Source organism: Belnapia rosea, from assembly GCF_900101615.1.
GTDB classification, from domain to species: domain Bacteria; phylum Pseudomonadota; class Alphaproteobacteria; order Acetobacterales; family Acetobacteraceae; genus Belnapia; species Belnapia rosea.
This window is the reverse complement of sequence record NZ_FMZX01000001.1, coordinates 165,282-388,525: the sequence shown is the minus strand read 5'-3', so window position 1 is coordinate 388,525 and position 223,244 is coordinate 165,282. Positions and strand designations below refer to the sequence as shown.

The 223,244-nt window shown below is 69.9% G+C and carries 213 protein-coding genes and 1 tRNA gene (2 of these 214 cut by a window edge); 106 read left to right on the top strand and 108 right to left on the bottom strand.

The features are described from left to right. Window positions 1–207, top strand: the 3' end of a protein-coding gene (locus BLR02_RS01860) for a 3-ketoacyl-ACP reductase (protein ID WP_090659933.1). It extends 570 nt beyond the left edge of the window; the window shows 207 of its 777 coding nt (coding positions 571–777); its start codon lies off the left edge, out of view; the stop codon is at window positions 205–207. Window positions 208–274: 67 nt separating this feature from the next. After that, entirely contained in the window at window positions 275–1,408 is a 1,134-nt protein-coding gene (locus BLR02_RS01855) for a M20/M25/M40 family metallo-hydrolase (RefSeq protein WP_090659931.1), read from the top strand. Between the two features lie 5 nt (window positions 1,409–1,413). On the opposite strand, the gene BLR02_RS01850 is transcribed toward BLR02_RS01855, so the two are convergent. After that, on the bottom strand, window positions 1,414–1,827 hold the full coding sequence (locus BLR02_RS01850; protein WP_143018016.1) for a gamma-glutamylcyclotransferase family protein: 414 nt from the start codon (window positions 1,825–1,827) through the stop codon (window positions 1,414–1,416). 48 nt (window positions 1,828–1,875) lie between these two features. Here BLR02_RS01850 and BLR02_RS01845 point away from each other — a divergent pair, with 48 nt between their 5' ends. The 3 genes from BLR02_RS01845 (at window position 1,876) to BLR02_RS29215 (ending at window position 4,458) form a co-directional block, all read left to right on the top strand. Then, window positions 1,876–2,550, top strand: a complete 675-nt coding sequence (locus tag BLR02_RS01845; RefSeq protein WP_245704579.1) for a DNA-3-methyladenine glycosylase family protein — start codon at window positions 1,876–1,878, stop codon at window positions 2,548–2,550. Window positions 2,551–3,151: 601 nt separating this feature from the next. Then, window positions 3,152–4,096 (top strand): metallophosphoesterase, encoded by a 945-nt coding sequence (locus BLR02_RS01840; protein ID WP_176849329.1) that lies wholly within the window; start codon window positions 3,152–3,154, stop codon window positions 4,094–4,096. 206 nt (window positions 4,097–4,302) lie between these two features. Further along, the gene (locus BLR02_RS29215; RefSeq protein WP_176849328.1) at window positions 4,303–4,458 is read left to right on the top strand and encodes a hypothetical protein; all 156 of its coding nucleotides are present in this window, start codon (window positions 4,303–4,305) and stop codon (window positions 4,456–4,458) included. Window positions 4,459–4,853: 395 nt separating this feature from the next. On the opposite strand, the gene BLR02_RS01835 is transcribed toward BLR02_RS29215, so the two are convergent. The 8 genes from BLR02_RS01835 to BLR02_RS01800 are packed head-to-tail and all read right to left on the bottom strand — an operon-like array spanning window position 4,854 to window position 23,760. Further along, complete coding sequence (locus tag BLR02_RS01835) at window positions 4,854–6,248, bottom strand: alpha,alpha-trehalose-phosphate synthase (UDP-forming) (protein ID WP_090560685.1); 1,395 nt, start codon at window positions 6,246–6,248, stop codon at window positions 4,854–4,856. After that, window positions 6,245–9,064: a malto-oligosyltrehalose synthase gene (gene treY / locus BLR02_RS01830; protein ID WP_090659925.1), complete on the bottom strand. Its 2,820-nt coding sequence runs from the start codon at window positions 9,062–9,064 to the stop codon at window positions 6,245–6,247. Before treY ends, BLR02_RS01835 begins: the two co-directional genes overlap by 4 nt. Then, entirely contained in the window at window positions 9,064–11,094 is a 2,031-nt protein-coding gene (gene malQ / locus BLR02_RS01825; protein WP_090561066.1) for a 4-alpha-glucanotransferase, read from the bottom strand. Before malQ ends, treY begins: the two co-directional genes overlap by 1 nt. Window positions 11,095–11,098: 4 nt before the next feature. Beyond that, window positions 11,099–12,859: a malto-oligosyltrehalose trehalohydrolase gene (gene treZ / locus BLR02_RS01820; RefSeq protein ID WP_090659922.1), complete on the bottom strand. Its 1,761-nt coding sequence runs from the start codon at window positions 12,857–12,859 to the stop codon at window positions 11,099–11,101. Continuing rightward, window positions 12,856–14,961 carry a glycogen debranching protein GlgX gene (glgX, locus tag BLR02_RS01815; protein WP_090659919.1) on the bottom strand — a complete coding sequence of 702 codons (2,106 nt, stop codon included), beginning with the start codon at window positions 14,959–14,961 and terminating at the stop codon, window positions 12,856–12,858. The genes treZ and glgX (BLR02_RS01815) overlap by 4 nt, the downstream gene beginning before the upstream one ends. 1 nt (window position 14,962) lies before the next feature. Continuing rightward, on the bottom strand, window positions 14,963–17,119 hold the full coding sequence (glgB, locus tag BLR02_RS01810; RefSeq protein WP_090659916.1) for a 1,4-alpha-glucan branching protein GlgB: 2,157 nt from the start codon (window positions 17,117–17,119) through the stop codon (window positions 14,963–14,965). Beyond that, complete coding sequence (treS, locus tag BLR02_RS01805; RefSeq protein WP_090659913.1) at window positions 17,116–20,364, bottom strand: maltose alpha-D-glucosyltransferase; 3,249 nt, start codon at window positions 20,362–20,364, stop codon at window positions 17,116–17,118. The genes glgB and treS overlap by 4 nt, the downstream gene beginning before the upstream one ends. Beyond that, window positions 20,365–23,760, bottom strand: coding sequence for a maltotransferase domain-containing protein (locus tag BLR02_RS01800; RefSeq protein ID WP_090659910.1), 3,396 nt, complete (start codon window positions 23,758–23,760; stop codon window positions 20,365–20,367). Window positions 23,761–23,886: 126 nt separating this feature from the next. Between BLR02_RS01800 and BLR02_RS01795 the strand changes: the two genes are divergently transcribed. From BLR02_RS01795 to BLR02_RS01785, 3 genes are read left to right on the top strand one after another with little or no spacing between them, the layout of a single operon-like run. Beyond that, window positions 23,887–24,102 (top strand): AtzG-like protein, encoded by a 216-nt coding sequence (locus BLR02_RS01795; protein ID WP_176849327.1) that lies wholly within the window; start codon window positions 23,887–23,889, stop codon window positions 24,100–24,102. After that, a complete protein-coding gene (locus BLR02_RS01790; protein ID WP_090659904.1) occupies window positions 24,099–25,502 on the top strand; it encodes an AtzE family amidohydrolase in 1,404 nt (467 codons plus the stop codon). The genes BLR02_RS01795 and BLR02_RS01790 overlap by 4 nt, the downstream gene beginning before the upstream one ends. 5 nt (window positions 25,503–25,507) lie before the next feature. Further along, window positions 25,508–25,708 carry a response regulator gene (locus tag BLR02_RS01785; RefSeq protein ID WP_143018015.1) on the top strand — a complete coding sequence of 67 codons (201 nt, stop codon included), beginning with the start codon at window positions 25,508–25,510 and terminating at the stop codon, window positions 25,706–25,708. Here BLR02_RS01785 and BLR02_RS01780 read toward each other — a convergent pair whose 3' ends face one another. Both BLR02_RS01780 and BLR02_RS01775 read right to left on the bottom strand, forming a co-directional pair. After that, window positions 25,709–26,068 (bottom strand): response regulator, encoded by a 360-nt coding sequence (locus BLR02_RS01780; RefSeq protein ID WP_090560675.1) that lies wholly within the window; start codon window positions 26,066–26,068, stop codon window positions 25,709–25,711. 246 nt (window positions 26,069–26,314) lie between these two features. Then, window positions 26,315–28,684 (bottom strand): xanthine dehydrogenase family protein molybdopterin-binding subunit, encoded by a 2,370-nt coding sequence (locus BLR02_RS01775; RefSeq protein WP_090659897.1) that lies wholly within the window; start codon window positions 28,682–28,684, stop codon window positions 26,315–26,317. Window positions 28,685–28,787: 103 nt separating this feature from the next. Between BLR02_RS01775 and BLR02_RS01770 the strand changes: the two genes are divergently transcribed. Continuing rightward, entirely contained in the window at window positions 28,788–29,114 is a 327-nt protein-coding gene (locus tag BLR02_RS01770) for a hypothetical protein (RefSeq protein ID WP_090659894.1), read from the top strand. Between the two features lie 16 nt (window positions 29,115–29,130). Here BLR02_RS01770 and BLR02_RS01765 read toward each other — a convergent pair whose 3' ends face one another. Genes BLR02_RS01765 through BLR02_RS01755 form a run of 3 tightly spaced genes read right to left on the bottom strand, consistent with a single transcriptional unit; the run spans window position 29,131 to window position 31,225 of the window. Beyond that, entirely contained in the window at window positions 29,131–29,940 is an 810-nt protein-coding gene (locus BLR02_RS01765) for an N-acyl homoserine lactonase family protein (protein WP_090560672.1), read from the bottom strand. After that, window positions 29,937–30,839 carry an NAD(P)-dependent oxidoreductase gene (locus tag BLR02_RS01760; RefSeq protein ID WP_090560671.1) on the bottom strand — a complete coding sequence of 301 codons (903 nt, stop codon included), beginning with the start codon at window positions 30,837–30,839 and terminating at the stop codon, window positions 29,937–29,939. The genes BLR02_RS01765 and BLR02_RS01760 overlap by 4 nt, the downstream gene beginning before the upstream one ends. Beyond that, window positions 30,836–31,225 carry a carboxymuconolactone decarboxylase family protein gene (locus tag BLR02_RS01755; RefSeq protein WP_090560670.1) on the bottom strand — a complete coding sequence of 130 codons (390 nt, stop codon included), beginning with the start codon at window positions 31,223–31,225 and terminating at the stop codon, window positions 30,836–30,838. Before BLR02_RS01755 ends, BLR02_RS01760 begins: the two co-directional genes overlap by 4 nt. Before the next feature lie 139 nt (window positions 31,226–31,364). Between BLR02_RS01755 and BLR02_RS01750 the strand changes: the two genes are divergently transcribed. Next, window positions 31,365–32,234 (top strand): metallophosphoesterase family protein, encoded by an 870-nt coding sequence (locus tag BLR02_RS01750; RefSeq protein ID WP_090659891.1) that lies wholly within the window; start codon window positions 31,365–31,367, stop codon window positions 32,232–32,234. A gap of 70 nt (window positions 32,235–32,304) precedes the next feature. Next, window positions 32,305–33,186: an alpha/beta fold hydrolase gene (locus BLR02_RS01745; RefSeq protein ID WP_090659888.1), complete on the top strand. Its 882-nt coding sequence runs from the start codon at window positions 32,305–32,307 to the stop codon at window positions 33,184–33,186. 6 nt (window positions 33,187–33,192) lie between these two features. On the opposite strand, the gene BLR02_RS01740 is transcribed toward BLR02_RS01745, so the two are convergent. The 7 genes from BLR02_RS01740 to BLR02_RS01710 all read right to left on the bottom strand — a co-directional run bounded on the left by BLR02_RS01740 (window position 33,193) and on the right by BLR02_RS01710 (window position 40,462). After that, a complete protein-coding gene (locus BLR02_RS01740) occupies window positions 33,193–34,191 on the bottom strand; it encodes a GNAT family N-acetyltransferase (protein WP_090659885.1) in 999 nt (332 codons plus the stop codon). Further along, a complete protein-coding gene (locus BLR02_RS01735; protein ID WP_090659882.1) occupies window positions 34,188–35,390 on the bottom strand; it encodes a pyridoxal phosphate-dependent aminotransferase in 1,203 nt (400 codons plus the stop codon). Before BLR02_RS01735 ends, BLR02_RS01740 begins: the two co-directional genes overlap by 4 nt. 6 nt (window positions 35,391–35,396) lie before the next feature. After that, entirely contained in the window at window positions 35,397–36,599 is a 1,203-nt protein-coding gene (locus BLR02_RS01730; protein WP_090659879.1) for a pyridoxal phosphate-dependent aminotransferase, read from the bottom strand. A gap of 86 nt (window positions 36,600–36,685) precedes the next feature. Continuing rightward, complete coding sequence (locus BLR02_RS01725; protein WP_090659876.1) at window positions 36,686–37,480, bottom strand: ABC transporter permease subunit; 795 nt, start codon at window positions 37,478–37,480, stop codon at window positions 36,686–36,688. Beyond that, a complete protein-coding gene (locus tag BLR02_RS01720) occupies window positions 37,477–38,331 on the bottom strand; it encodes an ABC transporter permease (protein WP_090659873.1) in 855 nt (284 codons plus the stop codon). The genes BLR02_RS01725 and BLR02_RS01720 overlap by 4 nt, the downstream gene beginning before the upstream one ends. Beyond that, on the bottom strand, window positions 38,328–39,350 hold the full coding sequence (locus BLR02_RS01715; protein ID WP_245704578.1) for an ABC transporter ATP-binding protein: 1,023 nt from the start codon (window positions 39,348–39,350) through the stop codon (window positions 38,328–38,330). Before BLR02_RS01715 ends, BLR02_RS01720 begins: the two co-directional genes overlap by 4 nt. 26 nt (window positions 39,351–39,376) lie before the next feature. Further along, window positions 39,377–40,462, bottom strand: coding sequence for an extracellular solute-binding protein (locus BLR02_RS01710; protein WP_090659867.1), 1,086 nt, complete (start codon window positions 40,460–40,462; stop codon window positions 39,377–39,379). 217 nt (window positions 40,463–40,679) lie between these two features. On the opposite strand from BLR02_RS01710, the gene BLR02_RS01705 reads away from it, so the two are divergent. From BLR02_RS01705 to BLR02_RS01675, 7 genes are all read left to right on the top strand, one after another. After that, on the top strand, window positions 40,680–41,333 hold the full coding sequence (locus BLR02_RS01705; protein WP_090659864.1) for a hypothetical protein: 654 nt from the start codon (window positions 40,680–40,682) through the stop codon (window positions 41,331–41,333). A gap of 90 nt (window positions 41,334–41,423) precedes the next feature. Then, on the top strand, window positions 41,424–44,297 hold the full coding sequence (locus BLR02_RS01700) for a glycosyl hydrolase family 28-related protein (RefSeq protein ID WP_090659861.1): 2,874 nt from the start codon (window positions 41,424–41,426) through the stop codon (window positions 44,295–44,297). A 34-nt stretch (window positions 44,298–44,331) separates the two neighbouring features. Further along, entirely contained in the window at window positions 44,332–44,634 is a 303-nt protein-coding gene (locus tag BLR02_RS01695) for a hypothetical protein (protein ID WP_090659858.1), read from the top strand. A gap of 51 nt (window positions 44,635–44,685) precedes the next feature. Next, a complete protein-coding gene (locus BLR02_RS01690) occupies window positions 44,686–45,060 on the top strand; it encodes a phage tail fiber protein (protein WP_090659855.1) in 375 nt (124 codons plus the stop codon). Between the two features lie 371 nt (window positions 45,061–45,431). After that, on the top strand, window positions 45,432–47,060 hold the full coding sequence (locus tag BLR02_RS01685) for a DUF2491 family protein (protein ID WP_090659852.1): 1,629 nt from the start codon (window positions 45,432–45,434) through the stop codon (window positions 47,058–47,060). Between the two features lie 18 nt (window positions 47,061–47,078). Next, on the top strand, window positions 47,079–47,492 hold the full coding sequence (locus BLR02_RS01680) for a DUF350 domain-containing protein (RefSeq protein WP_090560655.1): 414 nt from the start codon (window positions 47,079–47,081) through the stop codon (window positions 47,490–47,492). 38 nt (window positions 47,493–47,530) lie between these two features. Continuing rightward, window positions 47,531–48,343 carry a hypothetical protein gene (locus BLR02_RS01675; RefSeq protein ID WP_090560654.1) on the top strand — a complete coding sequence of 271 codons (813 nt, stop codon included), beginning with the start codon at window positions 47,531–47,533 and terminating at the stop codon, window positions 48,341–48,343. Between the two features lie 110 nt (window positions 48,344–48,453). On the opposite strand, the gene BLR02_RS01670 is transcribed toward BLR02_RS01675, so the two are convergent. Further along, window positions 48,454–50,211, bottom strand: a complete 1,758-nt coding sequence (locus BLR02_RS01670; protein WP_090659849.1) for a flavin-containing monooxygenase — start codon at window positions 50,209–50,211, stop codon at window positions 48,454–48,456. A gap of 356 nt (window positions 50,212–50,567) precedes the next feature. On the opposite strand from BLR02_RS01670, the gene BLR02_RS01665 reads away from it, so the two are divergent. Beyond that, complete coding sequence (locus BLR02_RS01665) at window positions 50,568–51,149, top strand: hypothetical protein (protein ID WP_143018014.1); 582 nt, start codon at window positions 50,568–50,570, stop codon at window positions 51,147–51,149. Window positions 51,150–51,213: 64 nt separating this feature from the next. Here the strand turns inward: BLR02_RS01665 and BLR02_RS01660 are convergent, their stop codons facing one another. Beyond that, the gene (locus tag BLR02_RS01660) at window positions 51,214–51,738 is read right to left on the bottom strand and encodes a 2'-5' RNA ligase family protein (protein WP_090659843.1); all 525 of its coding nucleotides are present in this window, start codon (window positions 51,736–51,738) and stop codon (window positions 51,214–51,216) included. Window positions 51,739–52,389: 651 nt separating this feature from the next. Here BLR02_RS01660 and BLR02_RS01650 point away from each other — a divergent pair. Both BLR02_RS01650 and BLR02_RS01645 read left to right on the top strand, forming a co-directional pair. Continuing rightward, on the top strand, window positions 52,390–53,121 hold the full coding sequence (locus BLR02_RS01650) for a Crp/Fnr family transcriptional regulator (RefSeq protein WP_090659837.1): 732 nt from the start codon (window positions 52,390–52,392) through the stop codon (window positions 53,119–53,121). Between the two features lie 34 nt (window positions 53,122–53,155). Further along, complete coding sequence (locus tag BLR02_RS01645) at window positions 53,156–54,652, top strand: cation:proton antiporter domain-containing protein (protein WP_090659834.1); 1,497 nt, start codon at window positions 53,156–53,158, stop codon at window positions 54,650–54,652. A 61-nt stretch (window positions 54,653–54,713) separates the two neighbouring features. Here the strand turns inward: BLR02_RS01645 and BLR02_RS01640 are convergent, their stop codons facing one another. Beyond that, window positions 54,714–54,956, bottom strand: coding sequence for a DUF6894 family protein (locus BLR02_RS01640; RefSeq protein ID WP_090560646.1), 243 nt, complete (start codon window positions 54,954–54,956; stop codon window positions 54,714–54,716). A gap of 916 nt (window positions 54,957–55,872) precedes the next feature. Between BLR02_RS01640 and BLR02_RS01635 the strand changes: the two genes are divergently transcribed. From BLR02_RS01635 to BLR02_RS30785, 4 genes are all read left to right on the top strand, one after another. Beyond that, a complete protein-coding gene (locus BLR02_RS01635) occupies window positions 55,873–56,214 on the top strand; it encodes a helix-turn-helix domain-containing protein (RefSeq protein ID WP_090560645.1) in 342 nt (113 codons plus the stop codon). 169 nt (window positions 56,215–56,383) lie between these two features. Continuing rightward, window positions 56,384–56,770: a response regulator gene (locus BLR02_RS01630; RefSeq protein ID WP_090561065.1), complete on the top strand. Its 387-nt coding sequence runs from the start codon at window positions 56,384–56,386 to the stop codon at window positions 56,768–56,770. 205 nt (window positions 56,771–56,975) lie between these two features. Then, window positions 56,976–57,728 carry a Crp/Fnr family transcriptional regulator gene (locus tag BLR02_RS01625; protein WP_090560644.1) on the top strand — a complete coding sequence of 251 codons (753 nt, stop codon included), beginning with the start codon at window positions 56,976–56,978 and terminating at the stop codon, window positions 57,726–57,728. Between the two features lie 103 nt (window positions 57,729–57,831). Next, window positions 57,832–57,954, top strand: coding sequence for a hypothetical protein (locus BLR02_RS30785; RefSeq protein ID WP_281201017.1), 123 nt, complete (start codon window positions 57,832–57,834; stop codon window positions 57,952–57,954). Between the two features lie 378 nt (window positions 57,955–58,332). On the opposite strand, the gene BLR02_RS01620 is transcribed toward BLR02_RS30785, so the two are convergent. Further along, window positions 58,333–58,407 (bottom strand) — tRNA-Thr (locus BLR02_RS01620). A 442-nt stretch (window positions 58,408–58,849) separates the two neighbouring features. Here BLR02_RS01620 and BLR02_RS01615 point away from each other — a divergent pair. The 5 genes from BLR02_RS01615 (at window position 58,850) to BLR02_RS01595 (ending at window position 70,783) form a co-directional block, all read left to right on the top strand. After that, complete coding sequence (locus BLR02_RS01615; RefSeq protein ID WP_176849326.1) at window positions 58,850–60,025, top strand: glycosyltransferase family 4 protein; 1,176 nt, start codon at window positions 58,850–58,852, stop codon at window positions 60,023–60,025. Beyond that, complete coding sequence (locus BLR02_RS29210) at window positions 60,022–67,302, top strand: type I polyketide synthase (protein WP_090659828.1); 7,281 nt, start codon at window positions 60,022–60,024, stop codon at window positions 67,300–67,302. The genes BLR02_RS01615 and BLR02_RS29210 overlap by 4 nt, the downstream gene beginning before the upstream one ends. Beyond that, a complete protein-coding gene (locus BLR02_RS01605) occupies window positions 67,299–68,618 on the top strand; it encodes an aminotransferase class I/II-fold pyridoxal phosphate-dependent enzyme (protein ID WP_090659825.1) in 1,320 nt (439 codons plus the stop codon). The genes BLR02_RS29210 and BLR02_RS01605 overlap by 4 nt, the downstream gene beginning before the upstream one ends. Window positions 68,619–68,624: 6 nt before the next feature. Beyond that, window positions 68,625–69,410 (top strand): formyltransferase family protein, encoded by a 786-nt coding sequence (locus tag BLR02_RS01600; RefSeq protein WP_090659822.1) that lies wholly within the window; start codon window positions 68,625–68,627, stop codon window positions 69,408–69,410. An 80-nt stretch (window positions 69,411–69,490) separates the two neighbouring features. After that, the gene (locus BLR02_RS01595; RefSeq protein WP_090659819.1) at window positions 69,491–70,783 is read left to right on the top strand and encodes a capsule biosynthesis protein; all 1,293 of its coding nucleotides are present in this window, start codon (window positions 69,491–69,493) and stop codon (window positions 70,781–70,783) included. Here BLR02_RS01595 and BLR02_RS01590 read toward each other — a convergent pair. Further along, entirely contained in the window at window positions 70,752–71,585 is an 834-nt protein-coding gene (locus BLR02_RS01590; RefSeq protein WP_090659817.1) for an aldo/keto reductase, read from the bottom strand. The two genes, BLR02_RS01595 and BLR02_RS01590, sit on opposite strands and share 32 nt — an antisense overlap. 35 nt (window positions 71,586–71,620) lie before the next feature. On the opposite strand from BLR02_RS01590, the gene BLR02_RS01585 reads away from it, so the two are divergent. From BLR02_RS01585 to BLR02_RS01575, 3 genes are read left to right on the top strand one after another with little or no spacing between them, the layout of a single operon-like run. Continuing rightward, the gene (locus BLR02_RS01585) at window positions 71,621–72,235 is read left to right on the top strand and encodes a hypothetical protein (protein WP_143018012.1); all 615 of its coding nucleotides are present in this window, start codon (window positions 71,621–71,623) and stop codon (window positions 72,233–72,235) included. A 2-nt stretch (window positions 72,236–72,237) separates the two neighbouring features. Next, window positions 72,238–72,777, top strand: coding sequence for a sigma-70 family RNA polymerase sigma factor (locus tag BLR02_RS01580; protein WP_090560632.1), 540 nt, complete (start codon window positions 72,238–72,240; stop codon window positions 72,775–72,777). Continuing rightward, entirely contained in the window at window positions 72,774–73,478 is a 705-nt protein-coding gene (locus BLR02_RS01575; RefSeq protein ID WP_090659811.1) for an anti-sigma factor, read from the top strand. Before BLR02_RS01580 ends, BLR02_RS01575 begins: the two co-directional genes overlap by 4 nt. 232 nt (window positions 73,479–73,710) lie before the next feature. Here BLR02_RS01575 and BLR02_RS29205 read toward each other — a convergent pair whose 3' ends face one another. Further along, window positions 73,711–73,866 (bottom strand): hypothetical protein, encoded by a 156-nt coding sequence (locus BLR02_RS29205; RefSeq protein ID WP_176849325.1) that lies wholly within the window; start codon window positions 73,864–73,866, stop codon window positions 73,711–73,713. 188 nt (window positions 73,867–74,054) lie between these two features. On the opposite strand from BLR02_RS29205, the gene BLR02_RS01570 reads away from it, so the two are divergent. After that, complete coding sequence (locus BLR02_RS01570) at window positions 74,055–74,843, top strand: DUF4394 domain-containing protein (protein WP_176849324.1); 789 nt, start codon at window positions 74,055–74,057, stop codon at window positions 74,841–74,843. 40 nt (window positions 74,844–74,883) lie between these two features. On the opposite strand, the gene BLR02_RS01565 is transcribed toward BLR02_RS01570, so the two are convergent. Continuing rightward, entirely contained in the window at window positions 74,884–75,810 is a 927-nt protein-coding gene (locus BLR02_RS01565; protein WP_090560629.1) for a BKACE family enzyme, read from the bottom strand. A 98-nt stretch (window positions 75,811–75,908) separates the two neighbouring features. Between BLR02_RS01565 and BLR02_RS01560 the strand changes: the two genes are divergently transcribed. From BLR02_RS01560 to BLR02_RS01545, 4 genes are all read left to right on the top strand, one after another. Further along, window positions 75,909–76,670: a sulfite exporter TauE/SafE family protein gene (locus tag BLR02_RS01560; RefSeq protein WP_090659809.1), complete on the top strand. Its 762-nt coding sequence runs from the start codon at window positions 75,909–75,911 to the stop codon at window positions 76,668–76,670. A gap of 11 nt (window positions 76,671–76,681) precedes the next feature. After that, entirely contained in the window at window positions 76,682–78,073 is a 1,392-nt protein-coding gene (locus tag BLR02_RS01555; protein ID WP_090659806.1) for an amidase, read from the top strand. A 51-nt stretch (window positions 78,074–78,124) separates the two neighbouring features. Next, window positions 78,125–78,685, top strand: coding sequence for a peptidoglycan-binding domain-containing protein (locus BLR02_RS01550; protein ID WP_176849323.1), 561 nt, complete (start codon window positions 78,125–78,127; stop codon window positions 78,683–78,685). Between the two features lie 64 nt (window positions 78,686–78,749). Then, the gene (locus BLR02_RS01545; RefSeq protein ID WP_090659798.1) at window positions 78,750–79,088 is read left to right on the top strand and encodes an acyl carrier protein; all 339 of its coding nucleotides are present in this window, start codon (window positions 78,750–78,752) and stop codon (window positions 79,086–79,088) included. 3 nt (window positions 79,089–79,091) lie between these two features. Here the strand turns inward: BLR02_RS01545 and BLR02_RS01540 are convergent, their stop codons facing one another. Genes BLR02_RS01540 through sdhC form a run of 5 tightly spaced genes read right to left on the bottom strand, consistent with a single transcriptional unit; the run spans window position 79,092 to window position 84,195 of the window. Next, window positions 79,092–80,654 carry an ABC transporter substrate-binding protein gene (locus BLR02_RS01540; RefSeq protein ID WP_176849322.1) on the bottom strand — a complete coding sequence of 521 codons (1,563 nt, stop codon included), beginning with the start codon at window positions 80,652–80,654 and terminating at the stop codon, window positions 79,092–79,094. A gap of 37 nt (window positions 80,655–80,691) precedes the next feature. After that, entirely contained in the window at window positions 80,692–81,477 is a 786-nt protein-coding gene (locus BLR02_RS01535; RefSeq protein ID WP_090560624.1) for a succinate dehydrogenase iron-sulfur subunit, read from the bottom strand. A 15-nt stretch (window positions 81,478–81,492) separates the two neighbouring features. After that, complete coding sequence (gene sdhA, locus BLR02_RS01530) at window positions 81,493–83,304, bottom strand: succinate dehydrogenase flavoprotein subunit (RefSeq protein ID WP_090659796.1); 1,812 nt, start codon at window positions 83,302–83,304, stop codon at window positions 81,493–81,495. Between the two features lie 32 nt (window positions 83,305–83,336). Continuing rightward, complete coding sequence (sdhD, locus tag BLR02_RS01525) at window positions 83,337–83,735, bottom strand: succinate dehydrogenase, hydrophobic membrane anchor protein (protein ID WP_090560622.1); 399 nt, start codon at window positions 83,733–83,735, stop codon at window positions 83,337–83,339. 13 nt (window positions 83,736–83,748) lie between these two features. Beyond that, window positions 83,749–84,195, bottom strand: a complete 447-nt coding sequence (sdhC, locus tag BLR02_RS01520) for a succinate dehydrogenase, cytochrome b556 subunit (protein WP_090560621.1) — start codon at window positions 84,193–84,195, stop codon at window positions 83,749–83,751. A gap of 151 nt (window positions 84,196–84,346) precedes the next feature. Here sdhC and BLR02_RS30780 point away from each other — a divergent pair, with 151 nt between their 5' ends. After that, on the top strand, window positions 84,347–84,478 hold the full coding sequence (locus tag BLR02_RS30780; RefSeq protein ID WP_256336727.1) for a hypothetical protein: 132 nt from the start codon (window positions 84,347–84,349) through the stop codon (window positions 84,476–84,478). 37 nt (window positions 84,479–84,515) lie between these two features. Here BLR02_RS30780 and BLR02_RS01515 read toward each other — a convergent pair whose 3' ends face one another. The 7 genes from BLR02_RS01515 to BLR02_RS01485 are packed head-to-tail and all read right to left on the bottom strand — an operon-like array spanning window position 84,516 to window position 90,465. Further along, window positions 84,516–84,830: a DMT family transporter gene (locus tag BLR02_RS01515; RefSeq protein WP_090560620.1), complete on the bottom strand. Its 315-nt coding sequence runs from the start codon at window positions 84,828–84,830 to the stop codon at window positions 84,516–84,518. A 7-nt stretch (window positions 84,831–84,837) separates the two neighbouring features. Further along, entirely contained in the window at window positions 84,838–86,010 is a 1,173-nt protein-coding gene (locus BLR02_RS01510) for an MFS transporter (protein ID WP_090659794.1), read from the bottom strand. Beyond that, window positions 86,010–87,773 (bottom strand): ABC transporter ATP-binding protein, encoded by a 1,764-nt coding sequence (locus tag BLR02_RS01505; RefSeq protein WP_090659791.1) that lies wholly within the window; start codon window positions 87,771–87,773, stop codon window positions 86,010–86,012. Before BLR02_RS01505 ends, BLR02_RS01510 begins: the two co-directional genes overlap by 1 nt. Window positions 87,774–87,783: 10 nt before the next feature. Then, entirely contained in the window at window positions 87,784–88,995 is a 1,212-nt protein-coding gene (locus BLR02_RS01500) for a CCA tRNA nucleotidyltransferase (RefSeq protein WP_176849321.1), read from the bottom strand. Further along, a complete protein-coding gene (locus BLR02_RS01495; protein ID WP_090659785.1) occupies window positions 88,992–89,243 on the bottom strand; it encodes a hypothetical protein in 252 nt (83 codons plus the stop codon). Before BLR02_RS01495 ends, BLR02_RS01500 begins: the two co-directional genes overlap by 4 nt. A gap of 3 nt (window positions 89,244–89,246) precedes the next feature. After that, the gene (locus BLR02_RS01490) at window positions 89,247–89,834 is read right to left on the bottom strand and encodes a CoA pyrophosphatase (protein ID WP_090560615.1); all 588 of its coding nucleotides are present in this window, start codon (window positions 89,832–89,834) and stop codon (window positions 89,247–89,249) included. 10 nt (window positions 89,835–89,844) lie between these two features. Continuing rightward, window positions 89,845–90,465, bottom strand: a complete 621-nt coding sequence (locus BLR02_RS01485; RefSeq protein ID WP_342670549.1) for a DUF1285 domain-containing protein — start codon at window positions 90,463–90,465, stop codon at window positions 89,845–89,847. Between the two features lie 107 nt (window positions 90,466–90,572). Between BLR02_RS01485 and BLR02_RS01480 the strand changes: the two genes are divergently transcribed. The 6 genes from BLR02_RS01480 to BLR02_RS01455 all read left to right on the top strand — a co-directional run bounded on the left by BLR02_RS01480 (window position 90,573) and on the right by BLR02_RS01455 (window position 98,465). Further along, entirely contained in the window at window positions 90,573–91,595 is a 1,023-nt protein-coding gene (locus BLR02_RS01480) for an AAA family ATPase (protein ID WP_090659782.1), read from the top strand. 68 nt (window positions 91,596–91,663) lie between these two features. Continuing rightward, window positions 91,664–92,482, top strand: coding sequence for a DUF58 domain-containing protein (locus tag BLR02_RS01475; RefSeq protein ID WP_342670548.1), 819 nt, complete (start codon window positions 91,664–91,666; stop codon window positions 92,480–92,482). Window positions 92,483–92,549: 67 nt separating this feature from the next. After that, window positions 92,550–95,264: a DUF4159 domain-containing protein gene (locus tag BLR02_RS01470; RefSeq protein ID WP_176849320.1), complete on the top strand. Its 2,715-nt coding sequence runs from the start codon at window positions 92,550–92,552 to the stop codon at window positions 95,262–95,264. Then, window positions 95,264–97,369, top strand: a complete 2,106-nt coding sequence (locus BLR02_RS01465) for a hypothetical protein (RefSeq protein ID WP_090659779.1) — start codon at window positions 95,264–95,266, stop codon at window positions 97,367–97,369. Before BLR02_RS01470 ends, BLR02_RS01465 begins: the two co-directional genes overlap by 1 nt. Continuing rightward, entirely contained in the window at window positions 97,366–97,716 is a 351-nt protein-coding gene (locus BLR02_RS01460; protein WP_143018011.1) for a hypothetical protein, read from the top strand. The genes BLR02_RS01465 and BLR02_RS01460 overlap by 4 nt, the downstream gene beginning before the upstream one ends. Window positions 97,717–97,790: 74 nt before the next feature. After that, window positions 97,791–98,465: an ankyrin repeat domain-containing protein gene (locus tag BLR02_RS01455; RefSeq protein WP_090560611.1), complete on the top strand. Its 675-nt coding sequence runs from the start codon at window positions 97,791–97,793 to the stop codon at window positions 98,463–98,465. 256 nt (window positions 98,466–98,721) lie between these two features. On the opposite strand, the gene BLR02_RS01450 is transcribed toward BLR02_RS01455, so the two are convergent. The 10 genes from BLR02_RS01450 to BLR02_RS01400 all read right to left on the bottom strand — a co-directional run bounded on the left by BLR02_RS01450 (window position 98,722) and on the right by BLR02_RS01400 (window position 107,545). Then, window positions 98,722–100,017, bottom strand: coding sequence for an aspartate aminotransferase family protein (locus BLR02_RS01450; protein ID WP_090659772.1), 1,296 nt, complete (start codon window positions 100,015–100,017; stop codon window positions 98,722–98,724). A gap of 28 nt (window positions 100,018–100,045) precedes the next feature. Further along, entirely contained in the window at window positions 100,046–100,666 is a 621-nt protein-coding gene (locus BLR02_RS01445; RefSeq protein WP_090659769.1) for a pyridoxamine 5'-phosphate oxidase family protein, read from the bottom strand. Between the two features lie 343 nt (window positions 100,667–101,009). Beyond that, entirely contained in the window at window positions 101,010–101,381 is a 372-nt protein-coding gene (locus tag BLR02_RS01435; RefSeq protein WP_090659762.1) for a HesB/IscA family protein, read from the bottom strand. An 11-nt stretch (window positions 101,382–101,392) separates the two neighbouring features. Continuing rightward, window positions 101,393–101,764, bottom strand: a complete 372-nt coding sequence (locus BLR02_RS01430; RefSeq protein ID WP_408735459.1) for an SUF system Fe-S cluster assembly protein — start codon at window positions 101,762–101,764, stop codon at window positions 101,393–101,395. After that, window positions 101,757–102,224 carry a Fe-S cluster assembly sulfur transfer protein SufU gene (gene sufU / locus BLR02_RS01425; RefSeq protein WP_090560607.1) on the bottom strand — a complete coding sequence of 156 codons (468 nt, stop codon included), beginning with the start codon at window positions 102,222–102,224 and terminating at the stop codon, window positions 101,757–101,759. Before sufU ends, BLR02_RS01430 begins: the two co-directional genes overlap by 8 nt. Continuing rightward, window positions 102,224–103,471 carry an aminotransferase class V-fold PLP-dependent enzyme gene (locus BLR02_RS01420; RefSeq protein WP_090659759.1) on the bottom strand — a complete coding sequence of 416 codons (1,248 nt, stop codon included), beginning with the start codon at window positions 103,469–103,471 and terminating at the stop codon, window positions 102,224–102,226. Before BLR02_RS01420 ends, sufU begins: the two co-directional genes overlap by 1 nt. Then, the gene (gene sufD, locus BLR02_RS01415) at window positions 103,468–104,760 is read right to left on the bottom strand and encodes a Fe-S cluster assembly protein SufD (RefSeq protein ID WP_090659756.1); all 1,293 of its coding nucleotides are present in this window, start codon (window positions 104,758–104,760) and stop codon (window positions 103,468–103,470) included. Before sufD ends, BLR02_RS01420 begins: the two co-directional genes overlap by 4 nt. Next, window positions 104,757–105,503: a Fe-S cluster assembly ATPase SufC gene (gene sufC / locus BLR02_RS01410; protein ID WP_090560604.1), complete on the bottom strand. Its 747-nt coding sequence runs from the start codon at window positions 105,501–105,503 to the stop codon at window positions 104,757–104,759. The genes sufD and sufC overlap by 4 nt, the downstream gene beginning before the upstream one ends. 71 nt (window positions 105,504–105,574) lie before the next feature. Then, a complete protein-coding gene (gene sufB, locus BLR02_RS01405) occupies window positions 105,575–107,074 on the bottom strand; it encodes a Fe-S cluster assembly protein SufB (protein ID WP_090659753.1) in 1,500 nt (499 codons plus the stop codon). Between the two features lie 9 nt (window positions 107,075–107,083). Then, window positions 107,084–107,545, bottom strand: a complete 462-nt coding sequence (locus BLR02_RS01400) for an SUF system Fe-S cluster assembly regulator (RefSeq protein ID WP_090560602.1) — start codon at window positions 107,543–107,545, stop codon at window positions 107,084–107,086. Between the two features lie 111 nt (window positions 107,546–107,656). Here BLR02_RS01400 and BLR02_RS01395 point away from each other — a divergent pair, with 111 nt between their 5' ends. The 5 genes from BLR02_RS01395 (at window position 107,657) to BLR02_RS01375 (ending at window position 112,579) form a co-directional block, all read left to right on the top strand. After that, entirely contained in the window at window positions 107,657–108,547 is an 891-nt protein-coding gene (locus tag BLR02_RS01395; RefSeq protein ID WP_090659750.1) for an alpha/beta fold hydrolase, read from the top strand. 74 nt (window positions 108,548–108,621) lie between these two features. Further along, window positions 108,622–109,857 (top strand): cytochrome P450, encoded by a 1,236-nt coding sequence (locus tag BLR02_RS01390; RefSeq protein ID WP_090659747.1) that lies wholly within the window; start codon window positions 108,622–108,624, stop codon window positions 109,855–109,857. A 186-nt stretch (window positions 109,858–110,043) separates the two neighbouring features. Next, window positions 110,044–110,955, top strand: a complete 912-nt coding sequence (locus BLR02_RS01385; protein WP_342670547.1) for an SDR family NAD(P)-dependent oxidoreductase — start codon at window positions 110,044–110,046, stop codon at window positions 110,953–110,955. A gap of 123 nt (window positions 110,956–111,078) precedes the next feature. Then, complete coding sequence (locus BLR02_RS01380; protein ID WP_090560599.1) at window positions 111,079–111,909, top strand: nitroreductase family protein; 831 nt, start codon at window positions 111,079–111,081, stop codon at window positions 111,907–111,909. Next, window positions 111,902–112,579 carry an NUDIX hydrolase gene (locus BLR02_RS01375; protein WP_245704577.1) on the top strand — a complete coding sequence of 226 codons (678 nt, stop codon included), beginning with the start codon at window positions 111,902–111,904 and terminating at the stop codon, window positions 112,577–112,579. The genes BLR02_RS01380 and BLR02_RS01375 overlap by 8 nt, the downstream gene beginning before the upstream one ends. Window positions 112,580–112,584: 5 nt before the next feature. Here the strand turns inward: BLR02_RS01375 and BLR02_RS01370 are convergent, their stop codons facing one another. The 5 genes from BLR02_RS01370 to BLR02_RS01350 all read right to left on the bottom strand — a co-directional run bounded on the left by BLR02_RS01370 (window position 112,585) and on the right by BLR02_RS01350 (window position 117,737). Further along, window positions 112,585–113,364: a phosphatase PAP2 family protein gene (locus BLR02_RS01370; RefSeq protein ID WP_090560598.1), complete on the bottom strand. Its 780-nt coding sequence runs from the start codon at window positions 113,362–113,364 to the stop codon at window positions 112,585–112,587. 95 nt (window positions 113,365–113,459) lie between these two features. Then, window positions 113,460–114,332, bottom strand: a complete 873-nt coding sequence (locus BLR02_RS01365; RefSeq protein ID WP_090560597.1) for an MBL fold metallo-hydrolase — start codon at window positions 114,330–114,332, stop codon at window positions 113,460–113,462. Continuing rightward, entirely contained in the window at window positions 114,329–115,246 is a 918-nt protein-coding gene (locus BLR02_RS01360; RefSeq protein ID WP_090659744.1) for a DMT family transporter, read from the bottom strand. The genes BLR02_RS01365 and BLR02_RS01360 overlap by 4 nt, the downstream gene beginning before the upstream one ends. After that, window positions 115,246–116,205 carry a DMT family transporter gene (locus tag BLR02_RS01355; protein WP_245704576.1) on the bottom strand — a complete coding sequence of 320 codons (960 nt, stop codon included), beginning with the start codon at window positions 116,203–116,205 and terminating at the stop codon, window positions 115,246–115,248. The genes BLR02_RS01360 and BLR02_RS01355 overlap by 1 nt, the downstream gene beginning before the upstream one ends. Beyond that, window positions 116,205–117,737 carry a hypothetical protein gene (locus BLR02_RS01350; protein ID WP_090659741.1) on the bottom strand — a complete coding sequence of 511 codons (1,533 nt, stop codon included), beginning with the start codon at window positions 117,735–117,737 and terminating at the stop codon, window positions 116,205–116,207. The genes BLR02_RS01355 and BLR02_RS01350 overlap by 1 nt, the downstream gene beginning before the upstream one ends. Window positions 117,738–117,751: 14 nt before the next feature. On the opposite strand from BLR02_RS01350, the gene BLR02_RS01345 reads away from it, so the two are divergent. The 6 genes from BLR02_RS01345 (at window position 117,752) to BLR02_RS01320 (ending at window position 122,147) form a co-directional block, all read left to right on the top strand. Continuing rightward, complete coding sequence (locus BLR02_RS01345; RefSeq protein ID WP_245704575.1) at window positions 117,752–118,510, top strand: class I SAM-dependent methyltransferase; 759 nt, start codon at window positions 117,752–117,754, stop codon at window positions 118,508–118,510. 32 nt (window positions 118,511–118,542) lie between these two features. Then, complete coding sequence (locus BLR02_RS01340) at window positions 118,543–119,583, top strand: glycosyltransferase family 2 protein (RefSeq protein ID WP_245704574.1); 1,041 nt, start codon at window positions 118,543–118,545, stop codon at window positions 119,581–119,583. Further along, on the top strand, window positions 119,583–119,921 hold the full coding sequence (locus BLR02_RS01335; RefSeq protein ID WP_090560593.1) for a DMT family transporter: 339 nt from the start codon (window positions 119,583–119,585) through the stop codon (window positions 119,919–119,921). The genes BLR02_RS01340 and BLR02_RS01335 overlap by 1 nt, the downstream gene beginning before the upstream one ends. Before the next feature lie 50 nt (window positions 119,922–119,971). Further along, entirely contained in the window at window positions 119,972–121,369 is a 1,398-nt protein-coding gene (locus BLR02_RS01330) for an amidase family protein (RefSeq protein ID WP_090659736.1), read from the top strand. After that, window positions 121,369–121,704: a hypothetical protein gene (locus tag BLR02_RS01325; RefSeq protein WP_090659733.1), complete on the top strand. Its 336-nt coding sequence runs from the start codon at window positions 121,369–121,371 to the stop codon at window positions 121,702–121,704. The genes BLR02_RS01330 and BLR02_RS01325 overlap by 1 nt, the downstream gene beginning before the upstream one ends. A gap of 65 nt (window positions 121,705–121,769) precedes the next feature. After that, a complete protein-coding gene (locus BLR02_RS01320) occupies window positions 121,770–122,147 on the top strand; it encodes a hypothetical protein (RefSeq protein WP_090659730.1) in 378 nt (125 codons plus the stop codon). A gap of 11 nt (window positions 122,148–122,158) precedes the next feature. Here the strand turns inward: BLR02_RS01320 and BLR02_RS01315 are convergent, their stop codons facing one another. Beyond that, complete coding sequence (locus tag BLR02_RS01315) at window positions 122,159–122,752, bottom strand: RecX family transcriptional regulator (RefSeq protein ID WP_090659727.1); 594 nt, start codon at window positions 122,750–122,752, stop codon at window positions 122,159–122,161. Between the two features lie 87 nt (window positions 122,753–122,839). Here BLR02_RS01315 and BLR02_RS01310 point away from each other — a divergent pair, with 87 nt between their 5' ends. From BLR02_RS01310 to BLR02_RS01280, 7 genes are all read left to right on the top strand, one after another. Continuing rightward, window positions 122,840–123,295 (top strand): GlcG/HbpS family heme-binding protein, encoded by a 456-nt coding sequence (locus BLR02_RS01310; RefSeq protein WP_090659724.1) that lies wholly within the window; start codon window positions 122,840–122,842, stop codon window positions 123,293–123,295. A 116-nt stretch (window positions 123,296–123,411) separates the two neighbouring features. Further along, complete coding sequence (locus BLR02_RS01305; RefSeq protein ID WP_143018010.1) at window positions 123,412–124,101, top strand: PRC-barrel domain-containing protein; 690 nt, start codon at window positions 123,412–123,414, stop codon at window positions 124,099–124,101. Window positions 124,102–124,261: 160 nt separating this feature from the next. Continuing rightward, window positions 124,262–125,464 carry an aspartate aminotransferase family protein gene (locus BLR02_RS01300; protein WP_090659718.1) on the top strand — a complete coding sequence of 401 codons (1,203 nt, stop codon included), beginning with the start codon at window positions 124,262–124,264 and terminating at the stop codon, window positions 125,462–125,464. After that, entirely contained in the window at window positions 125,461–126,414 is a 954-nt protein-coding gene (gene argF / locus BLR02_RS01295) for an ornithine carbamoyltransferase (protein WP_090659716.1), read from the top strand. Before BLR02_RS01300 ends, argF begins: the two co-directional genes overlap by 4 nt. Before the next feature lie 71 nt (window positions 126,415–126,485). After that, window positions 126,486–127,466, top strand: a complete 981-nt coding sequence (gene hslO / locus BLR02_RS01290) for an Hsp33 family molecular chaperone HslO (protein WP_090659713.1) — start codon at window positions 126,486–126,488, stop codon at window positions 127,464–127,466. Then, window positions 127,463–128,137 (top strand): hypothetical protein, encoded by a 675-nt coding sequence (locus tag BLR02_RS01285; RefSeq protein WP_143018009.1) that lies wholly within the window; start codon window positions 127,463–127,465, stop codon window positions 128,135–128,137. Before hslO ends, BLR02_RS01285 begins: the two co-directional genes overlap by 4 nt. Before the next feature lie 83 nt (window positions 128,138–128,220). Continuing rightward, window positions 128,221–128,511, top strand: coding sequence for a hypothetical protein (locus BLR02_RS01280; RefSeq protein ID WP_090560582.1), 291 nt, complete (start codon window positions 128,221–128,223; stop codon window positions 128,509–128,511). 21 nt (window positions 128,512–128,532) lie between these two features. Here the strand turns inward: BLR02_RS01280 and folE are convergent, their stop codons facing one another. Continuing rightward, window positions 128,533–129,171 (bottom strand): GTP cyclohydrolase I FolE, encoded by a 639-nt coding sequence (folE, locus tag BLR02_RS01275; RefSeq protein ID WP_245704573.1) that lies wholly within the window; start codon window positions 129,169–129,171, stop codon window positions 128,533–128,535. A gap of 114 nt (window positions 129,172–129,285) precedes the next feature. Then, window positions 129,286–129,951 carry a hypothetical protein gene (locus BLR02_RS01270; RefSeq protein WP_090659711.1) on the bottom strand — a complete coding sequence of 222 codons (666 nt, stop codon included), beginning with the start codon at window positions 129,949–129,951 and terminating at the stop codon, window positions 129,286–129,288. 314 nt (window positions 129,952–130,265) lie between these two features. On the opposite strand from BLR02_RS01270, the gene BLR02_RS01265 reads away from it, so the two are divergent. The 3 genes from BLR02_RS01265 to BLR02_RS01255 all read left to right on the top strand — a co-directional run bounded on the left by BLR02_RS01265 (window position 130,266) and on the right by BLR02_RS01255 (window position 132,888). Beyond that, entirely contained in the window at window positions 130,266–130,673 is a 408-nt protein-coding gene (locus BLR02_RS01265; RefSeq protein WP_090659708.1) for a hypothetical protein, read from the top strand. Window positions 130,674–130,722: 49 nt separating this feature from the next. Then, window positions 130,723–132,285 (top strand): apolipoprotein N-acyltransferase, encoded by a 1,563-nt coding sequence (gene lnt / locus BLR02_RS01260; RefSeq protein ID WP_245704572.1) that lies wholly within the window; start codon window positions 130,723–130,725, stop codon window positions 132,283–132,285. A gap of 153 nt (window positions 132,286–132,438) precedes the next feature. Further along, a complete protein-coding gene (locus tag BLR02_RS01255; protein WP_090659705.1) occupies window positions 132,439–132,888 on the top strand; it encodes a helix-turn-helix domain-containing protein in 450 nt (149 codons plus the stop codon). 33 nt (window positions 132,889–132,921) lie between these two features. On the opposite strand, the gene BLR02_RS01250 is transcribed toward BLR02_RS01255, so the two are convergent. Then, window positions 132,922–133,539, bottom strand: a complete 618-nt coding sequence (locus tag BLR02_RS01250) for a DUF2244 domain-containing protein (protein ID WP_176849318.1) — start codon at window positions 133,537–133,539, stop codon at window positions 132,922–132,924. A 154-nt stretch (window positions 133,540–133,693) separates the two neighbouring features. Here BLR02_RS01250 and nth point away from each other — a divergent pair, with 154 nt between their 5' ends. Next, window positions 133,694–134,338 (top strand): endonuclease III, encoded by a 645-nt coding sequence (gene nth, locus BLR02_RS01245; RefSeq protein WP_090560575.1) that lies wholly within the window; start codon window positions 133,694–133,696, stop codon window positions 134,336–134,338. Window positions 134,339–134,521: 183 nt separating this feature from the next. Continuing rightward, window positions 134,522–135,769 (top strand): glycosyltransferase, encoded by a 1,248-nt coding sequence (locus tag BLR02_RS01240; protein WP_090659699.1) that lies wholly within the window; start codon window positions 134,522–134,524, stop codon window positions 135,767–135,769. Between the two features lie 96 nt (window positions 135,770–135,865). Here the strand turns inward: BLR02_RS01240 and BLR02_RS01235 are convergent, their stop codons facing one another. Further along, on the bottom strand, window positions 135,866–136,573 hold the full coding sequence (locus BLR02_RS01235; protein ID WP_090659696.1) for an aspartate racemase/maleate isomerase family protein: 708 nt from the start codon (window positions 136,571–136,573) through the stop codon (window positions 135,866–135,868). A gap of 163 nt (window positions 136,574–136,736) precedes the next feature. On the opposite strand from BLR02_RS01235, the gene BLR02_RS01230 reads away from it, so the two are divergent. Then, complete coding sequence (locus tag BLR02_RS01230; RefSeq protein ID WP_090659693.1) at window positions 136,737–137,963, top strand: ABC transporter substrate-binding protein; 1,227 nt, start codon at window positions 136,737–136,739, stop codon at window positions 137,961–137,963. Between the two features lie 48 nt (window positions 137,964–138,011). Here the strand turns inward: BLR02_RS01230 and BLR02_RS01225 are convergent, their stop codons facing one another. Continuing rightward, window positions 138,012–138,485 carry a CHAP domain-containing protein gene (locus BLR02_RS01225; RefSeq protein WP_090560571.1) on the bottom strand — a complete coding sequence of 158 codons (474 nt, stop codon included), beginning with the start codon at window positions 138,483–138,485 and terminating at the stop codon, window positions 138,012–138,014. A gap of 253 nt (window positions 138,486–138,738) precedes the next feature. Between BLR02_RS01225 and BLR02_RS01220 the strand changes: the two genes are divergently transcribed. Together BLR02_RS01220 and BLR02_RS01215 are read left to right on the top strand one after the other, a co-directional pair. After that, window positions 138,739–139,296, top strand: coding sequence for a hypothetical protein (locus BLR02_RS01220; protein ID WP_143018007.1), 558 nt, complete (start codon window positions 138,739–138,741; stop codon window positions 139,294–139,296). Then, window positions 139,293–139,802: a hypothetical protein gene (locus BLR02_RS01215; RefSeq protein WP_090560569.1), complete on the top strand. Its 510-nt coding sequence runs from the start codon at window positions 139,293–139,295 to the stop codon at window positions 139,800–139,802. Before BLR02_RS01220 ends, BLR02_RS01215 begins: the two co-directional genes overlap by 4 nt. A 152-nt stretch (window positions 139,803–139,954) precedes the next feature. Here the strand turns inward: BLR02_RS01215 and BLR02_RS29200 are convergent, their stop codons facing one another. The 3 genes from BLR02_RS29200 to BLR02_RS01200 all read right to left on the bottom strand — a co-directional run bounded on the left by BLR02_RS29200 (window position 139,955) and on the right by BLR02_RS01200 (window position 141,081). Continuing rightward, a complete protein-coding gene (locus BLR02_RS29200; protein ID WP_090560568.1) occupies window positions 139,955–140,182 on the bottom strand; it encodes a hypothetical protein in 228 nt (75 codons plus the stop codon). A gap of 71 nt (window positions 140,183–140,253) precedes the next feature. Continuing rightward, on the bottom strand, window positions 140,254–140,652 hold the full coding sequence (locus BLR02_RS01205) for a hypothetical protein (RefSeq protein WP_090560567.1): 399 nt from the start codon (window positions 140,650–140,652) through the stop codon (window positions 140,254–140,256). Window positions 140,653–140,787: 135 nt separating this feature from the next. Further along, on the bottom strand, window positions 140,788–141,081 hold the full coding sequence (locus BLR02_RS01200; protein WP_090560566.1) for a hypothetical protein: 294 nt from the start codon (window positions 141,079–141,081) through the stop codon (window positions 140,788–140,790). Between the two features lie 111 nt (window positions 141,082–141,192). On the opposite strand from BLR02_RS01200, the gene BLR02_RS01195 reads away from it, so the two are divergent. From BLR02_RS01195 to BLR02_RS01180, 4 genes are read left to right on the top strand one after another with little or no spacing between them, the layout of a single operon-like run. Next, window positions 141,193–141,405, top strand: a complete 213-nt coding sequence (locus tag BLR02_RS01195) for a hypothetical protein (protein ID WP_090659690.1) — start codon at window positions 141,193–141,195, stop codon at window positions 141,403–141,405. Window positions 141,406–141,409: 4 nt separating this feature from the next. Further along, window positions 141,410–144,361 carry a formate dehydrogenase subunit alpha gene (locus BLR02_RS01190; RefSeq protein ID WP_090659687.1) on the top strand — a complete coding sequence of 984 codons (2,952 nt, stop codon included), beginning with the start codon at window positions 141,410–141,412 and terminating at the stop codon, window positions 144,359–144,361. A 2-nt stretch (window positions 144,362–144,363) separates the two neighbouring features. Continuing rightward, a complete protein-coding gene (gene fdh3B, locus BLR02_RS01185) occupies window positions 144,364–144,960 on the top strand; it encodes a formate dehydrogenase FDH3 subunit beta (RefSeq protein WP_090560563.1) in 597 nt (198 codons plus the stop codon). Beyond that, a complete protein-coding gene (locus BLR02_RS01180; protein WP_090659684.1) occupies window positions 144,957–146,108 on the top strand; it encodes a formate dehydrogenase subunit gamma in 1,152 nt (383 codons plus the stop codon). Before fdh3B ends, BLR02_RS01180 begins: the two co-directional genes overlap by 4 nt. A gap of 169 nt (window positions 146,109–146,277) precedes the next feature. On the opposite strand, the gene mmsB is transcribed toward BLR02_RS01180, so the two are convergent. Next, on the bottom strand, window positions 146,278–147,165 hold the full coding sequence (gene mmsB, locus BLR02_RS01175; RefSeq protein WP_090659681.1) for a 3-hydroxyisobutyrate dehydrogenase: 888 nt from the start codon (window positions 147,163–147,165) through the stop codon (window positions 146,278–146,280). A gap of 231 nt (window positions 147,166–147,396) precedes the next feature. Here mmsB and BLR02_RS01170 point away from each other — a divergent pair, with 231 nt between their 5' ends. Further along, entirely contained in the window at window positions 147,397–147,756 is a 360-nt protein-coding gene (locus BLR02_RS01170) for a hypothetical protein (RefSeq protein ID WP_090560560.1), read from the top strand. Window positions 147,757–147,859: 103 nt separating this feature from the next. After that, the gene (locus BLR02_RS01165; protein ID WP_090659678.1) at window positions 147,860–149,116 is read left to right on the top strand and encodes a flavin-dependent oxidoreductase; all 1,257 of its coding nucleotides are present in this window, start codon (window positions 147,860–147,862) and stop codon (window positions 149,114–149,116) included. On the opposite strand, the gene BLR02_RS01160 is transcribed toward BLR02_RS01165, so the two are convergent. After that, entirely contained in the window at window positions 149,088–149,561 is a 474-nt protein-coding gene (locus tag BLR02_RS01160; RefSeq protein ID WP_090661486.1) for an Lrp/AsnC family transcriptional regulator, read from the bottom strand. The genes BLR02_RS01165 and BLR02_RS01160 overlap by 29 nt on opposite strands. Before the next feature lie 114 nt (window positions 149,562–149,675). On the opposite strand from BLR02_RS01160, the gene phhA reads away from it, so the two are divergent. Continuing rightward, the gene (gene phhA / locus BLR02_RS01155; protein WP_090659675.1) at window positions 149,676–150,509 is read left to right on the top strand and encodes a phenylalanine 4-monooxygenase; all 834 of its coding nucleotides are present in this window, start codon (window positions 149,676–149,678) and stop codon (window positions 150,507–150,509) included. An 11-nt stretch (window positions 150,510–150,520) separates the two neighbouring features. Next, window positions 150,521–151,624, top strand: coding sequence for a 4-hydroxyphenylpyruvate dioxygenase (hppD, locus tag BLR02_RS01150; protein ID WP_090659672.1), 1,104 nt, complete (start codon window positions 150,521–150,523; stop codon window positions 151,622–151,624). 240 nt (window positions 151,625–151,864) lie between these two features. On the opposite strand, the gene BLR02_RS01145 is transcribed toward hppD, so the two are convergent. Next, a complete protein-coding gene (locus tag BLR02_RS01145; RefSeq protein ID WP_090659669.1) occupies window positions 151,865–152,272 on the bottom strand; it encodes a hypothetical protein in 408 nt (135 codons plus the stop codon). After that, window positions 152,262–153,611, bottom strand: a complete 1,350-nt coding sequence (locus tag BLR02_RS01140) for a FliI/YscN family ATPase (RefSeq protein WP_090659666.1) — start codon at window positions 153,609–153,611, stop codon at window positions 152,262–152,264. The genes BLR02_RS01145 and BLR02_RS01140 overlap by 11 nt, the downstream gene beginning before the upstream one ends. 133 nt (window positions 153,612–153,744) lie before the next feature. Between BLR02_RS01140 and ctrA the strand changes: the two genes are divergently transcribed. Then, entirely contained in the window at window positions 153,745–154,482 is a 738-nt protein-coding gene (ctrA, locus tag BLR02_RS01135) for a response regulator transcription factor CtrA (RefSeq protein ID WP_090560554.1), read from the top strand. A 55-nt stretch (window positions 154,483–154,537) separates the two neighbouring features. On the opposite strand, the gene BLR02_RS01130 is transcribed toward ctrA, so the two are convergent. From BLR02_RS01130 to BLR02_RS01105, 6 genes are all read right to left on the bottom strand, one after another. Next, window positions 154,538–155,359 (bottom strand): CheR family methyltransferase, encoded by an 822-nt coding sequence (locus BLR02_RS01130; protein WP_090560553.1) that lies wholly within the window; start codon window positions 155,357–155,359, stop codon window positions 154,538–154,540. Further along, entirely contained in the window at window positions 155,356–156,453 is a 1,098-nt protein-coding gene (gene cheB / locus BLR02_RS01125; protein WP_245704571.1) for a chemotaxis-specific protein-glutamate methyltransferase CheB, read from the bottom strand. Before cheB ends, BLR02_RS01130 begins: the two co-directional genes overlap by 4 nt. Then, the gene (locus tag BLR02_RS01120) at window positions 156,450–156,845 is read right to left on the bottom strand and encodes a response regulator (protein WP_090659663.1); all 396 of its coding nucleotides are present in this window, start codon (window positions 156,843–156,845) and stop codon (window positions 156,450–156,452) included. The genes cheB and BLR02_RS01120 overlap by 4 nt, the downstream gene beginning before the upstream one ends. Window positions 156,846–156,876: 31 nt before the next feature. After that, the gene (locus BLR02_RS01115; protein WP_090560551.1) at window positions 156,877–157,371 is read right to left on the bottom strand and encodes a chemotaxis protein CheW; all 495 of its coding nucleotides are present in this window, start codon (window positions 157,369–157,371) and stop codon (window positions 156,877–156,879) included. A gap of 11 nt (window positions 157,372–157,382) precedes the next feature. Beyond that, on the bottom strand, window positions 157,383–159,956 hold the full coding sequence (locus BLR02_RS01110) for a hybrid sensor histidine kinase/response regulator (protein ID WP_090659660.1): 2,574 nt from the start codon (window positions 159,954–159,956) through the stop codon (window positions 157,383–157,385). A gap of 67 nt (window positions 159,957–160,023) precedes the next feature. Next, entirely contained in the window at window positions 160,024–160,656 is a 633-nt protein-coding gene (locus BLR02_RS01105) for a histidine phosphotransferase family protein (RefSeq protein WP_176849317.1), read from the bottom strand. A gap of 124 nt (window positions 160,657–160,780) precedes the next feature. On the opposite strand from BLR02_RS01105, the gene BLR02_RS30255 reads away from it, so the two are divergent. From BLR02_RS30255 to BLR02_RS01075, 6 genes are all read left to right on the top strand, one after another. Then, a complete protein-coding gene (locus BLR02_RS30255) occupies window positions 160,781–160,936 on the top strand; it encodes a DUF3553 domain-containing protein (protein WP_408735461.1) in 156 nt (51 codons plus the stop codon). A 106-nt stretch (window positions 160,937–161,042) separates the two neighbouring features. Continuing rightward, window positions 161,043–162,035 (top strand): GTP 3',8-cyclase MoaA, encoded by a 993-nt coding sequence (moaA, locus tag BLR02_RS01095; protein ID WP_218127304.1) that lies wholly within the window; start codon window positions 161,043–161,045, stop codon window positions 162,033–162,035. Window positions 162,036–162,041: 6 nt separating this feature from the next. After that, complete coding sequence (locus BLR02_RS01090) at window positions 162,042–162,386, top strand: hypothetical protein (RefSeq protein WP_090659657.1); 345 nt, start codon at window positions 162,042–162,044, stop codon at window positions 162,384–162,386. Window positions 162,387–162,457: 71 nt separating this feature from the next. After that, complete coding sequence (locus BLR02_RS01085; RefSeq protein ID WP_090659654.1) at window positions 162,458–163,333, top strand: carbon-nitrogen hydrolase family protein; 876 nt, start codon at window positions 162,458–162,460, stop codon at window positions 163,331–163,333. Between the two features lie 65 nt (window positions 163,334–163,398). Further along, window positions 163,399–164,151, top strand: a complete 753-nt coding sequence (locus BLR02_RS01080; RefSeq protein ID WP_090561052.1) for an NAD kinase — start codon at window positions 163,399–163,401, stop codon at window positions 164,149–164,151. 42 nt (window positions 164,152–164,193) lie between these two features. Then, window positions 164,194–165,378, top strand: a complete 1,185-nt coding sequence (locus BLR02_RS01075; RefSeq protein ID WP_218127834.1) for an MFS transporter — start codon at window positions 164,194–164,196, stop codon at window positions 165,376–165,378. Here the strand turns inward: BLR02_RS01075 and BLR02_RS30775 are convergent. The 6 genes from BLR02_RS30775 to BLR02_RS01050 are packed head-to-tail and all read right to left on the bottom strand — an operon-like array spanning window position 165,363 to window position 170,967. Next, window positions 165,363–165,491, bottom strand: coding sequence for a hypothetical protein (locus tag BLR02_RS30775; RefSeq protein ID WP_256336718.1), 129 nt, complete (start codon window positions 165,489–165,491; stop codon window positions 165,363–165,365). The two genes, BLR02_RS01075 and BLR02_RS30775, sit on opposite strands and share 16 nt — an antisense overlap. Then, on the bottom strand, window positions 165,488–166,525 hold the full coding sequence (locus tag BLR02_RS01070) for an ABC transporter ATP-binding protein (RefSeq protein ID WP_090659649.1): 1,038 nt from the start codon (window positions 166,523–166,525) through the stop codon (window positions 165,488–165,490). Before BLR02_RS01070 ends, BLR02_RS30775 begins: the two co-directional genes overlap by 4 nt. After that, window positions 166,522–167,502, bottom strand: coding sequence for an ABC transporter ATP-binding protein (locus tag BLR02_RS01065; RefSeq protein ID WP_090560543.1), 981 nt, complete (start codon window positions 167,500–167,502; stop codon window positions 166,522–166,524). The genes BLR02_RS01070 and BLR02_RS01065 overlap by 4 nt, the downstream gene beginning before the upstream one ends. Continuing rightward, window positions 167,499–168,410: an ABC transporter permease gene (locus BLR02_RS01060; protein ID WP_090659646.1), complete on the bottom strand. Its 912-nt coding sequence runs from the start codon at window positions 168,408–168,410 to the stop codon at window positions 167,499–167,501. Before BLR02_RS01060 ends, BLR02_RS01065 begins: the two co-directional genes overlap by 4 nt. After that, a complete protein-coding gene (locus BLR02_RS01055) occupies window positions 168,407–169,381 on the bottom strand; it encodes an ABC transporter permease (protein WP_090659643.1) in 975 nt (324 codons plus the stop codon). Before BLR02_RS01055 ends, BLR02_RS01060 begins: the two co-directional genes overlap by 4 nt. Beyond that, entirely contained in the window at window positions 169,378–170,967 is a 1,590-nt protein-coding gene (locus BLR02_RS01050) for an ABC transporter substrate-binding protein (RefSeq protein WP_090659640.1), read from the bottom strand. The genes BLR02_RS01055 and BLR02_RS01050 overlap by 4 nt, the downstream gene beginning before the upstream one ends. A gap of 279 nt (window positions 170,968–171,246) precedes the next feature. On the opposite strand from BLR02_RS01050, the gene BLR02_RS01045 reads away from it, so the two are divergent. Further along, complete coding sequence (locus BLR02_RS01045) at window positions 171,247–172,827, top strand: ABC transporter substrate-binding protein (RefSeq protein ID WP_090659637.1); 1,581 nt, start codon at window positions 171,247–171,249, stop codon at window positions 172,825–172,827. A gap of 6 nt (window positions 172,828–172,833) precedes the next feature. Next, the gene (locus tag BLR02_RS01040) at window positions 172,834–173,682 is read left to right on the top strand and encodes a hypothetical protein (protein ID WP_090659634.1); all 849 of its coding nucleotides are present in this window, start codon (window positions 172,834–172,836) and stop codon (window positions 173,680–173,682) included. Window positions 173,683–173,707: 25 nt separating this feature from the next. On the opposite strand, the gene BLR02_RS01035 is transcribed toward BLR02_RS01040, so the two are convergent. The 4 genes from BLR02_RS01035 to thiS all read right to left on the bottom strand — a co-directional run bounded on the left by BLR02_RS01035 (window position 173,708) and on the right by thiS (window position 176,794). Next, window positions 173,708–174,172, bottom strand: a complete 465-nt coding sequence (locus BLR02_RS01035; protein WP_090560537.1) for an Lrp/AsnC family transcriptional regulator — start codon at window positions 174,170–174,172, stop codon at window positions 173,708–173,710. A 44-nt stretch (window positions 174,173–174,216) separates the two neighbouring features. Continuing rightward, the gene (locus BLR02_RS01030) at window positions 174,217–175,347 is read right to left on the bottom strand and encodes a type III PLP-dependent enzyme (protein ID WP_090659631.1); all 1,131 of its coding nucleotides are present in this window, start codon (window positions 175,345–175,347) and stop codon (window positions 174,217–174,219) included. A gap of 428 nt (window positions 175,348–175,775) precedes the next feature. Continuing rightward, window positions 175,776–176,579 carry a thiazole synthase gene (locus BLR02_RS01025; protein ID WP_143018006.1) on the bottom strand — a complete coding sequence of 268 codons (804 nt, stop codon included), beginning with the start codon at window positions 176,577–176,579 and terminating at the stop codon, window positions 175,776–175,778. Window positions 176,580–176,581: 2 nt separating this feature from the next. Continuing rightward, entirely contained in the window at window positions 176,582–176,794 is a 213-nt protein-coding gene (thiS, locus tag BLR02_RS28355) for a sulfur carrier protein ThiS (RefSeq protein ID WP_143018005.1), read from the bottom strand. 167 nt (window positions 176,795–176,961) lie between these two features. Here thiS and aroQ point away from each other — a divergent pair, with 167 nt between their 5' ends. The 6 genes from aroQ (at window position 176,962) to serA (ending at window position 182,268) form a co-directional block, all read left to right on the top strand. Beyond that, window positions 176,962–177,426 (top strand): type II 3-dehydroquinate dehydratase, encoded by a 465-nt coding sequence (aroQ, locus tag BLR02_RS01020; RefSeq protein WP_090560535.1) that lies wholly within the window; start codon window positions 176,962–176,964, stop codon window positions 177,424–177,426. A gap of 8 nt (window positions 177,427–177,434) precedes the next feature. Continuing rightward, on the top strand, window positions 177,435–177,920 hold the full coding sequence (gene accB / locus BLR02_RS01015; RefSeq protein WP_090659628.1) for an acetyl-CoA carboxylase biotin carboxyl carrier protein: 486 nt from the start codon (window positions 177,435–177,437) through the stop codon (window positions 177,918–177,920). Next, window positions 177,920–179,272 carry an acetyl-CoA carboxylase biotin carboxylase subunit gene (gene accC, locus BLR02_RS01010; RefSeq protein WP_090560533.1) on the top strand — a complete coding sequence of 451 codons (1,353 nt, stop codon included), beginning with the start codon at window positions 177,920–177,922 and terminating at the stop codon, window positions 179,270–179,272. Before accB ends, accC begins: the two co-directional genes overlap by 1 nt. Before the next feature lie 262 nt (window positions 179,273–179,534). Next, entirely contained in the window at window positions 179,535–180,206 is a 672-nt protein-coding gene (aat, locus tag BLR02_RS01005) for a leucyl/phenylalanyl-tRNA--protein transferase (protein WP_090659625.1), read from the top strand. Continuing rightward, window positions 180,203–180,952, top strand: a complete 750-nt coding sequence (locus tag BLR02_RS01000) for a TRM11 family methyltransferase (protein ID WP_090659622.1) — start codon at window positions 180,203–180,205, stop codon at window positions 180,950–180,952. The genes aat and BLR02_RS01000 overlap by 4 nt, the downstream gene beginning before the upstream one ends. Window positions 180,953–181,020: 68 nt before the next feature. Then, window positions 181,021–182,268 (top strand): phosphoglycerate dehydrogenase, encoded by a 1,248-nt coding sequence (gene serA / locus BLR02_RS00995; RefSeq protein ID WP_090560530.1) that lies wholly within the window; start codon window positions 181,021–181,023, stop codon window positions 182,266–182,268. A gap of 18 nt (window positions 182,269–182,286) precedes the next feature. On the opposite strand, the gene BLR02_RS00990 is transcribed toward serA, so the two are convergent. The 6 genes from BLR02_RS00990 to pdxH form a co-directional block, all read right to left on the bottom strand. Next, entirely contained in the window at window positions 182,287–183,315 is a 1,029-nt protein-coding gene (locus tag BLR02_RS00990; RefSeq protein WP_090560529.1) for an amino acid ABC transporter substrate-binding protein, read from the bottom strand. Window positions 183,316–183,332: 17 nt separating this feature from the next. After that, window positions 183,333–185,249: a TRAP transporter permease gene (locus tag BLR02_RS00985; RefSeq protein ID WP_090659619.1), complete on the bottom strand. Its 1,917-nt coding sequence runs from the start codon at window positions 185,247–185,249 to the stop codon at window positions 183,333–183,335. A gap of 35 nt (window positions 185,250–185,284) precedes the next feature. Continuing rightward, window positions 185,285–186,271 carry a TAXI family TRAP transporter solute-binding subunit gene (locus tag BLR02_RS00980; RefSeq protein ID WP_176849315.1) on the bottom strand — a complete coding sequence of 329 codons (987 nt, stop codon included), beginning with the start codon at window positions 186,269–186,271 and terminating at the stop codon, window positions 185,285–185,287. 69 nt (window positions 186,272–186,340) lie between these two features. After that, on the bottom strand, window positions 186,341–187,219 hold the full coding sequence (locus tag BLR02_RS00975) for a universal stress protein (RefSeq protein ID WP_090560526.1): 879 nt from the start codon (window positions 187,217–187,219) through the stop codon (window positions 186,341–186,343). Between the two features lie 33 nt (window positions 187,220–187,252). After that, the gene (locus BLR02_RS00970; protein ID WP_090659616.1) at window positions 187,253–188,719 is read right to left on the bottom strand and encodes a bifunctional aminoglycoside phosphotransferase/ATP-binding protein; all 1,467 of its coding nucleotides are present in this window, start codon (window positions 188,717–188,719) and stop codon (window positions 187,253–187,255) included. Continuing rightward, window positions 188,716–189,303 (bottom strand): pyridoxamine 5'-phosphate oxidase, encoded by a 588-nt coding sequence (gene pdxH / locus BLR02_RS00965; protein ID WP_090659613.1) that lies wholly within the window; start codon window positions 189,301–189,303, stop codon window positions 188,716–188,718. The genes BLR02_RS00970 and pdxH overlap by 4 nt, the downstream gene beginning before the upstream one ends. Window positions 189,304–189,419: 116 nt before the next feature. Here pdxH and fabI point away from each other — a divergent pair, with 116 nt between their 5' ends. Both fabI and aroC read left to right on the top strand, forming a co-directional pair. Continuing rightward, the gene (fabI, locus tag BLR02_RS00960; protein WP_090560523.1) at window positions 189,420–190,253 is read left to right on the top strand and encodes an enoyl-ACP reductase FabI; all 834 of its coding nucleotides are present in this window, start codon (window positions 189,420–189,422) and stop codon (window positions 190,251–190,253) included. A 12-nt stretch (window positions 190,254–190,265) separates the two neighbouring features. Then, complete coding sequence (gene aroC / locus BLR02_RS00955) at window positions 190,266–191,369, top strand: chorismate synthase (RefSeq protein ID WP_090659610.1); 1,104 nt, start codon at window positions 190,266–190,268, stop codon at window positions 191,367–191,369. 20 nt (window positions 191,370–191,389) lie between these two features. Here the strand turns inward: aroC and BLR02_RS30770 are convergent, their stop codons facing one another. Further along, entirely contained in the window at window positions 191,390–193,084 is a 1,695-nt protein-coding gene (locus tag BLR02_RS30770) for a M10 family metallopeptidase (protein ID WP_090659607.1), read from the bottom strand. 146 nt (window positions 193,085–193,230) lie between these two features. On the opposite strand from BLR02_RS30770, the gene BLR02_RS00945 reads away from it, so the two are divergent. Together BLR02_RS00945 and BLR02_RS00940 are read left to right on the top strand one after the other, a co-directional pair. Further along, entirely contained in the window at window positions 193,231–194,493 is a 1,263-nt protein-coding gene (locus BLR02_RS00945) for a hypothetical protein (RefSeq protein ID WP_090659604.1), read from the top strand. A 115-nt stretch (window positions 194,494–194,608) separates the two neighbouring features. After that, window positions 194,609–194,749 (top strand): peptide chain release factor 1, encoded by a 141-nt coding sequence (locus tag BLR02_RS00940; RefSeq protein WP_090560519.1) that lies wholly within the window; start codon window positions 194,609–194,611, stop codon window positions 194,747–194,749. Window positions 194,750–194,809: 60 nt separating this feature from the next. Here BLR02_RS00940 and BLR02_RS00935 read toward each other — a convergent pair whose 3' ends face one another. Genes BLR02_RS00935 through BLR02_RS00910 form a run of 6 tightly spaced genes read right to left on the bottom strand, consistent with a single transcriptional unit; the run spans window position 194,810 to window position 200,335 of the window. After that, entirely contained in the window at window positions 194,810–196,012 is a 1,203-nt protein-coding gene (locus BLR02_RS00935; protein ID WP_090659601.1) for an acetyl-CoA C-acyltransferase, read from the bottom strand. A 30-nt stretch (window positions 196,013–196,042) separates the two neighbouring features. Continuing rightward, window positions 196,043–196,465: a PaaI family thioesterase gene (locus BLR02_RS00930; protein ID WP_218127833.1), complete on the bottom strand. Its 423-nt coding sequence runs from the start codon at window positions 196,463–196,465 to the stop codon at window positions 196,043–196,045. Further along, the gene (locus tag BLR02_RS00925; protein ID WP_090661479.1) at window positions 196,462–197,208 is read right to left on the bottom strand and encodes a TlyA family RNA methyltransferase; all 747 of its coding nucleotides are present in this window, start codon (window positions 197,206–197,208) and stop codon (window positions 196,462–196,464) included. Before BLR02_RS00925 ends, BLR02_RS00930 begins: the two co-directional genes overlap by 4 nt. 4 nt (window positions 197,209–197,212) lie before the next feature. Then, entirely contained in the window at window positions 197,213–199,135 is a 1,923-nt protein-coding gene (gene dxs, locus BLR02_RS00920; RefSeq protein WP_090659598.1) for a 1-deoxy-D-xylulose-5-phosphate synthase, read from the bottom strand. After that, window positions 199,135–200,046: a polyprenyl synthetase family protein gene (locus tag BLR02_RS00915; protein WP_408735458.1), complete on the bottom strand. Its 912-nt coding sequence runs from the start codon at window positions 200,044–200,046 to the stop codon at window positions 199,135–199,137. The genes dxs and BLR02_RS00915 overlap by 1 nt, the downstream gene beginning before the upstream one ends. 13 nt (window positions 200,047–200,059) lie before the next feature. Then, entirely contained in the window at window positions 200,060–200,335 is a 276-nt protein-coding gene (locus tag BLR02_RS00910) for an exodeoxyribonuclease VII small subunit (protein WP_090560515.1), read from the bottom strand. A gap of 355 nt (window positions 200,336–200,690) precedes the next feature. On the opposite strand from BLR02_RS00910, the gene BLR02_RS00905 reads away from it, so the two are divergent. After that, window positions 200,691–202,091 (top strand): MFS transporter, encoded by a 1,401-nt coding sequence (locus BLR02_RS00905; protein WP_090659595.1) that lies wholly within the window; start codon window positions 200,691–200,693, stop codon window positions 202,089–202,091. Window positions 202,092–202,117: 26 nt separating this feature from the next. On the opposite strand, the gene BLR02_RS00900 is transcribed toward BLR02_RS00905, so the two are convergent. Continuing rightward, complete coding sequence (locus BLR02_RS00900) at window positions 202,118–203,185, bottom strand: amidohydrolase family protein (protein ID WP_176849314.1); 1,068 nt, start codon at window positions 203,183–203,185, stop codon at window positions 202,118–202,120. A 320-nt stretch (window positions 203,186–203,505) separates the two neighbouring features. Here BLR02_RS00900 and BLR02_RS00895 point away from each other — a divergent pair, with 320 nt between their 5' ends. The 5 genes from BLR02_RS00895 to BLR02_RS00875 all read left to right on the top strand — a co-directional run bounded on the left by BLR02_RS00895 (window position 203,506) and on the right by BLR02_RS00875 (window position 208,219). Beyond that, entirely contained in the window at window positions 203,506–204,825 is a 1,320-nt protein-coding gene (locus BLR02_RS00895; protein ID WP_245704570.1) for an ABC transporter substrate-binding protein, read from the top strand. Next, the gene (locus BLR02_RS00890) at window positions 204,822–205,571 is read left to right on the top strand and encodes an ABC transporter ATP-binding protein (protein ID WP_245704569.1); all 750 of its coding nucleotides are present in this window, start codon (window positions 204,822–204,824) and stop codon (window positions 205,569–205,571) included. The genes BLR02_RS00895 and BLR02_RS00890 overlap by 4 nt, the downstream gene beginning before the upstream one ends. Continuing rightward, a complete protein-coding gene (locus BLR02_RS00885; protein WP_090560512.1) occupies window positions 205,568–206,326 on the top strand; it encodes an ABC transporter ATP-binding protein in 759 nt (252 codons plus the stop codon). Before BLR02_RS00890 ends, BLR02_RS00885 begins: the two co-directional genes overlap by 4 nt. A 64-nt stretch (window positions 206,327–206,390) precedes the next feature. Next, window positions 206,391–207,245: a branched-chain amino acid ABC transporter permease gene (locus tag BLR02_RS00880; protein WP_090560511.1), complete on the top strand. Its 855-nt coding sequence runs from the start codon at window positions 206,391–206,393 to the stop codon at window positions 207,243–207,245. After that, complete coding sequence (locus BLR02_RS00875; RefSeq protein WP_090560510.1) at window positions 207,242–208,219, top strand: branched-chain amino acid ABC transporter permease; 978 nt, start codon at window positions 207,242–207,244, stop codon at window positions 208,217–208,219. The genes BLR02_RS00880 and BLR02_RS00875 overlap by 4 nt, the downstream gene beginning before the upstream one ends. 3 nt (window positions 208,220–208,222) lie before the next feature. On the opposite strand, the gene glgX (BLR02_RS00870) is transcribed toward BLR02_RS00875, so the two are convergent. The 7 genes from glgX (BLR02_RS00870) to BLR02_RS00840 form a co-directional block, all read right to left on the bottom strand. Next, complete coding sequence (glgX, locus tag BLR02_RS00870) at window positions 208,223–210,175, bottom strand: glycogen debranching protein GlgX (protein ID WP_090659590.1); 1,953 nt, start codon at window positions 210,173–210,175, stop codon at window positions 208,223–208,225. Then, window positions 210,168–211,589, bottom strand: a complete 1,422-nt coding sequence (gene glgA, locus BLR02_RS00865) for a glycogen synthase GlgA (protein WP_090661470.1) — start codon at window positions 211,587–211,589, stop codon at window positions 210,168–210,170. The genes glgX (BLR02_RS00870) and glgA overlap by 8 nt, the downstream gene beginning before the upstream one ends. Before the next feature lie 2 nt (window positions 211,590–211,591). Continuing rightward, window positions 211,592–212,875 carry a glucose-1-phosphate adenylyltransferase gene (glgC, locus tag BLR02_RS00860; RefSeq protein WP_090659587.1) on the bottom strand — a complete coding sequence of 428 codons (1,284 nt, stop codon included), beginning with the start codon at window positions 212,873–212,875 and terminating at the stop codon, window positions 211,592–211,594. A 105-nt stretch (window positions 212,876–212,980) separates the two neighbouring features. Then, window positions 212,981–215,449, bottom strand: coding sequence for a glycogen/starch/alpha-glucan phosphorylase (locus BLR02_RS00855; RefSeq protein ID WP_456303788.1), 2,469 nt, complete (start codon window positions 215,447–215,449; stop codon window positions 212,981–212,983). Between the two features lie 92 nt (window positions 215,450–215,541). Beyond that, the gene (locus BLR02_RS00850) at window positions 215,542–216,360 is read right to left on the bottom strand and encodes a substrate-binding domain-containing protein (RefSeq protein ID WP_218127832.1); all 819 of its coding nucleotides are present in this window, start codon (window positions 216,358–216,360) and stop codon (window positions 215,542–215,544) included. Further along, window positions 216,357–217,046 carry an ATP-binding cassette domain-containing protein gene (locus BLR02_RS00845; RefSeq protein ID WP_090659581.1) on the bottom strand — a complete coding sequence of 230 codons (690 nt, stop codon included), beginning with the start codon at window positions 217,044–217,046 and terminating at the stop codon, window positions 216,357–216,359. The genes BLR02_RS00850 and BLR02_RS00845 overlap by 4 nt, the downstream gene beginning before the upstream one ends. Beyond that, window positions 217,046–217,756, bottom strand: a complete 711-nt coding sequence (locus tag BLR02_RS00840) for an ABC transporter permease (protein ID WP_090560505.1) — start codon at window positions 217,754–217,756, stop codon at window positions 217,046–217,048. Before BLR02_RS00840 ends, BLR02_RS00845 begins: the two co-directional genes overlap by 1 nt. Before the next feature lie 199 nt (window positions 217,757–217,955). On the opposite strand from BLR02_RS00840, the gene BLR02_RS00835 reads away from it, so the two are divergent. Then, window positions 217,956–218,444, top strand: coding sequence for a CinA family protein (locus BLR02_RS00835; RefSeq protein WP_090560504.1), 489 nt, complete (start codon window positions 217,956–217,958; stop codon window positions 218,442–218,444). After that, a complete protein-coding gene (locus BLR02_RS00830) occupies window positions 218,441–219,208 on the top strand; it encodes a VOC family protein (RefSeq protein WP_090659578.1) in 768 nt (255 codons plus the stop codon). The genes BLR02_RS00835 and BLR02_RS00830 overlap by 4 nt, the downstream gene beginning before the upstream one ends. A gap of 100 nt (window positions 219,209–219,308) precedes the next feature. On the opposite strand, the gene BLR02_RS00825 is transcribed toward BLR02_RS00830, so the two are convergent. The 3 genes in view from BLR02_RS00825 to BLR02_RS00815 are tightly spaced (at most 31 nt apart) and all read right to left on the bottom strand, a layout consistent with a single transcriptional unit that may run on beyond the window. Then, entirely contained in the window at window positions 219,309–220,082 is a 774-nt protein-coding gene (locus BLR02_RS00825) for a short-chain dehydrogenase/reductase (RefSeq protein WP_090659575.1), read from the bottom strand. Window positions 220,083–220,113: 31 nt separating this feature from the next. Continuing rightward, window positions 220,114–221,637 (bottom strand): TolC family protein, encoded by a 1,524-nt coding sequence (locus BLR02_RS00820; protein WP_090659572.1) that lies wholly within the window; start codon window positions 221,635–221,637, stop codon window positions 220,114–220,116. Next, on the bottom strand, window positions 221,634–223,244 hold the 3' portion of the coding sequence (locus BLR02_RS00815) for an efflux RND transporter permease subunit (RefSeq protein ID WP_090560501.1). Its footprint extends 1,536 nt past the window's final position; the window shows 1,611 of its 3,147 coding nt (coding positions 1,537–3,147); the start codon falls outside the window, past its right edge; its stop codon occupies window positions 221,634–221,636. The genes BLR02_RS00820 and BLR02_RS00815 overlap by 4 nt, the downstream gene beginning before the upstream one ends.

Genomic DNA, 223,244 nt, shown 5'->3' with positions numbered 1-223,244 from the left:
CGCCCTGGCGTCATCCGCACGGCGATGACCGCCCCCGTCGCCGAGCGCTACACCCAGCGCATCGCCGATGGCCTCTCGCCCATCCGCCGCTGGGGCGAGGCGGAGGATGTGGCCCGTGCCGTCGCGGGCCTGCTCTCGGGCGCCATTCCCTTCTCGACGGGCGATGCCTTCCATGTCGATGGCGGGCTGCATATCGGCCGGCTCTGACCGCCTCCCCCATTGCCGCGCGGCCGCACTCGCCGCAGGCTGGCGAACCGGATCACGGAGATGCCGAATGGACCAGCCCGTCCTCGACCTGCCCTTCGATGCCGAGGCCATGCTGCCCGGCCTGCGTACCTGGGTGGAATGCGAGAGCCCGACCTTCGACGCCGCCGCCGTCGCCCGCATGATGGAGATCGCGGCGCGCGACCTGGCGCTGATGGGCGCGCGCATCGAGACCATCCCCGGCCGCATGGGCTACGGCCCCTGCGTCCGCGCCACCTTCCCGCACCCGAATCCGTCGATGCCGGGCGTGCTGGTGATGGGCCATCTCGACACCGTCCACCCGGTCGGCACGCTGGAGCCGCTGCCCTGGCGCGTGGAGGGCAACCGGGTCTACGGCCCCGGCGTCTATGACATGAAGGGCGGCAACTGGATCGCCATCGAGGCCATCCGCCAGCTCATCCGCGCCGGCATCGCCACCAGCCGGCCGGTGACGGTGCTGCTGACCAGCGACGAGGAGGTGGGCTCGCCCTCGACACGCGACCTGATCGAGGCCGAGGCCGCGCGCCACGCCGTGGTGCTGGTGCCGGAGCCGGCGCGGCCGGATGGCGGCGTGGTCACCGGCCGCTATGCCATCGCCCGCTTCAACCTCCGCGCCACCGGCCGGCCGAGCCATGCCGGTGCACGCCTCGCCGATGGGCGCAGCGCCATCCGCGAGATGTGCCGCCAGGTGGTGGCGATCGAGGCGCTGACGACCGATGCCGTCACCTACTCGGTCGGCGTCATCCATGGCGGGCAGTGGGTGAATTGCGTGGCGACGCATTGCGACGCCGAGAGCCTCTCCATGGCCAAGCGGCAGGAGGACCTCGATGCGGCGGTCGAGACCATGCTCTCGCTGCGCCCGACCGGGAACGACGTGCAGCTCGAGGTGCGGCGCGGCGTGACGCGCCCGGTCTGGGAGCCGGATGCGCGGGGCATGGAGCTCTATGGCACCGCTCGGCGGATCGCCCAGACTATCGGCTTCGACATCAGCTCGCAGAGCGCGGGCGGCGGCTCGGACGGCAACTTCACCGGCGCGATGGGCATCCCGACGCTCGACGGGCTCGGCGTGCAGGGCGCCGGCGGACATACGCTGGAGGAGCATCTGCTGCTCGACAGCCTGGTGCCGCGGGCGCGGCTGCTGGCCGGGCTGCTGCAGGTGGTGTGAGGCGCTCAGGCGGCGAGGAGCGCCGCCTCCAGCGGCGCCGGGTCGAATCCGAAGTCCTGGTAGCCCTGACGCAGCCGGGCGACATACCCAGCGGAAGGCGGGCCAGGGCGATATCGGATCTCGCGATAGACCCAGGCCTCGCCGCCCCCCGGCAGTGCGAGGCGGGTGCGTTCATAGGTATGTGGGCCCTCATAGCCGTCGAGCACGACCAGATGACCGGGCGTCACCTGCCAGAGGCCGACCGGGCAGGTCGCCGCCGGGTCAGGCTCGATCAGCGCGAACCGGCGCAATACGAGGCGCCAGCCAGGCAGCAGCACCGCGCCGGCGACCGTGGCGCCGGGGCAGCGCGCCTGCATCTGCGCATGGGAAAGGTTGCTGCCATAGGCGGCATAGAGTTCGGGCATGGGCGAAACAGTCATCGGCCCGGTGTCATGGCGCAAGGGGGGCGCGCGGGATAGGCTCGGGCCATGAGCGACATGGCCGGCGACAGCCCGAAGCAGACCGAACGCCCCGACTGGTCCCGCGCGGAGCGGGCGCTGCGGCGCGACCCGGTGCTCAAGCGCGTCATCAAGCAGATCGGCCCCTGCACGCTGGAGCCGGTAACGCGTGAACCCTATGAGGCGCTGATCCGCGCCATAGCGCATCAGCAGGTCCATGGAAGGGCGGCGGAGGCGATTCTCGGCCGGCTGCTGGCCTTGCATCCGGGCCATTCCTTCCCGCCGCCCGAGGCGATTCTCGCCATGGAAGTGGAGACGATGCGCGGCTGCGGTTTCTCCGCGGCCAAGGTCGCAGCCATCCGCGACATCGCCGAGAAATCCATCGGCGGGCTGGTGCCGACGCGTGCCGCCTGCGCACGCCATGGCGATGCGGAGTTGATCGAGCGCCTGGTCGCCATCCGCGGTGTCGGACGCTGGACGGTCGAGATGCTGCTGATCTTCACCCTCGGCAGGCCGGATATCCTGCCGGTCGATGATTTCGGTGTACGGGAGGGCTGGAAGGTCGCCGCCGGCCTTGAGGCGCAGCCCAAGCCGAAGGAATTGGCCACAACCGGCGAGGCCTGGGCCCCCTGGCGCAGCGTCGCCGCCTGGTACCTCTGGCGCGCGGCGGATGCAGCGAAGCGAAGCGTCTTCAAGCCGCAATAAAATGGGTGGTCGAGTGGCGGACCCGCATTCAGCCAGCCGCCGGATCGAACCGCCCTCGACGGACCGGATGATTTCCCGCCCGGCGAACCGAACCCATGCATAGTCGAGCGTTGTGCTCGGCACACCAGGCATCTAGAGCGGTTTCCGTTCGCAGTGGCTCACGGCCCCCGCTCTAGCTTATTGTTTGATCAAGCAAATTACTCCGATCAGGTGATTCCACCTGATCGGAGTTTGCTCTAGGGACGCGATGGCAGCTTGGACGGTCGCACCTTTTTGCTGCGGTGAATCGCGGCCCAGTTGAAGGCGGAAGCCGGCCCGAACCGGGCGGCGGAGTTCCAGCCAGCCCATCCGGTCACGCCACGAGAAAGCCCCCGAATGAAGCTTTGCATCCGCGCCGTGGCGTGCCATTCGAACCTCGCCGTCGGAACTTCGCTTTCCAGCAAGAGACAATGGCTTACATAGGGGCTCAGGCGGGAGACGGCCCTTGGCCGCCCTGGACCCGGATCGAATGTTCCGGCCTTTGGCATCAGCCCGCCCCATATGGGCGGAACCCGCCAGGCGATCGAGGCCGGCGGCGCGTGTGGGTAGGACAGGACCAGGCATGACGATGGATGTGGCGGCCTATGCCGGGCTCTCAAGCGGTGCGGGAGCTCAGGCGGAAGCCCTGGCGAGGACGGCGCCTTCGCCCCTTCGCGGCCGCGGGCGGCTGCTGCCCTGGCTGCGCGAGCAGCGCCGCGGCGGCGTGCCGGAGCACCGGCTGGAATTGGTCCGCTACCGGATCGCGCCGGCGAGCTGGCCGCGAGACCTGCCGCTGTCGATCGTCATCATCGCCGACCCGCATGCAGGCGGGCCGCATACGCCGCCGGAGCGGCTGGCGCGTGCGGTCGGCATGGCCAATGCGCTGCGGCCCGATCTGGTGGTGCTGCTCGGCGACTACCTGGCCGATGGGCGCTTCATCGCCAATCGCCCCACCATGCGGCAGGTGGCTGAGATCCTGGCCGGGCTGCGCGCGCCGCTCGGCGTGCATGCGGTGCTCGGCAACCATGACTGGTGGGAATGTGCAGCCGCCCAATCGGGCACCCGTGCGCTGCCTGAGGCGGCTGAGGCCTTCGCCGCGGCCGGGCTGCCGGTCATGCACAATGAGCTGAGGAGGCTGGAACATCGCGGCCGGACAGTCTGGCTCGCCGGGCTTGGCAGCCAATGGGCCTATCGGCACCGCGGCGTCATCCATGGAGCGGACGACCTGGAAGGTACGCTGGCCGGCATCCCGGCCGGGGCGCCGAGCATCCTCCTGGCGCATGAGCCGGATATCTTCCCGCTGGTGCCGGAGCATGTCGGCGTCACCCTCTCCGGCCATACCCATGGCGGGCAGGTCCGGGTGCGGGGCTATTCGCCGCTGGTGCCGAGCCGCTATGGCAACCGCTACGCCTACGGCGCGGTGGTGGAGGATGACCGGCACCTGATCGTGTCGGGCGGAATCGGCAATTCGATGCTGCCGGTCCGTTTCGGCATGCCGCCGGAAGTCACCCTGGTCGAGTTGGCCTGACGGCGGCCCCGGCCGTACCGGGGCGGCCATCCACCGAGGCCCGATCAGGGATGGGGCTGCGCCGCGAAGAGGGGCACCTCGGCCCGCAGCGGGCTCGCGCTTCGACCGAGGACTGCCCAAGCGTGAATCCGATTGGCTGATTCCATGGCGGCCGGAGGTGCTGCAAGACCCTCTACAACCGCTTCGTGAAATGGAGCCGTCTGGGCGTGGTCAACCGCATCCTCGCGGGACTGGCAGGCCGCGTGGGCGAGCCGGACCGGCTGATGATCGACGCGACCCACCTCGAGGCACATCGCACTGCCGCCAGCCTGCTCCAAAAGGGGCTGTTCCCCGCCGTATCGGGCGTACCAAAGGCGGCCTGAACTCAAAGCTTCACGCCGTCAGCAATGGTCAGGGCTGCCCCACAGTCCTGCTCCTCTCCGAGGGCCAGATGAGCGGCCACAAGGGTGCAGCGCTGTGCTGTCCAACCCACCTCGTTCCAAGGTGCTCATCGGCGACGAGGGCTACGATAGCGGCCGCTTCCGCCAGGCTCTTGCCGCCCCCGGGATCACGCCCTGCATATCCTCAAGCCGCAGCCGAAAGGTGCCAATCCCCACGACAAGACCCTCTATCGGCAGAGACACCGCACCAAGAACATGCTCGGGCACCTGAAGGATTGGCGGCGCATCTCCATGCGTTATGACCGATGCGCCCACACCTTCATGTCTGCGACCGGCCTCTCCAGCACCGTCCTCTTCTGGATCAATGAGGTCTGACCTTAGGCGCTACCCGCAGCCGGCAGGGCGGCCAGATCGCCTGGCGCCAATGCGCGCAGGAAATCCTCGCCCCAACCCTCGGGCGAGGCACCGGCGATTGACTCCCAGGCGGCCTGCCACCGTTCCTGCCGCTCGGCGCGGGGCATGTCGAGGGCGCAGGACAGCGCCTCGGCCATGCCCTCGGCATCATGGGGATTGACCAGCAGGGCGGAGGAGAGCTGGGCGGCGGCGCCGGCGAAGCGGGAAAGGACCAGCACGCCTGGATCGTTCGGATCCTGGGCGGCGATGAATTCCTTCGCCACAAGGTTCATGCCGTCGCGGATCGGCGTCACCAGACAGACCCGGGCGAGGCGCATGAAGCCGGCTACCGTGTCGCGCGTCTGCGGCCGGGCGAGAAGGCGAAGCGGCAGCCAATCCGGCTCACCGAACTCGCTGTTGATGGAGCCGGCGGCGCTGTCGACTTCCTGGCGGAGACGGCGATAGGCGAGCACATCCTCCCGCGAAGGGGCAGCGATTTGCAGCATGGTGGCGCTACGGGCCGGGCGCCGGGCGATGACGCGGCGGAAGGCTTCCAGGCGCTCCGGCAAGCCCTTGGTCGGGTCCAGGCGATCGACGCCGAGGACGAGTTGCTGGCCCTGAAGCGAACGGGCGAGCAGACGGGCCGGCTCCAGCGCGGCCTGGGAGGCGGCGGTGGCGGCGAATTCGCGGGCGGCGATCTCGGCCGGGAAGACGCCGAGGCGGACCTCACGCCCGCCAATCTCCATCTGCTGGTCGCCGGTACGGACGGCGCCGGCGAATTCGCTGGCGGTCGACGCGAAATTGTCGCGGTCGCTGGCGGTCTGGAAGCCGAGCAGATCGGCGGCCAGCACATCCTGCACCAGGCCGCGGATACCGGGGGCTACGGCAGCCGCATCGGGCGCCGGGAAGGGCACATGCAGGAAGAAGCCGGTGGGGTTGCGCACCCCCTGCCCGCGCAGCGCGCCCGGCAGCGACATCAGGTGATAATCATGCACCCAGATACGGTCATCCTGATGCAGGAGCGGCGCCAGATTATCAGCGAAGCGACGGTTCACCCGGCGATAGGTGTCGAGATCCTGGCGGCGGAAGGCCATGAGATGCGGCAGCGAATGCAGCATCGGCCAGAGCACGCCATTGGAATAGCCAGTGTAAAAGCCGCGATGCTCGGCCTCGGTGAGGTCGAGCGTCGCATAGCCAACGGCCCCGCGCTGGGAGAATGCAGGCGGGCCGACGCCTTCGGTCACGGCACCGCTCCAGCCGAACCAGAGGCCGCCGCGCTGCTGCATCAGGCCGAGCAGTGCAACGGCGAGCCCCCCGGCATGCCCAGCATTACCGGACGGCACGGGCACTCGGTTGGAGACGACGACGATGCGGCTCATCCCACCTCCAGCAAGGCGACCGGCAGACGGGCGAGGATTTCAGCCAGAGGCAAACGGTCCCCGGCTTCGCCCCCGGGCGCACCGAGGACCGCCCCGGTCAACGCATCCCGCCAGCGGTGTTCCCCCACTGGACGCGGCAACACGAGTTCGGTTCCGCGCCATTCCTCTGCCGGCACGAGCGGCAGCGACCGGTTGCCAAGCAGGGCGGCCGGCAGGCGGGTGACGACGGCGATGACAGCATGGCCACGATGGATCCGGGCAAAAGCCAGAACATGGGCGGCCTGCGGCCCCTCGACGGCGAGGGGAAGGTAGTCGCCTTGCGCGAAAACAGCCGGCCGGGCCGCTCGCAGGGCCAGGGCACGAGCCAGGATGGACTGCTTCACCCGCCCGTCGCGCCAATGCTGCAACAGGTCCTGCGGCGCCGCATCGGCCTCCAGCGCCACGCGCCTCGCCTCATAATCGACCGGACGGCGGTTGTCGGGATCGACCAGGCTGAGATCCCAGAACTCGGTGCCCTGGTAGAGATCCGGCACGCCGGGCGCCGTGCAGCGCAGCAGGAGCTGCGACAGGCCGTTGATCGCCCCTGCCGGCGCGATGCGCTCGGCGAAGCCGGCAATCTCCTCGCGGAGATGGCTGGCACGGTCGGGCGCCATGCAGGCAGTAATGAATTCGCGGCAGGCCGCCTCGTATTCGCCATTGGGCACCGCCCATTCGGTACGGCGCTTCGCCTCGCGCAGTGCCTTCTCCTGCCAGGCGGCGACACGCTCAAGGAAGGCGTTGAGGCCCGCCTCGTCATTCGGTGCGAGGTCGAGTGGCCAGGCGCTGACCAGGGTCTGATAGAGCATGAGCTGGGCGCTCATCCCCGGTGCGGCACCATCGTCCAGCGTTTTGCGGAGCGGGGCGTTGAGGCGCGTCCAACGCTGGATAGCGGCGGACCATTCAGCCGGAATCTCGGACAGGACGGCGAGCCGGGCGCGGACATCCTCGCCACGCTTGTGGTCATGCGTTGCCGTGGCCAGCAGGGCGCGGGGGAAGTGCTTCACCCGCGACCGGGCGGTGGCATGGAAGCCGGCCGGAGTGACAGCGAAGCGACCGGGATCGGAGCCGACCTCGTTGCGGGAAATCAGCCGGCCATAGCGGTAGAAAGCGGTGTCCTCCACGCTCTTGGCCGTCGCGGGAGCGGAGAGCTGCTGGAAGCGCACCGCGGCGGAGAGGCGCTCGCGCCGCTGGGAAGGCGGCAGGCTGCGCGGCGGCTCCCCGCCCAGCCAGCCATCGAGCAGTTCGAGCAGCGGGCGTTCCGTGGCACGCACGGTCCGCCGCGCACCGGCGAGCGCCCAGTCGAGGATGCGCTTGTCCTCGGCACTGCGGCCACCCGAGGAGATGTAGAGCCGGTAGATGGGAAAATGGACCAGCACCTCGGCGAGCGCCCGGCGCAGCGCTGTCAGGGTGAAATCCCGCGTCACCAGATCGCGCGACGCGACACGCTTCAGCGCCGCAGCGGTGGCGTTGAGCTCGGAGGCGAGATTGTCGCGAAGGATCTGCCGCTTGGCCTCGCGCACCTCCGTTTCGAAATCGGGCGCACGGCCGGTCTGCTCGGACCATAGGGCGGTCAGGGGCCCCTCCCCCGCCGGGTCATGCAGCACGCCACTTGCTTCGTCCATGAAGTCGTAGCCGGTCGTGCCATCGACCATCCAGTCGGTGCGCAGCGTCTCGAAGGGGGCAAGGATCTTCTCGACCCAGATCAGCGGCGGCTGATTGGGGCGGACGGTCTGCATGCGGCGATACAGCTTGCGGCAATAGCCGCGCGGATCGGCCAGGCCGTCCACATGGTCGATGCGGACGCCGTCGATGGTGCCTTCGGCGTAGAGCTTCAGCACCAGCTCATGGGTCGCGTCGAAGACCTCGGGCAGCTCGACACGAAGGCCGGCCAGCGAGGTGATGTCGAAGAAGCGGCGCCAGTTGATCTCGTCCGCCGCGGCCCGCCACCAGGCGAGGCGGTAATGCTGGCGCTCCAGCAGGCGGTGCAGGGCCTGACGGCCGGCCTCCTCCTTGGCGTCGAAGGCGGCCAGCGACCGGGCAATGCCGGCGCTGCCCGCCTCGGTCGCGGCGGCCTCGGCCAGCCGGGCACGGCAGGCCTCGGCCTCGCGCCGGGACAGGGTACGATCGCGCTGGTGCAGGCCGATGCGTCCGAATTCCAGGGCGAGCGCCTGCAGGCCCGGCTCCTCCGAGGCTTGCAGGATGTGGTGGTAGTGCTGCGGCGCGATCGGGAAGCGATGCTCGTAGTACTCGGCATAGAACCGGCCGGTTTCCGCCTCGAACTTCAGGACGAGATTGCCGGAGGCCAGAACCTCGCCATAGGGGTCGCCCAGGAAAGGGGCCAGCAGGCGGTTGGAGAGGGAGCGATCCGGCGGCTCCCAGTCGATGTCGAAATAGGTGGCGAAGGGGCTCTGGCGTCCCCATTCGAGCACATCGAGCCACCAGGCATTGTCGGCGCCGCCGACACCCATGTGATTCGGCACGATATCGAGGATGAGGCCGAGGCCAGCCTCCTTCAGCGCCGCGGAGAGGCGGCCGAGCGCAGCCTCGCCGCCAAGCTCGGGGTTGATCTGGCCATGGTCGACGATGTCATAGCCATGGGTCGAGCCCGGCCGCGCCTTGAGGATGGGCGAGGCATAGAGATGGCTGATGCCGAGCCGGGCCAGGTAGGGCGCCAGGGGCACGGCATCGTCGAGGGTGAAACCTGCATGGAATTGTAGCCGGGCAGTCGCGCGGATGCGCGCGGGAGAAATATCCCGTAGCGGGGTTGGCACGGGCATCAGTCTCCTTTGGGGCGGGCTTGGGCAAGAATATCGATCCGCCGGGCGACGGCGGGATCATCCAGCAGATCGGCCGCATCGCCGGGCATGCGGCGCTGCCAATTCGGATGGCCCTCGACGGTGCCGGGCAGGTTGGGCTGCTCCGGCAGGCCCAGGGCATCCTCGATGGGCAGAATGGCCAGGGTGCAGGCGGCGCTCGCCATATGGGCGATGGCAGCCTCGATCACGGGTTCAGTCTCCTCGGCGGCGGGCTCGTCGCCGGTCGCGGCACCGCTTTCGAGGAAGGCACGCCAAAGAGCGCTGCGGTCCTCGGCACGGCGGGCCTGTTCCTGCTTCGCCGTATCCGCATCCGGGAAGAGGTTGAGCCGGTCGCGCCAGCCGATATCGAGACCACGCCACCAGCCGGTAACGGTCGGCAAATCATGAGTCGTGGTCATCGCCGCGGCATCGGGCGACCAGCCATGCGGCGGGCGGAAGCTGCGATCCTGCTCCTGCTCGAACCAGAGTACCCGCATGCCAAGGATGCCGGCACGGGCCATCTCGCCTTGGAAGCCCTCCGGCAGGGTACCCAGATCCTCGCCGATGACGATCGCCTGGTGGCGGTGCGATTCAAGGGCGAGGAGGCGCAGCATGTCCTGCATGGGATAATGCAGATAGGCGCCACCCTCCGGTCCGATACCGGCCGGCACCACCCAGAGCCGGGCCAGGCCCATCGCATGATCGACGCGCAACCCGCCGGCGTGACGGAAGGTCGATTTCAATAGCTCAATGAAGGCGCCGAAGCCTCCGGCGCGCATCTCGAGCGGCGAAAAGGCGGTCAGGCCCCAGTCCTGCCCGAGCGGAGAGAAGATGTCAGGCGGGGCGCCGACCGAGAGGTTCGGCAGGATCTCGCGCTGGCGGGACCAGGCATGGCTGCCGCCGCCATCCGTGCCGACGGCGAGATCCGCGATGAGGCCGACCGGCATGCCCGCCTCGCGCGCCGCCTGCTGCGCCGCGCCGCGCGAGGCATCGGCCAGCCATTGGCAGAAAGCATGGAAGGCCACTTCCTGCGGGTTGTCGCGGGCGAAGCGCTGCACGCCGGGGCTCTGTGGCGTGCGGAACTCCTCGGGCCATTGGCGCCAATGCCACAGACCTGACTCGCCTCCAAAGAAGTGCGCGTGCAACGCCTCGAACCGGGCATGGTCCTCAAGCGCGGGACCGGCCTCGCGCCGATAATCGACAAAGCCGGGATGGTCCGCAGCAGCCTCGAAAATCTCGCGGAAATAGGCCAGCTTCCCGGCAGCGGCGGTCGTCCAGTTGACCAGCGGTGCGTCCTCGGCCGCCAGCCGGGAGGGCACGCCTAGCGCCGCTGCCGGATCGGCATGCAGCACGTTCAGCATGATGCGGCTGGAGGGAGCGTAGGGGCCGTATTTGTTGGGATCGGCGCTGAACAGCGCATGGGCAGGGCTGACCGCAAGCGCCGTGGCGCCTCGCCGGCCCGCAGCATGGGCAAGGGCCGCAACGCCGCCGAAATCGCCGATACCGCCATCACCCTTGCGGCGCAGCGAGTAGATCTGCGCGGCCAGGGCCCAGGGGGCAGCGCCGTTATGGACCTCCGCGCCCAGGTCGTTCAGCGTCACGCAGCGTGGTGGTGCCGCGGCGATGGTCGAGTGGCCGCCATCGAGGGTGAGGCGATGATAGCCGGGGGTGGAAATGGCGGGGAGTCGCGCCTCGCCGCCCCAGCCTTGTTCCAGCTGCCCCTCCACCCGGCCGCCACCTTCGATCTGCAGCACGAAGCGGTGGCCGGGCTGACCGCCGGGAATGGCGACACCATCAGGGCCGATGGTTGCCGTCAGCAGCGGAGGCAGGCGCTGGTCGAGCTGGCGCAGCAGGTTGCGTGCCTCGGCCGCATCCTCAGGCAGGCCGAGGGCAGCAAGGACGGCCCGCATGGTTTCTGGCGCGATGGCCTGGGACTGGCCATGCACGTCGCGCCAAGTGGTGGCTATGCCGGCGGCTTCCGCCAGATCCCGCAGGTCGTCATCGGAACTCATCATATCATCCTTGGTCGAGCAGGGCGACCGTGCAACGCGGCGGCAACTCCCCGGTGGCCAGCGTTCCGGCGGCGCCTGCCATGCTTTCGAACAGCACCTCGCCCTTGGCGATGGCGCGGGCGGGGCCGGTCCCGAGATTGCAGGCGATGGTCAGCACGCTGCCATCGCCCAGCCTCCATCGAGCCACCACGGCCGCATCCGCCACCGCATGGGCACCGAGCGCCTTGGCCCCAGGCAGATGCGGCACGATCCGGGAATGACGCAGGGCGAGCAGGCGGCGATGCAGCGCCAGCATCGCATCATGCGGCGGATGTGATGCCTCGGCGAGATCCGGGATGGATTGGCGGAATGTGCTCTCCGCATTGGGGTCCGGAATGGTCTCGCGCTTCGCCGGGTCCTGGAAAGCTGCGAAATGCGCAAATTCCTTGCGCCGTCCCTGGGTGACGAGCGGCGCCAGCTCCGCATTGTGGTCGGTGAAGAACAGGAAGGGCGCCGTTGCGGCCCATTCCTCCCCCATGAAAAGCAGTGGGATCTGCGGGCAGAGAAGTAGCAGGGCGGTTGCCGCCTGCAGCGCCATCGGGTCCGCCAGGGCGGGCAGGCGCTCGCCAAAGGCACGGTTGCCGATCTGGTCGTGGTTCTGCAGGAAGAGCACGAAGGCAGTGGGCGGCAGGTCGGCGCTCGGTTCGCCCCGTGGGGCGCCGAGATGATTGGAGAGCTGACCCTGGAACAGGAAGCCTTCCGACAGGACCTTGGCGAGTTTCTCCGCGCCCTTGTCGCAGAAATCCTCGTAATAGCCCTCGCGCTCTCCGGTCAGCAGCGGGTGGAGGATGTTGTGGCCGTCATCGTTCCACTGGGCGTCGAAGCCGCCCCTGGGACGGAGGTGGCGGGCAGCATTACGCTCGTTCTCGAGCACCAGATGGATGTGCCTGTCGGGAAATTCCCGGCGGATGCGCGCCGCCAGCACGTCGAGCCAGTCAGCCTCGGCGATGGCATGCACGGCGTCGAAACGGAGGCCATCGATGCGGAAATCGCGCAGCCAGTAGAGCGCATTCTCCTCGAAGAAGGCCCGCACGGCAGACTGACGAAAATCGATCGCGGCACCCCAGGGCGTATGGATGCCTTCATCGAAGAAGCGCTTGGCATAGACATGCAGATAGGCGCCATCCGGCCCGAAATGGTTGTAGACCACATCGAGGAAGACCATCAGCCCAAGGCCATGCGCCGCATCCACCAGCGAGCGCAGCTCGTCCGGCGTGCCGAAGGCGGTGTCCGGCGCATAGGGCAGGACACCGTCATAGCCCCAGTTTCGCTGACCGGGAAAATCGTTGATCGGCATCAGTTCGATGGCGGTGACGCCGAGCTCATGCAGCCGGGGCAGTGCCGCCTCGACGCCGGCGAAGCCGCCCATGGCGCCGGCATGGACCTCGTAGATCACCGTCTCGTGCCAAGGCCGCCCGCGCCAGCCTGCATTCCGCCAGGCGAAAGCCTCGGGATCGACGACCACCGAGGCATCATGAACATCGCCTGCCTGCAGACGCGAGGCCGGATCGGGCACCAGCAGATCGGGCGAGACCCGGAAGCGGTAGCGGGCGCCGGGGCCGACCGGCGCCTCGGCCACATACCACCCCTCCCCGGCTGGTGGCATCGGCTGGGGGGCCAGGCCTTCGATCTCAAGCACCACATCCTCGGCTTCGGGTGCCCAGAGGCGGAAACGGGTGCGGTCGGGGGCGAGCAGCGTGGCCCCCCAGGTGTTGGTCATGCTCATTCGCGTGGCAGCCGGGTGGCGAGCAACACCACCGAATGGGCCGCAACCGGCACGGTCTCGCCTGACACTGGATACTCCTCGGCTTCGGGATCGGCGGTATCGAGGACGACAGCCCAGCCCATGAGAGGTGGCGGCAGGGTGAAGTCATGCGATGCGCCGTCGGCGTTCATCAGCAGCAAGGTGGCGTCGACACAGCCATCCTCGGCAGCGGTAGCGCGACGTAGAGTCAGCGTCCGGGCCTCGGGCTCGTTCCAGGCATCCGGCGTCATCGTCTGGCCATGCTGGTCGAACCAGGCAATATCGGGGAGGCCAGGGCGCACCTCGGCTCCACCATGCAGGAAGACGGCCGGGCGCAACGGTGGGAGGCGGTGACGCAGCGCGATGCAGCGCGCGGTGAAGCGTTGTAGCGCCTGCGCCTCATCGGTTGCGGCGCGATGCCAATCGAACCAGCTGACTTCGTTGTCCTGGCAATAGGCGTTGTTGTTGCCTAGCTGGGTGCGCATCATCTCGTCGCCGCCGAGCAGCATCGGCGTACCGGCCGAGGCAAAGAGCGTGGCCAGCATGGCCCGGGCCACGGACTGCCGCGTGGCATTGATTTCCGGATCGTCCGTCTCGCCTTCGACACCCCAGTTGTTGCTGTGGTTGTCGGAATGGCCGTCGCGGTTGTCCTCGCCATTCGCCTCGTTGTGGCGCTGCTCATAGGCGTTGAGGTCGTAGAGCGTGTAGCCATCGTGGCTTGCGAGGAAATTCACGCTGGCCCAGGGACGGCGGCGACGGCGGTCGAACAATTCGGCCGATCCGGTGAGGCGGGCGGCTAGGTCGCTGCGGAGACCGCTGTCGCCGCGCCAGAAGCGCCGGACGCCATCACGGTAGCGGTCGTTCCATTCGCCGAAGCCGGGAGGGTGGTTGCCGACCTGATAGCCACCCGGGCCGATGTCCCAGGGCTCGCTGATGAGCTTCACGCGGGAGAGGACTGGATCCTGCCGGATGGCGTCGAAGAAGCCGCTACCAGGCTCGAAGCCGCCAGGCTCCCGCCCGAGGATTGTGCCGAGGTCGAAGCGGAAGCCATCGACATGATACTGCTCGACCCAGTAGCGCAGGCTGTCCATTACCATCTGCAGCACGCGCGGATGGCTGATGTTGATGGTGTTGCCAGTGCCGGTGTCGTTGATGTGGTACCGCGGCTCATCCGGCATGAGCCGGTAGTAGGAGGCATTGTCGAAGCCACGCCAGCAAAGGGTCGGCCCCATCTCGCTGCCTTCGCAGGTGTGATTGTAGACCACATCCATGATGACCTCGATGCCCGCCGCGTGCAGCCGGCGGACCGCGACCTTGAGCTCGTTCCGCATCCACGGCTCGATCAGGTAGCGTGGCTCCGGCGCGAAAAAGGCGAGCGTCGAGTAGCCCCAATAGTTCCGCAACCCTTTGGAAACTAGGAAGCGGTCCTGCAAATAGGCCTGGATCGGCAGCAACTCGATCGCTGTGATGCCGAGGCGCTGGAGATGGTCGATGAAGCGCGGGTCGGCCAAGGCGGCGAAGGTCCCGCGCTCCCGCGGTGCGACATCCTCGCGCAGCATGGTGAGGCCGCGGACATGGGCCTCGTAGATGACAGTGCGGTCCCAGGGGATGCAGGGCGGCCGGTCGTCGCCCCAATGGAAGCTGTCATCGACGACGACGGATTTCGGCATGGCCGGCGCGCTGTCCCGCCGGTCGAAGGTCAGGTCAGCCCGGCCAGCGCCGACGCGGTAGCCGAACAGCACGTCGGACCAGCGAAGCTCGCCCGAGATCTGCCGCGTATATGGGTCGAGCAACAGCTTATGCGGGTTGAAGCGATGACCCTGGCGCGGCTCATAGGGGCCGTAAACGCGGTAGCCATAAAGCTGCCCTGGCCGGGCTTCCGGCAGGTACCCATGCCAGACCTCGTCGGTGCATTCGGGCAGCGGCAGGCGGGCGACCTCCCGCCGACCTGCGGCGTCGAACAGGCAAAGCTCGACGCGCTCGGCATGAGCGGAAAAGACCGCAAAATTCACGCCCAGCCCATCCCAATTCGCGCCCAGCGGGTTGGGCCGGCCGGGCAGCAAGCGGGTCGGGATAGGAGGCATGTTACCCCTGATGCGTGAGGACAATCACCGCAAGCGGCGGCAGGAAGAGCGAAAGCGACTGGTCGAAGCCATGGCAGGCGACCATTTCGGCCTGCACCGAACCGCCATTTCCACTGTTCGTTCCGCCGTAGGCCGCACCATCCGTGTTCACGACCTCGTGCCAGACGCCATTGGTCGGGACACCGACCCGATAACCATGGCGCGGCATCGGCGTCATGTTGCAGACAACGAGCGCGGGCCGGTCCTCGGGCCCACCGAAGCGGAGCCAGGCGAAGATGCTCTGGTCGCGGTCATTGCCTACAACCCAGCGGAACCCTTCCGGCGACGCATCCTGGCGATGCAGGGCGGGGATGCTGCGATAGGCCGCGTTGAGATCATGCAGCAGGCGCTGGATACCACGATGCCGCGCATCATCGAGTAGCCCCCAGGAAAGGGCGGCGTCGTGGTTCCATTCGGTGGGCTGCGCAATCTCGCCGCCCATGAAGAGCAGCTTCTTGCCCGGATGGGTCCACATGAAAGCGAGATAGGCGCGTAGATTGGCGAATTTCTGCCACGGATCGCCTGGCATCTTCCCGAAGAGCGAGCCCTTGCCGTAGACGACCTCGTCGTGGCTGAGCGGCAGAATGAAGTTCTCGCTCCAGGCATAGACCAGGCCGAAGGTCATGCTGTCATGATGGTAGCGGCGATGGATCGGATCCTCCTCGATGTAGTGGAGGGTGTCGTGCATCCAGCCCATGTTCCATTTGTAGTGGAAGCCGAGGCCACCTTCCTGTGTCGGGCGGGTGACGCCGGGCCAGGCGGTGCTTTCCTCCGCGATCATGACAGCGCCCGGGCAGCGCTCGGCGACGACAGCGTTGAGCTCCTGCACGAAGGCGACGGCCTCCAGATTCTCCCGCCCGCCATAGCGGTTGGGGATCCATTCGCCGGCAGGCCGTGAGTAGTCGCGGTAGAGCATCGAGGCGACGGCATCCACGCGCAGCCCGTCGATATGGTAGTGCTCCAGCCAATGGATGGCGCTGGCGAGCAGGAAGCCGCGCACCTCATTGCGGCCGAAGTTGTAGATCGCGGTGTTCCAGTCGAGGTGGAAGCCTTCACGCGGATCGGAATGCTCGTAGAGCGCGGTGCCGTCGAAGCGGTAGAGCCCATGTGCATCGGTAGGGAAATGCGCCGGCACCCAGTCGAGGATGATGCCAAGGCCCGCGCCATGTGCCCGGTCGACAAAGCGAGCAAAGCCCATGGGAGAGCCGAAGCGGGCACTCGGTGCGAACATGCCGAGAGGCTGGTAGCCCCAGGAGCCTCCGAAGGGATGCTCCATCACCGGCAAAAACTCGATATGCGTAAAGCCCATCCCTTGCGCATAAGGAATCAACCGGTCCGCCAGCCGGTCCCAATCGGGAGATTCGCCTTCCGCATCGCGCCACCAGGAGCCGGGATGGACCTCATAGACCGAGATCGGCGCATCGGGCGCCTGCCGCGCGCCGCGCTCCGCCATCCAGGCGGCATCGGACCAGAGGAAAGGCGTTGGATCGGGGATGCGGGAGGCGGTGGCAGGTGGCATCTCGGTCGCCACCGCCACAGGATCGGCTTTCAACGGCAACATGGTGCCGTCGGCACCGATCAGCTCGTACTTGTAGGTCGCACCGGGACGAAGGCGGGGGATGAACAACTCCCACACCCCGGCCTCCCGTCGCAGCCGCATCGGGTGGCGCCGTCCATCCCAACCATTGAACTCGCCTACAATGGAGACACGCTGCGCATTCGGGGCCCAAAGCGCGAAACGGACACCCGCCACGCCATCCACCGTCATGGCCTGGGAACCGAAGACCTTGGCCAACTCGAAGTGGCGCCCCTCCGCAAAGAGGTGCAGGTCGAGCGGACCAAGTAGCAGACCGAAGCTGTAGGGGTCCTCCACCTCCTGCACCGAGCCCGGCCAGTCGATCCGCAACCTGTAGGGCACCTGACGCGAAACGCGGCCGGCGAAGAGACCCGTAGGGTGGATCTGCTCAAGCCGGCCCAGTTCCTCACCATCGTCGCGGGCGAGCACCGTGATGCCGCGCGCGCCGGGCTGGAAGCTTCGGATCTCCTCGCCATGCGGACCGAGGATGGCGAAGGGGTCGCCATGGCGGCCGGCGACCAGGGCATCGAGGCCCGGGATCATGCCGTAATCCTTTCCGCGAGGGCAGCGAGGCCGCGGAGAGGGACGCCAATCCAGGCTGGGCGGTTCGCTGCTTCGTAGAGTACTTCATAGGCTGCCTTCTCGAGCAGGAACAGGTCGAGCAAGGCAGCTTCGGCGCCAGCCGGAACCCAAGGGTTCTCGGCAGCATGTTCGACGGCGCGATAGGCCTCGAGGAAGGACTTGGACGCCTCGCGCTGCCAACGCTGGAAGAGAGCTGCACGCCGCTCCGCCGGCGCGGCGGTGGCGGCGCCCGAGGCCTCGCTCGCCGTGGCGACGGAGGCGGCGTAGTCGAGGCTGCGCAGCAGGCCGGCAACATCGCGCAAGGGGCTGCCCTTGGCGCGACGCTCCTCCAGCGAGCGGGCCGGCTCGCCTTCGAAATCGACGATCACCGCGTCGCCCTGCGCGACCAGCACCTGGCCGAGATGGAAATCACCATGGACGCGAGTCTTCAAGGCACCATCAGCCGACTGAGCCAGGCGGCGCGCCGCTTCGTGCAGTGCATCGCGCTTCGCCACCAGCGCGGCGGCAAGCGGCGCGACATCCTCGGCCAGACTGCCACGACCGAGCAGATCAAGTGCCGGGTCGAGCTGCTCCAGCGCACCGGTGGCCCAGGCCGAGCGGTCGGCCTCGGTCGCCTGCTCCGGCTTGAAATCCGGGTTTTCGGTCGGGCGCGCGAGCGTTGCGTGCAGCTCCCCAAGCCGACGGCCCAGTGCTTCGGCGAAAGCGAGATAGCCGGCGAAGGCATCCTCGGGCGCCTCCTCGGTCAGCGCAGCCTCATCCACGGCCCGGTGCAGCCAATCCTGCGTCCAACCCCAGCCATCACCCTGGTTGCGGACGAAGCCCTGGGCCAGCATCAAGGTATGTGGCGTTCCGTCGGGCGCGATGCGAACCACCTCGCCCAGCAACGGCGCAGTGTTGCCGAAGCCGGCTTCGGTCAAGTACCGCGTGACCTCCGCTTCCGGATGGATGCCGGGGTTGATGCGCCGGATGATCTTCAGGACGATCTGCTCGCCATAAATAAGCGAGGAGTTGGACTGCTCGGCCGAGAGACGGCGAATCTCCGGCGTCTCGGGCAGCGGCACCTCGGCAAGGCGAGAGGTGGCGCTGAAGCGGATCTCCCCCTCCTCCGTCGGCAGGCTCAGCCCCTGCTGCAGGGCATGCAGCACCGCCGCCGGCATGCGGTCGTCGGCAAAAGCATCCGTGAGGAAGCCAACACGGCGCACCTGGCGCAGCCGCGACAGGGCGAGCTGCGACGCAAGTGGGCCGGCACCCTCGACATCTTCCACGCCGGCCAGCGGCAAGGCGTAGCGTTCGGTACGGCCCGATACGCTCACCTCCACCTCGGCCATAACCACCGCGCCGTTGGCCTCCGGCAGGCTGGCGATCGCGCCGAGGCGCAAGCCCTCGATCCGTTCGCCCTTGCTGGCGAACCAGCGGCGCTTCGGCAAATACTCGGGGAGGACAAGCTGTTCCAATTCGCGCCTGACGGCGGCTCCGAGAAGTTCTTTCACATCGGCCTTCAGGACAAGGGTGCGGAGGTCAGGCAGCGGTTCCGGCGAGGGCTCATGCCAGGGCGGCAAGGCCTTCTCGGTGGCGAGGACGAACCAGTAGAAGCCGTAGGGCGGCAGGGTCAGCAGATAGGGCAGCTGGCCGATCGGCGGGAAGCTCGTGCCGCCCAGCATCTCCACCGGCACACGGCCCGCGCAGCCGGAAAGGTCGAGCTCCACGGCCTGCGCTGCGCGGGACAGGTTGAAGACGCAGAGGATTGTGTCGTCCTCGAATTCCCGCACATAGGCCAGCACCTTGCGGTTCGCCGGATAAAGCAGCCGCATCTCGCCGCGACCGAATGCCCGGCTGCGCTTCCGGACGGCCAGCATGCGCCGCATCCAGTTGAGCAGGCTGTGCGGGTCGCGCGACTGGGCTTCGACATTCACGGCCTGGAAGCCGTAGATCGGGTCCTGCAGTGGCGGCAGGATGAGCGCCGCAGGATCGGCCTTGCTGAAGCCGCCATTGCGGTCGGGCGACCACTGCATCGGCGTGCGGACGCCGTCGCGATCCTTCAGGAAGATGTTGTCGCCCATGCCGATCTCGTCGCCGTAGTAGATCACCGGCGTGCCGGGCATGGAAAGCAGCAAGCCGTTCATCAACTCGATGCGGCGGCGGTCGCGCTGCAGGAGGGGTGCGAGGCGGCGGCGGATGCCGAGATTGATGCGTGCGCGCTTATCGGCGGCGTAGGTGGACCAGAGGTAGTCACGCTCCCGATCCGTCACCATCTCGAGCGTCAGCTCGTCATGGTTGCGCAGGAAGATGGCCCATTGGCAGCCTTCCGGAATATCCGGTGTCTGGCGCAGGATGTCGGTGATCGGGAAGCGGTCTTCCTGCGCGATGCCCATATACATCCGTGGCATCAGCGGGAAGTGGAAGGCCATGTGGCACTCGTCGCCCTGGCCGAAATATTGCTGCGTATCCTCCGGCCATTGATTGGCCTCAGCCAGCAGCATCCGTCCCTCGAAGGAATGGTCGAGCTTGCTGCGGATGGTCTTCAGGACTGCATGGGTCTCGGACAGGTTCTCGTTGTTGGTCCCCTCGCGCTCGACCAGATAGGGCACGGCATCGAGGCGGAGGCCATCCACTCCGATATCGAGCCAGAATTTCATCACGTTCAGCACTTCGGCCAGAACGCGCGGGTTGTCGAAATTCAGGTCCGGCTGGTGGCTGTAGAAGCGGTGCCAGAAATAGGCCTTGGCCTCCGGGTCCCAGGTCCAGTTCGACTTCTCGGTGTCGAGGAAGATGATGCGCGTGCCGTCATATTTCTGGTCGGTGTCCGACCAGACATAATAGTTGCGGGCCGCCGATCCGGGCTTGGCGGCGCGGGCGCGCTGGAACCAGGGGTGCTGGTCGCTGGTGTGGTTGATGACCAACTCGGTGATGACGCGGAGGCCGCGCGCATGCGCCTCCCGCACGAAGCGGCGGGCATCGTGCAGGTTGCCGTAGCTGGGGTTGACGCCCCGGTAGTCGGCGATGTCGTAGCCGTCGTCGCGCAGCGGGCTCGGGTAGAAGGGCAGCAGCCAGAGCGTGTCGACGCCAAGCTCGGCGATGTAGTCGAGCTTCTGCAGCAGCCCGGCGAAGTCGCCGATGCCATCGTCATTGGCATCGAAGAAGCTCTTCAGATGGAGCTGGTAGATGACGGCGTCACGGTACCAGTGCGGATCTTCGGGCAGGCTCATCTAGATTCCCCCTGCCGGGCGGACCCGCCAGATGCCGAAGGGGAGTTCGCCGGGATCAAGCCTTATCTGCTGCATCTTGCCTTGCCAGGTGAAGCGGTGTCCGCGCATCAAATCCTCTGCCTCCAGCGCCGCATGATCGGGCAGGTCCCATTCCCAAAGCGGCAACTCGACACTCGCCTGCTGGACATGGTGCGGGTCGAGGCTGACAGCGACAAGGATGCAATTGTCCCGCTCCGCCGTTGCCTTGCGGTACCAGAGAACATTGTCGTTGAAGGCATTGTGGAAGGCGAGACCCATCTGGGTCTGCAGCGCCGGGTTGGCGCGGCGGATGGCGTTCAGGCGGGTGATCTCCTCGACGATGTCGCCGGGCGCACGCTCGGGCCAGGTGCGGAGTTGGTACTTCTCCGAGTCCAGGTACTCCTCCTTACCCGGCATGGCGCGGGCCTCGCAGAACTCATAGCCCTGCACCATGCCCCAAAGGCCGGAGAGGGTGGTGGCAAGGGCGGCGCGGATCAGGAAGCCCGGCCGGCCGGAGCTCTGCAGGAAGAGCGGGTTGATATCCGGCGTATTGACGAAGAAATGCGGGCGGAAGAAGTCCTTCGGCGCCGTCGTCGTCAGCTCCGTCAGGTATTCCTCGATCTCCTGCTTCTCGTTGCGCCAAGTGAAGTAGGTGTAGGACTGGCCGAAGCCAAGCTTCGCCAGCCGGTACATCACCTTCGGCCGGGTAAAGGCTTCGGCGAGGAAGACGGCATCCGGATGGCGTGCGCGGATATCGGCGATCAGCCACTCCCAGAAAGGGAAGGGTTTGGTGTGCGGGTTGTCCACGCGGAACAGGCGAACACCCTGGTCGCACCAGAAGCGGACGACGTCGCGCAACGCGATCCACAGCGAGGGTACGGCCCCCTCGTTGTAGAAATCGACATTGACGATGTCCTCGTACTTCTTCGGAGGGTTCTCGGCATAGCGGAGCGAACCGTCCGGCCGCCAGTCGAACCATTCCTTGTGCTCGCGCAGCCAGGGGTGATCCGGGCTGCACTGAATGGCGAAATCGAGCGCCAACTCGAGCCCATGCGCCGAGGCTTCTCTGACAAGGCGCCGGAAATCCTCGAGCGTGCCGAGTTCCGGATGCAATGCATCATGCCCGCCGTCTTCGGAGCCGATGGCATAAGGGCTTCCGGGATCCTGCGGCCCAGGCGTCAGCGTGTTGTTGCGGCCCTTGCGGTTCTTCTTCCCGATCGGGTGGATGGGCGGGAAGTAGAGTACGTCGAAGCCCATCCGTCGGATGCGTGGAAGCTGGCGGATGACGTCGTCGAAGGTGCCGTGGCGTACAGGATCTCCGGATTGGCTGCGGGGGAAAAGCTCGTACCAGCTGGCGAAGCGGGCGCCGGTGCGCTCGGCCTCGACCGGGATCTCGGCGCTGCGGAGGCGGAAGGGGCGGTCATCGGCATCCGCCATCAGCGCCGCGGTTTCGGGCGCAAGCAGCAGGGCGAGGCGTTCCCCCTCCCCTGCCCCCTTCAGCTTGGCGGCAAGCTCCGCCACGGCGCCACCGGCACGCTGGCCGGCGGCCTCCACCAGCAGGCGGCCCTCCTCCAGCTCCAATGAGACGGGCACGCCGGCATTGTGCTTCTTCTGCAACTCGTCGGTGAAGGTGGCGAAGGCGTCGCGCCAGGCCTCGACGGCGAATGAGTAGCGGCCCATCCGCTCCAGCGGGAAGCTGGCGGCCCAGCGATCATTGCCGAGCGGGCGGAGGCGTGTCTCGCACCAGGTATCCTCGTCGGCGGCGCGCCAGAGCAGGGCGGCAGCGAGCTTGTCGTGCCCGTCGCAGACCACGTCGCAGCGGACCTCGATGACTTCACCCACGGTGCGCTTCACCGGGAACCGGCCGCCATCGACCACGGGCTCGATGGCCTCGATGCCAAGCCGTGGCATGCGGGCACCGGCCTCGGCGGCCACCTCGGCGGCGGGACGGATCGGGCGGGGCGGGATCGCTTCCAGGATGCGAACCTCGCCCGGCTGCAGCAGCAGGGCCCCACCAGGCTCCAGCCCCGGCCCCTCGGCGGGAACACAGGGGGTGAAGCGGGTGAAGACGCCGCCGGTGCCGGGCAGCAGTGCCGTCGCCGTCACGCTGGCAGGGCGATGCAGGTCCGGGTTGGCGAGCACGAGTGCGGCGCGTCGGGCGGTCCGGACATCCGGCCCGGCAGCGCGCAGCAGGGCCGTGGCAGGAGCACCGGGGCCGGCGAGCGGGCGCAGATCCGCCTGGGCGAGCGGCCGGTCGGCCAGCATTGCATTGGCGGCCCGGATCGCGTTGGAGAGGTCGAAAGGCGCATGCTGGACGATCCAGTCCCAGTCGCCGGGCCGGTCGCGGGCCGGGTCGAGCGGGCGGCGGGCGCCATATTCGAAGCCCATCGGCACCAGCAGCCCGGCACCGATGCCGGCGGCCAGCCGTAGGTGGCGCAGCGCTGCGCGCTCGGCCATGGCCGGATCAGGATCGCGCGCGGCGAGGCGGGGGCCGAACGGGGCCTCCACCGTGGCGATGGCAGGGGCGATGGCGGCGAGGCGGGCAGCCTCCTCCGTCAGCCAATCCTCCCGCAGATCCCACCAGGCGAGGCTGTCGAAGGTGGCGGTGAAGCCGACCCCGGTCAGGTCGGGCAGGGCGTCGGCAGGCAGGCCGACGGTCCAGGCCAGGAAGCGCGCCTCGGGAAGGGCACTGGTGAGGCGGCGCCAGACACGGCCCGGGGTGCGGGCGGGCGCGTCGCAGCGGAATCCGCTGACGCCGGCGGCGGCGAAGCGGCGCAGGCGTTCCTCCCACCAGGCGCCAAGGCCGGCGACCACATCGGGGTCATCCCAGCGGGCGCGCAATGTATCCCAGTCGGGTGGATCGAGGCGCGGATCAGGCGTCCCGGAGGGGACAATGGGGGCAAACCAGTCTGCTTGTTCCCGCGCGAGTCGGCCGTCAGCCGCGACACGATCCAGCACCAGGTCGAGATAAAGCTCGAGCCCATGCGCCTTGGCCTTCTCAGCCAAGACGGCCAGGGCTGCACTGCTGTCGCCTTCCGCTTCCAACGCGGGATGAGGCGAGTCCGGGTCGGCGATCTGATAGAGGTGGCCGCTGCCGCCCGGGGCAAAGGGAGGTGGCAGAAGGACGCCGCTGAAACCAAGCGAGGCCGCCCGTTCGAACGCCGCGTCGAAGGCAGGGAGCGGCCCAACCAGCAGCGGGTGCAACATGTAGAGGCGCGGCACGGCAGGGCCGGCCGGAGCAGGCTCAGGGTCCGGCTCGGGCGGGGCGATTACGGGGAGGGCGGGTATGATGGCGGCTGGTGCCTCGACTGTTTTGCGCTTCGCGGCCGGTGCCGCGCGTTTCGCCTGCTTCGGCTTGTCGGTGCGTCGCTCCGCCATCCAATCCCCCAAATCCAACTCAGCGGCGCAACGCTGTAACGGCGAAAGGGTCCGCCTTCTGTTCGATCACCGATGCGCGAGCCAATGCGCGGACTGGCCGGCATGAAAACCGCATGGAACGATGCCATGCCCAAAGCAGGAGCCGCCTCTATGCTCGACCCGGACCGTTTCGACCCCGCTGCCCATGTCGCTGCGGCTGCCCCGGCCGTGGGGCTCACCCTCGATGCGGCCCGCCAGGCGCGGGTTGCCGCCGCCTTCGCACTGGTCGTCCGGGTCGCGGCACCGGCGCTGGCGGTGCCTCTGACCGAAACGGACGAACCCGCCCCGGTATACCGGCCATGAGTGGACCAGCCCTCGATATCGCGGCCCGGGTGCGCGCTGGCGCCGCCTCCGCGCGTGCTGTGACGGAGGCGACGCTGACCCGCATCGGGGCACAGAATCCCGCAGTGAACGCCTTTACCGCCGTGCTTTCCGAACGGGCACTGGCTACCGCCGATGCCGTGGATGCGCGCATCGCCGCGGGGCAGGACCCGGGGCCACTGGCCGGCGTGCCCTATGCAACAAAGAATCTCTTCGATCTGCAGGGCATTCCGACGCTGGCCGGCAGCAGGATCCGCCGGGATGCGCCGCCGGCCATGCGGGATGCCTTTCTCGTCCGCCAGATGGATGCAGCTGGGGCTATATGCGTCGGCGCGCTCAACATGGACGAATTCGCCTACGGCTTTACCACCGAGAACAGCCATGATGGGCCTTGCCGCAATCCGCATGATGCGAGCCGCATCGCTGGTGGGTCCTCCGGTGGGTCCGGTGCGGCAGTGGCGGCGGGGCTGGTGCCGATCACCTTGGGGACGGACACCAATGGCTCGATCCGCGTCCCTGCCTCGTTGAACGGCATCTTCGGGTTGAAGCCGACCTATGGGCGGCTGTCGCGTCATGGCTCCTTCCCTTTCGTCTATGCGCTCGACCATGTCGGGCCCTTCGCGCGGAGCGTTGCCGACCTCGCCGCGGCCTATGATGCGTTGCAGGGGATCGACACGGAAGACAGCCATCAGGCGTTGCAGCCGCCGGAGCTGGTAACGCCGCAGCTCGGAGCCGGTCTGGGCGGGCTGCGGGTGGCGCGGCTCGGCGGCTGGTTCGCGCGGCTGCAATCCTCGTCGGCGCGGCAGGCGGTGGCGGCAGTGGCCGAAGGGCTGGGCGCGACAGCGGAGGTCGAGTGGGCAATGGCGGAGGCGAGCCGCGCGGCGGCCTTCATCATCACCGCCTCGGAGGGCGGGGCCCTGCACCTGCCGACCCTGCGCACCCGGCTTGAGGAGTATGAGCCGCTGATCCAGGACCGGTTGCTGGCCGGGGCGCTGATCCCGGCTGCCTGGGTCGGTCATGCGCAACGGGTAAGGGCCAAGGCACGCGACGCGATGCGGGTGCTGATGACGGATTGGGACATCCTCATCGCTCCGGCCACGCCGGTGCCGGCAACGCCAATCGGGCAGGAGTTGCTGGTGCTCGATGGGGTTGAACTTCCACTCCGGCCCTCGATGGGGCTCTTCACCCAGCCAATCAGTGGTGTCGGCCTGCCGGTGGTGACGGTGCCCGTCCAGCGGGTTGAGGGCGCGCTGCCGATCGGTGTGCAGCTTATTGGCAAGCCCTGGGCCGAGGCGCTGCTGTTCCGCGCCGCGGCGGTGCTGGAGGCTGCCGGCATCTGCGCCGCACCGGTGGCGCCGGCCTTCGCTGAAGGTGCGATCTGAACGCGATGCCGGGATTGACCGGCGCCGTGCTGGCCGATCAGATCGCTCAGCGTTATCCGGGACTGCCTGTGGCGCCCCTCACCGGCAATGCCGGGATACCGCCACTCGAGCCGGCTTCCGGTGTGCCCGTGTCACGGAAGCCGCTTGGGCCGGCGGAGCTGGCGGCTCGCCTCCGCGAGTTGGCGGCCGCCACGACCGACACCTGATCAGCCGCAGAGGCGGCCGAGGGCAGTCGTCAGGTCATCTGGATCGTAAGGCTTGGCAAGAACAGGCACCTCGGCATGACCGGGCGGAAGACCATCGGCGCCATAGCCGGTGGCGACCACGAAAGGCACGCCGCGGGCCGCCAGCGCATCGGCGACTGGGGTCGAGGTCTCGCCTGCCAAGTTAAGGTCGAGAACGGCGACATCAGGCATGTCCCGCTCGAGCAGCGCCAACGCCTCAGCCACGGTTGCCACTGGCCCGAGCACCAAAGCGCCCGCATCCAGCAGGGCGTCCTCTACCAGCATCGCGACCAGCGCCTCATCCTCCACCACCAGAACGCGCCGCCCGTTGAGCCTGGTCATTCCGTCTGTCCCTTCGTGCGAAGCTCCCGTGCCAGCCAACATGCTTGGAGTCGAAACCCTCCAGAACCCGGATGGGTACCACGACACCAGAGCCAGGTTGGCGGCCAGGCTTCTGCCTTGTCCGGCTTTACCATAAACTGATCCATCAGGCTGCGGGATAGAGAGCAGCCCGAACCAGCGGCACTCGACCACTGGTTGTTGCCAGCAAGATCCTGTTCGCCACAATGATGGCGCTGGCTGGCCGCGTCAGTCGGCCATGCCATGGATCGCGCGCCAGACCCGCTCCGGCGTCGCCGGCATGTTGATATGGCTGATGCCGAATTCCGAAAGGGCGTCGACCAGGGCATTCATGACGGCTGGCAGCGAGCCGGCACAGCCTGCCTCGCCGCAGCCCTTGGCACCGACCGGATTCGTCTTGCAGGGCGAGGGATGGCTTTCGAAGCCGAAATTCGGCAGATCCCCGGCGCGGGGCAGGCAGTAGTCCTGGTAGCTGCCGGAGAGCAGCTGGCCCTCCTCGGAATAGGCCACGTGCTCATAGAGCGCCTGGCCAATGCCCTGGACGATGCCGCCATGGGCCTGCCCCTCGACCATCAGCGGGTTCACGATCACGCCGAAATCATTCACCGAGACGTAGCGCACCACCTCGACAATGCCGGTGTCGGGATCGACCTCGACCTCGCAGACATGGCAGCCATTGGGATAGGCCTGCGGCGCCTCGCCGAAGACGTGGCGGACGTTCAGGCTTTCCGGCAGGTCGGGCGGCGGGTTGTTCGCCGTGCGGATGCGCTCCGCGAGGTCCATGATGCCGATGGACCGGTCGGTGCCGGCGATGGCGAAGCGGCCAAGGCCGTTGGCGTCCCGCTCGAACTCGATATCGCCGACCGCGGCTTCGAGCATATGGGCCGCGGCGAGCCTGCCCTTCTCGATGACGAGCTGCGCTGCCTCCATGATGGCCGCACCCGAGGCCATGAGGGATTTCGAGCCGCCGGTGCCGCCACCGGCGATCAGCAGGTCACTGTCGCCCTGCATGAGGCGGATGCTCTCGAAGGGCACGCCGAGGCTCTGGTGCAGCACCTGGGCGAAGGGCGTCCAATGGCCCTGGCCGTAATCGAGAGTGCCGGTGATGATCGTCACCGTGCCGTCCTCGTTGAAGCGGATCTCGCCCTGTTCCTTCATCGGCGGGGCGGTGCATTCCAGGAAGTTGCCGATGCCCCGGCCGCGCAGCCTGCCGCGGGCCTTGCTCTCGGCGCGGCGGGACTCGAAACCGTCCCAGTCGGCAGCCTCCAGCGCCTTCTCGAGCACCGCGGTGAAGTCGCCGCTGTCATAGACGGAGCCGGTCGAGGCGCTGAAGGGGAAGCTGTCCGACTTGATGTGGTTGATGCGGCGCAGGTCTATGGCGCTGCGCCCGGTCTCCTTCGCTGCCTGTTCCAGCAGGCGCTCGAAGAAGTAATTGCCCTCGGGCCGCCCGGCGCCACGATAGGCGGAGACGGGGGTGGTATTGGTCACGAGGCAGCGGGTGCTGACCTCGATCAGCGGCGTCGCATAATTCGACTGTACGTTCTTGACGAAATTGCCGGTGCCCATCAGCGGCCCGACAGTCGCCAGATAGCCGCCCATATTGGCGAAAGCGGTGAGGCGAACGGCGAGCGCCCGGCCCTCGGCATCGAGGGCGAGTTCCGCCTCCACCTCATGATCGCGGCCATGCTGGTCGGAGAGGAAGGAGCCGGTGCGTTCGTCGGTCCATTTCACCGGACGGCCGAGGAGCTTCGCCGCATGCAGGAGGCAGGGATATTCCGGATAGGCGCTGGCCTTCATGCCGAAGCTGCCGCCGACATTGCCGGTCAGGATGCGGACCTTGTCGGTCGGCACCTTGAGGATATCGTTCGCCATCTGGGCCCGCAGGCCGAAGACACCCTGGCTGCCGACGTGGAGGGTGTAGCGGCCGCTCTCCGCGTCATACTCGCCGATGGCGCTGCGGGGCTCCATGGCGCAGACGACGACGCGGTTGTTGCGGATGGACAGCTTCGTCACATGGGCGGCGGCGGCGAAGGCGGCGGCCACCTTGCCGCTGTCGCCATGATGGAAGTCGAGCACCTGGTTGCCCGGGACATGGTCGTAGAGCTGCGGCGCATCCGGCGCCGCGGCGGCCGAGGCATCGGTGACGGCCGGCAGGATGTCGATGTCGAGATAGACCGCCTCGGCCCCGTCGCGTGCCGCCGCCTTGGTCTCGGCGACGACGAAGGCGACCGGATCGCCGACGAAGCGCACCTTGTCCGTGGCGAGCGCCGGGCGTTCGATATTGATGATCGGGCTGCCGTCGCGGTTCTTCATCGGCAGGGTGCAGCGCATGGCGCCGTACCCGGCTTCCGCGAGGTCCGCGCCGGTGAAGACGCCGAGCACGCCCGGCACTTCCTTCGCCGCCGCCGTATCGATACCCTTGATGACACCATGGGCGTAGGGGCTACGGACCATATAGGCCCAGACCTGGCCGGGCAGGTCGATATCGTCGGTGTAGCGGCCGCGGCCCTGCAGCAGCACCGGGTCCTCGTTGCGGGGAACAGGCTGACCGACACCGAATTTGAGCCGGGTGGTGTCGGGCATGGCGGTATCGGGCATGGGTCTCGCTCTCGCCGTTGTCGTGCTTGAGATCGAGCCTAAGCCAGCTTTGCCAAGGGCGCGACCCCTCCCCTGCCGGTCCAGCAGCGGGTAAGGCAGGGGAATGAGCGTCTACATCATCGCCCTGATCTGCCTTTCCCTTGCCGGGGTCATTGAAGCGAGGAGCACGACGCCTGGGCTGCGGCCCGTGGCAGCGGCGGCAGACCGCGCCTTCCACATCTTCGGCCGGTCCGCCTTCGCCTTCTGGTTGGTGCTGCTGGCCTGGGGCTCCTGGAACCTGCATTGGTCCCAGCCCCTCGCCGGCCTGGTTGCCTCGCTGGCCGCCAATGCGCTGGTGGTTCAGTCCGGCGCCCGGCCCTACTGGCCGGGGCTGGCGATGGGGCTCTCGCTGGCCGGCCTCTTCCTCACTGTCGTGGTGCTGTCGTGGTAGCCGCCAGCAGCCTGCCCTACCAGGCGGGCGGCAGGTGCAGCGCAACCACATCGCCCTCATGCCCCGGCACGGCCGGGAAGCGCGTGAGGACTTCGGGGTCGTGGCCAGGGATCACCCGTGTCTCGTCGCCTTCCGCCAGGCGGCGGGCGATGCGCCAGCCCTGGGTCATGGCGCCAAGATCAAAGATGATCGGGAAGGGATTGCCCTGCCGGTCATTGGCGTAGAAATGCATGGCGTCCGAGGCGATCACCACCGGGCCGCGCGCCGTCTGCACCCGCACCACCTGCAACCCGTCGGAATGGCCGCCGACGCGGTGGACCGTCACGCCCGGCGCCACCTCCCCTGCCCCGTCATGGAACACCACCTTGTCGGCGAAGAGGGCGCGGACCATGGAGACGACGTGGTCGGCCTCGAAGGGCAGGCGGATGCAGGCGGTACACATGTGCCGGCCCGTGGCGAAAGCCATTTCCCGGTCCTGGATATGAATCCGCGCACCGGTGAAGATGTCGATGCTGCCGGCATGATCGTAATGGAGGTGCGTCACCACCACGTCCTGCACCCGGGCCGGATCGCTGCCCATCGCCCGCAGGCCATCGGCGACGGAACGGCTCAGCTTGCGCCCGCGCCGCTCGGCGCACGCGGCGTCGAAGCCGGTATCGACGACGATCTCGTGGCCCTCGGCATTGCGCAGCAGCCAGACGAAATAGTCGAGCGGCATCGCCTCATGCGGGTCGGCGACCGGCAGCAGGAAATTGGCCTGCGCCGTGCGGTCATGCCGGCCGTACCGGATGGCATAGGCCTCCCAAAGCGGTTCCGACGCTGTCATTTGTTCCCCCCGAGGATCTCGCCGGCCAGCTTCTCCGGCAGCTGGGCGGAGGCGGTGTGGTTGTTGCCGGGCCCGAGCGAGGCCAGCGCCGCCGCCCACATCTCGCGGCAGAGGGCGGCGAAGGGCGTCGGTGTCTCCGTCTGCCGGCCGACCTCAAGGGCGATGCCGAGATCCTTCACCATGAGCTCGAGCGCGAAGCCATCATCGAAGCGCCGGCTGAGAACGAATTGCTTGAACTTCCGCTGGCTGCTGTCGGACATGCCGGAGGACGCGTTCAGCACATCGACCATCTTCGCCGGATCGAGGCCGAAGCGCTGGCCGATGAGCATGACCTCGACGCCCATCAGGAAATTACCCGCCGAGGCGAGGTTGTTCAGCGCCTTCATCGCCTGGCCGGCGCCAATGCCGCCGCAGCGGTGCAGGCTGGTGCCCATCGCCTGCAGCACCGGCGCAGCGCGGTCGAGCAGGGCGTCCTCCCCGCCCAGCATGATGGCGAGGCTGCCGTTCCGCGCCCGAGGCACGCCGCCTGAGACTGGGGCATCGATCATGCCGATGCCGCGCGCGGCGAGATCGGCGGCGATCTCCCGTGTCTTGCCGGGCTGGCCGCTGGTCATGTCGATGACGAGGGCGCCGGCGGCGAGGACCGGCGACAACTCGGCCGCCACCTCGGCCACCTGCTTGCTGGTGGGCAGGATGGTGACGACGGCATCCGCCCCCTCGCCCGCCTGGGCAGCGCCGGCGGCCGGCTGGCCGCCGATCTCCCGGGCGAATTGTCCGGCCCGGCCCGGCACGGCATCGCTGACCGTAACCGCGAAGCCGGCCTTCACCAGATTGGCCGCCATCGGCCAGCCCATATTGCCGATGCCGACGAAGCCGATGTTGCGGATCGGCGCGCTCACTTGAGGGCGCCTTCCTTCACCAGCACCTCATGCGCCGCCTTGAAGGCATCGAGCCCGGCGGGGATGCCGCAATAGGCCGTGGCATGCAGCAGCGTAGCCTTGATCTCCTCGACCGTTACGCCGTTGTTCAACGCCCCCTTCACATGCAGCTTGATCTCGGGGGCGCGGTTGAGCGCCGTCAGCATGGCGAGGTTGATCAGGCTGCGGGTCTTGCGGTCCAGTGTCGGGTCGCCCCAGGCCCAGCCCCAGGCGATGGCCGTAGTGGCCCGCTGGAAGGACATCATGAAGTCGTCAGCCTTCGCCATGGAGGCATCGACATAGTCTGCGCCCAGCACCTCGCGGCGGATCGGCAGGCCCTTGTCGAACAGGGCGCTATCCTCGGACATCGTATTCCTCCGTCTCGTTCTGCGGGGAGGCTCGCCCGCGCCGGGGCCGCGGTCAACCGGCAGGCCCGAGGTTTCGGGGGCGGGAGGGCGAACCCGGGGGCCGCACCGATGTTCCTGCCGCCGGACCCAGGGGTGAACAATGCAGGACGGACCAACGAGGAACGAGGCCAGGGGCGGCACCCACCGCATCGCCCACCTGTCCGATCTGCATTTCGGGGCCGAGATCCCGGAGGTGGTGGAGGCTCTGGTGGATACGCTCAATAGCGATCCGCCGGACCTCATCGCCATCAGCGGGGACCTCACCATGCGGGCCCGGACCAGGGAATTCGAGGCCGCCCGCGCCTTCATCGCCCGGCTGCGAGCGCCCGTGATGGCGGTACCCGGCAACCATGACATCGTCGGCTATTGGATGGCCGAGCGCTTTCTCGACCCCTTCGCCCGCTGGCGGCGCTTCATCGAGCCCGAGACGGAGCCGGTTTTCCAGAATGAGCGGATCGGCGTCGTTGGGCTGAACACGGCGCGACGGGCGGGCTTCTACCTGGATTGGTCGCGCGGCCGGGTCGGCCATGGGCGATTGGCGCGCTGTCTGGCGCGGCTGGAGGCGCTGCCGCCGGGGCTGCTGCGGATCGTCGTCGCGCATCATCCCTTCCTCCCGCCCCGGGCCGCACCCGAGTCCCGGCTGGTCGGCGGCGCGGCACGGGCACTCGAAGGGTTTGCCCGCCGGGACGTTCGGCTGGTGCTCTCCGGCCATCTGCATGTCGGGGATGTGGCGGAGCCGGCAGCGGTCGTGCCGGACGATGCCGCCAGCGGACGGCTGACGGTCGTGCTCTCCGCCACCAGCACCTCACACAGGCTGCGGGGCGAGCCGAATGCCTATAACGAGATCCGCATCGCGCCGGACAATCGGGTGGAGATCCTGGCCCGTACCTGGGACGGGACCGGCTGGATGGCCTCACCGCCGCAGCGCACCGATGTGGCGCCAGCGGAGATCCTGACGCCGACTCCATGACGGCCCCCTTCCGCCGCCCCGCCTCCCAGGGGAATATCCCCCTGCCCTGACCATGGGCGGAGGGATGCCAATGTTCTTCGAGGGATTCACGCTGGAGCACCGCGAGGCGAATGGCCAGCGGATCCGGATGCGCCGCGGCGGCAGCGGGCCGCCGCTGCTGCTGCTGCACGGCAACCCTCAGACCCATGCGATGTGGCACAAGCTGGCGCCAACCCTGGCACGGCGTTTCACCGTCATCGCGCCGGATATCCGCGGCTATGGCTTCTCCGCCAAGCCGCCGGCCATGCCCGACAGCGCCGGGATGGCGAAGCGCGCCATGGCCCAGGATCTGGCTGCGCTGATGACGGATCTGGGCCATGAGCGCTTCACCGTCGTGAGCCATGACCGCGGCGCACGGGTGGCGCATCGCCTGGCGCTCGACCATCCGGCGCGGGTCGAGCGGCTCTGCACCATGGATATCATTCCGACCCTGGCGCATTTCGAGCGCACCACCATGGAGTTCGCCCTCGGCTACTACCATTGGTTCTTCCTCGCCCAGCCGCATGACAAGCCCGAGCGCATGATCCTGCGCGATGTGGAGGACTGGTTCGACCTGCACACCTCGCGCGAACCGAAGGACCGGAGCTTCTTCCACCCCGAGGCCCGTGCCGATTACCTGGCGGCGCTGCGCGAGGAGGGAACGGTCCGCTCCATCTGTGAAGATTACCGGGCGGCCGTCGGCATCGATCTCGAGCATGACCGGGCCAGCCGTGCCGCCGGGCAGAAGGTGCAATGTCCGTTGCTGGCGCTCTGGGGCGCCAAGGGCTCCATCCCCAAATGGTACGAGCCGCTGGCTATCTGGCGTGACTACGCCAGCGGCGAGGTCACTGGCGGCGGGGTCAATAGCGGCCACTACCTCGCAGAGGAGGCACCGGAAGAGGTGCTGATCTGGCTCGGCCGCTTCCTGAGCTGAGGCCGCTCAGACGGCCTTCCAGAAAATAATGGTTGCATGGGCGGCGCCGGTCTCGTCCAGCGCATAATCGGGGATGCGGCCGGCCTCCTGCCAACCGAGGCTGCGGTAGAGCGGCTCGGCATTATCGCCTGCCAGGGTGTCGAGGACGAGCAGGCGGCGGCGGAGGCGCTGCGCGGTCTGCTCCGCTCGCTGCATCAGCGCCCGGGCGACACCACGGCGCCGGGCGGAGGGGTCCACCAGCAGCTTGGCGAGATCGGCCCGGTGCGGCTGGTTTTGCGGCGTGTCGAGGTTGAGTTGCACCGTCCCAACCAGCTCCCCCTCCAGCCAGGCGGCCAGGAGGATGCGGCGGTTGGCGGCAACATCGGCCGCAACCTTCTTCCAGAAGCCATGCGCCATCTCCGGCGCCAGCGGCCGGATGAAATTGACGCTCGCGCCGCTCTCGACGCAGGCAATGAGGATCTCGGACAGGCGCCGCTCCGCGCTGGCCGCTGCCGCAGCGTCAAGCGCCTCCACCACCAGCCCGGCGGCCGGCTTCGCATAGCGGAATTCAAGCGACTTCGAGATGTCGTCGAGGATGCGGATCGCGCCCTGCCGCAGGTAGCCGCGCTTCTCGTAGAAGCGGTGGGCGGCGTCGAAGCGAGTATCGGTCCAGAGCACCAGGCGCTGGGCACCCGCGGCACGCGCATGCGTCTCAGCCGCTTCCAGCAGGCGCTGGGCGAGGCCGGTGCCGCGCTCCGTAGCCTCGACATACATGCGGCAGATCTCGAAAGCCTGGTCACTGTTGAGCGGCCGGGTGCCGACCATGCCGACCACCCTCCCCGCCTTTTCCGCCGCCCAAAGCTGGCCGCCGGCCTTGGCGAAGTAGCTGGCGAGCGCCCGCAGTTCCGGCGCCTCCCGGTCCACATCGAGGATGCAGTTGGGGAATTCCGCCCAGCAATCGCCGATCAGGCGGATGAAGCCGGCCCTGTCCTCGTCACGGCCCGGCCTGATCTCGGCCGGGCTCATCGGAGCTCCCGGCAGAACTCCTGGATTCGGCTGCAGGCCTCGGTGAGGCTGGCCGTGTCGGTCGCGTAGGAGATGCGCATATAAGGGCTCATCCCATAGGCCGTGCCCTGGACCGCGGCGACGCGCTTCTCCTCGAGCAGGGCCGTGACGAAATCGGTGTCGGTCTCGATCTTCCGGCCGCCCTTGCTGGTCTTGCCGAGACAGCCGGCGAGATTCGGAAAGACGTAGAAGGCGCCCTCGGGCTTGTGGCAGGTGATGCCGGGGCAGGCGTTCAGCATCTCGACGGCCAGGTCGCGGCGCTGCCGGTAGACCTCGGCGTTGCGCTTGACGAAATCCTGCGGCCCATCCAGCGCCGCCGCCGCCGCAGCCTGGCTGATGGTGGAGACGCCGGCCGTCGCCTGGCCCTGCATGTTGAACATGCCCTTGATGAGCGACGCCGGCCCGCCGCCGAAGCCCACGCGCCAGCCGGTCATCGCATAGGTCTTGGAGCACCCATTGACCGTCAGGGTCCGGTCCTTCAGCCGTGGCTCGACCTGGGCGATGGTGTGGTACTCGAAGCCGTCATAGAGCAGGTGCTCATACATGTCGTCGGTCATGACCCAGACATGCGGATGGCGCAGCAGCACATCGGCGATGGCCCGCATCTCGGCCTCGGTCGGCACCGCACCGGTCGGGTTGCCGGGGAAGTTCAGCAGCACCCACTTGGTCTTCGGCGTGATGGCGGCCTCGAGATCCTCCGGCCGCGGCTTGAAGCCGTTATTCTGCGGGCAGGGCACGGTGACGGGCACGCCGCCGGCGAGCTTCGCCATATCGGCATAGCTGATCCAGAAGGGAGACGGGATCACCACCTCGTCGCCCAGGTCGAGCGTCGCCATGAAGGCGTTGAAGATCACCTGCTTGCCGCCATTGCCGACGATGATCTCGTCGGCGGCGTAGTCGAGGCCGTTGTCGCGCTTGAACTTGCGCGCGATGGCGGCCTTCAGCGCCGGCGTGCCGCCCTGGGGCGGATACTTGGTGTCGCCCCGTAGCGCTGCCTGATGCGCTGCCTCGATCGCATGCGGCGGCGAGGCGAAGTCGGGCTCGCCATTCGAGAGGCTGATGACCTCGATGCCCTGGCTGCGCAGCTCCCGCGCACGCTGGGTCATGGCGGCGGAGGCGGAGACCTTCACCTCCGCGAGGCGCTGCGCGAGTGAGGGCATGGCGGCCTACTTCATCCCTTCGCAGAAGCGGCGGATGCGGGTGCAGGCCTCCTTCAGCACCTCGTCGCTCGTCGCGTAGCTGATGCGGAAATGGCCGGGATACATGAAGGCCGCGCCATGGACGCAGGCGACGCCCTCCTCCTCCAGCAGCGCCGTGCAGAAATCCTCGTCGCTGGCGATGGCCTTGCCGCCCTTGGTCGTCTTGCCGATGCAGCCCTGCATGCTCGGGAAGACGTAGAAGGCGCCCTCCGGCTTGTGGCAGTAGAGGCCGGGCGCGGCGTTCAGCTCCTCCACCATCATGTCGCGGCGCCGCTTGTAGGCGACACGCATGGTGTCGATGCTGTCCTGCGGCCCGGTCAGCGCCTCGACGGCCGCCGCCTGGCTGACGCTGCTGGTGTTGGAGGTGGACTGGCTCTGCAGCTTGTCCATCTGCTTGATGAGATGCACGGGCGCCGCGGCATAGCCGATGCGCCAGCCGGTCATCGCATAGGCCTTGGAGCAGCCGTTCATCGTCACCGTGCGGTCGCGCAGCCGCGGCTCGACCTCGAGGATCGTCGCCGGGCGGAAGCCGTCATAGGCGAGCTTCTCGTAGATGTCGTCGGTGAAGACCCAGACATCCGGGTGGCGCATCAGCACGTCGGTCAGTGCCTTCAGCTCCTCCGCATTGTAGGCGGCGCCAGTCGGGTTGCAGGGGTTGTTGAGCAGGAACCACTTGGTCTTCGGCGTGATCGCCGCCTCCAGCTGCTCCGGCCGAAGCTTGAAGCCGCTGTTCTGGTCGCAGGCGACGATGACCGGCTTGCCCTCGGCGAGCTCGACGATGTCGGGGTAGCTCACCCAGCACGGTGCCGGGATGATGGCTTCGTCGCCCGGGTTGATGGTGGCGAGCAGCGCGTCGAAGATCACCTGCTTGCCGCCGGTGGCGATCAGGATCTCCTCCGGCTTGAAGTCGAGGCCATGATCCGCCTTGAAGCGCGCACAGACGGCCTGCCGCAGCGCCGGCGTGCCGGCGACGTCGGTATACTTCGTCTCGCCGCGCTCGATGGCGGCGATTGCCGCGTCCTTCACGTTGCGCGGGGTGTCGAAATCGGGCTCGCCCGAGGACAGGCCGACGATGTCCTTCCCCGCCGCCTTCAGCGCCCGGGCCTTGCTGGTCATCGCAATGGTCAGCGAGGGGGAGATGCGGTCGAGGCGGTCGGCAATGAGCTTCATGGGTCGTGGCCCTGGATCTGGCGAGGGGCGCGAACCTATCCCCCTCCGGGGGCCGCTTCAACCCGGCCTCGCACCTTGCCGTGAGCCTATTCCGTCCCCCGGCGTCGCAGGGCCAGCCCGGCCAGGCCCACCGCCAGGGCGGCTACCGCGAGGATCAGGGCGGCCAGGGCATTCACCTCCGGCGTCAAACCCACCTTGAGGGCGGAGAACACCATCATCGGCAGGGTCGTGCCGGCCGGCCCGGAGACGAAGCTGGCCACGACCACATCGTCGAGCGAGAGGGTGAAGGCGAGCAGCCAACCCGCGGCCAGGCTCGGCGCGATCAGCGGCAGGGTGACGGTGCGCAGCACGGTGAAGGGCCCGGCGCCGAGATCGGCAGCCGCCTCCTCCAGGCTGGCATCGAGCGCCACCAGCCTCGCCTGCACCACCAGCGCCACATAGGCCATCCCGATCGTCGCATGGGCGAGCAGGATGGTGACGGCGCCGCGGCCGAGCCGCCAGCCGAGCCAGGCCTCCGCCGCCGCCTGTGCCATGACGAAGAGCAGCAGCAGGGACAGGCCCGTCACCACCTCCGGCAGGACGAGTGGCGCCCCGGCCAGCACGCCGAGCAGTGCCCTTCCGCGGAAACGGCCGAAGCGGGCGAGTGCCCAGCCGGCAAGGCCGCCGAGCAGGGTGGCGAGGGTCGCCGCACCGGCGGCGATGCGGAGGGAGAGCGACGCCGCCTCCCGCATCCGCTCATTGGCGGCCAGCGCCACGAACCAGCGCAGGGAGAACCCGCCCCATTGAAAGGGGATGCGGTCGGCGCTGAAGGCATAGGCGACCATCAGCAGGATCGGCGCCCAGAGGAAGCCGAGGCCGATGGCGAGGCCAAGGCACCTCATGCCCGTCGCCCCAGCCGCTGGAAGAGCAGGATCGGTGGCAGCAGCAGCACGAGCAGCGCCAAGGCGAGGGCGGCGGCCAAGGGCCAGTCCCGGTTCTGGAAAAACTCGCTCCAGAGGACCCGGCCGACCAGCAGCGCCTCCGGCGGGCCGAGCAGGTCGGGGATGACGAATTCCCCGGCAGCGGGGATGAAGACCAGCAGGAAGGCCGAGGCCGCCGCCGGCAGCGAGAGCGGCAAGGTGACGCTGCGGAAGACGGTGAAGGGCGTGGCGCCGAGATCGGCCGCGGCCTCTTCCAGCGCCAGGTCCCGCCGCAGCAGCGCGGTCGCCAACGGCAGCACGGCGAAGGGCAGATAGGCATGGACCATGCCGGCATGGAGCGCGGCCTCGGTGTACAGCAGGCGCAATGGGCCGATGCCGAGCAGGCCAAGCATCCCGTTCACCCAGCCGCCATCCCGAAACAACCCGATCCAGGCGCCGAGCCGCGGCAGGAAGCCGGTCCAGAAGGGCAGCAGCACCAGCAGCAGCAGAGGCAGCCGCCAGCCGGGCCGCGCCCCGGCGATGCCAAGTGCCATCGGATAGGCCAGCAACAGGCAGAGCGCGGCCGTGACGAAGGCGGTCAGCAGCGAGCGGAGGAAAGCCTCCAGGTAGTAGGAATCGGCCAGGAGCGTAGCGAGACTTTCGCTGCTGCCCTGCCAAACGGGGCCGCCCTCCCAGGCAAGCGGCGGGATGAAGGGCGGCACCCCAGGTCCGGCTTCGGCGAAGGCAATGAGGCCAAGGATACCGAGCGGTGCCGCTACCAGCAGCAGCAGCCAGGCGAGGGGCGGCCCAAGGATGAGGAGATGTCGCCTCACGCCGCGAGGGGCACCAGCGCCTCGGCCGGCCAGCCGAGAACGAGTTGGGCACCCGGCGCTGGCGGCGCAGCATCGACCGGGAGCGCGACGCGCAACTCGGTCCCGCCCGGCAGCGCGACCAGCGCCATCCAGCCATCGCCGCGATAGGCGAGGTCCCGCAACCGGCCGGTTGCGGCATTGGTCGCCGGAGGAGTGCCCGGCAGCAGGCGAATCCGTTCCGGCCGCAGGGCGACTGCCAGATCCGCCCCGGCCGGCCGGTCATGCGGCAAGGCGAGGCGGCAGCCGGCCGCCTCCACCAGGCCATCAGTGGCAACCCGGCCTTCGAGGATATTAGCCGCGCCGAGGAAGCGGGCCACGAAGCGGGAGGCGGGCCTCTCATAGAGTTCCGCGGGCGTGCCGCATTGGGCGAGGCGCCCGCCCTCCAGCACGGCGATCCGGTCGGCCAGCGCCAGGGCCTCGCCCTGGTCATGCGTCACCATGACGAAGCCGGCACCGGTGCGCCGCTGCAGCGCCCGCAACTCAAGCCCGGTGCGCTCGCGCAGACCGGCATCAAGGGCGGCGAGCGGCTCATCGAGCATCAGCAGCCGTGGCCGCTTCACGAGCGCCCGTATCAGTGCCACGCGCTGCCGCTGGCCACCGGAAAGCTGGTGCGGCTTACGCCCGGCCGTTCCCTCCAGCCCGACCAGCGCCAGCCCCTCCGCTACGCGTCGAGCAATCTCGGCCCGCGCCACGCCCTCGCGTCGGAGGCCGTAGGCGACGTTGTCGAAGACCGAGAGATGCGGGAAGAGGGCATAGCTCTGGAACATCATGCTGACCGGCCGCGCATGCGGCGGCAGGCCGGCGAGATCCCTGCCCTCCAGCAGGATCCGCCCCGCATCCGGCGCCTCGAACCCGGCGACGAGGCGCAGCAGGGTTGATTTCCCCGAGCCCGAGCCGCCCAGCAGGGCCAGGAATTCGCCCGGCCGCACATCAAGGTCGAGGCCATCCAGCGCCAGGGTCTGCCCGAAGCGCTTGCTCAACCCTTCGGTCCGTAGCAGTGCCACGCTCAGCGACCCGCCCGGAAACGGCTCCAGAGCCGGCTGCGCAGGCGCTCCGCCGCGGGCCCCGGCGTGCCGGGCACGAAGGCCTGGGCGAGAAGCGCCTCGGGCGGAAAGGCGGCAGGATCCTCGCGGACTGGCTCGGCGATCAGGAAACGACTCGCCGGGACCGCATTCGGGTAGCGCACATGGCTGCTGACGGCGGCGATGATCTCCGGCCGCAGCAGGAAATCGATGAAGGCGTGAGCGGCAGCCGGGTTCGGAGCATCGGCCGGGATCGCCAGCATGTCGAAGAACTGGTGCGGTCCGGTCTTCGATACGACATAGCCGATCTCGACGCCCCGCCCCGCCTCCCGCGCCCGCGCCGCCGCCTGGATGACGTCGCCGCTATAGGTCAGCGCCACGCAGATCTCGCCGGTGGCCAGCATGTTGAGCAACGCGCCGGAGCCGGGGATGGCGCGGAGTTGCGGGCGGATGGCAAGCAGCGCCGCCTCGGCGGCGCGGAGATCGCCGGCATCCCCGCTGTCCGGGTCGCGGCCGAGCCAGCGGAGGATGGAGGGCACCACATCCGCCGCGCTGTCCATCACGGCGAGGCCGCAGCCGGCGAGGCGCCGGGCGTTCTCCGGCTTGAGCAGCACATCGAGGCCGTCGAGCGCCAGATCCGGTGCCAGCGCCCGCACCTTGTCGAGGCGGATCCCGAGCCCGACCGTACCCCAAAGATAGATCGCCCCATGGGCATTGCCGGGATCGACCTTGGCGACACGCTCCATCAGCGCCGGATCGAGGTTCCGCCAATTGGGCAGCTTGGTGCGATCGAGCGGCAGCAAGGCGCCGGCGCGGACCAGCCGGGCGAAGGTCGGCTCGCTGGTCGGCACGATGAGGTCGTATCCGCTGCGCCCGGCGGAGAGTTTGCCCTCCAGCGTCTCGAGGCTGTCATACACGTCGTAGCGGATGCGGATACCCGTCTCCTGCTGGAACCGCTGGACGACATAGGGATCGATGTAATCCGTCCAGTTGTAGATATTCAGCACCGGCTGGGCCCGCGCCATGAGCGGGGCCAAGAGCAGGGCAGCGAACAGGGCAAGACGGCGCATCCGGGCTCCCGCAGGATTCGAGCGGGCCGAGAGTAGGGCCAAAGGCCTTCCTTTCGAACTAGGACATTTTTCCTTGACAATAGAGTAACGATCCGGTATCTCCACCTCGCCGACGGCCGACATGCGCCCGGCGCCCTCCCCGCACATTCCCGCGCCCATCCAGCCCGCCGGCAGCACTGCCTTCCGGTGGGTGGCGCCTGTTGAGACGGAGACACCCGTGCCCTTCAGCTCGGCCAATCTCACAGCCCTCATCCAGGGCAACAACTTCACCCTCTGGCAGTATCGCACCGCCGACAGCCGCGCGGCGGTCACCGCGGCGGGCTATTTTGCCGCGGTCGCCGGCAACCTCAAAGCCGGTGACCTGATGGTGCTGCAGGCCGCGGATGCGATGGCGCTGCTGCCGATCCGCACCGGCCCCGCGCTCGGCACCGGCGTCACGCTCGATGGCGCAGTAGGGCCGCTCAACACGATCCGCAGCGTGGCCCAGCGCTTCGGCTTCGGCCAGGCGGCAGCGGCAGTGGTGCGGACCGTCATCCTCGCGCCCTTTGCCGCCAGCATCGTGGCCGGCACCAGCATCCCCGTCTCCGCCACGGTGCTCGGGCCGATCAGTCAGGTTGTGTTCAGCCTGCGCGACGGCACCGGCGCCATCATCCCGCCGGTGCAGGTCGTGGCGGTGGTCAGCGGCGGCGCCTCGGCCAGCTTCCCGACGCCCGCCCTTGGCACCGGCTACCGCATCCGGGTCGAGGACGCGGCCGATCCCTCGCTCGGTGTGGTCTCGCGCAGCTTCAATGTCGGCGCCGACCTCAGGCTCATCCTCGCCGAGAACGACACCAAGCTGCTGAGCGAAGCGGGCGACGTGCTGAAGCAGTAGCCGGCCCTCTTCCCCGCCTCCCCATCCTTCACCCGCAGACGGTGCCGGCCCTGCCGGCGCACGCCGCCTGCCCATCCGGACCGGAGCCCGATGCCCGACGCAAGGATCAGCGAACTGCCCCTCGCCGCCACGCTGGGTGATACCGACATCGCCCCGCTGGTGCAGACGAGCGGCAGCACCACCGAGACCCGGCGTGCCACGCTCGCCCAACTGCGCAGCGCGGTCCTCACCGACCGCGGCGCGCATGTACGCGACTACGGCGCCAAGGGCGATGGGATTGCCGATGACGGGCCTGCCTTCCAGGCGGCGGTCGATGACCTCAAGACCAAGGGCGGCGGCACGCTGTTCCTTGGCCCCAAGGTCTACCGCATCGCCTCACCTGTCGTCGTGAACGGCGCCACCATCCGGCTGCAGGGCGCCGGCTTCACCGAGGGGCCCGGCGCCGGTCAGGGCACCTGGCTGAGGATCACGACCACTGGCTTCACTCCCTTCACCTTTACCGGGGCGAACAGCCGTGGCGCCGGGCTGTGCGACATCGCCGTGCAGCAGACCCACAGCGCGTCTCAGGTAAGCGGCTGGGCGCCGACTGCCTATGACTATATCTTCCGCGTAGAGGATTGCTTCGGCGGCATCGACTTCGACAACGTCTTCCTCTGCAACGTCAACAAAGGGATCTATTGCCGCAACTCGGGCCGCCTCGACATCCGCCGGCTGCGAGGCCAGATCCTCACCACGGGTCTCGAAATCGACGAGTGCTACGATATCCCGCGCATCCACAGCCTCCATTTCTGGACCTTCTGGACTTCGAACACCCATGTTCTGGCCTGGCAGCAGGCCAATGCGGATGCGATGATCTTCCGCCGCAGCGACGGCGTCTTCATCGATCAGGCCTTCGCCCTCGGCTACCGCAGCATGTTCCGCTTCGGCAGCTCGGCTGCCGGGGTGACGACCAAGTTCTACATCGGTCAGGCCTATGCGGATTTCGTCAAATACGGGCTCTGGGTCGAGGCCTCCCAGGTTGATGGCCAGGTCGGCAACTTCACCTCGCACAACGAGATCTTCAACGCGGCCGGGGCGCCGCTGCCGGGCTCTGCCGCGATCCAGGTCGATGGCTCGAACACCCGCGTGCAGGTTGGCAATCTTCGCATCGATGCGGTCGAAGACAGCCCGATCCGGGTGAATGGCACCGGCAACCGGCTCGACCTCTTCTCGCTGCGCTGCACCCGCTTCAATACGCGCAACAACGGTGCCGCCGCGATGCAGATCGCCGACAGCGGTGCGGCGACGCCGAATGCGGTCTATCTCGGCTCTCCGCCCCTGCTTGAGAATGGCGGCACGGTGGTGAACAGCGGGACCAACGCCGTCCTCGCTACCGGCGCCCCCGCAGGCAGAGCGGCACGGCCAGGACTGACGCTGGGCAGCGCCGATACAGGCCTGTTCCTCGCCGGCGCCGGCACGCTCGGCGCGGCGGCCGGTGGGTCCGAGGTGCTGCGCGCCTCGGCGAATGGCGGAATCACCCTTGGCGGTGCACCTGGCAGCCATGCGGTGGAGGTTGCGGCGCCTGTTGGCACGGTGAACCGCCTCCTGCTGAGCGGCGGCGCGGCCGGCAACCCGGTTTCCGCCCAGGCCCAGGGCGCGGATGCGAATATCGGCCTGCAGCTTGGCGGCAAGGGCAGCGGCAGCGTCGCCCTCAGGGCCAATGGCGCGACCGCATTCGAAGCTGGGAACGCAGCAACGCCGGCGGTGAACTGGCTGCGGGTCGATGGTGGAGCGACAGGGGCTCCGGTGACGCTCTCGGCCCTTGGCAATGACGCCGCGGTCGGCATCACGCTGGCGCCGAAAGGTGGCGCCCTGGCGCGAGCCACGACGCCGGCCGGTACGGACAACTCGACCGCCATCGCCACCACGGCCTTCGTGAAGGCGCAGAACTATCTGGCCAGCGGGGCGGTAGCGAGTGTCGCGGATGGCACGGCGGCGGCACCGGGGCTCGGCTTCGCCGGCAACGCGGCAACCGGTCTCTCCCGCGCCGCGTCCGGGGCCGTGTCGCTCTCGGTCAATGGGCTGGAGACGGTGCGGGTGGCGCCGGTTGCCAGCGCGGTCAACCGGATCGGTCTCTACGGCAGCGCAGCCGGCATTGCGGCGGCCATGCTTGCCGAGGGTGGCGATACCAACATCGGCCTGGTACTCGGCCCGAAGGGAAGCGGCGCGGTCTGCGCCACCGTACCGGACAGCACCGCCGCCGGTGGCAATGCACGCGGCGTCAACGCGGTCGATTGGCAAACGGTGCGCGGCGGCGCGGGCAATGTCGCCAGCGGCTCACAATCCGTCCTGGGTGGAGGTATTTCCAATACCGCATCCGCCACGGCGGCCACCGTCGCCGGCGGCTGGAGCAACACCGCGGACGGCACGCAATCCTGGTGTCCGGGCGGGCGCAATGCGTCGGCGCGAGGCACCATGGGGAAGGGCAGCTGGGCCAGTGGCAGCTTCTCCGTCAATGGCGATGCCCAGGCGGGCGAAAGCATCCTGCGCCGGCAGACCACCGACGCCGTCGCCACCCGGCTGACGGCGGATGCCGCAGCCGCCAGCGGCACGAACACGGCGAACCTCCCGACCAACGGCAGCTACCGGGTGAAGCTGCTGGTCATCGCCCGGCAGGTCGGCGGCACGGCAGGCACGGCGGGTGATACGGCCAGCTGGGAGGTGAGCCTGCTCATCCGCCGCGGCGCCACGGCTGCGGCGACCGTGCTGGTCGGCGGGGCCGCACTCGGCAGCGGGCCGGCACTGACGGCAGTGACCGCCGGGACGGGACTCGCCCCCGGCATCGCCGACGCCGCTGCCTCCGCCTGGCGGCTGACCCTCGATGCCGACACCACCAACGGCGCCATCGCCGTCAGCGGCACCGGGGAGGCGAACAAGACCGTCAACTGGGTCGCCCGCCTGCTGTCGGTCGAGACCGTCGGCTGAACGCGACCCACTCTTTACCTTTGAGGACATCCCGATGGCATTCCTGAAATCGATCGAGATCGGCCGTACCGGGCTGGTCGCCGGCTATTGGCGCCTGACCCACAGCCAAGCCGACCATGTCGCACAGGTCATCGAGTTCCGTTTCTGCGGCTATCCGGACAAGGATGCGCGCGACGCCGGGAAGGCACCCTTGCCGAGCATCGGCTTCCGCCTCGCTCCGACAGAGCTTGGCCTCACCTCCCTGCACGCGGTGACCACCGCGACCCTCTATGCCGCCGCGCGCCAGCAGCCGGCGGATGACGGCATCACCTGGTTCGCCGACGCGATCGATTGCTGACCGGCATTCCGTTCCCTCCCCCCTTGCCCTCACTCGCCCCAGGAGAGTCCCATGGCTGACCTGACCGATTACGCGAAGAACCTGCTTGGTCGTGCGCTGTGCGCCCGGAGCCCGGCCCTGCCCAGCCAGGTCTTTCTCGGCCTCGGCACCGGCGGCAGCGATCCCACCGGCCTGACGGGAGAGCCGGTGGGTAATGGCTATGCCCGGCAGAAAGTCACGTTCAGCGGCATCGGCGCGCAGCAGAACACGGATGCCATACGCTTCACCTTCACCGCCTCCGTCGGCACGCTGACCCATGTCGGCCTGTTCGATGCCGCGAGCGGCGGCAATCCGCTGACCTGGTCGGCCCTGAGCAGCGCGGCCGCGGTCACTGGCGCGGGAACGGTGACGATCAATGCCGCGGGGCTGGTGCTGATGCCGAATTGAGTCAGACGGGAGGCTCTGCCACGGCGGAGCCTCCACCTGACCCGCAAGCGCTCGATACCGCCCGCCGATGCGCCGAAGCGGTCATCATGCCCGCACCGTACCATCCTCGCCATGGCCGTCGGTCCGTCGCGGCACGCTGGCCGGAGTCACCTCGCTCGTGGTGCCAAGCGGCCGGGAGTGGCTGTTCTCAGGCCAGGTTTCCAACCAATGCCTCGGCATGGGGATTATGCAACGACCTCGGCGCAAGCCTGCCCCTCCCCGCAGAATACATCCCGGAGATTAGCCCCACGGGCGGAACGGCGGCGCCGGCGAGCCGTTGACCGGCCGGATTTCGGCAATTCTGTCGGCTTCCGCACGTCCGGGGAGATGCGATGCCGGCCCGCCTTCGTGCCTGGCTGATGAGCCTGCTGCTGCTGGAGTTGGGCTTCGCCTGGACCTTCGGTGCCGTACTGCTGGCCAGTGCGGACGCCATGGCGCAATCCCGATCGAGCGGCGGGTATGCCCGCCCGGGTTCAGGCTATGGCCGGACACCATCCTTTGGCGGATCACGCGCCGCGCCGCGAACCCCTTCGGTCAGCGGTGGGTATAGCCGTCCCAGCCTGCCGGGCGGCGGCAGTGCTCGCCGGCCATCCGTAGGCAGCGGCTCCGCCTGGGACCGGTCCTACTCGCGGGAGCGCTCGAGCGAGGCGCTGGACCGCCTGCGGCGACAGAGCCAGCCATCCCAGTTGCCGCCGGCCCAGCCCCCGCTGCGCCCCGCGCCCTCCGCCCCTACTGATTCCGGCTGGTGGAGGCGTGGCGGCACGATGGGCGGCGGCACCATGGGTGGCGGTACGATGGGAGGAGGCTGGCCCGCGCCACGCGGCGTTCCTGGCGGCTGGGGTGGAGGCTTCGGCGTCCCGGGCCAGCGCAGCTTCGGCGTCTGGGACGGCGTGCTTCTTTGGTTCCTGCTGAACAATCTGGGCCGCGCCGGTTCGACCGACTTCTTCCATAATCACCAGGACGATCCCGGCTATCGCGAATGGCGGCGGGAGGCTGAACAGCGAGCGCAGACCGATGCCCAGACCCGGGCCCGGCTGGATGAGCTCGACCGCCGGCTGTCGGAACGCCAGGGTCGGCCGCGCGATCCGAACGCGCCGCCGCCCGAGGTACCACCCGACATCTCGACGGCACCCCGGCCGGATGTCCGGACCCCCAGCACCTCGGCGCCGCTCCCCTCCCCGTCTTCCCCGCCGGCAGAAGCTGGTTCCGCAGGTGGACTTTCCTCGCTGGGCCTGCTGGCGATCCTCGGGGGGGGCGGTGCCCTGTTCCTGCTGGCGCGGCGCCGGCGGCAGGCGGCGGTGCCGAGCTCTGTCACGACGCAGGGCGCCACGCGGCCAACCCCCGATATCCGCTCCGCAGCGCCACGCTTCCGGGTAGGGATGACCGTCACCTGCGACCCGACGCCCTTCCTGCTCGGCTCCGGTGCCCTGCAGGTACCGGTGCCTGCCTTCGCGGAGGGCAATACACAGGTCAGTATCCAGGCGGTAGGGCGCATCCGCGAAGGTGCGGAAGAGCTCGTGCGCCTCTACCTGCCGGATGGCAGCGGCTTCTTCCAGCTGCATGCCGATGCGGCCGGTCAGATCGAGGAGTGCCGGTACTTCGGCCTGCTCGATGAGGTCGTGCCGGCCGATGAGGCGGAATGGGGCGCCTGGCTCGACCCCCAGCAGGGCATGATCGGCTGGCCCGAATTCCAGACCAGGAACGGTAAGCTCTATGCCCGCATCTGGGCACCTGGTGACCGCCCGGTGCCGCCCCGGGTCATGACCGAGGCCATCGAAAGCCTGGACGGCACCCGCCAGATACAAAGCCGCGCCATGCTCTATGCCGCCCCGACAGACATCGCCGCCCCGGGCCCGCAGACCGAATACATCCTGGTTTCTGCGCAGGAGGAGGGCGGCCGCGCCTGGATCGAGATCCGCGCGGGCATCGACATCAACCCCGCCTCCCTTTCCCTTGTTTAGAGCCGAAGGACGCCCGCCTTGGACAGCATCCTCGACACCCTATGGAACGGCCTTCCCGTCCTGCTCGCCCAGCTTGGTGTGGCCCTGGCACTGCTGGGACTCGGGGCTGGCTGCTACATGGCCGTCACGCCTTTCCGCGAGGCCAGGCTGGCGCGGGACGGCAACGTCGCCGCCGGCATCGTCCTGATGGGCGCTCTGGTGGCCCTGGCCATCCCGCTGGCGGTGACCCTGGCGACCAGCGCCTTTACGCTGGACATCCTTCTCTGGGGCCTGGTGGCGGTGATCCTCCAGCTGCTGGCCTTCCTGCTCACCACCGGCCTGTTCCGCGGCCTGCGCGGGATGATCGAGGCCGGAAACATCGCCATGGCCTGCGTTGTTGTCGGCATCCAGCTTGCCGTGGCGCTGGTCAATGCCGGCGCCATGGCTGGCTGACCGCAATCGGATCGGGAATAGAAAGGAAGAACAAGGTCATGATGGGATTCATTCGCAACCTCGTCGGCGTGAAGACGGACCAAGCCGTGCAAGGGGCAGTCGAGGCGCTGGTGCGCTGGGACCCCCAGGCCGCCACCGAGGCGGAGCTGCGCACCATGGAGGACAATCTCGACCAGCTTGGTCGTCAGGTCGCCGAGGCCCGCCAGGCCTATGATCGCGAGCAGCGGGAGGCCGACACCATCGGCCGCCTCTCCCAGCAACGCATGGCGGCGGCAGAGCAGCTGCAGCAGCGGCTGCAAACCGAGACGGACCCGGGCCAGAAAGCCAGTCTCGAGCGCAGCCTCGCCACGCTGGTCGGGATGCTGGAGCAGATGGCACCCGATATCGACCGCGAGGCGCAGGACGCGCGGGACGCTGGCAGCTTCCTGCAAATGCTCGAGGAAACCTACAACCAGGCCGGGCAGAAGCTGAAATCTGCCCGTGACGCGCTGAACCGCGCCCAGCGCGACATGAGCCGCGCTGACCAGCAGCGGGAGGCGGCGGAACGCCGGGCCGAGGCGGCTCGCCAGGCGGCCGGCCTGTCCAGCGCGACCAGTGGCCTGTCTGTGGCGCTCAAGGCGATGCAGGACAATGCGGCGCGCAACCTCGCTGCGGCGGAGGCTGCCAATGCCAAGGCGAAGCTGCTGCGTCCCTCGAAGCCGGAGGAGGAGGATCCGAACATCGCCGCCGCCATGGCCGCTGCCTCCGGCAAGGCACCGGCGCCGACGAACCTGTCGGACCGGCTGGCCGCGCTGCGGCAACGCCAGCCCGCAGGCCTGCCGCGGCAGATCTCAGGGCCCGAACGCGGCTAGCATCCTGCCCACGACGTTCGTGGCCTTCGGTCACGGACGCCGTGGGTAAGCCGGCCTCCGGCATCGGAAGCCACAGCCCTGGCGTGCGAGTTCAACCCGGCACCGTCCCTTCAGGAGACGAGCCCTAGCTCCCGCGCCTTGATTTGCAGGGCCAGCACCTTCGAGAAGATACGGCATTGCGCGAGGCCGCCTGCAAGGAACCACAAATGCGGCTGGCCCGTAGGGCGCCACATGCCCTGCAATTCGCCCTCCTCGTCGAAGCCCCAGACGCGGCCGATGCGCTCGCCTACGGCATCGCCGAGAATCTGCCGCGCCGCCGCGGCCTGGCCCTGATAACCGGTGGCCAGCACGATCAGGTCGGCAGGCTTCACGCTGCCATCCTTCATGATGGCGCCGTCAGGGCCGAAGCGGTCGATGTCATCGTACTGCATCAGGCCGATGCGCCCGTCGATGATCATCCCGGAGCAGCCGGCATCGAAGTAGTAACCACCGCCGCGGCTCTGGTACATGATCTGCCAGCCAGTATCGTCCTCGCCGAAGTTCAGGCGGAAGCCCCGTGCCGCCAGCCCCTCCAGCAGCGCCCCGTCTGCCACGCGGTTCTTCGCGGTCATGAGCTGGTGCGCGCGCCGATAGACCGGAAATGGGAAGGATGTCGCCAGCAGGTCGAGATCCTCGAAGGGGATGTCCTCGTCATAGAGAGCATACGGCGCCTGCGCCTCCTTGAGGCTTACCACCAGGGTCGGCCGGCGCTGGATCAGCGTCACCTCCGCCGCGCCGGAGACACAGAGATCCTGCGCCACGTCATGCCCTGAGGTGCCGGTGCCGAGCACCAATGCGCGCTTGCCCTTCCAATCGAGCCCGCTGCCATGGCGCCCGGAATGCTGCACCGTCCCACGGAACTCCCCCAACCCCGGAAGGTCGGGGATGATCGGCGTGGTGCTGACGCCATTGGCAAAGATGAGATGCCGCGGCCGCATCCGCCGCTCGGTGCCATCGCCACGCCGCACGGTCACGTCCCAGCACTGCGCCGATTCATCCCAATCTCCGCCCGTGAGCTCCGTCTCCGTCCAGACGTTGAGCTCCATCGCCTCGGCATAGATCTCGAACCAGTTGGCCAACATGTCCTTCGGGATGAAGACAGGCCAGGACCGTGGAAACGGCATGTAGGGGAGGTGATTGACCCGTGTTTCGTTGTGCAGTGTCAGCGCATGGTAGCGGCGGCGCCAGCTATCGCCGATGCGCGCTTCCCGGTCGACGACAAGCGTGTCGACACCGAGCAGCGTCAGGCGCGTCGCGACGGACAGCCCCGCCTGGGCCGCACCGACCACCAGCACGGCGGGATCCCGATCGGCATAGGCACGCGCCTTGTTGCGCCGATCCAGCCAATTCTCGCCGCCGAAATTCCGTCGCCAGTCCACCTCCTGCCAGCGCCTGCCATTGGCCGGATCCTCATGCCCCCTGATCTCGTCCAACGAGGTCATCAGCGTCCAGGCGCGCAGTTCGCCGGCATCGGCGAGCAGGCGGACGACGCCGTTGCAGGGCCCGATCGAGCTCTCGAAGGCGAAGATGGCCTCGATCGCCTCGATACCCGCCCGCGTCACGCGCCGCGGCGGTGTGCGGCCGGCGGCCAGCGCCATGCCGCGTGGCGCCGCCTGCACCAGCCTCGACACCATCCGCGCCGCAATGGCCTCGGCACCGGAGGTGGTGTGCAGGTCCCAGTCGAAGGCGAGGATGTCGCGCCAGTGGCATTCCTCGGCGAAGAGTGCGGCGATGCGCGAAGCCTCGCCCGAGGCCAGAGCGGCCTCGAAGCCCTGAAGCCAGGAATTCGCCGCCGCTTCCGCCAACATGCCGGTCTGGATCCCATCCATGGCGCTGCCTCCTCCGATGCCCCGCCATTGCTGCTGCGAGGACGCTTGGCCCGAAGGCTAGGCGTGGCCCGGCGCCCCGGCAAGAAGCGACGCGCCAGGGCGAAGCGGGGATGGCGGCCTGGATCCGCCCTGCTCGCAACGGCAGGGAGACAGCGGCCTCATACTGGATCCGTTACAGAACCTCCGCGCCGGGGCTGCGTTGCACGTCCGGTTCCGTCTCGCTGCCGGTAGCTGGGCGACTATCCCGAGGAATGTCGTCTGTCATGCCTGCGCCCCGGTACCGCATCCTTGTCCTGCTCGGCCTCGCCTCGTCGCTCGGTGCCTGCGTCACGATCGACCAGCTCGGAGCCGGGCGCATGCGCGACGTGCCAACCGGACAATTATGCGAATGGCGCGGCAACCCGATCAGCGGCCGCCAGATGACGCGAGAGCTGGCACGCCGGGGCGAAGCCTGCGCGCCGCCCGGGACAATCCCTGCCCAGGCCGCATCGGCGGCGATGCCCGCAAGCCGTCCGGACGAGATCGCCCCGATCCCGGCCCCGGCCGAGGCACTGCCAATACCGGCAGCGGAGGCCATTCCGCCGGAGCATGAGGCGGAAGGGCTGCAGCCTCAGGGACGGATGGAGGCATCGATGCCGATCGCACCCTTGGTCACCTCCGCCTGCGCCGAGCGGGCTATCAGGCGGGGCGGCGAAGCTGCGGCAAGTCCGACGCTGCGCGCCGTCAGCTTTACCAACCGGTGCGGCTTTCCCATCAAGGTGCTGTATGCCGGCGACAGGTCGAAAATCCTCTCGCAAGCAACCGCTTTGCTGCAGCCCGGCGAGCAGACGGATTTCGCCCGCATCGAGGATGACTTCGATCTGCCTGGATATGTGGTGTGCAGCTACGCCAACGCTCAGCTCTCGGTGCCATGCCGGATCAGCGCCGAGCATCGATGATGGCTGAGTGGTCTCAGCCATGGGACGAACATCGCCTTGGCGGACTCGCGGCGCGACAAGCCGGTCAGCTTGCAGCGAAACCGTAGGCCGCTGCCGGCTCCCATGGGCCGCCACGGTAATGCCAGAGAGCAAGGCCGATCGCCTCTGCATCGAAAGGCTGGAATTCGGCGCGCATCGCGTCATGCAGCGCACGCGCCTCGGCTGCGGGCACCTTGTTCTGGATGGTCACATGGGGCCGCAAGGCCTGGCGATCCTGCGGCGTCAGCCATTCCTGCCATGCTTCGGCCAGCGCCGCGTGCAATGCCATCAGCTCGGCGGCCCGCAGGCGATAGGCGACGCCTTGCCCCATCATCCACAGGTCATGAACCGCAAGGCGGAAGGGCCGCTGTGACGCGCAGAGCGCCTCCAGCCTGGCCTCGATGTCACGGATGGCGCCGCCCGGCAGGTGATGGAACAGCGTGAGATGGGCGGCGAGGTGGTTCCGCGCCGGTGGGAAATGGGCTTGCCGCTCCCTGTCGAATCTCGCCTGCGCCACGGCATCGAGGCGCAGGGTGAGAATCAGCGGATCGGCAGCGGCGGTGCCCGGCATGGCTACATGCATCCATACAGCCGCATGCAGGCATAGTATCGCTGCAGGCACTGGCCCATGCAGCCGGCCCGGTCCGTCGGCGTGAAGGCGGGTGCGCTGGGATTCGTGCTCCACTGCTGCGGGCAGGCGATCTGGCAGGAACTCTGCTGGGTGAGGCAACCATTGGCGAGCGTCTGGGCGCAGCGCGGAGCATTGCGGCCATCGGCCGGCGGTGCAGCAGGCGCCTGCGGTGCCACGGTCCCGGCGGCACCTCCGGTGGGCGGCAGCGGCGGAGGCTTCGACCCGCTGTCAGGTTGAGCGGGAGCCGCCGTCACGGGCGGCAGCGGGTCCGGCTTGCCGAACTGAGCCTGTGCAACCTCCGTGACCGGAATCAGCAAGGCGAGCAGCACCCTGAACAGCCAAAGACGCAATGCCGCCCCCTCCCCTCGCTTTCGGCACCATGCTTTAGTCCTGGAACGACAAAGGCGAATGTCCCGAAGGCGTGAGTCCGCCATCCGGAGCCCCAGCAACGCCGGAGAACAGGATCATCGGCTAGGTTCGACCGGAACGGCTGCTCCGGCGTCGGCCTGTGAGGCTGCAACCCATCTGCCTGCAACGCCGGGTCGCCGGGGGCGCTAAGCTCCGGTGACATCCGGCAAAGGAGTCCAGCCCTTGGACAGGATCGAAGCTTCGTCCATTGCCGTGCGCAACCAGCTGCTCCGGGCGTTGCCGACCGACGATCTGGCACGCCTCGCGCCTGCCCTCAAACCGGTGGAGCTGATTCACAAAACAACGCTTTTCGCGGCCGACGAACCCATCACCTCGGTCTGGTTCATCGAGGCGGGCGCGGTGTCGCTGCTGGCCCAGATGCAGGATGGTGCCCTCGTCGAGGTCGGCGTCACCGGCCGGGAGGGGATGGTCGGGCTGCCTCTCGTTTTGGGTGCGGACGCCTCGCCCAACCTCGCCCTCGTCCAGATGCCGGGCAGCGCGCTCCTGCTCCCGGCCGCCGCGCTGCGCGAAGCGCTTGACGCAAGCCCTGCTCTGCAGGCGCTCCTGTTACGCTATGCGCTGGCCTTGCATGGACAGGTCAGCTGGACCGCGGCTTGCAATGGCCGCCATGTGATCGAGCAGCGCCTGGCCCGCTGGCTGCTGATCGCGCACGACCAAGCCGATGGGGACGATCTGCCGCTGACCCACGAGGTCCTGTCCCAGATGCTCGGCGTGCGCCGCGCCGGCGTCTCTGTCGCCGCTGGCATGCTGCAGCGGGCCGGGCTGATCCGGCTTGGCCGGGGTCACCTCACGGTCACCGATCGGCCTGGTCTCGAGGCCGCCGCCTGCGAGTGCTACCGGTCGGGCCTCCGCGAGTTCGAGCGCCTGCTCGGCCCGAGCTTGCGGCGTAGCTGAAACCGGACCGCGGCGGCTCTGAGGGGGACCAGGTATGGGCGCCGTGGAATTCGTCGCGCTGCTGCTGGCAGGCGTTGGGCCGGTCCTGGCCCTGGCGCGATGGTTACGGCTTCCCCCGACCATCGCCCTCTTCGGTGCCGGTCTGGCGGCAGGCCTGATACCCGGGCCGGCCCCCATGAGCGTGGATCCGGATCTGGCGATCGGCCTGTTCCTTCCACCGATCATCTATGCCGGCACGGTGCGCGCCACGCCGCAGCTGCTGCGCCATGTCCTGCTGCCAGGGGTGATCACGGGCGTGGCGGTCGCGCTCACCACCATACTGGCCGTGGCCGGTTCGGCGCATTGGGTGCTGCTGCCAGGTCTGAGCTGGACCGGGGCGGTGCTGCTCGGCGTAACCGCATCCCTCTTCGACACTCGCCTGTTCCAGGAAGCGGATGCCCATCCGCATGTTCCCCGCACCCTTGCCGATGCGCTGAAGGCCCGGGAGATGGCCTCGCGCATCGTGGCGCTGACCGCCCTTGCCCTCGCGCTGAGCACGCTCCGGCAGAATGAGGCACCGGCCTTCGGCGAGGCGGCACTCACCATATCCTGGCAGTGGCTGGGCAGTGCCCTGGCCGGCATGGCGATCGGCCGCAGCGTGCTCTGGCTGCGGGACCGGGCCGGCCCGGCGCCGATCGAGATCGCGGTGTCGCTCGCCACGCCCTATCTCGGCGCCCTCGCGGCCCGCGGCCTTGACCTCTCCCTCGCCGTGGTGGTCATCGCGGCGGCCCTGACGGTCTCCGCCGCCCGGGTGAACCGTGAGACCGGAGAGGCACGCTCCTCCGCCGAGGCACGGATCAGCGCCATGGCCTTCTGGGAGGAGGCAAGCCTGCTTCTCTCCTCGGTGCTGTTCTTCCTGGCCGGCCTTGGCCTGCCGGGGGCAGTGGGCGAACTCGGGAGCTGGCCGGTCTGGCGCGCCGTGGCGGCGGTGGCGGGCATTCTCGCCCTCGTGCTCGGCATCCAGTGGGTCGGCTCCCTCGCCTCGACCCGCCTGCCCCCGCTTCGGCAGGCGCTGGCCGAGGAGGGTGTTTCCGGCCGGATGACCGCGGCAGGGGTGATGGCCTGGGCCTCCACGCGCTCGGTGATCGGCCTGGTCGTGGTGCTGTCCGTTCCCGCGGCCTGGCCGGATGGACGGCCCTTTGCCGAGCGGGAGCTGCTGCTGGTGGTGGCCAGCGGCGTGATCCTCGGCTCCGTGCTCCTGCAGGGGCTGACGCTGCGCCGCATCATCCAGGGCGCCAAGCTATCGGGGCGCGGCCAGGCGAAACGCGAGGAGGATCGGGCCCGCCAGGTCGCCACCGATGCAAGGCACGAGGTCGGGAAAGATGCGGTGCATCCGGAAGGCCTCGCCGCGGAACGCCGTGCCCTCCTCGGCCTGCGGGAGCACGATGAACTCGGCGACGAGGCCTTGCGCCGCCTGCTGCGCGAGGCCGATCTGCGCAAGCGCGCCAGCGAGAGCGACGCCTCACCCGGAGCGGCACCACCCAACCCCTGAACCGCGGCGTGTGGCCCCACAAGGGCGCTTCGCAGCGTGCTGGCCCAAGGAGTGTGGCGGCCTACTCCTCCGGCAGCTTCAGGACATCCCGCAGCGGTATGACGGCCAGGACCTGCCCGGCCTCGTCCGCGATCTCGAACCGCCGCCCATCCACCACCTGGCCCATCCTGAGCCACTCGGCCACGAGCGAGCGAGCATCCGCCAGGGCTTCGGCCCGTGCCGCATCGAGATCGGGCAGTTCGCTGCCTTCGGGGTCCCGCACCAGGCCCGCATCGTCGCGCAGGTGAAAATAAAATCTCGGCATCCGGGCAATACGCTGGCGGCGGCCGAAAGTTGGCGATCGGTACGCTGGGGTTCGGCGGGGCCATTGTCGCATCGCACCACGCGCGGCCTATGGGAGCAAAGCGGCCACTGATCGCGTGCTGTACCATATCGTGCAGATGCAAGCTGTCGGCACGGCGGCAGTTTGCATGGCCAACAATGATGTCCGGGCAGAGGATGAAGCCAGGGCGATTCCGCCGGTCGCGTCAGCTCGCGCCGGTCCTCCATCCCGGAGGCGAAGCTCGGCTTGCGCTCGCCAGACCTGGAGGGAGCGAAGCCTGGCCCGAAGCTGTTGCCACCGCAGCTGCAGCAATTCCATCGCCCAAGGGAGAACTTCGCTTGCGTCCACATGGATTAATGCGCCAGGGCAATCCATCGTACATGATAGGCAGGACGCTCCCATAGCCGAAGCCGTTCCCGCGGATGCCGCTTCGGGTGTCAGCGGGCGCCAATCGCCGGCCTTTTTCCGAAGCCTGTGCAAAGTGAGGTGACGCCATGGGCCATGCATCTCGGCCGGTATCGGCGTCGCGGAACGGATTGCTTCGGGGTCTGCCGGCCGACGAGATGGCGCGGCTGTGGCCGCGGCTGGACGTCGTCCCCCTGGAGCTGAATCAGGTTCTCCATCGAAAAGGCGGCACCATCGCCGGCCTCTATTTCATCGAAACTGGTTGCGTGTCCCTGATGGCCTCGCTCGGGGATGGAAGGCGTCGAGGCAATGGCGGTTGGCCGCGAGGGGCTGGTGGGGATGCCTCTGCTGCTGGGCAGCGAGCAGGCGGAGCTTCATGCGATGGTACGGATACCCGGCACCGCGCTTCGGTTGAGCGCAGCCGCCTGGACGGAGGGTGCGGAGAGGCTGCCGGGCCTACGCATCCTGCTCAACCACTACATCCTCATTCGGCATGTCCAGGCCACCCAGATCGCGGCCTGCACCGGCCGCCACTCCATCAGCCAGCCGCCTGGCCCGGACGCTGCTGACGGCCCAGGACCATGCCGAAGGCGGCACCTTCCCGATGACGCATGAGGTGCTGTCGATGCTGCTCGGCGTCCGCCGCTCCGGCGTCACGACGATAGCCGGCGCCTTTCAGCAGCAGGGGCTCATCCACCACGGAGGCGGCCGCATCACCATCACCGACCGCGCCGGCCTCGAGCGCGCAACCTGCGAATGCTATCATGCCATCCAGAGCGTCTTCGGCCGGCTGCTGCCACTTGGCCCATGCCAGGAGCCCGAGGCGGCGGCCTAGGCTGGCACCGCACTCCCATCCAATACCGGATTTCGCTCGAGCGTGTACGCGACCGAACAGACGGCATGTAAAGCAAGGCTGTCAATACAGCCTATCGGACGTACTCAGGATACAGGCGCCAGTGTCAGCCGGACAGCAACTATACCGGGAGCGCACATATATGCATATTATGACAGAATATCGCCATAGGCCTGCGCTTCGTGGACAGCGTGTTCTTGTCGTCGAGGACGAAGCTCTGGTGGCGATGCTGGTTGAGGACGGCTTGTTGGATGTGGGAGCGACCGTGCTGGGTCCAGCCAGTACCGTCGAGGAAGCCCTCAGCATGATCGAGACCGCAACTTCGGATGGCGGACTGGCAGCTGCCGTGCTCGACCTGAATCTCGGTGGCTGCTCTGTCCTGCCGGTGGCGGACAAGCTCGCCTCGCTCGGTGTGCCCTTCGTCATCGCCACCGGATGCGGGGAAGGCTGTGATACCGGCGGGCATACCGAAGCACCGCTGCTGCACAAGCCCTTCGACCTCGGCAGGCTCACCTCGGCCGTGCAGGAGTTGCTGTAGCTTCGCCGCCGCAGTTCAGCCGGCAAAATCGACGACTTTGACGCTAATCCCAAGTTCACCGCACGGATAATGCGGCGTCCTTTACCTAAGTTGGTGCCAGCTCTGCCCACAACCACTACACATCCGGTATCACCTGCAGGAACCCTCCGGGGCAGCTGACAGAGAGAGACCAGTGCTCCCGCCGATTGCTGTCCAGGAGCACCTCATGGCCTTGCCGGACCAGAGCACACCTGTGGTTGCACCCCATAACCGCCTGCTTGCGGCCCTGCCACCCGAGGAATTCGACAAGCTCCGGCCCGGCCTTGATCTTGTCGACCTGGAGTTGCGCACGGTGTTGCACCGGGCGGACGACGTTATTGCAAGCGTCTACTTCCTGGAAAGCGGCTGGTGTTCCGTACTGGCCTCGATGCAGGATGGAGACAGCGCCGAGGTTGGCCTGATCGGCCCTGAAGGCTTGGTTGGCCTCCCGGTCCTGCTGGGCGAGGATAGCAGCGAGCTGGAGGTCATGGTCCAGCAACCAGGCCGCGCGCTGCGGCTCGGCACGGCCGCATTCCGCGAGGCGCTGGACAGCCTGCCCGCCTTCCGCACCCTGCTGCTACGCTACGCTTTGGCGCATCACCTGCAGGTAGCCCGGAGCGCGGCGTGCAACGGCCGGCACCAGATCGACCAGCGCCTCGCCCGCTGGCTGCTGATGGCGCATGGCCGGGCCCAGAGCGATACCTACGCCATGACGCATGAGTTCATGTCGATGATGCTCGGGGTGCGCCGGGCGGGCGTCACGGTCGCGGCGGGCGTCCTGCAGAGGGCAGGGATGATCCGCTACGGCGGCGGCCGTATCACCATCGAGGATCGGCCAGGTCTCGAAGCCTCGTCCTGCAGATGTTACGCCGCAAGCCGGCGGGCACAGGACCGCCTGTTCGCGCCCGCATCCGCGCCCAGGCAGGAGCATCGCCGCTGATCCGGCCGTCCGGCTTGGCTTCCGCCTGACCCGGCACCACTGGCGGCCGGCCACGCTACTTCGGCACGACCACGCCAGCATCACCCTCTCCATCTCGTGGAACATGCAGGACGAAGGTGTGCTGCGCACCCAAACCGTGACTGAGGGCTGGCGCGATGTTGTCACGCGGATCGCCTTCGTAATCTACGAGATGCTCTTCCGCCTCCTCGCAGTCGGCACGACGTAAAATTACACCTTCGAAATTCTGGTCACTCAGACCGACTTGGCAGATGCCACCGGTCTCATACCCGTCCATGCCATCACCGCAGGCTAAGGCGTGCTCCACGGCGGCGACACGCCGAAGGCGATGTACTTTCGTGCCCAGGGGGCACTGGCATCGCTTTACGCAAATGAATGAATGACAGCATCAGGATCTCGGCGGCCATCGCAGCAGCGGGCGGCCCGGAGTAGCGCATTCCCGCAGGCGCGAGGCGGGACAATCGCTAGCCAAGACCGTTACCGTGGGTCGCCAAATCCAGACCTTGAGCACTGCGAGGGCCGGGGGGAACTGCAGCCAGGATCCGGACGCCGCCTCGCATGCAGTCGCTGCTCGGACGGGATAGGATGGTGCTGCCAGAGAGGATTGAACTCTCGACCTCTCCCTTACCAAGGGAGTGCTCTACCACTGAGCTACGGCAGCAGGCCGGCGCTTCCTAACGGGTCGGCAGGCGCGCCGCAACCCCCCCGATGTCCCTTGTCGACCCCGTAACCTTCATCTTCCATTCACAGGTCCAGGGACACCATCGGTTTCCTGGATTCGGGCAGCTCTATATCCGGCAGCTTCTCACCGTCTCCGGGATCGAGTTGACCATTTTGTAACCCCAGGTCTATTGATGTTGCACTGCGGCGTTATGTTATAGATACAAAATGTTTCGATATGGTAGCGTATCCGTCCGGAGCCCAAGGGGGCCGCATGGCGGCCAAGGCGCGGCAAACCGACCAACCTCCTCGCAGGCGGAGAGGCATTGCATACCATTCTCGACATTTCCCGTCTCATTTCCTGCGTGCGAAGGAGGTCTCCGTCCGGGATCGATCGCGTCGAGATGGCCTATGCGCGGCGGTGGATCGGCGAATCGCCATTGGTGTGCAGCTTCGCAGCCCAGAGCGCCTGGGGCTGGTTCGGCCTGGTGCCGCGTGACCTCGTCGCCGCCCTCATCGAGGCCCTGGACCAGACCTGGATGTTCGGCCCCGATTCCTCGGGTGCCCTCCGCCGAGCTCGCCGTATCGCGGCCGCCTTGCATGCCCGCCTCGCCATTGGCACCGGCCGGGCCGGTTTGCAGACCCTGCTCGAGCGCAACCGACGCACGGTGTTCCTGCTCGTGTCGCACCGCTCGCTCGAGAGCGAGGCGCCGATCGCCGCGCTGCGCCGTGCCGGGGCCCGCTTCGTCCCGTTGATCCACGATCTCATCCCGCTGACCCATCCGGAGTATTCCCGCACCCGGCAGGTGGCCCGGCATGCCCAGCGCGTGGCCACCACCGCCGCGCAGGCCGACGGGATCATCGTCAATTCCGGTTTCACCGCCGCGACGCTCCTGCCTCGGCTGGCGAGGCATGGGCGCGCCGATCTGCCCATGGCCGTGGCGCCGCTCGGTGTCGACATGCCCCGGATGCCGGCGCCCTTGCTGCCGCCCGAGCCCTATTTCGTCTGCCTCGGCACGATCGAGCCACGGAAGAACCATCTCCTGCTGCTGCATGTCTGGCGGGAATTGGCCGGTCGTGCCCGTGAGGGCGCTGGACTCCCTCCCCCAAAGCTGCTGGTCATCGGCCGCCGCGGCTGGATGAACAGGAATGTGGTCGACCTGCTGGAACGGTGCGATGCACTGCGCGGCCCGGTGCAGGAGATCGGCACCCCGTCGGACAGCCAGGTGGCCTCGCTCGTGGCCAATGCCACGGCCCTGCTCTTCCCGAGCTTCGTCGAGGGCTACGGCCTCCCGGTGGCCGAAGCATTGGCGCTCGGCACTCCGGTGATCTGCAGCGACACCGCGCCGCTCCGCGAGGTCGGCGGTGACGTGCCCGACTATCTCGATCCGCTGGACGGGCCGGCCTGGCGCAGCATGATCGAGGCCTATGCCGAGCCGGGCTCCCCTCTGCGGGCCGCCCAACGCGACCGGCTGCGGCGCTGGTCCCGGCCGAGCTGGAGCGACCACTTCGACCAGGTGGACATCCTGCTCGACCGTGTCGTCGGGGCCCCTCGCCCCCTGCCCTGCCCTCTGCCGCAACCCGAGATCGTGCCGGACCGGGAAGCCAGCCTGGCATGACCGCCACACATCAGGGGACAGGCCGGCGGCGCCAGGACGGCGCGATCGCGATCCTCGGTGCCGCCTGCCGCCTGCCGGGTGCGCCGGATCTCGACGCCTTCTGGACACTGCTCGCCGAAGGGCGGGACGCCGTCACGAGCGTGCCGGCAGACCGCTTCACCAGCGGCGCTTTCCTCCATCCGCGCCGTGGCGAGCCCGGCAAGTCCTACACCTTCGCGGCCGGCGTGCTGGAGGATGTGGCAGGATTCGACGCCGCCGCCTTCGGCATCTCCCCACGCGAAGCAGCGGAGATGGACCCGCAGCAGCGCCTGCTGCTCGAACTCAGCATCGAGGCGCTGGAGGATGCCGGCATTCCGGCCTCGCGCCTTGCGGGCAGCGACACCGGCGTCTTTATCGGCGGCTCGCTAACCGATTATGCCGATCTGCGGGTGTCCGATCCGGCCGGCGGCGACCGCTACTTCATGACCGGCAGCGCATTGTCGATCCTGGCCAACCGGCTGAGCAACATCCTCGATCTGCACGGCCCGACACAGACCTTCGACACCGCCTGCTCCTCCGCCCTGGTTGCTCTGCATTGGGCTTGTGAGGCGTTGCGCAGCGGGCGCGTGCCAACCGCACTGGTTGGCGGGGCGAATATGCTGCTCACGCCATTCCCCTTCCTTGGTTTTGCCCGGGCGGGGATGCTCTCCCCGGCGGGGCGCTGCCACGCCTTCGACGCCCGGGCAGATGGTTATGTCCGCGCCGAGGGCGGCGGAATGGTGGTGCTCAAGCGGCTCGAGGACGCGCTGGCGGATGGCGATGCGATCCGTGCCGTCATCCTCGCCGCCGGGGTCAATGCGGCAGGCCATACACTCGGCCTGTCGCTGCCGAGCCAACCCGCCCAGGCACGGCTGATCGAGGCGGTAATGGCCGAGGCCGGCATCGATCCGGACCGGATCGGCTATTTTGAGGCCCATGGTACTGGCACCGCCGCTGGCGACCCGCTGGAGGCGGGGGCCATAGGTGCCGCGATCGGCCGTCGCCGCGCCACGTCCCTGCCGATCGGCTCGGCCAAGACGAATATCGGCCATACCGAGCCGGCCGCCGGCATCGTCGGCCTGCTCAAGGCGATGCTGATCGTGGAGCGGGGCCAGATCCCGCCGTCCCTCCACTTCCAGACGCCTAATCCAAACATCGATTTCGCCAATCTCGGCCTCCGCGTGCCGGTGGCGGCGGAGCCGTTGCCGCGCCGCGCCCGCGCCGTGGTCGGCGTGAACAGCTTCGGCTTCGGCGGCACCAATGCCTGTGCCCTGGTCGGCGCGGCACCGGCATCGCGGCGGCGGCCGGCCGGGCCTGAGGGGATGCTGCCGCCGCTGTTGCTCTCGGCGCGCAGCGCAGCCGGGCTCCGGGCCCTGGCGGATCGCTGGCAGGCGCTGCTGGCCACCACCCCGGCTCCGGCCCTGCCGGGCCTGCTGCGCGGTGCCGCCAGCCACCGGGACCTGCTGCCCCACCGCCTGGCCTTGCGCGGCGCTGACCCAGCGGCGCTGGCCAGCGGCCTTGCCACCTGGCGTGCCGGGGAGGCTGGCGCTGCGGCTGCCGGCATTGCCGGTCCACAGGCGGGCATCGCCTTCGTCTTCAGCGGAAATGGCGCCCCCTGGCCCGGCATGGCTCAGGCCGCCTTGGCGGCGAGTCCCGTCTTCCGGAATGCGGTCGCCGAGGCCGATGCTGCGCTCGCGCCCCATCTTGGCTGGTCGGTCGCCGAGCAGCTCGAAGCTGGCGTCAGCGGAGAGGCGGTCGCGGCCACGGATCGCGCCCAGCCGCTGCTCTTCGCCGTGCAGCACGGCATCGTCGCCGCTCTGGCGGCGGAGGGCATCCGCCCGGCCTTCTGCCTCGGCCATTCGGTCGGCGAGATCGCCGCCGCCGCCGCCGCCGGCCTGCTGCCCCTGGCGGAAGCAGCGCGCCTCGTCGTGGTCCGCAGCCGGCATCAGAACATGACGCGCGGACAGGGCCGCATGGCGGCGCTGGGTGCCTCGCCGGACGCCGCCCTGCCGGTACTCGGCGAATGCGGGCCGGGGCTCGAGATCGCCGCGGTCAACGCGCCGGCCTCCATCACCATCGCCGGTCCAGTCGATGCCCTGCACCGGCTTTCCCAGGCCGCGGCGGCACGGCGCTGGAGCTATATCGCCCTCGATCTCGACTATGCGTTCCACAGCGCTGCGATGGACCCGCTGCAGGAAGGATTGCTACGCGATCTCGCCGGCTTGACGCCTGCTCAGCCGAGCAGACCGATGATCTCGACCGTCACCGGCGAGGCCCTCGCGGCGGCCGCCTGCACGCCGGAGCATTGGTGGCGCAACCTGCGGGAGCCGGTGCGCTTCCTCGGTGCCATGGAAACCACCGCGCGCCTCGGCGCCGGGATCTATCTCGAGATCGGGCCGAATCCCATCCTGCAGAGCTATCTGCGTGAATCGCTGCGGCATTGCGGCAGCGAGTCCGGCATCCTCGCCAGCCTGTCGCGCCGTGATCCGGCGGGTGACCCCTTCCCCGGCATCGCCGATCGCGCCTTCGCGCTCGGCGCCGACCCGAGGGGCGGGCCGCGCTTCGCCGGCCCCGCAACGCGGCGCGGCCTGCCGCTCACCCCCTTCGACCGGCAGCGGCACTGGATCTCGCTGTCGCCGGAGGCCACGCCGATCGTACAGCCCCGGGCCGAGCACCGTCTGCTTGGTTTCCGGCGCATGACGGAGCCGGGGCTCTGGACGCGGCATCTCGACACGCTGGTGGAGCCTTGGCTCGCCGATCACCGCCTGGCCAGCCAGCCCGTCCTGCCCGCCGCAGCCATGGCGGAGATGGCGCTCGCCGCTGCCCTGGCCTGGTATCCTGAGGCCGCCGCGCTGGAGTTGCGCGACCTCGTCATCCTGCAGGCCATGCCGCTGGAGGCGGAGCGTTCACGCGAGATCCGCTCGACCCTCGATGCCGCGGGCGCCTTCGTCCTCACCAGCCGGCGCCGTCTCTCGGACGATCCCTGGACGCTGCATGCCGAGGCGCGGGTCGCTGCCCTCCCCCGCCTGCCGGACGCCGGAGCGGAGGAACCCGCCCCGGCGCAACGCCTCGACCGGACGGCCCTGCTCGCCCTGGCCAGCGGCCTCGGACTCGACTACGGCCCGGCCTTCCAGTCACTGGAGGAGGTGGCGGTCGATGCTGCGGCCGGGTTCGCCCGCGCGCGGCTGGTGCGCCCAGCCGCCGCGCCGCCCGATACGGGCTTCCTGCTGCACCCGGTGCGGCTGGACGGCGCCCTGCAGGGATTGCTCGGCCTGCTGGCCGGCGCCTCGGTCGAGGCCGGTACAGGGCTCGTACCCGTGCGCATCGGCCGGCTGGTGCTGCGCCGAGGCGCCGAGGCACCAGCCGCAGCCGCCATCCGCCTGACGGAGCGCGGCAGCCGCAGCGCAACCGCGGACCTCGTGTTGCGCGATGCGATGGGTGGCGTGGTGGCCGTACTGGAGGGCTGCGCCTTCCTCCGCATCCGCCTGCCTGGCCAGGAGAGCCTGCTGTCCGGCGCCTTCCGGGTGGCGTTGCTGCCCGCGCCCGGCGCCGAGACGCCCGAATCACCGGAGCTTGCCGGCCCGGTCGCTGTCGCGCTGCGCCAGGATGCAGCGCTCGATCTCGGTGAGGCCGCGCTGCTTCTGGAAGGATTCTGCGCCTCTGCCGCGCATGCGGCGCTGAGTGCGAGTGAGGCCACCGGTCCCTATGCGCGGATGCTGCTGGCCACGCTCGCCGAGGACGGTCTTGCCACCTCCAGGGCAGGTACGCTGCAGCCCCTGGAGGCGCCAGACCTGCCGGCGGCCGGCGAGATCTGGCGCCAGGTCCTGCTGGAGCAGCCGGTTCTGGCGCAGGACCTCGCCTGGGCGGCACAGGCTGCCGAGCAGCTGCCGCTGGCGCTTGCTCACCGGTTGGCCGGCGAGGCAGGTGCCCCGCCACCATCCAATTCGGCGGGATACGACCGGCTCGCCCGGGTGCTCGCCGAAGCGGTCGGCGCCTTCGCCGCGGCCTGGCCGGCCGGCCGGCCGCTGCGGGTGCTCGAAGTGGCAGCCGGTGCCGGCCCGCTGACAGCGCATCTGCTCCGGGTACTGGCGGCCTCCGGCCGGCGCGTGCTGCTGACGGCCGCGCCACTGCCCGAGCAGTCGGCCATGCCGCTGCCGCCGGGCGCCGAGGGCATCGAATTCGCCATCCAGGCCTGGGACCCACAGGGAGCGGAGCCACCGCCGCTGGCGGCCGATCTCGTGGTCGGGCTGGCAGCCGGTGCAAGGCTGCGCCTCGGAGCGAATCTCGCCGGGCCACTGCGCCAGGCCGCGGCACCAGGCGGCACGCTGCTTCTCGCCGAGCCCATGTCCGGCTGGCTGTGGAATTTCTGCTGCGGGCAGGAACCGGGCTGGTGCGGTGCGGCGCCGCTCGCCAACGCGGCCGAGTGGTCCGCTGCCCTCGCCGCCGAAGGCTGGACGGCGCCGCTGACCGAGCCGCTACGCGCGGCGCCCTGGCCGGCGCTGCTGATCGGCGGCCGGGCGGCCGCGGGTGCCACCCTGCTCGCCGCGCCGAAGCTGCGGCGCGTTGCGCTCTTCGCCGATGCCGCGGCAGCACCGCTGCGCGGGGCGGTGGCGGCGGCGCTGCAATCCCGCGGCGCCACGGTCACCGGCGGCAGCCTTGCCGAGGCCGCGGCACTGCCACCCCATGCTCTGGCGGACAGCCTGGTGGTGGCGCTGGCCGGTGGCGGCCAGACACCGGAGGAGATCGCCACCTCACTCGCCGCCCTCGCGCGGCTGGCGGCGGCGGCCGAGGGCAGCGCTGCCGGATTCCGCATCGTCACCCAGGGTGGCCAGCAGCCGGATGGACCCGGCACGCGACATGACCCGTCTGCGGCCGCCCTCTTCGCCCTTGGCCGGGTGCTGGCGAATGAGCACCCGGCGCTGAAGCCCCGGCGCATCGATCTCACCCCCGGCCTCGCTCCGGAGCAGGCGGCAAGGCGCCTCGCCGTGGAATTGCTGACCGAGGTGGACGACGAGGCCGAGGTAACCCTCACCGAGGCGGCACGGTTGGTACCGCGCCTCCGGCCCGGCCTGCCGCCTGCGCCGCCGGCCGGCGGCCCGCAGCGGCTTGAGATCCGTCAGCCCGGCCAACTCGGCAGCCTGAACTGGACATCCGCCACGCTGCCACCGCCCGGGCCAGGTGAGGTGGTGGTCCGTATCGAGGCAGCGGGGCTCAATTTCCGCGATGTCATGTGGGCCCAGGGCCTGCTGCCGGAGGAGGCGCTGCTCCCGGGCTTCGCCGGCCCCAGCCTCGGCATGGAATGCGCCGGACGCGTCGAGGGGGTTGGCGAGGGCGCGCCCTTCATGATCGGTCAGAGGGTCTTCGGCGTGGCGCCCGCCGCACTGGCGACCCATGCCCGCACCCGCGCCGAGGCGCTGGTGGCGATGCCCGAGGGGCTCGATGCGGTGGAGGCCGCGACCATCCCGGTCGCCTTCATGACGGCGGTGCATGCGCTTGAGGAATTGGCTGGGCTCGAACCTGGGGAGCGGGTGCTGATCCATGGCGGTACCGGTGCCGTGGGCCTTGCCGCCTTGCAGGTCGCGCTCGCCTGCGGCGCCAGGGTGGCGGCCAGCGCCGGCAGCCCGGCCCGCCGCGCCTTCCTTCGCGCCGCCGGGGCCGAGTTGGTGCTCGACAGCCGCGATGCCGGCTTCGCCGATGCGCTGCGGGCGCGCTGGCCCGAGGGCGTGGACGTGGTGCTCAACTCCCTCGCCGGGACAGCGATGGAGCGCTCGCTCGGTCTGTTGCGCCCCTTCGGCCGGTTCATCGAGCTCGGCAAGCGCGACTTCGCCGAGGGCAGCCGCGTCGCGCTGCGCCCATTGCGGCGCAACGCCACCTATTTCGCCGTCGATGTCGACGAGCTGGCGCGTGCCAGGCCCGTACGGGCGGCACGGCTGCTGGCCGGGATCGCCGAGCGCCTGGCGCAGGGTGGGATCCGGCCGCTGCCTGCCACGACCTACCCCGCAGCCTCGGTCGAGGCGGCGTTTCGGGCGCTCCAGGCGGGCGGGCATATCGGCAAGCTGGTGATCCATCCGCCAAGCCTCTCGGTCGAGGCGCCCGGGGCGTCCCCACTGGCCCGCGCGGCTGATGGCACCATCCTGGTCATCGGCGGCACGGGGGGCTTCGGCCTCGCCACCGCGCTCTGGCTGGCTGGCCAGGGCGCGCGGCACCTCGCCCTGGTGTCCCGCCGCGGCGGGCAGGCGCCGGGCGCCGAGGCCGCGCTGCGCGACCTCGCGGCGCGGGGTGCCATTGCGACGCTGCATGCCTGCGACGCCACCGATGCGGAGGCGCTGGGTCGATTGCTGGCTGAGCTCCGCGCTTCGGCGCCGCCGATCCGCGGCGTCGTCCACGCCGCCGCCATCGCCGGGGACGGGGCCGCCGCCCTGCTCGATCCTGGCCGGGCCGCCAGGGTGCTGGCGGCGAAGCTGTCGATCGCCGATGCTCTGGACCGGTTGACCGCCCAGGACCCGATCGAGCTCTTCCTGATGTATTCCTCCGCTACTGTCCCCATCGGCAACCCCGGCCAGGCCGCCTATGTCGCCGCCAATGCGGCGATCGAGGCCCTGGCGCGGCGACGCCGGGCCCAGGGACGGCCCGCCAATGCCATCGGCTGGGGCCCGATCGCAGATGCGGGCATGCTGGCGGATGATGCCGCCACGGTAAAGATCCTCGAGCGCCGCCTCGGCACCAGCGCGATGCGGGCGGAGGAGGCGCTTGGCACGCTGCCTGCGCTGCTCGCCACGAATGCGGCGGCGTTGGGCCTCGCCCGCATCGCCTGGTCTGCCGCCCGCAGCGCCCTCGCCATCCTGAATGAGCCGGCTTTCGAGACTGTCCGGAGCCTCGCCGCCCCCGCACCCGATGCCGCTGATCTGCGCGCCCGGCTCCGCGAGGCCAACGAGGCCGAGGCTCTGGTCCTGCTACGCGAGACCATGGCTGCGGAACTGGCAAGGATCCTCCGCCTGCCGGCGCAATCGGTCTCGGCCGAGGCACCGCTCGCCGGACTCGGCCTCGACAGCCTGGGCGGGATGGAATTGCGGACGGCACTCGAGCAGCGGGTCGGCGTGGCGATCGGGCTGGACGGGATCGGGGACGGGCTCACGCTCGACGGCCTGGCGCGGCGCGTCCTGGCGCAACTGCAGGCCGGGCCACGGGACGAGGCGACGGCGGCGCTGCTCGCCGCCCATGAGCCGGATATCGCCGCCGGCCTGGAGAATGCGGCATGACGACCGGTTTCGGCCTTTCCGCCAGCGCCCGCAGCGCCCTGCTGAGCCGCCTGGCCCGGCGCGGCAGCCCACCGGCGCCGGAGGCGGAGCCTGCATCGCCCGGCCGCGATCTCGGCACACTACCCGGGATGCGGGATTTCGAGACGATGCGCGAGGCCGGCGCGGCGCTTGGCATGGAAAGCCCGTTCTTCCGCCAGCATGACGGCGTCGCTGGCGCGCACAGCAGCATCGGCGGCCGCCGCTACATCAATTTCGCCTCCTACAACTATGCCGGCCTGAACGGGGACCCACGCGTGGCGGCCGCCGCCAAGGCGGCAATCGACCGCTACGGGATCTCGGCCTCCGCCTCCCGCCTTGCCTCAGGCGAACGGCCTGTCCATGCCGAGCTCGAGGTGGCGTTGGCGGCGCATCACGGGACCGAGGCCTGCCTCGCCTTCGTCAGCGGCCATGCGACGAATGTCACCGTCATCGGCCAGCTCCTTGGCCCCCGCGACCTGTTGCTGCACGACCGGCTCATCCACAACTCGGTCGCCGAGGGCGCGCGGCTGAGCGGCGCCCGGCGCATCGCCTTCGCCCATAACGACCCGGATGCGGCCGAACGGGAACTCGCGGCGCAGCGCCGCCGGCACGGGCGCGTGCTCCTGGTGATCGAGGGCCATTACAGCATGGATGGCGACCTGCCGGACCTGGCGCGCTTCGCTGCCATCGCCCGCCGCCATGACGCGCTGCTAATGGTGGACGAGGCGCATTCCATCGGCGTGCTCGGCGCCACCGGCCGCGGCATCGCCGAGCAATGCGGCGTGGACCCAGGTCTTGTCGATATCTGGATGGGAACGCTGTCGAAGACGCTCTCCTCCTGCGGCGGCTATATTGCCGGGCGCCGGCGGTTGACCGACTGGCTGCGCCATACCGCGCCAGGTTTCGTCTATTCGGTAGGCCTCGCTCCGCCCCTCGCCGCCTCGGCGCTCGAATCCCTCCGGCTGCTCCAGGCGGAGCCCTGGCGCGTCGCCAGGCTGCAATCCAATGCCGCGCTGTTCCTGCGCCTTGCCCGGCAGGCTGGTTTCGATACCGGCAGCTCGGCTGGGCTCGGCATCGTGCCGATCATCCTCGGCAGTTCCCTGCAGAGCGCACGGCTTGCGGCCGCCTCCTTCGAAGGGGGGGTGAACGTGCAGCCCATCCTCTTCCCTGTCGTGCCCGAGGGGTCGGCGCGGCTGCGCTTCTTCCTCTCGGCGGAGCACAGCCCGGCCGATATCGAGGAGAGCATCGCCACCCTCGTCGCGGCCCGCGATTCGCTGGCGATACTGAAGGCGTCCTGATCCGCCTTGCGCATTGCCCTCTTCACCCTGGAGAGCGCCCTGAGCGCAGGGGCAGTTGAGGATCTCATCCTCGCCCTTGGGGAGGATCTCGTGCTGATCGGCCGGTCGCAGCCCTTCCGCCGTGCGGCGAACCATCCGGTGCGGCAGGCCTGGCGACATCTTCGCCGCTCCGGGCCACGGCTGCTCCCCTACCTCGCCGTCAATTACGGCCTGCGCCCGCATCCCGCCCGCCTGGCGGCGCTGGCCAAGGCGGCAGGCGCGCCGCTGATCGAGGTGGAGGATGTGAATGGGCCCGCCATGGCCGAGGCCATCCGCGCGGCGCGGCCAACGCTGCTGGTCTCCTGCCATTTCGACCAGATCTTCACGCCCGAGACGCTGGCGCTGGCGCCATGCGGGGGCATCAACCTGCACCCCTCGCTGCTGCCACGGCATCGCGGGCCGGTTCCAACGATCTGGGCCCTGGCCGAGCCGGAGCCGGAATTCGGCGTCACCATCCACCGGCTGGTCCCGCGGATCGATGCCGGCGCCATCCTCGCCCAGCGCGCCGTGCCGCTGCCGCCGGGTATTTCCGCCAGCGGCGCCGCCCGCGCACTGCATCAGGCCGGCGTGCCGCTGCTGACAGGCAGCATCGCCGATATCGCCGCCGCCCGGGACCGAGTGCGTGAGGTGTCTCCCCTGCCCTACTGTCCCTTCCCACCGCCGCGGCTCCTTCGTGGGCTGGCACGGCGTGGGCGGCAGCTTGTCGGTCCAGGTGACGTCCGCACCGCGCTCCGGCTTGCGTATCGCCATTAAATTACGATATCAAACTGAAAATCCCTGGCCTCCCGCAGGACCTTGCGACGGGGCACTCGCCGAGGCAGGCAAGACCGGGCATGGCATACATCAAGGCGCACCACCCCGAAGCGGCCGCCCCACGCCGCTTCCTGTTCCTGCAGGGACCGATCAGCCCCTTCTTCGCGGAGGTTGCGGAGGGCCTCCGGGCGCTGGGGCATGATGCCTGGCGGATCAATCTCTGCCTTGGCGACCGGCTGTTTTGGGAGGGGCCAGGGGCCGTGGACTACCGCGGCCGGTTTCAGGACTGGCCCGGCTTCCTCGCCGGCTTCCTCGACCGCCACCGCATCACCGATCTCGTGCTGCTCGGCGAGCAGCGGCCCTACCACAAGCCCGCGATCGCCCTGGCCCATTCCCGCGGCATCGCCGTGACGGCGACCGATTTCGGCTATCTCCGCCCCGATTGGGTGGTGCTGGAGCGGGACGGCCTGGGCGCGGACAGCCGCTTTCCGCGAGACCCGGCCGCGATCCGCACCCTCGCCGCGCAAAGTCCGGAACCCGATCTGCGCGAGCACCACCGCGACAGCTTCGCCACCCAGGCGCGGTGGGACGTGTTGTTCCACCTCGCCTCGCTGCTGCCGTTGCCGTTTCCGCATTACCGCAGCTTCCTGCTGCACCCTCCCATCCCGGCCTATCTCGGCACGGCGCTCCGCTTGCTGCTCCGCAAACGGGAGACGCGGGCGGCAGCACGAAGCCTGGCCGAGCTCGGCACGCTCGGCGTGCCGCTCTTCCTCTTCGCCATGCAGATGGAGACGGACTATTCGATCCGGGCCTATTCCCGCTTCCCGGATATGGACAGCGCCATCGCCGAGACGGTGGCGAGCTTCGCCCGCCATGCACCGCCCGAGGCGCGGCTGTTGGTGAAGGTCCATCCGCTGGATCCCGGGTTGAAGGCCTGGGCGCGGCGGGTCCGGCGGATCGCCGCCGCTGCCGGCGTCGCCGATCGGGTGCACTATCTGGGTGGGGCGCTGCCCATGGAGGTGGTGATCGAGGCTTGCCGCGGCACCGTGACGGTGAACAGTACGGTCGGGGTGAAATCCATCGCCATGGGCCGGTCCACCCTGCCGCTCGGCCAGGCGGTCTATAACGTGCCGGGCCTCGCCTGGCAGGGCGGGCTCGACCGCTTCTGGCGCGAAGCGGAGCCGCCGGAGCCAGGCCTCGCCGCCGATTTCATCCGTGCCATCGCCGCCTGCCTGCATGTCCGCGGCTGCTACTACACGCGCCCCGGCCTCGATGTTGCCGTGGCAGGCACGGTACGGCGGCTGCATCTCCGGCTGCTGAACCGGCCGATGCCCGAGGCGGCTACAACATCGCCAGTGCCCGCTTCCGCCTAGGCGGCGGGAAGGCGGCATCCAGCGCCGCCAGATCCTCCGGCGCGAGGCGGAGTCCGGCCGCGGCGGCATTCAGCCGGACATGCGCAGCATCGGCCGCTTTCGGGATGCTGATGACCTGCGGCTGCCGCAGGGTCCAGGCGATCGCCACCTGGGCCGGCGTCGCCCCAAGCCGCTCCGCCACCGCCTGCAGCGCCGGATGGCGCAGCAGCGCCCCGCCCTGGCCGACCGGGCTATAGGCCATCACCGGCATGCGGTGCCGCTGGCAGAAAGGCAGCAGGTCGAACTCAACCCCGCGATGCTCGAGGTTGTAGAGCACCTGATCCGTCGCGCAGTCGGCCAGCGCCGGGCCCAGTTCCTCCAGGTCATCGATATCGAGGTTCGAGACACCCCAACGGTGAATCTTGCCCGCCTCGCGCATCCGCTCCATCGCCTCGACCGTATCCTCGAGGGGTACGGAGCCCCGCCAATGGAGCAGATAGAGGTCGAGGAACTCGGTTCGGAGGCGCGCGAGGCTGCGCTCCAGCGCCGCCACCAGCTTCCTGCCACCTGCATTATGAGGATAGACCTTGGAGACGAGGAAGATATCGCTGCGCCGCCCGGCGATGGCCTCGGCCACCACCTCCTCGGCGCCGCCTTCGGCGTACATCTCGGCGGTATCGATCAGCGTCATGCCGAGATCGAGGCCAAGGCGGAGCGCCTCGGCCTCGCGCCGCCGGTCGGCGCCGCGCTCGCCCATATGCCAGGTGCCCTGGCCAAGGGTCGGAACCAATGTCCCGTCCGCCAACTCAACCGTTGCTACCATTCCGCGCTTCTCCGTCCCGGCCTATGCTCGGCCTCATGCTGCGTATAGTCCCATCATGCCTTGCCCTGCTCCTCCTGGCCTGCCGCCCCGGCCTAGCGCAGCCCATCGAGGAGATCGGGAGCTGGCGCCTCGCCTGCGCCACCGACCGGATGACCGACCGTGCGAGCTGCCTGCTTCGCCACCGGGAGGCGGTCGAGCGTGCCTCGGACACCGGCGTGGCCTTCGAGATCATCGACCGGGGCGGCCGGCTGGTTCCAGCCGTCACCGCGCGGGAGCTGACGCTGGACAGCGTGACGCGTGGGTTGCTGGCGATCTCGGGTGCGGCACAGCTGCGCTTTCCACCGAATCGCATGGTGGAGATGCCGTGCGGACTCGAAGGCCGCAACATCGTTTGCGCTCCGCGCGCCGAGGATGCCGCGCGGATGGAAACCGAGGTGCTGCAGGCGGACCGTGCCCTGCTGCGCCTCGTAGGTCCCGGGAGCGGCAGCAGCACGGCCGATCCGGTGGAGCTCCGCCTCTCCGGCACGCGGGAGGCGGTGGCCCGCTTCGCCCGCCAAGCCCCACGCGAGGCCATGCCCACCACGGAGCCCCCGCTGGGCGTCGATGCGCGGGAGTTGCTACAGCGTCTCTTCCGGCTGTTCGGGCAGTGACCATGCGGGCTGAATCCTCCCCGGCTGACCTCCTCGATCATATCGCCCGGGGCGACCGTGGCGCGCTCCGGGCGCTTTTCCAGCAGCAGGCGACACGGCTCTTCGGCATCGCCCAGGCCATCCTGCGCGATCGGGAGGCCTCGGCGGATGCGGTGCAGGACGCCTTCCTCCGTATCAGCCAACGCGCCGCGCAATTCGATCCGGCACGCGGCGATGCGTCCGCCTGGCTCGGTGCCATCGTCCGCCACGCGGCGCTCGACTTGGCGCGGAAGCGCGGGCGGGAGTTGCCGACCGACGACCCCGCCCTCGGCGACCAGGCGGTGGCCCCCGAAGCCCTGGAGCGGGTCGCCGCCAGCGCCGAGGGGCGGCGCCTGCGGGATTGCCTTGCGGCGCTCGACGAGAAGAATCGCAAGGGCATCCTCCTCGCCTTCGTCCACGGGCTGTCACATGCCCAGGTGGCGGCGCGGCTCGACCTCCCGCTCGGCACCGTGAAGGCCTGGATCCGGCGCGGCCTCCTGCAATTGCGGGAGTGCCTCACATGATCCCGACCGATCCACAGGAACGCGACATCCTCGCCGGCGAATACGTGCTCGGTACGCTCGACGCCCGGGCGGCGGCAGAACTGGAGGCGGCACTGCCCGCCGATGCCGCCCTCCGCACTGCGGTACGGGCCTGGGAGGCCCGCCTAGGTCCCTTGACGCAACTGGCCGAGGCGGAGGCGCCACCCGCGGGTCTGTGGGACCGGATCGAGGCAGCCCTGCCGGGGGCGGCCCGCCCTGCCGCCGCCCGCTCCGCTGCGCGGTACAGCCGCTGGCTCGATCCCTGGCGTGGCTGGGCGATCGGCGCCAGCGCGGTGGCAGCCGGGCTGGCGGCACTGCTCGTCACCCGTCCCGCGCCCGAGCCGGCGAGGCTGATGACCGTGTTGCTGACTCAGCGGGACCAGCCGGCCTGGGTGGTCGAGGCCAGTCCTTCCGGCACATTGCGGCTCGCCTCGCTCAACCCGCGTCAGCTCGAGCCGGACCGGGCGATGCAGCTCTGGGCCCTGCCGCCCGGTGCGACGGCGCCGACCTCGCTCGGCCTCATCCCCCCCGAAGGCAGGCTGACGGTCAGCGCGGCCAGCATCCGGCCGGAACCGGGCATGCTGATCGAGATCAGCCTCGAACCGCCGGGTGGTTCGCCCACCGGACGACCGACCGGGCCGATCCTCTTTATCGGCCGGCTGACCGCCGCGGGCTCAAGCTGAATTTCAATCCTTGGCCGTTACACGTTTTTCAGAATGCGTAACGGTTTAACAATTGCTAGAAGCGTGCTGCCGGCGTCGCGTGAATCGAGACCGGTCGCCCGTGCCAATCCTGGCACATGCGTCTTGTGCGGAGACATGCATGCCCGGCCACGTCCTGCCCTGTGCCTTGCTTAGTCAGGCTTGGCACTCTCCTCTCGTTGGCCGGGAGGCCTGAACGATGTCGGATATGAACTCAGCCCGCCCCCGTCGTGGGGCGGAACCGCGCGAGCAGGACCAGCAGGGCCGCCTGTCGCAGCTGGTCCAAGGCGGTATCTTCCTCGGCGTGATGCTGCTGCTCTTCGTTCTTGCGGGTTTCCGAGGCTAGGGCGTTTCCGTTCGTGGTGCTCATGGGAACGCCGCTACCCGCCGTGTGACGAAGTGGATTACGCCGGCCAGGGCCTCCACCTGACCGGCCTTTGCCCGGGAATTTTTATCGCGCGTCCGTGATGGCGGAGGGCGCATCTGGCTCAGCCATCCCTCCGTAAAGCAGCCAGCGGCACCGAAATGGTCGCCGCGTCCTTTCGGAGAGACGCTGCCATGACCCGCACCACCCGCATGATGCTCGCTGCCGGCGCCGCCTTCCTTCTTTCGGCCGCCGGGGCCGAGGCCGCGACCCTGGTCGGCCTCACCGCCGACAACCATCTTCTCCGCATCGACAGCCAGAGCCGCCGCGCCATGACCCCGATCCGCGTCACCGGCATCGAGGGCCGGCTGCTTGGCATCGATGTGCGTCCGGCCGATATGAAGCTCTATGGCCTGACCGATGCCGGCCAGATCGTCACCATCGACGCGACGACCGGCCGCGCCACCCTGGTGAGCCGCCTGTCCGAGCGCTTCGAGAGCGGCGGCCGCGCCACGATCGACTTCAACCCGGTCGCCGACCGCCTGCGCGTCATGGGGATGAGCGGCGTCAATTTCCGCGTCAATGTGGAGACCGGCGCGGTGGTGAAGGACGGCACGCTGAAGTACCAGGCCGGCACGCCCTGGGCGGAGACGACCCCGCGTGTCGTCGCCGGCGCCTATACCAACAGCATGCCGGGTGCGACCGCGACCATGCTCTACACCGTCGACACGCTGAGCCGCAGCCTGAACCTCCAGGCCCCGCCGAATGACGGCGTGCAGCAGCCGCGTGGCGAGATAGCGGCCAACCTGCCGGTCGGCGTTGCCTTCGACATCATGCCCGAGGCAGGCGGCGGCAACATGGCGGTGCTGCTCGCAAGCAACACGCTGCACCATGTCGATCTCTCGAACGGCAAGGCGATGCCGGTCGGCGCCGTCAGCGGTTTGCCGCAGGCCGAGGTCATCGACATCGCGGTCATGCAGTAGGCCTCTGCGGGGCGGCGGGCAGCCGCCGCCCCGCATCCCATCAAAAGCCGACCTTGTCGCCGCCCTTCAGCGCCAGGATCTGCCGCGCCTCGGCGGGCGTGGCGATCTCGAGGCTCAACTCCTCGAGGATGCGGCGGATCTTCGCCACCTGCTCGGCATTGCTCTTCGCCTGCACGCCCTTGCCGAGCCACAGCGAGTCCTCGAGACCGACGCGCACATTGCCGCCCAGCATGCCGGCCATGGTGGTGAAGGGCATCTGGTTGCGCCCCGCCGCCAGCACGGACCAGACATAATCCTTGCCGAAGAGCCGGTCCGCCGTCTCCTTCATGAACAGCAGGTTGCGCGGCTCGGCGCCGACACCGCCGAGGATGCCGAAGATCGTCTGGGTGAAAAGCGGCGGCTCCACCACCTTGCGGTCGAGCATATGGGCCAGGTTGTAGAGATGGCCGACGTCGTAGCACTCGAACTCGAAGCGCGTGCCGTGGCCCTTGCCCAGCCGCTCCACGATCTGCTCGATATCCTTGAAGGTGTTGCGGAAGATGAAGTCGGTCGTGCCCTCGAGGTAGGGCCGCTCCCACTCGTATTTGAAATTCTTGATCCGGGCGGCACTGCCCGAGATGTTGAAGTTCATCGAGCCCATGTTGAGCGAGCACATCTCGGGCTTCGCCTGCAGCGGCGCGGCGAGACGCTCATCCACCGACATGCCGAGCCCGCCGCCGGTGGTGATGTTGATCACCGCATCGGTCGACTGCTTGATCACCGGCAGGAACTGCATGAAGACCTTCGGGTCCGGCGTCGGCCTGCCGTCATTCGGGTCCCGCGCATGGAGGTGGATGATGGCCGCGCCTGCCTCCGCAGCGGCGATCGACTGCTCGGCGATCTCCTGCGGGGTGATGGGCAGGTAGTCGGACATGCTGGGGGTGTGGATCGCCCCGGTGACGGCGACGCTGATGATGACCTTCGACATGCGGTCTCTCCTCCCGATGGATATGCCGGCACTATCGGCGGGACGCGGCACGGCGTGAAGGCTTCACGCCGTGCCCGGCGCGGGCCAGACTGCGCCGGATGGTCTGGCTCGATGCATGGCCCCGCGGGGCGGCGCTCGGATGGCTGCTGGGCGCGGCCTTCGCGGGCGGCCTGGCACGGGGCTTCTCGGGCTTCGGGGCGGCGCTGATCTTCGTCCCCCTCGCCTCGGCGGCACTCGGGCCACAAGGGGCGGCGCCGCTGATGCTGCTGGTCGAGGTCCTGGCGATCCTCCTGCTCACGCCGACCGCCTGGCGGCTGGCGGATCGGCCGCAGGTCGGGCTGCTGGCGCTCGGGGCGCTGGCCGGCACCCCGATCGGCGCCGCCCTGCTGGTCTATGCCGACCCGCTCGCCCTGCGATGGGGCATCGCCATCGGCATCCTCGGCCTGCTTGCCCTTCTCGTCTCCGGCTGGCGGTTCCAGGGTCGGCCGAGCCTTGCCGCGACGCTCGGCGTCGGGCTCGCCGGCGGGGTGCTGGGCGGGGTCGCCATGGTGAGCGGTCCGCCGGTGATGGCCTATCTGCTCGGCCAGCCCGGCCCGGCCTGGCGGGTGCGCGCCTCCTTCGGCCTGTTCCTCGCCGCCGGCGGCGTGCTCGTCGGCCTTGCCTATGCCGCGGCGGGGCTGCTGACGCCGGCGCTGGCGGCGCCCTTCCTGGTTGCAGCGCCGGTCTATGGGATCGGCATCTGGCTGGGGACACGGATGTTCGGCCTGGCCAGCGAGCGGAGCTTCCGCCTCGGCTGCTATGCCATGATCGGGCTGGCCGCCCTGCTCGGCTTGCCGCTCTGGGACCGGTTCTTGCGATAGGAGGCTGCGGGATGGACCAGTATTCGCCACGGGATTTCCATGCGCTGCGCTGGCACGAATCCGTGCCGCGCTTCGCCGCCGGGGCGGATACGCCCCGTGCCTGGCTGGAACGCTGCCTCGAGACCATTGCGGCGCGGGAGCCGGTGGTGCAGGCCTGGGCCACCCTCAACGAGGCAGGCGCCCGGGCGGCGGCGGATGCCAGCACCGCCCGCTGGCGCGAGGGGCGGCCGCTCTCGCCGATCGATGGCATGCCGATCGGCATCAAGGATCTGCTCGAGACGCGGGACATGCCGACCGAGATGGGCTGCGCCGGCTATCGCGGCCATTTTCCGAAGCGGGACAATGCCGCCGTCTGGGCGCTGCGCCAGGCGGGCGCGGTGGTGCTGGGCAAGACGGTCACCACCGAGCTCGGCGGCTCCCACCCCGGCCCGACCACCAACCCATTCGATCCGGCACGTACGCCGGGCGGCTCCTCCTCCGGCTCGGCCGCAGCGGTCGGGGCGCGGATGGTGCCGGCGGCGATCGGCACCCAGGTCGGCGGCTCCATCATCCGGCCGGCGGCCTATTGCGGCAATGTGGCGCTGAAGCCGAGCCAGGGCGGGATCAATCGCGGCGAGCGCCAGGCAACCAGCCAGAGCACCCATGGCCCGCATGCCGGCTGCATCGAGGATATGTGGCAGGTGGCGATCGAGATCGCCGCGCGCTGCGGTGGGGATCGCGGAACGCCCGGGCTGATGGGCCCCGCCGTGCCGCCCGCCGCCGCGAGGCCCGAGCGCCTGATCGTCATGGAAACGGAGGGGTGGGCAGCGCTGGACGCGGCAAGCCGGGCGGCCTTCGAGACCCTGCTGGAGCGGCTGCAGGCGGCTGGCGTCACCCTGCTGCGCCGGCGCGACCACCCCCTGATCGAGGCCTTCGAGGCGGGCATCGCCGAGGGACGCGCGATCTGCGGTGCCATCACCGGCTGGGAGAACCGCTGGGGCCAGCGCAACCTGCTCGACCAGGACCCGGAGGCCATCAGCCCCCGCGGCAAGGCAGTGCTGGCCCGGGCCGAAGCCATGACCCATAGCGACTACCAGGCAGCCCTGGCCCGCCGGGAAGAGGCCCAGGCGCGCTTCATCCGCATCGCGCCGCTGGCCGATGCGGTCATCGCCCTCGCCTGCCCCGGCCCGGCACCCGTCTGGTCGGGGGACCAGCCTGGCGAGCCGCTCGATCCACGACCGACCGGCGACTTCGTTTTCAATGCACCCTCCTCCATGCTCTTCGCCCCGGCCGTGACCATCCCGTTGCTGGCCGTGGGGGGAATGCCGGTGGGCGTGCAGGTGATGGGCCAGATTCACCAGGATGCGCGCGTCACCGGCCTCGCCCGCTGGATGCTGGAGAATATCGATCCGATTTCAGGCTGAACCCTTGCCGGGTTAATGTGTTTCGCTTCCGACAAGTCGGGAGCAGGAACGATGCGGTTTCACGGAATCATTCTGGCGGGGCTGGTCGTGGCCGGTAGCGCGGCCGCCCAGCAGGCACCCTCTCTGATCTATATGCAGCCACTTGCTCCGGCGGCGGTGACGCAGGTGCAGGAGCGGCTGCGGCAGGCAGGCCTCTATGCCGGCCGGCCGGACGGCGTCTGGGGCCCGGACAGCCAGGCGGCGCTGGAGCGCTTCCAGCAGAGCCGCGGCCTGCAGGTTTCCGGTCAGTTGAACCAGGCGACGGCGGCGACGCTCGGCCTCGGCCCGTCCGAGTTGCTGGCGGCCGGCCCAACCGCCGGCCCCGCACCCGGCACGCCAGCCGCCATGGCGACCGATCCGCTGAGCCCAGCCGCGGTGCGCAACATCCAGAACCGGCTACGGGCGATGAATTTCTATCGCGGCCCGGTGGATGGCGCCTGGGGAGCCGGCACGCAATCCGCCATCGAGCGCTTCCAGCAGGGCCGTGGGCTCCAGGCGACAGGACAGGTCAACCCGGCGACGGCGGCGGCGCTCGGCCTCGATCCCAACAACCTCGCCGCCCCTGTGCGGTAGGGGTTTCTTTGCCATCACCCGTTAGCCTGCCGGTCTCGCACGGCTCACGGGTGATGGCAGCCTCATGTCCAGATCGACCGCCGAGGTGAAGAACTGGATGACCATGTTCCGCTGGATCGTGAAGGTCATCCGCGATGACTACGGGATCGATGAGGCGAAGCTGACCCGGCATGCCAAGCTCGAAACCGAGCTGGGCCTCGGGCTGGAACAGGTCGAGGACGTGCTCCGGATCATCGACGAGAGTTTCGGCATCCGCTTCCCGGAGGGAACGCTGGACGAGGTCCTCCGGCTGGAGGAGCTCTGCATGCTGGCGAGCTGGCTGAAGGGCTTCTACAAGCAGCCCGACTTCATATCCGGGGGCTTCGCGGTGACATGTCGTGCCGCGAACCCGGGGATGCCATAGCCACTACGGCGCCGGGCGGATGCCCATGGCAATGGTGCGTTCGTCCATCCGAGGCTCGTGCCGCAGCCCGCGGCGATGGGCCCAGGTGTTGACGTACTGCACCAGCTGGATCATCGGCTCCTCCTCGGCATAGAGCGCCACCGCCTTGCGCCAGATCGCCTCCCGCTCCGCATCATCCATCGTCGCCGCGCCGCGCAGCAGCAGCGCGTCAAAGCGCGGATCGGAGTGACGCGTCATGTTCGAGGCGCCGGTCAGCCGCTGCCGGTCATAGGTTGAGACGATGGCCAGCAGGTAGTTCGACCCCTCTCCGGTCGAGCTGCCCCAGGCGCCGAGCTGCATGGCATGCTCCTGCCGAGACCGGCGCGGCACGAAGGCGGCGAAGGGCATGGCGTCCACCTGGGTGCGCACGCCGATGCGCGTCCACATCTGCGCCACGGCCTGGGCAAGGCGGCTGTCATTCGGCCAGCGGTCGTTCGGCGTGGCGAGTACCAGCCGGAAGCCCTCGGGGAAGCCGGCCTCGGCGAGGAGGCGGCGGGCGCCTTCCGGGTCGAAGGCGCGCGGCCGGATGTCGGGGTTGTAGCCGAAAGCGCCGCGCGGCAGCCATTGGGCGGTAGCCTCGGCCGCGCCCTCCATCACGCGCTCCACCAGGGCCTCGCGGTTGATCGCCATGGACAGGGCGCGGCGGATGCGGGCGTCGTGGAAGGGATTGGCCGGCAAGGGGGTGCCGGCATTGTCCGTCACCAGCGGCGTCGCGCCGGTGCGGGAATAGTCGGGCGAGAGGAAAGCGGTGCGGGTGCTGGGGCTCTCCGTCACGACGAGCTTCGGGTCGCGGCGCAGCCGGGCGAGGTCGCTGGTCGGAATCTGCTCGATCAGATCCACATCGCCCGAGAGCAAGGCCGCGGTACGGGCACCATCATTCAACAGGAAGCGGATGGTGACCCGCGCCCAGGGCTCCCGCTCGCCCCAATAGGCGTCATGCCGCACCAGCTCCACCCGGTCGCCGGACCGATAAGCCGAGAGCCGGTAGGGCCCGGTGCCGATGGAGGCGCGGCCGCTGTTGTAGTCCTCGGTCTGGGCGCCTTCGGCCGCGTGCCGCGCGATGATGCTGACCGAGGCAAGATCCAGCGGCAGCAGCGGATGGGGCTGGTGGGTATGAATGTGGATGGTATGGGCGTCCACCACCTCGACGCGGGCGATGGCCCGCAGGAAGCCACCGAAGCCGCCCGGGCTGTTCGGCACATCCGGCACTCGGGCGAAGGTGAAGACCACGTCATCGGCTGTGAAAGGCCGGCCGTCATGCCAGGTGACACCACGCCGTAGCTTGAACGCCCAGACCGTATCGCTGATCGCCTGATAGCTCTCGGCCAAAGACGCATAGGGCTGCGCCTGCCCATCCCGGTCCACCAGCCGGTCGAAGATCTGCATCCCGAGCGCGTTGTTCGGCCCGAGATTGTGGTAGTGGGGGTCGATGGTGGTGACCACGGCCGCATTGCCGATGGTCAGGCTCTGGGCGGCGGCGTCCTGCATCCAGAGGAGGCAGGCCGCCAGCGTAAGCAGTCTTCGCATGGAACGCTCCCGGGCTTTTGCCCGGGAGCCTACAGCATCAGGTCTCCCGTTCGACCATCATCTGCTTGATCTTGCCGATCGCCGCGGCCGGGTTCAGCCCCTTCGGGCAGGTCCGGGCGCAGTTCATGATGGTGTGGCAGCGATAGAGCCGGAACGGGTCCTGCAGGTTGTCCAGCCGCTCGCCCGTCGCCTCGTCGCGGCTATCCGCAATCCAGCGATAGGCCTGCAGCAGCACCGCCGGGCCGAGATACCGGTCGCCGTTCCACCAGTAGGAGGGGCAGGCGGTCGAGCAGCAGAAGCAGAGGATGCATTCCCACAGCCCGTCGAGCTTCGCCCGCTCGTCCTTGCTCTGCAGGCGCTCGCCATCCGGCGGCGGCGGGGTCTCGGACTTCAGCCAGGGCTCGACGCTGCGAAGCTGGGCGTAGAGCTGGGAGAGGTCCGGCACCAGGTCCTTCACCACCGGCAGATGCGGCAGCGGGTAGATCTTCACCTCGCCCGAGACATTGTCGTCGATCGGCTTGAGGCAGGCGAGGGTGTTCAACCCGTCGATATTCATCGAGCAGGAACCACAGATGCCCTCGCGGCAGGACCGCCGGAAGGTCAGCGTGGTGTCCACCTCGTTCTTGATCTTGATCAGCGCGTCGAGGACCATCGGCCCGCACTTCTCGAGATCGATCTCATAGGTGTCGGTACGCGGGTTCTCGCCGCTATCCGGGTCCCAGCGGTAGATCTTGAAGGCCTTGACGTTCTTCGCCCCAGCCTCAGCCTTGTGGGTCTTGCCGGGCTGGATCGTCGAATTCTTCGGCAGCGTGAAAGTAGCCATTGGGGGTGCGGTCCTTTAGTACACGCGCGCCTTGGGGGGGAAGACCTGGACCTCGTTGGTCAAGGTCCGCATCTTCACATCGCGGTAGTCGAGCTTGACCTCGCCATTCTCGCCGACCCAGGCCAGGGTGTGTTTCATCCAGTTGGCGTCGTCGCGCTCGGGATAGTCCTCCTGCGCATGGGCGCCGCGGCTCTCCTTGCGGGCATCGGCGCTGACGACGGTGGTGACGGCATTGCCGATCAGGTTGTCGAGCTCCAGCGCCTCCACGAGGTCGCTGTTCCAGATCAGGCTGCGGTCCGCGACGCGGATATCCGCGTAGGCGGCCTGGACCTTCTTCATCTTCTCGACGCCCTCGGCCAGCAGCTCCGAGGTGCGGAAGACGGCGGCATGGGTCTGCATCGTCTTCTGCATGTTGCCGCGCAGCTCGGCGACGGGGGTGCTGCCCTTCGCGTTGCGGACGCGGTCGAAGCGGTCGAGCGCCTTCTCGCCGGCGCGGGACGGCAGCGCCGGCTGGGAGGCACCCGGCTTGATCGTCTCCGCCGCCCGGTGCGCCGCGGCGCGGCCGAAGACGACAAGGTCGAGCAGCGAGTTGGTGCCGAGCCGGTTGGCGCCATGGACCGAGACGCAGGCCGCCTCGCCCACCGCCATCAGGCCGGGGACGGTGCGATCCTGGTCCTGTGCGGTCGGGTTCAGCACCTCGGTGTGGATGTTGGTCGGGATGCCGCCCATGTTGTAGTGGACGGTGGGCAGCATCGGGATCGGCTCCTTCGTCACGTCCACGCCGGCGAAGATCTTCGCCGTCTCGGAGATGCCGGGCAGCCGCTCATGCAGCAGGTCGGCGCCGAGATGCTCGAGATGCAGGTGGATGTGGTCCTTCTGCGGCCCGACGCCGCGGCCCTCGCGGATCTCCATCGACATGGCACGGGAGACGACGTCGCGCGAGGCGAGGTCCTTCGCCGTCGGCGCATAGCGCTCCATGAAGCGCTCGCCCTCGGAGTTGGTCAGGTAGCCGCCCTCGCCGCGCGCGCCCTCGGTGACGAGGCAGCCGGAGCCGTAGATGCCGGTCGGGTGGAACTGGACAAATTCCTGATCCTGCAGCGGCAGGCCGGCCCGCAGCGCCATGGCATTGCCGTCGCCGGTGCAGGTATGGGCGGAGGTGCAGGAGAAATAGGCCCGGCCATAGCCGCCCGTTGCCAGCACCGTGGTCTGGGCGCGGAAGCGATGGATCGAGCCGTCCTCGAGGCACCAGGCCGTGACGCCGCGGCAGGCACCCTCATCGTCCATGATGAGGTCAAGGGCGATGTACTCGACAAAGAATTCGCAGTTATGCTTCAGCGACTGCTGATAGAGGGTGTGCAGGATGGCATGGCCCGTCCGGTCGGCCGCGGCACAGGCGCGCATGGCCGGGGTCTTGCCGTAATTCTGCATGTGGCCGCCGAAGGGCCGCTGGTAGATCTTGCCGTCCTCGGTGCGGGAGAACGGCACGCCGTAATGCTCCAGCTCGATGATGGCGGGGATCGCCTCGCGGCACATGTATTCGATGGCATCCTGGTCGCCGAGCCAGTCCGACCCCTTCACGGTGTCGTACATGTGCCAGCGCCAGTCATCCTCGCCCATATTGCCGAGCGCGGCGCCGACGCCGCCCTGGGCCGCGACGGTGTGGCTGCGGGTCGGGAAGACCTTGGTAATGCAGGCGGTCTTCAAGCCCGCCGCGCCCATGCCGAAGGTGGCGCGCAGCCCGGCACCGCCGGCGCCGACCACCACCACGTCATAGGTGTGGTCGACGATCCGGTAGGAGCCACGGGACGGCATCGTGATAGCGTTCATCGCATCGATCCATTCATCTCAGGGGGCCGGCCTCAGACCGCGATCCGCAGGACCGCGAGCGCCGAAGCCAGCGCCAGCAGGACACAGATGGCCTTGACTGCCAGAATGCCACCCATCTTCACCCATTCCTGGTTGGCATAATCTTCGATGATCACCTGCACGCCGGCGGCGGTGTGGTGGAAGCTGAGGCCGATGGTGGCCAGCAGCAGCACCGCGTTCCAGGGCCGGCCGATCCAGGCCACCGTCTCGACATAGGAGGCACCGGCGAGCGTCGCCGCGGACAGGGCGAACCAGATCGTCAGCGGCAGCAGCGCGATCGAGGTGACGCGCTGCATCCACCAGTGATGCGTGCCGCCCTTGGCGGAGCCGAGGCCGCGCACGCGGCCGAGCGGCGAGCGCATTGTGGTGTTGTTGGCATATTCATTAGCCATGGCGATGCGTCCCTCAGCCCCAGGCGATGATGGCGATGACCCAGGTCAGCACGGTGGCCACGGCCGTGCCGATCAGCACCCAGCGCCCGGTGCGGTAGGTGTCCTGGATCTGGTAGCCGTAGCCGGCATCCCAGGCGAGATGGCGCACCCCGTTCAGCGTGTGGAACCAGGCGGCCGCCGTCAGGCCGAACAGGCCGAGCATGCCGAGGAAGGAGGACATGAACCACTGTACGTCGGCGAAGGCCTCGGGGCCAGCCGCGGCGGCCACCAGCCACCAGACCATCAGCAGAAGGCCGACCGACCAGGCCGCGCCGGTGATGCGGCTGCTGATCGACAGGGCGCTCGTCATCTGCAGCATGTCATAGACCTGCAGGTGCGGCGAGAGCGGCCGTTTCACGGGCGAGCCATCTGATCGGCGACCGTTCATGGTCGCGTCGCGCGAGTCCTGCATGATGGGCATCTGGTCATCCACTCCGGGGGTGCGCGTGCCACTTCGGCCACGGCGCGCATCGATTAGGGGCTATTATTGTGCTCTGCGGCAAAGCGTCAATTCCACGAGACGAAGACGGAAGGATCACCACCTCGGCCTATAGGAATGTTATCCTGTTCCCATGGCCGATTCCCAACCCCCCGACCCCGCCCGTCGCCCGCTCAGCCAGCGGCTGCAGCCCCTCGTCGAGGCTCTGTACAAGCTGATCCTCGCCAGCTCGGCGATGCTCGCGATCTGGAAGGCGCTGCACTGACCGAGCGCTGTGCGGCCTGCCGGGGTTCCCTTCTTGGTCAACTGGTGGCTTTCAATCCCGCGACTCCGGCGAGGATGAGGACAAGGCAGAGGATGCGACCGGCGCTTGCCGGCTCACCCTCCATCGCCATGCCCCAAAGCGCGGTGCCTGCTGCGCCGATGCCGACCCAGACGGCATAGACCGTCCCCATCGGCAGCAGCTGCAGGGCCCGCGACATGCAGTAGAAGCTCACCGCCATGGCGGCGACGGTTGCCAGGCTCGGCAGCAGGCGCGTGAAACCCTCGGTGTATTTCAACAACACCGCCCAGAGGATTTCGAGGCCGCCGGCGATCGTCAGCCAGATCCATGCCATCAATCAGCTACCCCATCCTGGCCAGCCGCTGCGCCGGCCGCAATTGCCACCCGATCGCGGCCAGCAGGACGAGCGAGAGCAGCAGGAAGCCAACCGCCCCCAGCATCGGCGCCGCGGGCGAGCCTGTCCTGTCCCTGAGCCATCCCGCGAGCGGCGGCAACAGCGCCAGGCCGCCATAGAACATCATGTAGTGGATGCCGACACCGAAGGCCCGGCTCTCGGCCGAGAGCACGCGGCCGAGCAGCGCCATGATGAGGCTGGCCGGTGGCCCTGCCAGCAGGCCGAAGCCGATCAGCGCCAATGCCGACGGCGCCCCCGCCAGCAGGGCCAGCAGGGCAGCCGCCATCGCCGCCATGCAAAGGCCGCAGGCGAGCAGCGGCCGGCCCAGCCGCTCCGCCAGCGCCCCGCCGAGCGGCAGCAGCGGCAAGATCGCCCAGCCGACCAGCGAGGCCACCGCACCGGCCGATGCGGCGCTCTCCCCCGCCGCGACCAGGAATGCAGGCAGGAAGCCGAGCACCACGGCATAGGCAGCGTTGTAGGTCGCCCAGAGGGCGCCGACCGTCAGCAGCGGCAGCCACTCCCCCGGCAGCAGCCGCCCGGCCCGTGGGGCGCTTGCCGCAGCCGGCCTCTCGGCCGGCACGCCCCAGGCAATGGCGAGCAGCCCGGCCGCGCAGAGCAACGCCGCTGCCAGCAGGCCCATCCGCCACGCCTCGCCGAAAAGCGGCAGCAGCAGGAGAGCCAGGGCGATGCCGATCGGCCAAGCCGAGAGCATCACCCCCATGGCCGGCGCCAGGCTGCGGCCGGCGAAGCGGTCGAGCACCAGCTTGGCGCAGGCGATGGTCAGTAGCGCCGAGCCGCCGCCCGAAACCAGGCGCCCCGCCATGGCCGACCAGAAGCCTGGCGCCGCCGCCATCGCCAGCCCGCCGAGTGTCATCAGCAGCAGCCCGAGGCGAAGAATTCGGCCGTCGCCGAAACGCGAAAGCAGCCATCCAGCCGGCAGGGCCAACACGACGCCGGCCAGGGAATAGGCGCCGATCAGGCTGCCGAGGCCGGTGTAGTCGGGCACCAGCGGCCCCACCAGCAGCGGGCCAAGTGCCCCGACCGCCTGGAATTGCAGCCCCATCGAGATGCGGGCAAAGCCGAGCAGCAGCAGCTCGGTCCATCGGTTGAGCCGCGCCATCAGGCGGCCGGCTGCGGCTCGGCGGGGCCGAATTGGGTGCGCACCAGCCGGGCATAGAGGCCGCCAGCGGCCATCAGCCTGGCGTGGCTGCCCTGTTCCACGGCCCGGCCCGCCTCCATCACCACGATGAGGTCGGCATCCCGCACCGTCGCCAGCCGGTGGGCGATGACGAGGGTCGTCCGCCCCTGGCGCAGCCGGGCCAGGGCGGCGGAGACGAAGGCTTCATTCTCCGCATCGAGGGCGCTGGTCGCTTCATCGAGCAGCAATACACGCGGGTCGCGCAGCAGGGCGCGGGCCAGCGCCACGCGCTGCTTCTGCCCGCCCGAGAGCCGCCCTCCGCCCGGGCCGAGGGGTGTCGCATAGCCCTGGGGCAGGCCAGCGATGAAGTCATGCGCCGCCGCCGCACGGGCAGCCTCCTCCACCTCGGCCGAGGTCACGCCCGGCCGGCCGCACGCGATGTTGGCGAAGGCCGTATCGTCGAAGATCACCGCATCCTGGCCCACATAGGCGATGGCATCGCGCAGCGAGGCGAGCGTCACCGCCCGCACATCCGCGCCATCGATCCGCACCGCGCCGGCGCTCGCGTCATGCAGGCGGGGCACCAGGGCGAGGGCGGTGGACTTGCCTGCCCCCGAGGGCCCGACCAGCGCCACCGTCTGCCCCGGCTCCGCGGTGAAGCTGAGCCCCTCCAGCGCCGGCTCGGCCGTGCCGGCGTAATGGAAGCCGACATCGGCGAATTCGATGCGCCCCTGGCCCGCCGGCAGTGGCTGCGCCTCCGGCGCCTCCACCACCAGCCGCGGCCGATCCATCACGGCGAAGACGCGGGAGAGGCCGGCCAGCCCTTCCTGCAGGGCAGCATTCAGCGAACCGAGGGCACGCACGGGGCGGGAGGCAATCAGCAGCGCGGCGACGAAGCCGGTGAACTCGCCGACGGTCCCCTCCCCCTGCGCCACCCGCCAGCCGACGAAGGCCAGCACGGCGGCGACGGCGATGCCGCCCAGCGCCTCCAGCATCGGGTCGAGGCTGGCCCGGATGCGGGCGATGCCGAGCAGGGATGCTCGCAACTCGGCGAAGGTCCGGGCCGCCCGCCCCTCCTCCTGCGCCTCCAGCCTGTAGGCACGGACCACGCGGGCGGCGCCGAAGCTCTCGGTGAGCTGCGCCGCCGTCTCGCCCATCCGCTCCTGCATGCCGCCCGAAGCGCGGCGGATGCGCTTGCCGAGGCGGAGGATCGGCACCACCGCGATCGGATACATCACCGCGGCGATCAGCGACATCTGCCAGTCCAGCCAGACCATGGAGGCGACGAGGCCGATGACGGTGAGCACATCCGCCCCGCCATTGATCGATTTCGTCAGCGCCTCGCGGATCGCCGCCGCATCCACGGTGAAGCGGCTGGCATGGCGTGCGGGCGCATCGGCGGTGACGGCGGCCAGGTCGGCCCGGGTCAGCGCCCGGAACAGGTCATTCTGAACCCCCTCGATCACCCGCAGCACCACCGCCTGCACCGAGACGGCCTGGCCGAATTGCGCCAGTGCCTTCAGGCAGGTCACGGCGATGATCACGGGCGGGATCATCCAGGCGATCGTGGTGTCGCCAGAGGAAAAGCGGTCGAAACCCTGCTGGATCACGATCGGGTAGAGCGCCGTCAGGCCCGCCAGCAGCAGGGTGCAGAGGATGGCGAGCAGGATGCCTCGCCGGTGGTGGCCCAGGTAGTCGCGCCCCAGTCGGGCGATAAGGGCGCGGGAAGACGGGTCGATGGCCATGCCGGGGGGTTTAACCTCTGGTCGCCCCGGCGGCCAACTCCCGCAGCCGGAGGAGGCAGGTCTCGCGGTCGGCGACGCAGCCGCCCTCCAGCCACCAGGCGCGGAGCGCGGCCAGCAGCCGCCCCACAACCGGGCCCGGCGGGAGCCCGGCCGCCAGCGCATCGCGGCCTTGCAGGGGGAAGACCGGCTGCGGCAGCGCCTCGATCCGGCGACGCAGCTCGGCCCAGCCCTCGCCATCCTGCGCGGCCTCGGCCAGCCAGGCGCGGCCCAGCACCGCGGCCTGGCTGCCGGTCGCCAGCAGGCGGCGCAACGCCGCATCGTCATCGCCGGGCACGGGCCGAGGCGGGCCAAGCAGGGCTTCGAGCGTGGCGCGTTCCTCGCCGGACAGGCGCAGCCGGCGGGCTACCCCATCCACCGCCTCCCGAGCCAGCAGCGCGGCGATCCGGAGCAGCGGCTCGACCGGCGCGCCGATCTCCACCAGCCGCCCGAGCAGGCGAGGCTCGGCCGCCTCGGGCAGCACGGCGCCGAGCACGCCCGTCTCCGCCATCAGCGCCAGCGCCTCCCGCGGGTCAGGGGCCTGCAGCAGCCGCTTGATCTCCATCCAGACCCGCTCGGCCGAAAGCCGCGCAAGCCCCGGCACCGCCGCCCGGATCGCCGCCACCGCCGCCGGATCCGGCGCGCCACGGCCGTAGCGGGCCTGGAAGCGGAAGAAGCGCAGGGCCCGGAGGTAGTCCTCGCGCAGCCGCGTCGCCGGGTCGCCGACGAAGCGGACGCGGCCGGCCGCCAGATCCTGGCGCCCGCCGAAATAGTCCCAGAGGTCGCCCGCGGCGGAGAGCGACATGGCGTTGATGGTGAAGTCGCGCCGGGCCGCATCCTCCCGCCAGTCGGTCGTCCATTCGACCTCCGCATGGCGGCCATCGGTCGTCAGGTCGCGGCGGAGGCTGGTCACCTCCACCGGCTCCCGCTCCAGCACGGCAGTCACCGTGCCATGGGCCAGGCCGGTCTCGAAGACCTTGAGCCCGGCCTCGCGCAGCCGCGCGGCGATCGCCTCGGGCGGCAGCGGCGCCGCCACGTCGACGTCATGCACGGGCCGCCCGGCCAAGGCATCGCGCACCGCCCCGCCGACCGCCCTCGCGCCCGGCAGGGCGGCCAGCACCGCGGCCGGCGCACCGCGTCCCAGCAAGGCGGGCGGCGGGATGCGCTGCATGGGGGGGTCGCTCATCGCCGCGGCTCGGACCGATGCGGGATGACCTGGCCACCCGGCCCGAGCTGGGCCGGGACATAGACGCTGTCCGGCGCGATGCTCACCGAGAACCCATACCAGATGGCGCCACCGAGGCCGCAGAGAATGCCGGCCGCCAGCAGCCAGACCACCCGCGCCGGCACCGGCCGGCCGGGATTGAGCCGGCGCCAGAGCAGGAAGCCAGCGAAGGGCGTGACGAACAGAAGCAGCTCGATAAGTAAGGCCAAGGATTATCCGCGCAGGACCCGGGCGAGGTTGACCAGGATGGCCGCCGTCGCCCCCCAGATATAATGCCGCTCATGCGGCCAGACCCAGAATTCCCGCATACGCCCCCTGAACTCCGCCCGGCGCCGCTCCGGCGCCTCTGGGTCCAGCACGACGGAAAGCGGGAGCTCGAAGGCCTCCTCCACCTCGCCGGGCTCCGGTGTCAGGTTGAGCGGCGGCGGCACCAGGCCAACGATCGGGGTGATACGGAAACCGGTGCCCGTTGCATGGGGTGGCAGCCGCCCGAGCAATTCGGGCAGGCGGGGATCGAGCCCGACCTCCTCCGCCGCCTCTCGCACCGCCGCGGCCTCCGGCGTCTCGCCGGCTTCGATCCGGCCGCCCGGGAAGCTCACCTGCCCGGCATGGGAGGACATCTTCGCCGCCCGCAGCGTCAGCAGCACGCCGGGCCGCGGATGGAGGACGATCGGCACCAGCACCGCGGCGCCGATCATCCGGGCGGGACTCAACCCTTCGGAGTCATCGGAGGCGGTAGCGCCGGCCCTGGCTAGCGCCGCCGGATCAGCCATGCGCGCCGCGATCTCGGCGGCGGTCATCGACGCCTGGTCACTCCGCCGCCGCCTCCAGCGAACGGACCTCGTCGATCGGGAAGAAGACGCCTTCCGACCAGACACCCAGCATCTCGCGGCCATCGACCATCTCGGTCTGGCCGAGCGCGACCAGCTCATAGAAGACGGCACGGTTGATTTTGGCCTCGAGGCCGGGGCGGATCGTCACATAGGGGCGCGGCTCCCGCGTGCGGGGGCAGAGATGCACCCGGATCGGGTGCTCGGCATTGGCGGTGACGATCTCGTCGAGATTGGTGCGGAAGCTGAGGCATTGCCGCGGGCTGCCATCGCCGCAGTCGCAATCCTTCCAGCACATCTCGACGGCGACGAAGGGGGCGTCCTCGACCTCGATGCGGCCGCGCTCCACCGGCGTCTCCAGCCAGTAGCTGCCATCGGCCTCGCGCCGAAGCACGCTGGCGAAGAGGCAGACCAGCTCCTTCCGGTTGATGGGACTGCCCTGATAGTACCAGGTTCCGTTGCGGTCGATCCGCATCTGGAAGTTCTGAGGCTGCGGGCGCGGTCGCGCCAGCTTGCCTGCTTTCCCTGCCGGGACCTGCGTCGCGGCCCGGCCGATCACTCCGTCCTGCACGCCGCCCTCCCCATTCACCGCTTTGTCCATGCCCTGCGAGGCCATAGGCTACTGCCGCTCCCTGTCCCGTGACGCCATCTGTCCCCGGGGCGCCTCGCTTTCGAAGCGCTGGGGGTCATATAGGGATCGAGCCCGGGATGGTTGAAGTGGCGGATACAGGATTGAGTAACCATTCGGCAGATGCCGCAACATTGGTCGCCGATGTCGAGGCGCTCGGTGATCGCCTCCGCCAGGTCCGCGACTCCATCGGCCGCGTCATTTTTGGTCAGCAGGCCGTGGTGGACCACACGCTCATCACCCTGCTCTCCGGCGGGCATGCGCTGCTGGTCGGCCTGCCCGGCCTTGGCAAGACCAAGCTGGTCGAGACGCTGGGGGCGGTGCTCGGGCTGGATGCCAAGCGGGTGCAGTTCACGCCCGACCTGATGCCGGCGGACATCATCGGCTCAGAGGTGCTGGAGGAGGGCGAGGCGGGCCGGCGGGCCTTTCGCTTCCTGCCCGGTCCGGTCTTCTGCCAGCTGCTGATGGCCGACGAGATCAACCGCGCCAGCCCGCGCACCCAGTCCGCCCTGTTGCAGGCGATGCAGGAGCAGCGGGTGGCCGTCGCCGGCGTGGCGCATCCCCTGCCCGCTCCCTTCCATGTGTTGGCGACCCAGAACCCGATCGAGCAGGAAGGCACCTATCCGCTGCCCGAGGCCCAGCTCGACCGCTTCCTGCTCGAGGTCGAGATCGGCTATCCGGATGAGGCCGCCGAGCGCGCCATGCTACTGGCGACGACCGGCGCCCGCGAGGCGAAGCCTGTCCAGGCCCTCAGCGCCGGCGAGCTGATGGCCGCCCAGGCGCTGATCCGCCGCATCCCGGTCGGCGAGAGCGTGCTGGATGCCATCCTCACCCTGGTCCGCGGCGCCCGGCCGGAGGGATCGCCCATCGAGGCCGTCCGCCGCCAGCTCGCCTGGGGCCCGGGCCCGCGCGCTGCCCAGGCGCTGATGCTGGCGACCCGGGCGCGGGCGGTGCTGGATGGCCGCCTCGCCCCCTCGGTCGAGGATGTGCTGGCGCTGGCCGAGCCGGTGCTGCGCCACCGCATGGCCCTGACCTTCTCCGCCCGCGCCGATGGCGTGCAGCTGGCCGATGTGATCACCACGCTGAAGGACCGCATCGCCTGAACGCGCCGCGAACCCATCGGGCGGGGACCCTGCGGGCGGAGGCGCTCGGCGCCCGCCTGCCACCCCTGGTGGTCGCGGCCGACCGGGTGGCGGCGACCGTCATGCAGGGCGTCCATGGCCGGCGGCGCAGCGGCCAGGGCGATGCCTTCTGGCAGTTCCGTCCCTTCCTGCCTGGTGACTCGGCCACCCGCATCGACTGGCGGCAAAGCGCCAAATCCGACCGCCTCTTCATCCGCGAGACGGAGTGGGAGGCGGCTCAGACGGTTGCCCTCTGGAGCGATGCCTCCCGCTCCATGGAATGGCGATCCTCGCCAGGGCACGCCTCGAAGCGCGAGCGGGCGGATCTGCTGCTGGCGGCCCTTGCCTCCCTCGTGCTGCGCGGCGGCGAGCGGGTGCGGCTGATCGGCGGCGGCGGGCGTAGCCATAGCGGGCGGGCGGGGTTGACCTCGGTGGTCGAGACCGTCTCCGCCATCGGCAAGTCCCGCTCCCTGCCCCCCGTTGATCCCAGCCTGCCGCGCCATGCCCGTGCGGTGCTGATCGGCGATTTCCTGACCCCGCTGGAGGAGATCCATGCCGCGGTGGCGGCGCTCGCCGCCCATCCGGTGCGCGGCCATATCCTGCAGGTGCTCGACCCGGAGGAGGAAACGCTGGGCGAGGGCAACCGCCTCTATAGCGGCCGCGTCCTGTTCGAATGGCGAGGCGATGGCTCGGTACTGGTGCCACGGGTGGAGACGGTGCGCGGCCTCTATGCCGAGCGGCTGCGGCAGCACCGCGCCGGCCTGGCGGCCATTGCCGCCGCGGCGGGCTGGACCTTCATCACCCATCGGACCGACCAGCCCCCGGCACAGGCTTTGCTGGCGCTGTGGCAAGCCCTCGCGCCAGACTGAATAGCGACCACATAGGTGGAGTGATGAATTCGAGGGTCGAGCTTGGGCGCCTCCCCGTGAGACCCGGATGTTGAGTCTGGGTCCGATCGCTTTCGCTGCGCCCTGGCTGCTGCTGGCCCTGCCGGCGCTGCCGGTGCTGTGGTGGCTGCTGCGGGTGACGCCGCCGGCACCGCGCCGCATCGCCTTCCCCGCGCTCCGCCTGCTGCGGAACCTGCCGGTCGCCGAGGAGACGCCCTCCCGCACCCCATGGTGGCTGCTGCTGCTGCGTATCCTCGCGGCCGCCCTGCTGATCCTCGGCCTGGCACGGCCGGTGCTCGGCCCGGGTATCGGCACCGCCGGCGAGGGCACGCTGCTGCTGGTGGTGGATGACGGCTGGGCCTCGGCGGAGGATTGGCCGGCCCGCATGGCGGCTGCCGGCGGGGCGCTGGACCGCGCCGGCCGCGAGGGCCGCCGGGCCGCCCTGCTCGCCACCGCCCCGGCCGAAACTGCCGATCCGCCGCGCGTGCTCGGCCCGATGCCGGCCGAGGATCTCCGCAGCCGCCTCGCCGCGCTGCGCCCGAAACCCTGGGCACCGGACCATGCGGCGGCACTGGCAGCCTTCCAGGCCTGGCGCGCGGCCAATGCCGGCCCAGTCACGAGCCTCCTGGTGAGCGATGGCGTGGAGCATGCCACGGCCACCATTGCTCCGTTGCAGGAAGCCCTGGCCGCCGCCGGGGTGCTCACTGTGGCGCGGGCCGAGGCGCGGCCGGTGCGGCTGCTTCCCCCTCCCGTGGCGGAAGCCGACCGCCTCCGCCTCAAGCTCCAGCAACTGCCGCTGCCGGTGGCGAGCGAGGCGGTGGTCCTCGCCCGCACCGGCGACGGCCGCGCGCTTGGCCGGGCCGTGGTGCCGGTCGCGGCCGGCGCGACCGAGGGCGAGGCCGCGCTCGAGCTGCCGGTCGAGATCCGCAACCAGGTGGTGCGGCTCGAGATCGAGAACACCGCCGGCCCCGGCGCCGTCACGCTGCTCGACGAGCGGTTCCGCCGCCGCCCGGTCGGCCTGCTGCCGGCGGTCGAGGACAGCGCCGATGCACCGCTCATAGGCGACCTCTTCTATCTCGACCGCGCGCTCGCTCCCTATGCGGAGCTGAGGCGCGGCTCGCTCGAGCGGTTGCTGTCCCGTCCCATCGCCGTGCTGGCGCTGGCGGACCGGCCCGTCGCCGATGGGCCGGAGCGCGAGGCGCTGACCCGCTGGGTGGAGGGCGGCGGCACGCTGATCCGCTTCGCCGGCCCCCGCCTCGCCGACCATCCCGATACCCTGCTGCCGGTGCCGCTGCGGGCGGAGCGCCAGCTCGGCGGCTCCCTCTCCTGGGAGCAGCCGCAGCATCTCGCGCCCTTCCCGGAAGGCTCGCCCTTCGCTGGCCTCTCCATACCGGGCGAGGTCATGGTCGAGCGGCAGGTGCTGGCCGAACCCTCGCCCCGCCTGACGGAGCGGAGCTGGGCGCGGCTGACCGACGGCACGCCGCTGGTGACGGCCGAGGCGCGCGGCGCCGGGCGCATCGTGCTGTTCCATGTCACCGCCAATGCGGAGTGGTCGAACCTGCCGCTCTCCGGCCTATTCGTGCAGATGCTGCGGCGCATCGTGGCCCTCTCGGCCGGCATCAGCGGCAGCGAGGGCGAGGTGCCTCTGGCGCCGATCGAGACGCTGGACGGCTTCGGCCGGCTCGGCCCGGCGCCACCCGCCGCCGCGGCCATCCCGGCCACGCAGATCGAGGCGACCACGCCCTCGCCCCGCCATCCACCGGGCTGGTACGGCACGCCGGGCAGCGACCCGTCGGCGGTGGCCTACCGCCGGGCGCTCAATCTCGGCGGCTCCATCCCGCCGCTCCGTGCGGCGCCGCCACCGCCGCCCGGCGCCGGGCAGCTCGGCATCGGCGGCGTGCCGGCGGAGCGGGATCTCGGCCCCTGGCTGCTGGCGGCGGCGCTGCTGCTGCTGGCAGCCGACCTGCTGGTTGGCCTTCGCCTGCGGGGGTTGCTGCGGCCGGGCTTCGCCCTGCTGGCGCTGCTGCTGGTGGCGCATCCCGCTGCGGCGCAGGAGGCCGACCCGGCGCCGGCGCTCGCCACCCGGCTCGCCTATGTCGTCACCGGCGATGCGGCACTCGACGATGTGCAGCGGATGGGCCTCGTCGGCCTCTCCGACTTCATCAACCGGCGCTCCGCCGCGGCGCTGGCCGATCCGGCGGCGGTGGTGCCGGGGAGCGATGACCTCTCCCTCTTCCCACTGCTCTACTGGGTGGTGACAGCCGAGGCGCCCACGCCCGATGCCGCGGCCATCGCCGCGCTCAATGCCTTCATGCGCAATGGCGGCATCATCCTCTTCGACACGCGGGACGAGGGCTCGGGCGAGGGCTTCACCCCCGGGGCGCGGGCCGCGCTGCGCCGGGTGACGCGCGACCTTGCGATCCCGCCCCTTGCCCCGATCGGCGAGGACCATGTGCTGAAGCGCTCCTTCTACCTGGTGCCGGACCTGCCCGGACGCTTCGCCGGCGGCCAGGTCTGGGTGGCGCGGGATCAGGATCGGGCGAATGACAGCGTCTCGCCCGTCATCATCGGCGGGCATGACTGGGCCAGCGCCTGGGCGATCGATGGCCGCGGGCAGAACCCCTTCGCCACCATCCCCGGCGGCACGCGGCAGCGGACGCTGGCCTATCGCTTCGGGATGAACCTCGTGATGTACGCGCTGACCGGCAACTACAAGGGCGACCAGGTGCATGTGCCGGCCATCCTGGAAAGGCTCGGCAACTGATGCAGCAGGCCCTCTCGGGCATCGACTTCGCCCCCGTCCTGCCGCTCTGGCTGATCGCCGCGCTCGCCGTGCTGGCGGTGCTGGCGCTGGTGCCGGCCGTGCTGCGCCGGGCGCGCGGCGCCGCGCTCCGGGCGCTGACCTTCGCCCTGCTGCTGCTGGCGCTGGCCAATCCGCGGCTCGTCGAGGAAACGCGGGAGACGCGGCCCGACATCGCCCTTCTGGTGGTGGACCGCAGCGACAGCGCCCGCATCGGCAGCCGCGCGCCGCAGATCGAGGCCGCCCGCGCCGGCATCGAGGCCCGCGCCGGCAAGCTGCCCGATCTCGAGCTGCGTACCGTGGAGGTGCCGGAAGGCGGCAACCAGGGCACCCGCCTCCTCACCGCCACCGAGCGGGCCCTGGCCGATATCCCGCGCGCGCGCCTCGCCGGCATCATCGCCCTCACCGATGGGCAGGTGCATGACGTGCCCGCCACGGCGCCCACCGAGGCACCCTTCCATGCGCTGCTGCCCGGCCGTCCCGGCGAGACGGACCGGCGCCTCCGCGTCGTCGAGGCGCCGGGCTTCGGCATCGTCGGCCGGGAGGTCGAGCTGCGGGTCGCCGTCGAGGATCTCGGCGTGCCGAATGCGGCGGGTGCGGCGCGCCTCTCCATCCGGCGCGATGGGGCGCCGCCGCGCGTCGAGAGCGTTCCGGTCGGGCGCGAGCACCGCATCGCCATCCCCATCGAGCGCGGCGGCCCGACCGTCGTCGAGCTGGCCGCCGAGGCGCGGCCGGGCGAGGTCTCGGAGCTCAACAACCGCGCCGTCGTCACCATCACCGGCGTGCGCGACCGGCTGCGCGTGCTGCTCGTCTCGGGCGAGCCCCATGCCGGCGAGCGCACCTGGCGGCGCCTGCTGAAGGCCGACCCGGGCGTCGACCTCGTGCATTTCACCATCCTCCGCCCGCCGGAGAAGGACGACCTGACGCCGCTGAACGAGCTGGCGCTGATCGCCTTCCCGGTGCGGGAGCTGTTCCAGGTGAAGCTCCGCGAGTTCGACCTCGTCGTCTTCGACCGCTTCGCCAATCGCGGCATCCTGCCGCCGGCCTATCTCCGCAACATCGCCGATTATGTCCGGGGCGGCGGCGCCCTGCTGATGTCGGTCGGCCCGGAATTCGGCGGCCCGACGAGCCTCGCCAATACCCCGCTCGGCGCCGTGCTGCCGGCGCGGCCGGCCGCGGGGCCGGGACAGTCGGCCGTGGCGGAGGGCGCCTTCCGGCCGAGCGTGACCGCCCTCGGTGCCCGGCACCCCGTCACCGAGGGCCTCAGCGGTGCCAATCCGGATGAGCGGCAGGCGGCACGCTGGGGCCGCTGGTACCGCAGCCTGCGCGTTGACCAGCGCGGCGGCGCGGCGGTGATGGATGCGGCCGATGGCGCGCCGCTGCTGCTGCTCGACCGCGTCGGCGAGGGGCGGGTTGCCCTGCTGCTCTCCGACCATATCTGGCTCTGGTCGCGTGGCCATGACGGCGGCGGGCCGCAGGCGGAACTCCTGCGCCGCGCCGCGCATTGGCTGATGCGCGAGCCGGAGCTGGAGGAGGAAGACCTGACCGCACGCATCGAAGCTGGCCAGCTCAGCATCCAGCGCCGCAGCGTCGAGGCGGGACCACCGCCGGAGGTGACGATCACCGCTCCCGATGGCAGCACCCAGCGCCGCCGCCTTGAGGCGGGACAGGGTGGCCATGCCGCGGCCCGGCTGCCGGCCGAGCAGCCCGGGGTCTGGCAGGTCTCGGATGGCAGGCGCACCGCCTTCGCCGCCGCGGCGGCCGCCAACCCGCCAGAGGTGGCCGATCTGCGCGCCGATCCCGGCCGCCTGTCGCCGCTCCTGGCCGCGACCGGCGGCGCGGCGCGCTGGCTCGGAGTGGCGGCGGAGCCGGCGCTGCCGGAGTTGCGCCGCGTCGGGCCAGGGCGGGATGCGCGCGGCGGCGATCCGCAGACCGGCTGGATCGGCCTTCGCCGCAACGGCGACCATACCGTGACCGGCATCGCCGCCATGCCGCTGATGCCGCCCTGGCTGGCCCTGCCCCTGGTGCTCGGCCTTGCCGTCTTCGCCTGGCGGCGGGAGGGACGATGATGCGCCGCCTACTGCCCCTGCTCCTGCTCGCCGGCTGCGCCACCGGCCCGAGCCTCGAGACCCGCCTCGCCGCCACCATCGGCCAGAGCGAGTTGCAGGTCGTCGAGGCCTTCGGCGTCCCCAACCGCACCTATGACACCGGCGGCCTCCGCTTCCTGCAATATGAGGAGCGGCGCCAGGTGCTGCACCAGCTCGACCCCTATTGGGGCTGGGGCTATCCCTATGGCCGCTTCGCCCCCTACTCGCTGGCCGGGCCGGTGCTGATGACGCGGTCCTGCGACATCACCTTCACCCTGAAGGAGGGCCGCGTGCAGGCCTTCACCACGCGCGGGGACGATTGCCGGTAGGGCAGGCGCGAGCCAGCCACCCCGACGGGCGCAAGACCCTGGAGCGGAGCCACGGGATTGGGTAAGGATCGGGGATGCGCTCCCTCATCCTCGTCCCGCCCCTGGCCCTGATCGCCGCCCTTGCCCTGCCGATCCCGGAGGCCGCGGCCCAGTTCGGCCGCGGTGGCCGGGCCGGCGGGTTGGCGGACCCGCAGCCCGAGGCCGCGCGGCCGCCGCCGGCCGCCCTGCCCGGCCTGCAATACCGTCGCGCACCGGAGCCCATCCCGGCCGATCCAGGCCAGAACCTGGCGCCGAATGCGGCGCTCTTCGACGCCATCAACCGCGGGGACATCACGGCCGCCCGGGAGGCGGTCTCGCGTGGCGCGGATACCGAGGCGCGGAACGTGCTCGGGCTGTCGGCGGTGGATGCGGCCGTCGATCAGGGGCGGAGCGACATCCTGTTCTTCCTGCTGTCGGTCCGCGCCGGCAGCGGCCCCGGCTCCGCGCCGCCGCCCGCGCCCGAGCCCGTCACCCCGGCGGCCGCCCGCCCAGCGCCGCGCCGCGGTGCCGCGCCCCAGGCGATGCCCGCCCCGGAGCGGGAGGTGCCGAACCCGGTGCAGCGGGTCGCCAATCCGCGGCTCTGGGCGAATGACGGCGGCGCGCCGAACCCGGCCATCGGCTTCCTCGGCTTCGATGCCGGCCGCCCGGCCGGGGCGACGCCGCCGCAGATGCCGGCCGCGGCACCGCATCGCCGGGCGGGGCGGGGCTGAGGTTCAAGGACCTCAAACCGCCTCAATCCGCTTGAGGCGGCGCTTGCCAAACTGTTGAAAAGCCTCGATGCCCGCCCTGGATTTGAGCGTTTGAGGGATTGAGGCGGGGGTGCCTCCGCGATCCAGACGCAAGAAGGAATTGGGCAGATAATCCTATATCACGCCCCCTTCCGCGTCGCAACAAGGCTTGGTGAGGGCCGGTGGCGGGGCCGGGCAAGACCTCCGGCCAGGGCCTTCCCCGTCAACGGCCTTTGCGTCAGGCCCGCGCCGCCGGCAGGCTGTGCAGGGCCGCCTCGAAGGCTTCGAGCGTCTGCGCCTCGTCGCGCGGCTCATGCGCGGTGGAGAGGTAGAACTTGCTGTCGCCCTTCAGGATGCCGGCAGCCCGCAGCCCGGTATTCACATGGCGCTGCACCGCGGCGTCGCCGCGCAGCATGCCGCGGTAGTCGCGCGGCGCCTCGGCGGTGAAGACGAGGTCGAAGAGCGGCGGCTCGCCGATGGCCAGCCCCGGCACGCCATGGTGCCGCAGCATCCCCTCCATCTCGCCCATCATCCGCCGCCCCATGGCGAAGACGCCGTCATAGGCGCCCGGGCGGCGCAGCACCTCGAGGGTGGCGAGGCCGGCGACGGCCGCGACCGGGTTGCCGGAGAGGGTGCCGACCTGCATGAGGAAGCCGTCATCGCCGACGAGGCCGCGGTCGAAATGCGCCATGATGTCGGCGCGGCCGGCGATGGCGGCGAGGGCGAAGCCGCCGCCGACGATCTTGCCGAGGGTGCAGAGGTCGGGCGTCACCCCGTAATAGGTCTGCGCCCCGCCGTAGCAGAAGCGGAAGCCGGTCACGACCTCGTCGAAGATGAGCGGGATGCCGTATTGCGTCGCCAGGTCGCGCATGCCCTGGAGGAAGCCCGGCGCCGGCGGGATCAGCCGCTGGAAAGGCTCGAGGATGATGGCGCCGAGCTCGTCATGATGCTCGGCGATGAGGCTGCGCGCCGTCTCCAGGTCGTTGAAGGGGGCGACCAGCACCTCCTCCCTGACGCTGCGCGGGATGCCGGCGGAATCCGGCACGGCGACGGGGAAATTGGCGAGCTGCTTCGGCGCCAAGCTCATCAGCCCCCAGTCGGACATGCCGTGGTAGCCGCCCTCGAATTTCAGGATGCGGTCGCGCTTGCGGAAGGCCCGCGCCACGCGCAGCGCATACATGTCGGCCTCCGAGCCGCTGGAGACGAAGCGCACCTGATCGGCGCAGGGCAGCGCCTCTACCAGCGCCTCGGCAAGGCGGATGCCATGCTCGTTGGTAGCGAAGAAGGTGGTGCCGCGCGGCAGCTGCTCCTGCACCGCCGCCAGCACCTCCGGATGGCCATGGCCGATGAACATCGGGCCGGAGCCGAGCAGGTAGTCGACATATTCGCGCCCGGCGACGTCCCAGACCCGGCCGCCACGGCCCTCGCGCAGGATGACCTCGGGCGCGAAATTGCCGAAGCCCCCGGCGGGCAGCACGCGCCGCGCCGCTTGCGCCAGCGCCGTCTCGGTCTCGCTCGGGGGCAGGATATCCATCGCCATCGGTCCTTCGGCTGGGAGATAGTCAGCCTAGGTGCTCTGCAATCCCGGGGCCAGAGCGGTGCGGGTCATCGGCGGGGAGGATCGGCCGGATATAGTCGCGCGACTTCCATTCGGGCGCGGCCTGCGTGCCATCCTGCCGCGGCAGGTAGGCGGAGGGCGTGGCGGTGTCGAGGTCCGGGATGTAGCGCGGACAATTGGGGAAGATGTCGGTCACCGCGACGCGCACCAGCCGACGGGCGCCGGGGATGGCGGCGATGCGGGCCGGATCCTCGACCAGCGCCGCCCGGCCGCGCAGCCGCAGGCGGAGCGAGCGACCGTCGAAATTCATGAAGAGCAGGCCGATGGCCGGGCTCAGCGCGATATTGCCCAGGGAGAGATACATGGAATTGCCGTCGTAATCGGGGAATTCCAGCTCGGCGGGACCGGTGGCGCGGACGAAGCCGGGCGGCCCGCCCTTGAAGCTGCAATCGACCGCGCCCTCGGCGGCGCTGGCGAGGAAGAAGAAGGGCGCCGCCTCGATGACCGCCACATGCTCGGGCGAGAAGCGGTCCTGGCGGCGGCGGGTCTCCAGCGCATCGGCCACGCGGCGGCCGTCGAAGCGGTCCTGCAGGGCGCGGTTGCCGGCATGGAACAGGTGCGACATGGCTTCCTCCTCGATCTTCGTCGAGGAGCTTACTGGCCCCTGTCACCCGGCGCAGCGAGCATTGCGAGGTGACCGGCATGCTCATCGAGGGCGGCGCCATCGGGGGCGTCCGCACCACGCTGGGCGAGATCCGGGCGCCGAAGGTCGGGCTTGCCGTCGCGGGGCAAGCGGTGGCGGCTGCGATGCCCGCCTCCCCTGCCCCCACCACGACGGTTTCGACGCGCTGCCGAAGCGGGAAGGCCTTGCCGGCCAGGGAGGTCGGGTCGCTCATGCGGCCCCGACACGGCGCCAAACTGAAGCGCCGCCGCAGGACTCGCGCAGGTTTTCCGTCAGCCGCTACGGGCTAGACGTGGAAGCTCTCGCCGCAGCCGCAGCGACCCTTCTCGTTCGGGTTGGTGAAGGTGAAGCCGGCCGACATCGCCTTCTGTTCGTAATCCATGGTGGTGCCGATCAGGAACAGGCTGGCCTTGCGGTCCACCAGGACCGTCACCTCCTTGTCGGTGACGCGCTCATCCGTCGGCTCCGGCGCATCGACCCAGGACAGGTCGTAGGACAGGCCGGAACAGCCCTTGGTCTTCACCCCGATGCGGAGCAGGCGCCCGGCCTCGCCGGCGGCGTAGAGGCCGCGCAGCCGCTCGGCGGCGGCATCGGTCAGCTGCATCAGCGGCGGCAGGGCGCGGCGGGTGCGCGGCGGGGTCTGGGTGGTCGTGCTCATGGCGGCCTCCCTCAAAACATGTTCATGGCGAGGCGGGCGTCTTCGCTCATCCGGCCCTGGTCCCAGGGCGGATCCCAGACGACCTCGACCTTCACATCGGTCACGCCCGGCACCATGCGGATGCTCTCCTCCACCTGGCTCGGCAGTTCCTGCGCCGAGGGACAGGATGGCGTGGTGAGCGTCATCTCGACCTTCACCTGCCCGTCATCCTCGATCTCGACGGCGTAGATCAGGCCAAGCTCATAGATGTCGACCGGGATCTCCGGGTCGAAGACCGTTTTCAGCATGCTGATGACGGCATCCTCGCCCACCTTTGGCGCCGGCGGCGGAACCTCGCCCTCGGGTGTCCAGGCGCCATGCGTGGTGGTGGCTTCGTCACTCACTCGTCGCCTCCTTCGCGCCGCCATCGAGCGCGGCGTTGAGCGTGTGCCAGGCAAGCGTTGCGCATTTCACCCGGCTCGGAAATTCATGCACGCCCGAGAGGGGCTGCAGCCGCTCCATCTCCTCCTCCAGCTCGGCACCGCATTCGGGGCAGGTGCCGGTCATGGCGAGGTTGCGGAACCGGTCCCCCAGCATATGGGCCTCGGCGGGGGACTTTCCCTTGACGGTTTCGGTCATCAGGGATGCGCTGGCCATGGAGATGGCGCAGCCGCGGCCCTGGAAGGCGGCATCGGCGATCGAGCCGTCCGGCGCGAGCTTCACGAACAGCTCCATCCGGTCGCCGCACATCGGGTTGTCGCCGCGGGCGGAGCGGTCGGCATCCTCCAGTCGGCGGAAATTCCGCGGCTTCCGCCCATGGTCGAGGATGACCTCCTGGTAGAGGTCGCGGAGGTCGTCGAACATCAGGCGAAGAACTCCCTGGCCTTGGTCAAAGCCTCGGCGAGATAGTCGATCTCGCCTTCGGTCGTGTAGAGCCCGAAGGATGCCCGGCAGGTGCCGCCTTCGAGGCCGAAGCGCGCATGCAGCGGCTCCGCGCAATGCCGCCCGGCGCGCACCGCGATCCCGGCCCGGTCGAGCAGCGTCGCCAGGTCGTGCGGGTGGGCATTGTCGAGCGCGAAGGAGAAGACCCCGCCGCGGTCCTGCGCCCGGCCGAGCAGCGTCAGCCCCTCGATATCGGAGAGCCGCCGCATGGCATGATCGACCAGCGTGCGCTCATGCGCCTCGAGCGCCGGCATGCCGATCGCCGAGACATAGTCGATCGCCGCATGCAGCCCGACCGCCTCGACGATGGGCGGCGTGCCGGCCTCGAATTTGGCCGGCGGCTCCGCCCAGGTGCTGCCCTCGAGCGTCACGCTCGCGATCATGTCGCCGCCGCCGAGGAAGGGCGGCATGCGCTCCTGGTGCTCGAGCCGCGCCCAGAGCACGCCGATGCCGGTCGGCCCATAGAGCTTGTGCCCGGTGAAGGCGTAGAAATCCGCGCCCAGCGCCTGCATGTCGACACGGCGGTGCACGGCGGCCTGGCTGCCGTCGAGCAGGACCTTGGCGCCCTTGGCATGCGCCATGGCGACGATCCGAGCGGCCGGCGTCACCGTCCCCAGCACGTTCGACATATGGGTGACGGCGACGAGGCCCACCTTGCCGTCGGCCAGCTTGGCCTCGAGGTCGCCGAGGTCGAGCTCCCCGGCATCGGTCACGCGGCAGATGCGCAGCTCGATGCCCCGGTTGTCGTCCCGCAGCATGTGCCAGGGGACGAGGTTGGCGTGGTGCTCCATCTCCGAGATCAGCACCGCCTGCCCCGGTTGCAGCACCCCGCGGCCCCAGCCATGGGCGACGAGGTTGATCGCCGCCGTGCTGTTGGTGGTGAAGATCACCTCGCGCGGGTCGGCCGCGTTGATGAAGCGGGCGACGGCGGTGCGCGCCGCCTCGTAATCGGCGGTGGCGGCCTCGCTCAGCCGGTAGGCGCCGCGATGCACATTGGCATAGCGCTCCTCCATGCTGCGGACCATCGCCTGGATCACCTGGCGCGGCTTCTGGGCCGAGGCGCCGCTGTCGAGGAAGACAAGCGGCCTGCCACGGTGCTGCTGTGCCAGGACGGGGAAGTCGGCGCGGATGCGCTCGACATCGAAGCCCGGCTGGACCGGCGCGTTCATGCGGCTTCCTTCTCCCACCAGCCGGCGACGGCGCTGTCCAGCGCGGCGCGGGCGGTCTCATCGGTGACGCCCTCGATCGCTTCCTGCAGGAAGGCCTCGACCAGGATGCTGCGCGCCTTGGCCTCGGGGATGCCGCGGGCCCGCAGGTAGAAGAGCTGGTCGGCATCCAGTGCGCCAACCGTCGCGCCATGGCTGCACTTCACGTCGTCGGCATAGATTTCGAGCTGCGGCTTGCTGTCGATCTCGGCATCCGGGCTCAGCAGAAGCGCCTGGTTCATCTGGTAGCCGTCGGTGCGCTGGGCAACCTGGTGGACATGGATCTTGCCCTGGAAGACGCCGCGCGACTTGCCCTGCAGCACCGTCTTGTAGGTCTGCCGGCTGGCGCAATCCGGCGCCGCATGGTCGAGCACCGTCGTGGTGTCGGCATGCTGGCCGTCGCGCAGCAGCTGCGCGCCGTTCATGTGGCAGGCGGATTTCGGCCCGGCGAGCACGGCATGGATCTCGTTCCGTACCAGCCGCGCGCCGGCATTCAGGGTGAAGTTGTCGTAGGTCGCGCCGGACTCGATGCGCGCATAGACGGTGCCGAGCTGGAAGCCCTTCACCCCCTCGCGCTGGATGCGGGCATGGGTCAGCACGGCGCCCTCCGCCAGCTCGATCTCGAAGACCGGGTTGTGCAGGTAGCGCGTATCCTCCGGCCCGGTCGACTCCTCGATGAGGGTGAGGCTGGCGCCGGCTTCGAGCCGGATGAGGTGGCGCGGGTGGAAGGCGGCGGGCCGCTCGCTGCGGCTGGCGAGCGAGCGCAATTCCAGCACGCCGCCGGCGACGCCGGCCGGCACCGTCACCACCAGCCCGTCCTCGAACAGCATGGAGTTGAGCGCGACCAGCGGCTCCTCCGCCGGACGGGCCAGGGCGCCGAGGCGCCCCTCGAGCCGTGGCAGCTGCTCCGCCAGGCTGCCGACCGCGAAGCCGGCGCCATCGAGTTGCGACAGCTCCTCGCGGAAGCGGCCGTCGACGAAGACGGCACGGCGCTCGCCACGCGGCGCCGGCAGCGTGTCGCCGTCGCCGAGGATGGTCAGCGCCTCGTCGAAGGCGGCGTCGGAGACGGGGCGGAGGTCGGTGTATTTCCAGGCCTCGACCCGGCGGGTCGGGAAGCCGGCCGCACGGAATTGCGCGGCGGCGGCCTCGCGCAGCGCCTGCACCCAGGCCAGCCGCTGCCCCGGGAGGCGCGCCCGCAGCCCCTCGAAGCGATGGAGGAAGCCCTCGGCGCCGCTATGCACGACGGTGTTCATGCCGCGGCCTGCACCGAGGCATAGCCCGAGGCCTCGAGCTGCTTCGCCAGCTCCGGCCCGCCGGTCTGCACGATGCGCCCCTGCATCAGCACATGCACCTTGTCAGGCACGATGTAGTCGAGCAGCCGCTGGTAATGGGTGATGACGAGGGCGGCGAAATCGGGCGCCCGCAGCGCGTTCACGCCATCGGCCACGATCTTCAGCGCATCGATGTCGAGGCCGCTGTCGGTCTCGTCGAGGATGGCGAGGCTCGGGCGGAGAAGCGCCATCTGCAGCACCTCGTTGCGCTTCTTCTCGCCACCGGAGAAGCCGACATTGACGCCGCGCTTCAGCATGTCCTCCGACATCTGCAGCTCCTTCAGCCGGGCACGGGCCAGCTTGAGGAATTGCATGGCGTCCAGCTCCGCCTCGCCCTTGCCGCGGCGAATGGCGTTGAGGGCGGTGCGGAGGAAGTTGGCGTTGCCGACGCCGGGCAGCTCCACCGGATACTGGAAGGCGAGGAAGACGCCGGCCGCGGCGCGCTCCTCCGGCTCCAGTGCCAGCAGGTCGACGCCGTTCAGCGTCGCGCTGCCGCCCGTCACCTCATAGCCCTCGCGCCCGGCGAGGACGTAGGAGAGGGTCGACTTGCCCGAGCCGTTCGGGCCCATGATGGCATGCACCTCGCCGGTCGGCACTTCCAGGTCGATCCCCTTGAGAATCGGCTTGCCATCGACCTCGGCGGTCAGTCCTTCGATACGCAGCATGATGTGTTCCTTCGGAACAGCGGCCGATTCAGACCTCCGCGCCCTGCGGCGCTCCGGTCATCGGCCGCTGATTAGCCAACCGACCCTTCGAGCGAAATCTGGAGAAGCTTCTGGGCCTCGACGGCGAACTCCATCGGCAGCTCCTTCAGCACCTCGCGGCAGAAGCCGTTGACGATCAGCCCGACCGCATCCTCCTCGGACAGGCCGCGCTGGCGGCAGTAGAACAGCTGGTCCTCGGCGATGCGGCTCGTGGTCGCCTCATGCTCGACCTTGGCCGACATGTTGCGGTTCTCGATATAGGGCACGGTATGCGCCCCGCACTGGTCGCCGATCAGCAGGCTGTCGCACTGGGTGAAGTTGCGCGCGCCGGACGCCGTCGGCGCCACCCGCACCAGGCCGCGATAGGTGTTCTGCCCCTTGCCGGCCGAGATGCCCTTCGAGACGATGGTCGATGTCGTGCGCTTGCCGACATGGATCATCTTCGTGCCCGTATCGGCCTGCTGGTGGTTGTTGGTGATGGCCACCGAGTAGAACTCGCCGACGCTGTCATCGCCAAGCAGCACGCAGGACGGGTACTTCCAGGTGATGGCCGAGCCGGTCTCCACCTGCGTCCAGCTCACCTTGCTGCGCTTGCCGCGGCACTGCGCGCGCTTGGTGACGAAGTTGTAGATGCCGCCCCGGCCCTCGGCATCGCCGGGGTACCAGTTCTGCACCGTGCTGTACTTGATCTGGGAGTCATCGAGCGCGACCAGCTCGACCACCGCGGCATGCAGCTGGTTCTCGTCCCGCATCGGCGCCGTGCAGCCCTCGAGATAGGAGACGACCGCGCCCTCATCGGCGATGATCAGCGTCCGCTCGAACTGGCCGGTGCTTTTGGCATTGATGCGGAAATAGGTGCTGAGCTCCATCGGGCAGCGCACCCCCTTCGGGATGTAGACGAAGCTGCCATCGGTGAAGACCGCGCTGTTCAGCGCCGCATAGAAGTTGTCGCCCGGCGGCACCACGGTGCCGAGGTACTGCTTCACCAGCTCGGGGTGCTCATGCACCGCCTCGGAGATGGCGCAGAAGATGATGCCGTCCTTCGCCAGCCGCTCCTTGTAGGAGGTGGCGACGGAGACGCTGTCGAACACCGCATCGACGGCGATCGGCATGCGGCCGCCTTCGGAGGGGCTGTCGCCCGCGCCCTCGACGCCGGCCAGGATCGCCTGCTCCTTCAGCGGGATGCCGAGCTTGGCATAGGTCTTCAGCAGCTCGGGATCGACCTCGTCGAGCGACTTCGGGCCGTCCTTCTTCTTCGGCGCCGCGTAGTAATAGGCGTCCTGGTAGTCGATCGGCGGGTACTTCACCGCCGGCCAGCGCGGCTCCTGCATCTTCTGCCAGGTGGCGAAGGCCTTCAGGCGCCACTCGAGCAGCCATTCCGGCTCCTTCTTCTGGGCGGAGATGAAGCGGACGGTGCTCTCGTTCAGCCCTTTCGGGGCGAAGTCCATCTCGATCTCGGTCTCGAAGCCCCACTTGTAGGTGCCTTCGGTGACGGACTGGACGGTGTCGAGGGTCTCGGCAACTGCGGGCATGGTGGGTTCCTACTCGGCGACGAGCTGAGCGAAATGGGTCGCGGGGGCGCAGCGTGTGGGGCCGGCCAGGTCAGCGAGGGTGATATCGGACAAGGCCCGGCGGATGGCGTCGTTGACCGGGTCCCAGCGGCCGCGCACGGCGCAGATGCCCTGCGCCTCGCACTGCCCCTGGCCGCCATCCACACAGGCGGTCAAGGCGATCGGGCCGTCTATGGCGACGATCACCTCGGAGAGCGGCACCGCGGCGAGCGGCCGGGTCAGCCGGTAGCCGCCGCGGGCGCCACGAAGCCCCTCCACAAGGCCGGCTTGGCCCAGTATCTTGAGCACCTTGGCGACGGTCGGCTCGGCGATGCCGGTCGCCAGGGCGAGGCCCGGTGCGGTCTGCACCTGACCATGCGGCAGGGCGCCGTCCCGCGCGAGGCGGGCCATGACGACCACGGCATAGTCGGTCAGTTTCGAAAGCCTCAACACGGCGCATCCCTCATGCCGTCTAAATAGGACCGTATGGGTCCTCTTTGAAGCCCCCCCTCGCCCGAATCCCCTGGCCGTGCCTACCCTGCCGCCCGCCACGGGGAGCCACCGATGCCGACCATCACCACCGATGACGGGGTTGAGCTGCACTATGAGGAGGCGGGCAGCGGCACGCCGCTGGTCTTCGTCCATGAATTCGCCGGCGATGCCCGCAGCTGGGAGCCGCAGCTGCGCTTCTTCGCCCGCCGCTACCGCTGCATCGCCTTCAACGCCCGGGGCTACCCGCCCTCCGCCGTGCCGCATGAGGCGGGGGCCTACTCGCAGGACCGCGCCACGGACGACATCGCCCAGGTCATCGGGGCGCTCGGCCTCGCCCCGGCGCATGTGGTCGGCCTCTCCATGGGGGCCTTCGCCACGCTCCATCTCGGCCTGCGCTACCCGCAGCTCGCCCGCAGCCTGACGGCGGCCGGCGTCGGCTACGGCGCCGCACCGGGCAAGCGCGACCAATTCCGCGCCGAGGTGGACGGCACCGCCGACCGCATCGCCGAGGAGGGGATGTGGAAGATGGCGAAAACCTATGGCAGCGGCCCGACGCGCCTGGTCTTCGAGGAGAAGGACCCGCGCGGCTATGCGGAGTTCGTCTCCCAGCTCGCCGAGCACGACACCGACGGCTCGGTGCTGACCATGCGGGGCGTGCAGCGCGAGCGCCCGAGCCTGTTCGAACTCGAGGCCGAATTCCGCCGGATGAAGGTCCCCACCTTCATCCTCTGCGGCGACGAGGACGACCCGACGCTGGAGCCCGGCCTCTTCCTCAAGCGCTGCATCTCCACCAGCGCCCTGATGGTCCTGCCCCGCTGCGGCCACACCATGAATATCGAGGACCCGGACGCCTTCAACCGCGCCGTGCTCGACTTCATCACCTGGGTCGATGCCGGCCGCTGGTGGGAGCGCAACCCGGCGACGCTGGCCGGCGGCATCATCGCGGGCGGGGCGAAGGCCTGAATTCCCGTCGCCGGGCAGCCGGCTTGCGCTAGGCTCCCCGCCAAGGGCGAACAGCCCAGGGCAGGGAGGCCAGCATGAACGTCATCACCCGTGACCCTTCGGCCGGGACGCCGCTCGCGCGCCTCGACCCGAGCGACCCTGCCCTCTACCAGAACGAGGCCTGGGGGCCCCTCTTCGCCCGGCTGCGCCGGGAGGAGCCGGTGCATTACTGCCCGGAGAGCCGCTTCGGCCCCTATTGGTCCATCACCCGCTACAAGGACATCATGGCGGCGGAGGTGAACCACGCCGCCTTCTCCTCGGAGGCCGGCGGCATCCAGCTGGTCGACCAGCCGAAGGAGCTGTCCCGGCCGAGCTTCATCCGGATGGACCCGCCGCGCCATGACGAGCAGCGCAAGGTGGTCCAGCCCATAGTCGGCCCCGGCAACCTGGCCAATATGGAGGTGCTGATCCGGGAGCGGACCTGCCGCGTGCTGGACGGGCTGCCACGGGGCGAGGAATTCGACTGGGTCGAGCGCGTCTCGATCGAGCTCACCACCATGATGCTGGCGACGCTCTTCGACTTCCCCTTCGAGGAGCGCCACAGGCTCACCTACTGGTCCGATGTGGCGATCTGCGACATCACCGCCCCCGACCCGCTGGTGCCCACGGAGGAGGCCCGCTTCGCCGAGCTGAAGGTGATGGCCGAGACCATGGGCGCCCTGTTCAAGGCCCGCCGGGATGGCCCGCCCGGCTTCGACCTGCTCTCCATGCTCGCCCATGGCCCGGCGACGCGGGACATGCCGCTCCGTGAATTCATGGGCAACCTCGCCCTGCTGATCGTCGGCGGCAACGACACCACCCGGAATTCCATGACCGGCGGCCTGCTCGCCCTGCACCAGAACCCGGGCGAGTTCCGCAAGCTCCGCGACAACCCGGCCCTCATCCCCGGCATGGTCTCCGAGATCATCCGCTGGGTGACGCCGGTGATCCATATGCGGCGGACCGCGACCCGCGATATCGAGCTCGGCGGCCGCACCATCCGCGCCGGCGACAAGGTTGCGATGTGGTACGTCTCCGGCAATCGGGACGAGACGGCGATCGAGGAGCCGGACCGCTTCCTCATCGACCGCCCGCGCGCCCGCCAGCACCTCTCCTTCGGCTTCGGCGTGCATCGTTGCGTCGGCAACCGGCTGGCCGAGCTGCAGCTGCGGATTCTCTGGGAGGAGATCCTGGCCCGCTTCCCGGCGATCGAGGTGCTGGGCCCGCCACGGCGGATCTATTCGAATTTCATCCATGGCATCGCCAGCTTGCCGGTACGCATCCCCCGCTGAGCCCGGATCGGCACCCCCCAGGCTTCACGCCGCCCCCGGCGGGGTCTAGAAATAGTTAGCCAGCTAGCCTGACCGCCGGTCGCTCCGGTGCCCGGCGGTCAGGCTGGCTTGTGATCGAGGCGAGCAGATGGCTCGGCGGGGCGTGTTGTCCCGGCCGGAGCCTGCTCTTGGGAGAGGAAACGCCATATGGGCATGCTGGACGGTAAGGTCGCGGTCGTCACCGGATCGGGCGGCGGCGTTGGGCGGGAGATCGCGCTGCACATGGCGCAGGCCGGCGCCAAGGTCATCATCAACGATATCGGCGCCAGCCTGACCGGCGAGGGCCTCTCGGCCACCCCGGCCCAGCAGACCAAGGCGATCATCGAGCAGCGCGGCGGCCAGGCCGAGATCAACACCGACAGCGTCGCCTCCTGGGAGAGCGCCGGGAAGATCGTCCAGTCGGCGATGGACCATTTCGGCCGCATCGACATCGTCGTGAACAATGCGGGCATCCTGCGCGACCAGATCTTCCACCGCATGTCGGCGGAGGAGTGGAACGCGGTCATCGACGTCCATCTCAACGGCTCCTTCTACATGTCGCGCCATGCGGCGACGCATTTCCGCAAGCAGGAGAGCGGCGCCTTCGTCCACATCACCTCGACCTCCGGCCTGATCGGCAATTTCGGCCAGGCGAACTACTCGGCGGCGAAGCTCGGCATCGTGGCGCTGTCGAAGTCGATCGCGCTCGACATGAAGCGCTACAACGTGCGCTCCAACTGCCTCGCCCCCTTCGCCTGGAGCCGCATGACCAGCTCCATCCCGGCGGAGACGCCGGAGCAGAAGGCGCGGGTCGAGAAGATCATGCGCATGGGCCCGGAGAAGAACGCCCCGCTCGCCGTCTTCCTGGCCTCCGACGCGGCCAAGGAGGTCAACGGGCAGATCTTCGCCCCGCGCATGAACGAGCTGTTCCTGTTCAGCCAGAACCGGCCGATCCGCGGCATCCATAGCGGCGAGGGCTGGACGCCGGAGAGCCTGGCCGAGCATGCCCTGCCGGCGCTGCGGAGCTTCTTCGTGCCGCTGGAGCGCTCGGGCGAGGTCTTCTCCTGGGATCCGCTGTGACTTCCCCACGACACCGCTTCGCGGCGTCGCGGGGGCCCCGGTAACGGGGCTCGTGCCCCAGGCTTCGGCAACCCCTCCGTGGCGAAGCCACGGCGGGGTTCCACCAGCCATGAAGGAGAGGCTGTGACGCCCGAGAGCCTGATCCGTGGCCGCTACGGCCTCGCGCCCGATGCGCCGCTGCCCTTCGAGCCGCCGCAGGAGGTGGCCCCCATGCTGGCCGCCCTGCTCGACCGGCGCGTCACCCGCCGCTACGCGGCCGATCCGGTGCCCGAGGCGCTGCTGCGGACCGTGCTGGCCGGCGCGCAATCCGCGCCCAGCAAGTCGGACCTGCAGCAATACTCGATCATCCTGATCCAGAACCCGGACAAGATCGCCCGCATCGCCGACTGGATCGGTGGCATGGACTGGATCAAGGGGGCGCCGGTCTTCCTGCTCTTCTGCGGCGACATCCGCCGCGGCCGCCGCGTCGCGGCGCTGCATGGCCGGGCCCATGCGAACGACAATGTCGACACCTTCCTCAATGCCACGGCGGATGCGGCGCTCGCCCTTGGCTTCACGGTGATGGCGGCGGAGGCGGCGGGGCTCGGCACCTGCCCGATCTCCTATGTGCGCAACCACGTCGAGAAGATCGGCCCCATGTGCGGCCTGCCGGACGGCGTCTTCCCCGTTGCCGGGCTGACCCTCGGCTGGCCGGAGGGGGCGCGCAACTGGCTTTCGCCCCGCCTGCCACAGGCGCTGGTCGTCCACCGCGAGACCTATGGGGATGAGGGGCTGGAGGCCGCCCTTCCCGCCTATGACGCCGCTCGCCCTCCGGCCCGGCCACGCTACCCGGAGATCCATGGGCCGAAGCCCGAGGGCTGCGGCTGGAGCGAGAATGCCGCCCGCCAACTCTCGGTGCCGGAGCGCTTCGGCCTCCGCACCTGGCTGAAGCTGCAGGGGCTCTCGCTTGACTGAGCTCCCGACCGCGGACAATCCCGGTGGCGTGGAGGAGGCAAAGCGCGTTGCGACGCGCTCCGTCACGCCCCGCCATGCCGCCAGCCTGATCCTCTGGCGCGAGGGGCCGGACGGGCCGGAGGTGCTGATGGGCCTCCGCCATGCCTCGCACCGCTTCATGCCGAATGTGCTGGTCTTCCCGGGCGGCCGGGTGGACCGAGCCGATCATCGTGCCCCGGCCCTTGGCGAGCTGCCGGATTTCACTCGTGCCTGCCTGGAACGCCAGGCGCCACCCTCGCTCGCCCGTGCCCTCGGCATCGCCGCCGCCCGCGAGCTGCATGAGGAAACCGGCCTTGTCCTCGGACGGATGGAGGGGCAGCGCCTGCTCCCCGACCTTGCCGCGCTCGACTATCTCTGCCGCGCGGTGACGCCGCCCAACCGCTTCCGCCGCTTCAATGCACGCTTCCTGGTCGCCCGCGCCGAGGCGGCCCATGGCGCGCTCCGCGGCAGCGGCGAGCTGGAGGAGCTGCGCTTCTTCGGCTTCGAGGAGGCCTTCCGGCACAAGATCGCCAGCATCACCAGCAAGGTTCTGGCGGAATTCCGCGCCTGGCTCGCCCTCGATGCGGCCGGGCGGCAGGCGCGGGAGCTGGTCTGCTTCCGTGGGATGGACCAGCGGACGCCGGAGCGCTGAAATCGTCAGCGCGTGGGTGGCAGAGCCTCGGTCCCCTCGCCGGCGGCGACCAGCGCGGGCGAGGCAGGTTTGGCCTCCACGCCCATCGCCATCGTCATCGCCTGGTGCGCGCGGCGGCCGATGATCCGCGCCTCCTCGAACATGGTGGCGAATTGGAAGGCGAGCATCAGCATGGCGATGCCGAAGGCCAGCCGGTGCCGGCGCTCGAGCCCCGTGGCCAGGCGATGCACGAGGTCCGACAGGCCACGCCAATGGATCACCGCGGCAGTCGCGGCCATGCCGATCGCGGCGCCCGCGACCAGGTCGCTGAAATAGTGGATGCCGCCATAGAGGCGCGGGAAGCAGACGATCACCACCGACCAGGCGAAGCAGGCGAGCCCCACCCGCCGGTCCGCCCGCCAGACGGCGAAGGACAGCGCGAAGACGACGGCGGCGGTATCGCTCGGGAAGGAGCTCCAGTCCTGGAAGACGTCGCGCGGCTGGTCGATCGGCATGGTGAAATCGTCGAGCGCATACATCGGCCGGGGCTTGTTCGGCGCGTTGTTCTGGATCAGCCGCGATATCACCATGGCGGTAAAGGCGCCGATGGTCCCCTGGAGGAACAGCCGCTTTCCCGCCTCGCCACGCCAGGAACTCAACCAGAGCGAGAAGAACACCGCGACAATCGGCAGCGCCTTGACGGTATGGTAGAAGAATATCTGCGTTATAAGCTTATCGAAGAAGGCCGAGTGACCGGCGAATTCATTGACGCTGCGCGTCACCCATAAGTCCAACTGCTCAAGCATGGTCGGCACGATCCAGTGCGTGGCGTTACAGTGTAATCAGAACTGCCACAGAATCGTCTCGAAGCCGCAGGAAATCTGGCGCAAAACCTTCACATTTACGGGGCTTCCCAAGCCTCGCCCTCGCGCCGGGCCAGCCCCTCGCCTTCCAGCTTGATGAGGTGGCTCAGCAGGCTCCGCCCCGCGGGACCGACGAGACGCGCATCGAGCGGGCCATAGACCGGCGGGACCAGATCGGCCGGCCGGGCACGCCCTGCCGCGCGCAGCGCCGCCAGCACCTTCGCCTCCCGCTCCTCCCGGTGGTCGGCCAGGGCGGCGAGGAAGGGCTTCGGCTCGGTCAGCGGCGGGCCGTGGCCGGGCAGCAGCATGCGGTCGTCGCGTGCCATCAGGCGCCGCAGGTGGCGCATGTAGTCGGCCATGTCGCCATCGGGCGGGCTGACCACGCTGGTGGACCAGCTCATCACATGGTCGGCGCTGAACAGGATGCCGGTGCCTTCGAGGGCGAAGCAGAGATGGTTGGCGCAGTGGCCGGGCGTGTGCAGCGCGCGCAGCCGCCAGCCCTCGCCCTCCAGCACCTCGTCCTCGGCCAGGCGCACATCCGGGTGGAATTGGTGGTCGCCCCCCTCGCCGCCCGCCTCGCGCGGCGTCACATGCGGGCCGAAGCCATAGGTCATCGCCCCGGTCGCCGCGACCAGGGGCCGCGCGCCGGGCGAGTGGTCGGAATGGGTATGGCTGACCAACACGCGGGTGACGCGCTCGCCCTCGGTGGCCCGCAGGATGGCGGCGAGATGCGCCTCGTTCTCCGGCCCAGGGTCGAGCACCGCCACCTCGCCCTCGCCGATGAGGTAGGTGTTGGTGCCGCGGAAGGTGAAGGCGGAGGGGTTGTTGCAGACCAGGCGGCGCACCCCCGGCGCGATGCGCTCCACGGCGCCATGCGCCAGGCCGTCCTGCTTCAGGAAAGGGATGCTCATGGGCGTACTTCCTCCGGGCCGGCCTTCGCCCGACGGCGGACCAGCTCCCGGTGCAGGATGTACAAGCCGGCGGCGACGATCAACACGCTGCCCGCCAGCATGGCCGGGCCGGGCAGGTCGCCGAAGGCGATGAAGCCGAAGAGCATCGACCAGAGCAGCGCCGAGTAGGAGTAGGGCGCCAGCGCCGAGACCTGCGCGCTGGCCCAGGCCTCGGTCAGCAGCCACTGCGCCGCGCCGCCGATGAGCCCCATCAGCACCAGCAGGCCGAGTTCCAGCGGCGTCGGCGCCACCCAGTAGAAGGGCAGCAGCGCCAGGGCGAAGCTGCCCATCAGCAGGGATTGCCAGAGGGTGATGGCGGTCGAGCTCTCGGTCGCGGAGAGCTGGCGGACCAGCAGGGTGGTCAGCGCCGAGAACATCCCCTGCGCCACCGCCGTCGCCACGCCCATCACCGGTGCGCCCGTCATGCCGCCGAGCGCCCCCTGCCCGGCCGCGATCACCAGCACGCCGCAGAAGCCGATCACCACCGCCGACCAGCGATGGAGGCCGACCCGCTCGCCGAGGAAGGGGATGGCCAGCATGGTGACGAAGAGCGGCTGGGTGTAGCCAAGCGCCGTCTGCTCGGCGAGCGGCAGCAGGGTCAGGGCGAAGAAGCCGCAGGACTGCGCCGCGATGCCGCTGCCCGCCCGCATCACATGGCCGCCGAAGCGCCGGGTGCGGAGCGAGCCGAGGCCGAGGCCCGAGCGCATCAGGATCAGGAACAGGACCGGCAGGGCGAAGACGCTGCGGAAGACCATCAGCTCGGCGACGGGGATGCGCCCGCCGAGCTCCTTCACCAGCACGTTCATCAGGGTGAAGAGGGCATGCGCGGCGAGCATGCAGAGGGCGCCCCGCCGCAGGTCATGGCGGAAGGCCATCAGCCGGGCCTCGCCGCGCGCTCGGCGGCGCGGCGCACGCGCTCGCGGTGGACGTTGTAGAGGCCCGCGCCGATCACCACGGCGGCGCCGCCGAGGGTGGTCCAGGCCGGCACCTCGCCCCAGATCAGGAAGCCGAGGCCGATGCCCCAGAGCAGCGGCGTGTACTCGAAGGGGGCGATGGCCTGGATGGGCGCCAGGGCGAAGCCGCGGGCGAAGAGCATCTGCGCCACCGCATTGGCGATGCCAAAGGCGATCAACGCCAGCAGGCCGATGAGGCTCGGCAGCACCGGCGGCGGCCCGCCCGCGGCCGGCCAGAGGAAGGGAAAGGGCAGGCCGAGCAGGCCCACCGGCACATGCGCCAGCAGCAGCCAGAAGGCGATGGCATAGGGCCCGTCGGTGCGGGTCAGCACCCGGGTCCAGATGCGGGTCAGGGCCATCACCGCCGTCGCCACCAGCAGGATGGCCGATTCCGGGCGCCACAGCTCGCCCCCTGGCTGAAGCATGAAGATCACCCCGCCGAATCCGACCATGGTGCTGGTCCAGCGCCGCCAGCCGACCTTCTCGCCGAGCAGGGGGATGGCCAGCAGCGTCATCAGCAGCGGCGAGGCGCTGGCCACCGCATAGCTATCGGCGAGGGAGACGCCGGAAGCCCAGCAGTAGTACCAGGTGATCGAGACGCCGCAGTGGAACAGGCTCCGCACCGCGAGCAGGCGGCGGTTGACCGGGATCAGCCCCCGCCCCCGCGCCAGGATGAAGACCAGCAGGGAGCCGATCAGCCCGCGCCAGACCAGCGCCGCGGCCGGCCCGACCTCGGGCATCACCCATTTCACCGCGGCATCGGCGCAGGCGATCACGCCATAGCCGAAGGCGACGAGCGCGAGGCCGCGCATCGCCTCCTCGCCGGTCGGCGCGGCGCGGTAGGTCTCGGCCATGGCGAGGGGGGCCGGGGCGACGCGCATCAGCCGGCCCGCCGCAGGAGGCGGTAGCCCTCGACCCCGCCGGCCGGGCGGTAGCGCCGCAGCACCGCGGCGAAAGCCGGGTCGCGGGAGAGATACTCCAGCACGTCGAACTCCTTGCCGCAGGCCGGGATGCCGGCATGGCGGGCGACCAGAATGGCATCCGGCGGCGCCGCCGAGACATCCTCGACGGTGCGGCGGAAGAGCAAAGCCTCGGCCGGCGGCATGGCCCCGATCTCATGGTAGCGGGCGCCGCCCTCCGGGCAGGCGCCATAGACCCCCTGCAATAACCAAAGGTTCATGGTTCGCAAGGTCGAATGGGCGCCGGCGTAATTGAGGGCGGGATAGACGGGGAAGATGTCGGGCGAGAGGACCAGCACCCGCCCGCCCGGCGCCTCGCGTCCGACCAGCGCGGCGAGTTCGCCGGCGCGGGACCAGCGCCAGGTGATCTCCCGCCAGGGCGCCTCGGCCCCGGCGAGGTTGTGCAGGAAGAGGATGAAGGCCGCGGCCACCGCCGCGCCCGGCGCCGCCGCCAGCGCCCGCCTGGCCGGCAGCGCCCGGTCGAGCCAGCGCGCCGCGAGCAGCACGGCCAGCAGCCCGGCCATCATCCGCACCGGCACCGCGTGATAGGTCCAGCCCTTCTGCTGCACGATGGCGGCGAGCGCCGCGCCCAGCCCGGCCGCCGCGACCACCTGCGGCAGCGCGCCGAAGCCGCCCCGCGCCGCGACCAGGGCAAGCGGCAGCAGCGCCGCCAGCGCCGTGCCAAGCCGCTCGCTCAGGATCACCTGCCACCAGGCGAAATCCCCGAGGCCCAGATAGTAGTCCCGGACCAGCGGCAGGACGTGGTGGAGGTAGTTCGGGAAGAAGGCCGGAATGCTGGCGAGGTAGAGGAGCCAGAGTGCCGCCATCCCCCAGGGCACCGGGTCGCGCAGCGCCCGTGCAGGGCCGCGCCGCAGCAGCACTACCGCCTCCACCAGCGCCGGGATGGCGAGGAAATGGGGCTTCAGGGCGAAGCCCAGCGCGGCAAGCAGCGTGCTGGCCAGCCGCATCCCCGCCCCGGCCGGCTCCCCCTCGGCCCGCCGCGCCGCGACCAGCAGGTAGGGCAGCGCGGCGACCGCCATCAGATGCTCCCGCTGGCCGAAGTCGTAGCCCGCCGCGACGGCCAGCATCGGCAGCGCCACGGCGAGGCAGGCGCCCTCCATCCCGCCGCGCGGGGCGAGGCGCAGCGCCATCCCGGTGGCGAGGGCGCAGACGGCCAGCAGGCAGGCCAGCATCGCCGCCACCGGGCCCAGCGGCGTCCAGGCGGAGATCGCCACCGGGGCCAGGGTCAGCAGGAAGATGAGGGGCGGGTTGACGTCGATGAGGTCGGCATAGAGCCGCTCGCCCGCCCACCAGCGGCCGGTGAAATCCAGCAAGGCGGCCACGTCATGGTTGAGCGGCGGCGCCAGGACGGTCAGCAGGAAGGCCAGCGCCGGCAGCCAGGCGGCCAGGCGCAGCAGGGCGGGTGCAGCGGTCGGGATGGGCGAATCCGGCATGCCTTGTTTTCGCCGTGGCGAGCCTTCAGAAGCGCCCGGTGGAACCCGCCGAATACGAGTTGATGGATGCGGCCGAGCAGGGGATGTGGTGGTACCGCGCCCTGCACGCGCATGCCATCGGGCAAATACGCCCCTTGCGCGTCGCGGGCGCCGGCCTGCTCGATGCCGGTTGCGGCACGGGCGGCTTCCTCGCCCGGCTTCGCGCTGCCCGGCCGGAGCTGGCCTCCACCGGCCTCGAATACTTTCCCGCCGCCGCGGCCCGCGCCCGGGCCAAGGCCGGGGTGCCGGTCGCCATCGGCTCGGTGAATGCGATGCCCTTCGCCGATGCCCGCTTCGGGGCGGTGGTCAGCCTCGATGTTCTCTGCCACGCCGCGGTCGAGCCGGAGGCGGCGCTGGCCGAGATGGCCCGCGTCCTGATGCCCGGCGGCGTGCTGGTGCTGAACCTGCCGGCCTTCGACTGGCTGCGCTCGGCGCATGACCTGCGGGTGCAGAACAGCCGGCGCTTCACCGCCGGCACTGCGCGGCGGATGCTCGCGGCGGCCGGCTTCACCGCCATCCGCACCGGCTACTGGAACGCCCTGCTGCTGCCGCTGATGGTGGCGCAGCGGAAGCTGCTGGCCCGCGCGCCTCACCATGGCTCGGATGTTGCCCCGTTTCCGCCTTGGCTCGACCATAGCCTGCATGCCGTGACCGTGCTGGAACGCCGGCTGATGGGGTTGGGTCTGCCCTTTCCCGCCGGCGGCTCCGTGCTCGCCACCGCCACCCGCTCATGAGGTTTTCCCCGATGGGATTCGAGGATCGCAGATTGTCCCAGGCCCTGCCTGAGCCGGCCCTGCCTGAGCTGGCCGTGGCGGAGGCGGCCCTGCCGGGCGGATACCCGGTCGGCCTCTCGGTCGTCGTCCCGGTCTACCGGGGCGCCGCGACGGTCGGCCGGCTGGTCGAGGCGCTCTCCGCCCTCCGCCCGGAAGGCGGGCTCGAGGTGGTGCTGGTGAATGACGGCAGCCCCGACAATTCGGGCGAGGTCTGCCGCGCGCTGGCGGCGACCGCCACCATCCCGCTCACCTATATCGAGCACGCGCGGAATTTCGGCGAGCACAATGCGGTCATGACCGGCCTCCGCCATGCGCGCGGCGCCTATGTCATCACCATGGATGACGACCTCCAGAACCCGCCGGAGGAGGTCCTGAAGCTCTATGACCATGCCCGGCTCGGCGGCTGGGACGTGGTCTACACCCGCTATGCCGAGAAGAAGCACGAGGGCTGGCGCAACCTCGGCAGCCGCTTCGCCAACCGCGTCGCGGACATGCTGCTCGACAAGCCGCGTGGCCTCTATCTCTCCTCCTTCCGCTGCATGAGCGCGCTGGTGGTGGCCGAGATCGCCCGCTACCGCGGCCCCTATCCCTATGTGGACGGGCTCATCATGCAGGTGACCCAGCGCATCGACAGCATCGAGGTCATGCACCTGGCCCGGGCCGAGGGGCGCTCCAACTACACGCTGAAGCGCCTCGTGCTGCTCTGGATGAACCTCGCCACCAATTTCTCGATCCTGCCGCTGCGCCTCGCCATCCTGGCCGGCGTGGCGATGGGCCTGCTCGGCCTGCTGGGCGCAGTCGCGGTGGTGATCGAGGCACTCGTCGGCAGCGGCACGCCGTCCGGCTGGGCCTCCTCCATGACCACCACCCTGCTGCTCGCCGGGGTGCAGTTCCTGATCCTCGGCGTGCTCGGCGAGTATGTCGGCCGGGCCTTCCTCTCGGCCAATGGCAAGCCGCAGGGGGTGGTGCGCGAGGTGCTGCCGCCGCGGGCGCCCGCCGAGGCGCGGCTCGTCCAAGAGGACCCTGCGCAGTGATGCTCTATTGGCTGGCGCTCGGCGCCGCCATCCTCACCTCGCTCGGCGGCCAGGTGATGCTGAAGGCCGGGGCGGTGGCGGAGGGGCATTTCGTCGCCCAGCTCCTCCGCCCCACCACCATGGTCGGCCTCGTCGCCTATGGCGGCGCGGCGCTGCTCTACATCATCGCCCTGCGGAAGATCCCGATGAGCATCGCCCTGCCCTGCACGGCGGCGAGCTATGTGGCGGTCGCCATCATCGGCCACCTGATGTTCGGCGAGAGCCTCGGCACGCAGAAGCTGGCGGCGATCGGCCTTATCTGCGGCGGCGTCCTGCTGCTCGCCAGCGCCCCCGGTTGACCGCCCAGGGCGGGCGGGAAACGATGCGCCCCACGCTTGAGGAAACCCGCATGACCGAACTCTGGCGGCTGTCCGCCACCGACCTCGCCGGCCGCATCCGCCGCCGCGAGGTCTCGGCCCGCGAGGCCACCACCGCGGCCCTCGCCCGGCTCGATGCGGTGAACCCCAGCCTCAACGCGGTCATCGCGCATGACCCGGCGCAGGCCCTCGCGGCGGCGGATGCGGTCGATGCCACCATCGCCCGCGGCGAGGAGCCGGGCCTGCTGGCCGGCGTGCCAGTGACCGTGAAGGTGAATATCGACCAGGAAGGCTGGGCGACCACCAACGGCCTGCGCATCCAGGAGGAGCTGGTCGCCCGGCAGGACAGCCCCGTCGTCGCCAACCTGCGGCGTGCGGGGGCGGTGATTCTCGGCCGGACGAACACGCCGGCCTTCTCGCTGCGCTGGTTCACCCGCAACTCGCTGCATGGCGCGACTCGCAACCCGCGCGATGCCGCGATCACGCCGGGCGGCTCCTCCGGCGGCGCCGCGGCCGCGACCGCGGCGGGCATCGGCGCCATCGGCCATGGCACGGATATCGGCGGCTCCATCCGCTACCCGGCCTATGCCTGCGGCATCCATGGCCTGCGCCCGACCATCGGCCGCATCCCCGCCTGGAATGCCAGCGGCGCGGACCGCTTCATCGGCGGCCAGCTCATGGCCGTCTCGGGTCCGCTGGCCCGCAGCATCGCCGATCTCCGCCTCGGCCTCGCCGCGATGAGCGCGGCCGATGCGCGGGACCCCTGGTGGGTGCCCGCCCCGCTCGAAGGCCCGGCCTATCCCCGGCGCGCGGCGCTCTGCATCGCCCCGGAGGGCATGCCGGTCGAGCCCGCCGTCGCCGCCGCGCTGCGCGATGCCGCCGCCCGCCTCACCGCCGCCGGCTGGCAGGTGGAGGAGATGGATTCGCTGCCGCCGCTCGGCGAATGCGCCCGGCTGCAGGCGACGCTCTGGCTGGCGGAGACGCGCCGCGGCGGCGGTGCCGCCTTCGCCCGCGAGGCGGATCCGGATGCGCTGGCCGTTTATGGCTTCATGGAAAGCCTCAGCCCCGCCCCCGACCTCGATGCCTTCCAGGATGCGCTGCAGCGCCGGCTGACCCTGCTGCGCGAATGGCTGCTCTTCCTCGAGGCCCATCCCGTGGTGCTGATGCCGGTCTCCGGCGCCCTGCCCTTCGCGGATCATGCGGATGTCGAGAGCCTGGAGGGCTTCCGGCGCATCCTCGCGGCCCAGCTGACCCAGGTCGGCCTGCCGTTGCTGAGCCTGCCGGGCCTTGCGGTCAGCACCGGGCTGGTGGGCAAGGTGCCGGTCGGGGTGCAGCTCGTCGCCGGCCGCTACCGGGAGGACATCCTGCTCGCCGCGGCCGAGGCGATCGAGGCCGGCGGCACACCGCCCTCGCCCATCGACCCGGCCTGATGCGCCATCTCCTGCTTCTCGCCCTGCTGGCCGGCTGCGCCGGTCCGCAGGGCGCGCGTTGTGGCCCGAGCCAGGCCGTGGTCGAGAACGCCTCCTCCCAGCCCATCGAGCAGCTCTATCTGAGCCCCGAGGGCGGGCCGGACTCGGCGGCCGACCTGCTTGGCCAGTCGCCGCCCCTGCCGACCCCGGGCAGCATGCCGGTGACACTCGAAGGGCGCGGCCCATACCGGCTGCGGCTGGTCTGGGTGACCGGGCGGGCCTCCGAGCTTGGCAATATCGATGGCTGCCGGACGCGCCGCATCACCATCCGCGATGGTATCCTGCAGGCCGGCTAAACCTTGACTTGCCGGGACCGGGGCCGCGCTCCTATCGTCCCGCGCCCAAGCAAGGATCTGCCGGAATGCCGGGACATGCCCTGGCTGTTTTGTCCCTGGCCTTTCTGGCCCTCGCCGCCTGTTCCCCGCCACCGCCGGTCCGGAACGCGGCCGAGGCATCGGCGCGGGGCGGCTGCGAGGTGCCGGTGCAGGTGGTGAATGCCTCCTCGCGCACGGTGGACCGGCTCTTCCTCGCCCGGCTCTCGCAGGAGGGCTGGGGGACCGACCGGCTCGGCCAGGAGGTGCTGCGGCCCGGGCGCAGCGCCAGCTACCGCGCCTCGGTGCCCGGTGCGCAGGATCTGCGGGTGGTCTGGGCCGATGGCCGTGCCGCCGAGCTGCGCCGGATCGATCCCTGCGCCACCGGCACGATCCGCGTGGAGGATGGCGGGCTGCGGGCCGGCTGATCCGGCCGCCGTCAGCCCTGCCGCAGGGCGGCCAGCCGCTCCTCCGCCTCCTCGCGCGGCATGTCGAGTGCCTGCTCGGACACATCGCGCCCGAACCCGGCCCGCGCCAGCGCCGCGAGCGCCTTGAGCCGCGCCTCGCGCGCCATGGGCTCGACCGCGAAGGGGCCGGTCCGCCGCCGCCGGCATTGCGCGAGGGCGGCGTTCAGTTCCTCCTCGGGCAGGGCCGCGCTGGCGACCTCGCGCGCCACCCCCTTGCCGGCGAGATGCGCCGCGATCGCCCGGCGAGATCGCCCCGCCCGCGCCAGGCGCCGGGCCCGCGCCGCGGCGAAGGCGGCATCGTCGACGGCGCCCAGGGCGACCATCTGCCGCGCCACCTGGGCGGCCAGCGCCCGCGCCGCCGCCAGGCCGGAGATATCCTGCCCCTCCGCCTCGGCCCGCCTCGCCCAGCGGTCGATGCGGCGTTCCAGCACCCGCCGCAGCCCCTGCTCGGTCGCGGCGAAGCGGGCGAGATGGGCGAGCGCCGCCTCGCGCAGCCGCGCCTCGCCGGGGGCCGGGCCGGCGGGGATGGGCTGCCGCGCGGGCCGGGGCGGTCGCTCCTTCGTCATGTCCGCCACTCTGCCACGGCGAAGCCGGGGCTGGCGAACACGGCGCGGGCCGGGCAATAGGCTCGGGACCCAACACGGAGCACCGCCATGGCCCGCTATCCGACCAACGGCCTCACCCTGGACCAGGCCAATGCCATCATCGCCGCCGCCCTCGCCAAGGGGCATGAGCTCGGGCTGATGCCGCTCACCGTCGTCGTGCTCGATGCGGGCGGGCAGGTGAAGGCGATGCAGCGCGAGGACGGCTCCTCCCTGCTCCGTCCGGAGATCGCCGAGGGCAAGGCGCATGGCGCGCTCGCCCTCGGCCTCGGCGGGCGGGAGCTGGCGCGGCGGGCGCAGGCGATGCAGGGCTTCATGAACGCGTTGTCCGATCTCGCGGGCGGCAAGGCGGTGCCGGTGCCCGGCGGCGTGCTGGCCTGCGACGCCTCCGGCCTGATCCTCGGCGCCGTCGGGATCAGCGGCGATGTCTCGGCCCAGGACGAGGTCTGCGCGGTGGCCGGCATCACCGCAGTTGGGCTGGTGCCGGATACTGGCGACCCCGCCTGACCCGGCGGGCTGAACGGGCGCGCGATCGAGGCAACCTCGGCTCGTTCCGCTGCGTTGTCGCGGCCTCACCCGGCCGGTCTCAGGACAAAAGGCCGGTGCAAAAGAAGGTGACGCCGATGATGAAGACCCGCGACTCGCTTCTCGCCATGACCGCCGCCGCCGCCATGCTGGCGCTGCCGGTCCTCGCCCAGGGCCAGACGCAGGGCCAGGGGCGCGACGCCTCGGGCGGCACGCTCGCCCAGACCAGCCCGCAGACCAACCCGCGCGACGGAACGCCCGGCAATCCGCCGAGCACCGCGACCCAGCGTGGCGCCGATTCCGTCACCGGCAACCGCACGCCTGCCGATGGGACGCCGGGCAATCCGCCTGGTACCGCGGTCGGCCGTGCGACGGACCGCGCCCTCGGCACCAATACGACGGGCGCGCATCCGGAGAATGAGCGCAACCGTGCCGCCTCACCGGCGACTACCGGCGCTACCAGCGGTGCGCTGGCCGTCGATAGCGGCGCACTCCGCAACGGCCGCCGTGCCAGCAAGGTGATCGGCTCGGCGGTCTATAACGAGAACAACGAGAGCATCGGCGAGATCGACGACATCCTGATCCCGCCGGGCGGCAACGCCCCGGTGGCGGTCATCTCGGTCGGTGGTTTCCTCGGCATCGGCGCCAAGCTGGTGGCGGTGCCTTACGACCGGCTGAACATGGCCGCCAGCAGCAATGGCCGCTGGACGCTGACCGGCGCCACCAAGGACAGCCTCGGCAGCCTGCCGACCTTCACCTATGAGGGTGCGCCCGAGCGGCGTGGCTGAAGCGGCGTCGACAGGCGGGGGGAGCCATTCCCCCGCCGATCTCTGAGAAATTCAGCCGGGATGGTTTGACGTTGCGGCCCGATTGCGGCCAAATCCGCGGCTTCTCCCCGAAAAGCCTGCGATCCGCGCCGGCTGGGGGAGAACTGGAGCCCATAACCCCGTGATCCCGTCCCTGATGCCCACCTACAACCGCGCCGACCTCGCTTTCGAGCGGGGCGAAGGTGCTTGGCTGTGGACCGGTGACGGGCGACGATTCCTCGATTTCGGCTCCGGCATCGCCACCGCCTCCATCGGCCATGCGCATCCGCATCTCGTGCAGGCCATCGCCGAGCAGGCGGCGCGGGTGATGCACACCTCGAACCTCTACCGGATTCCGCAGGCGGAGCGCTTGGCGGCGCGGCTGGTCGAGACCTCCTTCGCCGACAGCGTCTTCTTCTGCAACTCGGGCGCCGAGGCGAATGAGGGGATGATCAAGGCGGTCCGCAAATACCATGCGGAACAGGGCCATCCGGAGCGCTTTGTTACCATCTGCTTCGAGGGCGCCTTCCATGGCCGGACGCTGGCGACGCTCGCCGCGACGGGCAACGAGAAGTACCTCGCCGGCTTCGGCCCGCCGGTTCAGGGCTTCAAGCATGTGCCCTTCGGCAACATGAACGCGCTCCGCGACGCCATCGACGGCACGACGGCCGCCATCATGGTCGAGCCGATCCAGGGAGAGGGCGGCGTGCGCCCGGCCTCGCTCGAATTCCTCCGCCAGCTTCGCGCCGCGGCCGATGAGTTCGGCCTGCTGCTCGCGCTCGACGAGGTGCAGACCGGCATGGGCCGCTCCGGCAAGCTCTGGGCCCATCAATGGGCCGGGATCGAGCCGGATGTCATGTCCTCCGCCAAGGGCATCGGCGGCGGCTTCCCGCTCGGCGCCATCCTGGCGAAGGAGCGGGTGGCGCAGTACCTCAAGCCCGGCACGCATGGCAGCACCTATGGCGGCAACCCGCTGGCCTGCGCCGCCGGCAATGCCGTGCTCGACGTGATCCTCGCCCCGGGCTTCCTCGATGGGGTGGACCGCGTGGCACGCCATCTCTGGCGCGGCATGCTGGACCTCGCCCATCGCCACCCGGCGGTGGTCGAGGGCGTGCAGGGCGCCGGGCTGCTGCTCGGCCTCAAGCTGCGGCCGGAGATCTCGAATGGCGAGATGCAGAACGCCGCGGTGGCCGAGGGCCTGCTGACGGTGGCCGCCGGGATGAATGTGCTGCGCCTGGCGCCGCCGCTCATCATCACCGAGGCGGAAGCCGATGAGGCCCTCAGCCTGCTGGAGCGCACCTGCCTGCGTTGCACGCCGTCCCAGGCGCGGGACGCCGCGAAATGAGCGCTGCGCTGAAGCCCATGGCCGGTGGGGGGGATCCTCCCCCCCGCCACTTCCTCGAATTGATGGATTTCGAGCCGGCGACCCTTCGCCGCATGCTCGACCTCGCCGCCCAGACGAAGCGCGGCCTCGGCGCCAAGCCGCTGGCCGGCAAGACCGTCGCGCTGATCTTCGAGAAGCCCTCGACGCGCACCCGCGTCAGCTTCGAGGTTGGGATCCGCCAACTCGGCGGCGACGTCGTCTACCTCAACTCGCGCGACATGCAGTCCTCCCGCGGCGAGGAGCTGAGCGACACGGCGCGGGTCCTCTCCCGCTATGTCGACGCCATCATGATGCGGACGGACAATGTGAGCCGCATCCGCGAGATGGCCATGCACGCGACGGTGCCGGTGATCAACGGCCTGACCGATATCTCGCATCCCTGCCAGCTCATGGCCGATGTGCTGACCTTCGAGGAGCATCGCGGCCCGATCGCCGGCCAGACCGTCGCCTGGATCGGCGACGGCAACAACGTGGCGCAGAGCTTCATCCAGGCCGCCGCCCGCTTCGGCTTCACCCTGCGCCTGGCGACCCCCGCCGCTCTCCGGCCGCCGCAATGGGTGGTGGACTGGGCTCGCGCCCAGGGGGCGACGATCGAGCTGACCGAGGACCCGGTGGAGGCGGTGCGGGGCGCCCGCTGCGTCGTCACCGATGCCTGGGTCTCGATGAATGACGAGACCGGGGACGGCTCCGCGCCCAACCGGCACAACCTGCTGGCGCCCTATCAGGTCACGCCGGAGCTGATGCGGCATGCCGCGCCGGACGCGATCTTCCAGCACTGCCTGCCCGCCCATCGCGGGGAGGAGGTCGCGGCCGAGGTGATCGACGGACCGCAAAGCGTCGTCTTCGACGAGGCGGAGAACCGCCTGCATGCGCAGAAGGGCGTGCTGCTCTGGGCGTTGGGCGCCGGCTGATGGGCCGGGGCGGGTGGGCGTAGCCCATCCGCGACCCTATCTATGGGGCCGAAGCACCAAGGTTCCCGACGTTGCCTGACCCGACCCAACCCTCCGCCAAGCCTGATTTCCTCCAGCATGACCGGCCGCCGGTGCCGGATATCAGCGTCCCGCGCGGCATCCTCCCCTTCCATCTGGAGGACAAGCCGGTGCGCGGCCGGCTGGTCCGGCTGGGCCCGCTCGCCGATGCGCTGCTGACGCGTCATGACAACCACCCCGCCGTCACCCGCCTGGCCGGGGAGGCGTTGGCGCTGACCGCAGGCCTTGCGGGCGCCCTCAAATTCCGTGGCAGCTTCTCGTTGCAGGCCAAGGGCGATGGCCCGGTCTCCATGCTGCTGGCCGATTGCACCGAGGGCGGTGCCCTGCGCGGCTATGCCCGTGCCGATGCCGAGGTGCTGGACCGGCTGCTCGCCCGCGACCCGGTCGGTGATGCGGCGGCGCTGCTCGGGCGCGGCTACCTTGCCTTCACCTGCGACCAGGGCCCGGAGATGGACCGCTACCAGGGCATCGTCGAGATCCATGGCCTGACGCTGGCGGCGATGACCGGGCATTACTTCGAGACCTCCGAGCAGCTCCGCGCCCATATCCGCCTGGCCTGCGACCGGACCGAGGCCGGCTGGCGCGCCTCGGCGCTGATCCTGGAGAAGGTCGCCGGCGAAGGCGGCATCGCCCCCGAGCTTGATCGCGATGCGCAGGACGAGGCCTGGCGGACCGCCCTCGCCCTGGTCGGCACCCTGACGGATGCCGAGCTGCTGGACGATGCCCTGCCCTCGCATACCCTGCTGCATCGGCTCTTCCATCTCGAGGGGCTGGCGCTCGACCGACCACGGCCGTTGTCCTATGGGTGCCGCTGCTCGCGCTCCCGCCTCGCCGGCGTGTTGTCGCGCTTCGGGCAGGATGATCTGGACCACATGGCCGAGGCCGATGGTGCCATCACCATGACCTGCGAGTTCTGCAACCTCGACTTCCGGTTCGATCGCGCGGAAGTACAGGGTGGCGGCGCGGCGGGATGAGCCGTTACATCCCCGGCATCATGTTCCGTGCAGGAGGTTCCGTCATGCTCGACCGGCGCAGCGTCATGCTGTTCCCCCTCCTCGCCGCTGCCTGCGCGGGCACGCCGGAGCCGGTGCCGATTCCGCCTGGCCCGCTTGGCTACAAGCACCTTACGCCACTGCCGCTGAACGTCGCCGGCATCGACATCGCCGAGGACCAGCCACCTGGCGTGCCGGGCGATATCGGCGCCCGGCTCTCGCCCTCGGCGGCGGAGGCGGTGCGGATCATGGCGCGGGACCGGCTGATCGCGGTCGGCACGACGGGCCAGGCGCGCTTCGCCATCAGCCAGGCGCAGGTCATCCAGGGTCCCTCCTCGCTTAACTGCCTGCTCGGCTGCCGGCTGGAGGTCGTCTCCAGCCTTGGCAGCCGGCTTGGTTTCGCCGAGGCGGCAGTCACGCGTGGGGTGAACGGGCCCGAAGCCAACCGGCCCCGGGCGGCGGATGCGCTGCTGCGCCGGGCGATGGAGGACCTGAATGTGGAGTTCGAATTCCAGCTGCGCCGCGCCCTGCGGGACTGGATCTCGGCCACTGTGCCGAATGCCGATGGCGGCATGGCGGCCCCGGGACCCGGCCCGATCGGCGTCGAGGATCTGCCCGCTGAGGGAGCGAGGCGGCGCGAGACGCTGCCCTGATACCCCTGCCCTGGTAGCGCCGGCCTGATAACGGAGCGCAATCATCCGGTGGAACCTTGGGCTCCGCCGGGCGATCAGGCGCCATGACATCGCTCCTGCGCATTGCCACCCTGGCCCTGGCCCCGCTCGCCCTCGCCGCCTGCATGGTCCGCGTTCCGGTGAGTGAGCAGCCAGCGGCCTATTCCCAGGCCCCGGCCTATGCGGCGCCGCTGCCGAGCAGCGGCTACGTGGCCGCGCCGGCGGTGGATTCCTACTGCGCCGAGGCGGTCGGCGAGGCGCAGGATGCCGCTGCTGTCGCCGCGGCCACCGGGCGTGGCCGTGACGCCAACCGGGCTCGGCGGGCCGAGGGCTACGCCCGGCGCGACTGCCGGTAGGCGCTCCGCGCCGGCCGGCGCTCAGCCTTCCGCCACGCCGCGCTGCCCGCCGATGATCGCCAGGAATTCGCGGCGGGTCGAGGCATCGTCGCGGAAGGCGCCGAGCATGCGGCTCGTCACCATCGTGACGCCCGGCTTGTGGATGCCACGGGTCGTCATGCACTGATGGGCTGCCTCGACCACGACAGCGACGCCTTTCGGCTTCAGCACGTCGTTGATGCAGTTGGCGACCTGGGCGGTGAGCTTCTCCTGGATCTGCAGCCGCTTGGCGTAGACCTCGAGTACCCGGGCCAGCTTGCTGATGCCGACGACGCGGCCAGCGGGCAGGTAGGCGATATGCGCCCGGCCGATGATCGGCACCATGTGATGCTCGCAATGGCTCTCGATGCGGATGTCGCGCAGGACCACCATCTCGTCATAGCCATCCGTCTCCTCGAAGGAGCGGGCGAGGAGATCCACCGGATCTACCGCGTAGCCGGCGAAGAACTCCTCATAGGCGCGGGCGACGCGGGCGGGGGTGTCGATCAGCCCCTCGCGGTCAGGGTCGTCGCCGGTCCAGCGCAGCAGGGTGCGGATGGCGGCCTCGGCTTCCGCCCGGCTCGGCCGGCCCTCAAGCGTCGCCTTGGCGTCGATGATGTGGTTCGGCGTCTGGATGTTCACGGTTCCAATCCCCCTAAGCTCGCGGATCTGCCTGGCCCGTGGGCCGGGTAGTAACCCAGTGTTATACTCGGACATGGGGCCATTCTCCGAACCCGCAATGGTTCGGGCCGGCGCTCAGCTTCCCGTAGGAGGTGGGCCCGAGGGCGCGCCGGGAGGCGGCGGGGCCCGGGGCGGCGGCGGCGGCAGGCTGATCGCAGTCGCCTGCAGGTTGCGCAGCAGGCTGGAGCCGCCACGGCCGAGTTCGACCTTCCGCTGCAGCAGGATGCCGGAGACGCCTTCCAGCCAGTAGCGCACGGTGAAGCTCTGTGCGGCATTGGCGCCGGTGCCATTGACCATCCGCTCGAGCACCACCGTGTCGAACCGGCCGGCCGGACCCTGGAGGGCCTCGAAGCCCACCACCCGCCAGCGGGTCTCGAACGGGTACTGGATGCCGCTGCCGGGCGAGGAGACGGTCGCGGTATAGCTGGCATTGGCGCCGGTCTTGGCCGGGAAGAGGCTCCGCATGCCGGCCAGATGGCCGCGCCCCTCACTGTTGGTCTCCTCCACCAGCCCCCAGACCAGCCGCAGCCCGCTGCCCGTGGCCGTCCGCGCGGTGCAGATGGCCGGGTCCGATGGGTCCGTGCCGGTGAAGACGAGGCTGCGGCCGTCATCCCAGGCCACCCGGCTCCCGGCCTCCGGGCAGGCGAAGACCCAATCCTTTTCGGCCTGCGGCGTCGGCGTCTTGCAGGCAGTGAGGGCGAGCGGGAGCAGCAGCAGGCTTCGGCCAAAAGGGATGCGCATCTGCTTCTTTTCGATTGCGAGTATGCAACTAGCCTTAACCGTTCCTTCAATGCCCTGAGACAAATTCCAGAATTGGAGACGGTGGAGAGACTCGTGGGAATTTGTCTTGAGGGCCGATATCGATCCGTCAGGCCGGAGGGCGAATGATGGGGCCAGATACCATAACTAGGTCAAGCGTCCGTGATGACGCTTGGGACGAGATCTGGGACGCCTATGACGCCGGGCATCCGCCAGCCCCGTCGCCGGCTCTGCCACCAGCTCGCCGGCCCATCCGCCGTACCCATGGGCTGCCCCTGCTGCTGGCTGGTCTTATTTTGTCCCTGCTCGCGGGCACGGCCGTCACGGCCATGCCGATGCAGGCGGCGCGGGAGTTGGTGGCCGTGCTCCGGGCCGCGGACCATAGCGCGCTGGCCCCGATGGTGGACTGGCCCGCCCTGCTGGCCGGCCTGCCATCGGCCGATCCGCAGGAGGAGGACTTCCTCGCTGCCCTCAGCCACCATGTGCATCGCCATGCCGCGACGCCGGAGGGGCTGGTGGCGCTGATGCAGGCCCGGCTCGGGCCCGTATGGCCGACGCCCGAGCTGGCCGCGGTCGGCTTCGGCACGGCGCGGCTGGTGCTTCCTGCCCCTGGTCAGCCGGGCCGCGGGATCGCCCTCTCCCTCGCCTTGCGGGAGATGCTGCCGCCCCGGTGGAAGCTCGTTGGGGTCGAGCCGCTCGGCTGATGCATCGCAGCCGCTTGCCCCGGCCCCCCGGGCGGGTCTAGCTGCCGGCGTGCTAACCTCTTTCCTTGCGCGCCTCGTCGCGCTGCCCTGGCGGCGCCAATTGGCGGCCGCCTTCGGGCTTGGCCTGATCGCTGCCCTGGCCTTGCCGCCGGTCCATGCGGTGCCGGTGCTGCTGGTCTCCATTCCGGGGCTGCTCGCCCTGACCGGTGCCGCGCCGACCGCGCGCCGTGCCGCCTGGCTTGGCTTCGCCTGGGGATGGGGCCATGGGCTTGCCGGCATCTATTGGGTCACGCATGCGATCCTGACGGATGTGGCCAGTTTCTGGTGGCTGGTGCCGCTGGCGGCGCCGGCGGTGGCGGTGCCCCTCGCCCTCTTCGTCCTGCCGCCGGTCCTGGTGGCGCGCGCGCTGCCGGCGGGCTGGCCGCGGCTGCTGGGCTTCGCCGGAAGCTGGGTGCTGGCGGAGCTGGCACAGGGCTTCCTCCTCACCGGCTTCCCCTGGAACCTGATGGGGACGGTCTGGGCCTTCGCGGCGCTGCCGGTGCAGGCTGCGGCGCTGGTTGGCGTCCACGGCCTGTCCCTGCTCACCGTGATGCTGGCCGCGCTGCCGCTGGTCGCGGGTTGGCGGGGCTGGGCCGGGGCGGCAATCGGCCTCCTGGCCCTGGGCGGGTTCGGCGCCTGGCGCCTGGCGCAACCGGAGGCGCCGGCCCCTGGGGTGCAACTCCTGCTGGTACAGGGCAACGTGCCCCAGGAGGTGAAATGGCGACCCGAGCAGCGCATGCCCAATTTCGAGCGCTACCTGGGGTTGACCGCCGAGGGTGCGCGACACGCGTTGGCCGAAGCGGATGGTCGTCGCCTGGTGGCGATCTGGCCCGAGACGGCGAGCCCGTTCCTCCTCGCCCAGGACCCGGATGCTCAGCGCATGGCGGCCGAGGCGCTGCCCCCTGGCGCCACGCTCCTGGCGGGCACGGTTCGCGCGGAATGGGCGCCGGACGGCACCCTTGCCCAGGTCTTCAACAGCCTGGTTGCGCTCGATTCGGCTGCCAAGGTGGAGGCCGTCTACGACAAGTCGCATCTGGTCCCCTTCGGCGAGTACATGCCACTCGCCGGGTTGCTGCCGATCCGCCTCGTCACAGGAGGCATGGATTTCTCGGCCGGGCCGGGGCCGCTGCGGCTGGCGCCGCCCGGCCTGCCGGCCTTCGGCGCCCTGATCTGCTACGAGGTGATCTTTCCCGCGGCCGTCACGCCCGCGCCACGGCCGGATTGGCTGGTGAACATCACCAATGACGGCTGGTTCGGCCATTCGGCCGGTCCCTGGCAGCACCTGGCCGCGGCACGGCTCCGGGCGGTGGAGGAAGGGCTGCCGCTCGCACGCGCGGCGCAGACGGGCATCTCGGCCCTGTTCGATTCGCGCGGGCGCCGCCTGGCGATGATCCCGCTCGGTGCGATGGGAACGGCCAGCATCGCCCTGCCGGGTCCCGACGCGCCGACGCCCTTTGCCCGTTGGGGGCTGGCGATTCCCCTGGCGGCGTCACTGCTCTGCCTGGGCCTCGCTTGGCTGCTGCGGCCGGTGGTTGTATCTGGAACGGCTTCGCCACCCGCGCCACGGGCGTGATCTTTATTGAGAATTCTCAAAAGTATTGACGCTTTGTTGCCGCGCCCGTAAAACCTTCATCAGGGATGTGCTCCTGCCGTTGCAGCTCATGCCTCGGCCACAGCCTGGGGTCGCACACGGTTCAGGGCGGCCCGGAATGGGATGAGACAGACGATGCCGAGTGACGACAACCTCGAACGCACGGCCCGTGAGCCCCGCCCGAGCCCCATCGATGTCCATGTCGGCACCCGGGTGCGTCTGCGACGCACGCTGCTCGGCATGAGTCAGGAGAAGCTCGGCGAGGCCCTGGGCCTGACCTTCCAGCAGGTCCAGAAATACGAGCGCGGGGTGAACCGCATCGGTGCCAGCCGGCTGTTCGACCTCGCCCGCGTGCTCGATGTGCCGATCGGCTTCTTCTTCGATGACATGCCGGATGCGATGGGCGGCAGCATGAACGGCGTCCGCCGCGCCATGGGCTTCGCCGACAGCCAGGACGCCTTCGAGGACGATACCCTGCACCGGCGGGAGACGCTGGAGCTGGTCCGTGCCTATTACCGGATCACCGACCCCTCCGTGCGCAAGCGCGTCTTCGACCTCATCAAGAGCCTGACCCCGCCGGACTGACCGCCCCAGGCTGCCGGGCAAGCTCGCTGGTGGTTACTCCCTCGGCGCGGGCTGGCCATCGCCACCGAAGGGAGGCATCGTCGAGGGACGGTGGGAGGAATAGGAGGCGACGGGCGGGCTCTCGTCCTGCATCACCTCCCGATCCGGCTCCCGCAATTGCGGATTGTCGAAGACCGGCTCCCGCACGCGGCGCAGCGCCTCGCCGAGCGCGCCGGCCAGGTCCCGCTTCTGTTCATCGCCGAGCAGCCGGCCGATCTCCACATCACTGCCGCGTTGCCGCAGCACCAGCAGGCTGACCCGTCCGGGGCGCTCCTCCAGCCGCAGCCTTGCCCAATAGGGATCGACGGCGATCTCCTCCCGCCGGCCGCGGCCATCGGTGCGATGGATGGTCAGGCGCTCCCCGGTCAGGATCAGCACCTCCATGGCCCGGCGGCTCCGGCGGCGGTGCAGCGCCATCAACCCCAACACCATCCCCGCCTCGATGCCGGTGAAGCCGAGGACCGGCCAGGCGCCCAGCGCCAGGAAGACGCCGCCCGTTGCCGCCGAGACCGTGAGCAGGGCCGTCGAGAGCACGCGCATGCCGCGAGGTCCGAGGCTACGCGCCGGGGTGCAGATCGCCTCGAAGAGAACAGGTTCGGCGGGGGCTGGCATGGTGTACCGGGAGATGGGATGAGCAGCGCATCCTGCCATGGCACCAAGGCCGCCGATGCCCCGCCCGATTGCGAAAATCCCCGGTCAAACCCGTGCGAGAGCGCCCCGCCCACCCTTGCACGGTACCGCACAGGCGCCGCGCCGGGCTCGGCGCATGTCGGCGGCCCAGGCCGGCGAGTTCCTGCGCGCCCTCGCCATGCACAATCCGAAGCCCGAGACGGAGCTGCTCTACTCCACTCCCTTCACCCTGCTCGTCGCCGTGGTCCTCTCGGCGCAGACGACGGATGCGGCGGTCAACCGCTGCACGCCTGCCCTCTTCGCCGCGGCGCCCGGCCCGGCCGAGATGGCGGCCCTCGGCGCTGAGGGCGTCGCCCCCTTCATCCGCAGCATCGGCCTCTGGCAGGGCAAGGCGAAGAACGTGGCCGCCCTCTCCCGCCTGCTGCTCGAGCGTCATGGCGGCGAGGTGCCCGCAGACCGGGCCGCGCTCGAGGCGCTGCCGGGGGTCGGGCGCAAGACCGCCAATGTCGTCCTGAACGTCGCTTTCGGTGAGAGCACCATGGCGGTGGATACCCATATCTTTCGTTTGGGCAACCGCACCGGCCTCGCCCCCGGCAGGACGCCGCGCGAGGTGGAGGATGCGCTGGTGCAGCGCTGCCCGCCCGAACTGCTGCGGGATGCCCATCACTGGCTGATCCTGCATGGGCGTTACGTCTGCAAGGCGCGCCTGCCGGAATGCTGGCGCTGCCCTGCGGCCTCGCACTGCAATTATCGCGACAAGGTGCCGGCGCCAGCAGCCTAATTCGGCTGCCGAATGGCGCCTCCCCTGCGTCACCGGGAACTGGCGGGGCGCCTGCTGCGTTGCAACGTCATAACCGATCCGCACGCCCAGCCTGCCTCAGGCACGGTTTGGAAGCCCGGTTCGATCCCGCCGGCGGGTTCCCCGCTGGTGGTCCCACGGCGACTACAACTGAAGGGACCCCGAATGACCGATGCCCCGCCGGGCAGCGCTGCCCCTCGCTTGGCCTCCGGCCTGACGACGGCTCGCCCGACCCCATCGACATTGCTGCTGTGCCTCTCCCACCTGCGCTGGAATTTCGTGTTCCAGCGGCCGCAGCACCTGCTGACGCGAGCAGCCCGGGGTTACGACGTCATCTTCCTCGAGGAGCCGATATTCCAGCCTGGAATCTCGCCGCGCCTCGACCTCAACCGTACGCCGGAGGGCGTGACGGTGGCGGTGCCGCTGCTGCCGGAGGGGCTTTCGGCCGCCGCCATCATCGCCACCCAGCGTTCCATGCTGGACGACCTGCTGGCGCCCGAAGCCGGGCGGCCGCTGATCGCCTGGTTCTACACGCCGATGGCGCTGGAATTCGCCGGGCACCTGCATCCCGACGTCCTGGTCTATGACTGCATGGATGAACTCTCCGCCTTCCGGGGCGCACCGCCGCGGATGATGGAGCTGGAGCAGGCGCTGCTGAACCGCGCCGACATGGTCTTCACCGGGGGCCGCAGCCTCTACGAGGCGAAGCGCAACCGGCATGCCCGCGTCTCCTGCTTCCCCTCCTCGATCGACACGAAGCATTTCGCCAGCGCCCGCGCCAACGCTGCGGCACCGCAGGATGTCGCCAGCCTGCCGGGCCCGCGCATCGGCTTCTTCGGCGTGGTCGATGAGCGGATGGATGCGGGCCTTGTCGGCGAGCTCGCGGCGCTCAGGCCCGACTGGACCTTCGTGATGATCGGGCCGGTGGTGAAGATCGACCCGGCCGACCTGCCGCACCTGCCCAACATCCACTGGCTGGGCGGACGCGACTACAAGGAGCTGCCGGCCTATCTCGGCGCCTGGGATGCAGGCTTCATGCCCTTCGCGCGCAACGAGAGCACCCGGTTCATCAGCCCGACCAAGACGCCGGAATTCCTGGCGGCCGGGCTGCCCGTGGTCTCCACCCCGATCACCGATGTGATGCGGGACTGGGGCCCGAAGCCGGATGGCACCGGCGGCCTGGTGGAAATCGCCGAGGACGCCCCCTCCTTCGCCGCTGCCCTGGCGATGGTGCTGGAACGGCCTCGCGCGCCCTGGCTGAAGCAGGTGGACCGGCGGCTCGCGCAGATCTCCTGGGATCGCACCTGGTCCGAGATGCAGGGCGAGGTGGAGACCGCGCTCCGCGCCGCGACCCGCACGTCGCGGGTGCTGACGGCGGCGGAGTTGGTGAAGCGCGCCGCGGCGGGCGACTGAGACGTCACCCGGAGGCTTTTCCGGTCCGGGATCATGCACAACCTCCCGCGGCATCGTCGTGGGAGGACAGGATGACGAAGCGCTGGCCCCGGCGCCTCAGGCCAGCGAGAACAACCGGCCAAGCCTGGCCGCGGGCCGGGTATCGATTCCGGCTTCCCTGAGGCAGGCCCAGATGCCGACCGAGGCGGAGTCCAGTACCGGCAAGCCGAGTTCCGCCTCCAGGCCCGGCACCAGCGACAACCCGGGCAGGTTGGTGCTCCAGATCAGCACCGCATCCGCCCCTGCCGCCACCTCTCGCACCAGCGTGGTGATGGAAGCCGGATCGACGGCGCTCGCCGCCGCATTGTCGCGGATCCCGAGCCCCTTCAGCCCCACCACCTCGGCCGGCAGGCCGGCGGCATGGGCCGCTGCCTCGTCGATCGGTCCCTGCGCCACCATGCCGAATCGGCGGATGCCGAGACGGTCCAGCAGCGATGCCGTCGCCAGCGCCGTGGTCGTTGCCGGGCATCCGGCCGCCTCCGCCATGGCCGCGGCCAGGGCCCGGTCATGCTCGAGGCCAAGAGCGGCACCGCGCGTTCCATTCCAGCACACAGCGCCGACCCCGGCATGGCCCAGCAGCCGCGCCGCCTCGCGGAAGCCGGCAATGTCATAGCCATCCCGCGGCTGGCCGAGCCCCTGCCCCCAATAGGGGATGCGCGCGACGCAGCCATCCACCCCGGGGAAGAGCGGCAGGATGCCGGCAAGCGTCCGCTCCACCATCCGGTTCGAAGAGGGCAGGATGGTGCCGATGGCGGGGCGGGGCATGCAGGGGTCTTTCGGCTGGCGAGGCTTGGGGCACAGCTTCGCCCATGGCAGGTCCAGGCACCATCCGCCAGGTCTGAGCCGAAGCAGTTGCAGCCACCGGGCCTTGCTCTAGGCTTCTTTCCAGAGCGCCCCAGCAAGGGGTGCCGCCTGGGGAGTTCCGTCCATGCCCATCACCCGCCGCGCCGCGTTCGGCGCGACCGCCGCCCTGCTGCCGATACCGGCCCTGCGTGCCCAGCCGGCCGATGTGATCCGCATCGGCGTGCTGACCGACCTCGCGGGACCCTATCGCGATGTCACCGGCCCGACCTCCGTTGCCTGCGTGCGCCAGGCGGTGGAGGAATTCACCGCCGCCAATCCCGGGCTGCGGGTCGAGGTCATCACCGCCGACCACCAGAACAAGCCCGATGTCGGCATCAACACCGTGCGGCAGTGGTTCGACCAGCGCGGCGTCGATATCGTCACCGATGTCGGCAACAGCGCCATCGCCCTCGGCATCAACCCGGTCTGCGTCGAGAAGGACAGGGTCCATCTGAACGCCTCCGCCGGCACCTCGGACCTGACGGGCCGCGGCTGCACGCCGAATTCGATCCATTGGGCCTATGACACCTGGTGCCTCTCCAACACCTCCGGCACGGCGCTGACCAAGGCCGGTGGCGACCGCTGGTACTTCATCACCGCCGACTACGCCTTCGGCCACGCCATCGAGCGCGACACCACCCGCTTCATCGAGGCGGCGGGCGGGAAGATGATCGGCGCCTCCCGCTACCCCTTCCCGCAGACCACGGATTTCTCCGCCTTCCTGCTGCAGGCGAAGGCCTCCGGCGCCAAGGTGCTGGGCCTCGCCATGGCTGGCGACGACCTGATCAATTGCGTGAAGCAGGCGCAGGAATTCGGGCTGACGCGCAGCATGAAGCTTGCCGCCATCATCGGCTCCATCACCGGGGTGCTGGCCGCCGGCCTGCCGACGATGCAGGGCATGTATATCGCCGAGACCTTCTGGTGGGATCTCGACGAGCGCACCCGCGGCTTCACCCGCCGGGTGCAGCAGAAGCTGCCCGCCGGCGTCTTCCCCAACTACGTCCATGCGGCGAATTACAGCGGGGTGCTGCATTATCTGAAAGCCGTCCAGGTGCTCGGCATCGCCCGTGCCAAGGCGAGCGGGCGGGAGGTGGTGGCGCAGATGAAGCGCATGCCGACCGATGACGACGCCTTCGGCCAGGGCAGTATCCGCGAGGATGGGCGGAAGCTTCACCCCTCCTACCTGCTGGAGGTGAAGAAACCGGGCGAGAACCGCTATCCGGGTGATGTCTACCGGCTGGCGGCGACGGTGCCGACCGATCAGGCCTTCCGCCCGCTCAGCGAGGGCGCCTGCCCGATGATCCGCAGCTAGCTTTACCTGCCATGGAGGTTGTCCCTCCGGGGCCGGGGCTGCGCAGGGCTAGCCGGGATGGATGAATCCATAGGCCGGGTAGCCCGTCGTGCCATAGCCATTCGCCGGCGGGTACCAGACGCGCAGGAGGGACCAGTCATTGCCGGAGGAGATATCCAGCACCGGCTGGTCCCGTGCCACACGTCCCTTGCCGCGTCCTGAAGCCCAATTGGCATGATCGACCCGGATCTCCCGCGACGAGACCACCCGTGAGACCACCGAGACATGGCCCTGCGGCAGGCGCGAGGTGCGCATCAGCACCAGCACGCTGCCGGCCCGCGGTGACCGGCCCCGCCCATAGCGTTCGGCGGCCCCTTCCCACCATTCCCAGGCATCGCCGCGGATCGGCAGGCCGGTGCGCGCCCGGACATAGGGTACGCAGCTCCAATCCCCGGGCGGCCCGGAGGAGCCGACGGTCCGGGGGCTGCGCGCCGTCCCACAGGCCGCAAGTGCGAGCAAGGCGAGCAGCATCAGCCAACGCATGACGCGAATCCGGTCCCCCAAAGGCCCCCCGGCCCAGGCCATCCTAGCGGAAACCGCTGAGCGAGCGAGACTGGAATCCTACCGTTCCAATGGTTTGCGACGCATTACTGTAACGCCATCATCAAGCTCTCGCTCTCGTGCTCCGAGTATGCGAAAGACGGACGCCTGCGGGGGGAAACTCCTTCTGTGCCGGTGCCCGGGGGGGGTGGCCGGCCGGATGGATGGGGCCCGCATTGCCAGGAAGGGCCAGGTGATGACCAAATCGAACAGGCGGCCTGAGCGCCGCCATGGCGCCGCGCCGGTTGCGCTGCTGATGGCGGGCGTGTTGCTCGCCGCACAACCCGCCAGCGCCCTGCCGCGCTGCGCCTCCGAGACCGACCAGACCGTCTTCGAGGTCGAGGCACTGAAGACCGAGTTGATGGTGGTCGCCACGACCTGCAAGCAGGAAGACCGCTACAACGCCTTCGTGCAGAAGTACCAGCCGGCGCTGGCGCAGAACGGGCGCGCCTTCGGCCAGTATTTCATCCGCACGCATGGGGGTACGCGCCCCGGCCAGCGGCAGAACGACATCTACATCACCGAGCTCGCCAATGTGCGGTCCAATGTCGCCCGCTCGCTCGGCAGCGACTTCTGCATGCGCAATGGCGGCCTCTTCGACGAGGTGATGGCGCTGCAGAGCGTCAATGACCTTCCCGCCTATGCCGCCGGCAAGGACCTGCTCTCCTCCGGTGCCACCGCCTGCCAGGGCGCGCCTGCTCACCGTGCTGCCGCTGCCCCGGCCCGTCGTACCGCTGGAACCCATACGCGATGACCCTGCGCCTTTCCCTTGCCGGCCCGCTTGCCCTGGCCGCCCTGCTCGCCGCCTGCGCCGAGCAGCAGGTCGCCCGCCAGCCTGCGTCCGGCGCGCGGATCTATGCCAATGACCTGGCCGGTGGCGCCAAGGTCTGCACCGTGCCGCAGCCTGCCGTCGTGGCGGCCGGCCAACAGATCGAGACGACCATGACGGTCGACAATGACGGCGGCTGGTGCGGGATCACCGTGGCGCAGTCCGGGCCGAAGCCCTTTGCCTATGGCACGGTGGCGACGCGCCCGCAGCACGGCCGGCTGCATATCCATACGGTCGGCGACAGCACCCGCGTGGACTACATCCCGAATGCCGCCTTCGGCGGGACGGACAGCTTCGCGGTGCAGCTGAAGCCGGGCGATGCGACGATGCGCGTCGCCGTGACGGTGAACTACACCGCGCCGCCGGCCCCGCCCGCCCCGCCTGCCGCTGCCCCGGCGAAGCCCAGCCGGACCCCGGCGCGCCGCCGCTGAGAGACAGGAAGCCGGGGGAATGTCCTTCCCCCGGCTTCCCTTCATCGACTGAAGCGGTTTCCGTTCGCACTGGCTCACGGACCCCGCTCTGGCTTCTTGTTTGAGCAAGCAGATTGCTCCGATCAGATGCCTCCATCTGATCGGAGTTTGCTTTAGGGCCCGTTCGCGGCCGGAGCGGTCACCCAGCCCTGGAAGGGCGGTTCTCCGCAATCTCCACACCAGAGTTCCCGGTTCAGGCCGATGAGATGCAGGCGGGCGTCACGGCCTACCAGCGCGATGAGCCTGGCACGGCTATAGGTCTGGGACCGGCAGCCGCAACGAAGGCAGAGCGCCTCGTCGCGCGCCAGGTCATTGACCGTAAGGGCGAAGGCCGGATCCATGATAGGCACAAAGATAGAACATCCATCCCGGAACGGCAAGGCCTTACTGCCATCCCCGGATCGTTCCATTTTCAGGTCGCAGTGGCGACGCAGCCAGGGCCGTTGCGGTTGAAGCTGGTGATCCGGCCCTCCCGCGATTCGAAGACCAGGACGCAGCCATCCACCCCGCCACCGCCGCCAAAGCCGAGGCCCAGCCCCGTCCCGACCCCGACGCCGCTGCCGAAGCTGCCAAAGCCGAGGCCGATGCTGGGGAAGACGGCGGGGCGGCTGGAGGGCCGGGCGAATTCATACTGCAGCAGGCGCCGGCCATCGCCGTCATAGGTGCGGCTGGGCACGCCGAGATTGGCCACCACCTCTGTCTCCGGCCGGCCCACATAGGTGCCGATGCGGCGGTCGAATTCCGCCGTGGTACCGGAGGAACAGGCTGCCAGCGCCAGCAGCGGAAGGGCAGGAAGAAGGCGACGGGGCATGAGTGGCTCGCTCTCCCGCGGCGACGGGATTGCAGCCGCGGTCCAGGTTAACGCCCGGGCCAGGGAACCGGATGCGGCCTTCCGTGAGATGTGCGCGCCTTCAGCACCGCGCCGAAGGCTCCAGGCCCCGAAAGTTCAGCGCATGTTGGGCGGGTTCGCCTGGTTCGGCGGCGGCAGGGGCGTTTGAGCCGTGGTGCCCGGGCCGGTGCGGGCGGCACCACCCCCCTGATCAGTCCGCGGTCGTCCATCGGTGACCTCGCCGGGTTTCGGCGCCGGCGGCGGCGTCTCGGGCGCTGGGCGGGGGATGGGACGGGTGACGCCCTGGGCCGGGGCCGTGCCCTGGGCCGCGGCAGCAAGCGGCTGGGCCACCAGCAGCATGGCCGCTAGGATGGCATGGATCGGCGCGGTGCTGCGTGTCTGGATCGGCATGGGCGGCCAACGCGGGGTGGGCCAAGATGGTTGCCGCACCAGCGAACCCGGCCCTGGCTGCCGCGTTGCGCTCCAGTCCGGGTGTGCGTGAAGCCCGGGAATGGGGCCTATATGACCGAACAGAATGATCCCCCGCCGACTGCGCGCCGTCGTTTCTTCGGCGCTCTGGGCCTTGCCGCCGTCGCCGCACCGGCCGCCGCCTTCGAGGTGGATGGCGGCACCGGCGGGCTTCCCCCGGCCAGGGAGTCCGAGGCCGAGAAGCGCAAGGCGCGCTACCGCGAAACAGATCATGTGCGGGCCTATTACCGCACCAACCGGTACTGATCCCATGCTGATCCGGCGGAGCGAGGGACAGGCCGCGCGGCAGCGGCTATCGGAGGCCTATCGGGGCCTCAGCACGGGCGGGACGGACCGCCGTGGCTTCCTGCGGCAAGCGGGGCTGGGTGGTGCGGGGCTGGCGGCGCTCGGCGCGCTCCCCCCGACGCTCACGCGCGCAGCCGAGGCGCCGGCACCGGACCGTGCGGCGCCGATCCAGCGGATAAAGAATGTCTGCACCCATTGCTCGGTCGGCTGCAGCGTCATCGCCGAGGTGCAGAACGGCGTCTGGACCGGGCAGGAGCCAGCCTTCGAATCCCCCATCAACCGCGGCACGCATTGCGCCAAGGGGGCGAGCGTGCGCGAGCTGGTGCATGGCGACCGGCGGCTGAAATACCCGATGAAGCTGGCCGGCGGCGAATGGCACCGGCTCTCCTGGGATCAGGCGATCGAGGAGATCGGGGCGAAGCTGCTCGAGATCCGCGAGCGCAGCACGCCTGAGGCGGTGTTCTGGCTGGGCTCCGCCAAATTCACCAATGAAGCGGCCTATCTCTTCCGCAAATTCGGCTCCTTCTGGGGAACCAACAACACCGACCACCAGGCCCGCATCTGCCACAGCACGACCGTCGCGGGTGTGGCGAATACCTGGGGCTATGGCGCCCAGACCAACAGCTACAACGATATCCGCAATGCCAAGACCATGATCATCATGGGCGGCAACCCGGCGGAATCGCACCCCATCGCCACGCAGCACATCCTGGCGGGGCGGGAGCTGAACCGCGCCAACCTCTTCGTCGTCGATCCGCGCTTCACCCGCACGGCGGCGCATGCGACCGACTATGTGCGCATCCGGCCGGGCACCGACATCCCCGTCATCTGGGGCATGCTCTGGCACATCTTCGAGAATGGCTGGGAGGATCTCGAATTCATCCACCAGCGCGTCTACGGCATGGACGAGATCCGGCGCGAGGTGGCGAAGTGGCACCCGCAGGAGGTGGAGCGGGTATCGGGCGTCCCCGAGGGGCAGCTCAAGCGCATGGCGCAGATCTTCGCCACGCAGAAGCCCGCGACGCTGATCTGGTGCATGGGCGCGACGCAGAAGACGGTCGGCACGGCCAATGTGCGCGCCTTCTCCATCCTGCTGCTGGCGACTGGGAATGTCGGCAGCGCGGGCACGGGCGCCAACATCTTCCGCGGCCACACCAATGTGCAGGGGGCCACGGATATGGGCCTCGATGTCTCGACCCTGCCCGCTTATTACGGGCTGGACGAGGCGGCCTGGCGGCACTGGTGCCGGGTCTGGGAAGTCGACTACGAGTGGATGCTCTCCCGTTTCGTCGACAAGAAGATGATGGAGATGCCCGGCATCCCGAGCACGCGCTGGTTCGACAGCGTGGTGCTGCCGAAGGAGCAGATCGAGCAGCCGACCAACTGCAAGGCCATGTTCGTCATGGGCCATGGCGGCAATACCGTGACCCGCATGCCGGAGGCGGTGAAGGGGCTGGAGCAGCTGGAGCTGCTGGTGGTGGCGGACCCGCATCCGACGACCTATGCGCAGCTCTCCGACCGCGCCGACGGCACCTACCTGCTGCCGATCTGCACCAGCTTCGAGACCGTCGGCAGTCGCACCGCCTCCAACCGGTCGCTGCAATGGGGCGAGAAGGTCGTCGAGCCGATCTTCGAGAGCCGCAACGACTATGACGTGATGTATGCGCTGGCGCGGCGGCTCGGCTTCGCCGAGCAGCTGTTCAAGAACATCAAGGTCCACAACGGCGTGGTGGAGGTGGAGGACATCCTCCGCGAGATCAACCGCGGCAGCCTGGCGCTGGGCTATACTGGCCAGTCGCCGGAGCGGCTACGCCACCACATGGCGAACCAGCAGCATTTCGACGTGACGACGCTGCGTGGCCAGCCCGGCTCGCCGGTGGCGGGCGAGGTCTATGGCCTGCCCTGGCCCTGCTGGGGCACGCCGGAGATGAAGCATCCGGGGACGCATATCCTTTACGACACCTCGCTGCATGTGAAGGAAGGCGGCGGCACCTTCCGCGCCCGCTTCGGCGTCGAGCGCAACGGCGAGACGTTGCTGGCGGAGGGGAGCTACAGCAAGGGGTCGGAAATCCAGGACGGCTATCCGGAATTCACCGTCGCCGTCCTCAAGCGCCTCGGCTGGTTCGACGAGCTGACTGCGCATGAGAAGGAGTCGATCGCCCGCGTCGGCGGGGCGAATATCGACCGCGTCTCCTGGTCGACCGATCTCTCGGCCGGCATCATCCGCGTGGCGATGGAGCATGGCTGCCTGCCCTATGGCAACGGCAAGGCACGCGCCGTGGCCTGGAACCTGCCGGACCCGGTGCCGGTGCACCGCGAGCCGATCTACACGCCGCGCCTCGACCTGATTCCGACGCCGGCGCAGGCGGCTGTCCTGGCATCCAACCCGCAGGCGATCGCGCCGACCGGCACCTATCCGACGCTGCGCGACCGCCGTGGCTATCGCGTGCCGCATCTCGGGCTCAGCATCCAGATGCGCTCGCATCAGGTGGCGAAGGATTTCCCGATCATCCTCACCTCGGGACGCCTCGTCGAATACGAGGGCGGCGGCGAGGAGACGCGCTCGAATCGCTGGCTCGCCGAGTTGCAGCAGGACATGTTCATCGAGATCAACACGGCGGATGCGCAGGCGCGCGGCATCGGGCCGGGTCAATGGGTCTGGGTGCTGGGGCCGGAGAACAGCGCGCATATCCGGGTGAAGGCGCTGGTGACGGACCGCGTTGGCCGGGGCGTCGCCTTCATGCCCTACCACTTCGGCGGCTGGTGGCAGGGCGAGGACCGGCGGCGCTTCTACCCGCCCGGCACCGACCCCATCGTGCTGGGCGAGAGCGCGAATACGGTGACCACCTATGGCTATGACCCGGTGACCTTCATGCAGGAAACCAAGGTGACCCTCTGCCAGATCAAGGCGGCCTGACCATGGCGCGGATGAAATTCCTCTGCGACAGCGACCGTTGCATTGAATGCAACGCCTGCGTCACCGCCTGCAAGAACGAGCATGAAGTGCCCTGGGGCATCAACCGGCGCCGCGTCGTCACCATCGGTGACGGCAAGCCGGGCGAGCGCTCCATCTCCATGGCCTGCATGCACTGCACCGATGCGCCTTGTGCCGCGGTCTGCCCGGTTGCCTGCTTCTACGGCACGGAGGATGGGCTGGTGCTGCACGACAAGGATCTCTGCATCGGCTGCGGCTACTGCTTCTACGCCTGCCCCTTCGGCGCGCCGCAATACCCGCGTGTCGGGAATTTCGGCGGGCGTGGCAAGATGGACAAGTGCACCTACTGCGCCGGCGGGCCGCAGCAGGACAACTCCGCCGTCGAATACATGCAATACGGCAGCAACCGCATCGCCGAGGGCAAGCTGCCGCTCTGCGCCGAGATGTGCTCGACCAAGGCGCTGCTTGCCGGCGATGGCGAGATCATCGCCAGCATCTACAAGGAACGGGTGCAGCAGCGTGGCTACGGCTCCGGCGCCTGGGGCTGGCGGACTGCCTATAAGGAGGAACTGCCGGCATGATGAGGCTCCTCGCGGCGCTGCTGCTTCTCCCACTCAGCGGGGCGTTGGCCCAGCAGCAATCAGGCGAACCCTCGGGCGGGGCGCCATCGGTGCAATCGGCGGCGCCCGAGGTTGGCGCGGGGCGCGGCGGCACCGGCAACGCCAATCAGCCGGCGAGTTCGGATCCCCAGTCCGTGACCGGCGGACCACGCCCGGAGCGCGTCGCGCCGAAGCCCCGGGTGCCGGTCGAGCCGATCACCGCCCCTGTCCCCTACAGCGCCCGCGGCGGCGTCGAGGCCGGGGCGCTGGAGGCCCAGCATGCCGAGAAGGGTGGGGTGATCTCCGGCGCCGTCAGCATCCCGAACCAGGCGGCCGGCATCCTCATCCAGCCCGAGGGGCGGGACTGGCGAGGCTTCCGCACCCGCATCCTCAGCATCGCCGGCGCCGTCATCCTGCTCGGCACGGTCTTCATCCTGGCCGGCCTCTACCTGCTGCGCGGGCCGCAGCGGATCGATGCCGGACGGTCGGGACGGACGATCCACCGCTACGGCGTGTTCGAGCGGATGAACCACTGGATGGTCGCGGTGAGCTTCGTACTGCTCGGCCTCACCGGGCTCAACATCACCTTCGGGCGGGCGGTGCTGCGGCCGGTGATCGGGGCTGAGGCCTTCACGGCGCTGACCTGGACCGGGCAGGCCGTGCATCAATTCCTGTCCTTCCCCTTCGTCATCGGCCTGCTGGCGATGGTGGTGCTGTGGCTGCGGGACAACCTGCCGAGCAAGGTCGATGTGGCCTGGGTGAAGGCGGGCGGACCGATGGCCAAGGGGCATCCTCCGGCGGGCCGCTTCAATGCGGCACAGAAGGCGCTCTACTGGTTCGTGGTGGGTGGCGGCATCCTGGCCTCGGTTTCGGGCTATCTGCTGATGGCGCCCGGCCTGCTCGACAACGTCACCAGCCAGCAATGGGCGCATGTGGTGCATGGGCTGATGGCGATGGTGATGATGGCCGCCATCATCGGCCATATCTATATCGGTACCATCGGCACCGAGGGCGCCTTCGAGGCGATGGCGACCGGGCAGGTCGATTACAACTACGCCCGGGAGCATCACAGCCTCTGGGTCGATGACCGGCTCGCGGAGGCAAGGCGGACGGCGGTGGGCGCCGACTGACGCCGGTCAGGCGCCAAGCTGGTCCATCGGCTTCGATCCGGATGGCGGCGAAGATGCTGGCGCCTGGATCGGCCGGCAGCGTCATGGAGAGCCGGGACAGGACAAGCGGGACTGTCCACGAGGCCCGGAGCGTTCCTCAGCAATCGCGGAAGCGCTCCGGGCGTGGCCTTTACCCTTTCGCCATGCCGCGCAGCATCTGGATGATGCCGGAGAAGTCCGCATCCCCCTTCCCGTCCTCGAGGAAGCGGCGATAGAGGGCCAGCGCCTCGGCCCCGAGCGGCGTCACCGCCCCGGCCGTGGCCGCGGCCTCCTGGGCGAGGCCGAGATCCTTCGCCATGAGCGCGGCGGCAAAACCGGGCTTGTAGTCGCGGTTGGCCGGGCTGCTGGGGACCGGGCCGGGCACGGGGCAGTAGGTCGTCAGGGCCCAGGACTGGCCGGAGGATTTGCTCGCCACGTCGAACAGGGCCTGATGGGTGAGGCCGAGCTTCTCAGCCAGCACGAAGGCCTCCGCCGTGATGATCATGTTGGCGGCGAGCATCATGTTGTTGCAGGCCTTGGCCGCCTGGCCGGCACCGGCGCCGCCGCAATGGACGAGGGTGCGGCCCATCGCTGAGAGGATGGGCGTGGCGGCGGCATAGGCCTCGTCCGGCCCTCCGACCATGAAGGTGAGCGTGCCGGCTTCTGCACCCATGGTCCCGCCGGAGACAGGGGCGTCGAGCATCGGATGGCCGGCGCCGGCGGCCACCTCCCGCGCCGTCGCCACATCGATGGTGGAGCAGTCGATCAGGACGGCGCCGGGCGCAGAGGCCGCAGCCATGCCGCCGGTGCCGAGCCAGGCCTCCCGCACATGGCGGCCGGCCGGCAGCATGGTGATAACGAATTCCGCACCGGAGGCGGCTTCGGCGGCGCTGGCCGCCGCGATGCCGCCAGCGGCGGCGAGAGCGGCAAGCGCCTCCGGCACGAGGTCGAAGCCCATGACCTGGTGCCCGGCCTTCAGCAGGTTGCGCGCCATCGGCCCGCCCATATTGCCGAGCCCGACGAAGCCGATGCGTGCCATGGGTATCCCCTCCCCTTATCCGTGCTTCCCGCGCGCCGCGGGACCGGGGGAGTGTGCCGTGCCGTCGCCGGGGCTTCCAGCCGGGGCAGCCCCGAAGCAGTATTCCACCGCCCCGCAACTTCGGCCCGCCATGGCGCATCCGCTGTGGGCCGGCTCCTGCCCCTGATGGCCAGGCTGAACCGCAGCCGCCCCGGGGCGCTTCTGCCGCAACAGGCGGATGAAGGAGGAATCATGCGGCGGATCATCCTGGCGGCTTTCGGCATCGCGGCGATGGGGCTGGCCTCGGCGCAGGCGCAGGACCTGCAGGACAGGCTGGGGCGGGCCTGGCAGGAATTGCAGGGTGGGCAGCAACTGCCCCCGCCGCGGCCCGATGCCCGCGACGACCCGCGCTACGATCCCCGCCATGACCAGCGTGGCGACCCGCGCGCCGGTCGCGGCCGGGACGAGCAGGACCGGCGCTACAGTGAGCAGGATGTGCGCGAGCGGGTGCGGGTGCTGGACGAGGCAGACCGGCGGCTCGATGCGCAGCAGCGGCAGATCGACGAGGAGCGGCGCCGGATCGAGGCGGAGCGGCGGCGGCTGGTGCGCTAGAACACAGCCTGACCAGCCCGGGTGGCCCCCGCCCCGTTCCGGCTATGGACCGCGCCATGCGCGCAGGCTATCCGCCGATGCAAGGGGACTCAGGGAGGCAGCCATGCGGGTTCTGGTGATCGGTGGCGGCATCGGTGGCCTGGCGACGGCCCTGTCGCTGCATGCTGCCGGCATCGAAGCCGAGTTGTACGAGGCGGCGGCCGAGATCCGCCCGCTGGGCGTCGGCATCAACCTCCAGCCGCATGCGGTGCGGGAGTTGACGGAGCTTGGCCTCGGCCCGGCCCTGGCGGAGGCCGGCGTCGCCACCCAGGAGTTCCGCTACGCCAACCGCTTCGGCCAGACCATCTGGGCCGAGCCGCGTGGCCTCGCTGCCGGCTACCGCTGGCCGCAATACTCGATCCATCGCGGCCGGCTGCAGATGCTGCTCTGGGAGGCGGCGCGTGCCCGGCTGGGCGAGGCGCGGCTGCGGCTCGGGCGGCGACTGGCTGAATTCACCCAGGATGCTGCCGGCGTCACCGCGCATTTCGCCGATGGCGAGGCCGTGCGTGGCGACCTGCTGGTCGGTGCCGATGGCATCCACTCGGCCGTCCGTGCCCAGCTGGTGCCGCAGGAAGGGCCGCCGAAATGGAACGGTGCCCTGCTGTGGCGCGCCACCAGCCTCGCCCTGCCCTTCCTCACCGGCGCCACCATGGTGCAGGCCGGACATCGGGACACGAAATTCGTCTGCTACCCGATCGGGCGGGTCGAGGATGGACGGGCTGTGGTGAATTGGATCGCCGAGCAGCGCTTCCCCACCGATACGCCCTGGGCGCGGGAGGACTGGAACCGTCCGGCGCGCAAATCCGACTTCCTGCCGATCTTCGCCAATTGGCGCTTCCCCTGGCTCGACGTGCCGTCGCTGATCGAGGCGGCGGAGGCGGTCTATGAATTCCCGATGGTTGACCGCGATCCGCTGCCGCGCTGGACCGAGGGGCGGGTGACGCTGCTCGGCGATGCGGCGCATCCCATGTACCCGATCGGCTCGAACGGAGCCTCGCAGGCGGTCCTCGATGCGCGTTTCCTGGCCCTGCAGCTGGCGACGCAGCCCGGGGTGGCGGCGGCGCTTGGCACCTATGAGGCGGTGCGGCGGCCGGCGACGGCGGCGGTGGTCGAGGCCAATCGCGGCGACGGGCCGGACCGCGTGATGGACATCGTCCATGCCCGTGCCCCCGGCGGCTTCGAGCGCATCGAGGATGTGGTGCCGCAGGCCGAGCTGGAGGCGACGGTGATGGGCTACAAGCGCATCGCCGGCTTCGACCCGGCGACCCTGAATGCGCGGGAGAGCTGGAGCGTCAGACCGGAACCTCTCCCGGCGGCTTGAGCGCGGTGAGGACGAAGCTGCTGCGCGTCTCCTTCACCCCCGGCATGCGCAGCAGGGCCTTCAGGGCGAAATCCGCATAGGCCTCGAAATCCGCGGCGAGGACGTGGAGGAGGTAGTCCATCTCGCCGCTCATCGCATAGGCGGCGAGGACTTCCGGACGCTCCGCCAGCGCCTTGTGGAAGCGGTCCACCACCTCCTCCGCATGGCTCTCGAGCGCGACCATGACGAAGGCCTGCAGCGGCAGGCCGAGCCGGGCCGGGTCCAGCACCGCGCCGTAGCGGGCGATGATGCCGGCCTCCTCCAGCCGCCGCACCCGGCGCTGGCAGGGCGTCGGCGAGAGGCCGACCTGCTCGGCCAGCGCCACCACGGGCAGGCGGCCGTCGCGTTGCAGAGCGCGGAGGATGCGGCGGTCCAGCGCATCCAGCTCGATGGTGGATTTCGCCATGAGACGGGCCTCGATGGAGTGGATTCCCCCAAGCATAGCCCCTCAATGGGCCAATTTCGCCGGAAATCCCTCGCTGGCTTGGCTTAACCTTCGATCAAGAATGGGAGGTCCGTCATGGATGGGCTGGTCGAAGGTCTGCCAAGCGGACTGCGGGGCGACTATGCCGCGGCCGAGGCCGATTTCACCCTGGCGCAGGACATGGCGCGCTACGCGCCGGAGGACCACGCCACCTGGCGGACCCTCCATGCCCGCCAGGTGGCGCTGCTGCCGCGCCATGCCGCTGCGGCCTTCCGCGACGGCCTTGCCCGCCTGCCCTTCGCCGAGGGCGTCCCCGATTTCGCGCAATGCTCCGCCCGGCTGCGGGCGGTGACCGGCTGGTCGCTGGTCGCGGTGCCGGGGCTGATCCCGGATGGCGCCTTCTTCGGCCACCTCGCGGCGCGGCGCTTCCCCGTCACCTGCTGGATCCGCCGGCCGGAGGAGCTGGACTACATCGTCGAGCCGGACATCTTCCATGACGCCTTCGGCCATGTGCCGCTGCTGACCCAGCCGGATTTCGCCGACTTCCTCGCCGCCTATGGCAGGCTCGGCGAGCAGGCGGCGCGGATGGGGGCGCTGAAGCCGCTGGCGCGGCTCTACTGGCACATGGTGGAATTCGGGCTGATCCGCGAGGGCGGCGCGCTGCGCGCCTATGGCGCCGGCATCCTCTCCTCCTCGTCCGAGACGGTGCATGCGACGGAAAGCCCGGCGCCACGCCGGCTGCGCTTCGACCTGCGCCGCGTGCTGCGCAGCGACTACTTCATCGACGACCTGCAGCCGACCTACTTCGTCATCGATGACTATGCCGAGCTGTTCGCGGCCATGCAGGCACTGCCCGGCCTGCTCGCCAAGGCACGGGATGCCGCGCCCATTCCGCCCGGCGCGGCCGCGCCCGGCGACCAACCCATCTGAGGAGACCGAGCATGGACATCCCTCCCGATCGCACCGCCTTCGCCGGCGCCATCTCGGACCAGAACCCGATGGGCACCGATGGCTTCGAGTTCGTTGAATTCACCGGCCCCGACATGCCGGGGCTCGAGGCGCTGTTCGGCCGCCTCGGCTTCACCCGCGTCGCCGTCCATCGCAGCAAGCAGGTGGCGCTGTGGCGGCAGGGCGACATCAACTTCATCCTGAACGCCGAGCCGGAGAGCTTTGCCCAGGCCTTCCAGAAGGTGCATGGCCCCTCCGCCTGCGCCATGGCCTTCCGCGTCGCCGATGCGGCCCGCGCCTATGAGCGGGCGATCTCGCTGGGTGCCAAGCCCGTCACCGGCAAGGTCGGGCCGATGGAGCTGAATATCCCGGCGATCGAGGGCATCGGCGGCTCGCTGCTCTATTTCGTCGACCGCTACGGCGCGCGCGGCAGCATCTATGACGTCGATTTCCGCTGGATCGACGACGCCAACCCGAAGCCCGCGGGCCAGGGCCTGACCGTCATCGACCACCTGACGCATAACGTGCATCGCGGGCGGATGGATGTGTGGTGGGGTTTCTACGAGAAGCTCTTCAATTTCCGCGAGATCCGCTACTTCGACATCGAGGGCAAGCTGACCGGGCTGAAGTCCCGCGCGCTGACCTCGCCCTGCGGCCAGATCCGCATCCCGATCAACGAGAGCAGCGACGACAAGTCGCAGATCGAGGAATACCTCCGCGCCTATAACGGCGAGGGCATCCAGCACATCGCCCTCGGCACCAACGACATCTTCGCCAGCGTCGAGGGCATGCGGGGGGGCGGCATCGAGTTCATGGACAGCCCGGACACCTATTACGAGCTGCTGCCGAAGCGCATGCCCGACCTGACCGCCGAGGAGATCGGGCGCCTGGCGCGCAACCGCATCCTCACCGATGGCGCGCCGACACCGGAGGGCGGGCGGCTGCTGCAGATTTTCACCGGCACCGTCATCGGCCCGATCTTCTTCGAGCTGATCCAGCGCAAGGGCGACCAGGGCTTCGGCGAGGGCAATTTCCGCGCCCTGTTCGAGAGCATCGAGCTCGACCAGATCCGCCGCGGCGTATTGGCGGCGGAGTAGCCTCAGCGGCGATCCCCTGCCCGGGATACCGGGCGGGGGGCGGCCTTGGGGTTCTCGGCGGTCAGGTCCCGGTAGAGGCAATCGACCTCCGCCGCCTGGGCGGATCCGGCAGGCGGACGCCCAGACGCCTTGATGTCGGCCGGTCGGGGCTCGTGCTTCTGCCACCCCCATTCCGGGCCGATCCGCCGCGGGACCTCAGCGGATCCTGCTCCGGCAGCAGGCTGCCATGGCTCGCTGCGGTCAGGATTGAACGAGAGCGCCGGACCGTGCCGCGGCCTCATCCAGAAGGGTTTGTGCACGGCGCGCGGCCTGGCGGCGGGCTGCCGCCGCTCGCGCCTCGCGCAGCTGTTCGAGCGCCCGTTCGGCAGCGCGGCGCCCGGCAAGATCCTGCCTGGCCAGTGCGGCACTGTCGGCGGCGAACTGGGCGGCACGGGCCGCGCGGTCCCGCTCGGCCAGGGCGCGAGGGAGCCAACGGCTGTAATCCCCCCCATCGCCCTGCCCTGCTTCCGTGGCCAACGCCGCCTCGGCGGCTGCGGCGCGGGCCTCGGCGGCGGCAAGGCGGGCATTGGCCTCGCCGAGCAGGCGCCGGGCCTCGTCGCTCTCCAGCCGGCGGAGTCGCGTGAGGGTGGCCAGGGGGTCACACGCCATCGGCCGTCTCGAGCGCGGTGGCGAGTGCCGCGAAGGCATCGGTGATGCCGCTCCGCTCGCCCTTGCCCTGGGCCAGCATGGCCTCGATGCGCGGGGCGAGGCGGAGGGCCTCGTCCACCGCCGGATCGGAGCCGGCGCGATAGGCACCCAGGCGCACCAGATCCGCCATTTCGGCATGCAGGGCGAGGATGGCGCGGGCGCGCCGCATCAACGCCGCCTCCGCCGGGTGGAGGCAGCCCGGGACGGTGCGGGAGAGGCTGCGGAGGATGTCGATGGCCGGATAGCGGCCACGCTCGCCGATCGCACGGTCCAGCACCACATGCCCGTCGAGGATGCCGCGTACCGCATCGGCCACCGGCTCGTCATGGTCATCGCCCTCCACCAGGACGGTGAAGAGGCCGGTGATGGCGCCGGGGCAGCCTTCGGCGCGCGGGCCGGCCCTTTCCAGCAGGCGCGGAAGCTCGGCGAAGACGCCGGGGGTGTAGCCGCGCGTGGTCGGCGGCTCACCGGCGGCCAGGCCGATCTCGCGCAAGGCGAGGGCGAATCGGGTGACGCTGTCCATCATCAGCAGCACCTGGCGGCCAGCATCGGCGAAATGCTCGGCGATCGCCATGGCCGCGAGGGCGGCCTCACGCCGCATCAGTGGCGGGCTGTCTGAGGTGGCGCAGACGACGATGCTGCGGGCGAGGCCGGCGTGGCCGAGGTCATCCTCGATGAACTCGCGCAGCTCCCGCCCCCGCTCCCCGACCAGGGCGATCACGGCCACATCGCAGTCGGCGCCGGCGGCCAGCATCGACAGCAGTGTCGACTTGCCGACGCCCGAGGCCGCAAAAAAGCCGAGGCGCTGCCCGCGCCGGCAGGTAGCGAAGGCATCAAGCGCCCTGACGCCCAGATCGAGCCGCGCACCGAGACGGGCGCGGGTGCCTGCCCCCGGTGGCGGCGCACGCACCGGGCGCGGCTGCGGGCCATGCCGGAGCGGCCCCCGGCCATCCATCGGGCATCCCAGCGGGTCGATGACCCGGCCAAGCCAGCTGGCATCGACGGGGAGGCCAGCGGAGGGCGCCAGCACGGCGGCGCAGCCGGGGGCGATGCCATCGAGTGGGGCGAAGGCCATGGCGGTGGCGCGTCCGGACTGGAATCCCACGACCTCGACGGGAACGGCCGGGCGCCCTGGCGGTACCAGCCGCAGCCGGGCGCCAACCTGCAACCATGGCGCGAGTCCCTCTAAGGTAAGCTGAAGCCCCCCTGCGGCGACCACCCGCCCATGCAAGCGAAGGGGGTCCAGGCGGCGAAATGCTTGCCGCAGTTCGGGTAATGGCGGTTTTGCCTGCACATTCATGGGCTTCGAGCCATTTTTTGATGTTTTTGAAACACTGTCTCCACTCTTTGTACGTCTCAAAGATGAATAGGTTCTTCCAAATGCGCGCAATACTGGTATCTCTATACACGTAAAACGTGTGGGAAACCGCAACATGCGAGTGCTTCTGGTTGAGGACGATCTGACCGCATCCCGCGGGATCACGGCCATGCTCAAGGCCTCCGCCATGGTGGTGGACGCCGTGGATAGCGGGGAGGAGGCGCTCGAGATGGTGCGCCTTTACGACTACGACGTCGTGATCCTCGATCTCTGCCTGCCCGACATGGAAGGCTATGAGGTCGTGCGGCGCCTGCGCGCTGGCCGGATCGAGACGCCGGTGCTGATCCTCTCCGGCCTGACCAGGCCCCAGGCGAAAGTGAAAGGGTTCGGCGTCGGCGCCGACGACTTCATCACCAAGCCCTTCGACGGGCAGGAGTTGGTCGCCCGCATCCAGGCGGTGGTGCGGCGGGCCAAGGGCTTCGCGCAGCCGAGCCTCTCGGTCGGTAGCCTCACCCTCAACCTTGGCTCGCGCGAAGTAACGGTGGATGGCCAACCGGTCCACCTGACTGGCAAGGAATACGCGATCCTCGAATTGCTGACGCTGCGCAAGGGCATGGTCCTCACCAAGGAGGCCTTCCTCAACCACCTCTATGGGGGGATGGATGAGCCCGAGGTGAAGATCATCGATGTCTTCATCTGCAAGCTGCGGAAGAAGCTGGCCCAGGCCGGGGCCGACAACCTGATCGGCACCGTCTGGGGCCGCGGCTATGTCTTGCGCGATCCGGATACCCGCCTCGCCCCCGGTTTCGTCACGCAGCGTCCGGCAGTGGCCGCCACGCGGCAGGTCGCCTGACTGCAATAAGGCCCGGTGGAAGATGTCCACCGGGCCTTGCGCGGGGCAGCCAGCCTCAGCCGGCCAGCGCAGTATCCCGGGGCCGCTCATAGGCGCCCCGCTCGCCCGCTACCGGCACAAGCCGTTCGGTCAGGCCGAGCACCGTCTCCGCCCCGCCGAGATAGAGCACGCCATCCGGCTGCAGCTGCGCCGCCAAGGCGTTGAGGACGCGCGACTTGGTGGGCGCGTCGAAATAAATGAGCACGTTGCGGCAGAAGATCACGTCGAACCGGCCGAAGCTCCGCAGGTCGCCGAGCAGGTTGCCGCGTTCGAACCGCGCCATGCCGCGCAATTCGGGCGAAGCTCGCCAGCGCCCGTCCTCCTGACGGAAATGCTTCACCAGCAACCGGGCCGGCAGGCCGCGCTGCACCTCGAACTGGGTGAAAAAGCCCTCCCGCGCCCGCGCCACGACACTCTCCGCGATATCCGTGCCGATGATCTCGGCCCGGCGGCCGTCGAGTGAGATCTCCTGCAGCAACATGGCGATGGAATAGGCTTCCTGGCCGGTCGAGCAGGCGGCGGACCAGATGCGGAGCGTAGCGCCGACCGGCCGGGCACGAGCCAGGGCCGGGAGCACCTTGCGGAGATGGTCGAAAGGCTTGCCGTCGCGGAAGAAGCTGCTCTCGTTCGTCGTCAGCGCCTCCGTCACCGCCTCGGCAAGGGGAGCGGAGCGCGGATCGCGCAGCCGCGTTGCCAAGGCATCCAGGCTGGCGAGGCCATCGCGCTTGAGTAACGGGCCAAGCCGCGTCTCCAGCATGTAGCCCTTGTCCGGCGTCAGCACGAGACCGGAGCGGGATTTCACCAGCCCGGCGATGAAGGCGAAGCTTTCGGGACTCATGCCATCACTCCTTGCCGGGCGACCCTGGGCCGGGTCTCGACGGCGGCCAATATCTGATCCGCCAGCCCTTCCGGCGGCAGCAAGGCACGGGCCAGGCCAGCACGCGCGACGGCGCCCGGCATGCCCCAGACCACGGAACTGGCTTCGTCCTGTGCGAGGACGGTCCCGCCTGCTGCGGCGATTGCCTGGCAGCCCAGCAAGCCGTCCTGCCCCATGCCGGTCAGGATGGCGGCGAGAACCGTGCCGCCACAGGCCGCGGCGAGGCTGCGCAGCATGGGATCGACCGCAGGCCGGCAGAAATTCTCAGGCGGCGCATCGGAGAGGCGGGCGACGAGGCTGCCATCCTGCTTCGCTTCCACCAGGAGATGGCGGTCACCAGGCGCCAGGTAGAAGCGGCCGGGCTGCAACCCCTCCCCGTCCCGCGCCTCGGCGCAGACCGGACCACCGAGGCGGCCGAGATGGTCGGCCAGCATGGCGGTGAAGCCGGCCGGCATATGCTGGACGGCGACGATGGGCACGGGCAGCGGCCTCACCAGGCCCCGCAGCAAGGCGGTGAGCGCCTGTGGGCCACCGGTGGAACAGCCGATACCGATCACCTTCAGGCCACGGGTTGGATTGAGCGGCGCGGGACGCAACAAGACTGCCGGCCGAGGCGTTGCCGGGATACGCCCGACGCGGGCCCATCCCTTCACCTTTGCCAGCAGTTCCGCCTGGAAGCCGGCATCGCGCAGGCCACCACCGGCAGCGCCCGGCTTCGGGATGTAGTCAGCGGCGCCGGCACGAAGGGCCGCCATGGTGGCGCTCGCTCCTTTCTGTGTCAGCGCGCTGGCGACGATGACGGCGGGCCGCGGCTCCTGCCGGAGCAGGAGAGGGAGCGCGGTCATGCCATCCATCACCGGCATCTCGAGATCGAGCAGCACGACCTGCGGCCGTCCGGCGGGCGGGAGCGCCGCGAAGGCGGCGACCGCCTGCTGGCCGTCCCCGACGCGGGACACCACCCGGATGCCAGGATCGGCCTCGAGCACACGGGCGAGGGCGGCGCGCACCGTCGCGCTGTCATCGCAGAGCATCACCCGGACAGGGGCGGGATTCATGCCGCCTGATCCTGCAGCAACCCGGCCTGGATGAGCTTGTCCCGCAGCAATTCCTCGTCGAAGGGCTTCATGATGTATTCCTGGGCGCCCGCGCCGAGCGCCTCGACGATGCGGTCCATCGCCGCCTCTGTCGTGCACAGGACGACGACCGGCTCCTCCGGGCCGAATTCGGCCCGGGCGGTGCGGAGGAAGGTGATCCCGTCCATCACCGGCATGTTCCAATCGAGCAACACCACCTCCGGCATGGCCGCGCGGCAGGCGGTGAGCGCCTCGGCCCCATCGCCGGCCTCGGCGACGGTAAAGCCGAGCTTCTCCAGGATTCGCCGGGCCGCCTTGCGGACGGTGCGGCTGTCATCCACCACCAGGCAGGTGGCAGGGCTTGCGCGGGTCATATGCGTCTCTCCCTTTCCGGGGACGGAGGGCTCAGCCGATCGCCAGGATGCGCTCGACATCGATCACGATCAGCAACCGCTCGCCGATGCGGTGGACGCCGTGCGACACGTCGCGCCAGCCGGCATCGAGCGTCACCGGATTGGGCGCCCGCTCTGCCCGTGGCAGCGGCAGCACCTCGCCGACCTGGTCGGCGAGGAGGCTGTAGAGTTCCGCGTCACGCTCGACGACGACGCTCATGGCGCCGCGATGCCCCTCCGGTCGCGGCGGCAGCCGGAGACGGCAGCGCAAGTCGATCGCGGTGACGATGCGGCCACGGAGGTTGAGGCTGCCGGCCACCTCCGCCGGCGCCAGGGGGATCCGGGTGATGGACTGCACGCCCAGCACATCGCGGATGGACAGGACCGGCACGCCGCAGAGCTGATCCGCCACGGTGAGGGTAAGGTAGATCTCCTCCGATGCATCGGCCGGAAGGCCGCCGCGCGTAATCAGGCCGGGCGCCGGGACAGTGGTGGTCTGGGTCTGCATGAAGCCTCTCCTCAGCCGGCGACCGGCGCGCTCAGGCACTGCCTGAGGCTGTCCAGCAGGGCGGCACGGTCGAATTTCGCCACGTAATCGGTGAAGCCGGCAGCGCGGCCGCGCTCGATATCGGCCGGGTCGGAACACCCGGTGAGGGCGATGAGCGGAAGGCTGCGCCAGGGGCCGCTCTCGCGCAGCGCATGGGCGAGAGCGAAACCGTCCATGCCCGGCATGGCGATATCCGAGATCACCGCATCGAAGCTCGCGCCGGCCTCGCGGAGCCGCAGCGCCTCCTCCGCATCGGGGACGGCGGTGACGGCATAGCCTGCGGCGCCGATGGCGGGCACGACGAGGTTGCGGAAGAAGGCGCTGTCCTCGACAAGAAGGATACGCCGGCCGGCACCTGCCGCCGGCTCGGCGCCACCGAACCAGTCCTCGCCGGCCTGCCGCAGCCACCAGGCGGTATCCAGCATCTCCGTCACCTTGCCGCCAATGACCGTGGTGCCGAGGAAGCCCGGGCGCTCACCGGCACCGTCGATGGTCATCACCTCCTCGACCACGTCGAGGATCTCGTCGACCATGAGGCCCATCGTCCGGTCGCCATCGGAGAAGACCAGCACCGGCTGGCGCTCCGGCGCCATCGCCTGGTCCCAGTGCCCTGACATCGGCACCAGCGGCATGAGCTTGCCGCGATACTGCACGAGTGGCCGGCCACCGGCATTCTCGATTCGTGCGCGCTCGACATCCTCGAGCCGGGCGACGAGGCCGAGCGGCACCGCCTTCGGCGTGGCATCCCCGGCGCGGAAGAGCAGCAAGGCCGTCCGCTGGTCGGAGCGATGGGCGATGACCTGACGCTTGCCGTCCCGCTCCGCCTCCCCTTCCCCGCTCTCGGCGCCGACGCCGGTCGCCCGTGCAATGCCGTTCGGATCGAGGATCATGATGACGCTGCCATCGCCGAGGATGGTATTGCCCGAGAACATCGTGACGTGGCGCAGGATGGGCGCCACGGGCTTCACGACGATCTCCTCCGTATCGAAGACGCGGTCGACGATGATGCCGAAGACATGCGCGCCGACCTGGGTGACGATGACGAAGGCGCTTTCCTCGGTGGCCGAGCTCTCGAGCTGCAGGAGGCCAGCGAGGTTGACCAGCGGCAGCAGCCGGTCGCGGAGGCGCAGCACCGCGCTGTCCTTGATGCGCTCGAGTTGCGGCGCGCCCTCGCCGCCGACGCGAACCAGCTCAACGACGCCGATCTGCGGGATGGCGAAGCGCTCGCCACCCGCCTCGACGATCAGGGCGGAGACGATGGCGAGGGTGAGCGGGATCTTGACGATGAAGGCGGTGCCGCGGCCCTCCTTCGAGCGGACCTCGATCGTGCCGCCGATGCGCTCCATGTTGGTCTTGACCACATCCATGCCGACGCCACGGCCGGAGACCGCGGTGACGGCCGCCGCTGTCGAGAAGCCTGCACGGAAGATGAAACGCTGGATCTCCCGTTCGGGCATGGCCGCCAGTTCGGCTTCGGTGGCCAGGCCCTGGGCCAGCACTTTCTGGCGGATACGCTCCGCATTCAGGCCGCGGCCGTCATCGGCGATCTCGATGATGATGTGGCCGCCCTCATGCGAGGCGTTCAGCATGATGCGCCCGGCCTCGGGCTTGCCGGCGGCCACGCGCTGCTCCGGCGTCTCGAGGCCATGATCGGCGGAGTTGCGGACCATATGGGTCAGCGGGTCCTTGATCAGCTCCAGCACCTGGCGGTCGAGTTCGGTCTCGGCGCCGCGCATCTCGAGCTCGATCTTCTTGCCCAATTCGACGCCCAGGTCGCGCACCAGGCGCGGCAGCTTGGCCCAGGCATTGCCGATGGGCTGCATGCGCGTCTTCATCACCCCCTCCTGCAGGTCGGAGGTGATGTGCGACAGGCGCTGCAGCGGGACGGCGAAGGCGTTGTCGGCACCGTTGCGGGAGAGCTGGAGCAGCTGGTTACGCGTCAGCACGAGTTCGGAGACCAGCATCATCAGCCCCTCCAGCACCTCGACCGTGACGCGGATGGTCTGAGGCGGGGCATTGGCGCCGGCGCTCTCCGGCTCGGTGGCGGGCGGCGCGGCTTGCGGGGCGGCAGGCACCATCGCGGCCGGCGCCCGGGCGGGGGGCGGTTCGGCCTCCGCAGCCGGGGCCGTCACGGCAATGGGGGCGACAACGGGCGGCGGCGCGATGGCATCGCCGCCCGCGACGGCATCGAGGGCGGCGATGAGGGAGGCATCATCCCCCTCCGGCTCGGTGCCCGTGCCCTCCAGGGCGGCGACGATGCCGCGGATGCAGTCGATCGCGCCGAGGATGACGGAGATGCCCGCCTGCGTCGCACGCAGCGTGCCGTCGCGGTACCGGCCGAGGACATTCTCCGCGGCATGGGCCACGCCTTCCATCCGCGTCAGTCCGAGAAAGCCGCAGGTGCCCTTGATGGTATGGACGATGCGGAACACCTCGGAGAGGGTCGCCATGTCCTCCGGCGCCCTTTCCAGGCGGACGAGCGCGGCGTCGAGCGCGCCCAGCCCCTCTTGCGTTTCGGTCAGGAAGTCGGTGAGCAGGTCATCCATGGCGGTCCTCGAGGCGGTCTACGGGGAGCAGACTGCGCCGCGAGGGGCGAAGAATCGGTAAAGGTGTTCAGCCCGGCGTGAGCATCAGCGGCTGGGCGGCATGCCCGGCGCCGAGGCCGAAGGCGGCCGTCCAGCCGGCCTCGGCCAGAAGCGCATGCAGCAGCGGCGCCAGCACCGCGCGCGGCCCCTCGGCCAGGGCCGCATCGGGTGACCCGCCGGCCAGCAGCGCCACCCAGCGCGGCGCCCAGGCTGCCGGGCTGTGGCCGATATCCGCCACGGGCAGCACCAGCAGGCCCGAGTCGCCATCGCCGGCAAGGCGGACCGTACCGCCCCGCGGCAGGGCCTCGGCAGCCAGCAGGGCCGCGTTGAGCGCGATCGGAACGATGGGCGCCAGCAGCGGCACCCCTGGCGCAAGGCCCGACAGGTCGAAGCGGACCCGCGGGGCGGCCGGGGCGCCACCCAGCAGCGTCTCCAGCGCCGCAGGCTCCATGGCGATGGTGGGGCCACCCCATGCCGCAGCATAGAGACGCATGCGCAAGCGGAGCGAGATGGCGCTGTCCTTGGCCACCTCCAGCAATTCGTCGCCATGCTCGGGCAGCAGGTCGAGCGCGCCGGCGAGGCTGCCGACCGCACCGCCTAGGTCGTGGCAAAGCCGGGCGCTGAGCAGTCTCGCCAGTCTGGTATCGGGTCCGGGGATCATGGGCGGGTTCCTGTTGGCCGCCCAATGGGCTAGCTTGTCCGTATTAGCGAAGCGTTGCGTGGCCTGTCCTGGACTTGGCCTGTCCTCAGGGAGGATCGAGGTGCCGAGCCTACTCGAACCGGGCATGCGGGTGCGTCATCCGGGCCAGCCCGACTGGGGCATCGGCCAGATCCAGTCGGTGATCGGGGATCGGGTGACGGTCAATTTCGAGCATGCCGGCAAGGTGCTGATCAATGCCGCCCTGGTCACGCTCGAGCCGCTGGCCGAGCCATGGCCCTGACGGGACCCAGCGCCGCAGGCCCGGAAGGGCGCGGGGGGTTGCAGCCAGCGGGGGTCGCGGCCCAAATGACGCGGAAGCGCATCGCCGTTCCAGGGGAATATCATCCATGATCGATCCGTTTGGCCGGCGGATCTCCTATCTGCGCGTCTCCGTCACCGACCGGTGCGACCTTCGCTGCGTCTACTGCATGGCGGAGGACATGACCTTCCTGCCGAAGCGGGAGGTGCTGACGCTCGAGGAGCTCGACCGGCTCTGCGGCGCCTTCATCGACCTCGGGGTCGAGAAGATCCGGCTGACGGGGGGCGAGCCGCTTGTTCGGCGCGGTGTCATCGGCCTGATCCGCAACCTCGGGGCGAGGATCGGCGGCGGTGGCCTGCAGGAGCTCACCATCACCACCAACGGCACGCAGCTGCCGAAGATGGCGGATGACCTCTACGCGGCCGGCGTCCGCCGCATCAATGTCTCGCTCGATACGCTGGACCCGGCCGTCTTCAAGGCGGTGACCCGCTGGGGCGAGATCGGCCAGACGCTCGATGGCCTCTTCGCCGCGAAGGCGGCCGGGCTCGCGGTCAAGATCAACGCGGTGGCGCTCAAGGGCGTGAACGAGGGCGAGTATGACCGCATGCTGGCCTGGTGCGGCGAGCACGGCTTCGACCTGACCCTGATCGAGACCATGCCGCTCGGCGACATCAGCGGCGACCGGATGGACCAGTACCTGCCCCTTTCGGTGGTGCGCGACCGGCTGCGGGCGCATTGGACGCTGGAGGCGACCGACTACCGTACCGGCGGCCCGGCCCGTTACTACACGGTTAAGGAAACCGGAAGGCGCATCGGCTTCATCACCCCGATGACGCATAACTTCTGCGAAAGCTGCAACCGGGTCCGCCTGACCTGTACGGGCACGCTGTATATGTGCCTCGGTCAGGAGGATGCGGCCGATCTGCGTCAGGTCCTGCGGGACCCGGAAGCCGGCGAGGCCGGGCTGCGGGCCGCGATCGAGGCGGCGATGCTGCGGAAGCCCAAGGGCCATGACTTCGTCATCGAGCGGCGCCAGGCGAAGCCGGCCGTGGCCCGCCATATGAGCGTGACCGGAGGCTGAGCGCCCATGGCCCTGTTGCAGGATCTGGCCTCCCGCCTCGCCATCCCGGGCCTGCCGGACTGGACAGGGCTGCTCGCGCTGCTGCTGCTGCTGCTCGTGGGCCTTGCCTATCTGCTGATGCCCTTCAGCGTCTTCGGCCTGAAAGGGCGGCTCGACTCGATCGAGGCGCAGCTCGATGAGTTGCAGGGCGAGTTGCGCCTGGTCTCGATGCGGCTGGCCGATGCGCCGCGCCGCAGCTCGGCCGCGGCCGAGGATTGGATGGACCTGCCCCCGGTCCAGCCGGAGCCGGTGCGCCAGCCGAGTTGGCCGCAGCCGGCGCGGCGCGGCCGGGCGGAGCCTCGGCTCGACTGACCGGTCCCGACCCCGCGCTTGCCCTCGGGCCCTGGCCGGGGCTTGATGCGCCGGTCCGGCGGAGAGTGGCGATGCGCGTCAGCGTCATCCAGATGAATCAGGGTAGCGAGAAGCAGGCCAATCTCGACCAGGCACGGCGGCTGGTGGACGCTGCCATCGCCTCCGACCGGCCGGGCCTCGTCTCGCTGCCCGAGACCTGGACCAATCTTGGCGGCGGGCGGGAGAGCCGGCAGGCGGCAGCGGAGCGGTTGCCAGCGCCGGGCGAGACGGGCGGCGCGGCCTATGAGCTGCTGCGCGGCCTGGCGCGCGGACATGGCATCCATGTCCATGGCGGCTCGATCATCGAGGCGCCGGGGCCGGGCGATGACCCGGAGAAGCTCTATAACACCACCGTCGTCTTCGACCCGGAGGGGCGGGAGATCGCCCGCTACCGCAAGATCCACATGTTCGACATCGTGGCGCCCGACGGCACCGGCTACCGTGAAAGCGCGCTCTATGGGGCGGGCGAGAGGCTGGCGACCTTCGAGGCGGGCGGCATCACCTTCGGCTGCACCATCTGCTACGACATGCGCTTCGCCGAGCAGTATGTGGTCCTGCGCCGGATGGGGGCAGAGGCGATCCTGGTCCCCTCCAACTTCACCCTGCAGACCGGCAAGGATCATTGGGAGCCGCTGCTGAAGGCGCGCGCCATCGAGACCCAGTGCTGGATCATCGCCGCTGCCTCGACCGGGCAGTATCTCGAGCGGGGCCAGCCGCGCTCGGTCTACGGGCATTCGCTGGTGGCCGACCCCTGGGGGCATGTGGTCGCCCGCGCCTCCGACGGCACCGGCTGGGCGACGGCGCGAATCGACCCCGCCATCACCGCGCGGGTACGGCGGGACATGCCGGTGATGGAGCACCGGCAGGCGCGCCGGATCGACCTCGACGCCGCGGCGCGCGGCGCGTGACGGAACTCGCGCCGGCACCTTTCCCGCAGCCGGTCAGCCTCGGCCCCGACGCCTTCGCCGGGCGCATCGCCTTCTTCGCCGCCGCGACCGAGGTCGCCGCCGCCGCCAAGGCCCGCCTCGTCGCCCGGTATGGCGATTCGCCGCTGGATGGCGCGCGCGCCGTTGTCTCGCTCGGTGGCGATGGCTGCATGCTGGAGACGCAGCACCGCCTGCTCGGCCGCAACCTCCCGGTCTATGGGATGAATTGCGGCAGCGTCGGCTTCCTGATGAACGACTACCGCGAGGAGGTGCTGCTCGAGCGGCTGGCGGAGTCGCAGGCGGCGACGCTCCATCCCTTGCGCATGCGCGCCACCTCGGCCGATGGCACGGTGCGCGAGGCGCCGGCGATCAACGAGGTCTCGCTGCTGCGCGAGACGCGCCAGGCGGCCAAGATCCGCATCCTGGTCGATGGCAAGGAGCGCCTGCCGGAGCTGATCTGCGATGGCGTGCTGGTGGCGACGCCGGCGGGCAGCACGGCCTACAACCTCTCGGCGCATGGCCCCATCGTGCCGCTCGGCGCCAACCTCCTGCCGCTGACGCCGATCTCCGCCTTCCGTCCGCGGCGTTGGCGCGGCGCGCTGCTGCCGGGGGATGCGGCGGTGGTCTTCGAGATCCTCGAAGGGCCGAAGCGCCCGGTGGCCGCCGTCGCCGACTATACCGAGGTGCGCGACGTGCGCCGCGTCGAGGTGCGGGAGGACCGCAGCCTCTCCCTCACCCTGCTCTTCGACCCGGATCATGGCCTCAGCGAGCGGATCATCGCCGAGCAGTTCACGGTGTGAGGGGCTTCGGCTAGGTTCTCCATGGATGGCAGCGCTCCCGAAATGGCGGGCCCCGGCGAAAGACCGGCCTCGGATCGCCGCCTCATCCTTTGCATCGCCATCGGGCAGCTGATCGGCTGGGGTACGCTCTTCTCCGCCTTCCCGCTGTTCGGCGCACCGATCGAGGCGGAACTCGGCTGGACGCGGACGGAGTTCAATGCCGGGCTGACGCTCGCCCTGCTGGTCTCAGGCCTCGCCGCGGTGCCGGCCGGGCGCTGGGTGGACCGGCGTGGTGGGCGCTGGCTGCTGGCACTCGGCGGCTGGGGCGGCGCGGTGTTGCTCGCGGCCTGGTCGCAGACCTCCTCCCTCCCCGTCTACTGGGCCATCTGGGCGGGGATGGGGCTGGTGCAGGCGGCGGCACTCTGGGCGCCGGCGATGGCAGTGGTCGTCAAGCTGGCGCGGGAGCCGGTGCGGGCCATCACCGGCATCACCTTCGTCACCGGCTTCACCGCTACCGTCTTCGTGCCGCTCACGGCGATGCTGATCGAGCTGTGGGGCTGGCGCGATGCCCTGCTGGTGCTGGCGGGGCTGCAGGCCATCCCCGGTGTCCTGGCGCTCTGGCTCCTGCCGCCCGACCAGCCGCAGGCAGGGGTGCGGGACGGCGGCAGCTTCGATCTCGGCCGGGCGATGCGGACGCCGGCTTTCCTCGGCCTGGCCGGGGCGCTGGCGGCGCATGCCTTCATCGGCGTCGGGCTCGGCGCGCATGCGATCCCGCTGCTGCGTGAGCGGGGGCTGCCGGAAGCCTCCGTCATCGCCCTCGTCTCGCTGCACGGGCCATTCCAGGTGGCGGCGCGGGCGGCGCTCTTCGCCCTTGGACGGCGGGTGACGATGCGGGGCGTGGGGCGCCTTGCCTCGGCCCTGCTCCCCGTCGCCATGCTGCTGCTGGCCGTGGCGCCGCCCGAATTCGGCTGGCTGATCCTCTACATCCTGGCCTGGGCCATGGCGGACGGGCTGATGACCATCGTCCGTGCCGCCGGCGTCGCCGAGATCCTCGGACGGGAGGGCTATGGCGCCATCACCGGTGCGCTGAGCGCCGTGACCGTGCTGCCGCGCACCCTGGCGCCGGTGCTGATCGCCCTGATCTCGGAGGGCGCGGGCGGCTATGGCCCGGTCCCCTGGCTGCTGGCTGGGTTGGGAGCCTGCGGCGCCGCCTGCTTCGCCCTGGCGGCCGCTCAGCGCAGCCGCTGATCCTGGCGCAGATTGGTGCCGACCGAGCCGCCGATATAGGGGCCGCTCGTCCCGCCGCCGCCGGACTGGCAGGCGGCGAGGACCAGCAGGGCAAGGAGCATGAGCGCCCTCATGCCGCGTCATTCAGGTGGCAGGCGCTGCGATGGCCGGGCGCGATCTGCTTCAGGGCCGGACGTTCGATCCTGCAGCGGTCGAAGGCAAAGGGGCAGCGCGGGTGGAAGTGGCAGCCGCTCGGCGGGTTGAGCGGAGACGGGATCTCGCCCTTCACCCCGGCAAAGGCGCGCTTGCGGGCCTCGATGCGCGGCACCTCGGCGAGCAGGGCCTTGGTGTAGGGATGGTTCGGGTGGCGGAAGACCTCCTCCGCCGGCGCCTCCTCCACCACCCGGCCGAGATACATGATGACGACACGGTCGGAGAGGTGCTCCACCACGCCGAGATCATGGCTGATGAAGAGGTAGGTGAGGTCCAGCTCCCGCCGCAGCTTCATGAAGAGGTTGAGGATCTGCGCCTGGATCGAGACGTCGAGCGCCGCCACCGCCTCGTCGCAGACCAGGAATTCCGGCTGCACCGCCAGCGCCCGGGCGATGCCGATGCGCTGGCGCTGGCCGCCGCTGAACTGGTGCGGGTAGCGCCGCTTCAGCGCCGGGTCGAGGCCGGCGCGGCGGAGTTGCTCATCGACATAGATCTCGATCTCGTTGCGCCGGGCCATGCCATGGAAGAGCGGCGCCTCGCCAACGATCTCCTGCACCTTCAGCCGCGGATTGAGCGAGGCATAGGGGTCCTGGAAGATCATCTGGGTGCGGAGTTTGGCATTCCGCGCCTCGGCTGCGTTCAGGCTCCGCAGGTCGCGCCCGCGCCACAGGATGGTGCCATCGCTCGGCGGCATGATGCCGGCGACCATGCGGCCAAGGGTCGATTTGCCGCAGCCGGACTCGCCGACGAGGCCCACCACCTCGCCCTTGCGGATGGTGAGGTCGACGCCGTCCACCGCATGCACCACCTCGTCCCGGAGCTTGGCGCCGAGGCGCTGCGCGATACGGCCGGCGAAGTCGAGCGTCTTCGAGAAGCGCTTGGAGACGCCGCGCAGCTCTATGATCGGCTCGGCCAGGGTCGCGACGGCGGGTGGCGCGGTCAATGTCTGGCTCATGCCGCGACGGCCTCCTGATGCGGGTGGATGCAGCGGGCATGCTGGCCCGGACGGTATTCCGCCATGGGCGGTGGCTCCGCACAGCCCGGCTCGGCGCGGGGGCAGCGGGAGCGGAAGGCGCAGCCGGCCGGCAGGTTGAGCAGGGAGGGAGTCATGCCGGGGATCTGCCGCAGCGGTTCGCCCCGCTTGTTGCGGCTGGGCACGCTGCCGATGAGGCCGAGCGTGTAGGGATGCAGCGGGGCGTCGAGCACCTGCGTCACCGGCCCGCTCTCGACCACCTTGCCCGCATACATCACCGCGATGTCGTCGGCGAGGCCGGCGACGACCGAGAGGTCATGCGTGATCCAGACCAGGGCGGTGCCGAACTGGGCGCAGAGCTTCTGCGCCTCGGCGAGGATCTGGCCCTGGATGGTGACGTCGAGCGCCGTGGTCGGCTCGTCGGCCACGATGACGTCGGGCTTGTGCAGCAGCGCGATGGCGATGGCGACGCGCTGGCGCATGCCGCCGGAGAATTGATGCGGGTAGGCCTTCAGCCGCTCGTCCGGGCTCGGGATGCCGACCTGCCCGAGCGCGTCGCGCGAGCGCTGGCGGGCTTCCTCACGGCTGACCTTGGCATGCGCCTGGACCGTCTCGATCATCTGCGTGTCGATCCGCAGGACCGGATTGAGGGTCATCATCGGGTCCTGGAAGATCATCGCGATGCGGTTGCCGCGCAGGCCCCGCATCTCGGCTTCCGGCAGCGTCGCCAGGTCGCGGCCCTTGAACAGGATCTGCCCACCGGCGATGCGGCCGGGGGCATCGACCAAGCCGAGGATGGAGAAGCCGGTGACGGTCTTGCCAGACCCGCTCTCGCCGACGAGGCCGAGCACCTTGCCGGATTCGACGGTGAAGGAGACGTCGTCCACCGCCTTCACCACGCCGGCGCGGGTGAAGAAATGCGTCTTGAGGTTCCGTACCTCGAGGGTAGGGGCGCTCATTTCTTCAGCCTCGGGTTCAGCACATCCCGCAACTGGTCGCCGACCAGGTTGATGGAGACGATGGTCACCAGCAGGGCGATGCCGGGGTAGAAGCTGATCCAGTACTTTCCGCTCAGCATGTACTCATAGCCGTTGGAGATGAGGAGGCCGAGCGAGGGCTCGGTGATCGGCACGCCGAGGCCGAGGAAGGAGAGCGTTGCCTCGAGCGCGATGGCGCGGGCCACCTGCATGGTGCCGACGACGATGAGCGGCGGCAGGCAGTTCGGCAGCAGGTGGCGGAAGATGATGCGCCGGGTGGGCAGCGCCAGGCATTGCGCGGCCTCGATATACTCCCGCCGCCGCTCCACCAGGGCGGAGCCGCGGACGGTGCGGGCGTAGTAGGCCCATTCCACGATGACCAGGGCGAAGACGACGTTGAGGATGCCCTTGCCGAGGAAGGCAAGGATCATCAGCGCCGCGAGGATCGCCGGGAAGGAGAGCTGGAGGTCGACCAGCCGCATGATGAGGCTGTCGGTCCGCCCGCCGGCATAGGCCGCCAGCATGCCGAGCGAGGCGCCGACCAGGCAGGCGATGATGGCCGAGCCCGCGCCCACCATGAGCGAGATGCGCAGCCCGTACATGATGCCGGAGAGCATGTCCCGCCCCTGGTCATCCGTGCCGAGCCAGTAGGTGAAGCCGGCGCCGCCGACCGTGCCCGGCTCCATGCGCCCGTCCATGATGTCGAGCTGGGCGAGGTCATAGGGGTTCTGCGGCGCGATCCAGGGCGCCAGCACCGCGATGGCGACGATCGCCAGGAAGACAACGAGGCCGAAGAGCGCGATGCGGGAGGCGACGAATTCCGAGACGAAGCGCTGGAGCGGCGTCTCGACCTTCGGGACCGGCGGCGCGGCGGCGATGGTGGTGCTCATGACTTGCTCTCCAGCCGCACCCGGGGATCGAGCAGGGAGTAGGTGATGTCGACCAGCAGGTTGATGGTGATGAAGAGCAGCACGATCATCATCAGGTAGGCGACCATCACCGGCCGATCGAGCACGTTGATGCTGTCGATGATGAGCTTGCCCATGCCCGGCCAGGCGAAGACGCTTTCCGTCACCACGGAGAAGGCGATGGTGCCGCCGAATTCGAGGCCCACCACGGTGACGACCGGGATCAGGATGTTCTTGAAGACGTGGACGAAGGTGACGCGGGCCGGGCTGAGGCCCTTGGCGCGGGCGAATTTCACGTAATCCATCAGCATCGTCTCCCGCACGCCGGCGCGCGTGAGGCGGATGACGAGGCTGATCTTGAACAGGGCGAGGTTCAACGCCGGCATGATGAGATGCGCGATGCCGTCCCGGGTGAGGAAGGACCAGCGCATGCCGAGAATGGTGACGGTCTCGCCCCGACCGGTGCTCGGCAGCCAGCCGAGCTGCACGGCGAAGACCATGATGAGCATCAGCCCGACCCAGAAGGTCGGCAGCGAGAAGCCGAGGATGCTGGTCGCCATGATCCCCTTGCTCATCGCGCTGTTCGGCCTGAGCCCGGCATAAAGGCCGAGCGGCAGGCCGATGATCAGCGCGGCGAGCGTCGCGCCGATGGCGAGCTCGAGCGTCGCCGGCATGCGCTCGAGGATGAGCTTCAGCGCCGGCTCGTTGAAGACGAAGGAGCGGCCGAGATCGCCCTGCAGCGCATTGCCGAGGAAGACGAGGTACTGCCGCCACAGCGGCAGGTCGAGGCCGAGCGCCTTGATCGCTCGTTCGCGTTCGAACTGGTCGGCCTCGGGGCTGATGAGGATCTCCACCGGGTCGCCCACGGCGAAGACGCCGAGGAAGACCAGCAGCGACATCACGAGGACGACGGCGGCCGCCTGGATCAGGCGGCGGAGGAGGAAGGCGGTCATCGGGCGGCAGCCGGGCGCACGTCCTGCGCGCGCGTCAGCTCATCGGCCCGGGCCTCCATGGCGAAGCCGCGGCGCATGGCCCAGGCATTCCTCTGGATATGCATCGGCACGATGCCGACATCCTCGAAGACGACGCGCGTCGCCTGCTGCAGCAGGGCCTCGCGCCTGGCGTCATCCAGCTCGCGCATGGCCTGCTCCAGGATGCGGTCCGCCTCGGGGTTGGAGTAGCGGCCGCGATTCGAGGCACCGTAGCCCTTCTCGCGGTCGAAGGTGGCGGTGAGGTTGCGCAGCGGGTTCGAGGCCTCGCCGGAGCTGGTGCCCCAGCCGATCAGGAAGGCCGACAGCTCCTGCCGCGCCGCGCGGCCGACGAAGGTGGTCCAGGGCTGCGCCTCGACCGCGGTGCGGATGCCGGCGCGGGTCCACATCTGGCCGATGGCCTGGATGATGCGCGCATCGTTCGGGTAGCGGTCGTTCGGCCCGTGCAGGGTGATGCGGAAACCCTGCGGATAGCCGGCCTCGGCCAGCAGCTTCCGCGCCGCCTCGGGGTCGGGCCGGGGCGGGTTCAGCCCGGGGACATAGCCGAAGCTCCCCTCGGGGAGGAATTGCCCGGCCGGGATGGCGGCGCCCTCCATCACCCGCTCGGTGATCGCGCCGCGGTCGATCGCCATGGACAACGCGCGGCGGACGCGGACATCCTTCAGCGGGTTGCGCGCGATCGGCTTGCCTTCGTTGTCGGTGACGAAGGGCGAGGCATCCTCGCGCATATGGTCGAGGCCGAGAAAGATGAGGCGAAGGCCGGTGGTCTCGGCCAGGGTCAGCCGCTGATCGCCGCGCAGCTTGGCGAGGTCGCTGGTTGGCACCTGATCGATGACATCGACATCGCCGGCGAGCAGGGCCGCGGTGCGGGCCGCGTCATTGGTGATCATGCGGTAGTTGACCCGCGCCCAGGCCGGCTGGGTGCCGAAATAGGTGCTGTTGCGCTCGAACTCGATGCGGTCGCCGTTGCGGTGGCTGACCATGCGGAAGGGGCCGGTGCCGATCGCCATCGGGCCGGCATTGAAGCCCTCGGTCGTCGCCGTCGCATGAGTCTCCCGATCGAGGATCATGACGCTGGCGAGGTCGGTCGGCATCAGCGGATAGGGCACGGCCGTGTGCAGGTGCAGCGTATGGCTGTCGACGATCTCCACCCGCGTGATGGGCCGCGTGTAGATGGCGTAGGAGGAGGGCGAGTTGGGCACCTTCGGCACCCGCTCGAAGGTGAAGGCAACATCCTCGGCGGTGAAGGGCGAGCCGTTATGGAAGGTGACGCCCTGCCGCAGCTTGAACTCCCAGACCGTATCGGAGATCGGCCGCCAGCTCTCGGCGAGGTCGGGGACGATGCGGGCACGGCCGTCCGTCGCCGTCAACGCGCTGAAGATCATCCCGGCCACCGCCGTATTGGGCGAGAGCTGGTGATAATGCGGGTCGATGGAGGTGACCGGAGCGCCGACTCCCATGGTGAGGGTCTGCGCCGCGGCAGGCCCCAAGGCCAGGCCGGCAATTGCCAGACCAGCGGCCAGACCGGCCGCGTGACGAATTCCAGTCATTATGTCCCTCGGAAGCCCCAGCGGCTGAAAACCTAGCATTCCGGTCATCCTCTCGCCAGCTTCCCGCCAAGGGCCGCAAGCAGGCGGCACAGACGGTCAGGATTCGGGCGGGACGCCCAGGGTTGCGGCAGGCGCGGGCGGGGTTGGCGCGAATGCGTGCAGCGCAGAGCCACCTCCCTTGCCATTGATGCCACGGGGTCGCACGCTCGCAAGGCGGATGCCAGCCGTTGGCGGAGGCCGCAACGGCCGGTAGTCTCCTGCCCGATCCTGGAGACACCCATGACCCTTCGCCTCACCCCCGGCCTTGGCCTGGCCGCCCTGATGTTCAGCGCACCGGCCTGGGCGCAGACTGCGGACACCACGCTCAATATCGGCATCGGCGGGGCGGTCACCTCCATCGACCCGCATTTCTACAACGCCTCGCCGAACAACAGCCTGTCGCTGCACATCTTCGACCGTCTGGTGGAGCGGGATGCGCGGGCGCAGCCCTTTCCGGGCCTCGCCGAGAGCTGGCGCGTGGTGTCCGACACGGTGTGGGAGTTCAAGCTGCGGCCGGGCGTGAAGTGGCATGACGGGCGCGACTTCACCGCCGAGGATGTTGCCTTCACCATCCAACGCGCGCCGAACGTTCCGGGCAGCCCGGGCGGCTTCGGCGGCTTCGTCCGCGCCATCGAGCGCGTCGAGGTCATCGACCCGCTGACCATCCGCTTCCACACCGCGCGGCCGCACCCGCTGCTGCCGACCGAGCTCGCCTCCGTCGCCATCATCGCCCGCCATGCCGCGGAGGGTGCCGGCACCGAGGATTTCAACAGCGGCAAGGCGGCGATCGGCACCGGCCCCTATCGCCTCGTCGCCTACCGCTCCGGCGACCGGACCGAGCTGGTGCGGAACGAGGCCTATTTCCGCGAGCGCGAACCCTGGGCGCGGGTGAACTACCGCTTCATCGGCAATGACGGCGCGCGCACGGCCGCGCTGCTGGCCGGCGACGTGGATCTGATCGACCAGGTGCCCTCGACCGACCTCAACCGCATGAAGCGGGACCCGAAGGTCACCGTCTCCGAGATCCAGGGCCTGCGCCTCATCTACCTGGTGATGGACCATTCGCGGCAGCGCGACGTGCCCTTCGTCAGCGACAACGAAGGCAAGCCGCTGGCGGCGAACCCCTTCAACGACCTGCGCATCCGCCGCGCGCTGTCCATGGCGATCAACCGCCAGGCGCTGTCGGACCGGGTGATGGAGGGCACCGCCCAGCCCACCGGGCAATGGCTGCCCGAGGGGACCTTCGGCTACAACCCGGATGTCCGCCCGACCGCCTTCGACCCGGACGGTGCCAAGCGCCTGCTGGCCGAGGCGGGCTTCCCGCAGGGTTTCCGCATGACCCTGCACAGCCCGAACGACCGTTACCCGAATGACAGCAAGACCGCGCAGGCGGTGGCGCAGATGTTCACCCGCGTCGGCATCCGCACCGAGGTGGAGGCGGTGCCCTGGGCCAGCTTCTCGCAGCGCTCCAACCGGCAGGAATACGCCATCCGCCTCTCGGGCTGGGGCAGCGTGACCGGCGAGGCGAGCTATGCGCTGGTCAACATCCTCGGCACCTTCGATCGCGAGCGGCGGACCGGCGCCAGCAACAGCGGCCGCTATTCCAACCCGGCGCTCGACGACCTCACCAGCCGCGCCGCCGCTACCATCGACGACGCGGCCCGCGAGAGGATGCTGCGCGAGGCGGTGAAAACGGTGACGGATGATGTCGCCATCATCCCGCTCTTCCAGCTGGTGAATTCCTGGGCGCTGCGCCGCGGCCTGCGCTACGAGGCACGGATGGACGAGCGGACCACCGCCATGGCGGTGCGGGCGGAGTAGGCGCCGGTGCTGCGGCCCGCGCTTCTCGGCCTCCTCGCGCTGGGAGCGGCCGGCTGCATCCCGCGCCCGCCCGCGCCGGCCTCGCCACCAAGGGTGACAGGCGCCGATCCGGCCGATTCCTGCGGGCCGCAGGTCGTCGTCTTCGTCTCGGCAGGCGATCTCCTCGGCGAGCCGCCGCGCCGCCAGGACCCGCCGGGCGCGGCGGAGCTCGCGGCCGAGTTGCGCCGGGAGAATGCCGCGCTCGAGCGGCTGCAGATCGCCTTCGACGCCCTGCTCTATTGCCGCTGGACGGAGGTGCGGGTGATCCGGGCCGATGCCGCCAGCGGGGCGATCCGCTCCGCCGAGGCCTCGCGGCGCCTGGCCAGGGCGAGCGGGCATGTGAACGGCGACCTGGCCCGCGCCCGGCAATTCCGCAACCGCCTGACCGAGCGCAGCACCCGAATCGAAGCGGCGGTGGAGCGCCTGGCCCCGGGCACGAATGCCGCCCTCCTCGCCGAGCGTGCGGCGCGCGAGGCACCGGCCCGCGCGGTGGCCTCCGCCCCCATCGCGCTCAGGCTGCGGCCCGATCTCGGTGCCCCACAGGTCGGCCGGGTCGCGGCGGGCACCGAGGTCTCGCTGCGCCCATCGACCGGTGGATTTGCCTATATCGATGCCGGGATCGGCGCCCAGGGCTATGCCCAGTCAGGCGGCTTCACCCTGCTTCAGGCGCGCCGGGCACCGGTGGCGGAGGGTACGGGCCCCGGCCGGGAGCTGCGCGAACTGGCGGCCAGCAACCTCGCCAAGCGGGACAATTTCGCCGAGAGCCTCGACCTCGCCGAACGCTCCGCCGCCTCTGGCTTCGAGACCGGGCTCTGAGCCCGGGCCTCGGGGCCGGCGGGGCCTATTCCTCCGTCGCCGGCGCGACGGGCAGGATGGAGGTTTCCTTCACCGTGGCGATCGCCAGCAGCGTCTCCACCCGCTGCACGCCGGATTGCGCCCGCAGCTCGTCATTGAGGAAGGCGTCGAGGGCGGGCAGGTCGGCCAGCCGCACCTTCAGCAGATAGGTCCAGTCGCCGGTGATGGCGTGGCATTCCAGCACCGCATCCTGCCGCCGCATCGCCTTGCGGAAGGCGGCTTCGTCCCGGCCCGGAGCGACGGTGACGAGGATATGGACGAGCAGCGGGCAGCCGGCGGCGACGGGGTCGATATCGGCGCGCCAGCCGCGGATGACGCCGCGCTCCTCCAGCCGCTTGACCCGTTCCGCGGTGGCGGAGACCGAAAGCCCCGCCACCTTCGCCAGCTCCGCCAACCCCGCGCTGCCATCGAGTTGCAGCGCGACGGTGATGTTCCTGTCGATCTCATCCATGACGCAAGACTATGCGCCCGAAGCAACCTTGGGAACGGAAAGAATCAGACGTAGTGCTCGGCCAGCGGACGGAAGCCGTTGAAGGCCTGGCTGGCATAGGTGGTTACATAGGCGCCCGTGGACAGCAGCTCCACCCGATCCCCGCTGTCGAGGGCGAGGGGCAGGCGGTAGTTGGACTTCTCGTAGAGCGTGTCCGTGCTGTCGCAGGTCGGGCCGGCGATGGTCACGGGACCATCCACGCTGCCGTCATGCGGCGTGCGGAAGGCGTATTTGATCGCCTCACCCTCGGTCTCGGCCAGCCCGCCGAAGCGGCCGATATCGAGATAGACCCAGCGCACCGGATCATCCTTCGCCTTGCGCGAAACCAGCACCACCTCGGCGCTGACCACGCCGGCATCGCCGACGATGAAGCGGCCCGGCTCGATGACGATATCCGGCAGCGCGTTGCCGAAATGCTCGGCCATCGCGCCCATGATGGCGGCGCCGAAATCGTCGATCTCCGGCACCTCGGAGCGGTAGCGCACGGGGTAGCCGCCGCCGAGATTGACCATGCGCAGCTTCACGCCCGCATCGCGCAGGTCGGTGAAGAGCATGGCGACCTTGGCGATCGCCGCCTCATAGGCATCGGTCCGCGTCTGCTGGCTGCCGACATGGAAGCTGAGGCCGAAGGGGTCGAGGCCGAGCTCGCCGGCCAGGATCATCAACTCCCGCGCCATCTCCAGCTCGCAGCCGAACTTCTTCGACAGCGGCCACTCGGCGCCGACATTGCCGACCAGGATGCGGCAATAGACGCGCGCGCCGGGGGCGCTGCGGGCGAGCTTGCGCAGCTCCGCCTCGCTGTCGAAGGCGAACATGCGCACGCCGGCGGCATAGGCCGCGCGGATGGCGCTCTCCTTCTTGACGGTGTTGCCATAGCTGATCGCCTCCGGCCGTGCACCGGCGGCGAGGCAGGCCTCGATCTCCTCGAAGCTCGCGGCATCGAAGGAGGAGCCGAGCCCCGACAGGCGCTCCAGCACCGGCGCGGCCGGGTTTGCCTTCACCGCATAGTAGATGCGGGCGAGCGGCAGCGCGGCCATCAGCCGGCGGTAATTCTCCTCGACCCGATCAACGTCGAGGACGAGGCAGGGTGTGGCCGGCGCGACATCGCGCAGGAAGCGGGAGACCTTGGGGGTCATCGCACCATCCTTCACAAACAGGAAGGACCGGCCCGGTTCGGGCGGCGGCCCCAGATTGACGAAACGGTCGAACGAACCAGCGACCAAGTGAGCCGCAGGGCTTGCGCCCCACGGGGTTGCCAGAACGCTTGACGTCGTTGCGTAAACCTTGCGCCGCGGTGACCTTATCGTTGCGCCGTTGTGGAGGGGCGCGGGGTTCCGTGGGCCTGGGGCCAGAGGCACGTGCGTACTGCGTCTGCGGCGGCATATAGGCCCCGCCCCCAGGGGTGGAAAGTGGAAAATGCAGGACTGGCCGGATTTTTTTCCAGCCTAGCCGCAGGCCTGCAGGAAACTCCGCCGGAAGGCCGCTGGAGTTCCCGCTGATCCCCCTGCCCCAAGGCAAAAGAGCCGGGGAAATTGCCGGAAGCGACTCGGCAACGGTTCGCCGGCTACCGAATCAACCCCGTCACCGGGCTCGACGGATCGGCCGCGTATTGCCGCGGCATGCGTCCGGCGAGGAAGGCGTGGCGCCCGGCCTCGACCGCCGCCTTCATGGCGCGGGCCATTCGCACCGGGTCCCTGGCATGGGCGATGGCGCTGTTCATGAGCACCGCGTCGCAGCCGAGTTCCATGGCGAGGGCGGCGTCCGAGGCCGTGCCGACGCCGGCATCGACCAGCACGGGCACCTTGGCATTCTCGATGATGGCGCGGATCATCACCGGGTTCTGGATGCCGAGCCCGCTGCCGATCGGGGCGCCGAGCGGCATGACGGCGACGGCGCCCATATCCTCGAGCCGCTTGGCCGCGATCGGGTCGTCCGAGCAATAGACCATGACCTGGAAGCCGTCCTTCAGCAGCGCCTCCAGCGCCTCGAAGGTCGCCCGCATATCCGGGTAGAGGAAGGGCGGCGGGCCCAGCACCTCGAGCTTCACCAGATTCCAGCCGCCCGCTTCCCGCGCCAGGCGGAGGGTGCGGACGGCATCCTCGGCGGTGAAGCAGCCGGCGGTGTTGGGCAGGTAGGTATAGCGCCGGGGGTCCACGTAGTCCTGCAGCATCGGCGCCTTCGGGTCGCCGAGATTGACCCGCCGCACCGCGACGGTGACGATCTCGGCGCCGCTGGCATCGATGGCGCGGCCCGTCTCCTCAAGGTCCTTGTAGCGGCCGGTGCCGACGATCAGGCGCGAGCGGAAGCGCAGGCCGGCAACCTCCCAAGCGTCGTCGAGTGGCACGGCGGATGTCGGTGTTCCGTCCATGGTCAGCCTCCGCCGATGAAATGCACGATCTCCAGCCTGTCGCCCGCGGCGAGCCGGGTGGCGGCGTAGGTGGAGCGGGGAACGATCTCAAGGTTGCGCTCGACTGCGACCTTCCGGGTATCGAGCCCGATATGGTCCAGCAGCTCGGCCAGGGTGACGGGCGCCGGCACCTGCCGGGGCTCGCCATTCACGGTAATCTGGATCTGCTCCTCCATGCCGGGAATGTGGCGAAGCCGGGGGCGGAGGACAAGGCGGGGCGGCCGGGTCCGTCGCCTCGCCAGGGGCTGGCCGGGTGGGCGCGGCGGCGTCGCGGGCTCGGCTTGCGGGTGGAAAGCCCTCCGTGCTAGCGCAACCGCTTCCCACTCCGCTGGATGCAGCCCCCATGTCGCCCCCGCTGGTCGTTGTCCTGAATGGCCCGAACCTCAACCTCCTTGGCATGCGGGAGCCGGACAAGTACGGCACCGCGACGCTCGACGATGTCGAGGCGCTCTGCGCCGAGATTGCCGAGGGGCTGGGGCTGGCGATCGACTTCCGCCAGACCAATGGGGAGGGCGAGTTGATCACCTGGGTCCAGGAATGCCGCGGACGCGCCGCCGGCATCGTCATCAACCCGGCGGGCTACACCACCACCTCGATCGGGCTGATGGATGCCCTGCTGGCGGTCGACCTGCCGGTGATCGAGGTCCACATCACCAACATCCACCGCCGGGAGGAATTCCGGCAGCACAGCTTCGTCTCCAAGGCCGCCACAGGGGTCATCGCCGGGCTCGGCGTCCAGGGCTATGCCCTGGCGCTCGAGGCGATGGCCGGGCTGATCGGCGCCGAGGATCCGGACGACGAGGCCTAGGAACAGGCATGAGCAACGGCATCCAATTCGATCCGGAGGCGATTCGCGCCCTGGCGCAGATCCTCCGGGATACCGACCTCACCGAGATCGAGCTGGTCGAGAAGGACAGCCGCATCCGCGTGGCGCGAGAGCCGGCGGCACCGGCCCCCGTCGCCAGCTGGCCCGCCGGCATGCTGCAGGCGCCGATGGCAGCCCCGGCCGCGGCGCCGGCCGCGACGATCCTTGCCTCCGAGGCCTCCGAGGTGCCGGATGCCAAGCATCCCGGCCTGGTCGCCTCGCCGATGGTGGGCGTCGCCTATCTGTCGCCCGAGCCGGGGCAGCCGAATTTCGTCACGGTCGGCGCCAAGGTGGCGCAGGGCCAGACCCTGCTGCTGATCGAGGCGATGAAGACCTTCAACCAGATCCGCGCACCCCGCGCCGGCACGGTGACCCGCATCCTGATCGAAACGGGCACGCCGGTCGAATATGGCGAGCCGCTGTTGATCGTCGAATGATGTTCGGGAAGGTCCTGATCGCCAATCGCGGCGAGATCGCGCTGCGGATCCATCGCGCCTGCCAGGAGATGGGCATCCGCACCGTCGCCGTGCACTCGACGGCCGATGCCTCCGCCATGCATGTGCGCCTCGCCGATGAGAGCGTCTGCATCGGCCCACCCCCGGCCCGCGACAGCTACCTGAACGTGGCGGCGATCCTCTCCGCGGCGGCCATCACGGGCGCGGATGCGGTGCATCCCGGCTATGGCTTCCTGTCGGAGAATGCCTCCTTCGCCGAGATGGTGGAGGCGCACGGCCTCGCCTTCATCGGCCCCTCGCCCGCGCATATCCGGATGATGGGCGACAAGATCCAGGCCAAGGACGCGATGCGCCGGCTCGGCGTGCCGCTCGTCCCCGGCAGCCTCGGCGCCCTGTCCTCCATCGAGGAGGCACGGCAGGTCGCGGCCGAGGTGAAGTACCCGGTCCTCATCAAGGCTGCCGCCGGCGGCGGCGGGCGGGGCATGAAGGTCGCCCATTCCGAGGACGAGCTCGAGGAGGCCTGGCGCGTCGCCCGCACCGAGGCCAAGGCCGCCTTCGGCAATGACGAGGTCTATCTCGAGAAGTACCTCGACCGGCCGCGCCATATCGAGTTGCAGGTGCTGGCCGATACCCACGGCCATGTCGTGCATTTCGGCGAGCGGGACTGCTCGCTGCAGCGCCGGCACCAGAAGCTGGTGGAGGAGGCCGGCTCGCCCGTGCTGAACGCGGCGGAGCGCGATGCCCTCGGCGCCCAGGTGACACGGGCCCTGCGCGAGCTCGGCTACCGCAATGCCGGCACGCTGGAGTTCCTCTGGCAGGACGGGCAGTTCGCCTTCATCGAGATGAATACCCGCCTGCAGGTCGAGCATCCGGTGACCGAGATGGTCTGCGGCATCGACCTGGTGAAGGAACAGCTCCGCGTCGCCGCCGGCGAGGCGCTGGGCTACGACCAGTCCGAGATCCGCTTCCATGGCCATGCCATCGAATGCCGGATCACCGCGGAGGACCCCGACACCTTCGCCCCCTCTCCCGGCCGGGTGCACACCTATCACGCGCCGGGCGGGCTCGGCGTGCGGGTGGATAGCGCGCTTTATTCCGGCTATGCGGTGCCGCCGCATTACGACAGCCTGATCGCCAAGCTCGTCGTGCATGGCGCGACCCGGTCCGAGGCGATTGCCCGGTTGCGGCGGAGCCTGGCCGAGATGGTCGTGGACGGCATCAACACCACCCTGCCGCTGCACCTCGCCATCATGGAGGACCCGGAATTCCAGGCCGGGAACTACACGATCCACTGGCTGGAGCGCTTCGTCGCCCGGAGGCTCGCGCAGGGCTGAAGGGGAAACGGTGGCGGTGGCACGGGCGGCTGGCTATCCTGCCGCCATGTCGCAGCACCGCATCGCCGGAGCCTGGGTGTGCCTAGCCGAGCGGCCCGCCTGCCCGCATCCGGGCCAGGTGGCGGCATGCCCTCCCCTGCATGCCTGCGCGAATGGGGACTGAGGTGCAGCCCGGCCTGACAGGCGCCGTCCCGATGGCACGGCTCGGGAAGGGCCGGCCAGGGACCGGCAATGCGGGGACCGGCAATCCGGTGATCGGCGAGTGAGCCGGCGCCATATCGACATCACCCCGGACCTCATGCTCCGCGCCTACCGCGCCGGGCTCTTCCCCATGGCGGAGAGCCGTGGCGGCGACCGGCTCTACTGGCTCGATCCGGAGCGGCGCGGCATCATCCCGCTCGATGAGGGGTTCCACCTGCCGAAGCGGCTGATGCGCACCGCGCTCTCCAGCGGCTTCGAGGTCACCGCCGACCGCGATTTCGCCGCGACCATCGCCGGCTGTGCCGCGGCCGCGCCGGGGCGGGAGGATACCTGGATCAACCCCGAGATCGAATATCTCTTCCTGTCCCTCTACCGCCAGGGCCATGCCCATTCCATCGAGGTCTGGCAGGCGGGCCGGCTGGTCGGCGGGCTCTATGGCGTGGTGCTTGGCGCCGCCTTCTTCGGCGAGAGCATGTTCAGCCGGGTGCGGGATGCCTCGAAGGTGGCGCTGGTGCATCTGGTGGCACGGCTCCGCCTCGGCGGCTTCACCCTGCTCGACAGCCAGTTCCTGACCGAGCACCTGGCCCAGTTCGGCGCCCACGAGATCCCTCGCGCCGATTACAAGCGCCGCCTCGCCCATGCCGTGGCGATGCGGGCGGACTGGTTCATCACCCCCGATCCCGGCCTGCTGGAGGCCGAAATCCGCGCCCTCCGCCCCAGCCACGCCGCATGAGCGATGCAGCGGAGGTGCCGCCACGGGCCAGGCGCGTGCAGGGCGGCAGCGCGACGGCCGATGTGGTGCTGTCGGCCCATGCCGGGGGGAATGCCGCCCTCTTCCCGCAGATCCTCGCCCTCCATGTCCCGCCCGGCTCGGTCATCGCGGATGTCACCTATGGCCAGGGGGTGTTCTGGCAGCAGGTGCCGAAGGGGCTCTACCACCTCCTGCCCTCCGACCTCGCCACCGGGACGGATTGCCGCGCCCTGCCCCATGCCGATGACGCGCTCGACGCGGTGGTGCTCGACCCGCCCTATATGGAAGGGCTGCTGCGGCCGAAGGCGGCGACGCGGGGCGGGCTTGGCACCCATGCCGGGCTGCGAACCTATTACGCCGCCGGCGGTGCGGGTGAGGCTCCGGGCGGCGGCCGCTGGCACCAGGCGGTGCTCGACCTGTACCTCGCCGCGGCGGCGGAGGCCCGGCGGGTACTGCGGGACCATGGGATCCTCATCGTCAAATGCCAGGACGAGGTCAGCGCCAACCGGCAGGAACTGACCCATGTGCAGATCGTCGCCGGCCTGGCCGAGCTCAGCTTCTATGCCCGGGACCTCTTCGTGCTGGTGCGGCCCAACCGGCCGGGGGTGGCGCGGCTGCTGCGGCAGGTGCATGCCCGGAAGAACCACAGCTATTTCCTGGTGTTCCAGAAGGTCCCGGCCGGGCAGGCGGTGAGCCGCTACCGCAGCAGGGATCTGCCCCCCCGCTAGCCGGGCTTGGCGGACGGTCGGTAAGGGCGCAAGAAGCGCGCCCTTGTACCCTCCCCTCGGAGCGCCTGATGTCCGACCGCCTCTCCCTCCCCAAGGGCCGCATCCGCGTCCTCCTGCTGGAAGGCATCTCCGACAGCGCCGTGGAGTTGCTGGCCGCCGCCGGCTACGAAAACGTCACCCGCGTGGCGAAGGCACTGGACGGCCCGGCGCTGGCCGAGGCGCTGCACGGCGTCCACCTGCTCGGCATCCGCTCGCGCACCCAGCTCACCGGCGCGGCGCTCGGGGCCGCCGACCGGCTGATCGCCGTGGGCTGCTTCTGCATCGGCACCAACCAGGTCGATCTCGAGACGGCGGCGCGGCTCGCCATCCCCGTCTTCAACGCGCCCTTCTCCAATACCCGCTCCGTCGCCGAGCTGGTGATGGGCGAGGTGGTGATGCTGCTGCGCGGCATCCCGGACCGCTCCCGCTCCGCCCATCAGGGGGGCTGGGACAAGTCGGCCGAGGGCAGCTTCGAGGTGCGCGGCCGCACCCTCGGCATCGTCGGCTACGGCAATATCGGCAGCCAGCTCTCGGTGTTGGCCGAGGCCTTCGGCATGCGGGTGATCTATTTCGACCACACCACCAAGCTGCCGCATGGCAATGCGCGGCCCTGCGCCAGCCTCGGCGACCTGCTGGCCGAGGCTGATATCGTCACCCTCCACGTGCCGGAGACATCGGACACGGTCGGCATGATCGGCCCGGCCCAGGTCGCCCGGATGAGGACCGGCTCCATCCTCATCAACAATGCCCGCGGCTCGCTGGTCGATCTCGAGGCGGTGGCGCAGGCGCTGCGCGACCGGCACCTGCTCGGCTTCGCCGCCGATGTCTTCCCCGAGGAGCCGGCGCGCAACGGCGAGCCTTTCAGGAGCCCGGTGCAGGGCCTGCACAACGTGATCCTGACGCCGCATATCGGCGGCAGCACGCAGGAGGCGCAGTCCCGCATCGGCCAGGAGGTCGCGCGCAAGCTGATCGATTTCAGCGACACCGGTGCGACGATGGGGGCGGTGAATTTCCCGCAGGTGCAGCTCCCGGCACGGGCGACCGGCGCGCGCTGGATCCATGTCCACCGCGACACGCCGGGCATGCTCTCCCGCATCAACGAGGCCTTCGGGCGGCGCGGCCTCAACATCGCCGCGCAGTACTACCAGACCCAGGCCGAGCTCGGTTACGTCGTGGTCGAGAGCGTCGAGGCGCGCGACCAGGCGGAGTCAATCCTGGCCGAGCTTCGGGCCCTGCCGGGCACCGTCCGGGCCCGGCTGATCTACGAGCGGGAGTAGTGGGCGCCGCCCCCTGCCCTACCGCATAGGCGGCGAGACCATCAGCCCGCCGCGGGTCCAGAGGTCGTTCAGCCCGCGCGGCAGCCCCACCGGGCTGCCCTTGCCCAGGTGCCGCTCATAGATCTCGCCGTAATTGCCGACCGCCTTGATGGCGTTCAGCATCCAGGCGCGGTCGAGGCCGAGGGTCGGGCCGAGATCGCCCGTCTTGCCGAGCAGGCGCTGCACCGCCGGGCTCGGGCTCTCGGCCAGCATGCGGTCGGCATTGGCGCGGGTGATGCCGAGCTCCTCCGCCTCCACCAGGCCGAACATCACGTAGCGCACGATGTCGAACCACTGGTCATCGCCCTGGCGGACGGAGGGGGCGTAGGGTTCCTTGCTGATGCGCTCGGGCAGCAGCACATGCCTGGCCGGCTCGGGGAAGGCGCTGCGGACGGCGGCGAGTTGGCTGGCATCGCCGGTATAGCTGTCGCAGCGGTTGCTCTCATAGGCGCGGCGGGCCTCGTCCTTGTCGGCGAAGATCACCGGGGTGAAGCGGATGCCCTGGCTGCGCGACCAATCCTGCAGGTTCAGCTCATGCGTGCTGGCCGAGACGAAGCAGATGGTGGCGCCGTCGAGCTGGCGGCTGCTGGTGATGCCGCTCTCGGCATGCACGAGGAAGCCCTGGCCGTCGTAGAAATTCGGCGCGGTGAAATTCAGCCCAAGCATCGAATCGCGGGCGAAGGTCCAGGTGGTGGTGCGGGTCAGCACCTCGACCTGGCCGGAGCCAAGGGCCGGGAAGCGGTTCTGCCCGGTGAGGTGCTGCCAGACCACCTTCTCCGCGCTGCCGAGCACCGCGGCGGCGATGGCGCGGCAGACATCGGTATCCATGCCCTGCCAGACGCCGCGGCTGTCCGGCTGGCTCCAGGCCGGGTCACCGGTCGAGATGCCGCAGGACAGGGCACCGCGCGCCCGCACCGTGGCGAGGGTCGGGCCCGGGCTCGACGCCTGTTGCGCGGCGGCGAGGCCCGGCGCCAGCAGCGCCGTGGCAAGCAGGATGGTCTTCAGCATCGACAGTCTCCGAAGGGTCAGGGCCGGACCGGCCGCGGCAGCCGGATGCGCTGCGCCAGCGCCATCACCCCCGGCACGCCAAGGGCGATGGCAAGCCGCACCGCATCCGGCACGCCATGATAGAATGCGGCGAAGAGCCCCGCCGCGCCCAGCAGCAGCCGCAGGGGTGGCCCCATCGGCGCCAGCAGGAAACCCGCATAGGCCGCGCAGATCGCCGTCAGCGCCCCCAGCTGGATGCCTGTCGCCACCAGGATGTCGAGCAGCGAGCCGCGCAGCATGATCCCCGGGTCGTAGAGGAAGGCGAAGCCGACGGTGAAGCCGGCGATGCCGAGCCGCGTCGCATGCATGCTCGCCATCAGCGGCGAGGCGCGGGCGATGGCCGCCGCCGCGAAGGCCGCGGCCGCCACGGGTGGCGAGGCATCGGCCAGCACCGCGAAGTAGAAGATGAAGAGATGCGCCGGCAGCAGCAGCTCGGCCTGCGAGAAGCCCAGCGCCTTGGAGCCAAGATCGAGGATCTGCGGCACGCCGATGGCAGCCGCGATGATGTAGCTCGGCGTGGTCGGGATGCCCATGCCGAGGACGAGGACGGTGATGGCGAGCAGGATCAGCAGCAGGGCGAAATTCCCCCCCGCCAGATCCTTGATGATGCCGCCGAGCGCGACGACGAGGCCGGTCGCCGTCAGCGCCGAGACGACGATGCCGGCCCCGGCGATCGAGACGGCGAGCGGCGCCATGGTGAGGCCGGCATTGGTCAGGCTCTCCAGCACCTGCCGCCAGCCCATGCGGCTGCGGCGGCGGAGCGCGGCGATGCCGACCATGGCGAGGGTGGCACAGAAGGCGGCGTAGTTGCCGCTCCAGCGGTCCATCATCAGCCAGACCAGGACGGCGATGGGGATGACGAGATGGGCATCCTGCGCCACCTCGCGCCAGGCGGGGATGTCGCGCAGCGCCATCGGCGCCATGCCGGCCTTCTTCGCCTCGAAATGCACCGCGGCGAGGATGGCGAAGTAGTAGAGCACCGCGCCGATCGCGGCGGCGACGACGATCTCGCCGTACGGTATGCCGGTGATCTCGGCGAGGACGAAGGCGGCGGCGCCCATCACCGGCGGCATCAGCGCGCCGCCGACGGAGGACGCGCTCTCGATCCCGGCGGCGACGACCGGGCGATAGCCGATGCGGATCATCAGCGGGATGGTCATGGCGCCGGTGGTGATGACGTTGGAGACGCTGCTGCCGCTCATCGTGCCGAACAGGCCGGAGGTGACGACGGCAACCTTCGCTGGCCCGCCGGTGTAGCGCCCGGCCGCGGCGGCACCGAGATTGGTGAAGAGGCGCCCCGTGCCGCTGCCCTGCATGAAGGCGCCGAAGACGATGAAGACGGCGATGGTGGTGGCGACGATGCCGGTCAGCGGCCCGTAGACGCCGCCCGCCGTCGGCACCAGCCAGGAGGCCTCGAGGATCTCGGCCGCCGAGAAGGGCCGGCTGTTCAGCAGGCCCGGGATGTAATGCCCGAAGGCCATGTAGGCGACCGAGATGACGATCATCCAGGCGAGCCCGACCTCGACCGCCCGCCGCGTCGCCTCGAGCAGGGTGACGATCGCCAGCACGGCGAGCACCATCATCTCCCAGCCGAAGGGATCGACATATTCCATCCGGTCGGAGACCTCGGCCCAGTGCCACATCACCCAGGCATGCGGCGCCGCGGCGGCGATCACCCAGAGCCAGTCGGCGAGGCTCGGCCGGCGCTCGGGCGAGCGCCCGGGCCGCGCCGGGTAGAGCAGGAAGAGCGGCGGGACGAAGACGAGCAGGTGGAAGGCGCGGAGGGTGATCGGCTCCGGGAAGCCGAAGCCGCCGAAATAGAGGTGGATGGCCGAGGCCGCGGCCAGCCACAGGGTGACGATCAGCTTCAGGGGTCCGGCAAGGTCGCGCATCATGGCTCCGCAGTATGCAAGGACCTTGCCGGTTGGCCTCAGGCCGGCAGCGCGCCGGCTTCCCTGAAGGCCTTGATCGCGCCGGGGTGCAGCGGCACGCCCTTGTACCTGGCCGAGGCCACCGGGTCCCAGGCGGCCATGCTGGCATGGATGGCGGTCAGCCGCGCGCCCTTGTTGCGGATCAGCGTGCGGGTGACCTTGTAGGCCACCTCCTCGGACAGGCTCTCATGCACCATGAGCACGCTGTCCATCAGCGTCACCGGCACGTCGCCCGATTGCAGCGCCGGGTAGGTGGCGGCCGGGATGATCCCTTCGGCATAGGCATACTGGTCGATGAGGTGCTTCCGGATATCGGCCGGGAATTCGACCAGCTGGCCGGTCCGCCGCCCCTGGGCGATCTCGCTGAAGATGGCGGCCGGGCGGGCCAGGGCGGCGAAGAGGTAATCCACCTGCCCGTCCGAATAGGCGGAACCGATATCGGCGTAGCTGCCGTTCAGGTAGCGCCCACCCTCGGAGCGGATCCTGTCCGGGCTGGTGCCGAGGAATTTCAGGATGCGCTGCAGGGTCATCTCATCGGTGGAGGAGCGCTGCGGGCAGCCGATGCGCAGCCCCTTCTGGGTGAGGATGGCGCGCATGTCCTGCGGACCGCCATCGGTGCGGCGAAGGAAGTGGAATTCCGTCGGCGAATAGCCGGTGCCGAGGCAGCGCAGCGCCTCGTGCTTCTCCGAATAGGGCTCCTCCCCTGCCCGGGCGGCGGCGGCGAAGGTGTCGATGCCCCAGCCCATCTGCGACTGGCCGCGGTTGACGCGGGTGGAATTGGCGAGGCCGCCGCCCGGGACGACGCGGATCTGGACATCCGGGTTCTCGTCCTTGATGAGCGCCGAGAGGCCGGCGGCGATGGTGTACCAGCCGCCGCCGAGCGAGCCGGCCACCCATTCCACCGTCTGCTGTGCCCGCGCGGTGCGGATGAAGGGCAGTGCCAGCGCGCAGCCAGCCAGGCTGCGTCGCGTCCAGATCGGGCTCATCATCATTCTCCCAGCCGAAACCGGGGCGGGATCATGCGGCCGTGAGCGGGCCGCCGCAACCGGCCTCGATCAGCGGCACATCAGGACGGGCATGTCGCTGTTTTCCAGGATGTGCCGGGTGACGCCGCCGAGGATCAGCTGGCGCAGGCGCGAATGGCTGTAGGCGCCCATGCAGAGCAGGTCCGCCTCGAAGTCGCGCGCCGCGCCGAGCAGGCCGGCGCCGACATCCTTGGTCAGCGGCTTGAACAGCACCGGCTCGGCCTCGATCTCGTGCCAGCGGAGATAGCTGCGGATGCCATCCACCTTGGGGCCGCGGCGCTGGTACTCGTCGGCATAGAGCAGCCGGACCGCATTGGCCCGGTGCAGCCAGGGCAGCGCGGCGGCGATGGCGGCGGCGCTCTCGGCCGAGCCGTTCCAGGCGCAGCAGACGCGGGTGCCGATGGTCTGCGGCACCTGGCGCGGCGCGATCAGCACCGGCCGGCCCGAATCGAAGAGCACGGCATGCAGCGCGTCGGAGGAGGAGACATCCTCATCCGCCTCCGGATGCGGCACCACCGCCATGTCGTAGAGGCGCGACTGCTGGGCGACCACATCCTCCTCGCGGCCGGCGATGCTCTCGAAGGACAGGGTCGGACCGTCCGTCTTCAGTGCCGTCTCGGCGCTGTCGGCGATGGCGACGCCGCCGGAGGTCACGGCGAAGCGGTCGAACAGGGCGCGGACGCGGCCGGCGCGGTCGCCGCTCTCCCGCTCGGTCGCTGCCATCATCTCCTCAATCATCGCGCCGGACAGGCCCTCGCCGGCCAGCGGCGCGACATCCCGGGCATCGACCCGGACATGCAGGCAATGCACATGCGCATTCCAGATGCGTGCCACCATCAGGGCGGTGGCGAGCGCAGCTTCCCCGGCGGCGGTGCCGGTGAGGGGCAGCAGCAGACGACGATAGGCCATGGCGCGTCTCCTAACGGCGCAGGAAGGGCGGTTCTAGCACGGATCGGCACCGTTGCAGCCCAGCGCTTCGCGGGCCGCCGGAAGGGGATCCCCACTGGCGTCGAGCACCCGCCAGGTGAGCGGCCCGGGGTCCCGCCCGGCGGCGGCGGCCAGCACCGCCACATCGGCATCCGAGGCATCGCCGGTGCGTGCCGCGATGCGCGCCTCCAGCACGGCGCGCGGCGCGGCCAGCCAGAGCCCGTCGAAGGGCAGGCCCGCATCCCGCGCCGCGGCCTCGATCGCGGCCCGCTCCTCCGGGCGGAGGAAGACGGCGTCGGCCACCACCGCATGGCCGGCGCACAGCACCGCCCCGGCCTGGGCCGCGAGTTCGGCGAAGACGGCCGCGCTGGCCTCCGGCGTGTAGGCCGAGGGCGGCAGGCGGTGCTCGGGCGGCACGCCGGCCAGGCGCTTGCGGATCTCGTCGGAGCGCAGCACCAGCGCGCCAGGGGCCGGGCCGAGGCCGGGCGCCAGGGCGCGGGCCAGCCGGCTCTTGCCCGTGCCCTGCAACCCGCCGATCGCCACCAGCCGGGGCAGCGCGGGCCGCAGCAGCGCTTCGGCGCGGGCGAGGTAGCCGAGCCCGTCGCCGCCCCGCTTCGCCTCCGCATGCGCCCGGATGACGGCGCGGACCGAGAGCCAGAGCGGCAGGGCGCCCGCCAGCCCGGCATCGCCGCTGCGGGCGACATACCGGTTGAGCAGGCGGTTGGCGGCGGCCCGGCCGAGCCGGTGCTCGCAATCCATCAGCAGGAAGGCAAGGTCGTAGCCGGTATCGATGGTCGCCAGCGCCTCGTCGAACTCGAGCGCGTCGAAGGGCGTCACCCGTCCCTGCCAGAGGCAAAGGTTGCCGAGATGCAGGTCGCCATGGCAGCGGCGCACCCGCCCCTCGGCGGCACGCGAAGCCAGCAAGGCCGCAAGCCGCCCGTGCATCGCCTGCGCCGCCCTGGCCCAGGCCTCGATGCGTGGCGCAGGCAGGCCGGCGGCGAGGGCGGCACGGGCATTGCCGGCGATCACCGCGGCGAAGTCCGGTGACGCCTGGGGCGGCAGCGCCGCATGCATGGCGGCGACGGCATCGGCCATGGCATCCAGCTGCGCCGGCTCCAGGCCCTCGCCGGCCATGCGGTCGAGGAAATGCCCGGGCGCGAGAGGTGCCATGCGGAGCACCCACTCCACCGCCTCACCGGCCCCGCCGAGGGCAAGGCCGCCATCGGGGGGGCGCGTCACCGGCACGACGTCGCGGTAGAGGTCGGGGGCGAAGGGCGCGTTCAGCACCAGCTCCCGCCGCAGCAGCCGCTCCCGCTCGGCCAGGGTTGTGAAGTCGAGGAAGCCGAGGGCGACCGCCTTCTTCAACTTGTAGGCATCCTCCGGCCCGACGAAGACGGCGGAGATATGCGTCTCGATCGGCGCTGCGCCGGTCAGCCGCCCGAGCAGGGCGGCAACCTCCGCCTGCCCGGCCGGGATGGTCATGGGTAGAGCGCTTCGATCCGCCAGCCTTCCCCCTCGCGGTGGAAGACCTGCCGATCATGCAGGCGGAAGGGCATGTCGCGCCAGAACTCGATCCGGCGCGGCAGCACCCGGAAGCCCGACCAGAAAGGCGGGCGCGGGATCTCGCCGATGCCGAATTTCAGCGTGAATTCCGCCACCGCCTTCTCGAGCGCGAAGCGGCCCTCCAGCGGCCGGGATTGCCGGCTGGCCCAGGCACCGATACGGCTGCCGCGGGCGCGGGAGGCATAGTAGGCATCCGCCTCGGCATCCGAGACCTGCTCGACCCGCCCCTCGACCCGGACGCTGCGCTGCAGCGTCTTCCAGTGGAAGCAGAGCGCCGCCTCGGGATTGGCCGTGAGCTCCCCGCCCTTGCGGCTCTCGAGATTGGTGTAGAAGACGAAGCCGCGGGGATCGATGCCCTTCAGCAGCACCATGCGGGCCGAGGGCCGCCCATCGGCCGTGCTGGTCGCAAGGCAGACGGCATTCGGGTCGTTCGGCTCGGATTTCGCGGCTTCCGCCATCCAGGCCTCGAAGCGGGCATAGGGGTCGGCGTCGCTTCGATCCATGGCGGAAATCCCGGGTAACGAGGGGTGCGGGCCCTAAGGCTTGCCCGCTGGCCGGGGGTGTGCCACCACGCCAAAGCGATCACAACACCCACTACCAGAGCCGGTCCCAACCAATCATGCCCGACGCGCCCCTCGCAGACGCCCCAACCGGCACGCTCATGGCGGGCAAGCGCGGCCTCATCATGGGGGTCGCCAATGATCGCTCCATCGCCTGGGGCATCGCCCGCGCGGTCGCCGCGCAGGGGGCGGAGGTGGCCTTCACCTATCAGGGCGAGGCGCTGGAGCGCCGCGTGCGCCCGCTGGCCGAAAGCATCGGCAGCAGCCTCGTCCTGCCCTGCGACGTGACCGACGATGCCAGCGTCGACGCCACCTTCGCCACCCTCAAGGAAAGCTGGGGCGGGATCGACTTCCTGGTCCATGCCATCGGCTTCGCCAACAAGGATTACCTCCGCGGCCGCTATCTCGACACGCCGCGCGAGGCCTTCCTCCAGGCCCTCGACATCTCGGCCTATTCCTTCGTCTCGGTCAGCCAGCGCGCGGTGCCGCTGATGAAGCCGGGCGGCGCGCTGCTGACGATGAGCTATCTCGGCGCCGAGCGCGTGACGCCGCATTACAACGTCATGGGCGTGGCCAAGGCGGCGCTGGAGGCAAGCGTCCGTTATCTCGCGGTGGATCTCGGCGGCATCGGCATCCGGGTGAACGCCATCTCCGCCGGGCCGATCAAGACGCTGGCCGCCAGCGGCATCGGCGACTTCCGCTACATCCTGAAGTGGAACCAGTATAACGCGCCGCTGAAGCGCAACGTGACCATCGAGGAGGTGGGCGGCGCCGGCCTCTACCTGCTGAGCGACCTGTCGGCCGGGGTGACCGGCGAGGTGCATCACGTGGACAGCGGCTTCCATGTGGTTGGCATGAAGTCGGTGGATGCGCCGGATATCAGCACCGTCTGACCGCCCCGGCGCATGTCCCACAATAGCTTCGGCCATCTCTTCCGCGTCACCACCTGGGGCGAGAGCCATGGCCCGGCCATCGGCTGCGTCGTCGATGGCTGCCCGCCCCGGCTGGCGCTGACCGAGGCGGATATCCAGCCCTTCCTCGACCGGCGCCGCCCGGGCTCCTCGCGCTTCGTCACCCAGCGGCAGGAGCCGGATCAGGTCCGCATCCTCTCCGGCACCTTCGAGGGGCTGACCACGGGGACGCCGATCTCGCTGCTGATCGAGAACCAGGACCAGCGCAGCAAGGACTACGGGGAGATCAAGGACCGCTTCCGCCCTGGCCATGCCGACCTCGCCTATGAGCTGAAATACGGCATCCGCGACTACCGGGGGGGCGGCCGCTCCTCCGCGCGGGAGACGGCGATGCGCGTGGCCGCCGGCGCCGTTGCCCGCCGCGTGCTGGAAGGCGTCACCATCCGTGGCGCGCTGGTGCAGATGGGCGATGACCGCATCGACCGCGCCGCCTGGGACTGGGCGGCGGTCGAGGAGAACGAGTTCTGGTGCCCCGACCGCGCCGCCGCCGCCCGCTGGGAGCAACGGCTGCTGGAGGCGCGCAAATCCGGCTCCTCCCTCGGCGCCGTCATCGAGGTGGTGGCGGAGGGCGTCCCCCCGGGCCTCGGCGCGCCGATCTATGGCAAGCTCGATGCCGATATCGCCGCGGCGCTGATGGGCATCAATGCGGTGAAGGGCGTCGAGATCGGCGAGGGCTTCGCCGCCGCCGCCCTGACCGGCGAGGCCAATGCCGATGAGATGCGCATGGGCCCCGATGGCCGGGTGATCTTCGGCGACAACCACGCCGGTGGCGTGCTGGGGGGCATCTCCACCGGCCAGCCGATCATCGCCCGCTTCGCGGTGAAGCCGACCTCCTCCATCCTCACCCCCCGCCGCTCGGTGGACCGCTTCGGGCAGGAGGTGGAGGTGCTGACCCGGGGCCGGCACGACCCCTGCGTCGGCATCCGCGCCGTGCCGGTGGGCGAGGCGATGCTGGCCCTGGTGCTGGCCGACCACCTCCTCCGCCACCGGGCGCAGAACCCGGATGCGCCGGGCGAGGCCCGGCTGCCGCGGAACTAGGGCCAACAGCCAGGCCAGTTCTAGGCGAAGACGAAGTCGCCCGCCGCGAGCGCCGACTTGGCTATGCCCGCGAGCGACAGGCTGTCGCCCCCGCCGAAATCGATCACCGCCCCGCTCGCTCCGTCGCTGGTCCGCCCGAGCAGCTGGGTGAAGCTCGAGACGCCGAAGCCGGAGAGCCGGATCTCATCGGCACCGGGGGCGAAGTCGCCGATCCGGTCACCACCCGAGCCACGGGCGACGACGAAGAGATCCGCGCCCTCGCCACCGAAGAGGATATCCGCGCCGGCACCGCCGTCGAGCGTATCGGCCCCCGCGCCGCCGAGCAGCCAATTCCCCGCCGCATTGCCGGTGATGACATTGGCCAGCTCATTGCCTCCCCCGGTCTGGGCGGTCCCTTCCAGCACCAGGTTCTCGACATGGGCCGGGAGGGAGTATCGGCCGCCGGGCATGCGGAGATGGACCGTGTCGGTCCCCTGCCCCGCGACCTCGGTCACCATGTCGGCGGCACTGTCGATCACATAGAGATCGTCGCCCGCGCCGCCGGCCAGCCAATCCGCCTCGCCATGGCCGGAGGCGCCGTCGAGCCGGTCATTCCCGTTGCCGCCCAGCAGGCGATCAATGGCTGAATCGTCGCCGCCGGCGAGGGAGTCGTTGCCGTCCCTGCCAATCAACGTATCCGCGCCCGCGCCGCCGTCGAGGCTGTCGGCGCCGGCCCCGCCATCAAGGCTGTTCGCCACGGCATTGCCGGTGATGGTGTCGGCGCCCGAGCCGCCGGTGGCGTTCTCGATCACGGCCCCAAAGGCGATCGCCAGGTTGTTGTGTCCGTCATAGGCCGGCGTCGGCGCCTCGGTGGCGAAGGCCGGGATCTCCAGGCGCTTCTCCGCCACGCTGTCGCGCATGGCGATGCTGGAATAATGGCCGTCGCGCAGGTCGATGACGGAATCGAGGGTCTGGTTCGAGGTATCGATCCTGTCCGTGCCACCGGCATCCCAGATCGTCTCGAAGAACCGGGCATGGGTGGCCCAGGCATAGCTGTCATTGCCCGTGGCATGCGCCATGTTGGCGCCGTAAAGGAATTGCGCCGCGGCGATGTCGTACAGCATCGGCCCGCTCGGGTAGAGCGGCTGGGAGACATAGCGGTAGTCCGCCGCGGTGCCGGTGACGCTGACGACATTGGAATTCTTCGGCGGATCATAGGCCATGACGGTATGGCCGAGATCCTCCTCGGAGGCGGGCAAGGTGTGGCTGCCCTCGAAGGGATGCTTCAGGCCGATTGCATGGCCAATCTCATGCACGATGGTCTCGAGCCCGTACTGGCCGGGCGCGGTGTGCGCATTCTCCGGGTAGCGGCCGAGATAGATGTCGCCGGCGAGGTCGGTCGGCTCCCCACCCTCGAAAGCGGGGTAGTATGAGTAGCCGCCATACCCCATCTCATGGCTGCCGATGCGGATCTCGCCGCCGCCCCCGGAATCGGGCACTTCGGTGAAGGTCAGGTTGGCAACGTCGGCCCAGGAGTCGAGCGCCGTACGGACCGCCGCCTGCATCGAGCCGCTGAGGGGAGTGAAGCCGGGATGGGTAGCGGGATCGTCATAGGCCGGCACTGCCCGGGTGAAGCTGTAGGTAATGCTGGCCGGGGTGCCGATCTCGTCCGGGGCATTCCAGCGCGCCGTCGGCTGGCCATCCAGATAGGCGAGAAGCGGATCGAATTTCGGCATACAACCTCGTGCCAGGAACAGAAAATGGGAAGAGAGCCAGAAGCGCAGCAGGCCCGAACGGGGTTCCGTGGCGCGAGGCAAGCTCCCTTGACCTTTTCCCCGGCGAGGCGTTTAGCAGTCGTAGCGAGTAGGGATGAGACGAAGCCATGACCTTCGCCGATCCGCAGCCGGCGCAGCTTCGGCAGGGAAGTAGATTCCCTGCCTCCCCAAGCCTGACCGCCGCCAATCCCGGTCTCGATGCCTTCGTGGCGCTCTGCGGCGAAGCGGCCTGGGCAGCCCGCTTGGCCGATATCGGCAACCGCGCCCAGACCGGCTCCCTGACCGGCCGCGCCGCGCAACAGCGGCATGCGCTCGAACTCGCCCTTGCCCGCATCTCCGGGCGGCAGGCCCTGACGCGCGCCACCAGCACCGAGCGTCGCCTTTGCGCCTTCGCCGAGGAAGCGGTGCGCCTGGCGGACAGCCTGCCGGAGGGCCCCCGCGCCCGCCTGCGCGACCAGATCCTCGCCGGGCTCACGGGGGAGGCAACCCTCATCCCCATCTTCCATCTCCTTCGCACCGCTGCCCTGCTGCGCGAGAGCGGCTTCTCCATCCGCTTCACCGGCCTGGCCGAGGGTACGTCGCATGACCTGCTGGTGGAGCGGGATGGCGCCAGTGCCGAAGTGATCTGCGAAACCGTCTCGGCGGAGGAAGGCAGGCCGGTCCATCGGGGCCACTGGTATGCGCTGGTCGACCGCATCACGCCCGGGGTGCAGGCCTGGCTTGCTGCCCATCCCGGCCGCTACCTGCTCAAGATGACCTTGCCCGAAGGTATTTCAGGCCCGGACGACCTGGCGCGGCTGCACCAGCAGATCACCGGGATGCTGGCATCGGAGCGGCGCCAGGACGCCGCGGCCCAGGCCGTGCTGAAGCTCGACCCGCTGATGCTGGCCGGTACCCAGGCGGCAGGCCAGACGCAGGCCAGCCTGTCCGCCCGCCTGCGTGCCCAATTCGGACCCGAGGCGCATCTCGCCATCACCACCGATCCTGGCAGCGGCAGCGTCTTCGTCATGGCAGCCCGGGCCGGGCGCGAGAACGAAATCGCCAGCGCCGTGGCCCGGCGTCTCGGCCGGATGGCGGAGGACCGGCTCTCGGGCCACAAGCCCGGCATCGCCGCCGTCTTCCTCGAGGATCTCGACCGGGCCGAGTGGCGCGGGCTGCGCGAGCAGCTCGAGCTTGAGGGTGCTGTACGGCGGTTCCTGACCACGGCACCGGCCCGCCGTGTCGTTGCCGTCACCTGCGCCTCCCGCTTCGAGATGTTCGGCGCGGCGCCACCGGATGCAGCCATCGAGCCGGCGCTGCGCTTCCGCAACCCGGCGCATCCGGCCGCGAAGCTCCAGGCCCTGGCGCCTGCCATTCTCTCCTCAATGTGACGGGCAAATCAGCCGGATTCCGGAAGGAAACCGTCTTCAATCTGCCACGTTTCCAGCCGGCACCGACCGACGGTGCCGGCAGCCAGGCTGGCGGCGCCAGAGAGGATGGAGACGCATGAACGACCGCGAATTCCAGGCCAAGCTCGACGAGTTGGACCAGTTGCTGAACGACCCCGATGTGCGGATGGACCCGCACCGGGTCTGGACGTTGCTCGCCGAGATCAGCGCGGCTGAGGCTCAGATCGCGGCCGAATAGGGACACGAGGCCCGCCTGCCGCGGCTGGTCCGCGGCAGGCACCCCACCCAGGCGCCTTGTTCAGGCGACCTCGAACAAGCCAGCGGCGCCCTGGCCGCCGCCGATGCACATGGTAACGACCACATAGCGGCCGCCACGGCGCTTCGCCTCGATCAGCCCATGGCCGGCCATGCGGGCACCACTCATCCCATAGGGATGGCCGATGGCGATGGCCCCGCCATCCACGTTCAGCCGCTCATCCGGGATGCCCAGCCGGTCACGGCAATAGATCACCTGGCAGGCGAAGGCCTCGTTCAGCTCCCAAAGATCGATATCCTCGGCCTTGAGGCCGTGCTGCTTCAGCAGCTTGGGCACGGCGAAGACCGGGCCGATGCCCATCTCGGCGGGGTCGCAGCCCGCGACGGCCATGCCGCGATAGATGCCGAGCGGATGCAGCCCGCGACGGGACGCCTCCCCCGCCTCCATCAGCACCGCCGCCGAGGCACCGTCCGAGAGCTGGCTGGCATTGCCCGCCGTGATGAAGCGTCCCTGCTTCACCTGCTGTCCATCGGCCAGCACCGGCTTCAGCCCGTTGAGGCCGGCGAGCGTCGTATCCGCCCGGTTGCCCTCATCCTTCGTCAGCGTCACCGGCTTGTGGCTGATCTCGCCCGTCTCCTTGTTGGCGACGGCCATGATGCTCGGCAGGGGCACGATCTCGGCATCGAAGCGCCCGGCCGCCTGGGCCGCGGCGGTACGCTGCTGGGAGCGCAGCGCGTACTCGTCCTGCGCCTCGCGCGAGACCTTGTAGCGCTCGGCGACGATCTCGGCCGTCTCCAGCATGGACATGTAGAGCTGCGGCACATGCTCGGTGAGCCAGGGGTCGCGCGTGCGGTAGCGGTTCATCTTGTCGTTCTGCACGAGCGAGATGGATTCGAGCCCGCCGCCGACGGCCACCTGCATGCCATCCACCACGATCTGCTTCGCCGCCGTGGCGATGGCCATGAGGCCGGAGGAGCATTGCCGGTCCACCGTCATGCCGGGGACCGTGTCCGGCAACCCGGCCCTGAGGGCGCATTGCCGGGCGAGGTTGCTGCCCTGGCTGCCCTGCTGCAGGGCGGCCCCCATGGTCACGTCCTCCACCTCGGCGGGGTCGATCCCGGCCCGCTTCACCGCCTCGGCGATGGCATGGCCACCCAGCGCCTGGGCCTGGGTGTCATTGAAGGCGCCACGATAGGCCCGGCCGATCGGCGTGCGGGCGGTGGAGACGAGGACGGCGGTGCGCATTCTTGATTCCTCCCGATAGACGGCGACGGCTCAGGCGCCGAGGATCTTCCAGATCCCGTCGGCATGGATGACGGTCCGGTCGCCAACCGTGACCAGGCCCCGCACGAACACCACGGAGCGGGTGGCGCGCAAGATCTCCGCGCGTCCCTCGACGAAATCCCCCGGCCGGGCCGGCGAGATGAACTGGGTGCTCAGCTGCACCGTGGTGCAGGGCTTGCGGCCGGCCGCCTCCCAGACGGTCATGCCGAGCACGTCGTCGGCGAAGCTCATCAGCATGCCGCCATGGACGACGCCGCCATTGTTCAGGTGGCGTGGCTCGGCCGGGAAGCCGTAGCGGAAGCCACCCTCCTCCCGCCTGTACCAGAAGGGGCCGATCAGGGCGGGGTAGCCCTCGGGCCGCATGGGTTTCCAGCCGGCATCGGCTGGGTCGAAGGGGATGGGTGAGTCGCTCATCCCGCCAGCTTATCCCGCAGCGCAGCAATCAGGAACTCGCGGTTCCCCTCGGGGCCGAGCAAGGGGCTCGGCTCCACCCCGAGCACCCGCCAGCCCGGCAGCGCGCCCCACCACTCCTCGATCTTGTGGCAGACGCTGCGATGCACGGCGGCATCGCGCACCACCCCGCCCTTGGCGATGGCAGGCCCCACCTCGAATTGCGGCTTGATCAGCGCGACCGCCCAGGCGCCCGGGGCGCAGAGCGAGAGGGGCTGCGGCAGCACCACCTGCAGCCCGATGAAGCTGGCATCGCAGACCAGCACCTCCGGCACGGCGTCGAGCTGGGAGGCCTCCAGGTAGCGGGCGTTCACCCGCTCCATCACCGTCACGCGAGGGTCGTTGCGGAGGGTCCAGGCCAGCTGCCCGTGGCCCACATCGACGGCGAAGACCCGCGCCGCGCCGTGATGCAGCAGCACATGGGTGAAGCCGCCGGTCGAGGCGCCGACATCGAGGGCAACCTTTCCCTTCGGCGAGAGGCCGAAATGCCGGATGGCGTGGTCGAGCTTCACCCCGCCCCGGGAGACCCAGGGGTGATCCTGGCCACGCACCTCGAGCGGCGTGCCGGGGGCGAGGAACTGCCCCGCCTTCTCCACCCGCTGCTCGCCCGAAAAGACCTTGCCGGCGAGGATCAGCGCCTGGGCCCGGGTGCGGCTTTCGGCCAGCCCCCGGTCCACCAGCGCCTGGTCGGCCCGCTCCTTGGCGATGGCCTCAGGCCCGCGCCGGCTGCACGGCAGCACTCGAGCCGAGCGCGGACACCGCCATGGCGACGATCTGCGCGGCGTTCAGCCCCGCCTCGTCATACTGCTTCTTCGGATTCTCGTGGTCGATGAAGCGGTCCGGCAGGACCATCGGCCGCACCTTCAGCCCATGGTCCAGCATGCCGCGCAGCGCCAGGTGGTGCAGCACGAAGCTGCCGAAGCCGCCGACCGAACCCTCCTCGATGGTGATCAGCACCTCATGCTCGCGCGCCAGCCGCTCGACCAGGTCGGTGTCCAGCGGCTTGGCGAAGCGGGCATCGGCCACGGTGGTGGAGAGGCCGCGCGCGCCCAGTTCATCCGCCGCCTTCAGGCATTCGCGCAGGCGCGCGCCGTAGGAGAGGATGGCGACCGAGGTGCCTTCCTTGAGGGTGCGTCCCTTGCCGATCTCGAGTGGCGTGCCGCGCTTCGGCAGCTCGAGCCCGAAGCCCTCGCCACGGGGATAGCGGAAGGCGCTCGGCCGGTCGTCGATGGCCGCCGAGGTGGCGACCATGTGCATCAGCTCCAGCTCGTCGGCCGCAGCCATCAGCACGATGTTCGGCAGGCAGCCGAGATAGGCGATGTCGAAGCTGCCCGCATGGGTCGCGCCATCGGCGCCGACCAGCCCCGCCCGGTCCATGGCGAAGCGGACGGGGAGCGACTGCAGCACTACGTCATGCACCACCTGGTCGTAGCCGCGCTGCAGGAAGGTGGAATAGATGGCGCAGAAGGGCTTCATGCCCTCCGTCGCCATGCCCGCGGCGAAGGTCACCGCATGCTGCTCGGCGATGCCGACATCGAAGCTGCGCTTGGGGAATTTCCTGGCGAAGGCATCGAGGCCCGTGCCCGCCGGCATCGCCGCGTTGATGGCGACGATCCGGCTATCCGCCTCGGCTTCCGCGATCAACGCATTGGAGAAGACCTTGGTGTAGCTCGGCGGCCCCGGCGGCGGCTTCTGCTGCTCGCCGGTGACGACGTTGAACTTGACGACGCCATGATACTTGTCGGCGCTCGCCTCGGCTGGCGCATAGCCCTTGCCCTTCTGCGTCACCACATGCAGCAGCACCGGCTCGCCGAGCTCGGTATCACGCAGGTTGCGCAGGATCGGCAGCAGGTGGTCGAGGTCGTGCCCATCAATCGGCCCGACATAGTAGAAGCCCAGCTCCTCGAACAGCGTCCCGCCGGTGAGCAGCCCGCGTGCGTACTCGTCCGCCCGCTTGGCGGCGCGTTCGATCGGCGCCGGGAAGCGCCGCGCCAGCTTCGCCATCATGTCGCGGATGGAGAGGAAGGGCCGCGAGGAGACGACCTTCGATAGATAGGCGCTCATCGCGCCGACGGGCGGCGCGATCGACATGTCGTTGTCGTTGAGGATGACGATGAGGCGCGACTTCTCCGCACCCGCATTGTTCATCGCCTCATAGGCCATGCCCGCGCTCATCGCGCCGTCGCCGATGACGGCGACGACGTTGCGCGGGTCGCCCTTCAGCTCGCTCGCCACCGCCATGCCGAGGCCGGCGGAGATGGATGTCGAGGAATGCGCCGCGCCGAACGGGTCGTACTCGCTCTCGCTGCGGCGGGTGAAGCCGGAGAGGCCGCCGCCCTGGCGCAGCGTGCGGATGCGGTCGCGCCGCCCGGTCAGGATCTTGTGGGGATAGGCCTGATGGCCGACATCCCAGATCAGCCGGTCCCGCGGCGTCTCGAAGACGGCGTGGATGGCGACCGTCAGCTCGACGACGCCGAGCGATGCGCCGAGATGCCCGCCGGTCTGGCTGACCGCGTGGATGGTCTCGGCCCGGAGCTCGGCGGCGAGCTGCTTGAGCTGCTCGGCCGAGAGGTTGCGCATGTCGGCCGGGATCTTGACACGGTCGAGGAGTGGGGTTGCGGAGGGTACGGACATCAGTTCCTCCGCTCGATCACGAAATCAGCGAGCATGCGCAACAGGTCTGCCCTCTCTCCGAAGCCGTCAAGATGCGATTTGGCCTGGTCGACGAGCCGGTCGGCCTGCAGCCGGGCCCGCTCGAGGCCGAGCAGGGAGACAAGGGTCGCCTTGCCGGCCTCGGCATCCTTGCCGGTCCGCTTGCCCGTCTCCTCGGCCGTGGCCGTGGCGTCGAGCAGGTCGTCGGCGATCTGGAAGGCGGCGCCGAGGTCCCGCCCGTAGCCCAGCAGCGCATGGCGCTGCGAGGCGGCGGCCTTGCCGAGGACGGCACCCGCTTCGGCGGAGAATTCGATCAGCTTGCCGGTCTTCAGCGTCTGCAGCCGGCCGATCGCTGCCTCGTCGAGCTGCTGGCCGCCCTCCTCCGCCAGCATGTCGAGCATCTGGCCGCCGCACATGCCGCGCGCGCCGGAGGCCTGGGCGAGGCAGCGCACCAGCTCGGCCCGCACCGCCGGGTCGGGATGCGTATCCTCCTGCGCGAGGACGAGGAAGGCCTGGGTCTGTAGGGCATCGCCGGCGAGGATGGCGGTCGCCTCGTCGAAGGCCTTGTGCACGGTCGGCTTGCCGCGGCGCAGGTCGTCATCGTCCATCGCCGGCAGGTCGTCATGCACGAGGCTGTAGGCATGCAGCATCTCGATGGCGCCGGCGACGCGGAGCGCGGCATGGCGCGAGACGCCGAATTGCCGGGCGCCCTCCAGGACCAGGAAGCCGCGCAGCCGCTTGCCGCCGCCCACGGCGGCGTAGCGCATGGCGGCATAGAGCCGGGCCTCGGGCCCCTCCTCGGTCGGCAGCAGGATGTCCAGCGCCTGGTCGATCTCCTCGGCTGCCCGCGCCATGGCGCGGCGGAGATCCTGGGTCTCGGTGGTCATGCTCATTCCTGGGTGGGCCTCATTCCACGTCGCGGAGGGTGGGGCCACCCGGCGCATCGACGATCGCCTGCACCTTCGCCTCCGCTTCCGCCAGCTTCTGCTCGCAATGCCGCCGGAGCGCGGCGCCGCGCTCGTAATCGGCGATGGCCTGGGCCAGCGTGCCCCGGCCACCTTCCAGCGACTTCACGATCTCTTCCAGCTCCGCCAGAGCGTCCTCGAAGGACAGCGTGCGAAGGTCCTCCGCCGGCGGGGGCTGCCGCCGCGCAGGGGCCTGCTGGCCGTGCGCCTCTCCCATACGGGTCTCCTAGCTCGAACCCCCAGCATACAACCCTTGCCCGTTTGGTAACACCGGCTGCTTGCATCCCAGGCCGAGCGTTTCCTTTTTGACACGTAGCGGGTCAGACACTCGACGTCCCGCAACAAGCTTTCGCATTTTCAACGGCATGGCTTGTCCGTTTTGTGCTCACGAATACGTCATCGCTGGGCCCGACCAGCGTATACGACCAACGGTTGCGCTGTGTATCAGCGGGCGCCCACCATTCCCGAAGCGCGAGACCACATCGCGCGAACCACCATGGTAACCCCCGGCACCAAGACTGGCACCGGGTAAGGCGCGGTTAATGCGCGAGGCCAGGAGGGAAGGAAACGGCATGAGTTCGACGACACTGGACGGCGGGGCAACACCCCTGCCCGGGCCCGCCACGGCCGGTGGCCCGCTGGAGGAGCAGCACATGCGCTCCGCCGCCTACCGCAACGTCGCGGCGGAAGGCGGGCGGCTGACCGGCACGCACTGGCACATCGCCTGGGCCAATGGCCTCGGCTGGGGCTTCGATGGCATGGACGGCGCCATCTTTGCCCTGGTCGCCCCGCTGGTGATGCAGGAATTCGCCGTTGGCCTGCCCGAGTACCGCAGCGGCGTGCAGATCGCCATGCTGGTCGGCATCGTCGGCCTCTATCTCTGGCCCTGGCTTGCGGACCGCTATGGGCGGCGGACGCTGCTCGCCATCAACATCGCCATGTTCTCGCTGATGATGCCGCTGGTGGCACTCGCGCCAACCTGGGGCTTCTTCGTCGCCGCCTATGCGATGTGCCGCTTCGCCCTCAACGGTGAGTGGGCCATCGGCTCGATGCTGGTGGCGGAGACCTGGCCGGCGCGGCTGCGCGGCCGGATCGTCTGCGCCGACCGCGCCGCCTGGGGTGTCGGCGCCGCGCTGGCCGGCACCATCACCGCCGTCGTGGTGGGCGCCTGGGGCTGGCGGGCGGCCTTCGTCCTGCCGGCGGCGGTCGCGCTGCTGGCGATCTATGTCCGCCTGCTCTGCCCGGAATCGCCCTACTGGGTCCGCACCATGGACCGCAAGCGACGCATCCGCGCGCAGCTGGCCGGCGGTGGCCGGCTGAATGCCGATGACACGGCCTGGATTGGCAAGGCGGAAAAGGTCGGCATCCGCCAGCTCTTCCTGCCCGACATGCTGCGCAACACCAGCCTCGCCACCTTCGTCGCCACGACGAACCTCATCGCCTTCTCGACGGTCGGCCTGTGGATGCCCCTTTTCCTCAAGGAGGCGCATGGCTGGAGCACGGCGGAGTACAGCAGCTTCTACATCGCCTGGGGTCTCATCGGCGTGGTGGGGATCGCCGGGGCCGGCTGGATCATCGACGTCTTCGGGCGGCGGCTCGGCTTCCTGCTGATGCTGCTGGAAGGGGCGCTGTTCATCACGCTCTGGATCTACACCGACAGCCGTCCCCTGCTCTGGACCTATGGCCTGCTCTGGAGCATCGGCTTCCTCGGCGTCTGGGGGCCGGCCACGACCTACACGACCGAGATCTACCCGACACGCATCCGGGGCGTCGGCAACGGCTTCTCCTGGGCCGTCGCCTTCTTCATCGGCTATGTGCTCTGGCCCTTCGTCGCCGTCTGGCTGCGCGAGAGTACCGGCAGCTTCGCCGCCGCTTTCCTCATGATCCCGGTCTTCATGCTGCTGCAGGGCGCCGTTATCTGGTTCTGCAGCCCGGAGAATGCCGGCAAGGAGCTCGACGGCATTCATGTCTGAGCCATGACAGGGGGCGCTGCCCGGCGCTACAGCCCGAGCAGCGCCCGCGCCGTGCCGCCGGCGAGCGCCGCCCGCGTCGCCGCGTCGAAGCTCTCGACCGAGCAGATATGGCCGATCGGGTCGCTCTCGGCCATGTCGAAGGGGAAGTCGGTGCCCATCATGATCCGGTCGGCGCCGTAGAGCCGCACCAGGTATTCCAGCTGGTGCGGCGTGAAGACGATGGTGTCGAAATACACCTTTCGCAGGTAATGCGTCGGCGGCTGCGGCAGCGTGCCGCGGCTGTCGGAGCGGGCGCCCCAGGCATGGTCGATCCGCCCGGAATAGGCCGGCAGGAAGCCGCCGCCGTGCACGGCGAGGATCTTCAGCGCCGGATGGCGCTCCAGCACGCCGTCGAAGATCAGGTAGTGCAGCGCGACTGTGGTATCGAGCGGGTTGCCGAGCACGTTGTTGAGGTAGAAGCGCGTGAGGCGCCCGCCCTCGCTGAAGCCGTTGGGATGGATCATCACCAGTGCGCCGAGCCGCTCCGCCGCCGCCCAGAATGGCTCGAAGGCGGGGTCGGAGAGTTCCCGGTCGCCGATGGTCGTCAGGATCTGCACGCCCTTGAAGCCGAGCGGGCCCATGCAGCGCTCGAGCTCGCGCACTGCCTCCCCGGCATCCTGCATCGGAACGGAGCCGAGGCCGAGGAAGCGGTCCGGCCGCGCGGCGCAGAAGGCGGCGATGCCGTCATTCACCATCCGCGTCGCCGGCACCGCGATGTCGAGCGGCACGGTGTAGTAGCATTGCGGCGGCGGCGGGGCGCAGACCTGCAGGTCGATGCCCATCCCATCCAGCTCCGCCAGGCGCGGCCCGTGCTGGGTGAAGACCGTGCGCCGGTCGGCATTCTGCCGGGCGTTCAGCGCCGCGGTCTCCGGCGTTGCGAAGCGGCTGAGCGGGATTGTGGAGGGGTCGAGATGGGGCGCGACGAAGGCGCCGGCCTCCGGCACCAGCACATGGGCGTGGATGTCGATGGTCAGGCTCGCCGGCCGTGTCTCCCGGCCCGGTCGGCCGTGGATGCGCGCGGCGGTCGCGCCGTAGTGGTTGCTGGGCCCGGTCATCGCCTCGTCTCCGCTTGCCGCCGTCGAGGCTAGCCGCCAGGCGGCGGCGGAGCCATCCGTCCCGGGCCTTGGCGCGGGCGGGGCGCCGGCCCACCATCCAGGCAGGAGGGCCGCATGCCGATCGAACAGGCGCTTGAATGGATCAGCCAGCACCGCACGGGGGTGGTGATCATGGTCGTCGTGATGATGGTGACGATCGCCGCCCGGAACCGAAAGTAGCGGCGGCCGCGGCTCTCGCTTGACGGCGACCCCGCAGCCGGGCTTCGCTCTGTTCCGCACGCGCCCCGGCAGAGGGCAGCGGCACCAGGGAGAGACGCCAGATGAAGGCATTCGGGAGCACCCGTCGCGGCCTGCTGCAGGCCGGCGCGGCCCTCACCATTCCCGCCACGGTGGCGCGCGCCCAGGGCCCGGCGCGCGGGGGCGACCCGCTCCGGGTCGGGGTCATGACCGACCTCTCCGGCCCCTTCGCCGGTGCCGGCAGCCAGCCGCTCTTCTGGGGCGCCGAGGTGGCGATCGAGTTGTTCAACGAGCGTGGCGGGGTCGATGGCCGCCCGGTCCAGGCCATCACGGCCGATAGCCAGAGCAAGGCCGACGTCGCCATCAACGAGATGGAGCGGCTGCTCGGCCAGGAACGGCTGGAGGTGGTGACGGGGATCTATTCCTCGGCCCATGCCGTGCCGCTCTCGGGCCGGTTCGAGCAGGCGAGGAAGATGATGTGGATCACCTCGGCCATCGCGACCGCGGTGCTGAAGGACAAGAATTTCCGCTATGTCTTCCGCCCCACCGTGCATTCCGACCAGTATGGCGAGGGCTCTATTTCCGCCATCGCCGACAACGCCCAGGCGAAGCTCGGCATCGCGCCCGACAAGGTGAAGCTCGGCGTCATCTACGAGGATGGGCCCTACGGCACCGGCGTCGCCGCGGCGATCGAGGCGAATGCCAGGCAGCGCAACATGCCGATCGTGCTGAAGGAGGCCTATTCGGCAACCGCGCCCGACCTTTCGACCCTGGTGACGAAGCTGCGGCGGGAGCGGCCGGATATCGTCCTGCAGGTTGGCTACAACCCGGATATCACGCTTTTCCTCCGCCAGGCGAAATCGGGCGGGCTGCGCTTCAAGATGCTGATCGGCCATGGGGCCGGCTGGTCGCAGATCGACCGGCTGAGCGAAACCTTCGGCCAGGACGTCAACTACATGTGCAACGTGGACCCGGCCGCGACCCAGATGCTCGACTGGAGCAAGCTGCAGCCCGGGGTCGGCGACCTGGCCAAGACCTTCATGGACCGGTTCCAGGCCAAGCATAAGCTGAGCGACCCGCCGACCCATGCCTCCATGGGCTTCAACAACACCTGGATCTTCCTCGAGCACGTGCTCAAGCCCGCCGTGCGGAAGACCGGCGGGATGACCGCCGATGCGCTGCGGGAGGCGGCGCTCGAGGTGGACGTGCCGACCGGCGGCACCATCCAGGGCTATGGCGTGAAATTCGCGCCTCCCGGCAACCCCATGGCGGGGCAGAACGAACGCAGCATCGCGGTGGTCATGCAGTTCGAGAACGGCAAGTCGAAGGTGGTCTGGCCCGCGGCGCTCGGCCAGCCGGTCGTCATGCCCCTGCCCGCCAGCAACGCCTACGCCGCCCGATGAGCGCGGCTCCGCTGCTGGAGGTCGCCGGGCTCACCAAGCGGTTCGGTGGCTTCACCGCGGTCGACAATGTCTCCTTCGCCGTAGGCCGGGGCGAGATCCTCGGCCTGCTCGGGCCGAACGGCTCGGGCAAGAGCACGAGCTTCAACTGCATCGCCGGCATGCTGAAGCCGAGTTCGGGCTCGGTGCGGCTGGCCGGGGAGGAGATCGGCGGGCTGACGGCGGACGAGACCTGCCGCCGGGGTATCGGCCGAACCTTCCAGATCCCCCGCCCCTTCCGCGGTCTCTCCCTGCTGGAGAATGCCGTGCTCGCCGCGCATTACGGCGCCGGCGGGCATATCAGCCGCGACGAAGCGGAGACCCGGGCGCGCGATGCGCTGCGCCTCGCCCAGCTGCCCGACGACCCGCATGCGACGACGCAGGGCCTCGGCGCCGCCGGGCTGAAGAAGCTGGAGCTGGCCCGGGCGCTCGCCACCCAGCCGCGGCTGCTGCTGGCGGATGAGAGCCTCGGCGGGCTGGACACCGCCGAGATGCACCAGGCGGCCGCCATGCTGAAGCGCATCCGCGACGAGCGTGGCATCACCATCGTCTGGGTGGAGCACATCATGGGCGTGCTGCTCTCCGTCGTCGATCGCGTCGTGGTGCTCGACCATGGTGCGGTGATCTTCCAGGGAACGCCCGAGGCGGCGCAGGCCGATGAGCGCGTGGCCGAGGTCTATCTCGGCCCGCCCGAGAGTCGCGCCGCATGAGCGCCGCCCTCGACACCCGCGCCGCGCCACAGTCGCCATCGGGCGGGACGCTGGAGCTTTCCGGCATCCATGCCGGCTATGGCGACTTCCAGGCCCTGTTCGGCATCAGCCTCCGCGTCGAGCCGGGCGAGGCGGTGGGCGTCGTCGGCCCCAACGGTGCGGGCAAGACGACGCTGCTCCGCGTCATCTCCGGCCTTATCCGCCCGACCGCCGGCACGCTGCGCTTCGGCGGGCAGGATCTGGCGCGGACGCCGCCGCACCAGCTCCCCGCCCTCGGCATCGCCCATGTGCCGGAGAACCGCCGCCTCTTCCCGCACCTGACCGTGGAGGAGAACCTGAAGGTCGGCGCCTTCTCCCCAGCGGCGCGGGCGCATTTCGCGGAGCGGCGGGACCGGGTCTACGACCTCTTCCCGAAGATGAAGCAGCGGCGCCACCAGCTGGCCGGCACCATGTCGGGCGGCGAACAGCAGATGTGCGCCATCGGCCGGGCGCTGATGTGCGCCCCGCGCATCCTGCTGCTGGACGAGCCATCGGCCGGCCTCGCCCCGATCGTGGTGAAGCAGGTCTTCGACCTCGTCCGCCGCATCCGCGAGGAGGGGCTGACGGTGCTGATCGTCGAGCAGAACGTGGCGCAGGTGCTGCGCGTCGTGGACCGCGCCTATGTGCTGGAAACCGGCCGCGTCGCCGCCGAGGGACGTTCCTCCGAGCTCGCCGCCGACCCCGCCATCCGTCGCAGCTATCTCGGGGGGCACTGACCGTCCGATCGGCGGAGGGCGCAGCCCGACGACGTGAATCGGCCGGTTCTCACAAGGAGGACCCATGGATCCCTTCCTGCTGGAGGCCATCGTCAACGGCATCCTGCTCGGCGGCGTCTTCGCCCTGCCGGCGCTCGGGCTGAACCTCGTCTTCGGCGTCGTGGACGTTGTCTGGCTCTGCTATGCGGAGCTGGTGATGGTCGGCATGTATGCCGTCTGGTTCCTCTATACCCAGCTCGGCTGGCCGCTGCCGCTCGCCTTCGGCGCCTGCCTGCCGGTGGTCGCGCTGCTCGGCGTGCTGCTGCACCTGCTGGTGGTGCGGCCCCTGCTGGCAGCGCCGCCGATCAACCAGGTCCTGGCGACGGGCGGCGTGCTCTTCCTGCTCCAGGGCGCGATGACGCTGATCTTCCGCACCGATTTCCGCAGCCTCGGCGTCGACATGCCGCCGATGGAGGTGGGCGAGATCTTCGTCAGCGGCACCAAGCTGGCGGCCTTCTGCGCGGCGCTCCTGGGAGCGGCGGTGCTGTGGGCCTTCCTGAAATTCACCTATGTCGGGACCGCCATCCGCGCCATCGCCCGCGACCGGGAGGTGATGCCGCTGATGGGCGTCGATCCGCAGCGCATCTACCTGATCGCCTCGGCGGTGGGCGGGGCCCTGGCCGGGCTCGCCGCCTGCCTGCTGGTGGTGCAGCTCGACGTCCATCCCTTCGTCGGCCTCTCCTTCGGGCCGATCACCTTCATGATCTGCGTCATGGGCGGGCTCGGCAACATGCTGGGCGGCTTCCTGGCCGCCTTCCTCATGGGCATCATCGTCTCGGTCGGCGGCTTCTGGGGGACGACCGAATTCTCCTATGTCGTTGCCTTCGGCTTCTTCATCGTCACCATCTTCGCCCGGCCGAGGGGGCTGTTCGCCCGATGAGATACGTCATCCCCCTGCTGCTGGCGCTGGCCTGCATCCCGCTGCTCTCGCCGCCCGACTACTTCATCCATCTCGGCGTCACCGTGCTGCTGACCGCGGTCGCCGGGACCGGCTGGGCCATGATGGGGCGCTACGGCCTCGTCTCCTTCGGCCATGGCGCCTTCCTCGGCATCGGCGCCTATACCATGGCGCTGCTCTGGAACATGGCCGGCCTCAGCCCATGGATCGGCATCCCGGTCGCGGTCGGGCTGGCGGCGCTGGTCGGCGTCATGCTCGGCTATCCCTGCTTCCGGCTGAAGGTCGTCGGCCATTACTTCGCGCTGGTGACTCTGGCCGCCGGCGAGATCGTCCGCATCCTCATCACCGCGCTGCGCGAGCATACCGGCGGCTCGCTCGGCATGACGCCGGACCGGGTGCCGGCCGACCAGGCCTTCCTGGCGATGCAGTTCGACAAGGCGGGCTTCTGGTGGCTGGCGCTGCTGGCCTGGGCGGGCGGGCTGCTGGCCTGGTGGCTGCTCGACCGGTCCATGGCCTCGAAGGCGCTCGCGGCCATCTCCGAGGACGAGGAGGCGGCCGCCTCCATCGGCATCCGGGTGACGCGGGAGAAGCTGCGCGTCACGGTGATCTCGACAGCCCTCGCCGCGCTGGCCGGCGCACTGACGGCGCAGTACCGGATGTACCTCAATCCGGAATCGCTCGCCGGCCTCGGCATCTCGCTGCAGATCGTCTTCGGCGCCATCGCCGGCGGCATGTATGCACCGCTCGGGCCGACCGTCGGTGCCATCATCACCATCGGGCTGGAGGAGGGGCTGCGCATCGCCTTCGGCACGGAGTTCACCGGCGGCGCGCCGCTGATCTACGGCATCCTGCTGGTGCTCTTCATGATCTACCTGCCGCGCGGCATCGTCGGCATCGTCGAGCGCAAGCGGCGCAGCGCCGCCGCACCGCTCGGCCTGCCGGTCGCGGCGAAGTAGCGGTCAGGCCGGGCTTTCGGCCAGGAGGCGGAGGCTGCGGGGGGCGAGGTCGCCCGCCGCCCCGGCGCTGTCGGCCAGAACCGTCCAGGCAAAGCCGTGGCGCGGCACGGGCGGGACCAGCGCCACGGCCTCCGCGTCGCCATTGATGGCGACGAGCACACGATCGCCCGCGGCGTAGAACGCCACCGCGAGGCTCCGGCCCCCGTCCCAGTCCGGCGGGCCACCCTCCGCTCGCCGCCACTCGACATCGGGGATGCCGGTCTCGTCAACGGCCTCGCCGGTCAGGGGTCGGCCGTCATGCAGCGCCGGATGGGCCAGCCGCGCCTGCACCAGCGCGGCGGTGAATTCCACGAGGTCCCAGTCGATCCCCTCCCAGTCCAACCAGGAAAGGGGGTTGTCCTGCGCGTAGGCATTGTTGTTGCCGCCCTGGCTCCGTCCCGCCTCGTCGCCCATGGAGAGCATCGGCGTGCCGCGCGCCGCGAGCAGCAAGCCGAGCAGCGCCCGGACATCGCCGGCCCGGCGGGCGAGCACCCCGGCATCCTCCGTCGGCCCCTCGACGCCATGGTTCCAGGAATGGTTCTCCCCGGTGCCGTCCCGGTTCTCCTCGCCATTCGCCCAATTGCGACGCTCGGTGAAGGCGACGAGGTCGGCCAAGGTGAAGCCGTCATGCGCGGTGATGAAATTGACGCTGTCCGTCACCGGCCGGTCGGCGCCGAAGATATCGGCGGAGCCGGCGAGGCAGGTGGCGAATTCGCCGAGCAACCCGCCATCGCCCCGCCAGAAGCGGCGTGTGGTGTCGCGGAAGCGGTCATTCCATTCGCCCCAGCCGGCGGGAAAGCGGCCAAGCTGGTAGCCGCCCATCCCGATATCCCAGGGCTCGGCGATGATGAGCAGCTCGCGCAGCACCGGGTCCTGGCGCATCGCATTGAGCAGCGGCGCCTGCGGGTCGAAGCCGTCCTCCCGCCGCCCGAGGGTGGCGGCGAGGTCGAGCCGGAATCCCGCCACCCCGGCCTGCACCGCCCAGTGCCGCAGCGCATCCATCACCAGGCGCATCGGCCAGGGCCGCTCCAGCGCCAGCGTATTGCCGGTGCCCGCGTCATTGGCATAGCCGGCGCCGCGCGTGCGGTAGAAGGCCGCATTGCCGAGTCCGCGCAGCGAGAGGGTCGGCCCCTCCGCATCGCTCTCGCCACTGTGGTTGAAGACGACATCGAGGATGGTGCCGATGCCGGCCGCCCGCAGCGCCGCAACGGCGGCCCGCACCTCCGCCATGCCGCCCGGGGCCAGGCGCGGACAGGGCACGAGCCAGGCAACCGGGTTGTAGTTCCAGTAGTTGGTGAGGCCGAGCGGCGGCAGGTGCCGCTCATCCACCCCAGCCGCCACCGGCAGCAACTCGACATGGGTGACGCCGAGCGCCTGCAGATAGGCGATGGCGGCCGGATGGGCGAGGCCGGCGAAGGTGCCGCGAATGGCCTCCGGGATGGCCGGGTGGCGCATGGTGAAGCCGCGGACATGCGCCTCGTAGATCACCCTAGGGCCGCCCGGCAGGGATGGCAGCGGCATGGGCGGCGGGGCTGGGGCGGCGATGATGGCCTTCGGGACGAAGGGCGCGCTGTCGGTCTCGTCCGGCCGCTCACCCGTGTCGAACAGGGCGGGATGCAGGCGGAAGCCGCGATCGAGCGCCGTCGCCCAAGGGTCCACCAGCAGCTTGGCCGGGTTGAAGCGATGCCCCTCGCCCGGCGCCCAGGGCCCATGCGCGCGGAAGCCGTAGCACGCCCCGGGCCGCACACCCGGCACATGCCCATGCCAGACGGCACCGGTGCGGTCGCGGAGGCGATGCCGCGCTACCTCCCTCTCGCCTTCGAAGAGGCAGAATTCGATGGCGGTCGCATCGGGCGCCACCACCCCGACACGCAGGCCCCCCTCCTCGGCCAGGACGCCGACCGGCGGCTCAGCCATGGATCAGGGACCGGAACAGCGCCGCATATCGCCCCGCCGAGCGCGCCCAGGAGACATCCGCCTGAAGCGCGTTGCGTTGCATCCGCGCCCAGCCCGGCGCATCGCGGTAGAGGGCGGCCATGCGATGCAGCGCCGCAGCCAGGGCCTCCGCCGAGGGCGGGGCGAATTGCACCCCGGTCGCCGCGCCGGCCGCCAGCGCGGCCTCATTGGCATCGATCACCGTATCGGCGAGGCCGCCGACCCGTGCCACCACCGGCGGCGCGCCATAGCGCAGCGCGCAGAGCTGCGCGAGGCCGCAGGGCTCGAAGCGGGAGGGCACCAGCACCGCATCCGCTCCGCCATAGCCCAGCCGTGCCAGCCCCTCATCGAAGCCGATCACCGTGCCGACCCGGCCGGGATGGGCGGCTGCCGCCTCCAGGCAGCGCGCCTCCAGCGCCCGGTCACCGGTGCCGAGGATGGCGAGTTGCCCGCCCTCGGCCAGCAGCGCCGGCAGCGCGTCCAGCACCAGGTCGATCCCCTTCTGCCAGGCGAGCCGCCCGACGAAGAGGAAGAGCGGCGCCCCTGCCTGCTCCGCCAGGCCGAACCGCGCCTGCAGCGCCGCCTTGTTGGCCGCCCGCGGCGCCGGATTCGCCGCCGAGAAGCGCGCGGCGAGATGCGGATCGGCCGCCGGGTCCCATTCCGCGGTGTCGAGGCCGTTGAGGATGCCGCTCACCATGGCGCCGCGGCTCCGCAGCAGCCCGTCGAGGCCCATTCCGCCCTGCGTCGTGCGGATCTCGGCGGCATAGGTCGGCGAGACGGTGGTGATGCGGTCGGCGTAGAAGAGGCCGGATTTGAGGAAGCCGACCTCGCCGAAATACTCCACCCCCTCCACCGTGAAGGCCGCAGCGGGCAGGCCGAGCCGGGGGAAAAGACCCGCCGGGTATTGGCCCTGGAAGGCGAGGTTGTGGATGGTGAAGACGAGGGGCATCGCGCCCCGCAGGTTCAGCCGCAGATAGGCGCCGGCAAGGCCCGCCTGCCAGTCATGCGCATGCAGCGCGTCGAACCCCTCGGCGGCGGTGGCGGCGGCCGCGCCGAGGGCGGCGAAGCGGATCGGATTGTCCGCCCAGTCCCGCCCATCCGGCCCGAGATAGGGATTGCCGGGCCGGGCGAAGAGATGCGGCGCATCCAGCACGAGCAGGTCGAGCCCCGCCGCCTGCCCGCGCAGCAGCCGCGCCGGCCCGCCGAAGAAATCCGGCCAGTCCCGAGCCGTCTCCGTCGCCTGAAGCGCCGCAAGCACTGCCGGATAGCCGGGCAGCAGGGTGGTGACGCCGATCCCCTCACCCGCCAGCGCCCCCGGGAGCGCGCCCACGACATCCGCCAGCCCACCCGTCTTCACCATCGGGAAGCATTCCGAGGCAACCGCCAGAACGCGCAGGCTCATGCCTCGAGCTTGTCCAGCATCGCCTGGGTGATGAGGCAGATCCCCTTGTCGGTGCGGCGGAAGCGCCGCGCATCCTCCTCCGGATCCTCGCCGACCACGAGGCCCGGCGGAATCCGCACGCCGCGGTCCACCACCACATTGGTCAGCCGGGCATGCTGGCCGACATCCACCTGCGGCAGCACCACGGCGCCGTCGAGACGCGACCAGGAATGCAGGCGCACGCCGGTGAAGAGCAGCGAGCGATGTGCCGAGGCGCCTGAGATGATGCAGCCGCCGGAGACCAGGGAGGAGATCGCCTCGCCGCGCCGCCCAACGACATCGTGGACGAATTTGGCCGGCGGGGTGATCTCGGCATAGGTCCAGATCGGCCAGTCGCGGTCGAAGAGGTCGAGCGGCGGCACGATATCGGTGAGGTCGATATTGGCCTCCCAATAGGCGTCCACCGTGCCGACATCCCGCCAATAGGGCTGGAACTCGGAGGAGGAACGGACGCAGGACCGCTCGAAGCGATGCGCGACGGCTTTCCCGTTCCGGACGATCCAGGGGATGATGTCCTTGCCGAAATCATGCTCCGAGCTTGCGTCCTCGGCATCCCGCCGCAGCAGCTCCAGCAGGTAGCGCGTCTCGAAGACATAGATGCCCATGCTGGCAAGCGCGAGGTCCGGCCGGTCCGGGATGCCGGGCGGGTCGGCCGGCTTCTCGACGAAATCGACGATCCGTCCGGTGGTGTCGACCTTCATCACGCCGAAGCCGCGCGCCTCGAGCCGTGGCACAGCCATGCTGCAGACCGTCACGTCGGCGCCCTGCTCGACATGCTGCTGCAGCATCTTCTCATAGTCCATCTTGTAGATATGGTCGCCGGCGAGCAGCACGATGTAGCGCGGCGCCATGTCGGCGATGATGTCGGTGTTCTGGAATACCGCGTCGGCGGTGCCGAGATACCAATTCTGCTCCGAGACCCGCTGGCTGGCGGGGAGGATGTCGAAGCTCTCGTTCCGCTCCGGCCGCAGGAAGGTCCAGCCGCGCTGCAGGTGGCGGATGAGACTATGGGCCTTGTACTGCGTCGCCACCGCGACGCGGCGGATGCCGGAATTGATCGCATTCGAGAGGGCGAAGTCGATGATGCGGGACTTGCCGCCGAAATAGACCGCCGGCTTGGCCCGCCGGTCCGTGAGCTCCATCAGCCGGCTGCCGCGGCCGCCCGCCAGGACGAAGGCCATGGCCGAGCGGGCCAAGGGTCCCTCAGCGCGTTCCGGCCCATACTCACGGCTGCTCGGCATGCTTTTCTCCCCTCCCAGGACGGCAGGCGCAGATTGCCGGGAAATGGTCCGCACGACACCTGCGAATCAGCATCCCGGCCATCACGCCCGCGTCCGTGGAATGGGTCAGCGCCGGACCGGCACCTGCCAGATCTCCTGTGCGTAGTCGCGGATGGTCCGGTCGGAGGAGAACCAGCCCATATGCGCCGTGTTCAGGATGGCCGAGCGTTGCCAGGCCGCTTGGTCCGCCCAGCGCGTCGCCACTTGGCGCTGCGACTCGAAATAGGCATCGAAATCGGCGGCGACCATGAAGTAGTCGCTGCCGCAGAGCGCATCGACGAGGTCGCGGTAGCGGTTGCGGTCGTCTGGCGAGAAGACGCCCGAGCGGACCGCCTCCAGCACCTCCGACAGGCGCGAGGAGGCGGCAATCGCGGCCGAGCCCTGTACGCCCTCGCGCCGCCGCGCCTCCACCTCCTCGGTCGTCATGCCGAAGATGAAGATGTTCTCCGCCCCGACATGCTCCAGCATCTCGACATTGGCGCCGTCCAGCGTACCGATGGTCAGCGCGCCGTTCAGGCCGAGCTTCATGTTGCCGGTGCCCGAGGCCTCCATGCCCGCCGTCGAGATCTGCTCCGAGAGATCGGCCGCGGGGACGATCATCTCGGCCAGCGAAACATTGTAGTTGGGCAGGAACACCACCTTCAGCAGGTTGCGCACCGTCGGGTCGCTGTTGATCACCCGCGCCACGTCATGCGCCAGCTTGATGATCTGCTTCGCCCGGTGGTAGCTCGCCGCCGCCTTGCCAGCGAAGATCTTGACCCGCGGCACCCAGTCCCTCGTCGGCTGTGAGCGGATCGCGTCATAGAGCGCGATGGTCTCGAGCACGTTCAGCAGCTGGCGCTTATATTCGTGGATGCGCTTGATCTGCACGTCGAACATCGCGTGCGGGTCGACCCGGATATCGAGCTGGCTGCGGATGAGGGTGGCCAGCGCTTCCTTGTTCTGCCGCTTCACGGCGAGGAATTTCTGCTGAAAGGCGGCATCGCCCGCCAGCGGCGCCAGGTCCTTCAGCGCCTCGGCATTGTCGAGGAAGGCGGGCCCGATCGCCTCGGTCAGCAGCCCGGTCAGCCCCGGATTGCACTGCTGCAGCCAGCGGCGAAAGGTGATGCCGTTGGTCTTGTTGACGACCTTACCCGGCTCGAGCGCGTGGAAGTCCTTGAACACGGTCCGCTTCAGCAGGTCGCTATGCAGCGCCGAGACGCCATTCACCTTGTGCGAGCCGACAAAGGCCAGATGCCCCATCCGCACGCGACGCCCATGGTCCTCCTCGATCAGGGAGACGGAGGACAGCAGCCGGGTATCGCCCGGATGCTTCGCCCGCACGCGATCGAGATGGAAGGCGTTGATCAGGTAGATGATCTGCATGTGGCGCGGCAGCAGCCGCTCCATCAGCGGTACCGCCCAGCTCTCCAGCGCCTCCGGCAGCAGCGTGTGGTTGGTGTAGCTGACCGTGCCCTGGGTGATCTCCCAGGCCTCGTCCCAGGCGATGCCGTGCAGGTCGAGGCAGATGCGCATCAGCTCGGCGACGGCGATGGCCGGATGGGTGTCGTTGAGCTGGATCGAGACTTTGTCCGGCAGCGACTTGAGGTCGCCATAGACCCGCAGATGCCGGCGGACGAGATCCTGCAGCGCGGCGGAGGCGAAGAAGTATTCCTGCTTGAGCCGCAGCTCCTGGCCGGCCGGGCTTTCATCCGAGGGGTAGAGCACCTTGCAGATGCTCTCCTGCCGCACCCGGTCGGCCAGGGCGCCGACATGGTCGCCATAGTTGAAGGCATCGAGCTTCAGCGGGTCGGCGGCGCGGGCAGACCAGAGGCGCAGCGTGTTCACATGCTGGCCGCGCCAGCCGACCACCGGGGTGTCATAGGCGACGGCCTGTACCGTCTCGGCCGGATGCCAGACATGCCGCATCCGCGCCTCGGAGACGATGACCGCCTCGACCGCGCCACCGAAGCCGATGTCATAGGCGATCTCGGGCCGGGCATATTCCCAGGGATTGCCGAAATTCAGCCAGTCCTCCGGGTATTCCTGCTGCCAGCCGTCGCGGATGATCTGGCGGAACAGCCCGTGCTCATAGCGGATGCCGTAGCCGAAAGCGGGGATGGCCAGGCTCGCCAGGCTCTCCATGAAGCAGGCGGCGAGGCGCCCGAGGCCACCATTGCCGAGCGCCGCGTCGGGCTCCGCCTGGCGCACCTTCTCGAAGTCGACGCCGAGCGGCGCCAGGGCTTCGGACACCAACTCGGTCAGGCCGAGATTGGTCACGCCATCGCGGAGCAGGCGCCCGATGAGGAATTCGAGGGACAGGTAATAGACCTGCTTCTGCCCGCCCTCATAGGCGGCCCGTGTCACGCTCAGCCAGCGGTCGACGATCCGATCCCGCACCGCCAGTGCGGTTGCCATGAACCAGTCGCGGTCCCGCGCGCCAGCCTGGCTCTTGCCGAGGTCATAGGTGAGTTTGCGAACAATCGCCGCGCGCATGGCATCGGCATCGAGCGCTTCAGCCGGCAAGGGAACATAGGAATTGGCCAGCGTGTCCACGGATTTCTAAACCTTTACAAGAACCCTGACGGCATCGCCGCGCGTCTTACGTAATAGTGCCAGACCCTTGCACGAAACTGAACCGAGATGATTCAGCCGGGGCTTCCGGCATTCGGAAAGAACAGCTGCTCGCCATGGATCCGATAGCCGGCGATGGCCGCCTGGCCGGCCGGGCCGGTGATCCAGCCAATGAAGGCCTGCGCCTCGGCAGCCTTCACATGCGGGTGGCGCTGCGGGCTAACGGCCAGCACACCGTACTGGTTCAGCAGCCTCGTGTCCCCTGCGACCAGAATCCGCAGATCCTGCCGGTTGCGGAAGGCGAGCCAGGTGCCGCGATCGGTCAGCGCATAGGCATTCTGCGCCGCCGCGGTGTTCAGCGCCGGCCCCATCCCCTGCCCGACCTCGCGATACCACTGCCCACGTCCGGTGACCGGATCCGCCCCCGCCTGCTGCCAGAGACGGAGTTCCGCCGCATGGGTGCCGCTGCGGTCGCCCCGTGAGATGAAGGGCGCGCGGGCAGCGGCAATGCGGAGCAGCGCCGCCGCCACGTCATGCGTCTCGGCGATATGGGCCGGGTCGGTGCCGGGGCCGACCAGGACGAAATCATTGTACATGACCTGCCGCCGCGGCCCGCCATGGCCCTCGGCGACGAAGCGCTCCTCCGCCGCCTGGTCATGCACCAGCAGCGCATCGGCATCGCCGCGGCGGCCGACATCGAGCGCCTGCCCGGTGCCGAGCGCCACCACCCGCACGGTGATCCCGGTGTCGCGGGCGAAGATCGGCAGGACATGGCCGAAGAGGCCGGACTGCTCCGTGCTGGTGGTCGAGGCCAGGGTGATGGAGCGATCCTGCGCCCATGCCGGCAAGGCGATGCCACACAGCAGCAGGGCCGGCAGCCAACGGCGTGTCACCACAGGAGGTCTCCTTGCAGGAAGGCGGCGGCCTCCGCACTGGCGGGGCCGTTGAAGAAGGGGCGTGCGGGGCCGGCTTCCACCACCCGGCCCCGGTGCAGGAAGACGACTTCCCCGGCCAGGCGACGGGCCTGGCCCAGGTCATGGGTCGTCATGACGATCTTCGTCCCCCGCGCCGCGATGCCGGCGATGATCTCCTCGACGGCGCGGGTCGCGGCCGGGTCGAGGCTGGCGCAGGGCTCGTCGAGGAACAGCACCGGGGGCGCCAGCGCGGCGGCGCGGGCCAGCGCCAGGCGCTGCTGCTCCCCGCCCGAGAGCCGGCGCGCGGGCCGGTCGGCCAGCGCCGCGAGGCCAACCTCCTCCAGCGCCGCCGCGGCCCGCCTGCGGCGCTCCGCCCATGGCAGGCCGGCCAGCGCCAGCGGGTAGCGGATATTCGCCCCCACGGAGCGGCGCAGCAGCACCGGGCGCTGGAAGACCATGGCGCCGCGGGTCGGGGCCTCTGGCGTGATGCGCCCCCTGCCCGGCCGCAGCAGCCCGTGCAGCAGGCGCAGCAGCACGGATTTGCCGGCACCGTTCGGGCCCAGGATCAGCAGCGGCGGGCCGGCCTCGATGCGAAGCGAGACATCCTGCAGGATGGCAACGCCGCCCGCGGCATAGGACAGCGCCTCGGCCTCGATCGGCAGCATCAGCCCGCCCGGCGCAGCGCGGCATCGCGCAGGAGCTGGGCGAGCGCGTTGACGCCGAGCACGATCACCATCAGCACCAGGCCGAGGGCGAGGGCCAGCGGCAGGTCGCCCTTGCTGGTCTCGAGCGCGATCGCCGTGGTCATGGTGCGCGTCGCGCCCTCGATATTGCCGCCGACCAGGATCACCGCCCCCACCTCGGCGCTGGCCCGGCCGAAGCCGGCGAGCAGCACGGTGAGCAGGGCGAAGCGGCCATCCCAGAGCAGCGTCGGCACCGCCCGCCAGGGCCCGGCACCGAAGGACCGCAGCGTCTCCGCATATTCCTCCCACAGCGCCTCCAGCACCTGCCGCGACAGGGCGGCGAGGATGGGGGTGATCAGCACCGCCTGGGCGATCACCATGGCCTGCGGGGTGAAGAGCAGCCCCCAGGCGCCGAGGGGCCCGGAGCGGGAGAGCAGCAGGTAGATCATCAGCCCGGCGACCACCGGCGGCAGGCCCATCAGCGCATTCAGCGCGACCACCACCGCCCGCCGGCCGGGGAAGCGCGCCACCGCCAGCAGCGCCCCAAGCGGCAGCCCAACCAGGGCGGCGATGCCGAGCGCGGCAAGGCTCACCCGCAGCGACAGGCCGAGGATGGCCAGCATGTCCGGATCGCCATGGCGGACCAGCGCCATGGCGGCGACGAAGGCGGAGCCCAGATCCTGCACATCCATCCCCTGGAAGCGGCCGGAAGGTGCTGGCGGCCGGTGGCGCCGTCAATCTCCCCTTGCAGCCCGCGGCGGCGGCGGCTCTGCTGCCCGCCAGAGCCGGATCGACCTCATCCTGGTCAAGCCGGTCCGGATCCCGCTTTCGTCGCGCCGGCGCTCTCACCTCGGGTATCCACCCCGGGACGATCGCGGGCCAGGAGGACCCATGGACAGCCTGCTGCCCCTCGCCGCCCGTGCCGGCGCCCTGCTGAAGTCCCGCGGCGAGACCATCGCCGTCGCCGAATCCTCAGCCGGTGGCCTTGTCTCCGCCGCGCTGCTCGCCGTGCCCGGTGCCTCGGCTTATTTCCTCGGCGGCACCGTGGTCTACACCCGCAAGGCACGGGAGGAGCTGCTGGCCATCCCGCCCGAGCGGCTCGATGGCGTGCCGCCCTCGACCGAAGCCTATGCGGCGATGATGGCCGAGGGGATCCGGCTGCGGCTCGGCACGGTCTGGGGCCTGGGCGAGACGGGGGCCACGGGCCCCACCGGCAACCGCTACGGCTATGCGGCCGGGCATGCCTGCCTCGGCGTTGCCGGGCCGGTCGCGCGGAGCCTGACGGTCGAGACCGGACATGGCGACCGCATCGTCAACATGCGGGAATTCGGCGCCCGGCTGCTCGGCCTGCTGGTCGAGGCGCTGGAGGCCGCGCCGTGACCGGCCATTTCGCCTGGCATGAGCTGATGGTGCCGGATGTCGAGGCGGCGGTTGCCTTCTATGGCGCGGTCGTCGGCTGGGGGCGGCGCGCTGCCTCGACCCCGGCGCAGCCTTACACGCTGCTGACCGCCGGCGATCGCCCGGCGGCTGGCCTTCTGCCACTGACCGGGGAGGCACGCGCCAAGGGTGCCATGCCTGGCTGGGTCGGGCATGTGCTGGTCGAGGATGTGGACGCAACCCTCGCCCGGGCCGTCGAGCACGGCGCCGTGGTGCATGTCCCGCCACGGGATATCGAGATCGGCCGCTTCGCCGTGATCGGCGACCCGCAAGGTGCGGTCCTTGCCCTGTTCGCCGGCAGCCTGCCGGAGCCGCAGCCCATGGGCACGCCCGGCCATGTCGCCTGGAACGAGCTGGCAGCGACCGACTGGCCCACCGCCTTCGAGTTCTATGCCGCCCTCTTCGGCTGGCAGCGGGTGGAGGCCGTCGATATCGGACCCATGGGCACCTACCAGACCTTCGGCCCAGGTGGGACAGCGGTGGGCGGGACGGCGATGGGCGGGATGTTCAACAAGCCGGGCTTCGTCCCACGCCCCTTCTGGGCCTTCTACATCTTCGTCGGCGACATCGATGCCGCGGCCGCGCGGGTCGGCAAGGCCGGAGGCCAGGTCGTCAACGGCCCGATGGCGGTGCCGGGCGGCGGCTGGATCCTGCAGGCCCTCGACCCGCAGGGCGCCTTCTTCGCGCTGCTCGGGACCCGGAGCTAGGGCGGCTTCCCTTCGCATCGGCCAGCGGAAGTTGCTCTGGCCTGTCGTGCGATCGAGCCAGTAACTCCGATCAGGTGATGCCACCCGATCGGAGTTCACCCTAACCCCGGAACTGCGCCCCGGCATCCACATCGATGGTGGTGCCGGAGAGGTAGCCGCCGCGAGGGCTGGCGCAGAACACCGCCAGATCGGCGATCTCCTCCGGCTTGCCGGCCCGGCCGAGCGGCAGGCCGGCCAGCATCTCCTCCCAGCGGTTCTCATCACCGAACTTGGTCTTCGCCCGTGACCTGGAGAGGGTGATGATCCGGTCCGTCATCGTCGCCCCCGGCGCGATGCCGACCACCCGCACGCCCTTGTCGGTCGACTTGCCGCCCAGTGCCGCGGTGAAGGCGATGAGCGCCGCATTGCCCGAGGCGCCGCAGATATAGTCCGCACGCGGCGCCCGCCCGGCCATGCCGATGATGTTGACGATGGTGCCGTCACCCTTCGCCTCCATCCGCGGCAGGTAGAGACGGCACAGATGGATGTAGCCGAAGACCTTCAGCGCCCAGGCCTCCTGCCAGCGGGCGAGGTCGATATCGGCCAGCGTCCCGCCCGGGATGGCGCCGGCATTGTTCACCAGCACGTCGATCTCGGGATGGGTGGCCGCCAGCGCCTCGCGCGCCCCGGCATCGCCGAGGTCGCCGGCATGGATGGCGATGTTCACATTGTGCCGGGCGCGGATGCCCTCCGCCGCCCGCTCCAGCGCCGACGCATCGCGCGAGGCAAGGACGAGGTCACAGCCCTCGGCGGCAAAGGCCGCGGCACAGGCGAGGCCGATGCCCTTCGAGCCGCCGGTGATCAGCACCCGCTTGCCGGCGATATTCATCTCCATGGCCCCGTCCCCCAATGCTTATGGGGAAAGCCTAGAGCCGCGGCGCCACCCCGGAAACCCCGCTCGCCAGCTCCAGCTGGGAGAGCGCCAGCAGATAGGCATAGCGCGCCTGGTTGGCCTGGATGCGGGTGGCATTCAGCACGCGCAGCGCATCCAGCACGTCGAGCAGGGTCCGCCCGCCGGCGACATAGGCCTGCTCCGTGCTGCGATAGGCCTGCTCGGCACGGCCGAGCGCCCCGCCGGCATAGAGGTTCAGCAGCGCACGGGCCTGTTCCACCCCCGCCCAGGCAGCGGCGAAATCGGCGCGGGCCTGCAGCAGCGTCGCACGGGCCACCGCATCCGCCTGGCCCTGCTGGGCGGCGGCGGCGGCGACGTTCCCCTCGACGATGCGGGAGGTGAAGATCGGCACCGAGAGCTGCACCCCGAAGCTGTTGAGCGCATTCAGCCGGTCCCGCGAGTCCGGCAGGTCCTGCGACAGGGCGGAGCGGCTCCAGCCCGCATCCACCGTCACGTCGCGCGAGCGCGTCGCCTCGACGAGCTGCCGGTTCGCCGCAGCCGCCGCCGCCTGGCGCTCGGCCGCCACCACATCGGGCCGGCTGGCGACGCCCTGCGCCAGCTCCTCCCGGCCGATGCCGAGATCGGGGATCGCGTCGAACCGCCCGCGCACATCGAAGGCGACCGGCGAGAGGATGGTCCGCACTGCGGTCGGCGCGCTGGCGGGGCCGGGCGGCGTGCCGGTGCGCCCGCCCTGCTGGCCGGGCGGCGGGCCGAGGGACCCGGTCGCCGCCGGGTTGATGCCGAGCGCCGGGATCTGCCCCGCCCCCGGCTGGAACAGCGCCGGGTCGGCCGCCAGCAGGGCCGCGACCGCCGCGACGCCGGCGGCATAGGCCTGGGCATTGCCGGTCACGTCACCCTCGAATTGCAGCCGGCTCGCCTGGAAGCGCAGCAGGTCGCCCTCGGGGATGGCGCCGTCCCGGAATTGGCGGCGCAGCAGCTGCTCGGTGCGGTCGAGGCTCGCGCGGTTGCCGAGCGCCACCTCGAGATTGGCCCGCGCCAGCAAGGCGCCGAGGAAGGCCTGGCGGAGCAGGAACATCTGGCTGCGCAGCGCATCCAGCACCTGCGCCTCGGCCCCCTCGATCTGCCGCTCGGCGAAGCGGGTGCGGAGCGTGCGCTTGCCGCCGCGCTCGACCAATACGGTCAGCCCGACATTGATGTTCCTGGCAGGGCTGAGATAGCGCGCCCCGCGCAGCGCACCGTTCCGGGTCTCCCCGAACTGGGCGAAGCTGTTGCCGACCGAGACGGTGGGCGATGGCCGCGAGGAGGCGACCAGGCGCTGCGCCCGCGCCGCATCGACGCCGCGCCGGGCGGCCAGCACGGCGAGGTTGCGGTCGACCAGCGCCGCCTCCGCATCCTCAAGCGTCAACGGCCGGGCACCGGGGCCGATGGGCAGCGGCATGCTGCCCGGCGCCGGGGCCTGGGCCGGCGCCTGGGCATGGGCGGGAAGCCCGGCGAGCAATGCGCCGCCGAGCAGCGCGGCGCGGAAGCAGAGCCTCATGCCCGCACCGCCGCGCCGGGCGCCGCGGCCTCCGCCTGGCGGATGTGCCGGGGCTTGCCGAAGAGGTCGATCATCGCCGGGAAGACCACCAGGATGAAGAGCGGCACGAGGCCGATGCCGCCGACCACCACCAGGGCAAGGGGCTTCTGCACATCGGCGCCGATGCCGGTGGCCAGCGCCATGGGCAGCAGGCCGGTGAAGCTGGCGAAGCAGGTCATGAAGACCGGCCGCATGCGGTCCCGCCCCGCCTGGTCGAGCGCAGGCCGCCAGGGCATCCCCTCCAGCCGGAGATGATTGAAATGGGAGAGCATGATGATGCCTTCCATCACGGTGATGCCGAACAGCGCCAGGAAGCCGATCGCCGCAGGCACGCTGAAATTGAGCCCCGCCACCGCCAGCGCCGCCACGCCGCCGGTGATCGACATCGGCACGATGCCGAAGACCAGCAGCGTCTCGCGCAGGCTGTTGAACTGCACGTAGAGCAAAACGAGGATCAGCGCGAGCGCCGCCGGGACCACCACCAGCAGGCGGCCGATAGCCTCCTGCAGGTTGCGGAACTCGCCGACCCAGTCGAGGCGGTAGCCGGGCGGCAGCTGCACGCGCTGCTCGACAAGCTCCTGCGCCTCGGCGACCGTGCTCGCCGGGTCCCGCCCGCGGACGGAGAAGCGGATCGGCACGTAGCGCGAGGCATCCTCGCGGTAGATGTAGGAGACGCCGGAGACAAGGCGGATGCTTGCCACATCGGCCAGTGTCGCGCCGCGCGGGCCGCCGACCGGGATGCGGCCGATCGCCTCCAGGCTGTCGCGGAAGGGCGCGTCCAGCCGCACGACGATCGGGAAATTGCGGTCGCCACCCGGCTCGTAGAGGCGCCCGGCCTCCCGCCCGCCGATCGCCGCCTGCACCACCTCGTTCACGTCGTCGATGGCGAGGCCGTAGCGGGCGGCGCGGGCCCGGTCGATCTGCAGCGCGACGGTCGGCTGGCCGAGCGAGCGGAAGACGGCGAGGTCGGCGACGCCCTCGACACCGGCCATCACCTGGCGGATCTCCTCCGCCTTGCGGGCGATGATGTCGAGCTCCGGCCCGAAGACCTTCACCGCGTTGGCCCCCTTCACCCCGGAGGCGGCCTCCTGGACATTGTCGCTGATCGCCTGGGAATAGCTGAACTCGACGCCGACGAACTGGCTCGAGAGACGTGCCTGCATGGCATGCACCAGCCCGTCCCGGTTCGGCGCCGTGGTCCATTGCTGCGGCGGCTTCAGGGGGAGGAAGAACTCCGCATTGAAGAAGCCGGCGCTGTCGGTGCCGTCATCCGGCCGGCCCTGCTGCGAGGTGGCGGTGATGACCTCGGGGAATTCCATCAGCACGCCGCGGATGCGGTTCACCGTGGCATTCCCCTCCTCGAGGCTGATCGTCCCCGGCATGGAGGCGCGGACCCAGAGGTTGCCCTCCTCCAGCGTGGGCAGGAATTCCGCCCCGAGCAGGGACATCAGGAAGATCGAGGCGCCGAAGAGCGCGGCCGCCAGCATCAGACAGAGGGCACGGGCCCGCATCGCCGCGGCGTAGAGCCGGGTATGGCCCCAGCGCAGGACGCGGACCAGCAGGGTGTC

Excerpts from the sequence above, each read along its gene's own strand:
- BLR02_RS01335 (WP_090560593.1), top strand. The coding sequence starts at position 119,583 with ATGCTCTATTGGCTGGCGCTCGGCGCCGCCATCCTCACCTCGCTCGGC.
- BLR02_RS00930 (WP_218127833.1), bottom strand. The coding sequence starts at position 196,465 with ATGAGCGACTCACCCATCCCCTTCGACCCAGCCGATGCCGGCTGGAAA.
- BLR02_RS00935 (WP_090659601.1), bottom strand. The coding sequence starts at position 196,012 with ATGCGCACCGCCGTCCTCGTCTCCACCGCCCGCACGCCGATCGGCCGG.
- BLR02_RS01360 (WP_090659744.1), bottom strand. The coding sequence starts at position 115,246 with ATGGCCTTCCGCCATGACCTGCGGCGGGGCGCCCTCTGCATGCTCGCC.
- BLR02_RS01795 (WP_176849327.1), top strand. The coding sequence starts at position 23,887 with ATGCCCAAAGCAGGAGCCGCCTCTATGCTCGACCCGGACCGTTTCGAC.
- BLR02_RS01500 (WP_176849321.1), bottom strand. The coding sequence starts at position 88,995 with ATGAGCGACCCCCCCATGCAGCGCATCCCGCCGCCCGCCTTGCTGGGA.
- BLR02_RS01665 (WP_143018014.1), top strand. The coding sequence starts at position 50,568 with ATGCGCGACGTGCCAACCGGACAATTATGCGAATGGCGCGGCAACCCG.
- BLR02_RS01765 (WP_090560672.1), bottom strand. The coding sequence starts at position 29,940 with ATGACAGCGTCGGAACCGCTTTGGGAGGCCTATGCCATCCGGTACGGC.
- BLR02_RS30770 (WP_090659607.1), bottom strand. The coding sequence starts at position 193,084 with ATGCCGAAATTCGATCCGCTTCTCGCCTATCTGGATGGCCAGCCGACG.
- BLR02_RS01625 (WP_090560644.1), top strand. The coding sequence starts at position 56,976 with ATGGCCTTGCCGGACCAGAGCACACCTGTGGTTGCACCCCATAACCGC.
- BLR02_RS00915 (WP_408735458.1), bottom strand. The coding sequence starts at position 200,046 with ATGAGCATGACCACCGAGACCCAGGATCTCCGCCGCGCCATGGCGCGG.
- BLR02_RS00900 (WP_176849314.1), bottom strand. The coding sequence starts at position 203,185 with ATGACCGGGCCCAGCAACCACTACGGCGCGACCGCCGCGCGCATCCAC.
- BLR02_RS01280 (WP_090560582.1), top strand. The coding sequence starts at position 128,221 with ATGACATCGCTCCTGCGCATTGCCACCCTGGCCCTGGCCCCGCTCGCC.
- BLR02_RS30255 (WP_408735461.1), top strand. The coding sequence starts at position 160,781 with ATGCGGGTGCGTCATCCGGGCCAGCCCGACTGGGGCATCGGCCAGATC.
- BLR02_RS01550 (WP_176849323.1), top strand. The coding sequence starts at position 78,125 with ATGCGGTTTCACGGAATCATTCTGGCGGGGCTGGTCGTGGCCGGTAGC.
- BLR02_RS01685 (WP_090659852.1), top strand. The coding sequence starts at position 45,432 with ATGCCGGCCCGCCTTCGTGCCTGGCTGATGAGCCTGCTGCTGCTGGAG.
- BLR02_RS01115 (WP_090560551.1), bottom strand. The coding sequence starts at position 157,371 with ATGCAGACCCAGACCACCACTGTCCCGGCGCCCGGCCTGATTACGCGC.
- BLR02_RS01540 (WP_176849322.1), bottom strand. The coding sequence starts at position 80,654 with ATGCGAAGACTGCTTACGCTGGCGGCCTGCCTCCTCTGGATGCAGGAC.
- BLR02_RS01670 (WP_090659849.1), bottom strand. The coding sequence starts at position 50,211 with ATGGATGGGATCCAGACCGGCATGTTGGCGGAAGCGGCGGCGAATTCC.
- BLR02_RS01785 (WP_143018015.1), top strand. The coding sequence starts at position 25,508 with ATGCCGGGATTGACCGGCGCCGTGCTGGCCGATCAGATCGCTCAGCGT.
- BLR02_RS01165 (WP_090659678.1), top strand. The coding sequence starts at position 147,860 with ATGCGGGTTCTGGTGATCGGTGGCGGCATCGGTGGCCTGGCGACGGCC.
- dxs (WP_090659598.1), bottom strand. The coding sequence starts at position 199,135 with ATGTCCGTACCCTCCGCAACCCCACTCCTCGACCGTGTCAAGATCCCG.
- BLR02_RS01560 (WP_090659809.1), top strand. The coding sequence starts at position 75,909 with ATGGTCTGGCTCGATGCATGGCCCCGCGGGGCGGCGCTCGGATGGCTG.
- BLR02_RS01640 (WP_090560646.1), bottom strand. The coding sequence starts at position 54,956 with ATGCCGAGATTTTATTTTCACCTGCGCGACGATGCGGGCCTGGTGCGG.
- BLR02_RS00985 (WP_090659619.1), bottom strand. The coding sequence starts at position 185,249 with ATGATGCGCGACCTTGCCGGACCCCTGAAGCTGATCGTCACCCTGTGG.
- treY (WP_090659925.1), bottom strand. The coding sequence starts at position 9,064 with ATGCCCGTGCCAACCCCGCTACGGGATATTTCTCCCGCGCGCATCCGC.
- BLR02_RS01190 (WP_090659687.1), top strand. The coding sequence starts at position 141,410 with ATGCTGATCCGGCGGAGCGAGGGACAGGCCGCGCGGCAGCGGCTATCG.
- BLR02_RS01605 (WP_090659825.1), top strand. The coding sequence starts at position 67,299 with ATGACGACCGGTTTCGGCCTTTCCGCCAGCGCCCGCAGCGCCCTGCTG.
- malQ (WP_090561066.1), bottom strand. The coding sequence starts at position 11,094 with ATGAGTTCCGATGACGACCTGCGGGATCTGGCGGAAGCCGCCGGCATA.
- sdhA (WP_090659796.1), bottom strand. The coding sequence starts at position 83,304 with ATGAACGCTATCACGATGCCGTCCCGTGGCTCCTACCGGATCGTCGAC.
- treZ (WP_090659922.1), bottom strand. The coding sequence starts at position 12,859 with ATGAGCATGACCAACACCTGGGGGGCCACGCTGCTCGCCCCCGACCGC.
- BLR02_RS01450 (WP_090659772.1), bottom strand. The coding sequence starts at position 100,017 with ATGGATATCCTGCCCCCGAGCGAGACCGAGACGGCGCTGGCGCAAGCG.
- aroC (WP_090659610.1), top strand. The coding sequence starts at position 190,266 with ATGTCCCACAATAGCTTCGGCCATCTCTTCCGCGTCACCACCTGGGGC.
- BLR02_RS01575 (WP_090659811.1), top strand. The coding sequence starts at position 72,774 with ATGATCCCGACCGATCCACAGGAACGCGACATCCTCGCCGGCGAATAC.
- BLR02_RS00970 (WP_090659616.1), bottom strand. The coding sequence starts at position 188,719 with ATGACCATCCCGGCCGGGCAGGCGGAGGTTGCCGCCCTGCTCGGGCGG.
- BLR02_RS01790 (WP_090659904.1), top strand. The coding sequence starts at position 24,099 with ATGAGTGGACCAGCCCTCGATATCGCGGCCCGGGTGCGCGCTGGCGCC.
- BLR02_RS01140 (WP_090659666.1), bottom strand. The coding sequence starts at position 153,611 with ATGAATGTGCAGGCAAAACCGCCATTACCCGAACTGCGGCAAGCATTT.
- BLR02_RS01635 (WP_090560645.1), top strand. The coding sequence starts at position 55,873 with ATGTCCAGGCCACCCAGATCGCGGCCTGCACCGGCCGCCACTCCATCA.
- BLR02_RS01750 (WP_090659891.1), top strand. The coding sequence starts at position 31,365 with ATGCAGGACGGACCAACGAGGAACGAGGCCAGGGGCGGCACCCACCGC.
- BLR02_RS30775 (WP_256336718.1), bottom strand. The coding sequence starts at position 165,491 with ATGAGGGCGCTCATGCTCCTTGCCCTGCTGGTCCTCGCCGCCTGCCAG.
- BLR02_RS01330 (WP_090659736.1), top strand. The coding sequence starts at position 119,972 with ATGACCGAACTCTGGCGGCTGTCCGCCACCGACCTCGCCGGCCGCATC.
- BLR02_RS29200 (WP_090560568.1), bottom strand. The coding sequence starts at position 140,182 with ATGGATCCGGCCTTCGCCCTTACGGTCAATGACCTGGCGCGCGACGAG.
- BLR02_RS01690 (WP_090659855.1), top strand. The coding sequence starts at position 44,686 with ATGGCTGACCTGACCGATTACGCGAAGAACCTGCTTGGTCGTGCGCTG.
- BLR02_RS01050 (WP_090659640.1), bottom strand. The coding sequence starts at position 170,967 with ATGACTGGAATTCGTCACGCGGCCGGTCTGGCCGCTGGTCTGGCAATT.
- BLR02_RS00840 (WP_090560505.1), bottom strand. The coding sequence starts at position 217,756 with ATGGATGTGCAGGATCTGGGCTCCGCCTTCGTCGCCGCCATGGCGCTG.
- BLR02_RS01045 (WP_090659637.1), top strand. The coding sequence starts at position 171,247 with ATGACCCTTCGCCTCACCCCCGGCCTTGGCCTGGCCGCCCTGATGTTC.
- BLR02_RS01730 (WP_090659879.1), bottom strand. The coding sequence starts at position 36,599 with ATGAAGCTCATTGCCGACCGCCTCGACCGCATCTCCCCCTCGCTGACC.
- BLR02_RS01510 (WP_090659794.1), bottom strand. The coding sequence starts at position 86,010 with ATGGCGCGGCTCAACCGATGGACCGAGCTGCTGCTGCTCGGCTTTGCC.
- BLR02_RS01660 (WP_090659843.1), bottom strand. The coding sequence starts at position 51,738 with ATGCCGGGCACCGCCGCTGCCGATCCGCTGATTCTCACCCTGCGCCTC.
- BLR02_RS01025 (WP_143018006.1), bottom strand. The coding sequence starts at position 176,579 with ATGGACGGAACACCGACATCCGCCGTGCCACTCGACGACGCTTGGGAG.
- BLR02_RS01505 (WP_090659791.1), bottom strand. The coding sequence starts at position 87,773 with ATGGCCATCGACCCGTCTTCCCGCGCCCTTATCGCCCGACTGGGGCGC.
- BLR02_RS01460 (WP_143018011.1), top strand. The coding sequence starts at position 97,366 with ATGATGCGCCGCCTACTGCCCCTGCTCCTGCTCGCCGGCTGCGCCACC.
- BLR02_RS00895 (WP_245704570.1), top strand. The coding sequence starts at position 203,506 with ATGAAGGCATTCGGGAGCACCCGTCGCGGCCTGCTGCAGGCCGGCGCG.
- BLR02_RS01325 (WP_090659733.1), top strand. The coding sequence starts at position 121,369 with ATGCGCCATCTCCTGCTTCTCGCCCTGCTGGCCGGCTGCGCCGGTCCG.
- fdh3B (WP_090560563.1), top strand. The coding sequence starts at position 144,364 with ATGGCGCGGATGAAATTCCTCTGCGACAGCGACCGTTGCATTGAATGC.
- BLR02_RS00975 (WP_090560526.1), bottom strand. The coding sequence starts at position 187,219 with ATGGCCTATCGTCGTCTGCTGCTGCCCCTCACCGGCACCGCCGCCGGG.
- BLR02_RS01590 (WP_090659817.1), bottom strand. The coding sequence starts at position 71,585 with ATGGTAGCAACGGTTGAGTTGGCGGACGGGACATTGGTTCCGACCCTT.
- BLR02_RS01735 (WP_090659882.1), bottom strand. The coding sequence starts at position 35,390 with ATGCCCTCACTCGCGCAGCGCCTCGCGGAGGTGAAGGTCTCCGCCTCC.
- aroQ (WP_090560535.1), top strand. The coding sequence starts at position 176,962 with ATGTCGCCCCCGCTGGTCGTTGTCCTGAATGGCCCGAACCTCAACCTC.
- BLR02_RS01445 (WP_090659769.1), bottom strand. The coding sequence starts at position 100,666 with ATGTCGCACCTGTTCCATGCCGGCAACCGCGCCCTGCAGGACCGCTTC.
- BLR02_RS01320 (WP_090659730.1), top strand. The coding sequence starts at position 121,770 with ATGCCGGGACATGCCCTGGCTGTTTTGTCCCTGGCCTTTCTGGCCCTC.
- nth (WP_090560575.1), top strand. The coding sequence starts at position 133,694 with ATGTCGGCGGCCCAGGCCGGCGAGTTCCTGCGCGCCCTCGCCATGCAC.
- glgB (WP_090659916.1), bottom strand. The coding sequence starts at position 17,119 with ATGATCCCGGGCCTCGATGCCCTGGTCGCCGGCCGCCATGGCGACCCC.
- BLR02_RS01535 (WP_090560624.1), bottom strand. The coding sequence starts at position 81,477 with ATGGCTACTTTCACGCTGCCGAAGAATTCGACGATCCAGCCCGGCAAG.
- BLR02_RS01800 (WP_090659910.1), bottom strand. The coding sequence starts at position 23,760 with ATGGCGGAGCGACGCACCGACAAGCCGAAGCAGGCGAAACGCGCGGCA.
- BLR02_RS01755 (WP_090560670.1), bottom strand. The coding sequence starts at position 31,225 with ATGTCCGAGGATAGCGCCCTGTTCGACAAGGGCCTGCCGATCCGCCGC.
- BLR02_RS01180 (WP_090659684.1), top strand. The coding sequence starts at position 144,957 with ATGATGAGGCTCCTCGCGGCGCTGCTGCTTCTCCCACTCAGCGGGGCG.
- BLR02_RS01030 (WP_090659631.1), bottom strand. The coding sequence starts at position 175,347 with ATGACCCCCAAGGTCTCCCGCTTCCTGCGCGATGTCGCGCCGGCCACA.
- BLR02_RS01145 (WP_090659669.1), bottom strand. The coding sequence starts at position 152,272 with ATGGCGTGTGACCCCCTGGCCACCCTCACGCGACTCCGCCGGCTGGAG.
- BLR02_RS01230 (WP_090659693.1), top strand. The coding sequence starts at position 136,737 with ATGCCCATCACCCGCCGCGCCGCGTTCGGCGCGACCGCCGCCCTGCTG.
- BLR02_RS30785 (WP_281201017.1), top strand. The coding sequence starts at position 57,832 with ATGCAGGACGAAGGTGTGCTGCGCACCCAAACCGTGACTGAGGGCTGG.
- BLR02_RS01845 (WP_245704579.1), top strand. The coding sequence starts at position 1,876 with ATGAGCGACATGGCCGGCGACAGCCCGAAGCAGACCGAACGCCCCGAC.
- BLR02_RS01855 (WP_090659931.1), top strand. The coding sequence starts at position 275 with ATGGACCAGCCCGTCCTCGACCTGCCCTTCGATGCCGAGGCCATGCTG.
- BLR02_RS01485 (WP_342670549.1), bottom strand. The coding sequence starts at position 90,465 with ATGGACAAAGCGGTGAATGGGGAGGGCGGCGTGCAGGACGGAGTGATC.
- BLR02_RS01675 (WP_090560654.1), top strand. The coding sequence starts at position 47,531 with ATGATGGGATTCATTCGCAACCTCGTCGGCGTGAAGACGGACCAAGCC.
- BLR02_RS01580 (WP_090560632.1), top strand. The coding sequence starts at position 72,238 with ATGCGGGCTGAATCCTCCCCGGCTGACCTCCTCGATCATATCGCCCGG.
- BLR02_RS01195 (WP_090659690.1), top strand. The coding sequence starts at position 141,193 with ATGACCGAACAGAATGATCCCCCGCCGACTGCGCGCCGTCGTTTCTTC.
- BLR02_RS01170 (WP_090560560.1), top strand. The coding sequence starts at position 147,397 with ATGCGGCGGATCATCCTGGCGGCTTTCGGCATCGCGGCGATGGGGCTG.
- BLR02_RS01120 (WP_090659663.1), bottom strand. The coding sequence starts at position 156,845 with ATGACCCGCGCAAGCCCTGCCACCTGCCTGGTGGTGGATGACAGCCGC.
- BLR02_RS01160 (WP_090661486.1), bottom strand. The coding sequence starts at position 149,561 with ATGGCGAAATCCACCATCGAGCTGGATGCGCTGGACCGCCGCATCCTC.
- hppD (WP_090659672.1), top strand. The coding sequence starts at position 150,521 with ATGGACATCCCTCCCGATCGCACCGCCTTCGCCGGCGCCATCTCGGAC.
- BLR02_RS00835 (WP_090560504.1), top strand. The coding sequence starts at position 217,956 with ATGGACAGCCTGCTGCCCCTCGCCGCCCGTGCCGGCGCCCTGCTGAAG.
- BLR02_RS00825 (WP_090659575.1), bottom strand. The coding sequence starts at position 220,082 with ATGGAGATGAATATCGCCGGCAAGCGGGTGCTGATCACCGGCGGCTCG.
- BLR02_RS00980 (WP_176849315.1), bottom strand. The coding sequence starts at position 186,271 with ATGAGCCCGATCTGGACGCGACGCAGCCTGGCTGGCTGCGCGCTGGCA.
- BLR02_RS01070 (WP_090659649.1), bottom strand. The coding sequence starts at position 166,525 with ATGAGCCAGACATTGACCGCGCCACCCGCCGTCGCGACCCTGGCCGAG.
- BLR02_RS01630 (WP_090561065.1), top strand. The coding sequence starts at position 56,384 with ATGACAGAATATCGCCATAGGCCTGCGCTTCGTGGACAGCGTGTTCTT.
- BLR02_RS01350 (WP_090659741.1), bottom strand. The coding sequence starts at position 117,737 with ATGCCGGATTCGCCCATCCCGACCGCTGCACCCGCCCTGCTGCGCCTG.
- BLR02_RS00940 (WP_090560519.1), top strand. The coding sequence starts at position 194,609 with ATGAACGACCGCGAATTCCAGGCCAAGCTCGACGAGTTGGACCAGTTG.
- BLR02_RS01725 (WP_090659876.1), bottom strand. The coding sequence starts at position 37,480 with ATGAGGTGCCTTGGCCTCGCCATCGGCCTCGGCTTCCTCTGGGCGCCG.
- BLR02_RS01555 (WP_090659806.1), top strand. The coding sequence starts at position 76,682 with ATGGACCAGTATTCGCCACGGGATTTCCATGCGCTGCGCTGGCACGAA.
- BLR02_RS01215 (WP_090560569.1), top strand. The coding sequence starts at position 139,293 with ATGACCCTGCGCCTTTCCCTTGCCGGCCCGCTTGCCCTGGCCGCCCTG.
- mmsB (WP_090659681.1), bottom strand. The coding sequence starts at position 147,165 with ATGGCACGCATCGGCTTCGTCGGGCTCGGCAATATGGGCGGGCCGATG.
- BLR02_RS01850 (WP_143018016.1), bottom strand. The coding sequence starts at position 1,827 with ATGACTGTTTCGCCCATGCCCGAACTCTATGCCGCCTATGGCAGCAAC.
- BLR02_RS00990 (WP_090560529.1), bottom strand. The coding sequence starts at position 183,315 with ATGCTGAAGACCATCCTGCTTGCCACGGCGCTGCTGGCGCCGGGCCTC.
- BLR02_RS01515 (WP_090560620.1), bottom strand. The coding sequence starts at position 84,830 with ATGGCATGGATCTGGCTGACGATCGCCGGCGGCCTCGAAATCCTCTGG.
- BLR02_RS01835 (WP_090560685.1), bottom strand. The coding sequence starts at position 6,248 with ATGAGCCGCATCGTCGTCGTCTCCAACCGAGTGCCCGTGCCGTCCGGT.
- BLR02_RS01355 (WP_245704576.1), bottom strand. The coding sequence starts at position 116,205 with ATGCGCGTCGCCCCGGCCCCCCTCGCCATGGCCGAGACCTACCGCGCC.
- BLR02_RS01065 (WP_090560543.1), bottom strand. The coding sequence starts at position 167,502 with ATGAGCGCCCCTACCCTCGAGGTACGGAACCTCAAGACGCATTTCTTC.
- BLR02_RS00845 (WP_090659581.1), bottom strand. The coding sequence starts at position 217,046 with ATGCTGCCGATCGAGGCCGAGGCGCTGTCCTATGCCGCGGGCGGCGTT.
- BLR02_RS01365 (WP_090560597.1), bottom strand. The coding sequence starts at position 114,332 with ATGAGCATCCCTTTCCTGAAGCAGGACGGCCTGGCGCATGGCGCCGTG.
- BLR02_RS01305 (WP_143018010.1), top strand. The coding sequence starts at position 123,412 with ATGATGAAGACCCGCGACTCGCTTCTCGCCATGACCGCCGCCGCCGCC.
- treS (WP_090659913.1), bottom strand. The coding sequence starts at position 20,364 with ATGAGCCTGCCCGAAGATCCGCACTGGTACCGTGACGCCGTCATCTAC.
- cheB (WP_245704571.1), bottom strand. The coding sequence starts at position 156,453 with ATGAATCCCGCCCCTGTCCGGGTGATGCTCTGCGATGACAGCGCGACG.
- BLR02_RS01075 (WP_218127834.1), top strand. The coding sequence starts at position 164,194 with ATGGCGGGCCCCGGCGAAAGACCGGCCTCGGATCGCCGCCTCATCCTT.
- BLR02_RS01455 (WP_090560611.1), top strand. The coding sequence starts at position 97,791 with ATGCGCTCCCTCATCCTCGTCCCGCCCCTGGCCCTGATCGCCGCCCTT.
- sdhC (WP_090560621.1), bottom strand. The coding sequence starts at position 84,195 with ATGCCCATCATGCAGGACTCGCGCGACGCGACCATGAACGGTCGCCGA.
- BLR02_RS01090 (WP_090659657.1), top strand. The coding sequence starts at position 162,042 with ATGGCCCTGTTGCAGGATCTGGCCTCCCGCCTCGCCATCCCGGGCCTG.
- BLR02_RS01035 (WP_090560537.1), bottom strand. The coding sequence starts at position 174,172 with ATGGATGAGATCGACAGGAACATCACCGTCGCGCTGCAACTCGATGGC.
- BLR02_RS00885 (WP_090560512.1), top strand. The coding sequence starts at position 205,568 with ATGAGCGCCGCCCTCGACACCCGCGCCGCGCCACAGTCGCCATCGGGC.
- BLR02_RS01585 (WP_143018012.1), top strand. The coding sequence starts at position 71,621 with ATGCTGCGTATAGTCCCATCATGCCTTGCCCTGCTCCTCCTGGCCTGC.
- BLR02_RS01370 (WP_090560598.1), bottom strand. The coding sequence starts at position 113,364 with ATGCTTGAGCAGTTGGACTTATGGGTGACGCGCAGCGTCAATGAATTC.
- serA (WP_090560530.1), top strand. The coding sequence starts at position 181,021 with ATGTCCGACCGCCTCTCCCTCCCCAAGGGCCGCATCCGCGTCCTCCTG.
- BLR02_RS01780 (WP_090560675.1), bottom strand. The coding sequence starts at position 26,068 with ATGACCAGGCTCAACGGGCGGCGCGTTCTGGTGGTGGAGGATGAGGCG.
- BLR02_RS01205 (WP_090560567.1), bottom strand. The coding sequence starts at position 140,652 with ATGCCCCGTCGCCTTCTTCCTGCCCTTCCGCTGCTGGCGCTGGCAGCC.
- BLR02_RS01700 (WP_090659861.1), top strand. The coding sequence starts at position 41,424 with ATGCCCGACGCAAGGATCAGCGAACTGCCCCTCGCCGCCACGCTGGGT.
- BLR02_RS00890 (WP_245704569.1), top strand. The coding sequence starts at position 204,822 with ATGAGCGCGGCTCCGCTGCTGGAGGTCGCCGGGCTCACCAAGCGGTTC.
- BLR02_RS00945 (WP_090659604.1), top strand. The coding sequence starts at position 193,231 with ATGACCTTCGCCGATCCGCAGCCGGCGCAGCTTCGGCAGGGAAGTAGA.
- BLR02_RS01770 (WP_090659894.1), top strand. The coding sequence starts at position 28,788 with ATGAGCGTCTACATCATCGCCCTGATCTGCCTTTCCCTTGCCGGGGTC.
- BLR02_RS01105 (WP_176849317.1), bottom strand. The coding sequence starts at position 160,656 with ATGATCCCCGGACCCGATACCAGACTGGCGAGACTGCTCAGCGCCCGG.
- BLR02_RS00875 (WP_090560510.1), top strand. The coding sequence starts at position 207,242 with ATGAGATACGTCATCCCCCTGCTGCTGGCGCTGGCCTGCATCCCGCTG.
- sufB (WP_090659753.1), bottom strand. The coding sequence starts at position 107,074 with ATGCCCGCAGTTGCCGAGACCCTCGACACCGTCCAGTCCGTCACCGAA.
- BLR02_RS00880 (WP_090560511.1), top strand. The coding sequence starts at position 206,391 with ATGGATCCCTTCCTGCTGGAGGCCATCGTCAACGGCATCCTGCTCGGC.
- BLR02_RS01235 (WP_090659696.1), bottom strand. The coding sequence starts at position 136,573 with ATGCCCCGCCCCGCCATCGGCACCATCCTGCCCTCTTCGAACCGGATG.
- BLR02_RS01595 (WP_090659819.1), top strand. The coding sequence starts at position 69,491 with ATGGCATACATCAAGGCGCACCACCCCGAAGCGGCCGCCCCACGCCGC.
- BLR02_RS01545 (WP_090659798.1), top strand. The coding sequence starts at position 78,750 with ATGTCCAGATCGACCGCCGAGGTGAAGAACTGGATGACCATGTTCCGC.
- BLR02_RS00910 (WP_090560515.1), bottom strand. The coding sequence starts at position 200,335 with ATGGGAGAGGCGCACGGCCAGCAGGCCCCTGCGCGGCGGCAGCCCCCG.
- BLR02_RS01745 (WP_090659888.1), top strand. The coding sequence starts at position 32,305 with ATGTTCTTCGAGGGATTCACGCTGGAGCACCGCGAGGCGAATGGCCAG.
- thiS (WP_143018005.1), bottom strand. The coding sequence starts at position 176,794 with ATGGAGGAGCAGATCCAGATTACCGTGAATGGCGAGCCCCGGCAGGTG.
- BLR02_RS01200 (WP_090560566.1), bottom strand. The coding sequence starts at position 141,081 with ATGCCGATCCAGACACGCAGCACCGCGCCGATCCATGCCATCCTAGCG.
- BLR02_RS01775 (WP_090659897.1), bottom strand. The coding sequence starts at position 28,684 with ATGCCCGATACCGCCATGCCCGACACCACCCGGCTCAAATTCGGTGTC.
- BLR02_RS01270 (WP_090659711.1), bottom strand. The coding sequence starts at position 129,951 with ATGCGCATCCCTTTTGGCCGAAGCCTGCTGCTGCTCCCGCTCGCCCTC.
- phhA (WP_090659675.1), top strand. The coding sequence starts at position 149,676 with ATGGATGGGCTGGTCGAAGGTCTGCCAAGCGGACTGCGGGGCGACTAT.
- BLR02_RS00820 (WP_090659572.1), bottom strand. The coding sequence starts at position 221,637 with ATGAGGCTCTGCTTCCGCGCCGCGCTGCTCGGCGGCGCATTGCTCGCC.
- sufU (WP_090560607.1), bottom strand. The coding sequence starts at position 102,224 with ATGTTCGACGACCTCCGCGACCTCTACCAGGAGGTCATCCTCGACCAT.
- BLR02_RS01840 (WP_176849329.1), top strand. The coding sequence starts at position 3,152 with ATGACGATGGATGTGGCGGCCTATGCCGGGCTCTCAAGCGGTGCGGGA.
- BLR02_RS01250 (WP_176849318.1), bottom strand. The coding sequence starts at position 133,539 with ATGCCAGCCCCCGCCGAACCTGTTCTCTTCGAGGCGATCTGCACCCCG.
- BLR02_RS01055 (WP_090659643.1), bottom strand. The coding sequence starts at position 169,381 with ATGACCGCCTTCCTCCTCCGCCGCCTGATCCAGGCGGCCGCCGTCGTC.
- BLR02_RS30780 (WP_256336727.1), top strand. The coding sequence starts at position 84,347 with ATGGCCGATTCCCAACCCCCCGACCCCGCCCGTCGCCCGCTCAGCCAG.
- glgX (WP_090659919.1), bottom strand. The coding sequence starts at position 14,961 with ATGCCTCCTATCCCGACCCGCTTGCTGCCCGGCCGGCCCAACCCGCTG.
- glgC (WP_090659587.1), bottom strand. The coding sequence starts at position 212,875 with ATGCCGAGCAGCCGTGAGTATGGGCCGGAACGCGCTGAGGGACCCTTG.
- BLR02_RS01390 (WP_090659747.1), top strand. The coding sequence starts at position 108,622 with ATGAACGTCATCACCCGTGACCCTTCGGCCGGGACGCCGCTCGCGCGC.
- BLR02_RS01645 (WP_090659834.1), top strand. The coding sequence starts at position 53,156 with ATGGGCGCCGTGGAATTCGTCGCGCTGCTGCTGGCAGGCGTTGGGCCG.
- accB (WP_090659628.1), top strand. The coding sequence starts at position 177,435 with ATGAGCAACGGCATCCAATTCGATCCGGAGGCGATTCGCGCCCTGGCG.
- glgX (WP_090659590.1), bottom strand. The coding sequence starts at position 210,175 with ATGGCTGAGCCGCCGGTCGGCGTCCTGGCCGAGGAGGGGGGCCTGCGT.
- BLR02_RS01110 (WP_090659660.1), bottom strand. The coding sequence starts at position 159,956 with ATGGATGACCTGCTCACCGACTTCCTGACCGAAACGCAAGAGGGGCTG.
- sufD (WP_090659756.1), bottom strand. The coding sequence starts at position 104,760 with ATGAACACCGTCGTGCATAGCGGCGCCGAGGGCTTCCTCCATCGCTTC.
- BLR02_RS29210 (WP_090659828.1), top strand. The coding sequence starts at position 60,022 with ATGACCGCCACACATCAGGGGACAGGCCGGCGGCGCCAGGACGGCGCG.
- BLR02_RS01470 (WP_176849320.1), top strand. The coding sequence starts at position 92,550 with ATGTTGAGTCTGGGTCCGATCGCTTTCGCTGCGCCCTGGCTGCTGCTG.
- BLR02_RS01490 (WP_090560615.1), bottom strand. The coding sequence starts at position 89,834 with ATGACCGCCGCCGAGATCGCGGCGCGCATGGCTGATCCGGCGGCGCTA.
- BLR02_RS01130 (WP_090560553.1), bottom strand. The coding sequence starts at position 155,359 with ATGAGTCCCGAAAGCTTCGCCTTCATCGCCGGGCTGGTGAAATCCCGC.
- BLR02_RS29205 (WP_176849325.1), bottom strand. The coding sequence starts at position 73,866 with ATGAGCACCACGAACGGAAACGCCCTAGCCTCGGAAACCCGCAAGAAC.
- BLR02_RS01315 (WP_090659727.1), bottom strand. The coding sequence starts at position 122,752 with ATGACGAAGGAGCGACCGCCCCGGCCCGCGCGGCAGCCCATCCCCGCC.
- argF (WP_090659716.1), top strand. The coding sequence starts at position 125,461 with ATGAGCGCTGCGCTGAAGCCCATGGCCGGTGGGGGGGATCCTCCCCCC.
- BLR02_RS01000 (WP_090659622.1), top strand. The coding sequence starts at position 180,203 with ATGAGCGATGCAGCGGAGGTGCCGCCACGGGCCAGGCGCGTGCAGGGC.
- pdxH (WP_090659613.1), bottom strand. The coding sequence starts at position 189,303 with ATGGATCGAAGCGACGCCGACCCCTATGCCCGCTTCGAGGCCTGGATG.
- BLR02_RS01570 (WP_176849324.1), top strand. The coding sequence starts at position 74,055 with ATGACCCGCACCACCCGCATGATGCTCGCTGCCGGCGCCGCCTTCCTT.
- BLR02_RS01220 (WP_143018007.1), top strand. The coding sequence starts at position 138,739 with ATGACCAAATCGAACAGGCGGCCTGAGCGCCGCCATGGCGCCGCGCCG.
- BLR02_RS01480 (WP_090659782.1), top strand. The coding sequence starts at position 90,573 with ATGGTTGAAGTGGCGGATACAGGATTGAGTAACCATTCGGCAGATGCC.
- BLR02_RS01710 (WP_090659867.1), bottom strand. The coding sequence starts at position 40,462 with ATGCGCCGTCTTGCCCTGTTCGCTGCCCTGCTCTTGGCCCCGCTCATG.
- BLR02_RS01240 (WP_090659699.1), top strand. The coding sequence starts at position 134,522 with ATGACCGATGCCCCGCCGGGCAGCGCTGCCCCTCGCTTGGCCTCCGGC.
- BLR02_RS01740 (WP_090659885.1), bottom strand. The coding sequence starts at position 34,191 with ATGAGCCCGGCCGAGATCAGGCCGGGCCGTGACGAGGACAGGGCCGGC.
- BLR02_RS01385 (WP_342670547.1), top strand. The coding sequence starts at position 110,044 with ATGGGCATGCTGGACGGTAAGGTCGCGGTCGTCACCGGATCGGGCGGC.
- BLR02_RS01420 (WP_090659759.1), bottom strand. The coding sequence starts at position 103,471 with ATGAACGCGCCGGTCCAGCCGGGCTTCGATGTCGAGCGCATCCGCGCC.
- BLR02_RS01285 (WP_143018009.1), top strand. The coding sequence starts at position 127,463 with ATGAGCCGTTACATCCCCGGCATCATGTTCCGTGCAGGAGGTTCCGTC.
- BLR02_RS01310 (WP_090659724.1), top strand. The coding sequence starts at position 122,840 with ATGGCCCGCTATCCGACCAACGGCCTCACCCTGGACCAGGCCAATGCC.
- BLR02_RS00905 (WP_090659595.1), top strand. The coding sequence starts at position 200,691 with ATGAGTTCGACGACACTGGACGGCGGGGCAACACCCCTGCCCGGGCCC.
- BLR02_RS01060 (WP_090659646.1), bottom strand. The coding sequence starts at position 168,410 with ATGAGCACCACCATCGCCGCCGCGCCGCCGGTCCCGAAGGTCGAGACG.
- BLR02_RS01085 (WP_090659654.1), top strand. The coding sequence starts at position 162,458 with ATGCGCGTCAGCGTCATCCAGATGAATCAGGGTAGCGAGAAGCAGGCC.
- sdhD (WP_090560622.1), bottom strand. The coding sequence starts at position 83,735 with ATGGCTAATGAATATGCCAACAACACCACAATGCGCTCGCCGCTCGGC.
- BLR02_RS01465 (WP_090659779.1), top strand. The coding sequence starts at position 95,264 with ATGCAGCAGGCCCTCTCGGGCATCGACTTCGCCCCCGTCCTGCCGCTC.
- BLR02_RS01255 (WP_090659705.1), top strand. The coding sequence starts at position 132,439 with ATGCCGAGTGACGACAACCTCGAACGCACGGCCCGTGAGCCCCGCCCG.
- accC (WP_090560533.1), top strand. The coding sequence starts at position 177,920 with ATGTTCGGGAAGGTCCTGATCGCCAATCGCGGCGAGATCGCGCTGCGG.
- BLR02_RS01395 (WP_090659750.1), top strand. The coding sequence starts at position 107,657 with ATGCCGACCATCACCACCGATGACGGGGTTGAGCTGCACTATGAGGAG.
- sufC (WP_090560604.1), bottom strand. The coding sequence starts at position 105,503 with ATGCTGCGTATCGAAGGACTGACCGCCGAGGTCGATGGCAAGCCGATT.
- moaA (WP_218127304.1), top strand. The coding sequence starts at position 161,043 with ATGATCGATCCGTTTGGCCGGCGGATCTCCTATCTGCGCGTCTCCGTC.
- BLR02_RS01695 (WP_090659858.1), top strand. The coding sequence starts at position 44,332 with ATGGCATTCCTGAAATCGATCGAGATCGGCCGTACCGGGCTGGTCGCC.
- fabI (WP_090560523.1), top strand. The coding sequence starts at position 189,420 with ATGCCCGACGCGCCCCTCGCAGACGCCCCAACCGGCACGCTCATGGCG.
- BLR02_RS01435 (WP_090659762.1), bottom strand. The coding sequence starts at position 101,381 with ATGAGCACGACCACCCAGACCCCGCCGCGCACCCGCCGCGCCCTGCCG.
- BLR02_RS01565 (WP_090560629.1), bottom strand. The coding sequence starts at position 75,810 with ATGTCGAAGGTCATCATCAGCGTCGCCGTCACCGGGGCGATCCACACC.
- BLR02_RS01225 (WP_090560571.1), bottom strand. The coding sequence starts at position 138,485 with ATGCGTTGGCTGATGCTGCTCGCCTTGCTCGCACTTGCGGCCTGTGGG.
- ctrA (WP_090560554.1), top strand. The coding sequence starts at position 153,745 with ATGCGAGTGCTTCTGGTTGAGGACGATCTGACCGCATCCCGCGGGATC.